Raw genomic sequence first — 230,686 nt, forward strand, 5'->3', positions numbered from 1 at the left:
ACCAGTTCCCTGTTGATGTGTTCCAGGGCGGTGCGGGCACGTCTCTCAACATGAATACCAACGAAGTGCTGGCCAACATCGGTCTGGAACTAATGGGACACAAAAAAGGGGAATATCAATATCTTAACCCAAACGATCATCTCAACAAATGCCAATCTACCAATGATGCCTATCCCACTGGGTTCCGCATCTCAATATACAATGCCATTCTGAAGCTGGTTGATGCAGTCACGCAGCTGGGTGAAGGCTTTGAACATAAAGCCAAGGAATTTGAGAACATTCTGAAAATGGGCAGAACCCAGTTACAGGATGCCGTCCCGATGACATTGGGACAAGAGTTCCACGCATTTAACATATTGCTGAAAGAAGAAAACAAAAACCTGTTGCGTATCGCCGAATTATTACTGGAGGTTAACCTCGGGGCTACCGCTATCGGTACCCGACTGAATACCCCGGATGGCTACCAGCATCTGGCGGTCCAAAAGCTGGCTGAAGTCAGCGGTTTGCCTTGTATCCCCGCAGAAGATCTGATCGAAGCCACCTCTGATTGTGGTGCTTATGTCATGGTCCACAGTTCACTGAAACGCCTGGCGGTGAAACTTTCCAAGATCTGTAATGACCTGCGTCTGCTCTCTTCAGGCCCCCGCGCAGGCCTGAATGAAATCAACCTGCCGCAATTGCAGGCGGGTTCATCCATCATGCCAGCCAAAGTCAACCCGGTGGTACCCGAAGTAGTCAACCAGGTGTGTTTCAAGGTCATAGGTAACGACACCTGCATCACTATGGCGGCAGAAGCCGGTCAATTACAGCTTAACGTAATGGAACCAGTCATTGGCCAGGCCATGTTTGAATCTACCCATATCCTGACCAACGCTTGTTACAACCTGTTGGAAAAATGCGTGAGTGGTATCACCGCCAATAAATCGGTGTGTGAATCCTACGTGTTCAACTCTATCGGGATTGTGACGTACCTGAACCCATTCATTGGCCACCACAATGGCGACATTGTGGGAAAAATCTGTGCAGAAACCGGTAAGAGCGTGCGGGAGGTAGTACTGGAGCGTGGGTTGCTGACTGAAGCCGAACTGGATGACATCTTCTCGATACAGAACCTGATGCATCCGGCTTACAAAGCAAAACCTTACACAGATGAAAACGAACCGTCATAAGACCGCGCCATAAGCCATGTTAAGGCACGACAGTCCTGCGCCGACTGCGTGCCTTTTCTATAAGGTAATATAGGCTGTGTGCCCGGCATTGTCCGTGGTGCCATCGCTGCCCCAATTGCTATCTATCAAAACAAAGGGGCTAGTCTAGATAACTATAAGCGGCAACAAACATTTTTAAATTTTCCTATCTTATTAAGGAGCATAATCATGCTTACCATGGAACTCATTGTTGTTCTGCTCGCCATTTATCTGGGCGCTCGTCTCGGGGGGATCGGGATCGGTTTCGCCGGTGGCATTGGCGTACTGGTTTTAACACTCGGTTTCCACATCAAACCCGGCGTCATTCCTTTTGACGTGATTGAAATCATCATGGCGGTTATCGCCGCTATTGCCGCCATGCAGGTTGCAGGAGGGATGGATTATTTGGTCAGCCTGGCGGAAAAACTGCTGCGCAAACAGCCCAAATATGTCACCTTTCTAGCACCGTTAGTAACCTATTTCATGACGCTGTTGGCAGGAACCGGCCACACAGCATTCTCCACGCTACCGGTCATTGCGGAAGTCGCTAAAGAACAAGGTATTCGCCCTTCCCGGCCGCTCTCTATCGCCGTCGTCGCATCGCAGATTGCCATTACCGCCTCCCCCATATCTGCTGCTGTGGTTTTCATGGCCAGCATTCTGGAACCTAAAGGCGTCAGTTATTTGGCGCTGCTAGGTATCTGCATCCCCACCACACTGACTGCCATCATGCTAACGGCCATCCTTACCAACTTTCTCGGTAAAGATCTAAAAGACGATGAAGTCTATCAGGAACGCCTTCGCAAAGACGAAGTGACGCTACGCGGCAGTAGTAAACTGGTGTTAAAACCTCGAGCAAAACTGTCTGTTCTCCTGTTTCTCATCGGTATTGTCGCCGTGGTGCTTTATGCCACAGCCATCAGTGATACTGTCGGCCTGATCAGCAACCCGGTACTGCCGCGGAATGAAGCCATCGTGGTATTTATGCTGACCGTTGCCACGCTAATTAGCTTGACTTGCAAAATCGACACCGCGCAAGTTCTCTCGGCCAGTACCTTCAAATCCGGCATGAGTGCCTGCGTGTGCGTTATGGGTGTGGCCTGGCTGGGTGATACTTTCGTGAAAGCACATATCACCGATATCCAGAGCACAGCGGGTGCACTGTTGCAAAGTTATCCGTGGATGCTGGCAGTCGTTTTGTTTTTCGCCGCCACCCTGCTCTACTCTCAGGCAGCAACAACTAAAGCCCTGATGCCTGCGGCCTTATTGCTCGGCGTATCACCAGTGACTGCGGTAGCCTCTTTTGCTGCGGTGTCAGCGCTGTTTGTACTACCTACTTACCCAACCCTACTGGCGGCGGTCGAAATGGATGACACCGGCTCAACCCGTATCGGCAAGTTCGTGTTTAACCATTCATTCCTGATCCCAGGGGTTGTGGCAATTGCACTCTCTGTCGTCTTCGGGTTTATCCTTGGCAATATTGTACTGTAATTGGTCTGCGGATCGGTACTGAGGTATCGATCCGCTCTTACGCTCATCATCCAGGCAAGGTATAGTGTCCGGTGTTCAAACTCCCATCGCCGAGGTCACCATGTCCGAACAGATTGTCTGTGATGCGGTTGTCGTACTCTGTACCGCCCCCGACGAAAACAGTGCACACGCATTGGCCACTTCTGCGTTGGAAGCCCATCTGACAGCCTGTGTCACATTACTGCCAGGAGCGACATCGCTCTATCATTGGGAAGGGAGGCTGGAACGACAGCAGGAAATTCAGTTACTGCTTAAAACTGATGCTCAACATCAGCAGTTACTAATCGATCACCTAAAGCAACATCACCCTTACCAAACACCGGAACTTCTGGTGATACCGGTTACTGGTGGTGACAACGATTATCTCTCATGGCTCAACGCATCTTTACGCTGATTGTTCTGTTCTGCGCAGCAGTTTTCACCACTGACGCTGCGGCACAGAGCCCATTCGGGCAGAATACACAACCACAATTCTTGCCGGTGGATCAAGCGTTTGCCTTCGATTTTCAACAACATGGCACGCAACTCACACTGCAATGGCAAATTCACCCCGGCTACTACCTTTATCAGCAACAGATCAAGCTGGTTGCTAAAAATGCCACCTTGGGAAAGGTAGATTTACCCGCTGGGATCAGCCATCGAGACGAATTCTTTGGCGAGGTTGCCATTTACCGGCAACCATTGTCCTTGAATATTCCATTGACTGCCGCCCAGCAAGGCGCGCTGGTCAGAGTAACCTATCAGGGATGTGCCGATGCCGGATTTTGTTATCCACCGGAGACCCGTGAAGTACCACTCAGCGCAGTCAACGCAAGTAATACCAACCCACTGCCCAGCGCGGAAACAAAACCTGAAGCGCCATCCAGCACCATTGAGAAACCCGAACTGCCATTTTCACCATTATGGGCTCTGCTGATTGGTATTGGTGTCGCATTTACGCCGTGTGTACTGCCGATGTATCCGTTGATATCCAGTCTGTTACTCGGCAACCAGCAACGGCTCTCCGCGAGACGGATATTTTTACTCGCCATGACCTACGTACAGGGTATGGCACTCACCTACACCATGCTTGGTCTGGTGGTGGCGGCCGCCGGGTTGCGCTTTCAGGCTGCGCTGCAAAACCCGTATATGCTCATTGGCCTGTCGTTGCTTTTTATTGCGCTGGCGCTTTCCATGTTCGGGGTCTACAGCCTGCAATTGCCGTCTTCATTGCAAACCAAACTAGTGGAATGGAGCAACCGGCAGCGACAAGGCTCTCTGGCAGGCATTTTCTCCATGGGAGCGTTGGCAGGGTTGATCTGCTCGCCCTGTACCACTGCTCCGCTTAGCGCTCTGCTGTTGTATATTGCCCAAAGCGGTAATCTGCTGGCCGGGGGCGGCTCTCTCTACCTGTATGCATTGGGCATGGGGCTACCATTGATAGTGGTGACACTATTTGGGAATCGGTTACTGCCCAAAAACGGCCCCTGGATGGTGACGGTTAAAGAAGCATTCGGTTTCATTATTCTTGCGTTACCGGTGTTTCTACTGGAGCGGGTACTGGGAGACGACTGGGGATTACGCTTATGGAGTCTGCTGGGTGTTACGTTTTTCGGCTGGGCTTTTATCCTCAGCTTACGAAACCACACAGGCTGGATGCGGGGAGTACAGATATTATTACTATTGGCTGCATTGGTAACCGTGCGCCCGTTGCAGGATTGGCTATTTGTTCCGGCCCAGACAGCGGACAACACATCGACAAAAAGCCTATTTACGCCAGTACGCAACCGAACTGAATTACAGACGGCACTGGTACACTCTGGTCGGGCGACGATGCTCGATCTGTATGCAAACTGGTGTATCGCCTGTAAGGAATTCGAAAAATATACCTTCAGCGATAGTGCCGTCCGACAGCACCTGAAAACAATGCAGCGGCTACAAATTGATGTAACCGCTAACAGCAAAGAACAAAACGCGTTGTTGAAGCAATATCAGGTACTCGGCCTACCCACTATTTTGTTTTTTGACGCCAGTGGCAAAGAAATATCCGGTTCACGGGTAACCGGCTTTATGAATGCCAAACAATTTCAGTTACATTTGCGCAAACTGGGGCAATAAACAACAGCACGCGTTATCGGATACCAATCGTCAGAAGGAGGCGTTATGCAGCGAGAAGAAGTTTTGGAACACGCACTTATTTTGCTGGAACAGCACGGTTTAGCCGTCACAACGCTGGATATGCTGGCAGACAGACTGAATATGACGACCGATGAACTGCGTCCTTTCTGGCCAGACTGCGAAGCGTTACTGTACGACAGCCTGCGTTATCACAGCCAGCAAGTAGATATTTGGCGCCGCCAGGTGCTGTTGGACAGCACGCTCAATACTCAACAAAAATTACTGGCTCGATATCAGGTACTGCACAAATCGGTACAGCAACAGCGTTATCCTGGTTGCCTGTTTATTGCGGCATGCAGTTTCTTTCCTGATGTTGAACATCCTATTCACCAGATTGCGGAACAGCAGAAGAAAGCATCTTACCAGCACACTAAAACGCTACTGGAAACACTGGAAACCGACGATCCCGAGATGGTTGCCCAACAGTTGGAATTGATTTTGGAAGGCTGTCTTAGCAAATTGCTGGTAAAACGCCAGTTGTCCGACATTGCCATCGCAAAACGGCTGGCAGAAGACGTATTACGCCTGGCATTGTGCCGCAAGAATGGGGCGCTGACCTGAGTCACAGTGTGTGATGCAGCATAAAATCAACGCCTCTGGCTGAAAAGTCGGCAGTCAGTGTTATTTCCCCAAAACAGGCTCACAAAGCCGTTGACGCCACACCATCAATACGGTTTAATGCGCCCCGTTGCCCGGATAGCTCAGTCGGTAGAGCAGAGGATTGAAAATCCTCGTGTCCTTGGTTCGATTCCGAGTCCGGGCACCAAAATTTAGTTTCAGGATGTCCTTATGTGTCCGGAAACGTTAAAAAATCAGTAAGTTAAAAATAATCTGGAGTACCAATGGGTACTACCAGATTTTTTGACATCCGTAGTTTTTGGGGGCTTAATTGGGGGCCTGTCGGTTCGATAAACTACGGAGCCCCCACCATGCCTCTGACTGATACCGCCATCCGCAACGCCAAGCCGCTCGATAAACTTTACAAACTCAGCGACGCGCAAGGCTTATACCTGCTGATCAAACCCAACGGTTCCAAGCTCTGGCATCTTAAGTACCGCTTCGGCGGCAAGGAGAAGAAGCTGGCGTTTGGCGCTTACCCGACTGTCTCGTTTGCCAGTGCCCGTAAACTGCGTGAAGAAGCCCGGACTATTCTCAGCGCAGGGGATGATCCCGACGTAAAAAAACAGCAGGACAAGCAGGCGAGAAAAAACGGCAATACCTTTGAGACCGTCTCCCGTCAGTGGGTGGCCGCGAACATTCGCTGGAGTGAGGCACACGCCGCCAAAGTTTTGCGTTCACTGGAGCTGCACGTTTTCCCGCTCATCGGTAATGCCCTTGTCACCGACCTGAAAACCCCCGATCTGCTGATCCCGCTACGGGTGGCAGAGAAAAAGGGTTGTCTGGAAACAGCGGCACGGATACAGCAACGCACTACCGTCATCATGCGTTACGCCGTACAGGAAGGACTGATTGCCAGCAGCCCGGCCAATGATCTCTGTGGCGCTATCACCCCGCCGCCAAAAAACCATTACCCTGCCCTGCCGTTAGAAAGGTTGCCGGAACTACTGGAAAGAATCGAAGGCTATTCCGGCAGACTGCTGACAAGATTGGCGGTACAGCTTAATTTGCTGATCTTTATCCGTTCCAGCGAATTACGTTTTGCCCGTTGGACGGAGATCGATCTGGATAACGCCATGTGGACACTTCCCGCACAGCGGGAGCCCATTACGGGTGTGCGTCACTCAGAGCGTGGTGCAAAAATGAAAACACCGCATCTGGTGCCGCTGTCAAAACAGGCGGTAACGGTACTGAAGCAGCTAAAACTACTATCCGGCAACGGGGATTTGCTCTTTCCCGGCGATCGCGATGCCCGTAAGCCAATGAGTGAGAACACCATCAACAAGGCGCTGCGCACAATGGGCTATGATACGCAGGTGGACATCTGCGGACATGGCTTCCGCACGATAGCATGTAGCGCGTTGATCGAATCAGGTCGCTGGTCAAAAGATGCTGTGGAGCGGCAGATGAGCCATCAGGAGCGCAATCACGTTCGTGCCGCCTATATTCACAAAGCGGAACACCTCGACGAACGGACTCAGATGATGCAATGGTGGTCAGATTATCTCGATGCCTGCCAGCATCAATTCATCCCGGCTTATCGCTTTGAGAAGTCGATTAAGGTTGCCTGAGCCAGACTGATACACCTATGGAATAAGTCGCTTCTAATCGAACAGAGGAGGCTTATCTTGTTTCTCTACGCCGCTGTTGTATCAGGGCTGAGGCGGAGCGCAGCAGAGCGAGCACCGAACATCCCTGATAAAACAGCGGATTTTTCACCATCGCAATTACCCGTGTTTACAGGGACAAACGATATGACAGGCCGTGCTTGTATGGCTTTTTAATGGATGCGAACAGCAGAAATTAAAAAGTGGCGTAAGGCGAGTAAATTCCATTTCGTAGAAATGGCTAATTTGCGTCGCCCGAACCCACCAGCGAGCGTTTCCCCCAAGGGAAACCGAGCAGGCTGGGGGGAACCGAATAAATTTTGCCGCCCCAGCGAGCAAAAAGACGCGCCCACGCGTCGGTTTATTTGGGGGGCTTGCCCCGCACACCGTCGCCGCTAAGTCTCCGGCCACAAGCCGGTAGCGTGGCGCGACCAACCCATTTAAAGCTGCGTTTCCCGTTATTTCCCACCGAGCCTGCGAGAAAGAGAAATAACAGGCTAAAACGTGCGTCTTAAAGGGGTTGGTCGCGCGTAGCGGGCGACGGTGTGCCGCCGTTGACGTTGGGGGTTTTGGCGTGGTGTCCAGCCACGACATTACCCCCATGTGCCAGGCAATAAGGGCGTCCAGCCCGCATGAACTGGCGCACGCCGTTTTGTGCCGGGAAATGTATTTTCCGGCACATGACTGCATTGCGGCCACCGCATTCGCCTCACGCTGTCGGCGCATCACATCGGCTCATACCGTGAGGCGAACTAATGAGGCAATCTCATGAGGCGAATAACAGACGAAGATGATGGAACCAATAATAGTGACACTCACTATCGCGACTCACTGAGAAATTTATCGATAAAAGTAAACTGCCGCGCTTCGCTTGCCTTCTCCCGAACCGTTACCGACCCAGGCCGATAACGGGACGGGAGAGCTTGTTTTACTTTAACGCTCCTTTGGCTTGCGGTAACGGGAAGGCCAGATTTCCGCAGGCGAAACACCAAGCGCTTCCGCAATCAGCTTTTCCCCTTTAGGCCAGTGTCTTGTTAGCGCATTTGCCAGCGTGGAAGACGCTAACCCCGCGTTACGCGAAACCGCCGCCAGCGACGTTCCCCGCTTTTTCAGCGCCGCAATAATATCGGCGGAATGCCAGTCCTGTTGATTCATACCGCCTCCTCATTAATACATTTCACACCGTCTGCGGTACGTATCCAGCGCGGGACTTTCAGTTCAGCGGCAAAGTACCAGACAAGTTCAGCCAGCAGCCCGGTCAGCATCCGTTCCACTTCCGGCGACAGCGCCCGTCCTGCCAAAAGCTGCGTCAACGTAAAGCAATAGTCACAAAGCAATTCAGAATCGGGATCAAAACAGGGAGAAACAGCGGGAAGGGTATCAACGGTGAGGCTTTCGCACAGATGGCACGGAACAGGCTCGTTCAACGTGGGTCCCAGCAGCGCAAGACAGGCGGCAAGACGCCCGCAGAGCGCCAACCTCAGCGCCGTATCGTCGCTTTCAATCAGGGTTTCGGCAAAATTTTCACAATGATCGGCCAATACGGTGAAATCCGTGGCGGCGCTGAAAGGAACGGTAAGTAACAGGTGTGCTTGGGTGAGGATTGTAGCCATTAGGCAACCTCCAGTATGTGATGTTTAAACCACCACCGAAGAGACCAATCTTACGGGTGGTGGACTGAACGGAGTTGGTCTTACCGGCCATACTGGAACCGGCGCACCTTGCGGTGCCCCCGCCCAGCCCACCATAATTCGGCATAGCTAAGCATTACGACATAAAAAAAGACGCAAGGCGCGTCATATGTCGCCAGTATGGTATTCGGGAGACCAATCCCTGCACCTGATTTTGCAGATGCAGGTAAAAGATAGCGCGGCGATGAATTAACCGCAAGCGATTTTCTACGCTCATAAATTGTGCAAACAAATACGCCAGTCATCAAAATGCTTGAACCTAATATTGTAGTTAGCTAATTTAGCCAAATTAGCTAATACACCTTTAGTCACCCATACAGCATGAATGAACAGGACATCTACCACCATATTAAGCAGGCACTGGACAAAGCCCCGCGTAACCAGTACACCGTCGAGCTGCATCTGCAAATGATCAAATATGCCGACGAGCTGGAACACATTACGGCAAAAGCCTTTTGCGAAGGCACTGGTCTGAGCCAGAGTCTCGGCACCGAATTCAGCAAAATGCGTAACTTAACCCGTCGGCTGAAAGCCGCCGGTCTGAACACCGATCTGCTGTAACCCGCTTACGGCACATCACCGTGCAAAACGAGATATTTAATGGCTATCAAAAAAACCGAACTCTATTCCTCCCTGTGGGCAAGCTGCGACGAACTGCGCGGCGGGATGGACGCCAGCCAGTACAAGGACTATGTGCTGACCCTGCTGTTTATGAAGTACGTGTCCGACAAATATAAGGGCGATCCCGACGGCATTATCCTTATCCCGAAAGGGGCCAGCTTTGACGATATGATCGCGCTGAAGAACGATAAAGAAATCGGCGATAAAATTAACAAAATTATCCAAGCGCTGGCTGAAGAAAACGGTTTGAAAGGTGTAATCGATGCCGATTTTAACGATGAGGATAAACTCGGTAAAGGCAAAGAGATGGTTGATCGTCTGACGAAGCTAGTCGGCATCTTCGAGGGGCTGGATCTGTCCGGCAACCGGGCCGAAGGCGACGATCTGCTGGGCGATGCCTATGAGTACCTGATGCGCCACTTCGCCACCGAATCCGGCAAAAGTAAGGGGCAGTTTTACACGCCTGCGGAGGTGTCACGCGTTCTGGCGAAGGTGATCGGCATTACGTCCGACACGCCGCAGGATGCCACGGTTTACGACCCGACCTGCGGTTCCGGCTCGCTGCTGCTCAAAGTCAACGATGAAGCCCGGCGCGGGCTGTCGATCTTCGGGCAGGAGATGGACAACGCCACCAGCGCGCTGGCGCGGATGAACATGATCCTGCACAACAATGCCACCGCTAAAATCTGGCAGGGCAATACCCTGAGCGATCCGCAGTGGAAAGAAGCCAACGGCAAACTGAAAACCTTCGATTTCGCCGTGGCGAACCCGCCGTTTTCTAATAAAAACTGGACCAGCGGACTGGATCCGAAAAAAGATCCGTTTGAACGTTTCGTCTGGGGCGTTCCACCAGAGAAAAACGGTGACTACGCCTTTCTGCTGCACATTATTAAAAGCCTGAAAAGCACTGGCAAAGGGGCGGTGATCCTGCCGCACGGCGTGTTGTTTCGCGGCAACGCCGAGGCGAATATCCGCGAAAACCTGATCAAGCAAGGCTATATCAAGGGCATTATCGGCTTACCGGCCAACCTATTTTATGGCACCGGCATCCCGGCGTGCATTATCGTGATTGACAAGGAGCACGCCCACAGCCGTAAAGGCATCTTTATGATCGACGCCAGCCGGGGCTTTATCAAGGATGGCAACAAGAACCGCCTGCGCAGCCGGGATATTCACCGCATCGTGGACGTGTTTAACCACCAGCGTACGGTGCCCAGCTACAGTAGGATGGTGCCGTTAAGCGACATCGCTGGGAATGATTACAACCTGAATATCCCCCGCTATATCGACGGTGGCGAACCGGAAGATCTGCACGATCTGACCGCTCACTTACAGGGCGGTATTCCGGCGCGCGATGTTGATGCCTTACAGGATTACTGGCGAGTATTCCCTGCCTTGCGCGATGTGTTGTTTACCGACGATCGCCCCGGCTACTGTCGCGCGCAGGTAGAAGCCCGGCAGGTTAAACCGACCATTCTGGCGCACCAGGAATTTAGGGATTTTGCCACTCGCAGCCTGCTGCCATTTAAGGCATGGGTAAAAGAGGCGGCGCTGGCAGATATTGGCAAAGGCGATAAACCGAAGGAACTGATCCACGATATCGGCGAGATGCTGCTGGCGCAATATGCTAACAGCGAACTGCTGAATAAATACAGCGTGTACCAGATCCTGATGGACTACTGGGCCGACGCCATGCAGGACGATGTATATGTGATTATGCAGGAGGGCTGGAAAGCCGCCGCGCAGATCCGCGAACTCCAGCCGGTGAAAGGCAAGGACGGCAAAAACATCTGGAAAGAAGCGCACGATTTTGAGTTTGACAAGCGGCGCTACAAGGCCGACGTATTGCCCCGCTCACTGGTGGAAATTCGTTGTTTCCCGGAGCTACTGGACGTGTTGAACCGTGCGCAGGAACGCAGTGAAGAGGCCAGCCGCCAGTTAGCCGAGTATGTCGAGGAGCAAGCCGGTGAAGAAGACCTGCTGGCGGAAGCGAAGAACGACAAGGATAAGGTGACGCAAAAACTGGTCAATGCCCGCCTGAATCAGTTGAAGAAAACCACCGCCGACCCAGATGAGCTGGCGGCGCTGACCCGCTGTCTAGCGCTGATTAAAGCAGAAGCTAATGCGAAAAAAGCGCTAAAAGCCGCGCAGGAAGCGCTGGACTGCTCGGTGTTTAAACACTATCCCACGCTGGATGAAGCGGCGATCAAAGCGCTAGTGGTGCAGGACAAATGGCTGGCTACGTTACAGGCCGGAATTAAAGCGGAGATTGAGCGCATCACCCAGCAACTGGCGGAACGCGTGAAGGAACTGGAAGAGCGTTATGCCGAGCCGTTACCAGCGATTGAATTGTCTGTTGAAGCTTTGAGCGAGAAAGTGGCCGGGCATTTGCGCGCGATGGGGCTGGTGTGGTGATGGTAGATTTAATGATGAATGAGCAGCAGTCGGAAGCGGTGGTGAAAGGCGTGCCTGCGGGGTTTAAGTTGACCGAAGTGGGGGTTATTCCTGAGGATTGGGAAGTAGTCCCTTTTTTTGATGTAGTCTCGATTGTTAGTGGGCAAATATCACCGATATGTGAGCCATATTCTTCAATGATATTAATTGCCCCAGACCACATTGAAACAGGAACAGGTAGATTGATAAGTAAGCAATCAGCCAAAGAGCAAAATGCTATAAGTGGTAAATATGTTTTTCATGCTGGGGATACTATCTACAGCAAAATACGTCCATATTTGAGAAAAGCTATTTATGCTAATTTTGATGGGCTATGTAGTGCAGATATGTACCCTCTAAGACCTAAAGAAGGAATCGAGCCTAAATATATTCTTCCGTTAGTTCTTGGGAGCCGATTTTCGAAATATGCCGAGTCTGTTTCTGTAAGAAGTGGCATACCTAAAATTAATAGAAGTGAGATCGCAGATTTTTTATTTGTTATTCCAAGTCAAAAGGAAGAACAAACCGTTATTGCCAATGTACTGTTTGATACTGAAGCGCTAATTGCTGCTCTGGAACAGATTCTCGCAAAAAAACAGGCCATCAAAACAGCCACCATGCAACAACTACTCACTGGTAAAACCCGTTTGCCTCAGGTTGCATTGCGGGAAGATGGGACTGTTAAGGGGTATAAAAAGAGTGAGTTGGGGGATATTCCTGAGGATTGGAAAATATCAAAAATTGGAGAACTATCTCACGTTGATCCTGAAAATCTACCATCTTCAACTCCACCAAACTATGAGTTTGATTATATCTCGCTGGAGCAAATTGACCGCGGCGTTTTACTTGGAACAACTAGATTAGTTTTTTCTGATGCGCCTTCAAGAGCCAGAAGATTATTGAGATGCAACGATGTCATGGTTTCCACCGTGCGTCCTAATTTAAAGTCTCATTATCTTGTTGATCATGAGGTATCAGACCTTATTTGTTCCACGGGTTTTAGTGTCATTAGATGTGATATAGGACAACTCCACCCCGAATTTTTGTATCAACATCTCTTTGCCGCCTCAATTAATGAGCAAATAGATATGTTGATTTCTGGTTCAAATTACCCTGCAATCAATAGTGATAATGTAAAAGGCTTAATGGTACCTATTTGCTCAGTACCTGAACAAATCGCCATCGCCGCCATCCTCTCCGATATGGACAAGGAAATTCAAACCCTGCAACAGCGTCTGGACAAAACCCGCCAGCTTGAACAGGGGATGATGCAGGAACTGTTAACCGGGAAAACCCGCTTAATATAGAAGGGAAAGCATATGGCTTATGATTACAGCGCAAATCTCAACCCGGAAAAAGCCCTGATCTGGCGCATTGTCCATCGGGACAATATCCCGTGGATACTGGACAACGGCCTGCACTGCGGCAACAGTCCAGTGCAAGCTGCAAACTGGATCAATATCGGCAACCCGGAGCTTATCGACAAACGCGCCGGGCATCTGGTGCCTGCCGGGACGGGCGGGACGTTGCATGACTATGTGCCGTTTTACTTTACCCCCTTCTCACCAATGCTGATGAATATCCACAGCGGGCGCGGCGGCATTACGAAGCGCCCCAACGAAGAAATCGTTATTCTGGTCAGCAGCCTGCGACACGTGGCGACGCAAAACGTCCCCTTCGTGTTTACCGACAGCCACGCCTACTATAACTGGGTCAACTACTACACCCGCCTGGACGACCTGAACCAGATCGACTGGCCGATATTACAGGCGCGGGATTTCCGGCGCGATCCGGACGATCCGGCCAAATTTGAACGCTATCAGGCCGAGGCGTTAATCTGGCAGCACTGCCCCATCACGCTGCTGGGCGGGATGATTTGTTACAACGATGGCGTCAGGTTACAATTAGAGCAGTGGCTGTCGCAACGCAATCTGTCAATGCCCGTTCACGCACGGGCCGGGTGGTATTTCTCATGATGACATATACACAAGGCAATTTACTGGACGCGCCCGTGGAAGCACTGGTGAATACGGTTAATACCGTCGGTGTCATGGGTAAAGGCATCGCGCTGATGTTCAAAGAGCGCTTCCCCGACAATATGAAAGCCTATGCCCTCGCCTGCAAGCAAAAGCAGGTTATGACCGGCAAGATGTTTATTACCGAAACCGGCGAACTGATGGGGCCACGTTGGATTGTCAACTTCCCCACCAAGCAGCACTGGCGCGCCGACTCCCGCATGGAGTGGATTGAAGACGGCTTGCAGGATCTGCGCCGCTTTTTGATCGAAGAGAAAGTGCAGTCCATCGCCATTCCCCCGCTGGGCGCGGGCAATGGCGGCCTGAACTGGCCGGACGTTCGGGCGCGGATTGAGTCTGCGCTGGGCGACCTTCAGGACACGGAAATCCTGATTTATGAGCCCACCGAAAAATACCAGAACGTCGCCAAGAGCACCGGCGTAAAAAAGCTCACGCCCGCCAGAGCGATGATTGCTGAACTGGTGCGCCGCTACTGGGTGCTGGGCATGGAGTGCAGCCTGCTGGAAATTCAGAAGCTGGCATGGCTGTTGCAGCGCGCCATTGAACAGCATCAGCAGGAAGACGTGCTAAAACTACGGTTTGAGGCGCACTATTACGGCCCATATGCCCCCAACCTGAATCATCTGCTTAACGCGCTGGATGGCACCTATCTGAAAGCCGAGAAACGCATCCCGGACAGCCAACCGCTGGACGTGATCTGGTTTAACGATCGGGAAAAAGAACACATCAACCTCTGGCTTAACAGCGAAGCCAAAGCGTGGTTACCGGCGCTTGAGCAGGTCAGCCAGTTGATTGACGGTTTTGAATCGCCGTTTGGTCTGGAACTGCTGGCAACCGTTGACTGGCTGCTGACCCGGGGAGAATGCCAGCCCACGCTGGATTCCGTGAAAGAGGGGCTGCACCAGTGGCCTGCGGGTGAACGCTGGGCCAGCCGTAAGGTGAAGCTATTTGACGACAAGAATCTGCAATTTGCCATCAACCGCGTGATGGAGTTCCATTGCTGAAAATTAGCCTGTCCCAGCAGGCGTAATTGTTGCAGTCAGACTGGATGCGGACAGCGCGGAAAAACCGGAGCGTACACACTGTACGTGAGGATTTTGAGCACTGCCCAAGTCCAGTCTGGCAAATAAAATAGCCTGGTGGGACAGGCTCTAAGGAGAGCGCCTTTTGAGCACCATAGGCCAGCGCGAACGCGCCACACAGCAGCGTTTGATTCAGTTTTTTGTTAAGGATTTAGGATACCGCTATCTGGGACGGAGCGCAGGATATGCCGGTGACAGCAATATCGACACGGACATACTGAGTGCATGGCTGAAACGGCGCGGCGTCAGCGATACCCTGATCACCCGCGTGCTTCGGCAACTGGATTCCGCTGCCGCGCTCGGCGAAGGCAAAAAACTGTATTACGCCAATAAAGAGGTCTATCGCCTACTGCGTTACGGCGTAAAGGAAAAGGAAGGCGCGGGCGAGCAGAATCAGACCGTGTGGCTGATTGACTGGGCAAATCCTGAAGCCAATGATTTCGCCATCGCCGACGAAGTGACGGTAAAAGGCGAATACAGCAAGCGCCCGGACCTGGTGCTGTACGTTAACGGCATCGCGCTGGGCGTGATTGAACTTAAACGCTCGTCAGTCCACGTTAGTGAAGGCATCCGGCAGAATCTGGATAATCAGAAGAAAACCTTTATCCGCAATTTCTTTACCACCATGCAACTGGTGATGGCGGGTAACGATACGCAGGGCCTGCGCTACGGCACCATTGAAACGCCGGAAAAATATTATCTGGAGTGGAAAGAAGAGAATACCGGCGCATACACGCATAAGCTCGACTTCCATTTAAGCCGCCTTTGCAGCAAATCAAGGCTGCTGGATATCGTCCATAACTACATGGCCTTTGACGTTGGGGTGAAAAAACTCTGTCGCCATAATCAGTTCTTTGGCGTCGAGGCGGCTAAACAGCATATTGCCCGTCGTGAAGGCGGGATTATCTGGCACACGCAGGGATCGGGTAAGAGCCTGACGATGGTCTGGCTGGCGAAGTGGATCCGTGAAAACGTGCCAAATTCACGCGTGCTGATTGTAACCGACCGCACCGAGCTGGATGAACAAATCGAAAGCGTATTTATGGGCGTGGATGAAGAGATTTATCGTACCTCCAGCGGCAACGATCTTATCGCGACGCTCAATCATCCTAACCCGTGGCTCATCTGCTCGCTGGTGCATAAGTTCGGTCGTCGTAGTGAAGCAGAAGACACTGCGGCAACCGACGACTTCATCAGCGAGTTGCAGCAATCCCTGACCAAAACGTTCCGCGCCAAAGGCGATCTGTTCGTCTTCGTCGATGAGTGCCACCGTACGCAGTCCGGCAAGTTGCATAACGCGATGACCGCCATTCTGCCGGAAGCCCTGTTTATTGGTTTTACCGGTACGCCGCTGATGAAGAAAGATAAAAAGAAGTCGGTAGAGGTGTTCGGACCCTATATCCATACCTATAAGTTTGATGAGGCAGTGGCCGACGGCGTGGTGCTGGATCTGCGCTATGAGGCCCGCGATATAGACCAGTATCTGACGTCCGAGAAAAAGGTCGATGACTGGTTTGAAGCCAAAACGCGCGGCCTGTCGAATTTAGCCAAAACCCAGCTTAAGCAGAAATGGGGCTCAATGCAGAAACTGCTGTCCAGTAAGTCGCGGCTGGAGCAGATCGTTAACGATATTCTGCTGGATATGGATACCCGCCCGCGCCTGATGGACGGGCGTGGCAACGCCATGCTGGTATGCAGCAGCGTGTATCAGGCCTGTAAGGTTTACGAGATGTTCAGCCAGACCGATCTGGCGGGAAAAGTGGCGATTGTGACCAGCTTCCGTCCCGACTCGGCCAGTATCAAAGGTGAAGAAACCGGCGCGGGCCTGACCGAGAAGCTGTTTAAATTCTCGACCTACCGCAAAATGCTGGCCGACTACTTTGAGCAAAGCGAAGAGAAGGTTGCCGGGCGTATCGCCGAATTCGAACGGGACGTTAAGCAGCGCTTTATTAATGAGCCGGGGCAAATGCGTCTGCTTATCGTGGTGGATAAGCTGCTGACCGGCTTTGACGCGCCGTCCGCTACCTATCTTTATATCGATAAAACGATGACAGACCATACGCTGTTTCAGGCGATTTGTCGGGTCAACCGGCTGGATGGGGAAGATAAAGAGTACGGCTATATTATCGATTATAAGGATCTGTTCCGCTCGCTGGATAAAGCGATAACTGATTACACCACGGGCGCGTTTGACGATTACGATCAGGATGATGTTGATGGCCTGCTGAAAAATCGTCTGGAGCAGGCAAGGCTGGATCTCGACAGCGCGCTGGAGGTGGTTCGCAGCCTGTGCGAACCCGTCAAGGCACCGCGCGATTTGCCGGACTACCAGCACTATTTCTGCGGTCAGTCGGGGGAAAACCAGACGATATTAGGCGAAAAAGAGGCGCTGCGCCTGTCGTTCTATCAGAATGTCGCCCGCCTGCTGCGCGCTTACGCCAGCCTGGCGAATGAAATGCCGGAAGCGGGTTATACCGATGAGGAAGTGGAAAACATCCGCGCCGAAGTCATTAAATTCGAAAAACTACGCTATGACATTAAACTGACCAGCGGCGATCTGCTAGACATGAAGCGCTTTGAACCCGCCATGCGCCACCTGCTGGATATGTACGTTCGCGCCGACGGTAGCGAAGTGCTGATGGATTTCGAAGAGTTAAGCCTGATTGAGCTGATTGTTGAAAAAGGCGCAGCAGCGACCGCGGCTCTGCCGGACGAGATCCGCAATAATCAGGATGCGATGGCGGAAACCATCGAAAACAACGTGCGTAAAACCATCGTGGATGAAAACCCGGTGAACCCGAAATACTACGGGCGCATGTCGCTGTTGCTGGATGAGCTGATTACCCTTCGCCGCCAGAATGCGCTTGATTACCAGCAGTATCTGGAGCGTATCCGGGATTTGAGCAAACAGGTCATTCGCCCGGAACAAACCGCCGGGACATCCTACCCTGATACGATGGATACGCAGGCGAAGCGCGCGTTCTACGATAACTTCGGCCATGACGAGGTGCTGGCAACCCGTATTGATACGACGATCCGCTATACCAAAAAAGCGGAGTGGATTGGCGATCGTTTTAAGGAGCGGGAACTTTCCCGCGCACTGCGCGAAGAAACCGCCAACTATGACGTCAATATTGATGACGTGCTTGAGCTTGCCCGCAAGCAAAAGGAATACCACTGATGCCGGTCATGCAAATAGGCACGTTGCGCTTGCAGGTTAATCGTAAGGCGATTAAGAACCTGCATATCAACGTGCTGCCTCCCGATGGCAAAGTCCGCGTTTCAGCCCCGGAACACATGACGGAAACGGCGATACGGATGGCGGTTGCGTCCCGCTTTCGCTGGATCAGAAAACAGCAGCAGGATTTCGCCAGACAGCCCCGCCAGTCCGAGCGGGAGATGGTCAGCGGAGAGTGCCACTATCTTTGGGGTCGTAAATATCGCCTGTTTGTGATTGAGCGTCAGGGACGTCATGAGGTGAAGGTCGCGGGAAACAATAAACTCCAGCTTTACGTCCAGCCGGGAACCAGCAATGAAAATAAGGAGCTGGTATTAACCGACTTTTATCGGCATGAGTTGAAGCGACAGGTTGCCAAATTACTGCCCGAATGGCAGGCCAGAACTGGGGTTTCCCCGACGTTCTGGGGCATCAAAAAAATGAAAACCTTTTGGGGCACCTGTAATACCACCACAAAGCGAGTCTGGCTCAATCTGGAACTAGTCAAGAAGCCACCAGAGTGTCTGGAATATATTCTGGTGCATGAACTGGTTCACCTGCTGGAGCGTCATCATAACGAACGCTTTCGCCTGCATATGGACCGCTTTATCCCTAACTGGCGCGAGCGCCGGGATTTGCTCAATAAGATGCCGCTGGCGTTTGAAGCATGGGAGTATTGACGGGTTCTTGTTTGGTTCAGGTGCTCGTTGTCGTTTGAGTTTATTTATTGGTGATTTTGTCTATTGTGGCGCGACAGTGAGGAGACTTTTTAAACTTTCTGATGTGAAGGCGTGCGACGTGATAAATCGCTCAGGCGGCTTTTCATGACAACCATCACAAAAACAAAGCGATTTTTTATGGGGGCTTTCGTGGGGGCGCTGTTTACGATAAAAATCAAAAAAATATATAATTAACAGTAAGCTAATCGTGAGTATGATTCCGAGTCCGGCACCACCTTTCCTTTTTTATGCCTCCTTATCAATCCCTATATTGTTATGATTCAATCAGTTGGCGTAAAAACGCTTTCCGATACGTTTTGATTTATCCCTTCGTATTGGGGAATTTGTGGGTCAGATTGCGGGTCATTCAGTTCGATGAACGGGAGTGACCCTCATATGTTAACTGACAGCAAAGTCCGATCCGCAAAACCTCTCACAACATCTTACAAGCTCACCGACTCGCAAGGCCTGTACCTCACGGTATCCGCCAGCGGCGCTAAGCTATGGTATTTCCGCTATCGCCTTGGCGGTAAAGAAAGCCGAACAGGCAGGAGCGAAGGAGGATGTATGCTGACTTTTGATTACCGTGAGCGTCGGGCGCATAGTCACGAAAAGATGCGAGTCCTGCTCACCTTTCTGAAAGAAGAAACCTACGGCGATTTTAAGACCCTGATGCAGCTTTTCGATTTTAAACACCACAAGCCGCTTTATCTGCTGCTGGCAAAGGCCATCAGCATGGGGTTGATCCAAAAGCATGACGTCAACACAAAAAGGCGATAAAAATTGCGCTGAGGGGGATCACCCGTGACGGGCTGGCCGCTGTCATCACATCTGAGGATGGCGTTTTTCCTGCACGTTTTGAACCTGCCAAAATCACTGGCTGGACGCTGGAACATCACCTTAATAACCAGCTCGCCCGGCTTATTCTGGAGAAAAAGGCGCTTATGGGTGGCTGCACGGCGACCGAACCGCCTTTCGCCGCCGTTATCAGACCAAACACCGCCCGGATGGGGTGACAACGCTCCCGAATAGAACGGTCATCGCGATTGAAACTATTGGCACGCACCAATAAGCACTGGATGTACATTCTTTACATCGTGCCAGACCCACAGAAAAAACGAGCTATTGAGCTGCTGTTCAATAGCGTGAAATACGCCATCATTAACCGTCAACACATCCGGCTGGAAACGAAGCACCGCCATGTTTTTCGGGTTTATACGTTTGAGGAGTTGAAGGAGTTGGAATTGAATCTTGGCTAATTGCTGAACAACCATGCTGAGTATATACTCACAGTATGCATAAGAGAGGATTACTATCATGAAACACCGTGTCAGCGTTACCGTGGACAAAGACAATTATCAGGTTCTGAGTGCTGCCGGAGTCAATATTTCCGGGCTGGTGAACGATGCCATTGGCAAAGAAGCCCGCCGCATCAAGGCTGAGCAGTGGAAGAGAGAAAACCGCGAAGGGATGGAAGAAGTCGCCCGATTTATCGCACAGAATGGCTCCTTTGCGGATGAAAACAGGAACTGGTGAGCATGCAATTCATTGTTTATGAATACAAAAGAGCCAGCCACTACAAAATGTTTGTCGATGTGCAAAGCGATATTGTCGAGACGCCAAAACGACGGATGGTCATCCCGCTTATCGAATCGCATCATCTGTCTGATAAAGTGAATAAAACGCTGTTTCCTCTGATCCGCATCGACAGCGAAGATTATCGGCTGATGACGACTGAACTATCGAGCGTTCCTGTTGAGGTCATTGGCGAAGTGATTGCGGATCTCGGCGACTACGCGGATGAGATCAAGAATGCTATCAACCTTATGTTTTGGGGGGTTTGAAGGGAATTCAATGCATTTACATTGAGCCTTACACATAGCACCATCCGCAGATGAGTATGCAGAAAAAGATCTAAAAGTGGATGGTTCTGGTTACCGGGATACTTACAGGGCGGTTAACGCAAAAATTCTTTAACGCACAGTCAAAATATGAAACCCAACCGGCGCTGCGCGATTATCAACGCACCACTTTTGCCCTTAATTTTTGGGCCATAAAGCAATTTGCCACTCTTGCCCAGCCAATTATGCCGGAGGGCAGCGAATATATTCTCAAGCTGCTTGGTCTGGATTTTGACGGCTGGAAGCACGATCGGGAAGGTTTTATCGCAAGTTCTCACGTACTTTCAGAGTGCAATGAAGGCTATTTCAACATCATCCCCCGAGGATATTGGGGAACAGGTTTGCCAAATTAACTAACCGAAAAATTGTTTTATCGGGCTAATACAATTTACTTTTAATAACAGGAATCAATGTTATGTCCAATCCTAATTTGCGTGTAGTTATCACCGGTGCGGGCCGTGAAATGGGGCGTTCTCTGGCAATTCGCTATGCGAAATCTGGGGCAGAGGTGCTACTTTCAGCGCGCAATATCGAAGCGGCCGAAAAAGTGCGTTACGAGCTTCAGGCGTGTGGCTGTACCCGCGTGCACGCTTTTGCCTGTGATTTATCGGATCCTGCCAGCATCCGGGCATTTGCGCAGGCCGTTGAAAATAAGTTTGGTCACGTGGATGTGCTGATTAACAACGGCAGCCCGTGGGCAGAAGGTCAGGAACTTGATGCCGCCAGTGATGAGGAAATTACCAACGTCATCATGTCCTGCACGGCGGGCACGGTATTGATGATTAAACATTTCCTGCCACTGTTACGCCAATCTGAGCGGCCGGATATCGTGAACATTATTTCTTCTTCCGCTCACCCCCTCACCCATGACTGTGAAGGCCATGCCGCCTTTTATGCCGCCAAAGCCGGGCAGGGGCGTATGGCAGAAACTCTGTCCCTGCGCCTGCGTGAAGAGGGGATCCGCGTGATTTCCCTGTACCCGCCCAAATTTGACAACAGCGATCCATTCGTCGGCGACGGGCAGGTTTCTCGTACCTCAAAGGATCGACTGACTTCGGAGTCCCTAATCGATTGCATACAGTTTGCGGTGAATATGCCTAGAGACTGTTTCATCCGCCGCTTTGATTTTGAATCGGTATAAACAGGCTGTAGTGCGGTTGTAGTGCGGATTTTCCAGAGCATCACGTTTCTTTTTGGGAGAAGTATCCATGTGCGGAATTGCAGGATGGGCGACGTTTAGCCGTAATTTTCACGCCAGTCGGCGCGAGCTGGAAGCGATGGCGGCAAATCTACCAGGGGCAGCGTTGCGCTTTCTTACAGCGGTGAAGTCTATAACTTTAAAGAATTACGCCGGGAACTGACGCAATTAGGGCATATTTGGGTTATATAAATATACTGTGTATTTTATACAATAGAATTGTTAGAAAACACGGATTCTATGGATTTTTTAATATCATTTAACCTTACGGGTTTTGTTAAAATATCCACGCCTTTGATTGGACTTTTACTGGTATATGCACTAATGAATATAAACGGTGTATTTTTGTTTGGACCGCTGTTCTCTTTGATTTCTCTATATAGGTCATCACCAGTAATGATAGGCATTTGTAGATCACTTAAAACAAGGTCAAACGATTTCCGATATAATTTCTCCAATGCTCTTTCTGGATACGTTGTATATTCAACTGAAAAGTCATGCTGAAGAATTGACACTAAGGATTCGCATGCCATTTCATTATCATCGATAATTAATATACTAATCCCCTTAGCGGAAAAAGGTTTGTCATCGATATCGGTGATAATTTCAATCTCTGCAGGTGTTGACAGCTCAATGGGTAATGAAACGGTAAACACAGTTCCTTTACCAATGTCACTTTTCACATCAATAGTCCCTTTCATGGCTTTAACAACACCATGGACGATAGCCAACCCCATCCCAAAACCGGGCACTTTGTTGTCGTTTTCGACCCGTACAAACGGAGAGAATATGGCGTCTATTTTATCGTTCGGGATACCCTGCCCCGTATCTTCGACCTTAATGACCAGTTTAGACTTTTCGTGAACAATAGCATTTATCTGTACATTACCATTTTCGGTGTACTTTATGGCATTGGTGACAATATTTTCTATGATTTGCATGACTCTGGAAGGATCACTTTTTATATATACATCTGAAACTTTTTCCAAGCTTACATTGACATCGTTCTTGTTCAGTACGGAAATGCTTTGTTCGACGGTGTCATGCACAAGCTTATGTAAGTTGAATGATGAGCTTTTTATTTCGACGTTACCGTTATCAACCTTGGCAAATTCAGCAAGGTCTTTCATTTGACGTTCCATTTTCATGGCAGCATTTTCCAAACGTTCGAAGTGATTGAATGCAGTACCATCTTCTTTCTGAGTAATCACCTCTACCGAGGATATTATTGCCTGGAGTGAAGTTCTCAATTCGTGACCCAACACTCCAAGGAAAGCGTTTTTGTTGTTAAAGGATTTTTTTTCTGATTCTAATTGGTTGTTAATGTATTTTACTTGTCGATATGAAATAAAAAGCATCAACAAAAACAAGAAATACAGTGACGCAACTGGAAACTTCATAGAGTTTCCTTTATCGATATAGTCCTGTTGAATAATATTTCGCTGTCTGACTTCTGCATGATCTGAAATAACAACAAGTTTTTTATTATCTTGCCCTATTAATTCAATTTTTTTAAGGATGATCGAGTAGTCAGGAGTGTTTTTATTTAACTCGTTATCGATATTTTCCAGGTTAGCATTTATTTGTTCTACAGCTGTAGCATAACCAGTCTCTTCAAATAAGTATCTGGTTGATACACTTTCATGAAGTAAAACATTAGAGCTCGAAAAAAGAAGATCAAGCTCAGTTTGTAATTCTTCTTTATCAATGTTCCCCAATCGTAACTGACGCTCAATATTTTCATCAAATCCTGCCAGCCTGATCGTGAATTTAGCTATTGCCCATGCATAGTTTTCTTGTGGGCCTGCCGATTTCATATTATGGCTTGTGGAGAAATACTGTTCATACATCCACACAAAACCGCCGGTTAGAATCAAAAAAACGACGACGTACTGAATCAAGATCCGTTTTAGCTTCATTTTTCTATTACCGTCATACTATTTACTTGCCAGATATAACGAGCTTGATATATTGGGCTATTGAGTTTTTCGAAAAATCCATCTAAAGGATAAATAACGAAATAGGGACCGAAGTTTCTTACCTTCAGACCCACGCCATCCATTTTGTTTGCTAGAATAATATCGTATTGCTCTACGTCAGATAAAGGAATGTCGACCCAGTAGTCATTCAGTGCCCTCATTCTTAACGTTTTGCCATGAGCCCCGACAAGTGTCAATAAATCCTTGAATTTTACCCCTTCGAAATCCACCACGTGTCCAGTCTCAGTCCAGGATGTAGTTGTTTTTATATGGGACTTTTTTAGTTTATTAAAGTCATCCATGGTTAACAAATATCCGCTACCATGATTTTTATTGGTTATGTTGCCATCTATATAGAGATCCCCAATCTTTGCAAAAGAAGGGACTGAAAATAATAAAGTAAGTATGCATAATGTGGACAGTGATTTTAACTTACGCATAGTAAATCTCAAATTCTTTACTTATTGAATTAACTAAAATTACATCTTCACTATTATGGATCCCTTCTGTTTTATCATTTCCGATGTAAACAGACTCGCAATGAGTATAGTATAGACTACGAAACTCTGGTTTCACTGTTGTAAAAATACAGGTGGTTGGTATGTTAAAACCAGCGCCAATATGTAAGGCTGCGGAGTCACATGTATAGAGGTATTTTGCATATTTTATTATAGATGCAAAGCAAGCAGTGCTTTTTGATAACTCAGTAATGTTAGTGTAATTTTTATGGTGAACATCACTGAACCCAAGGACTTTAACCTTAAATTTATCGCTTAATTCAGATATTATTTTTCTATGATACTGTTGCGGTATACTTCTTATTTTTGTACTTGCGTGAGGGCAGAACAGAACATATTCACCTAGGTTGTTATTATCAAGGGTGGAATTTTTTAGCCATGAGTTGCTTTTGAACTCAACAGGAATAAAGTTATGTTCGAGACCAAGGTTTCTTAAAAAGAAATCGTGCATCTCCCACTTGTTAAAATCTTCCCAATATAGTTGATTCCCTATGTCTATTATTAGTTCGGATTCCGCTGCCTTGGTGATGTCAAATGGCATGAAGTGAATTTCATTTATTATATTTTTCGTTAGAGTATAAATTTCATTAACATAATTAGGGCAGTTCTCCGGGCGAATGACTCTGATAATAATGTTGGGATTTATATTTTTAATTGCATGCAGTGCAGATATACCGATTATAGAATCCCCCAGGGTCACACCTAGTCCATTGATGACAGACAGACTTTTAATTTTTGAGTAGTCAAACGAAATGTTGGTGATTGCGTTATTGTGGATCATTGGCATACATAGTGGGGAAATATCTCCACATAGCTGCTCTTTACTCACCCCATAAGGAGAAACAATATACCTTCCATCAAGTAAAAGGCTTCCGGTATATGTTAATAAACTATTGTTCATAATTACTCACTTAGGAAAATGCTTGTTGATTAGTGATTTTATAACACTGGCTTTAATCGGTTTTGCATGAGGACCAGTAATATCATAGTCATTTATTGCACTTGCGATTTCGCTATCAGCAATCCCTAGTAGCTGTCCAGTAAGAACTAGGATCATGGCATTTTTATTCTCTGAGTTTCTTATTTCTTTTATTGTGTTAAAAACGGTTCTCGCCCCAACAACCCAATCCAGTATATAGGCGTCATAAGGGCTGTTCTTCAGGCTCACTTCTAATGATTCTATGCTATAGAATGGGTCTACAACATATTCATAACTGCCAATGATTTCCTGAAGACTATCTACTATGTTCTTGTCGTCATCAAGAATTGCAATTCGGTGTTTTTTTACATTTTGCTTTTGAGGATATAGCTGAATAATTTCAATATTACGCTTTGACTCAAATAGTACGTCATCTTTTATATCATCAGTACGGAACACAACCCATTCGTCGTTGATTTTTAAAGCTGAGTACTCCGTTGGGCCATTGGAATTGATGTCTGTTAAATATATTTTGCATTTAACATTTGTCTTTCCATCGTTCCAGATCGCGGTATGTACTTCATTTACTGAATAGCTATATATGTCGAAGAAGTCGCTCATCTTCATACCGATAGAGTCAATCACTCTAATCAGTTGTGATACTTCCCAGTTCGAGGCCCCAGTCAGCTTCTTTTGTGCCGCAGCTGTTGTGATATCTAATACACGGCTGGTGTGGCTGATATGCTTTTGCTTTGGAATACCTCTCATCGCCAAAGCTTTGGCAATGACTTCCCCCAGAGCACTTTTATTGTTGATTTCCATCTCCCACCTTTGGCCAAATTCAGCTTAAAAAACAGTCATTATTTTACACTCAAAGTTGTGTTTTTCAATGAAAAGAGCGGGTTGTGATATCTTACAATGATTGAATAAATCGTAAAAGTATCAATTTTATTGACACAATGTCATTTAAGTTGATAAAAAGAAGCCGGAGTGTGGAAGCCAGAGAGAACGAGCTCAATCTTCTGAGCGTTATGCTTATTTTCTTTCAGATGAGTATAACGCTCAGGTGATACCAGCACGTACAACACCAGAGGAAGTTCCAACTCAGAGTTGGTAGGGGGTGCCTGACGATGAGGAGGGATGCGTATAACATTGAGGGTGGACTTTTCGCGCTTGAACGAATTCTTGTGAATCGTCAAAACACCCCGTCATAAATTCACCTGAGTTTTGTTGTTCTTGGCACCAGGGAAAATTGATAAAAATCATAATCAAATAACAGTATTTTGGCTTTGGGATTGCCTTCGGAAGTATCGATATTGCTCATTGATTTTACATTAATAGACGCCAGCAATGCTGGGTTGATAACTGTCTATCAACCTGAAAACGACTGACTATGGGAAACTTTCTCTTCTGGAAAAAGGTTTTTCTGTGGTGCTCGTCGTATTGACCTGCGCAGCATAAACGCCGGTCAAGCTTTGCGGAGTGCTGCTGATGTCTTATTGTTATACACCTGAACAGTCCGCCATCATCGGTTGGTCTGGAAGCAAACTGGTGGTTAAGGCTTTTGCCGGCACCGGAGAAACGTCCACACTGGTGCGGTTCGCGTTAGCGAACCCTGACAGCAGGGTGCTCTATCTTGCCTATAACCGGGAGGTCATGGATGAAGCAGAACAAAAATTCCCATTCAATGTGGAATGTAAAACGTCCCATCAACTAGCCTGGCCCAACTTCGGGCGCCACTAATATGCTGCTGAAACGGCAGGGAGAAACGCTGTCCGTAGTCGGGAACGGCGGCAAAGACAACGTAGTGGCGAGCTTGTCGGCAGAGGACAAGTCACAACACGTGGCCGTACTCAGTCGGACCGTTGCAAGCGTGATTGGTGTGGCGCTTGAAGTCAGCCTGGCGGGCAGAAAAGTGTATTGGGTTGGCGGTATCGCCGGTTACAAAACAGAAATGCTGGATATGTATCTATTTAAAGCATTGTCAGAGGTACAATATTTAACAGAAAACTGGCGTACAGAATATAACGAAGAGCGGCCACACAGCTCACTCGGAAATCTGCCGCCGGTTATTTATGCACGACAAAAACTGGCCGAAAACTCTCAATGACAGTGATACTAAAGTCGGAGGGATTACAATGTGTCCTCGCTAAAAACTGTTTTCTTTGGAGCTTGTGCTGCAATTCTTGGAGTATGTGCTTCACGCCATTCAGCGGAACTAGACCGGAAATATAAAAGCAAGGTAGCCAATATAATTCCCAAAAGCCCAGCAGAACAATTGGTGGAGTAATACGTAATACCGAGCCTTTCGTCCGGGCAACTCAGGTTCCCGGATCTTTTTAGACACTCTCCACTAAATCCCCCAACGTCACCATCAACATCATCGGGTCAATTGGTGAAGGTTCAAACCCCACCCGCAGGTAAAATTCCCGCGCTTCATCAGACAGTGCATGAACCAACATCCCGCGAATGCCGATAGTTTCCGCCACCTGAATCACCCGCAGCCCGGCATCCCTTACCAGCGTTCGGCCAACGCCCTGACCATGCAATGATTTATCTACCACCAGACGACCCAGCACTATAACTGGAATCGGGTCAGGCATATTGCGGCGAAAGCGTCCGGATGCAGCGTTTGTCATCACGGCACTGAAGGCCAAAGAGTAATACGCCAGTACCTTAGCATCATCACAGCAAACGAATGTACGGGATGCACCCGTTAGCTGATTTTTCATCGCCCGCTGTTTCAGCCAGTTGTCCATAGACTCCACGCCACAACAGAATGAGGAAAGCAGATGTTCGGCGCAGAGTGGATCAGGAGCGGAGATCATTTTTTCTGTTCCCACGGTGCAGGTGTTTGCATCGTTTTGCGCAATGCAGCATTCGGTGTCAACAACACTGCCTAATGACCGCTTTTCAACATTTATTTTGTCCGGTTTTCATCATTTCTGATGTCCGCTTGTAGCATTCAGTTTTCGGTGTTTTTCTCCTCTATGGTTTTGGGTAACGTGCCAGCTTTCCGCTTATCTTTCAGTCGGTAGCTTTCTCCCTTGATGTTTACTGTTGTCGAGTGATGCAGCAACCTGTCCAGGATCGCCGTTGCCAGTATATGATCGCCGAACACCTCACCCCAGTCGGTGAAGCTCTTGTTTGAGGTCAGGATGATGCTCGCTTTTTCGTAACGCCGGTTCAGCAGTCGGAAGAACAGATTGGCTTCATCACGCGTCATCGGCAGATAACCGATCTCATCCAGGATAAGCACCCGCACGTAGCTCAGTTGCTGCAACTGGCGCTCCAGCCTGTTTTCCTGTCTGGCTTTCACCAGTGTTGCCATCAGTTTATCCAGTGGCATGAACAGCACCCGATGACCCGCATCTGCGGCCTTTACCCCAACGCCACCGCCAGATGCGTTTTCCCACACCCGGAGGGCCCAGCAGGATGACATTCTCATTACGTTCGATGAACACCAGCCCGGCCAGTTCCCGGATAACCCGCTGGTCGATACCAGGTTGGAAGCTGAAGTCGAACTGCTCCAGCGTTTTCACCCAGGGCAGTCGGGCCTGTTTCAGCCGGGATTCCAGTCCCTTATGTCGCCGACCATTCCATTCATGGTTCAGCACACGAACCAGTGTTTCTCGTGCGTTAAGTTCTTCCTTTACGGCCTGCTCAAGCAGATTGTCTACCGCATCTGTCAGATGCTCCATCTTCAGTCGCGCCATCAGTTCTGTCAGTTCGCTCATTACAGCAACTCCTCATAATCGCTCAACGCACGCTGTGCCACCCGGCAGGCTTGCTGCCACAGAGGTCGATGATGCGCGGCTACGGTCTGCCAGCCCGCCGGTTTTTCTGCCAGAAGGTGGGTAGCGATGAGGACGTCATCTCCATACACCCTGAGCTCATCATCCAGTGAGATACGGATGCTGACCGCTTTACCGCACCAGCTTTCCGGCACGCTATATCGATTACCACGAACCTCGATATAGCCATCCCAGGCCACCTGCCGGATGTCGTGATAGCTGGTGTCAAAGTCGCCCGCCGGTAATGCCAGCAGATGAGGGTGCTCCTGGGTAAAGCGTTCTGCCGGTGTCTGACTGAACTGGCGAAGCGTGCGGTGGTCAGCTTCCGTATTTATCCACTGCATCAGCAACTGATTGATATGTGCCAGACTGTCGAACTGCCGGCAACGAACGAAGAAGTTCTCCTTGAGGTATTTCACCATACGCTCCACCTTGCCTTTGGTTCGTGCCCGGCGTGGACGGCAGGCACGTGGCGTGAAGCCATAGTGTTTTGCCAACTGGAGGAAGCCATTGTTGAAGATAACCTCGCCACTGTTGTCATGCTTGAGAACGGCCGCTTTCTGGTTATCAACCAGTACCGTTTTGACGCTGCCGCCAAAGTAGGCAAAGGCTTTGACCAGTGATTCATAGGTATGCTCGGCATCCTGGCTATCAGTCGCCCATGCATGGAAGTGCCGGGAGTAACCGAGGGTGTTAACGGCGAAGCTCACTTTACAGCGCTGGTTGTTGACAACAGTCTCGATTTCACCCCAGTCGTGCTGGAGTTGCTGACCAGGCTGCGTCTCGAAGCGTACGGTCTGTTTGGACGCACGCAGGGCGCGTTTGGGATGCACATACTGACGCAACGTGGAGCGGCAGCCGTCATAACCCTGTTGTTTTATCTCCTGATAAATGACCTCAGTGTTCCAGACATGCTCGCGCAATCGCAGATCAACATAGTCCATGAACGGACGAAGTTTTTTCATTGGTTCACGCCGTCGGGCGTTAACGGTTTTTTCAGTGAGATGTCGTCGAACCGTGCGCTCAGAACATCCGATGTGGTGGGCAATGTCGATAATGTGCGCGCCGTGAATACGCATCTGCTTTATCATGAGAAGGTCCCCTCTGCTTAACATGCGGCTTCTCCGTCTGGTGTAGGAACCTTAAGAGAAGCCTATGTTGGGTGGAGTGGACAAAATTCATGCTGTTTTCCGGTCTTATATCAGTGTTGCCGACATCGGCGAAGGTGCCTGATCCAAACGGGCGAGGAATTCCTGATAGGCGTCGGGGTCGGCCATGATGATGCGCTGCTCGATCAACGCCTCCTCTGCGGCAGCGCGAGCAGCCTCAAGGACAAAATCAGTACGATTTTTTCCTTTGGCCTTCGCCGCACGGTCGATAAGGTCGCGTTCGGCAGGCTTGATGCGTAAATTCAATGTTTCGCGTTTCGCAGAACCGCTGTTCGTCGCTGGCATGATGCTATCCTCCGGCTTACTCTCTGGATAGTAACCATACAGAAAATGTAACGCTAATGTCATTACGATTTATAGACATCATGGGGAATCAAACTGAACATTTCTTTATCGCATGTAACCCATCATTCTGATCTATCTATAAAAACACGAGTCACGCCACGAGTCTTGACAACAGAAATGGTTAAAATTCATACTAAAATTCAACTTAATAGAAAGCTGAATGATCCCAAGTCTGGCACTATCTTTTTATAGAAAAACCAGCCATAGGCTGGTTTTTTGCTTTCTGAACACCAGACACCTTATCGAACGTCGTTCCATTACTCGTCCCATCCAATCGCGCCACAAATTTTCAGCCAGAATATTGAGTTTCTGCGCCTATTACCACAGCATCCCTGATGCTTGCGCCCTCAAAATCAGGTGGTTTCAATAGTTGGCTCATCTCAAGCTATTTAATCCATGTAATATCTTTTTTCGGTGTCATAACAGTATCCTGTAATATTATTTACGTTTAAATATTAGCTAATACAATTATTTGTGATCCGCACACATGAAACATCATTTCATTTTATAATATCATGTATATAGTGTTTGAAGAAGGCAGCATATGTCACCCAGATACAGATCATAAGGGAAAATATGAACACTATTACTATTTTATATTTTTAAAAATCCTTAATAATATATTGAGTACGAAATTAAAAGGATAAGTAATAAAGCACTTTACTAGTAAAGTAGAGAGGGATAGTGCTGTCAATTTAATTTGTAAATATAACATTATTATTATTACAGACAAATATAAATACAATCAATAATATGTATAAAACCCAGTTAGTACTATTTTTAGTTAGAAAATAAGGAGAGGAAGAGATGATTGTCTAGATGCCGAATCATTAAACATGGAGTAATTATATAAATTGACTATCTAACGATGGCTCGGACATTTTTTATCAAAATAGTCAATAAAATATCAGGGAGATGAATATAGCAACCTGAGCATTAAAATCGGCCATTTTCCAACACTCGGACAGTAAGGTAAAACTGATGTTAAAAAACAAGTCAGGTATTTCCATAGTATTACTGCTGATAACATCGTCATATGCCACGGCAACATTGGCGGAAGGCTATAATGCCATAGTATCGAAATCGGCGCATAAGAATGAGTTCTCAACGATTGGCGCTGCACTGAGATCAGCACCAGATGGTGATACTCCTTATATCATCTATATAAAGAAAGGTGTTTATACTGAACGAATAGTCATTCGTCGTAAGAATATAACTTTAATAGGCGAAAAACGCAATGAAACAATAATAGAAGCAGATACCGCTGCTGGATATTTTAGCCCACAAGGGAAAAAGTTGGGGACATCGGGTAGCAGCACCGTATTAGTGAATGCAGCCAATTTTACGGCAAAAAATCTAACTATCCGTAATAGTTTTGACTTCCCTGCCAATAGTGTGAAATCAGACAATGATCCAACCAAGCTAAAAAGTACCCAGGCTGTTGCCTTACTGTTGGCTGAAAAAAGTAATAAAGCGCGTTTCGATAAGATCAACTTGGAAGGCTATCAAGATACGCTATACAGTAAAACCGGAAGTCGCAGCTACTTCACTGATTGTCTGATCACCGGCCATGTGGATTTTATTTTTGGATCAGGCACGACCGTATTCGACAACTGTGAAATCAGAGCCCGTAATCGTACTGATACCAAATCCCTTTATGGTTACATTACTGCCCCCAGTACTAAAAGTGATCAGCCATATGGACTGATTTTCATTAATAGCCGTCTGACCCGAGAAGTGGGGGTTCCGGCTGGAAGTTTCGGACTGGGTCGTCCATGGCATCCCACGACACAATTTCCTGACGGCCGTTATGCTGATCCAAATGCAATCGGGCAGACAGTCTATATAAACTGCACTATGGAAGATCATATTGGCCATTGGGTTAGCATGTCCGGCAAAAATAAGCAAGGTGAAACAATCTGGTTTCAGCCACAAGACTCTCGCTTCTTCGAATATCACAGTAAAGGCGCTGGAGCAAAAATAATACCAGAACGTCCTCAGCTCTCTTCTCAAGATGCAAAAAAATTCCGCTTAGCGGCCATTTTTCCTGATTGGAAAATAAAATAATCTCACTGTAGAAAGAACAGTAATGATACTGGAGATAGTTATATTTATTAGACAATAATATTAAAATAAACAATATATTTAAAAATGCAACAAAGTGTGAAGTGAGGGTTAATAATAACTCACAAAATAAATTGGTTATGGTAAAAAATTAGCAACCAGAACATCTATAAATTGAAGAGTAAAGGGTGCATAAAACAAAGACAAAAAAGGAGTTAAGGTATTTAATTGTGGGAATTAGCTCATTTATGTAGTGTTTTATAATTAACCAAAGGTGAAGTTACAGGATGAAGAAATCCAAGTTTTTTTTATTACTCTCAATCATTCCTTGTTTATCCTATGCTCAAGAAGATACAGCAGAATGGAATGACATGGTACAGTCTAAAGCATATTTTCAATATGAGCATAGTTTTAAGACTCAAGATCGGCGACATGGCGACAGCTTTAAAATAGTACAAAAAACCAAAAATAATTGGTCATGGGAATTGAAATATTCTACTTACGGGGGAAGTGGCAAAAAGTATGATGTAGCTTTTGAAGACCCCATATCAGGTTCAGCCGGTCTGGTAATACAGAAAGGGTTTAATCTTTCTAAAAATAATGCCTTGATACCATCATTCGAAGTGGATATGTCCAATAACTCACTTCAATATCTAGGTGGTGCAACTCTTTATTTTAATGGTCTCTCAAAAAATTGGCGCCCTTACGTCCGTTATCGCTATCAATATCGAAAATACAATCGAGCTGATCGCTGGGCTACAACAAAGCAATATGCCAATGGCGTTAACAGTTCCGACGGTTATAACTATGTTACTTATCGCAAAAACGGTGATGTAGGTACACATCGTTTTGAAGCTGGCCTCACTTATGCCGGTATAAAAAACTGGGGAATAACGTTCATTACTTTGTATGACTATGGTGATTACGTGAATGATGTAATAAGTTGCAATAGCTATACGTGTACAAAGTCAATATACAGTCAATATAATAACAAGAAAGGATACTGGTATAACGAAATAAAAGTACAATATAGAGGATGGGGAGACTTCATTCCTTATACAGAAATAGATCAAGCGGCTTATAGTTCTAGCAGCATTAAAGAACAGGCCACCATTAAAACCGGATTCAACTATTATTTCTAATTTATATAAATAATTTACAGGTACATTTATGAAAAAGGCATTTTTTTTCCTTTTAACAGTAAGTGCGCTCTCTATTTCCATAAACTGTTATGCAAATAAAAGCGTTTTTGGTTATCAACATGATTATTTTACTCAGAATCGTGTTCATACAGATACATTAGACTTTAACTACTATATTGGTAACAGTTTAATGGTTGGCGTGGGTGTAGACCTATTTAATAAATCCCAAGATGTTTTTGATAATCCAAGCTTACACAGCACCAGATTAAAAACAACATATAGCTACAGTATCACCCCAGAATGGAATATCACTCCGGCAATGGAATTCATGTTTTATGCCGGGACAAACCCTAACAGCGAAAATATTCCCAGTAAATCTGACTGGACAGGTGAAATAGGTGACACTGGCACTTCAGGCGTCAAATACAAACCAAGCATCATGTTGACCTATAAACCGGTTAATACTCTGGGTATCTCTGCCAAATATGAATACAACTTACGCAAGCTAGCGCGTTATTATCGTAACACAACGAAATATGGCGGCAGTGATCTTCGCACACATATCGTGGGCATCGATTTAAATTATCAACCCAACAAATACTTGACATTTAATTATGAAATTCGCTATCTGGATGCTAATTATATTGTTTATAACAACAAAAAACAGAACTATGACCAAAAGCTAAAAGTCATGTATCGCATTAATCGTGATTGGCAACCCTATATATCCATAAAAGACACCGCTGCAAAAACTGATACGTCCATGCGTGAAGAAGTTGTAGGTGCAGGTTTTCTCTACTATTTCTGATCCTGACAGGAACAGTCAGGATCATAACATGATATCTTTAAAAATAGTAAAAATGATATTATTTTCTTTTTAGAATATTCTACTTTATAAGTAAATACTTATAAAATATTGTTATCGATATGAAAAAATAACAATAGTAAACACCTCCGAAAAAGTTATTATTTATCCATATTAAGGAAATTGAGTGAAATGATAAAATATATATTACCATCCATTTTAGCGTTAACTGTCACAAGTATAGGGCACACCACTCCTATTGCAGCAGTCCATGCATCAGCCTATGATGAAACAAATGGACATAAACCTGATAACGCTATTGATGGGAATGTGGGCACCCGATGGGCTGCCCAAGGAAAAGAGACCTGGATTACGCTTGAATTAGCTAAGAATGAAAAAGTAACCAACGTGGCATTAGTTCCTTTTCGGGAAACCGAGCGTAGTCTTAAATTTTCGCTGTACTTGTCTAAAGACAATAAAAAATGGGAAAAAGTCGGCCAGGATTTGATGACCAACAAAGCTGACAAGGCAGGAGAAAAGTTCTCTTTTCCTGCAACGACAGCCCGCTATATTAAATTAGTCACAAACGGCACCGATGTTAATAACTGGAGTGCAATTAATGAAATCATGATTAACAGTGATAAAGATCTTCCATCCACTACAGTAAAATAATTTTATTATCACATAGGGGAGGTCGATACTTCCCCTTCATGAATACAGCTAATCCTCAGACTATTTTTAGGGTTATAGGCTACTGTATTGATGTCGGGGTTATTCGCCTAAAGCAGGTAGAGGTGAATCGTTATATTTAAATCCACGTCGATTTCCAGTATCTCCCGGTTAAAATCATCGACTGCATTAAACTGGTGAAAACCGCCCAAGCCATAACTCATAAAATAAACTGACCAGCGATATGGTTCATTTAATGATAAATATCAAGAGCCTAGAATACCGGGTGGGTAACTTTCTTACCTTTCTTTTGCGTTTTAGTGGACACGGGACGCGCACAGCGACAGAGGGTAAACCGGTAAATCAGGCCTACCTACCCTGCTGCATTTACGCCGATGTAGGTGATACAGGTAGCGGTAAGTGTTAATGAAGTTGTCACTCCAGGTTAATTTATGCAGCCTGTTTTTCCCGCTCTGAATTTAGCGTGACGCTATCCTGCCGTTGCCAGTTCCGCGGTTGCTGGTATAGCGCATGTTTACCCCATGCTGAGGGAGTACCCGCCACCAGGGCAGGTTTGCCATACGCGTATTAACTCAGGCCGCCGCCAGAAGATGTGGCCGTGCTGGTGACGTTCCTCGCCAGCGACGATTCGGATTACATGACCAACCAGTCTATCCTGAACGACAGCGGCCTGGTTTACCGTTAACTAACAAAAGGCTGACGGGTGGCAAAAGGTGCTGCCCGCTGGCGTACTATCTCCCCCAGCACCACACTGACCTGCTGGCATAAAGCCTGCTGTCGTTCTAGGTTGGCATTCATCAGCGCCGCCATATCAACAGTTTTCGCGGCATCATAATGATGACCGCTGCCAATCTGCTGTTCAAAATCATTAGCCCACTGGTGTACCCGGAGCAAGTCTACCGCCACCAACAACACCGCGTGTGCCAGCACGATGTGCCACCGTGGTTCGCCAGGTTCCTGTCCGGGCAATGACCGCCAGTATTGTGCGGTACCGGAGATTTTTCGCGCTGTAGCGTCAGTGCCACAGGCCAGGTTAAAGCGGCCGTCGCAAAAGGAGCCGCTCACTGACTGAAAGCGGCTGGCGATGCCAAAGGTTTGCAGCGTATCCCGCAATATTTCACACAGGTGAAGATAAACCGGCGTTGCCGCTTCCCCCAGACTTTGCTGTATCGGGTAAGCGAGGCTGAGGTTGATGATGCCCGGCCCCTGAGGCACCAGGCCACCGCCGGATTTGCGCAGGAAAACGGGGCAACCCTGTGCAGCAAAACGTTGGCGCACCTGCGCTAAGGGCGCATAGCGGGTGTAGGTACGCGGTACAACCAGCGCCTGCGGCGCCTGCCAGATTTTAGCCACCGCGGTGCCCGCCGCCGCATAGCCAAACAGCTCGTCCTCGGCGGCGGTGGGATCGTCACAGTGCTGTAATTGGTTGTGCAACCAGTGAAAAAGGCCGCAGCGTGCGGTTGCGGCCGATGAGTGCGGCATTCGTTCACCATCCAGTTGTCAAATAGCGCCCAGATGTTGCAGCAGTAGCTGGTTAACTTCCGCTGCCCTTTCCATCTGCGGCATATGGCCAGCAGCACTGAGGATCTCTACTCTGGCATACGCCTGCGCCTGTTCTGCGTGTTGTACAGGGATAATCTGATCTTCCGCGCCCCAAATCAACAGCAGTGGTATGCCGACATCATCCAACTTCAGGCCCGGTTGCGTGCTTTGCCTGCCATCGGCAAAGAGGCTGTTTTGCAAGGCAGTGAGTGCGTCGCCCACGCCGTCCAGCCGTTTGTACCTGAGCAGATCGTCCAACATTTGCCGGCTAACCAGCGCGGGATCGGAAAACAGCAGTTCAACCACCGGTTTCAGATCCCGGCGCACCTGTGCGTTGATAAAGCCTTCGGTATAACAGTGATTAATCTCCTGGCCGAAGCCGGCGCTGTCGATCAACGCCAGTGAACGCACGCGCCCAGGGTGACGCACCGCCAGTTCGGCGGCGATAGCGCCGCCCAGCGAATGGCCCACCTGGTGGGCGGCGGGCAGTGACAGCGCATCCATAAAAGCAGCGATAAAGTCAGCCAGATCGTTCAATTGGGCACCCGGTAATTGGGTGGCTGATTGCCCGTGTCCTGGCAGATCGAGCGCTATCACCCGGTAGTGCTCGGCCAGTGCGTCCAGGTTGAACAACCAGTTGTCCAGATCTCCGCCGAAGCCGTGGATAAACAGCACGGTTTCTTCGCCTGCGCCGCGGCTAGCATAGCGGATACGTAGGCCGTTCACTGTGAGAAAAGCAGCGACCGCCTGCTCGTCTTCACTCTCCTCCTCACTGTCGGGCGGGGTTTCCCAGGCGGCGATAAACGCGTTGATTTCCTCTTCGCTGATCTGCGATGGCGCCAGCACACCCAGTAGGGCTTTCACCGGTAGAACATCGCCCGGTTCTGCCACTTTGCGTCGCAGAATACCGGCATCGGTGGCTTCAACCGCATTGGCGATTTTGTCGGTTTCTACATTGAGAATCGCCATACCCGGCGTGATCTCACTGCCTTCGTTAACCAGCCATTCGTTGACTGTGCCTTCACGCATTGATAGCCCCCACTTAGGCATGACAACGGGAATAATGGTGTTATTGCTCATATCAGCGTTCCCCCTTATGACTAAGCGTCCGCTGTACAGCACTGATAATGCTGTCTACGCCAGGCAGGTAGCGGTCCTCCAGAGCTGGAGAGAAAGGAACCGGGGTATGCGGGGCGCTAATCATCTGCGGCGGCGCTTTCAGTGCGCCGAACGCATGCTGCACCACCTGAGCGATAATGTCGGTGGCGATGTTACAGCGCGGGTGGGCTTCATCCACTACCACCAGGCGACCGGTGTTTTCTACCGTTTCGATAACGGTATCGAGATCCAGTGGCGAGAGCGAGCGCAAATCGACAATCTCGACGCTGACCCCCTGTTTCGCCAACTGTGCGGCGGCGTCGAGGGCACGGTGCACCATCAGCCCATAGGTGATAATAGAAACATCGCTACCGTCGCGCACGATACTGGCTTCGCCAAATGGGATTGCATACGGATGCTCGGGGACGTCGCCCTCCATACCGTACAGATTTTTATGTTCGCAGAAGATCACCGGATCATTATCGCGAATGGACTGGATCAGCAACCCCTTGGTGTCATACGGAGTACTGGGGCAGATGACCTTCAATCCGGGAATATGGGTAAACAGCGGCGTCAGCATCTGGGAATGCTGCGCGGCGGCGCGAAATCCGGCACCAACCATGGCGCGGATCACCACTGGTGTTTGCGCCTTGCCGCCGAACATATAGCGGAATTTGGCGGCCTGGTTGAAAATTTGATCGAAACACACACCCATGAAGTCAATAAACATCAGTTCGGCGATCGGGCGCATACCGCAAGCGGCGGCACCGATGGCCGCGCCGACGTAGGCCGATTCTGACAGCGGGGTGTCCAGCAGGCGATCGCCATGCTTGGCGTATAGCCCTTTGGTAACGCCAAGCACACCACCCCAGGCATCTTTTTCCCCATCGGTTCCCATGCCGCCGACGATATCCTCACCGAGCATAATCACGCTGGGATCACGCGCCATTTCCTGGTCTATCGCTTCATTGATAGCGAGCTTCATACTAAGTTTACGAGCCATGTCCATTCTCCTTCGGGTGAAATTATCGTCAGTAGCTGACATAAACGTCGGTTAATAAATCGTCGGCGCTGGGATCGGGTGCAGCTTTGGCTTCTTGTACCGCCTGTTCGATTAGCGCGGCCACTTCACGATCGATGGCGTGTAACTCGTCAAGGCGGAGGATCCCGCTCTGTTGGACATGGTTGATAAAATGCTTCAGGCAGTCCTGGTGCTTGCGGATCGATTCCAGTTCGTCCGGTGCCCGGTAAGTTTGCGCATCCCCTTCAAAGTGACCGTAGAAGCGCACCATTTTGCACTCAAGCAGCGCAGGACCGCCGCCGGCGCGCGCATGGCGAATCAACTCACCGGCGGTTTCGTAGACGGCGAAAAAGTCTGTGCCATCAACAGTGACGCCGGGGATGCCAAACCCGGCTGCGCGATCGACATAACTATCTACCGCGGTGGCATACTGGCGTGATGTAGCTTCGGCATAACCATTATTCTCGATCACGAACAGCACTGGCAGGTTCCAAACCGCCGCCAGATTCAGGCTTTCGAGAAACGTCCCCTGATTGGCGGCACCATCGCCAGCGAAGCTGATGCCGATTTCACCCTTGCCGCGGAATTTGGCTGCCAGCGCCGCGCCGCACACCAGCGGTGCGCCCGCCCCTAAAATGCCATTGGCGCCCATCATTCCTTTGCTCAGGTCAGCAATGTGCATTGAGCCGCCCTTGCCGTTACAAGCGCCGCCAGTTTTACCGTAAATTTCTTTCATCATGGCGATAACGTCGACGCCTTTGGCAATGCAGTGCCCGTGGCCACGGTGGGTACTGGCGATGCGATCGCCATCGGTGAGGTGGGATAAAATGCCGACCGCCGTCGCCTCTTCGCCAGCATACAGATGGACAAAACCAGGAATGTCGCCACGTGAAAAATCGACGTGTAGTCGCTCTTCAAAATCTCGGATGGTACGCATGCGGCGATAGGCGCTCAACAAGGCTTCGCGAGTGAGCGGCAGGGAAGCAGAGTGTGGGTTATTATCGGTATTGTTCATAGCCATCTCCAGACAGTGAGTGGTGATTAAAGTAGGCCGCCGCTACAGCTGGCGGCGGCTCGTAATAATTTGTGTTCTGCGGCGTAATGCAGGCAGGCTTCGATGTTGAGGGCGCAGAAAGCGTGTTCGCGCAGCGTGATCTGTACAATGTCCTGTGGGCCGAACATCATTTCACGTTCGCCGTCCAGGGCAATGACACCCTGTCGCAAATGCGGGGTGCCTGCAACGCCGTGTTCGATGCGCTGCCAGTGAACGATGGGTACGCTACGCACCAGGCCAGGCGCCAGCGGGGCCAGCAGAGTTCCAGCGCCGGTGCCGAAAGTGACGCTAAGCCCGCCGGATGCATGGCGGCCAAGCGGCATCAATAAGCCGCCAATAGAAGACAGGCCCACGGTATGGGGCTCGGCAAAACACAGATAGAGCTGTGACAACTGTTCGGGGCGCCACACCGAACGGGCGCCGACGAACTGTTCGGCCAGAATTGCGACGTCAACAATGGCGATATCGTGGCGGGCATCGGGGCGACCAGCATTGATGGTGATATCCAGCCGTTTGTTCCATTGCAACACCTGTGCATTGGGAACTTTTCCGCTGGCATACAGCCCCACCGCCAGCCCGACGATAGTGGGTTCGCGCAGTTCCGGCCAGGCGTTATTGGTGCCGGTCGAGATACCGGCAATCGGTACGTTGCCACACTCTTTCGCTACCGCCCGATGTGTACCGTCACCGCCGAGAACCACGACGGCACGGGCTCCTCCGGCGTACATCATCCGGGCTGCCTGTAGGCTATCATTAACCGTGGCGCTAACGGCAAGCGGCAACCAGCTTAGCTGGGGAAGAGAAATGTCGTGGCGCTGCGCCAACATGCGGGTGAGGATCGCCTGTAGGCCTTCCCGATCCGGCATCATACGTACATCACCGATGCCGACAGCACCCAGTGCGGCCAGTAGCCGAAAGATTAGGTTGGCGCGTTCAGCCAGCGTCAGACTGCCAGCATGGCCTACCACGCGGCGGATATCACGGGCCGAAACCGGATTGGCGATAATGCCGACCCAAGCAGTGGATACGGAATTTGTACTGGCGGAGCCATTTACAGGATCAGACATAGGGGGACCTCTTGTCATCAACTGCAATCTCTATGGCAAATTTCGGGCCAAGTTTTATTATTGTTTTAAATCAGTATATTAGATGTTATTCCCCGACAAGCATCGGCCGGAACAATACAGGTGTCACCGGCCAGTTGATACAGGTCAGTTGCGCGTGTCCGTTTGGTTTGGGGAGCGGATACCAAAGCGCTGCATGCGGCGGTAGAGCGTCATCCGGCTGATCCCCAACTGGCGGGCGACCGCGCTGTGGTTCCACTGTGCCGCACGCAGGTACTGTATCAACGCAAGTCCCTCGGGGCAGGTGGTAGGTGATGATATGTTATTCTGAAGGGCTATTTTGCCCGTTTCGGTAGGTGGCAGTGGCCGGGTGGACAGGTGTAGCTCTTCGGGCAGATCTTCGGGGTGGATACAAGCGTTTTCGCAGATAGCACAGGCGTATTCCAACGCATTGCGCAATTCGCGCAAGTTTCCCGGCCAACGGTGGCGGTGCAGATGCACCCTGGCCTTGGCGGTAAGCACGCAACGCTTTCCTGCCAGCATGTTGTCAATCAGCCAGTCCAGATCGCTGCGCTCACGCAATGGCGGCAAAATTATGCGGGCGCCGAGCAGCCGGTAGTAGAGATCCTCACGGAATGATCCTTCAGCGATCAGCCGTTCCAGCGCACGATGCGAAGCGGATATCACCCGGATATCAACCGGTATCGGGCGAGTGGCGCCCACCGGCAGCACTTCGTGCTCGGACAGCACGCGCAGCAGGCGCGTCTGCATTTCCAACGGCATATCACCAATTTCATCCAGGAACAGAGTACCGCCATCAGCATCCTGAATCAGTCCGCGGCGCGGTTTATTACCTGCGCCGGAAAAGCTACCCGGCATGGCACCGAACAGTTCGCTTTCAATCAGGGTGGGTGGGATTGCCGCACAATTGACCGCGATAAACGGCCGCTGGCGACGGTTGCCCGACTGGTGCAATGCCCGGGCAAAAAACTCCTTACCGCAGCCGGTTTCGCCATGGATAAACAGATTAACCGGGGTATCCACCAGCTTCATCGCACGCTGTAACTGCAACTGTAACGTCGGATCACCGCCGCTGATGGCTTTTAATGGCGCGGGCAAGCTGGCTGATGCGCTGGCCACGCGCCAGCCGCGACGGTTGATCGGCGGTTGGGCGGTAAGAAACAACGTGTTATCACTGTTAATCAGATTGATGGTGCGCTGCCGCAGGCCCTCGGTATGCATATAGTCCGGCAGCTTATCGAAGCTGGTATTGAAAACCTGCTCAAAGCGCAACCCCAATAGCGGGCTGGCTGCATGTTGTACCGGCACAGGCAAGCCAAGCTCATCTTGCAACAGTCGCCAGGCGTAATGGTTATGCCCCACGATTTTGCCGCTGGCGTCAAAGGCGAGCAGATAGTCCGGGTTGACGTTAACCAACGAGTATGACGTGCTGAGCTTGAGCATCCAGTCGCCGCGGTGCAGGTGCTCAAAATAGGCGTTTTCAATCTGGCCGGCGTAAATGCGGGCGATTTGCAGCGCCAACTGCTGGCTGGTTTTGGGCTGCGGCGAGTTAAGCGCCGAGATATCCAGTACGGCATGCAGTTGCCCTTGCGGATCAAACAGAGGCACTGCGGTACAGGTCAGTGGGATATGGGTAGCGTCGAAGTGATCACCCTGGTGCACCGTCAACGCTTCGCCAGAGGCCAACGCAGTGCCAACGGCACAGGTGCCGGCGCTGGCCTCTGACCATTCAGCGCCCAGAAATAGCCCTGCGCGCCGCAGGCTGATTTCAGTATTGGCGTCGCCCAGATAATCAACGGTGATACCTTTGGCATTATTCAGCAGAACCACATAGCCGGCCGGTGCAATCTGCTGAAAAAGGCGCTCCATGCCCTGATGGGCGATGCGGCGAAACTCTTCCAGATTTCTCTGGTGTTCCTGCAATTCGTGCCAGGTGAGAATGCGAGCGTCCTGCATGCGGCTGGGATCGAGCCCATGATCGTTAACGCAGCGCAGCCAGGAATCGCGGATGAGCCTATCGCAGCACTGCAAAGTTGTTGAGACGGTGTTTCCGTTAATGGTTTCGACTACCGCGTCAATATGATCACGCTGGTGTTGATTCACGGTCGTGTACTCCTGAATTGCGTTTTGCTCAAAGCGCCAAAACGGATATCAAGATGAGCAGTAATTGGTCACCGCTATTTATTCACTTTTTATTAACAATAAATTAACAATGCGAGTATTACAGATAGCCGCTTTTTTTTCTGTGATCGAATGCAAAAGGCGGTTATTGTGCAGGGCATGACCGTTAAGACAGACACTCTTCTGATAGTTACAGGTAATGACTTTAAGGCTTTGAATTCATGCTCCATATGAATTTAAACATCGCCTCAATGCAATAACTCAGGCGTGCTTCAGATAATCTTTCAACATCCGCTACTCTATTTACCCCTGGTTCTCTTTCATATCAGCAGGTTATAGCCAAGATCAGCTATTCATCTCCAGGTAATTAAATCGAAGAAAGGAAATATTATGAGAAAGTACAATTTTGCTACCAAACGTACACCGTTTGTCTGTCCCGGCACACAGCGGCAAAGGGTAAACCGATAAATCAAGCCTACCCTGCTGCATTTACGCCGATATGGGCGATACCGGTAGCATGGTGATTACGTGTTCAGTGCCGCAACTTGCCCCACGATAATCAGGCACGGGCTACTGAGATCTTGTGCCAATCGAGCCAGCGCTTGCAGTGTCCCCCGGACCACCCGCTGCGATGGCAGCGTTCCCTGTTCAATCAACGCTACTGGCATATCATCCGGCACTCCCTGAACGTGCAACTGCGCCTGAATCACCGCAGCCTGATGCAGCCCCATATAGAACACCACCGTCTGCTCGGGGTGGCCCAGACCCTGCCAGTCTGGCAGTTCCTCACCTCGCGGATGACCGGTAACCAGCGTCAGCCGATGAGCACAATCCCGATGAGTCAGCGGGATCCCGGCCGCCGCCGCGCAACCCGCGGCGGCAGTAATTCCTGCCACCACATGGACCCGAATACCCTGCGCTGCCAGACTTTCCATTTCCTCACCGCCGCGCCCGAAAATAAATGGATCACCACCTTTGAGCCGGACGACACGCCGTTTAAGGGCGGTCTGTTCAACAAGCAACGCAATAATCTCACTCTGGGCAATACAGTGATGGCCAGCTTGTTTACCGGCAAAGATCCTCTCAGCCGATTCAGGAATCATCGCTAAAATCTCCGCCGAAACCAGTCGGTCATACACCACCACATCGGCGCTGTGTAAATACCGCAATGCCTTTAGCGTCAATAGTTCCGGGTCTCCTGGTCCGGCGCCAACCAAGGCGACCTCACCCGGCTGAAGTGGTGTTTGATTTAATCCACTCATCGGCCATTTAACCTGCATACGATTTGATGTGAATATTGCCGACTGTTTCATCCTCGGCCCAATACATCTGTTCTGCCACCATGGCGCCCGGATTAAGCTTAACGCCCTGTAGTACTCGTTCCTTAAAGCGCTTATAGCCGCCGCGATCAATCAAGTGGCCCATATGCAGGTATACTGGCTTACCATCAAGCATCTCTTTTTCAAACTCAAAGATGTTTGGAATCATCTGGGTGATCACCTCTTCGGTGACCCAATTGAGGAATATTTTACCAACCCGCGGGGTTTTCTTACTGGTCCTTCCGCCAAGGCGTACCTGATAAAGCTGCTCCGGTTCGCGCTGCCAAGCCAGCGTCGGGCACGCCAGTACACATTCACCACAACCGATACACTGAGATTCCTGTTTCACCGCCTTACCATTTTTGAGTGACAGGCATCCCACCGCATGGTGACCGCAACTGGCCACACAGGCCCCGCAACCAATACAGCGCTCGGCGTTAAAGCGCATCCGCGCTACCCCAAGTATCCCAACATCGCACATGGTGGCTTTGGCGCAGTCATTGGGGCAGCCGGCCAATACAATTTTTAGGTGATAAGGGCTCGGATAGATCAGCTTCTCCAGCCGACGGGCCAGCCCAGTGGTATCGGTATTGCCTTTCTGGCAGATTCGATTGCCTTGGCAGGCCACAATATTACGCCCGCCAATGGCCTGATAACCGGCTTTGGTATCGTCCACCGGAACCTCACACAGTTCCATCTCGATTTCGCGAATGAAGGGCTCCAGTGCCGCATTCACTTTATCCATATCCTCATAACGGATCCCCGGCATCGCCAGTTTTTGCCGTGTGGTCAGATGGATCTGCCCGTTGCCATAGGTTTCGGCGATATACTGGGCAACAGACAACAAATGTGCCGGCAATATCCCCCCGGGAATCCGGACGCTGATCATCGCCTCACCGCGGACTTTGGACAGTCGGAATTCGTTTTGTGCCCGGGCCTTGATAATATCTACATCAACACTCATGACGGCTCCCCCTTAGTCGATTAAGTGCCGTGCATCGGCATAGTTAAACACCGGCCCATCGACACACACATACACCTTACCGATCCGGCAGTGGCCACATTTTCCCGTGGCACAGGCCATTCGCCGTTCATAATCAACCCAGATCTGCGCCGGCGCGATACCGCGTTCCAACAACATCCGGACGGTAAACTGAATCATAATTGGGGGCCCGACCACGATCGCCTGCATCTGCTCGATATCCGATAGCGGCAACGTCGCCAAAACATCCGTCACCCGACCAATCTGGAAGCGCTCATCCGCCTCCCCCTCATCAAGCGTCAGAATCAGATGGTCAACGTTGGACCAATTCGCCATCTCCTCACGATACAGCACGCTTTGGCGGTTCTTATATCCGAGGATCATATCCAGTTGGCTGACCAACCCCGGATGTTCATTGAAATGGCGCAATAACCCCTTGACCGGAGCGACCCCGGTTCCGCCAGCGACCACCAGCAGCGGACGGCCATAAAACCGCTCCATCGGATAGCCATTGCCATAACACCCGCGGATCCATACCGCATCGCCCACATCCAGTTGGAACAAGGCCGACGTTACCTTACCAACGTTGCGGATCAGCAGATCCATCCAACCCGGACCACAATCTGAAACTGAAATAGGGGCTTCGCCAACCCGTGGCAGAGAAACTTCAACAAACTGGCCAAATCGAGCCGGCAAATCCGTACTGATCCGAAAATTCCACTCCAGTTCCGTGTGCTTTTCAATGGCGAGAATAGCGCATGGCTGGGGCATCAGGCTGTCCTGAACGCGTTCGCACTGACATTGTTCACTCATGATTTGCCTCCCCCGACCAGTGCCTGATGCACCGCGTCCGTCATTCGGTTGAGTACGGCTGAAAACTTAATATATTGAGGGCAGCGATCATCACAGCGGCCGCAGCCAACACACATATGCTCAATCCCAAAGCGGTCCTTGAAGTCGTTGACTTTATGTAGCGCCCGGTAGCGCAATCGCGTCCCGGTATTAGCTCTGAACCCATGACCACCGGCCATATCGCTAAAACCCGGCACCATGCAGCTGGCCCACTGCCGACGGCGCTCGCCGCGTTGTGGCTGCTCCTGATAGGCGACATCAAACACACTGTAGCACGTGCAGGTCGGGCATCCCGTCGTACAGCGGCCACAGCCAATACAGCGTGACTGATAGTCCGCCCAAAGCGGGTGATCCACCAGAATATCGCGGATCTGTTGCGGATCATCGCAAACACTGTCGGGTAACTGCACTTGTTGCAGGTTTTGTTCAACAAACTGAACCTGGTGTTCACAACACTGCCCTAAGCCATCAAGATAGCCAGACAATCTCTCATCATTAAGTGTCAGCCGTGCGCCGGTCGCATCAAAATGTACGGCGGCCGCATAGTCATCGGTGCGGTTGGTCCCCATAGATACACAAAAACAGTTCTCAAACGACTGCTCGCACTCCATGAGCACAAACTGGATCCGATCACGAATCGCCTGATAACGATTATCCGCTGCCGGTCCGTTGTGCAGGTACATGGCATCCAACCGCGACATCGCATGGATGTCGCATGAACGGGCGAATATCAATAATGGTCGCGTGTCTGTTTCAGCAATCTGAATAGTTTGTTGGTCGAAATAGAATAACGTTTCCGTTATTGGCATGATCACCGTATTCGGCGACATATGTGATTTTTCCCGCCAGACTATCTCATCAAAGTGGCTGACGGGTTGGTAAATAATATTGTCGGTATCGGAAAACCGACCGCCTCGATATTCGGCTTTCGGCGCATAGACACGCCAAGATTCATTCAGCCGTTTTAATAATTGACTAAATTCATCAGCAGTAAGTTGTATCGCCATAACCTGCCTCATGTGTGGATGCAGAAATAAATAATCTGTATTTAAACTATTCCTGAATCACATGGCAGACTAATTGAAAAAAGCGATAAACAAACTCAGCATAATCGATAGATTAACAATCACTTAGAGATATTAACAATAGGTGCTGAATATACACGCCAGCAGTATCTAATCACTATTCTGGATAAATTAAAGCCCTGACTATTCGGTAATGGTGCAAATATTCAATATTGCGCCAGACTGAAACAGCGCAGCAAAGGCTGCGCTGCCAGTCATTATTTACTCGCCAGTTCCGTGGTACGTTTTACCGCTGCCAATACGCTGCGTTGCAAACCAGCGGCAAAGTCACTGTTATTAAGTTCGTACAGGCCATGCATACCGACGCCCGCAGGGGAATTATTGATATCCAGTAGCTGACGCGGATGGCGATTACTGATTTTCAGCATTTCAACCGCTCCCACCAGATTTTCATATGCGACCTCGGTGGCCTGCACGCGAGGTAAGCCAGCCAGCACACCGGCATCCACCAGCGATTCAATAAAATAATACACATAGTTGGGTCCGGCGACGCCATAACCAGTAAAGACATCCAGTAGGCGTTCCTCCAGAAACATCACCTTGCCAAAACTTTCCAGAAACGCGCTGAGCGGTTCCACCTGCACATAGTCATTCAGTACCGCCCCGCTGTAACCATAACCAGTATCGGTCAGCGTATTCGGGATAACACGGGCAATAGCGCGTTTTTCACCCAACAGCTCGGTCAACCTTGCTAACGTGACACCCGCAATAATCGAAATAACCGTGGCATGCGACGCGGCATACTGACAAATTCGCTTCGTCACGGCCGGGATATCATCCTGCGGACGCACGCCCATCACAATATAGTCAGCATTGGCCAGCGCCTGTTCACCATCTGGTTGGGAGGAGAGCTGATAGCGGGTTTGCAATGTGGTAATACGTTCGGCATCAATATCTTCAAGGGTGACCTTTTCAGGAGAAAGGTTACCGCTATTGATAGCGGCACGAATAATAGCCTCTGCCATCTGTCCGGCACCGATAAAATGAATCTGACTCATCATATACTCCCGCAATCAGTGTTAAGTGAATGAACGGTCTTCAGTGATCTCTCCACCAACGAAACCCAGACCCGGATCCCATCAGCGATAATCCCGTCATTAAAATCATAAAACGCATTGTGCAGTGATGCGGATGGCGATACGCCATCCGCTCCCAGCCAAAAGTAGGCGCCGGGACAGGCCTGCAACATATAAGAGAAATCCTCAGCCGCCATTGACGGCGGATTACCCCAGTTCACCCGCGATTCCCCCAGTGCGGCGATTGCAGCATCCCGCAGCGTGAGTGCCGCCTCGGGATGATTCTCGGTGACCGGATAGCCATACTGCCAGTGCAACTCGCCGCTCACCCCGAACGATGCAGGTAAAGTGGTGACCAAATCAGCGAAGAGCGCCAATACTTTTTCCCGGGTGTCGGCTTGCAGGCAACGCACCGTACCGGAAAGAAGCGCCGTATCCGGAATGATGTTCATCGCATCGCCGGAATGGATCTGCGTGACACTGACCACTGCGGTTTCCTGTGGTGAGATTCGTCGTGAAGTGATAGTTTGCAACGCCAGTATCAACTCCGCTGCCGCGATAATCGGATCGATCCCCCGATCCGGCATCGCCGCATGGCAGCTTTTCCCGGTCAGCGTGATACAAAAACTATCGTGCGATGCCATCATCGGACCAGGATTTACCGTAACGTTGCCGGCGGCCAACCCAGGCCAGTTATGCAGCGCATAAATTGCCTGCATTGGGAAGCGCTGAAACAGGCCCTCTTCCACCATCATCTGACCACCACCCGCGTTCTCTTCCGCAGGCTGAAACACAAAATGCACCGTACCGGAAAAACGCCGGGTTTCACTCAGATAACGAGCCGTCGCCAGCAGTATCGCCATATGCCCATCGTGACCACAGGCATGCATACAGTTAGCGGTAGCGGATTGATGATCAAACGTATTTTTTTCCTGAATGGGAAGTGCATCCATATCCGCACGTAAGCCGATGCTGGGGCCATCACCATTACGCAGCGTTCCCACCACACCGGTTTTCGCTATCCCGCGTTGTACTTCCAGGCCAAAAGATTCCAGTAATGTTGCTACTCGCTCTGCGGTGTCATGTTCATGCAGGCCAATTTCCGGCCGGGCATGAAAAGCCCGCCGCCAGTCAATGGCCTGCGCAAGAATGTGCTGGGGAATGCCTATCATCACTGAACTTCCCGTTGGCTGACGTCAATAAACTCAAGAATGATATTGCCAGTGACTTCTGGCGCGACCAGTATTCGTCCCGGCGCACAGCAATGCGGTAACTGGTTGATCTCCAGGATATCGGCCAGCGCGCAAATATCCCGTGTACCGATAGTAATGGCGATGGCATGGGGTTTGGTATTGGTGGATTGCGGCAGGGCGATCCCGTCATACATATCCGCGGCCTTATCAGGATGCACGGCACGCAGCAGCCCGGAGCGAGTGTCGGCGATCAATATGTCCGCCTGCCAGGTAACACGATCGCCATAATCCTTGCGCCAGCGCGATTCCAGTACGGCCAGATCTTCATCCTGTGCCATATAGGTCACGGCTTCAATGCGGGTTGCACCGTTGGGATGATGACGCCATTCCTCGACCCAAATCAAATCCGGACGATGCTGCTGACAAATAAAACCGGACGCTTCCGGATAGTCGGGATCAATCAGTAATCCGATGGAAACCACCACTTCATCTGTCTGGCCGTTATCCATAATGATTTTACGACGAAAATCCATCAGCCCTTGCTGGTGTGGATGCTGTTTTACCAGACGAGCATAATCACCGCAGGCATCCTTGCTATGTAGGGCAATCAGCGAAACACCATCTTCCCCCCGATCAAGGAACGACCCCATCTGGCGGCCAAAACAAAAACCATTTACCGCATTGGTGCCGAATTTAGAGGCATCATTTACCCCTATCAGCTCAATAAAATTGTCATCAAACATCATAAAGCAGGTGACCGTACCCCACGGGTGATAACTGACCGGTGACGGGGAAAAACCCATTTTACGGTAGTTGTCTAGTGCCTGCTCATAGTGGTTCACGGTAACCAGCACATGGTCAAGACTCAATGTCGCTTTCTGGCTAATATTCATGGTCATATTCCTTTCCCTGAAACAATTTCAGGATTTACGCATCAATGTATTTCGCCGGCCATTATTTCCCTTGACTGAAAATAATGTTTTTCACCGGTAACAACAGGCTCCCTGATGGGCGCAACCAATAACATTTCATCGTTTGCATTGATGAAATAATAATAAGATATACATACTCGTCATCTTTCCAATTGCAGGTACGTTGACTCCGCCTCAGCTCCGAATCACTGACTTGAGTGAGTTCATCGGGATTTCTTTGCTTGTCGCCGGCCTACCATCCGAATTATTGAGAGTATAAATACACGCCGCCTCATTTATTACCGGCGATAACATTCCTGACGGCAGATAAATATATCTGCCGGGTGTTTTATTTTTTAGATCATTCTCAGATTAATTTTCTAAAATAAATCCGCGCCAGTCCCTCTTTGGTAACTTCAACAGCATGCTCCGCACTGAGTGAAACGTGTGTCTCAATTAACGGTATCCCTGTTTCCACATCTCGCTGACGTAATGCCGCGATAATTTCCACGTGTTCGTCGTAAGCGTTGTTACGTCGACTCGGGGTTTCCAGATCGATCCGACGAAAGAAACGAATCAGAGAATTCAGGCCATCAAGCGTTTCATACAATCGGGAATTCTTGGCGATTCTGGCAATCGACATATGAAATGCCTCATCAGCCTCGGCGACTTTTGTCCAATCGGTGATAGTGTCAGGGTCTGGCAATTCACGGCAACTCTGTTCCCAGATAGCCACCGTCTGCGCAATGTCACTGTCGCTGGCTCGCTGGCAGGCAAAGCGAAACGCGGCCTGTTCAATCACCGCCCGCAGTTCATAAAGTTCGCGTACACCGTCGGGCGTGATATCCCGGGAATAAAACCCGCGGTTAGGAACAAAGTTCATGAAGCCATCTTGCGCCAAACGATTCAACGCCTCACGAACTGGCGTACGAGAAACCCCCAACCGACTAGCCAGCTCAACCTCATTGACCCGTTCACCGGGCTTGAAGTGATAATCAATCGCCAGCGCTTTCACCACCTCGTAGACTTTCTCAACACTGTCCGCGCTCCGCGCGGTTTTCTGGCTGACTGACACGTTATATCCTCTTTATGGTTCACCAACGGTTAATCACATTTTACGCTTAGGTCACCTTATTACCGTGGCAGAGAAATGGTTACATTGCCCTTTAATTCAATTCATAGCATGGCTGAATTCATAACACAATCACAATGTGAATACACTTCTATCTACACATTGAAATCCAATCCTGTCACTATAAAAAATCATTGCAAGAGAACAGGTTAAATCTATTATTTTCTTTTCTTATTACTCACCAGGTAATTAATCACATTGCACCATAATGAATCCCACCGCACCAAACAGAAGCAGATTTGTCTTTCACTAAAAACCATATTCAGCCTTTTTTTTCTCTTTTTTCTGTCGCGAATAAAAAAATAATGATAGGTGAAAATCTGCGTCATGGCATATTTATTCCTTGTTATTTCAAACAATCTTCTAGCGATATTTCACTTATCTCAATGGCCGCTTAGCCAGAATTCCACCTGTTTTTTCTGAGATGGCATAACAATTGCTGTCTTTTGAATAGTCAAAGTGTATTCACTTCATCATTCACTTTGTTATTCACTTCAAGATAACAACCTGAAGTGGCTTGAATACAGCAAAGCACACCACTCGGGTGGTGGTTGATGACAACACGGCAACGCCCCACATGATGACAGCCGCCATAAACGCTGCCTCATTTCATCCAGACAGGAGACGCAGTATGACAGTGCACATTCGTAACGCTTTCTTTGCTTCAGCGCTGATGAGCAGCGCACTTTTTGGCTTATCCAGACCCGCGATGGCCGATATCACTGTCGGTGCTATTCTGCCGTTGACCGGTACCAGCGCCAGCATTGGTGAAGATCAACGCCGTGGGGTGGAACTGGCGGTTGATCAGGTCAATGCCCAGGGTGGCGTCGACGGGCAAAAACTGGCGGTGATAGTCGAAGATTCTGCCGGCAACCCGGTTACAGCGTTAGATGCCGTGCGCAAACTAACACAAGTGGATCATGTACCACTGGTGGTCGGCGCCTTTTCTTCCAGTGTCACTATTCCGATCGGGCAGTATCTAGTGAAAAACCATTTAGTGCACATCAACATCTCTGGCACTAGCACAGATATCCGCAAAATCGGCAAGTTCTCCTACAGTGTCATCGGACTCGATGATCTGTCCGCCCGCTTCTCCGCCAAAGATGTTTATGCCATGGGTTACCGTAAAGTCGCCTTCATCGCGCCGAACGGCGCTTATGGTCAGGGTATGGCGGAACAGTTCACCAAGTTCTTTCAGCAGCTAGGGGGCAAGGTCGTAGCCAAAACACTGTATACCAGCGGCCAGTCATCATATCGGCGTGAGTTGGAGCAGTTATCTCGCTATAAGCCTGACGTCTATGTTTACACGACTTACGGCCAGGATGCGGTAGTCCTCAACCGCGAGTCTTACGAGCTTGGACTGAATAAAACCCCTTGGTATGGCATGTATCTGACCATGTGTACAGCCAATTCACCGGCACAATACACCCAGGGGAAAATGGGGATGGAAGTGGCCGGACTGAGTGACAAAGGCCAACGCTATACCGAACAGTACCGCAAGCGCTATAACGAAAATCCAAAATCCGCCTATGGCAGTTATGCCTATGACAGCATCATGCTCGCTGCTGCCGCGATCAACAAAGCAGGTAGTGCCGACCCCGCCGCATTGCAGACAGCGATGCTAGCAGTGGCGCCGCACTTTGTCGGTGTGACCGGACCACTGAATCTGGATGCTGATCATATGCGCCAGACACAACCATACGAAAAAGTGAAATCAGTAAACGGTGCCCTGGCACCTCGTTAAACGGCGAGTGAGCCTGCTCACTGCACGATAGCCCTGTACAGGAAAGCATTATGTTCCAGTTCATGCTTGATACATTAATACGTACCGCCGATCTATCCTTGATTGCGCTGGGATTAAGTCTGGTTTACGGCCTGGTCCGGTTCGCCAATATTGCGCATGTGCAATATGCCATGGTCGGCTCATTTCTGACCGCTGCGCTGTTGCGGATTGGAGTGCCGTTTCCACTGGCGGTGATCATCTCCAGTGGCTTATGCGGCGTCATCGCCATGTTATTACACCACTGGGTATTCCGGCGACTGGTGAAAGCGGGTTCCGCCAATGCCATGATCGGCTCACTGGCGGTGTCGATGATCATGCTGGCCCTGGTTCTGGGCATTGCCGGTTCGTCACCGGTGGGCTACGGCCTACCGATAAGTCCGGCACTCTCGCTGGATGGCACCCGCGTATCGGGTGATCAACTGTGGACAATCGCCATCACCCTACTGCTATTATCCGGCTTTAGTTGGTTGTTGTTTCATTCCACTCTGGGCCGCGCTATCCGCGCACTAACCAGCAACCGCGATTTGGCGGCAGCTTCCGGACTTAATGCTAATGCTATCGTGCATGTGGTTAATCTCATTGCCGGTGCACTGGCCGGACTGGGCGGCTCTTTACTGGCTATGAACTCCAGCGCTTATCTCAATCAGGGTAATGATCTGCTGTTGCCCGTGCTGGCTTCCGCCATTTTGGGCGGATTGGGTAATCCAATGGGCGCAGTGCTGGGTGCCTTGTTGATCGCCGTGACGGAAACACTGGTGACCAACCTCAATTTTGGCTGGCTGACCGGTGGTGGTTTGGCATTTATTCCAGTGACTTACATCAATGCCGCCTCATTCGTCATACTGTTGCTGGCACTGTTGTTGCGCCCGTACGGCTTATTTAACCGGGAGGTTCGCCGTGTTTGACTTTCTGCTGCATATCATCACGATTGCCGGTATCTATGCACTGGTCGCACTGTCTTTGAACATACAGGCGGGCTATGCCGGATTACTGAATTTTGGTCACATTGCATTTGTGGGCATCGGGGCTTATGCCGCCGGGATAGGCGCACAACTGGGCATACCTTTTGTGCTATCCGGTGCCATAGGCATTGGTCTGGCGATGCTGTCAGGCGCTGGCATGGCCGTTCTCGGACGTCAGCTGGCCGCCGATTATTGGGGGATCGCCACGCTGGCGGTGGCAGAAATCATCCGCATTGTGATCATTAATGAAAATGAGCTCACTGGGGGCGCACAGGGTATTGGCAACATTGCCGCCCCCTGGTCCAGCGGATCGCAGCAAAGTGACAGTATCATTTTTGCCATTGTTATCCTGCTGGTGCTACTGCTGGTTACCCTGCTGTCACTACAGATAGGTAAAAGCCGATTCGGGCGCGCTCTACGTCTGATGCGAGAACAACCACAGCTCGCCACCTGTATGGGTTATCACCTGCAATGGCTGAAATGCCAAACACTGATGTGCAGTGCAGCAATCGGTGCTCTCGCCGGCATATTGCTGGCCTGGTACACCAGTTATGTCAGCCCGGATTACCTGCTCTCCTCCGAAACCTTTCTGATCTGGAGCATGGTGATGATCGGCGGTATTGGTAATGTTGCCGGGGTATTGATCGGCGTATTGGTGGTAGAAAGCCTGTACAACTTTATTCCTTTTGCCAAAGACATGTTTCACATCAGTTCTGATATCACCGGAGCGCTTCGACTAGGCATGGTTGGGGTTATTTTGCTGGGCTGTTTATTAGGACGGGCGGGCGGGTTACTGCCGGAACGACTGAGGATAATACCATGACGCCATTAATGCAGGTTGACGCCGTATGTAAAGCCTTCGGCGGCAACCGTGTACTGGAAGGGGTGACGTTTACCCTGAAACAGGGAGAAATTCTCGGCTTGCTAGGCCCCAACGGTTCGGGGAAAAGCACCCTGTTAAACGCTATTTCCGGTTTCACTCCCATTGACAGCGGCACCATTACTGTCAGCGGGCAGCGTATCGACCGACTGGCGACACATCATATTATCGAAACGGGTGTTGCCCGCACGTTCCAACTACCGGCAATGCCAGAAAAAATGACCGTGATGGAAGTGGTGATGGCTGCCGGGACACAACAGCACGGCTTTTGGGGCAGCCTGTTATCGTTACCGGCCACCCTGCGGGCAGAACGGGCCGGCAGAGAAAAAGCCGGGGCATTAATCGACGAGCTGTTACTGACACAGGTACGTGATCTCCCCGCTGCCGCCTTGTCTGGCGGACAGAAAAAACTGCTGGGGATCGCCTGCGCCCTGATGGGGAACCCCAAAGTTTTGATGCTGGATGAACCCATGGCGGGCGTTCACCCCAATCTTCGGCGTGATATTGTCGAGACACTGCTGCGACTGAACCGTGATGGCCTGTCGCTGGTGGTCATTGAACACGATATGCATTTTATCCGCGAACTTTGCCAGCGCTGCATCGTGCTGGACAGAGGAGATATCGTCGCCAGTTGTCGTCCGGAGGAACTGGCGGACAATCCACAGGTACTGGAAGCCTATCTGGGGCGCAGCACACAAGTATTACAGGAGGCGGTATGATTACGCTGAACGAGGTGATCGCTGGTTATACGCCGGGTATCGATATTCTACAGGGCATTTCCCTGCACGTTGAACGGGCAGAGATCGTCACATTACTCGGCCCCAACGGTTGCGGTAAATCCACCCTATTGAAATGCATTGCCGGTTATTTACGACCACGCCGTGGTCAGGTCATGCTCGATGGTCAGGATGTTAGTCAAATCCCGATTCACCGCAAAGTTCGTGAGTGCTCACTGGGGTTCGTACCACAAACAGACAATGTGTTTAACAATCTGACTATCAAGGAAAATCTGCAAACGGGCGGCCAGTTTTTATCGGATGCCGAACGCCAGCAACGCATGGAAGCGCTGTGCGAACGCTACCCATTACTGCGCAAAAAATGGCGAGCCACCGCATCAGCACTCTCCGGTGGAGAACGTCAGATTCTTGCCCTGACCCGAGCCCTGATGCCGAAACCCGCCACTTTGCTGCTGGATGAACCTTCTGCCGGGTTATCACCGAAAATGCTCAGCGATGTCTTTGCAGCGATTCAGGACATCCGGCGCCAGGAAGATGTGGCTATTCTGATGGTGGAGCAAAATGCGATGGAAGCATTGCATATCTCTGACCGTGCCTATGTCCTGGCGCTGGGCAAAGTCGCCCTGACTGGCAATGCTGATGAATTGTTATGCGACCCCCGCATGCGGGAATTGTATTTGGGAGGCCGGGCGGCATAACGGAAGCACATACGCAGTAAAGCTGGTCACCATAGTAAGTAAGTGCTTACACCAATGACAAACACCATGATACTTAAACGATAAGGCGGCTATGCCGCCCCATCGTTTATGATGGGTCAAAATGTCTCCCAGCCATCCTGACTGGCTGGAGTTTTGATCACAGATAACGACGGTGTTTTCAGTAATACCCGCTTTAGGGTTGGCGATATGGAAACCTGCCCCTCGGTCGACAATTCGCTATCAAGGCGGAAAGCAGATACGGCCTGATTTAATCTTTCTGCCTGTTCAGTCAGAGATGCTGCGGCTGATGTCGCCTCTTCCACCAGCGCGGCATTTTGCTGCGTCACATTGTCGATGGAATGGATCGCCTGCCCGACTTGATCAATACCTTTGCTCTGCTCCTGCGAAGCAACAGAGATCTCCGCCATAATATCTGTCACGCTAGTGACCGCGTTCACAATCTCCTGCATGGTGTCACCCGCTTTACCTACCTGCTCAGAACCCGTTCTGACCAGAGAAACCGATTCGCTGATCAGGCCTTCAATCTCCTTCGCCGCCTGAGCACTGCGCTGCGCCAGTGTTCGAACCTCACCGGCAACCACGGCGAAACCACGCCCTTGTTCTCCTGCCCGAGCCGCCTCTACCGCCGCATTGAGCGCCAGAATATTGGTCTGGAAAGCGATGCCATTGATAATGTTGGTGATTTCGGAGATTTTTTTCGAGCTGCGATCAATGTTTCCCATGGTTTGAACCACACCGGCGACAATATCACCGCCTTCGCGGGCTTTGCCGGACGCATTGCCTGACAATTGCGTGGCATGATTCGCGTTATCCGCATTATGTTTCACCGTAGACGTCAACTCCTCCATGCTGGCAGATGTCTGTTCCAATGCCGACGCTTGCTGTTCTGTCCGAGCGGACAGATCGGTATTCCCTGCCGAAATCTCGGTAATTCCCTGATAAATTGACTCAACCCCCTGGCGCACATTACTGACGGTTTTTACCAGCGATTGCTGCATATTTTGCAGATAATGCCCAAGTTGCCCTATCTCACCTCGTCCCCATTGCATCAGCGGCATTGTCAGGTCGCCAGAAGAAATATGCTCGATACGGGTCACCAAATCTTTCATCGGCTGGATCACGACACGACTCAGACACAGGAAAGTAAACAGTGAAACCAATACTGCGGCCACAAAACTCCCGCCCATCACCATATAACCAAGCCGTGACTCACTCTGCGCTTTGCTATTCAGGATTTCTGCCCGTTGGGTACGGATAGCCACCACCTTCAACAACACCTCATTGTATGCAAGATCCAGCTTACGGGTCTTTTTCCATTCAATATCAATAACATCAGCATAGCGACCATTTTTTACCGCATCCAGCATGGGTTTAAGGCCGGTATTAACATAATCGTTATAACGTTGCTGCAACGCCTCATCCAGCGCGGCATCTGCCGGGGTTTTTACTGCCCGTCCCTGGTAGGCCGCAAAGCTCTCTGCCGACTTTTTCAGCCGTGTTTCAGCCTGGGCAATACTGCTATTGGCCGTTTCCATGTCGCCTTCACGTGCAGCCGCAGCCGCCTGAATCAACATTAGCCGGGCAGCACGCAAGTGATTAGAACTATTTGAAACGCCCATCCGTACCTGTATTTCAGCAGTAACATCGTTAAGAGAATGGTTACTCAGCATCAGAAAGTGAACGGCAAAGCCGATCGACACAGCAAACAAGAGCAGGATGAGACCAATAATGGCGTTAAACAGAGGCATCAGTCGCCAGTTATGCCAAAAACTCATATCTGACGAACCCGATGAAATGGCTGAAGTATTCAATGTCTTTTCCTTTTCAAATAGAATAGCTGCCTGAATAAAATCAAAGTGGTCTGGCCGCCAGAGAACACAATCCATTGATTTAAAAGAGATTATAAAAAACAAGTATGACTGTATATAGATAAATGCCAGAATAATAGGATCATTATTTTGGCAATATCACAATCACTAAGAGTAATACTTACAGCACCATATAATAGAGTAGCTATGTGGGTAATTGCCCACTAACTTAATAAATTTAAAAGTTCAGAAAAACGGAAAAAATAATGAGTTACGCGGAATTGACATAATTAAGTGATTCAAATTTATTCCAATCACTTCTTCACCATAAAATAATAAGGATGATAATATTAACCAGTACTGGCAGTACAATACATATTCAAGCAATGGCTTATCACAGATAAAAGCACCACACTTGGATAATAAAAAAAATAAAATACCGTAAAAGTCAAATAAACCGGAACCATGGTCCATTTTAACCATGTTCATAAGCATAGTATATCTTATTACCCCAAAACAGGCGTAATATTAATAAAATGATAAAGCCGTTATATATCTATCAACATGATCACATATTTTATTTTGATCTTTGCTACAGCGATATCTGCATTAGCAACCGACATGCTAGTTCCGGCATTGAATATTATCAAGGAAGATCTCTCTGTCAGTTATTCTACCGTACAGGCCACAATCAGTCTCTTTCTGATATTTTTTGCTGTCGGACAATTATTAGCGGGCTACTTATCTGATCGCGTAAAAAAACTGTATGTGCTTAATGGTGGAATGACTGTTTTTATCATCGGCAGCATTATTTGCAGTTATGCTGATAATGCCGCTGGATTATTGGCCGGACGGGCTCTACAGGCTATCGGTGCCAGTACGGGCCCGATTGTTGCACGGTCACTGGCGAAAGAGTGTTATGACGGCAAAAAACTTCAGCGTGTCATTGCTGATATTGCAACCGCCAGTGCAGTGATACCGCTTCTCGCGCCAGTATTGGGTGGTCAAATGGTGGAGCCGTGGGGATGGCGTTCATTGTTTTATTTTATGGCGCTATTTGGGGCAGTCACCATACTGCTGAGCTTATTCGCACCATTTAGACATCAAATAGCAGCGGCAACAGAACAAACATGTAATTACAACGATCTAATCCATAACCGTGCTTTCATCCATGGCACGTTGATCGTCACACTGACATTTTCTGGTTTGCTGTGTTTTATTTCTTTATCACCGGTGATCTATCACATCAGTATATTTTCATCACCCGCTTATTTCTCGTTTATTTTCTTTGGTGCGGTAGCCTGCTATATGCTGGGAACCCAATTAGCAAAAACAACAATCGCACATAACGTAGCAATGGTTATCTCCGCACAAATCATCAGTGGTTTATTATTCCTTTCCAGTGGATTATTTTTCCCGGAAAGCCTGTCATTACTGATCATTGCTGGCATCGTTTTTAATATCGCTTCTGGTGCTATCTATCCGCAAGGCCATACCCAGGCGCTCAATGTCAATATAAAAATAGTTGGCACAGCCACTGCAATTACCGGGTTTATTCAAATGATCATCGCCGCTGTGCTCAGCTACCTTGCTGGTCTGGTTACTGACTATGTTCCACGAACAGATATTGTGCTGGGACTGTTTATTATTATTATTACTTCAGGTCAATTTTTATTTATTTTTAAATCAAGGGGAAAAACCGATGATGTAAATTGTCTTAATTAACAAAAGGAATAATTATGAACAATTGGCAAGCAAAAAAAATACAACAATCTAGAACCCATCAGAACCGGGTTTTCAATGAACATGTAAACGAATTGGAAGTTTCAGAACGACACGGTAAAGTAATTACGCTGAGCGATGGCCGACGTATGGTTGAATTTGTTTCCTGCTCTTATTTAGGATTGGAAACACATCCTGATCTTGTCGCAGCAATACATAAAGCGGTTGATAAATTTGGCGCTCAACTTTCCGTTGCCAGAACCCGAATCAAAGTCGATATTTTTAATCGCCTTGAATCATTACTTTCATCTATTATAGCAGAGGTGCCGGTATTATCATTTAATGCAGTAACCCCCTGCCATTTGGCTGTATTACCTTTATTGGGTTCAGGGGAATTACCTCACTTTCCTTATAATAAAGGCCCGATATTTCTTTTAGATAAAACGGCCCATGCCACCATGCAAATCAATCGGGGATTATTATTGCAGTTCGGTGAAGTCCGTCGCTTTGATTTTCAGGATACTGACAGGCTGGAAAGCGAGTTTGCCGGAGCCGAGTCAAAAGGCCTGACGCCCGTATCCATTTCCGACAGTGTTGGTTCTATGGGTGGAGTGGCGCCGGTAAACCTTCTGCTGCATCTGGCTGAAAAACATAATGGCTATGTCTATCTGGATGATGCACACGGAACCAGCGTTTTCGGCAAAAACGGGGCGGGATATGTGATGGAATGTACCAATAATCACTTCCCCGAACGCCTTATTCTTGTGGGTTCTCTATCGAAAGCGTTCGGCTCTCATGGCGGTTTTGTCGCCTGCCAGAAAGAAGACACTCATCTATTTATCAAGCAATTTGGTACGACCTATGCCTTTGGCGGCCCACCGTCACTGCCAGGTATTGCCGCATGTGTTGCCGCTGCCGAGCTGCATTTAAATGGTGAAGTCACCAGGCGCCAACAATTGTTGCAAAAAATGATCAACGTCTTTGATGAGGCGTTCAACGCACATCACGTCATTAATCACAACGCGCTGATGCCAATACGTGGGCTGTTTATCGGCAACGAAGATCGCGCCATTTCAGTTTGCGCGGCACTTCACGACAAGGGATTTGCAACGACAGTTGCCATGTTCCCAACCGTTGAACAGGGCAAGGCGATGTTGCGTTGCGCTATCTCAGCCAACCATAGTCCGGAACAAATCAACGCTTTCGCCTCCGCGTTTAAAGACGTGTTAGCGGTTCATTGATTCGTTCGTCCCACAGGACTGATGCGGCGTGTAATCAGCCCTGTGGTCGGTTCCGCACTAAACGTCAGTCAGGTTCGTTGAACGTCCGGAATAATACTTCATAATTACCGTTTCGCTGGGCAAATCGGAAGGGTTGCGCCCGCTGCACCACAATTTCACCGGCAGTTGGCTGTGAAGATAATAACATCATGGTTTCACTGATAAATGCCTGTAATGGCATCGCCTGAGGATCGAACCCCCACTCGCCCTGTAAGCCGGTTTGTACCCAGGGAGGAATGATTTCAATCACCTGCACCGGGCTATTACGTAATTGGCAACGTAGTGATTGAGTGTAAGAGTGCAACGCCGCTTTGGTGGCACAATACGTCGGTGTGATAGCCTGCGGCAGGAAAGCCAGCTCAGAGGTCACGTTCAGAATTGCCGCCTGAGATTGCCGCATCAATTGAGGCAATAAGGCGGTGGTCAGATAAATCGGTCCCAGCAAATTGGTGGCTACCGTGTCCTCCACCGCTGACAACTGTGGACGAGTAAGGTCTTCCCGGCGCTGAATTCCGGCGTTATTGATCACTACATTCAACTGAGGATATCTGGCAGTGAGAGAGACGACGAAAGCGCTCACGTCACTGGCGTTGCGCTGATCCAACACTTGATAACTCATACCCGGATTAGCTGCTGCCGCTTGTTGCAGCGGCGTTTCGTGGCGACCCGCAATAATCACCTGATTTCCTGCCACATGGAACGCTTCTGCCAACTCCCGGCCGATACCAGAACCACCGCCAGTAATCAGTATCGTATTACCCGTCATCCTCATTGGTCGCTCCGTACTCACTTGCCGCTTTTAAGCAGAATATTACGCCATGACCGCCTCTCGCTGCATATATCTGTCACAAAAACAGCGTGATGGCGTTATCCACCACGCAGGTTGGAATTCAACAGCAAATAAACGTGGTCACATCCCGCTCACGCATCCGGTAAATACCACGAAAACAGCGCCCTGCCGGGTAATCAGGAGCCAGTGCAGTGCGCAATTCCAGCGTAAAAATCTGTTTAATGGTATCTAGTTCGACCATTCGGACATCCAGAAAATCAAAATAGCACTTTACATGTGGATACAGCGCCTTATACAGGCTCTCCTTTGCCGAGAAATTCAGCGTCAACATCTCAGTAACGGTGATCTGATCCTGTGAACGCAGCCAGTTGTACTCAACCTCATCCACGATACCTGGCCACAGGCTATCCGCCCGTTCAGTGGTCATCACAGTTTCAACGTCCAGCCCGATACAAGAGAAGGTCTCACTGTGGAAATGGGCGGCACAAAATGCGCTATCCACATTGTGACTCAGTGAACCTGACACCGTTGCTGGCCATTGCGGAGAACGATCACGCCCGTTTTGCAGGACAAAGTCACTAATGCCGAGACGTTCCAGTACCTGTTTCGCCAGATAGCGCCCCGCCAGAAACTCTGCCCGTCGCTTGGGTACCGAACGCTCCATTTCCGCCGTGAGAGGAATGCCAGCGAGGAAGAACATATCGTCCCGATACGCCGGCAGGTAAAAATAACAGCGAGCACTAAACCCTGGATAAATGGTGTTGTTATCAGCCAGGTGGAATGTCATCCACTCTATTTCTTTAATAAAATCAGAAAGCATGTCACTAAACTCTCAACCGGTATGTCGAACCATCCGGTTATGTTGCTACACCACAGGGAAATGCAGGATGATAAAACTACACCTCACCCGAGGTTCGACTTACAAAGCCAGAAAAAAACCCGCAATACTGGCGCTCATTAAATTGGACAACGTACCTGCCGCTACCGCTTTCAGCCCTAGTCTGGCAATATCATGACGACGTTGAGGCGCCATACTGCCCAACCCGCCAATCAAAATAGCAATCGAGGACAGGTTGGCAAATCCGCATAACGCAAAAGAGATAATCGCCTTGGTATGCGCTGACAAAACCTGCAACCCGGAGGCAGTCACCACATTATCCGGTTTCAAGTAAGCACTAAAATTCATGTAAGCCACGAATTCATTGAGTATCAGTTTTTGTCCAATGAATGAACCCGCCACCATCGACTCATTCCACGGCACCCCAATCAGGAAAGCTATGGGCGAAAAAATCCAGCCGAGGATCATCTCCAGCGATAACTGCGGAAAATTGAACCAGCCGCCGACACCGCCAAGAATACCGTTAAGCAGTGCGATCAACGCAATAAACGCCAGCAACATAGCACCAACATTCAGTGCTAACTGCATACCGGAAGCCGCACCGCTGGCAGCAGCGTCAATGACGTTGCTCGGTTTTTCTTCATCCCCGACAAAACTGCCGATCACATCCCGGTCATGCGTTTTTTCAGTCTCCGGCATGATCAACTTGGCAAACAGCAATCCACCCGGTGCCGCCATAAACGATGCGGCAATCAAGTATTCCAGCGGCACGCCCATCTGAGCATAACCAGCCAATACTGACCCAGCGACAGACGCCAACCCACCACACATCACGGCAAACAGTTCAGACTCAGTCATATTGGCAATATAAGGACGAACCACCAATGGTGCTTCGGTTTGACCAACAAAGATATTTGCGGTAGCAGAAAGCGACTCCGTACGCGATGTTCCGAGTACTTTCTGTAAACCACCGCCTAGAACACGAATCACCCATTGCATGACGCCCAGATAATAGAGCACCGCTATCAGTGAAGAGAAGAAGACAATAATAGGCAGAACCCGGAGGGCAAATACGAAACCGCCGCCACCAAAGACCTCAAACATTTTGCTCGACACCAGACCACCAAACATGAATGAGATTCCCTGGTTGCCGTAGGAGATCACATTGGCGACGCCTTCCGACATGCCGTTCAGGACTTCGCGTCCCAACGGAATATATAATACCAAGGCACCAATCCCGACCTGAATCAGAAACGCACCACTGACAGTACGACGGTTAATGGCCTTACGGTTGCCGGAAAGCATGACCGCAATCAATATCAGCACAGCCATACCCAACAGACTCATTAAGAGTTCCATGCGAAATTCCCTGTAGCGAGAGTGAACACAAAAATACCCGCCCAACAAAGCGGGAATACAGCCTGCCAATGGTAGCAGTTGATAACAAACACCCACGACGCAACATAGGCGAGTGGGATGCCACAAACTCATACAACATCAGGCAAAGAAAAACATCAGATAATGAGAGTCATCACCTTTTTTTGGCACAAAATTTCATTTTAGCAAAGATTTCCATACGAAACTCCCGCTCTACGGCCATTAGCCACAAAAGAAAAATAAGTTATCGTTATGAAAATAATACCGGGAAGCCGAGGAAAAACCAGAAAAGCGACAGATAGCACTCATTGGCAGGACACCGTCAACGGGAAAAGACGGTGAGTATTCTCATATAATACCGCCGCGAGCACCTCTGGCGATTCAGTACGCAGATCACATAACGACTGAAATACGGAACGGATACGTTCAGGTCGGTTAGGTTCCCCTTGATAACCACACACGGGCATATCTGGCGCATCAGTTTCCAGTAGCAAACGATCCAGCGGCAAACGGGCGATAGCCTGCCGTGTTTTATTGGCTCGCGGATAGGTAATGACACCGCCGACGCCAATATAATATCCCAATCGAATAAACGCCTGTGCCTGTTCAAAACTACCCGAAAATCCGTGTACCACCCCTGTACGTGGCAGTTGAGCCTGTTTCAATAATGCGGCCAACGGATTGTGACTCCGGCGTGAATGCAGAATAACGGGCAAATCGTATTGCTTGGCCAGTTCCAACTGAGCGTTAAGGAAGACGCATTGCCGTTCAAACTGCGGATCGTCCCGGTAAAGATCCAAGCCTATTTCACCAACCGCAACCAATCGGTGGTCACGATCATGAAGCCGAGATTCCAGCAGCGCCAAATCTGCCTCGTGATGACGCTCAATATAAAGCGGATGTAACCCAAGTGCCGCATACAACACCGGCCAGCTGTGGGCCAAATGCAGGATACGATCAAAATAATGGGACTCAACGGCAGGAATAATAATCCCTTCGACACCAGCTTGCGTCGCACGATGCAAACTTGCCACTTCGTCCGCCGCAAAAGGTGGAAAATCAAAATGACAGTGGGTATCAATAAACGCAACAGACGCGGACTGCGCAATGTCAATGGCAGTATCTGAAGATGCAGGAATAGCTGAAACGCGGGTTTGCAATGTTTAAACCTTCAGGACAGTGCAGGATGCATCGAGGATACCTTTTTCAGTGCGTCATCGTCATGCGCTTATAACACATCGGAAAGCAATTCGTGATCGTCCGCTAACCCGACTGCACAGCCGAATCGACGCTTCAGGACAATAACGGGCACACACCAGAAGCATACTGGTGTGAACATGACGGCACGGAAGACATGCCATCATTGGCCGCAATATTACGGACTCGCTATCCACGATAGGCAGCCCGCATCCGACCCGGCCTTAGGATTTTACTGTGAGATCGTTTTTAACACTCTTAACGCCATCAACCGATTTTGCTATTTTTTCAGCACGATCAGACTGCGCTTTGTTGCCCACCTGCCCTGTTAACTGTACGACACCATCAACAGTTTCCACTCTGACATGGCGTGAAGGCACAATGTCATCCGCCAGCAATTTGGCCTTGATCGTACTGGTCGTCACTGCATCTCCGGCATAGGCCATCAATGATTGGGAGCTGGCATCCTTTACTTGAAGCTTGTCGCTGACCGACTTAACACCTTCCGTTTTAGTGGCAATTTCTACGGCGCTGATGGCCAATTTCTGACTGGTCACAAAACCGCTGAGTGTTACCACTCCCTGGGTTGTTTTAACAGAAATATCATCACTGTCGAGGGTTTTAGACGCCAATAATGCCGCTTTCACTTTCGCGGTAAGCGCGCTGTCATCAACATAACCAGATGCCGTCTGGACCGAGCTATCGATTTTATTCCCTGTGGTTTCTGCGATATTTTTCGCTTCTTGCCCGATAGTTTCCTCCGCTAGCACATAGCCACTACCGGCCAGAACCGTCACCAGAACAATCGCGATCCGCGATAGTGCAATCTTGTTAGTCTTTTTCATCAACATCGTCCTTACAGTTATCCTGTTTCATCAACAGGTTTCACTAACACCTTCCCGCCAGGATAGGCAGTCGTCATTAGCCTTGTCCCATCACAACAAACAGATTATAGAATTACAAAAAATAAAAAAATTAATATAAGAATCCGCTCAAAGTCACATTTGCAGTCAAAAAAACCAGACTACCCTACACGCAGTTAACTATAGACGACAAAAAACAAAAACCCAGGCCGTTTATGAGAAAAAAACGTTTAGAGAACGATTTAAGATTTGTCTGTGAATTAATTCGATGGGAAAGGCCTGAAGGTAAATGCACTTAATATAATGATTATTAAAAGAAAATAATAACACAGGCTGATGACAGGAAAAGTCATCAGCCAGTCATTACCAAGCTTAGTGTTCGCGGGTCTTATGAAACTGAACCTCAGGATAACGTTCCTGAGTCAGGTTAAGGTTTACCATGGTGGGTGCGATGTACGTTAAATTATCACCGCCATCCAACGCCAGATGCTGTTCATTCTTGCGTTTGAATTCTTCAAACTTCTTAACATCACTACACTCCACCCAGCGCGCAGTGGAAACGTTGACCGATTCATACACGGCCTCTACGTTGTATTCAGTCTTCAGGCGCGCCACCACGACATCAAACTGTAGCACCCCAACCGCCCCGACAATCAGATCGTTATTGATTAACGGCCGGAATACCTGCACAGCCCCCTCTTCGGACAGCTGTACCAACCCTTTCAGTAACTGCTTCTGCTTTAACGGATCACGCAGCCGAATACGACGGAACAGTTCCGGCGCAAAGTTAGGAATACCGGTGAACTTCATATCTTCACCCTGGGTAAAAGTATCTCCAATCTGGATCGTGCCGTGGTTATGTAACCCGATGATGTCGCCAGGATAAGCTTCTTCCACATGGGAACGGTCACCTGCCATGAACGTCAAGGCATCAGAGATAATAACGTCTTTGCCCGTACGCACCTGACGTAGCTTCATGCCTTTTTCATACTTACCGGACACTATCCGCATGAACGCCACACGGTCACGGTGTTTCGGGTCCATGTTAGCCTGAATTTTGAACACAAAACCGGTGAATTTTTCTTCACCAGCGTTCACCACACGAACGTCTGTTTTACGCGGCATCGGTGATGGCGCCCAGGACACAAGACCATCCAGCATATGATCCACGCCGAAATTGCCCAACGCAGTACCAAAGAATACTGGCGTTAATTCCCCGGACAAAAAGTCTTCTTCATCAAATTCATTGGAAGCGCCTTTTACCAGATCCAGCTCTTCACGCAATTGAGCCGCCAGGTCTTCCCCGACCGCCTTGTCCAGATCCGGGTTATTCAAACCTTTGACAATGCGTACTTCTTGAATGGTGTGCCCCATACCACTCTGATACAGATAGGTTTCATCTTTGTAGAGATGATAAACACCTTTGAACAACTTACCGCAACCAATCGGCCAGGTAATCGGCGCGCACGCAATTTTCAATTCCCTTTCAACTTCGTCCAGCACTTCCATCGGATCACGGATATCGCGGTCCAGCTTGTTCATAAAAGTCAGGATCGGCGTATCGCGCAGACGCGTAACTTCCATCAACTTGCGAGTACGATCTTCAACCCCTTTTGCCGCATCGATCACCATCAAACAGCAATCCACTGCGGTCAGAGTACGATAGGTATCCTCCGAAAAATCCTCATGCCCTGGTGTATCCAGCAAGTTGACCAGGCACTCGTGGTAAGGAAACTGCATTACAGAGGTAGTAATAGAAATACCGCGCTGCTTTTCCATCTCCATCCAGTCGGATTTGGCATGTTGACTGGACCCACGCCCTTTTACCGTGCCGGCGATCTGAATGGCCTGCCCGAGCAACAATACTTTTTCAGTAATCGTCGTTTTACCGGCATCGGGGTGAGAAATAATAGCAAAAGTCCTGCGGTGGGAAATCTCTTGCAAAAATGAAGGATTTGACATCTTTTTAAATCTTCTATTTTAAATAGCGAGTTATATAAAGTTCTAATGGAGTCTACTGCAAATCGCTCCAAACATGGCCTCGTTTTATGAGGCCCAATTGGCGCTTATTCTTACTGATCTTGGCACTATAAACAATCAAGGATGAGATAAATGCGCTCAAGGCTTAGTATGGAAGAGAGTGTAGACAAGTCCAATAAGCAAGCTGATTACGTTGATTTGGTGTTATTGCATCGCTGATCACACGGAAGTAAAACCTCTTTTGGGTAAAGCGTGTTGACATCGACCACAGAGAATTACCGGTAGCACTGATAAACATGGATACTATCCAACTACTGCCAGTATTACTCTTTCTTAATATGTTCTGACGGAGCCACCTGCTCATCTGTATCTGCATCGGCATCTGTAGGCTCATCCTGCACTGATGTATTGGCTGTGAGTAGATAAGGAGACTGCTGCCAGCGAGTACGTCGGTTTTGCAACAATGTTCGTGCCAGAATGATCCCTATCGCCAATGCCAGGAGAATCATTAAACGCAAAATATTGGTGGTGTTATCCACCTGCGTGGCTTCTGTCACCAATACATGAGTATCCAGCGTGATACGCAGGAAACCTATCGGTCCGTCTTTACCATTCACGGGTTCCACTAGTTGATGATTAAAGTAGCTGCCTACCCTATTTCCATCCAGCGCCAACCGATCCCGGACATCAATCTTTTCGCCGGCTCGCGCGACCAGCGTCCCATCCTGCTGATAAATTGCAGCGTCCAGAATACGGCTATGATCCGTTAAGTTCTTTAGCATGGCGTTGATTTTCTGGCTATTATCATCACTACTTTCCATCAAGGGCGTCAGTGTATAAGCCACTTGTTTTGCCAATGTGCGCGCCAGTTCTTCAACCTGCTCTGAACGTGCCATCTGATGGTTCAAGCTGAAGTAAGAAGCTCCCTGCATCAATATGACCAGCAGAGCCAAACAAATCAGAACGATGGCTGTGCGATGTAAACGAAATTTTATCCGGGTCCGAACCATGGGAATACCTACGCGATTTGGATACTTTAATGTTGCCAGAAGCGCCGACGATAGGATAGCTTGTTGCGTTGATTTATGATTGTCCTTTTTGTGACCATCCAACACACCATCAATTCATCGTTACCCGCTGGAAAGGATTTACCCATGTCGAACCATTTAACCTATCGAGATCTACCGACAGAAATCAACTGTTGGCCGAATCTGCCGCTCTCACTGAGTGGCGATGAAGTCATGCCTCTCGATTATCGGGCTGGCTACACTGGTTGGTTGCTGTATGGGGATGTGCTCGATAAATATCTACTTTCCCGGGTTCAGCAACACCTCGGCGATCCACTGGTCGTCGTCAGCGCCTGGAGTGTAGATGATTATCAGGTGGTGCGACTGGCAGGTATATTGACACCTCGCGCCACCCAAGTCGCCCATGACCTGGGGCTCGATGTCGCTGAAATGGACAATATGCCCAGCCTGCGCGCGCCAGGTTTACTGGTGATGGATATGGACTCGACGGCCATTCAGATTGAGTGTATTGATGAGATTGCCAAACTGGCCGGTACTGGCGAGATGGTAGCCGATGTTACCGAACGGGCCATGCGCGGTGAACTGGATTTTGCTGCTAGTCTGCGCCAGCGGGTAGCAACCTTAAAAGGTGCCGATGCCAACATACTGCGTCAGGTTCGGGATAGTCTGCCTTTGACCCCCGGACTGAAAGTGATGGTGAAACAGCTACAGGACGCTGGCTGGTATATTGCTATTGCCTCTGGTGGTTTCACCTATTTTTCCGACTATTTGCGTGAAGAGCTCGATCTGGTCGCCGCCGTGGCAAATGAAATGGGTATGCGTGACGGTAAACTTACCGGTGAAGTGGTTGGCCCGATTATTGATGCCAGATATAAAGCGGATACGCTACGCCAGTTAGCAGAAAAGCTGGAAATACCGGTGAAACAAACGGTGGCTATCGGCGATGGCGCCAATGATCTGTTGATGATTCAAGCTGCCGGACTGGGCATTGCTTATCATGCCAAGCCCAAGGTTAACGCCAAGACATCAATCAGCATTCGTCATGCCGATCTGACCGGCGTATTGTGTATCCTGAGTGGTAGTCTTCGGCACGAAATCCGTTAATTTATCGAGGTAATCCGTGGCAAAAGCAGCCAAACGCGCATTTGTGTGCAATGAGTGTGGCGCCGATTATCCACGCTGGCAGGGGCAGTGCAGTGCCTGCCAGGCCTGGAACAGCATTACTGAAGTTCGCCTGGCCGCGGCCGTATCCTCATCGCGAAGCGACCGTTTCTCTGGCTACGCCGGAGAGAATGCCGGCATCAGCCGGGTACAAAAGCTTTCCGACATCAGTTTGGAAGACCTGCCGCGTTTCTCCACTGGATTCCTGGAGTTTGACCGCGTACTCGGTGGTGGTGTCGTTCCCGGCAGTGCCATTCTGATTGGCGGAAATCCGGGAGCTGGCAAAAGTACGCTGCTGCTGCAAACGCTAAGCAAACTGGCCGGACAGATGAAAACATTGTACGTCACGGGTGAAGAATCCCTGCAACAGGTGGCAATGCGTGCCCATCGTCTGGGATTGCCGACTCAGAATATCAATATGCTGTCGGAAACCAGCATTGAGCAGATCTGTCTGATTGCCGAACAGGAACAACCCAGACTGATGGTGATCGACTCCATTCAGGTGATGCATCTTGCCGATATCCAGTCCTCCCCCGGCAGTGTGGCGCAAGTGCGAGAAACCGCAGCATACCTGACGCGCTTTGCCAAAACCCGTGGTGTCGCCATTATTATGGTCGGGCATGTGACCAAAGACGGTTCATTAGCCGGCCCGAAAGTACTGGAACACTGTATCGACTGTTCCGTCATGTTGGACGGCGATGCCGATTCTCGCTTCCGTACCCTGCGCAGCCATAAAAATCGCTTCGGTGCGGTTAATGAGCTGGGCGTATTTGCAATGACGGAACAAGGATTGCGGGAAATCAGTAATCCATCGGCTATCTTCCTCAGCCGCGGTGATGAAGTGACTTCCGGCAGTTCGGTAATGGTGGTATGGGAAGGCACCAGGCCATTATTGGTGGAAATTCAGGCACTGGTAGATCACTCCATGATGGCTAACCCACGGCGAGTAGCGGTGGGTCTGGAACAAAACCGTCTGGCTATTCTGCTGGCGGTGTTGCACCGTCACGGTGGTTTACAGATGTCTGATCAGGACGTATTTGTGAACGTCGTTGGGGGTGTGAAAGTCACCGAAACCAGCGCTGACCTGGCGCTATTGCTCTCACTGGTCTCCAGCCTGCGTGATCGGCCACTGCCGCAAGATTTGGTGGTGTTTGGGGAAGTCGGCCTGGCGGGAGAAATTCGTCCGGTACCCAGTGGTCAGGAACGTATCGCCGAAGCATCAAAGCATGGTTTCAAACGCGCGATTGTGCCTTTCGCCAACATGCCGAAAAAACCACCCACCACCATGCAGGTGTTTGGTGTAAAAAAACTGGCCGACGCGCTGGCGATACTCGACGAGCTGTAACGGTGCATTTGCTTTGGATTGTCGCGGGCACTCTGTGATATTTTGTTTAGTTAGCTAAACAGGAGTGTCGGACAATGTCACCATACGATTATCTTAAATCTGCTATCAGGCAAAAAGGATGCACCCTACAGCAGGTGGCTGATGCCACGGATATGACAAAAGGCTATCTCAGCCAGTTAATCAACGCCAAAATAAAAAGCCCCAGCGCCCAAAAACTCGAAGCACTGCACCGTTTCCTCGGGCTTGAATTCCCTTATCATCAAAAAAGCATCGGCGTGGTGTTCGGTAAATTTTACCCGCTACATACCGGCCATATTTATCTGATTCAACGCGCTTGCAGTCAGGTGGATGAACTGCATGTGGTTTTAGGCTATGACGAACCGCGGGATCGTCTGTTGTTTGAACACAGTTCCATGTCTCAGCAACCTACCGTTAGTGATCGACTGCGTTGGCTGTTACAAACCTTTAAATATCAGAAAAATATTCATATTCATGCCTTCAATGAACAAGGTATGGAACCTTATCCGCATGGCTGGGATGTGTGGAGCCGGGGTATCAAGAATTTCATGGTCGAGAAGGGAATCGAGCCTAACTACGTCTACACCAGCGAAGAGCAGGATGCACCACAATACAACGAACATCTGGGCATCGATACTGTGTTGGTCGATCCTAAACGCTCATTCATGAACATCAGTGGCGCACAGATACGCCAGGACCCCTTCCGTTACTGGGAATATATTCCCACCGAAGTGAAACCGTTCTTTGTCCGCACGGTGGCGATTCTGGGTGGTGAATCCAGCGGAAAATCCACACTAGTGAACAAACTGGCGAATATTTTCAATACCAGTAGTGCCTGGGAGTACGGCCGTGACTATGTGTTCTCCCATCTTGGGGGGGATGAAATGGCACTGCAATATTCCGATTACGATAAAATCGCACTAGGTCAGGCACAATATATTGATTTTGCAATAAAATATGCTAATAAAGTTGCTTTTATCGATACGGATTTCATTACTACTCAGGCGTTTTGCAAAAAATACGAAGGACGAGAGCACCCGTTCGTACAGGCGCTGGTTGAAGAGTACCGTTTCGATCTGGTGATCCTGCTGGAAAACAATACTCCATGGGTCGCGGATGGCTTACGCAGCCTCGGCAGCGCATCAGACCGGCAAGCGTTCCAGGATCTGCTGAAAGCCATGTTGATAGAAAACAAGGTGTCGTACGTTGATGTCAGCGACTCTGACTATGATGGCCGTTTCCTGCGTTGTGTTGAGCTGGTGCAGAACATGCTGGGACACCCGCATAGAAATCAGTAACCTAACCGTAGCATCCTCAGGATTTACCACTGCCAGCAATGAGAAGGTGTAATAATCTCCGGTAACGCAACATCCCAATTATCCACGGGTAATGCCTCTACCTGCTGGCAATCATGTGCCAGCCCGATGGGATAAGGTCCACGCTGCTTCCAGTGTTGTAACGTGCGATCATAGAAACCACCACCCATACCCAACCGTTGTCCCCGCGCATCGAACGCCACCAGCGGAGCTAGCAAGATGTCCAGTTGCGTTGGAGGCAATACCTTGCGGACATCCAGACGTGGTTCCATCACCTTCAAACGGTTTTGCACCAACTCGGTTTCACTGTCATAGCGTAAAAAAAGCAGATGTCCCGGGCTGAATGGGTGCAGCACCGGCAGATAAACCTGTTTTTGCTGCTGCCAGAGCGCCTGAATCAATGGTTGAGTATTTAATTCACCATCAAACGAAAGGAAGACTGCCACGCGCGTTGCATGTTGTAAACGGGGATGGCTCATCACCCGTTCTGTTGCCTGACGGGCAAATTCAGCCTGCTGTTCAGCACTGAGTTGACGGCGACGTTGTCGCACTTCCTGACGAAGAGACTGACGTAACAACTGGTTAGAAAGGGGATTAACTGAAGGAGTGATCACTGGCATAGAAATCAACTACCGTACTGAGTAATTCAGGAAACAAGAGAGGGAATGGAATCTCCGAGATGCCGCCGTAGGCTGTAACCCTTGAACCCATGGTTCAAGGTGAACGCAACGTCGCAATCTTAAGGCTTCTCGGCCGAACCGAGCGTGCTCACCAACCACGGATCGTTACATTCTATTGGTATAAATATCGGCTCAGGGGACTGGCCCACTGGCAAACATCTCAGAGAAATTTTGTTCTTTACTCGAGTTAACTTTAACACGTCTGGCAACGTAGTGTTACCACAAAATACCGGACTTTTGTCAAAACGCGATGTTACTCAAACTGTGGGCCTTGGCGTTCTGTAATTTGCCCTTGTTCCAACAACGCCTGTTCAATGGTTTGTTGCAACATACGAATCCGCTGTTCCATGTTGGTCGCATAATCACGAGTTTTTAATCGTTCCTGCGCCAGTTCATGACACACATTGAGTGCGGCAATAAACACCAATTGCTCAGTGTTCGTGACTCTAGTGCGAATTTTGAGGTCTTGCAACCGCTGGTTAAGATCTTCCGCCGCCTGATTCAACGCATCCTGTTGTTCTGGCGGGCAATTAACTCTTAACGAACGACCAAATATTTGAATATCTACCGGTTGTGCAGACATGTCACCTTCCTGCCTTGTTTCATCTCACGCCCACATAAGATTTTATCCTGTGCCGCCGGGTAAGGGCCGGTTAAAAGCGGACGCTACTATATATATCCCAAAATATAAGATACAAGCCCTTTCTGGTGTAGCAACGGAGCTTGGTGGTAGCATAACACGAACTCCTTCTGCCAACGACGACGAATGCGCATGTCTATAGTGAATACATTCCCAGGCTATGAAGCCATTGACCATTTGCTGCAACAACAACAAGTCGCCCTGACGGCCGCTGAAATGCACGGCCTAATCAGCGGTGTACTCTGTGCCGGTAACCAGGACGACAGCTGGAAAACGCTAGTTTCCGAATTAACCAATGAAGGGCTGGCTTTTCCGCAAACGCTGGCGCAACCACTGCAACAGCTCTATCAAGTAACCCGCGATACGCTGGAAGATGATGGATTTATGTTCCGGATGTTCCTGCCGGATGACACGCAAAATGATGTCAGCGTATTTGATCGCGCCGACGCGTTGGCCGGTTGGGTTAATCATTTTTTGTTGGGGCTGGGCGTTGTGCAGCCACGGTTGGACAAAGCCCAGGGTGACCTGAAGGAAGTGATTGACGATCTACGAAATATCGCTCAACTGGGCTATGACGAAGACGAAGACAAAGAAGAACTGGAACAGTCGCTGGAAGAAATCATCGAGTATGTGCGGGTCGCCGCCATCATGTGCCATAACGAATTTACACATCCGGCAGCCACGGCGCCGGAACAGAAAAAACCGACACTGCATTGATCACGGCATGCCGCACCACGAGATATGTTCGATGCTGACTATTCAGGAGCAGATGATGAACCAACAAGAATACCTCCGCCGCCGTCTGGCTCTGCTGGATAAAATGGTTCCCGCCAGTGCTGCGGTTATTTATGCCGCTCCAGAAGCCCAGCGCAACGCCGACAGTGATTACCCCTATCGGCAGAACAGTGATTTCTGGTATTTCACCGATTTTAACGAACCTGAAGCGGTGCTCCTGCTGATTAAGAGTGATGAAAACCACCACCATAGTGTGCTGTTCAACCGCGTTCGCGACCTTACGGCGGAGATCTGGTTTGGCCGTCGTTTGGGCCAGGAAGGCGCTCTCGCTACGCTGGGAGTAGACCGTGCCTTACCGTTCGATGAAATCAAGGACCAACTGCACTTATTACTGAATGGACTCGATGTGGTCTATCACGCACAGGGGCAGTACCACTACGCGGATCAGCAGGTGTTCCACGCGCTGGAGATATTGCGTAACGGCACCCGTCAGGGCCTCAGTGCACCACCGACCATAACTGACTGGCGCCCGTTGGTGCATGAAATGCGGCTGTTCAAGTCACCACAGGAAATCGACATCATGCGCAAGGCGGGGGAGATTACCGCACTGGCGCATACCCGCGCGATGGAGAAGTGTCGTCCAGGCATGTTTGAGTACCAGCTTGAGGGAGAAATCCACCATGAGTTTACGCGCCATGGTGCCCGTTATCCTTCTTACAACACCATTGTGGGTAGCGGTGAAAACGCCTGTATTTTGCACTACACCGAAAATGAATGTCAGATGCATGACGGTGATCTGGTATTGATCGACGCAGGTTGCGAGTATCAAGGCTACGCAGGCGATATTACCCGCACCTTTCCGGTCAATGGTAAATTTACCGCCCCACAGCGGGCCATTTACGACATCGTTCTGGCGTCTGAACGCCGGGCAATCGAACTGTTCGCGCCAGGTCGCAGTATCCGGGACGTGAACGAAGAAGTGGTGCGCATCATGCTGAACGGGTTGATGAAACTCGGCATTCTACAAGGTGAAATAGAGACACTGATTTCAGAGCAGGCCCATCGCCCGTTCTTTATGCATGGTCTGAGCCATTGGCTGGGACTCGATGTGCATGACGTTGGTGACTATGGTTCCACCGACCGCGGTCGCCTACTGGAACCAGGTATGGTACTGACGGTAGAACCGGGCTTGTATATATCCCCGAATGCCGATGTTCCATTGCAATACCGTGGTATTGGCATACGAATTGAAGACGATATCGTGATTACCGAACACGGTAACGACGTATTGACCGCCGGTGTAGTGAAAGACGCCGATGCCATTGAAGCGCTGATGGCAAACGCTGTGGGTAAGATGCAATGACCATCATGATTGTCGGAGGAGGTATGGCGGGTGCCACGCTGGCGCTGGCGATATCCAACCTTTCCCAGGGGAAGATCCCGGTTGATCTGATTGAAGCCCGGTCGCCTTTCGAACACCAGCACCCTGGTTTTGATGCCAGAGCCATCGCGCTGGCGGAAGGAACTAGCCAACAGCTGGATGCCATTGGTATCTGGTCATCACTGATGGATGCCGCAACCCCGATTACCACTGTACATGTCAGTGATCGTGGTCATGCCGGATACGTTTACCTGAACGCCTCAGATTATCGGGTTCCGGCGCTGGGACACGTGGTGGAACTACACGATGTGGGCAAACGGTTATTCTCCCTACTGCAACAGGCTCCCGGTGTCCGACTGCATTGCCCGGCAACCGTGGTGGACGTCGCCCGCACAATAGATAACGCCACGTTGACGCTAAATAACGGCATCCAACTCACCGGGCAGTTACTGGTGGCCGCCGACGGTTCCCGCTCTATGCTGGCGCAGGCGTCCGGTATCGGTTGGCAGCAGCATCCTTATCATCAGATTGCCGTTATCGCTAATGTCACGACCTCACAACCTCATCAAGGACGGGCGTTTGAACGCTTTACCCAGCACGGCCCACTGGCACTGCTGCCGATGAGCAAGAACCGCAGTTCGCTGGTATGGTGTCATGCACAGGAGCGTCAGGACGACGTCGACAACTGGAGCGAAGCCGAATTCCGTCATCAGCTACAGTTGGCCTTCGGCTGGCGGTTGGGTGCCTTTACCCACATCGGTGAGCGTCACAGTTATGCGCTAAATCTGCTTACCGCTACCCGCCACATCAGCCATCGTCTGGCGCTGGTGGGCAATGCGGCACAGACACTGCATCCCATCGCCGGTCAGGGTTTCAACCTCGGATTACGGGATGTGATGACGCTGGCAGAAACGCTGGTGGATGCGGTTCAACGTGGTGAAGATCCCGGCGGTTATGCAGTGTTGCACCGTTATCAGCAACGACGCCAATCTGATCAGGACACAACTGTCGCCATTACCGACGGTCTGGTGCGCATGTTTGCCAACCGCTATTTTGCGCTGGAAGTCGGTCGTAACCTGGGCTTAATGGCCATGAATAGCCTGCCAGTGCTACGGGATGCGCTTGCGCGCCGTACTCTGGGTTGGGTGGAACGATAAACCGCCACAGACGCGGACACACAGGAACTCACTCTTTATGCAATCATTTGACGTGGTAATCGCGGGCGGTGGCATGGTCGGTCTGGCGCTGGCCTGTGGTCTACAAGGCAGTGGACTGCGCGTTGCCGTGCTGGAAAAGCAGCCGATGGACGAACAACCGTCGGGACCCGACCACGCCTTGCGCGTCTCGGCCATCAATACCGCCAGTGAGTATCTGCTGCGACAACTGGGCGTCTGGCAATCCATTACGGAACAACGTGTCAGCCCTTATAACGACATGTTCGTCTGGGACCAGGACAGTTTTGGTCATATCAGTTTCAGCGGTAAAGAATTTGGGTTTTCCCATTTGGGCCACATCATTGAAAATAATGTGATTCAACGCGCGTTATGGCAACGAGCATCCCATGCCAGCGACATCACGCTGATGGCGCCAGTCACGCTGAAACAGGTAGTCTGGGGCGATAACGAAGCGTTTATCACCCTGGAAGACGGCGGGATGTTAACCGCGCGGCTGGTGGTGGGTGCCGATGGCGCGCATTCCTGGCTACGCCAGCACGCTGATATTCCGCTGACATTCCGGGATTACGGTCATCACGCGCTGGTGGCGAATATCCGTACTGTCAACCCGCATCAGTCCGTCGCCAGACAAGTTTTTCATGGTGACGGGATGTTGGCGTTTCTACCATTAAGCGATCCTTACCTGAGCTCCATTGTCTGGTCATTACCTCCCACGCGAGCCCAGATGCTGATGGCTCTGCCTGCGGACGAATTCAACAAACAACTGGCAATGGAATTCGATATGCGTCTTGGGTTGTGCCAGGTAGAAAGTCAGCGCCAATCCTTCCCGCTGACCGCACGTTATGCCCGCAGTTTTGCTGCTCATCGGCTGGTGTTGATGGGAGATGCCGCCCATACCATTCACCCGCTAGCCGGTCAGGGTGTGAATCTGGGTTTTATGGACGTCGCCGAATTGATTGCCGAACTGAAACGACTGCAATCACAAGGTAAGGACATTGGGGAATATCTCTACTTACGTCGCTATGAACGCAAGCGCAAGCACAGCGCCGCGCTGATGCTGGCCAGCATGCAAAGTTTCCGCGATCTGTTCGCAGGCAACCATCCCGCCAAGAAATTACTGCGTGATATCGGTCTGAAACTGGCGGATACCCTGCCAGGTATAAAACCCACGCTGGTGCGCCAGGCCATGGGGTTAAACGACCTGCCGGCCTGGTTGGAAGAAAAACAGTAATCGGTTGCCATAGTGGGGCGCGATCCCCGCTATGGACACTCCCCCCACACACACCATCCGGATATTCGCCTCGCTTTCTCACTCGATTCGTCATTGTGTTGTAAATCTGTGACATTTCCCCGTCATTCCTTTCACCCACTGCCTGCTTGACGAAAGAAGTGGCACGCATCGGAAGGTCAGCTACATTCCCCGCTCCCTATACTGTGACTGCCTGATGTCACTGGCTCTATTCATACATTGCGCACCTGAGTTTATTAAATATAAAACAAGGGGTTACAGACAATGAGTTCATCTATTCTTCTCGGTATTTTCTGGCATTTTATCGGTGCGGCCAGTGCCGCCTGCTTTTATGCTCCCTTTAAGAAGGTAAGAAACTGGTCCTGGGAAACCATGTGGTCGCTGGGAGGATTTTTCTCCTGGGTTATTCTGCCCTGGGTCATCAGCGCACTGCTGCTGCCTGACTTCTGGGCCTATTACCGGTCATTCAGTCTGGCCACCCTACTGCCCGTGTTTCTTTTCGGCGCCATGTGGGGAGTGGGCAATATCAATTACGGCCTGACAATGCGCTACTTGGGGATGTCGATGGGTATCGGCATCGCCATTGGTATTACCCTCATCGTCGGTACGCTGATGACACCGTTACTACAGGGCAAATTTAGTCTGCTGTTCGGTTCAGTCGGTGGAAAAATGACACTACTTGGCGTGCTGATCGCCGTGATCGGCGTAGGCATCGTCAGCTATGCAGGCTTATTGCGCGAACGCGCCCTGAAAATTCAGGTGGAAGAGTTCAATCTCAGGAAAGGATTAATCCTGGCTATCCTGTGCGGTTTTTTTTCTGCCGGTATGTCATTCGCTATAGCCGCCGCCAAACCCATGCACGACCAGGCACTGGCGTTAGGTATCAATCCACTTTATGTCGCCTTACCCAGCTATGTGGTAATTATGGGTGGTGGTGCGATCATTAACCTTGGTTATTGCTTTATCCGGCTGGCAACCTGTAAGAACTTGTCCCTGAAAGCGGATCTTTCTCAGGCCAGGCCGCTGCTGATTGCCAACATCATCTTTTCCATCCTCGGCGGCACAATGTGGTACCTGCAATTTTTCTTCTACGCCTGGGGACAAGCTAACATTCCCGCCAACTTCGCCTATATCAGTTGGATGTTGCACATGAGCTTTTATGTGCTGTGTGGTGGAATTGTCGGACTGCTGCTGAAAGAATGGAACGGTGTAGGGAAACATCCCCGTCGAGTGCTAATCATTGGTTGTCTGGTGATTATTCTGGCTGCCAATGTGGTGGGTATCGGCATGGCATCCTGATAATAGGATTCTGAAGATTATTCACGGACACGACTGGAATAAGTTTGGCAATATCAATACGCGGTGTCCCGCCGTTACCTGGGATACCGCGCTATCAGCTCACGGTCTGAAAGCGCTGTCGGTAGATGCTGGGAGAAACACCAAACGTCTGGTGGAATACTACCGAGAAATAATTGCTGTCTTCAAAACCACACTGTGCCGCCACTTCACCGATTGTCCGCTGGTTATAGCGTAATAACTCCATCGCCCGACATAGACGCAGTTGACGCAGATAGTGCGACACACTCATGCTGGTCTGTTGTTTGAAACGCGCGCCTAAGCTGCGCATGCTAAACCCGTGCAATTGGCAAAATACGTCAAAACGGAAAGGCAGCGCGATACTGGCACGCAGTGCGTTCATCAGTAAATCCAACTGATGGGCATCCGCCAATTGTGGGCTATCCGGATCATGACGATAACGCAGCGCCAACAGGGCTATCTGCAATAACAGCGCTTCGCTGAGTTGGAGTGACAGCGCATCTGATTTCATACATTCCTGCGCTAATATATCCACATTGCCCCGTATGATATCCATGCTTTGCAATCCAAGGCGCCAGTAGCGCTGATGTTGTGGGATATCGACGCCCGGAAGCAGGTTTTGCCAGTCGGCGAGCAGCGTCAGACGGTCGCGGATATACAGGATATTGTCCAGCTCCAGCTCGTGGACAGACTCGTAACTGTGGCGATCACTGGACGTCACGTAGAACAAATCGCCACAAGTAATGCGATACGGTACATCATTCCAGATATGCAATCCGTTACCACGCCAGACGATCACCAACTCTTCAAAATCATGATGATGCATCGGAAACGCCGGTTGTGGACTACGTTCCGCTACCATGATCCGCATTTTATCGGTTAGAAAATAATCTTTCGTATGTAACATTAAGTCGCGTGAATTCACCTGACTCACCTATCGCCTGTAACTGAATCAATCCTCATTAAGCGCCTGATGGCGCAGCGATTTAGGTGCCAGAGAAAACGCTTTGCGAAACTGTGTCGAGAAATGGTTACTGTCGCCGAACCCGCAAGCGTGAGCGATGGTCGTGATAGAGTCATCGCTTTGCTGCAAACGACGACGGGCCTCCAGCAATCGCAACCGGTTCAGATAACGTTGCGGCGTCATACCAGTATGCTGCTTTAGCTGCCTATGCAGCGTGCGCAACGACAGAGAAAACCGATCAGCCAACACATCCCAGTTCACGTCTTCACTGAAATTGTTCTGCAACCATCCCAGCAACGCCTGAACGCCTTGTTGCTGGCTGCCATCACCCTGCATCTGAAAACATTTCTGCTTCAGCAGTACCAGGGTCTGCAAGAACAGGCTTTCACTGGCCGCGATATCCTCGGGCTGGGCGCTGTCGGCCAGAGTGGCCAGCCGGGAAATCAACTGTTTGAGCTGTTGCATCACCGGCGTATTCACCTGCCACTGTCCCAGCCATTCCCCATTGGCACCATAGGGCAGAAACGGTGCAATATCAGAAAGGAAACGAAAACCACGCGGGGAACGATACAGCACATTGGTCAGATGTAGCTCCTCCACCTGTTCAAACAGGTGGCGATCGTTGTCTCGCACAAAAAACACCGCACCACTGCACAACGCGTAAGGTTGGTCATTAAACACGTGCACACCAACCCCCTGGTCTACCAGCACAATCTCCCAGAAATCATGATGATGTTCAGGGAAAGCGCACTGCGGCATCCTGGGTTCAACAGCGACGGTCGCTGCCTGTGAAGCAAAAAATTCATCGCCACAAAGTAATGTCATTTCCAGCCTCCTTCTTTTTACTGCGTGACACTGATAGTAGTCAGAAGCTGGGCACCTACGCCTTAAAATAGCGCCACACAGAAGCTATCTTGATGTCATTTTTTCAAGATCTGGCGTTTAAATCGCTGAAGTGTGGTTAGGATCACAGGCTATGGGCCGCCACAACCATTCAAACGTCATCGCCGGAATAATCAGTAATGTGAGCCGGTTCACAGTCAACTTTGCCATTTTGCCAATCTCTCTCATTCTGATGGCACTCACCGGAAGGTTGTTTCCCCTGCATATACCTACACTGCCGACATAAGTTCAGAAAGGGGAATGGCAATGGCGGTGAAAAATATTGTGGCGATCGATCTCGGCGCCTCCAGTGGACGAGTGATGCTGGCCGTATTACAAACGACCACCCGACATCTGACACTCAAAGAAATCCACCGTTTCACCAATCAACTGGTTTATCAGAACGGCCATCATGCGTGGGATCTGGATGCGCTGGAACGCCATATCCTCATGGGTCTGAATCAGGTGGACATGATGGGGATTCGTCCCGACAGCATTGGTATCGACACCTGGGGCGTGGACTACGTCCTGCTGGATAAAAACGGTAACCGGGTGGGACAATCCTACTCCTATCGTGATCACCGTACCGACGGCATCATGGCACAGGTAACCACCGCACTCGGACAGCAACATATTTACCAGCGCACCGGTATTCAGTTCCTGCCGTTCAATACGCTTTATCAACTCAAGGCACTGCGTGAACAAAACGCCAGTGACTGTGAACGCGTAGAACATCTGTTGATGATGCCGGACTACTTTCACTACCGGCTGACGGGCAAAATCAATTGCGAATATACCGATGCCAGCACCACCCAATTGCTGAACCTTAACAATGGCGACTGGGATAAAGGGTTGCTGGACTATCTGGGTATTCCGGCGCGCTGGCTAAGCCAGCCGGTACAACCGGGACACCGCATCGGCTACTGGACGGCACCCAGCGGTCGGCAAATCCCGGTGGTAGCCGTCGCCACACATGATACCGCCAGCGCCGTGGTCGCCACCCCGCTTGAGAGCGAAGACAGCGCCTATCTGAGTTCCGGTACCTGGTCGCTGATCGGTATTGAAAGCCCGGTTCCCTATAACCATGCTGCCGCGCTGTCTGCCAATATCACCAATGAAGGGGGTATCAACGGGACATTCCGCGTGTTGAAAAACATCATGGGACTTTGGTTATTACAACGCGTCTGTCAGGAGCAGAACATCAACGATCTGCCCGCGTTAATCCGCCAGGCTGCGGCACTACCGGCCTTTATCAGCTTGATTAACCCGAATGATGATCGCTTCATTAATCCATCTTCGATGAGTGAGGAAATCCGCGCCTTCTGCCGTGAACATCAGCAACCAGAACCGCAGAGTCACGCCGAACTGGCACGCTGTATTTTCGACAGCCTGGCGATGTCTTACCGTCAGAGTCTGCTGATGCTGGGTAAACTGCGTCAGACGCCGATCAGTCGCCTACATGTGGTAGGTGGTGGTAGCCAGAATGAATTTCTCAATCAGCTTTGTGCCGATGTCTGCCAGCTACCGGTACTGTCCGGGCCGGTGGAAGCCTCCACTCTTGGCAATATTGGCTGTCAGCTCATAGCGCTGGAGGCCGTAGCCGATCTTGCCGAATTTCGTTGCCTGTTAACCCACAACTTTCCCCTGCACCGCTACAACCCTGGTCAGACTATTGATTTTGCTGGTCACTGGCGCCGTTTTCAGGCGTTGTGCCACTCCAAAGAGGAACTCACCGTATGAACACTGCTATTGAAACCGCCTGGCATCTGGCGAAAGAACGCTACGCCAAACTGGATGTGGATGTGGATGCCGCGCTACAACAATTGGATCTGATACCGATCTCCATGCATTGCTGGCAAGGCGATGATGTCACTGGCTTTGAAAACACTGGCGGTACGCTGACCGGCGGGATTCAAGCCACCGGTAACTACCCGGGAAAAGCCCGCACTGCCGATGAACTGCGGGCCGATCTGGAACGGGCGTTTACCCTGATTCCCGGCCCCAAACGACTCAACTTGCACGCCATCTATCTCGAGTCTGACACACCGGTGGCGCGCAATGACATCGAGCCCAAACATTTCAGCAACTGGGTGGCGTGGGCCAAACAACACCAGTTGGGACTGGATTTCAACCCGACCTGCTTCTCTCATCCGCTCAGCAGTGACGGCTTTACGCTGTCTCACCCGGATGAAAAAGTACGCCGTTTCTGGATCGAGCACTGTCAGGCCAGTCGCCGTATTTCAGCCTATTTCGGTCGCGAACTGGGTACCCCCTCAGTCATGAATATCTGGGTGCCGGATGGTATGAAGGATCTGACGATTGACCGTCTGGCATTTCGTCAGCGCTTGATGAACGCGCTAGATGACGTGATCGCCGAACCGCTGGACGCCGCACATCATATCGATGCCGTCGAAAGCAAATTGTTCGGACTGGGTGCCGAAAGTTTCACCGTCGGTTCCAATGAATTCTACCTGGGTTACGCCAGCAGCCGCGGCACCGCGTTGTGCCTGGACGCCGGTCACTTCCACCCGACGGAAGTCATATCCGACAAAATCTCCAGCGCCATACTGTATGTCCCGCGATTGTTGCTACATGTCAGTCGCCCGGTGCGTTGGGACAGCGACCATGTCGTGCTGCTGGATGACGAAACCCAGGCTATCGCCCACGAAATCGTGCGCCATAAACTCTTCGATCGTGTACACCTCGGCCTGGATTTCTTTGATGCCTCAATCAACCGCATCGCCGCCTGGGTTATCGGCACTCGCAATATGAAAAAAGCCCTACTGCGTGCACTCCTGGAACCAACCGACGCCCTGCGTGAACTGGAACTGAAAGGCGATTACACCACTCGACTGGCGCTGTTGGAAGAACAGAAATCCCTGCCCTGGCAGGCGGTCTGGGAACACTACTGTCAACGGCATAATGTCGCGCCGGGTAGCGAATGGCTGCAAGACGTGCGCCAATATGAAGAAACCATCCTCAGTCAACGTTAAGGGTCACGTGATTATGCAATCGATACAGTCTTCCTGGTTCGTGCAGGGAATGATCAAAGCCACCAGCGATATGTGGCTCAAAGGCTGGGATGAACGCAACGGCGGTAACATCAGCCTGCGCCTGACAGCAGAAGATATAACACCCTATGAAAGCGATTTTTGCCCACTGCCCCGCCATGAATCGTTATCACAACCGATGCCTGACCTGGCGAACTGCTGGTTTATCGTCACCGGATCCGGCAAATTTTTCCGCAATGTACAATTGGATCCCGCAGAAAATCTGGTGCTGCTACAAGTGGATCATGACGGCAAGGGCTATCAGATCTTCTGGGGACTGACGAGCGGTGGACTACCGACCTCCGAACTGGCTGCACATTTTCAGTCCCACATCGTGCGTATGGGCGTCAGCCGAGGACGCGACCGCGTGATCATGCATTGCCATGCCACCAATTTGATTGCACTGAGCTACGTATTGGAGCTAAACAATGCCACGTTTACCCGCGAACTGTGGGAAGGCAGTACCGAATGCCTGGTGGTGTTCCCGGATGGTCTGGGGATTGTGCCCTGGATGGTGCCGGGTACCGATGGTATTGGCACCGCCACGGCGGAGCAGATGCAGCGACATCCTCTGGTACTGTGGCCATTCCACGGTATCTTTGGCACGGGGCCGACATTGGATGATGCTTTCGGTCTGATTGACACTGCCGAGAAATCCGCAGAAGTCATGGTTAAAGTGCGTTCAATGGGGGGTAAAAAGCAGACCATTTCCACCGAAGAGCTGATTGCATTGGGACAACGTTTTGGCGTCACGCCGATGGAAGCAGCCCTGCGCGTATCAAGGTAAATACCGGGCCTGGGCGCGCGCGTCATCCCCACAAACACAGGGGGTGACACACGCGTTCGCATTAAATAACTGCCGGAAACCGATTGCGCCCAGGGCTATTGCCCATGCCCCGCGGCGATACCGTGACCACAGAACAACAGGAGCCGCTATTATGTTACGAAAAGCGTTTGTGATGTCTGTTTTCCCAGAATGCCATGAAGAGTATCAACACCGTCACAACCCGATCTGGCCTGAACTGGAAGCAGAGCTGAAAGCACACGGAGCCCATCATTACAGCATCTTTCTGGATAAAGAACGCCATCTGCTATTCGGGTATGTGGAAATTGAATCAGAAGCACGCTGGAATGCCGTGGCACAAACCGAAGCTTGCCAGCGTTGGTGGAAATACATGAAAGACATGATGCCTGCCAATTCCGACAACAGCCCGGTCAGCACCGAACTACAACCAGTTTTTTATCTGGAATAACCCTGGTGCAGCCTTTCGGCTGCACTGAAATAACAGCATGATTGCCTGGTTATAATAAAAACTGGCGTATTATTTTATTACCAACCGTAAATCGTTCCGCGGTGATATTATTCTTTTAATTAATTATCAAGGGAAATGGCTAACGACTAATAAGTGCAAGAATAAAAAGTCCTTAAATAAAATATTTCCCAAACTCACATCACAAAACAGGAAATAAAAATTCCCTGCATTTTTATTGATATCGTCATTTTCATACTGAGATAAAAATAAAGTTACCACACCCTTCGCCGTTAATATTAATACCCTCTTCGACTAAAAAAGTGCTTATGAAAAAATTATCTCAACTCACTGTGCTCGCCAAACTCTTGTCTGGTTTTTCTGTGTTGGTCGCCATGATGCTGTTGCTGGGTGTGGGGTCCTTGTACCTGCTCAACACGAATAATGACCGTATTAAGGCATATAGCGACAGCAGCCTACCAGGGGTGCGTTATAGCCTGGAGATGCGAGGCGTGCTCTCAGAACTACGTTTACAGCAGATACAGTATATTGATTCAAAAACCCCTGAAGAGCGTGAAGGGCATCGCCGAGAACTGTTACAAAATCAGGATCTGTTCCTCGCCTCCCAGGCGAGTTATGAGAAACTGGACAAAAACCCGGAAAGACAAGCCCTTTTCCAACAGATCGCGGATAACTTCAAAAATTTCAGCGATGTTAACGTCAAGGTGATAGAGGCCGTCAACCGTGGAGATGTAGCTGAAGCAGCCAAAATAAGCGGTGCCGTTTCGTCCAAGTATCGCAGCCAAATGATGAAGGACTTGGCTAAATTGGTAGAAGCGGAGGTCGGTACCGCCAAACAGGCCGTAATCGAAGCTAACAAAACCTATAACACCGCCAAATACTCCATGTTGGGCCTGTTACTGCTGGCACTGATCGCCACCGGCGTCATCGCGACCATTATTGCCCGCAGTCTATCGCGTCAATTGGGGGGAGAACCTTATTACGCAATGGATATCATGGCACAGATCGCCGCCGGTAATCTGAACACCGAGATAAAACTGCGCCCAGGTGACGAAAGCAGTCTGCTGGCGACCATGAAATACATGAACCAGCAGTTGAAGCACATCATTCATGGCATTGTACGCGGCAGTGAGTCCATTTCACTGGCGGCCAATGAAATGGCCCAGGGAAACAGTGATCTGTCCCAGCGTACCGAAGAACAGGCAGCGTCGTTGGTTCAAACCTCATCCAACATGCAGCAAATCACCGAAACCGTGAAACGCAATGCTGACAACGCCAGTCAAGCCAGCGAATTGGCGCGTAGAACGTCAACAACTGCGACCAATGGCGGCTCTATCGTGGATGACATGCTGAAACGGATGCATGAAATTTCCGACAGTTCACAGAAAATTGTCGACATCATCTCTGTGATTGAAGGCATTGCTTTTCAGACCAATATCCTGGCACTGAATGCGGCCGTAGAAGCAGCTCGCGCCGGAAGCGAGGGTAAAGGTTTTGCGGTGGTTGCCGGTGAAGTGCGAACACTGGCGCAGAAAAGTGCCGACGCGGCCAAAGAGATCAAAACGCTGATTGAAGGCACCGTGGACAAAATCACCGATGGCTCACGGCATGCCGACAACGCCAGTCATGCTATGGCGGATATCGTGGAATCCGTCAATAAAGTGACTGACATCGTGGCTGAAATTTCAATGGCATCCAATGAACAACATGTCGGTATCAAAGAGATCAGTGTGGCGATTGATCAAATGGACCAGGTAACCCAACAGAATGCCGCGCTGGTGGAACAGGCAGCGACCGCGGCCCAATCGATGACCGAACAAAGTGAACAATTGCGGGACTCAGTGCGTTTCTTCCAGTTGGAACAAGATGACCTGTTACGCATCGGCTAACATGGTCCAGCCCGTCTGTCCATGCAGACGGGTTGTTTCAGACTGACAACCCCACCACCGCATCCAGCAACCGACAGGCCATAGGGTGACGAACCTGATGTAGTGCGTGAATATCGTCTACCTGCTCGACAATGCGCCCCTGCGCAAGAAAAAGTACCCGCTGGCACAAGTAGGCAATGGCGGCCACATCATGGCTGATGAACAGATAGGTCAAGCCGTGCCGCTGCTGCAATTCTGCCAGCAAATCCAGAATTTGTACCTGTATTGTCATGTCCAGCGCGCTGACGGCCTCATCCAGTACAATTAACTGTGGCATACTGGCAAGCGCTCTGGCGATACAGACACGCTGCATTTGCCCGCCACTTAGCTGATGGGGAAACCGCTGACACAGTGACGCCGATAAGCCGACTTGCTCCAGCAACCTATTCACCTGTGAGCGCATCACCACTCTATCAGGACACAGCCGCTGTAATCGCAACGGTTCGGCGATGATGCGCTCAACGGTCATCACCGGATTGACGGATGAGGCATAATCCTGAAACACCGCACTGACGGGCAGTGGCAGCGATACCGGACGCCAGCTGCGCCGTCCGGTGTACAACACCTGTCCGGCCAGTTTTACCTCGCCACGCTGTGGCGCTTCCAGCCCCAGTAAAATGCGGCTCAGGGTACTTTTTCCACTGCCGCTCTCACCCACTATCCCCACACATTCACCCGCCTTCACCTGAAAAGAGACATCATCAAGGATCAGCGTCTTCCCATAGTGATGATGCAGTCCCATGACTTCCATCAGCATTCGTGTTTCTCCTGTGCAGACGCGGTTAGCGCGGAATAGCGCTGTTGTAGCATCTGTCGGGACGCCACCAGCTGTCGAGTATGTGGATGGCAAGGCTGATGTAAAACAGATGCCGCCGAACCCTGCTCGACGGTTCGTCCGTACTGCATCACCATCACGTTATCGGCGATACGACTGACCAGCCCCAAATCGTGCGAAACAAAAATCAGGCTGGTGCCCCACTGCTCACGGATAGCCATAAACTGCCGCATAATGTCCTGCTGTGTCACACTGTCCAGTGCCGTGGTGGGCTCATCCGCAATCAGTAGCGTCGGTTTCAGCGCCAGTGCGATGGCAATAGTAATCCGCTGTAATATGCCGCCGCTGAGCTGGGCAGGGTAGCGGTGATAAATCTGCTGTGGTTGCCGCAATTGAACCTGCGCCAATGCCTCCAGCGCCAGATCGCGGGCGGCGCGCCTACCCAGCGGCAGATGCGCCCGCAGTGTCTCGACCATCTGCCCGCCGACCGATTGCAGTGGATCAAAAGCCGTCATCGGCTGCTGCGGAATCAGGCTGATCATGCGACCGCACAGACGGCGCATCGCGACGTCATTCAGCGATAGTAGTTCGGTGCCATCCAGCCAAATCTCGCCACGACGGATAAATTCCGGCCCCAGTACGCCCATCAATGCCTGACAGACAAGGCTTTTGCCGCTACCGCTCTCTCCCACAATACCGACACAACCATGTCGAGACAGGGAAAAGCTGACCTGATGCAGCAGACGCGGTCCATTGCCCGCCAACTCAAGCTGCAAGTCATTGACCCGCAGTAAAGTCTCTGGCGGTGTATCAGTACAAAGAGGTGGGAGTAGGCTGTCAGACATCAATAAGTTGCCCCAAATCATGGGAAATCGCTTCGGCGGTATGTTTTAACGCCACTAACAATGCCTGTTCACCCAACTGCTGCAATTTGACCGTAGGCAACGAGATGGATATTGCATAATTGACGTGCTGATGAATATCGAAAACCGGTACCGCCAGACAGGAAACACCCAGTTCATTCTCTTCCCGATCCATTGCCATGCCAGTCGCCCGAATCGCTGCCAATTCACGGTACATATGCCCCAGGTCGGTAATGGTATTACACGTTAATGGCTTGATGTCGTTTTCATGCCGCAACCAGTAGGCGGGGACATCGTCAGGCGGACCATACGCCAGATAAATTTTCCCCATCGCCGAGCAGAACAGCGCCAAATGCTGACCGATATAGGCTCGGGTACGCAGCATTCCGGTTGTCGGTTCCAGCTTATAAATCAGAATACCATGATCATTCTCTCGGGTAGAGAAATTGACCGTTTCACCAGTCATGACATTCAGTGCATCAAGATGTGGGGAGGCAAGGCGGATAACCTCTGGCGAAATAAGTGATTTCTGCCCGACAGTAATAAACTTGGTCGTCAGGCGATAGCTTCCCGCGGCAGGTGCCGTTGTTACATAACCACTGGCCTGTAATCCCTGCAATAGCCGATGTACCGTACTCTTATTCAGTTGAGCCAATTCGGCCAGATGTGCCAGTGGACACCCGTTAGGATAATTGCTCAAAATCTCGATCAACTGGAATCCACGAAACAGGCTTTGACTCCCCGTTGGCTTTTCTTTGCTGGAATTGACACCTTTCATCAACCGCTCCCTTCTCACATATTCCGACACGCAAATAGGTTAGCGCAAAGTGTTCCGCGGCGCGACGCGCGGCGCATGATCTCCTCTTTTCATCCGCCAAACCATGACATCAAACATGCCGTTCTTCGGTCTTGTCGCTGTGAGCCGAATTTGTGGCCGCTATCACATTACTGAGATTAAATTGCTATTGCATTGATTTTACTTGATTTTAAAAATCCGTATAGCTTTGACTTGCGAAATGCAGGCCTGTATTATTTTTGAAATTACATATCACATAGTGAAATTTATAGAATAAAAAACGGACTATTCCATCAGCAGGGTAACAGGAGAGCCCAATGAAACTGACGTTTGAACAGTTAAAACTGGAATTTGAACGCGTACTGTTAGCAAGAGGTGTCGCAGCTGACACCGCCAATGAGTGTGCCACCATGTTCGCTCAGACCACCGAATCCGGCGTCTACTCCCACGGGGTTAATCGCTTCCCGCGCTTTATTCAGCAACTGGATAATGGCGACATTATTGCTGACGCCATACCGGAGCGGATACTGACGCTGGGTGCCATTGAACAGTGGGACGCTCAGCGGTCTATCGGTAATATTACCGCCCGCCACATGATGGAACGGGCGACCACATTAGCCGATCAACACGGTATCGGACTGGTGGCGCTGCGCAATGCCAATCACTGGATGCGTGGTGGCAGCTATGGCTGGCAGGCTGCGGAAAAAGGCTACATCGGCCTGTGCTGGACCAACTCCATTGCCGTGATGCCGCCATGGGGAGCCAAAGAGTGCCGTATCGGTACCAACCCATTGATCATCGCCATTCCTGGCGATCCCATCACGATGGTAGACATGTCAATGTCAATGTTCTCCTACGGCATGTTGGAAGTAAACCGGCTGTCCGGGCGCCAATTACCGGTCGATGGCGGATTCGACGATGATGGACAACTGACCCGGGAACCCGGCGTGATCGAGAAAAACCGTCGCATTCTGCCCATGGGATACTGGAAAGGCTCAGGACTCTCTATCGTGCTGGATATGATTGCCACCCTGCTATCGGATGGTGCCTCAGTGGCGGAAGTAACCCAGGAAAATAGTGATGAATATGGCGTTTCCCAGATTTTTATTGCTATCGAAGTTGACCGACTGATTTCGGGTGAAAGACGCGACGCCAAACTTAAACGCATTATCGAGTATGTAAAAACAGCTGAACGAGCCGATTCGAATATCGCTATCCGCCTGCCAGGCCACGAGTTTACCCGATTACAGGCAGAAAACCGCCGCAACGGTATCGAAGTAAATGACAGTGTGTGGGCCAAAATTCAGGCACTGTAACGGTAACAGAGGAATGGAAAATGCTATTCGGTCATATTAGTCAATCACCACCGTTTCCATTGCCAACCGCGCTAGTGCGAGGTTTAACATTTCTACGCACCACGAACTTTCAGATATTGCCCACCGGCCGCGTCGATATTGATGGCGACAAACTGTATGCCCAGATTATTGACCTGACAACACAACCTAAAGAACAGAATTTTCCGGAGGTTCATCGTCGTTACCTTGATATTCATTTTCTGGTCAGCGGTGAAGAAGCAATGGGTTACGCACCCGACAGTGGAGAAAACACCATTGCGGAATCTCTTCTGGAGGAAAGAGATATTATTTTTTACAGACCGATGGAAAACGAATCATTATTGGTAATGCAACCGGGAAATTACGCCATTTTTTTCCCGCAGGATGTGCATCGCCCGGCCTGTATTTATCGTCAGGAACAAGAAATAAGAAAAGTAGTGGTAAAAATAGCCATGACAGAAATAAATGCCAGTGGATAAACCAATATTATTCACTGGCATTTATGGTCAAGGGAGCCCTGGGTGATATTCCAGTGTAATACCTTACTCTGCTTTATAAATATGCCCAATAGATTTCAAGATGCAGGGTATGGCGAGAAAAAGTCCCGAATAACTTACCGGAGTAAGTTACTCGGCTGAAAAATTGCCGGAAGTATATTTCCACGCTACTTACAGCGGTCCTAAAGGAGCGAGGTTCAGGAATGGTCTGAATAATTAAACGTTGCTAACACATCTGCAATTGGAAAGATGACGAATATATACAGAATAAATTTCAATATAACGGGCATAGCTCACAGGTTCATTTGCCCTGCTTTATTTCCGGGCAGCTTCATAGCAGTTCATTTCCATCAGATGGGAATATAACGCATCTCCGTATTGATAAAAGAAAATAACATGGCATGGAGTAATATGAATATGAACGCAACAGCACTACAAAATACTATTCCTCACCATCGCTGGCTGAGGATTATTCCACCGATTCTGATTACCTGTATTATTTCCTATATGGACCGCGTGAATATCGCTTTCGCGATGCCGGGCGGTATGGACCAGGAATTAGGCATTACCGCGTCAATGGCTGGGCTGGCAGGCGGTATCTTTTTTATTGGTTATCTGTTTTTACAGGTTCCCGGCGGCAAAATCGCAGTACATGGCAGTGGCAAAAATTTTATCGGTTGGTCGCTGGTGGCCTGGGCAATTATTTCCATACTCACCGGACTGGTTACCCATGCCTGGCAACTCCTGACACTGCGCTTCGCACTCGGCGTGGCGGAAGGCGGCATGTTACCCGTGGTACTGACCATGATTAGCAACTGGTTCCCCGATAAAGAGCGGGGCCGGGCCAACGCCATTGTCATCATGTTCGTGCCGATTGCCGGTATGGTGACTTCCCCGCTTTCAGGCTGGATTATCGCCACACTGGACTGGCGCTGGTTATTCATTATTGAAGGCCTGCTCTCCATCGTGATACTGACACTGTGGATACTCACTGTCAGCGACCGTCCGCAAGAAGCCCGTTGGATAACACCCGCCGAGAAAAACTGGCTTATCCGCGTACTGGAAGAAGAGCAGCACACCATCGCCAGCAACAACATCAAAAATGCCTCGCTGGGAACAGTACTGTCTGAACCCATCATCTGGCAATTGATTGTACTGAACTTCTTCTACCAGACTGGAATTTACGGCTACACCCTGTGGCTACCCACCATCCTCAAAGGATTGACACACTCTGGCATGGAGAAAGTGGGAATGTTGGCGATTCTACCATTCGTCGGCGCCATGCTGGGAATGTACGCCATCTCATTACTCTCGGATCGTTCCGGCAAACGTAAGGTTTTCATCTTTCTACCCTTGCTGGGTTTTGCTCTGTGCATGCTCCTTTCCGTGGTTCTGAAACAACACATCTGGTGGTCCTACGCCGCACTGGTGGGCTGTGGCGTATTCCTGCAAGCCGCTGCCGGAGTGTTCTGGACTATCCCGGCCCGGTTATTCAATGCCGAATTGGCCGGGGGAGCACGCGGTGTCATCAATGCGCTGGGAAATCTGGGCGGTTTCTGCGGCCCCTATGCTGTTGGCCTGCTGATTACCTACTACAGCAAAGATGCGGGAGTCTACTGCCTGGCGCTGTCACTGGCAGTTGCCGCGCTACTGGCGCTGCTGCTGCCGGCCCGCTGCGATCAGCCGCATACCGCCGCGTCATCTTCACGCACTGCTCCTGAACATATTGGCGAATCACACCCGCAGGGCGCTGAAACAAGGTAACGATCATGGACTACTGGTTAGGCATCGACTGCGGCGGCACTTACCTGAAAGCCGGACTGTATGACAAACAAGGACAAGAACGCGGCATTAGCCGCCGCCCCTTGCCGGTCATCAGTAACCATCCCGGCTGGGCGGAACGTGATATGAACCAACTATGGTCCATCTGCGCAGAAACCATCGCCGACGTACTGCAATACCATCAGGTAGCGGGAGATCAGATCCGCGCGATTGGGATCTCAGCGCAAGGCAAGGGATTATTTTTGCTGGATAAACAACAGCGGCCACTGGGGAATGCCATCCTATCGTCCGATCGTCGGGCCATCACCATTGTGCAAAACTGGCAGCGTGATGATATCCCCCGAAAACTTTATCCGCTGACCCGCCAGACACTGTGGACCGGCCATCCGGTTTCACTGCTGCGCTGGGTCAAGCTACATCAGCCGGAACGCTACCACCAGATTGGCGCCGTCATGATGGCCCATGACTATTTGCGGTTTTGCCTTACCGGTCAACAAGGTTGTGAAGAAACCAATATCTCCGAGTCCAATCTCTACCATATGGAGGAAGGCCGTTATCACCCCACTCTTGCCTGTTGGCTAGGTATTGAGGAAATCAGTGATGTCCTGCCGCCGGTGGTCGGCTCGGCGGAAGTCTGTGGTGAAGTCACCCGCGACGTGGCCGCCCGAACCGGACTCGCCGCCGGCACACCGGTGGTCGGCGGTCTGTTTGACGTGGTTTCCACCGCATTGTGCGCGGGTCTGAAAGATGAATCGGCGCTAAACGCCGTGATGGGTACCTGGGCGGTGACCAGCGGCCTGACCGACAGCATTCTCAGTAATGAACCCCATCCCTATGTTTATGGCCGTTATGTCACGCCGGGGCAATACATCGTGCATGAAGCCAGCCCCACCTCATCCGCCAATCTGGAGTGGCTGACGCACCAATGGGGTATCAGCGGTTTCGATGAAATCAATCGGACTGTTGCCAGCCTGCCCAAAGCGGGTAGTGACGTACTGTTTATTCCCTTTCTCTATGGCAGCAATGCCGGGCTGGAAATGACCGCCGGGTTTTACGGCCTGCAATCAATCCACCAGCGAGAACATCTGTTACAGGCAGTCTACGAAGGGGTGATTTTCAGCCACATGACGCACCTGCAACGAATGCGCGAACGTTTTAACCGCGCCACCACACTACGTGTGACCGGCGGACCGGCACATTCCGACGTGTGGATGCAGATCTTCGCCGATGTCAGTGGTCTGCCAGTAGAACGGCCACAAGTGGAAGAAACCGGCTGTCTGGGTGCGGCGCTGGCCGCGCTGGTCGGTAGCGGCGCCTATCCGGATTTTGCCAATGCGCAAGCACACCTGCGCCATCCGGTCAGTGTGATCGAACCTGATCATCACGCCCAGAGCGCTTATCGGCACAAGCTGGCGCACTACCAGTTTCTCATTGAGGCGCTACAGGATTACCACACTCGATGCGCCGTACTGACTACCCCAAGGAGTACACCATCATGAGTCGACCATTGCTGCAACTGGCCCTGGACCATACCAGCCTTGACGCCGCGTTACAGACCACCGAAACATTGAAGCCGCATGTCGACATTATCGAAGCGGGCACCATTCTCTGTATTTCTCAGGGCATTCGGGTGGTTCGCCATCTGCGCGAACGTTGTCCTGACCATATTATTGTGGCGGACCTGAAAGTGGCGGATGCCGGAGAAACGCTAGCCAAACAGGCATTTGACGCTGGGGCCAACTGGATGACCGTGATCTGCGCTGCGCCGCTGGCAACCGTGGAACGTGCGCATGACATCGCCCAGCAGTATCAGGGGGAAATCCAGATCGAACTGTTCGGGCGCTGGACACTCAACGACGCCGAAACCTGGCGGGATATCGGCGTGAAACAGGCGATCTACCATCGCGGGCGTGATGCTCAGGCTAGCGGGCAAACCTGGAGCAAAGACGATCTGAACGCCATGACGTCACTTGCTGAGCTGGGTATCGAGCTTTCTATTACCGGCGGTATTACACCGGCGGATCTGGCGCTGTTCAGGGATATTCCGGTGCGGGCGTTCATCGCTGGCCGGGCACTCTCCGATGCCGTTGATCCGCCCGCCGTGGCAGCCGATTTTCATCAGCACATTTGTTCTATCTGGGGTTAACCGCCATGAGACAGCATCCGTTAGGCATCTATGAAAAGGCTTTACCAAAAAACCTTACCTGGCCGGAGCGATTGGCACTGGCAAAAAGCTGCGGTTTTGACTTCGTGGAAATGTCGGTAGATGAAACCGACGAGCGATTGTCCCGCCTGAACTGGACACGGGAACAGCGCGCCACACTGGTCAGCGCCATTCTGGAAAGCGGCGTCACCATTCCGTCCATGTGCTTGTCGGCACACCGTCGTTATCCGTTCGGCAGCCGAGATGAAGCCGTGCGTGAACGGGCGCGGGAGATCATGCTGCAAGCAATTCAACTGGCGCGGGATATCGGCATTCGCACTATTCAGCTGGCCGGCTATGATGTTTATTACGAACAGCAGGATGACGGCACCCAACAACGGTTCGCTGAAGGACTGACCTGGGCGGTGGAAAAAGCGGCCGCCGCACAAGTGATGTTGGCGGTGGAAATCATGGATACCGAATTCATAAACTCAATTACCAAATGGAAAGAATGGGATCGGCGCTTATCTTCCCCGTGGTTCAGTGTTTACCCTGATATCGGCAATCTCACCGCCTGGGGCAACGACATCCCCCATGAGCTGACACTCGGTATCGACCGTATTGCTGCCATCCATCTGAAAGATACTCACCCGGTTACCGCCACCTCGCAAGGGCAATTCCGCGATGTACCTTTCGGGCAAGGCTGTGTCGATTTTGTCGGTTTGTTTCGCAACCTGAAAAAGCTCAATTACCGCGGTGCATTCCTGATTGAGATGTGGACGGAAAAATCCAGCGAGCCACTACTGGAAATCATCAATGCCCGCCGGTGGATTGAAACTCGCATGCAGGAAGGAGGTTTCACATGTTAGAGCAACTGAAACAGCAGGTATGGGAAGCCAACCTGATGTTACCCCGACATCATCTGGTCACCTTTACCTGGGGTAACGTCAGTGCCGTCGACCGGCATGCCGGGCGGATGATAATCAAACCTTCCGGTGTGGAATATGAACAGATGAACGCCGAAGACATGGTGGTGGTGGATCTGGACAGCGGGAAAGTGGTGGAAGGTGACAAAAAACCGTCATCCGATACCGCCACCCATCTGGCACTCTATCAACGGTTTCCCGGCATCGGTGGTATTGTGCACACCCACTCCCGCCATGCCACCATCTGGGCACAGGCCGGGCTGGATTTACCCGCCTGGGGAACCACTCACGCCGATTACTTTTACGGTGCTATCCCCTGTACCCGGCTGATGACCGATGACGAAATTCATGGCGACTACGAGCGAGCCACCGGCGATGTCATTATCGAAACGTTCGTCAATCGCGGTATCGACCCGCTACAGATTCCCGCGGTGCTGGTCAACGCCCACGGCCCTTTTGCCTGGGGAAGCAATGCCGCTAATGCAGTACACAATGCCGTCGTGCTGGAAGAGTGCGCTTATATGGGCATTTTTTCCCGCCAACTGACACCCGCAATCGGCCCGATGCAATCCAGCCTGCTGGATAAGCATTACCTGCGAAAACATGGCGCTAACGCCTATTACGGGCAAAAATAGAATTGATACTACACCCGTTTCCCTGGAACAAATCAGGGGAACGGACGCGATCGGAACCGATCGCAACATCACCGTCAGGGATGCAATGAAAAGAGGCGTTCACGGACTTTAGCGTCCGATTCAAGCGGATCAGCGCCAATCTCACCGGCCAGCTTGGCCAGAAAATCCACCAGATACGCCGCATTAACCCGGGCAATGCGTTTCCCTTCCACGGTATGCATGGTTTGCGGCAACCCCAGCAGTTTCACCCGGAAATGATCGAGCGTATAGGATTGATCATCCAGCGGACGATCAAACGCAAAGGGATCTTGCGGTTCAAACAACGGTCTTTCCATCAGCCCTGCCACATAGAACACCCGAGCCAGGCCCAATGCCCCAAGCGAATCCAACCGATCGGCATCCTGTACAATTTTCGCTTCCAGCGTTTCCGGTGTTATGCCAGCACTGTAGCTATGCGCCGCCACCGCATGAGATACCGCACGGTAGAGCGTGGCTGGAAAATGGGGAAATTCGGTACGCAAAATCCGCAGGGTTTCTTCCGCGGCCATTCGCGATCCGTTTTTGCGTTCAGGATGATTCTTCGGCAGTGAAATAATATCGTGCAAATAACTGGCCGTGATAATCACCCGCAAGTCGCCACCTTCCGTTTGCTGAATACGTCGGGCATTGTTTACCACCCGCACCAGATGGCTATAATCGTGTGCGCCATCTTTTGAATCCGTCAACCGCTGCGCTATATAACGGCTTAAATCCTGTTCGAAGCTCAGAAAGTCCACACTTTTCTCCTATTACTGTAAATAAAGTATGACCTCAAAACATTTAGCCTGACACAGCTCTGTGACACTATGTGGAGTAAAAACATTATCTTTTATAGCACCTATTGTTATACCTCAGATAACTCAAGTTGTAGGAAGGCAGCAACAAAGTGAATCCCCAGGAGCTTACTCAAGTAAGTGTTCAGATGCGTGAGTGCAGCCAACGCGCATGCAACTTGAAGTATGATGAGGATAAAGGGCATATATTAATTCCAGACGAATTTCCTATGGCTATAGGCTAATTTTATAATAAGCAAGTAAATGGTTTTAATCCGCAACAGATAAATATGGCCAACTCAATAAATTGATATTTACTTTCCACACCACAAGTCACTATATTAGGTATAATCTGTAAAGCCGACTTATTTCCCGCTTATCGCGCGTTTCACTTTTGTGCAATACTGGATTAAGTTATTTTTTTAATTAAAAAAATTAACCTGATGAGAAATATCATTGGTAATTAAATCATGAATCGTGTTTTACTCTCTTTTTTATCTCTGGTTTTTATTGCCGATGGTTTAATGGTTTTTCTTATCCCGGTATTGGTTTATACCGAGACACAAAGTCTAACCTATTCCGGCCTCGCTTACGCTTTATGGTGGCTTCCCAGAATTATTCTGATTCCGACATTGGGATCATTTATCGATCGTTGGGGCGTCAGACCGATATCGATTGCTACCGATGCTATCAAATCATTGGGTTGTTTATTGCTCTGCCTGGTGTTGAACTTCGCGGACCAACCATTAACCATCGCCGTGACCGCTGGCCTGCTCGGCGCAGCTATATCCATTGGCAATGCTCAGACCATCGTCTCATTTGAAAAATTGATCGCCACACTCAGCCATCATATCGAACGGGATTCAAACCGGCTGACACGGTTGGACTTACTCGGCATGGTCGTAGGCCCGTTATTGGGTATGCTGCTTTATGAATACGGTTTTATGACACTGCTGTTCATCGCAGCAACACTCTATTTATGTAACGCTTACTATTTTCTTACTTTCAAAATGACTCCCGCATCAAATGTCAGCGATTTCATTGCCCATCCATCTTTCATTTCCTTACTCACTATATTGAAAAAACCGTTTATTCTTTTAATGGTGTTACTTGTTATGGGTAATAATATGTTTGATGGGTTAATTGAATCCGCTGGATCAGCAGTAATAGAAACCAGCATGGTATTGCCAGTAAAATATTTTGGCCTGATTGACATGTGTGCTGGTGCGATTGGTTTCCTGGCAACATTTTTTTATAGCACACTAATAAATCGATTAAACAAAGAGAGTCTGTTATTTATTGGACTTTGTACCATTATTGTGTCTTCCCTACTGCTATCCCGAACGCTGAATAATTTGATCGCGTTTCTCATTTTCTACTCACTGAGTACCGCGGGCAAAGTATTCACCGGTAACATTATGCGTGTTATGCGTATTGCCATTATCCCCCATGAAAAACTGGCCAGTGTTTCTTCAATCATGGTGCTGCTGAACCAATCCATTCTACCGTTTATGTGGTTGTTCCTGTTTTTGTCAGAACACTATTCATTGCCCATAACGTTATTCCTGCATATCGCCATTACCATTTCCCTGCTGGCCGGTATAGGAATGCTCTTTGCCTTGAGAAAAATCGATACCACGGCCCCCCATATTATCGCCACAGAAAAAGTAAAAACGGGTGATTTTTAGCACATGATAAACTTAGAAAAGCAATCATACTTTTTGTTACTTATTGGCTGGTTTGATTAATTGGGGATGTAACAATACAACGTTATTATCGCCTGCCTGTTTTCTTTCTCTCACCACCCAGGAGCCAATATGTTACGGAAAATGTGCCTTTTAACCTGCCTCATCAGTACCAGTGTTTTTGCCAGTGCGACACCCGATTTGTCGTCGCTCATTGACCAGCGTCTGAGCTATATGAAAGACGTGGCAGGATATAAAGCCGAACACCATCTGGCGATAGAAGATTTACAACAAGAAGCCAAAGTCCTCGAAGCTGGCCGTCAACAAGCCACGCAATATGGGCTGGATGCCAACTCGATAGCGCCTTTCATCCAGACGCAAATGGATGCAGCCAAAGCCATTCAGTATCGCTACCGCGCCGACTGGCTGGCCGTGCCGGAACAAGGTTGGCAACCTCGACCACTGGCCGATATTCGGGTCCAGCTTGGCAAACTCAATGGCAGCATTCTGCAACAGATTGCCCAAACACTACGTAAAGACGGCAATATGAATAGTCTGACCTACAGCCACTTTATGCATGTCGTTTCCCAGAAAAACCTCAGTAAACACGATAAAGAGCGACTGCTTTCCGCACTGAAACAGGCGAAACTGAAGAAAGATTAAAAATATTCCCCCGGCAATCAGTGCCGGGGCTGATGCCCACCTATCCCCCTTTCACTTATGCCGTAACATGCTTTTTGGTGTTGTCATACCGGATGCACGGAGAACATGCCATGCGACAATTTACCTTAATCGAATCAGACGTAAATTCTGAATTCAGGATAACGTGGCAAAGATGATTAGCCGAGCATACTGCCCACGGTCAGCTTCTCTTAATGCGTCAATATACGCTTTCCGGTGCTGATCCGGTGAAACCAGGTCATTTCCAGCATTGCCCCATGTAAAGAATCCTGAGCCCAAAACAACGCGTAAGGCATCACAAAATATGCGTGAATGGCGTCCATTCCCATTGGGAAAAGGATGGACCCAAACAATATCCCGGTGCAATCGCAGGCAAATCTCATCGACCGGAAATGTTTCATTTTCAACCCAGAATTTGACGTTATCCAGAATATTCCGTACTTGCGTAGAAATCATATGTGGTGGAGTGTTGCCGATGTTCACCTCTTTCTGCCGTAAGTGGCCTGCCCATTCCCACGTTTTATTAAACATCTGAAAGTGCAACTGCAAGCAAAAATCTACTGTTAAAACATCCGTATAGGTCAATTTTTGCCTGCTAAACCAAGTTAGTGCTTGTTGTATGTTAGATTTTTCGAACTCATTCAGATCCTCTCGCGTTTCGATATAAGAAGGAATAAGGCCTACCAGATCATCTGGGCTGAGTTCAGTCGCACCATCAGGCAGATTATCGTTGATTCCTTCGCTCATTTTATATCCCAGAAATCACGTGGCCATTTTTTGAGAAGTTCTTCTTTAATCTTGTCTCTATTGGTGCTCTGGAAAGTTGGCGAAGTCGACTGCTTTTCCAGGGACATATGAATTTCAGTGTAGCTGTTAAGAAAATCGGCTTTTTTGAAAGCCTGTTTCTCTCTTAACCCTTCAAGCGTATCGCCCTCTTTTGGTACAAAATAATAAACCACATCACAATTCAGCCCCTCAGCGACCTTCTCAAGGGTGTTTAACGTGAGTGAGCCCTCAACTTCGCCCTTCTCAATAAGCGAAACCCGAGACTGACTTAATCCAATTCGTTCTCCAAGGGCGCGGGTACTCATACCCAACGAGGTACGAATCAAGTTAATCCATCCCTTTTTAGGGAAGCGGATCTTTTTGCGGGAGTTCAGTTCAGTAATAATTTTATCTACCTGCTTGATTTGTAGATTTTTATCCCACATACGCCATACCTTTTATATTAAATATGAAATGTATTATGCAGTAATTAATATTATATATACAATTAATAAATAAAATATCATTGTGTATATACAATAAAATAGGTTTAATATGATGAGCAGACCACGACATTTTCTTACCGAAAGTGAAGACTAAGACCGCTCATTAGGCATCGCTGTAGCCTTAACATGCATTGTTAGCCCACACCATCCGTTCACCCGCTTTCTCCATAATTCGCTAAGTAAGCACTGCTGGCGCAGATCAAAGCCGAACGCGCCGTAGCCAACAAGCCTAAAGACACACCACTGCTGCATATTAGGGGAAACACAGGGGGAGGCTCCCGGCGGGACGCCTCACCCCTGTGGTCGACCCGTATATCTCGGACTGGCAGCTACGGGCTTTTACTTCGCTTTTGCGAACCGCATTACAAATCCGGCTACAGCACTGTTGTAAATCCATCCAACCACTTTCACTATTCACGCCGCCAGAATAAAGTAAACGTACTGCGGCAACACCCTCGGTCGGGCTTGGAATCCCCGAACATCTAGAACTGAAAACGCTTTGTTTTTTCAGGGGCTACGTGCACACTTTTATTCGTGGCTCAGGCAGGGCAACCGCAAGGTTGGCCGGTCGCTAGATCCGGAGTTCCAAACCTGTCTGGGTCATACCTTTAGTTTGGAACCTGAAGGCGTGATGACATAAATATCTAGCAATGGAAGACACAATCATAACGGACACACACGCCACAAACTCCAACAACTCCATCACCCTTTTCCGCGACCTGATCGCCTCGCTCCCCTTTCACAGCTCGATCACGTCCAACTCTGCGACCTCGGTGCCATTGCCGCCGAATCCGTCGAAGGCCTATGCCGCGGCCTCCACTACCTCGGCGACACGCTGGAAAACGACATCACCATTCCACCGGAAAACCTCGCCCAACTCAACGCCACCGCACACCTCATCCAGGCTCTGCTGGAAATCCGTAAACAGGCCGAACGCCACATTCCCACCCTAACTTCAGATTAACTACACCTAGTTATAAGAAAAAATTAATCAGTGATATGTTCTGTGTTTTTTTTGAAATGAGCCTATTAAGCTGGCATCAGTTACCACATCTGCCAGCAGGACATTATGAGGTAAACTACCGGTTTACCTCAGTGCTTCAACAAGCATGAACCTTGCACCGCAGACAATACAAAAATGGTTAAACGAACAATGTCAGCCAATAAATCGATCGATATGTATGCCGTCCACGTCTTTGTGACGATGGCGGAAGCAGGCAGCATGACTGCGGCAGCGACTCGATTAGGCCTGACGCCGTCTGCCGTCTCGCAAACGATCAGACTATTGGAAGAGGATTTTGGCGTCATGTTGGTCAATCGGGCAAGACGCCCGGTGGTGTTAACGCCGTATGGCATTGCATTGAAAAATCGGGGAGAAATACTGACCGAAGAGATCGCCAATCTGAAAGCACAGGTGCTGGAAGCTGGGAAAGGGATCAAACCCGACCTGCGCATCGGTCTGGTCGACTCCTTTGCCATCACTTGCGGCTCGGTGTTCACAAAACGCCTGATGAAGAGTTCATCCCAGTTGCTGATTCGTACCGGATTAAGCCCACAGCAGGGTGAAGCACTGATGCGGCGTGAACTGGATCTTATCGTCACCAGCGATCCATTGATAGATACCGACAGCGTGGTGCGTTATCGCCTGTTCTCTGAAGGTTACTTCATTATTACACCCCCAGATTACCGCAAACGTATCAAGACAATAGAAGATATTCGTGAACTATCTGCCGCGTTACCGCTGGTAAGGTTTAACCGAAACTCACAGATCGGCATGCAGATTGAACGCTATCTACGCAGAATCGATATTCGTGTCCCCAATATGCTCGAATTTGATAACGCAGATACTTTAACGTCGATGGTGGCAGCAGGAATCGGCTGGGCTGTGACCAGCCCAATCAGTTTTCTGCAATCAGAAACCTATTCCCGACAGGTTTTGACGCATATGCCAGAGCAACTGAATATAAAACGGTCACTGTATATTGTCGGTCATCGTGATGAGTACAGCGCTTTCTTTGACGAAGCTTGTGATGTGACACATGAAATAATCAAAACCGTATTTATTCCAAAGCTGGAGAACCTTAATCGGGGAATAGAAAAACTGGTTTCCATGGATCCAGAGAACACGGAATAGAATATTTACTACATCTTCAATAATTAGGAGCACTACAACCAACACACCTACGAATTGAAAGATATAAGGATGCAGATTAATTGCCCGCGTTTGTCGGGGCTGGTCATCCTGATGAAAATAATTACCCAATCATGATTTTCTGAAAAATCGTGATGGCTGAGTATCACCCTATGAATCAGCGAGCCGTATCTCCAAATGTGACTGATTAACGACTCGCGATTTTAATACTATCCAATGTAATCAAGTAAGTTAAAGGAATAATGGTTATGTCAAATAACATCCGTATAGAAGAAGATCTGCTAGGTACTCGTGAAGTTCCTGCTAATGCGTATTATGGGATCCACACACTTCGGGCTATTGAAAACTTTTATATTAGCGACAACACAATCAGTGATATTCCAGAATTTGTGCGCGCCATGGTGATGGTGAAAAAAGCGGCAGCATTGGCAAACCAGGAATTGAAAACTATTCCACGAAAAATTGCCGACACTATTATTCAAGCCTGTGATGAAGTACTGAATAACGGCAAATGCCTGGATCAGTTTCCTGTCGATGTCTATCAAGGCGGTGCGGGAACATCAGTAAATATGAACACCAATGAAGTGCTGGCGAACATTGGTCTGGAGTTGATGGGGCATAAAAAAGGCGAATATCAATACCTCAATCCGAACGACCATCTGAACAAATGCCAGTCCACCAACGATGCCTACCCGACCGGCTTTCGCATCGCGGTGTACAGCTCCATCCTGAAACTGGTGGAAGCGATCACTCAACTGGGTCAAGGGTTTGAGCGTAAAGCCAAAGAATTTGAAACTATCCTGAAAATGGGCCGTACCCAGTTACAGGATGCGGTTCCGATGACACTGGGCCAGGAATTCCATGCTTTCAACATCCTGCTGAAAGAAGAAAACAAAAACTTGCTGCGTACCGCAGAACTGCTGCTGGAAGTAAATCTGGGCGCAACGGCCATCGGTACACGTTTGAACACCCCTGATGAGTACCAGCACCTGGCGGTACAACATCTGGCGAAAGTCAGCGGATTACCCTGTGTCCCTGCCGAAGATCTGATCGAAGCAACGTCCGACTGCGGTGCCTATGTGATGGTTCACAGCGCACTCAAACGTCTCGCCGTAAAACTGTCGAAAATCTGTAATGACCTGCGTCTACTCTCTTCCGGTCCGCGCGCCGGTCTGAACGAAATCAATCTGCCAGAATTGCAGGCCGGTTCTTCCATTATGCCCGCCAAGGTTAACCCGGTAGTGCCGGAAGTCGTGAATCAGGTGTGCTTCAAAGTTATTGGTAATGACACTTGCGTAACGATGGCGGCAGAAGCGGGTCAGCTACAGTTAAACGTCATGGAGCCGGTTATCGGCCAAGCCATGTTTGAATCCATCAAGATTCTGTCGAATGCGTGCTGTAACTTGCTGGAAAAATGCGTCAACGGCATTACTGCCAATAAGAGCGTGTGCGAAGCATATGTCTTCAACTCCATCGGTATCGTGACGTACCTGAACCCGTTCATCGGTCATCATAACGGCGATATCGTCGGGAAAATCTGCGCCGAAACCGGTAAGAGCGTACGCGAAGTGGTACTAGAACGCGGCTTGTTAACCGAAAGCGAACTGGATGATATCTTCTCTATCCAAAACTTGATGCATCCGGCCTATAAGGCGAAACGCTGCACCGACGAAAAAGAATCCGTTTAACTACCTTTTCTTAATCACCACGGCTGGCACAGGAGTATTCAATTCCTGTGCCTTTACTGAAAAATAAAAAACCATAAAAATCAAAATAATATCTATATACCCAATAAATTTCGAGTTGCAGGAAGGTGGCAAGTGAAGAAATCCCGATGCATTTACCAAGGTAAGTAATTCGAGCGACAAATCTGCCAAGAACAGAGTTAAACGCTGCTTCCAGCGGCCTCGAAGAGGCAAAACCCAGGGATAGGCCGAGTAATTGAGTGATACCAACGCACCTGCAACTTGAAAGATCACGGGTATATTAAATTGTTTTAAGGAGCATTGTATGCTGGTCTTGGAACTCATTGTCGTGCTGCTTGCCATCTACCTGGGCGCACGCCTTGGTGGTATTGGCATCGGTTTTGCCGGAGGACTGGGAGTCTTGATTCTTACTCTTGGCTTTCACATAAAACCGGGCGCGATCCCTTTTGATGTCATCGAAATTATCATGTCCGTTATCGCCGCTATCGCCGCCATGCAAGTGGCGGGCGGCATGGATTATCTCGTCAGTCTGGCTGAAAAACTGCTGCGTCGTCAGCCTAAGTACGTTACCTTTCTGGCCCCGCTGGTAACCTATTTCATGACACTGCTGGCCGGTACGGGGCATACCGCGTTCTCTACGCTGCCAGTGATTGCAGAAGTGGCGAAAGAACAAGGAATAAGGCCTTCGCGTCCACTGTCGATTGCCGTTGTCGCTTCTCAGGTGGCGATTACCGCCTCACCTATTTCAGCGGCTGTCGTGTTTGTCGCCGGGATCCTGGAGCCGCACGGTGTCAGTTATCTGATGCTGTTGGGCATTTGTATTCCCACCACGCTGGCCGCCGTCTTGCTGACCGCCATCGTCACCAACTTTTTGGGTAAAGAGTTGAAAGATGATGAGGTTTATCTGGAACGGTTGAAAAAGCACGAAGTGACGCTACGCAGCACAAGCAAACTGGAGATACAACCCGGTGCAAAACTGTCTGTACTGTTATTCCTGCTCGGCATTATCGCCGTTGTGTTTTATGCCACGGCGATCAGCGATACCGTCAAGCTGATTGCTCATCCTGTATTACCACGGAATGAAGCAATCGTAGTGTTCATGCTGACGATCGCCACGCTTATCTGCATCACCTGTAAAATTGATACCAGCAGAGTGCTGTCAGCCAGTACATTCAAATCAGGGATGAGTGCGTGTGTCTGCGTGATGGGTGTCGCCTGGCTGGGTGATACCTTCGTCAAAGCGCATATCACCGATATTCAGGAAACAGCGGGAACACTCTTGCAAAGCTACCCATGGATGCTGGCTATCGTATTGTTTTTTGCCTCCATGCTGCTCTATTCGCAGGCTGCAACAGCCAAAGCATTGATGCCTGCCGCATTGCTGCTTGGCGTCTCTCCTGTAACAGCGGTCGCGTCGTTCGCTGCGGTATCCGCTCTGTTCGTCTTACCAACCTACCCGACCTTGCTGGCCGCCGTAGAAATGGATGACACAGGATCAACCCGCATCGGGAAATATGTGTTTAATCATTCGTTCATTATTCCGGGCGTGCTGACAATTACGCTCTCGGTCATCTTTGGGTTTATTCTCGGCAATATCCTGCTGTAGCCCGCAAACGCGCTGACTAACCACTTATTGCGCGCCGAACCGGACAGGCGGCACCGCACTGAAGGGATAACATGAAGAAGCCAGATTATCTGGCTTCTTCATGATGTGCGACGGTGATAATCAATCCTTCACGACATGATTAACCCACCGTCCACGTTAATGGTCTGTCCCGTAATGTAACGGGCATCGTCCGAAGCCAAAAACGCTACCAGCCCTGCCACATCCTCGGGTTTACCCGCACGCTTCAGGGGGATGCCCTCCACCCACTCCGCCATCAGTTCGCCTTTGGCATACCGTTTGGCGTCCGTACTGAGGATCTCCCCCCATACCCGGTCGTTATAGTCCCACATTTCACTGTCGATAATACCGGGACAAAACGCGTTGACCGTGATATTCCACGGCGCCAGCTCTTGCGCCAGACTCTGGGTAATGCCAATAACGCCCATCTTGCTGGCCGCATAATGTGGTGTATAGACAAACCCTTTGCGTCCCTGACCGGAAGACGTGTTAATCAGACAGCCGCTATGCTGCTTCACCATATATTTCGCGGCTTCACGGCAACACAACCAGACGCCGGTGGTGTTCACCGCCAGGACTTGCTCGAAGTCGCTCTTCGGCATTCGGTCAAAATAATCGATGGTGATCACACCAGCGTTCTGCACCGAAATATCGATATGACCGAAACGCGCTGACGCCTGCTGATACAGATTCTGTACCTGCGCCTCATCCGTCACGTCCACCAACAAGGGGAGTATCGCCACATCATGGCGTTCCCGAAGGTGGTCGGCAGTTTCAAACACCCGTTCGGCATTGGACACCATCACCAGATTGGCGCCCTCATGCGCAAAACGATCAGCAATCCCGGCGCCAATCCCCCGGCATGCGCCAGTGATCACGACGATCTTGCCCTGAAAATTTCGTTGCATTTCTCTCTCCAATATTGCGCTAAACGTGGATCGTCAGACGCTACGCTCCCGTCCATAGTGTGCGTTGCACCGCGGAGCGCCATCCTTGCCAACAGGTCTGATAATGCTGATGCCGCGCCTCATCTGGTTGCCAGGTATCATGAGCAGGCAACAGCGCTTCCAGTTGGGTATCACTCAAACCGCCCAGTATGCGACGAGCCAGCAGCCCGGCCCCCAACGCCGACAGCTCGGTGGTGACACTGCGCGCCACTGGACAACCCAACAGATCCGCCTGGAACTGCATCAGCCAGGGGTTCCGCGTCGGCCCGCCATCTACCATCAATGTGCTCAAATGAAAGTCCGGATGTTGTTTCATGGCCTCAATCACATCCGCAATCTGATAGGCAATCGCCTCCAGTGCGGCACGCGCCAGATGCACCGGTCCGCTACCACGGCTCAGGCCGCAGATCACCCCTCGGGCTTGCCCGTCCCACCAGGGTGCCCCCATCCCGGTCAGCGCCGGAACAAAATAGACCCCCTCGGTGGACTCAATGCTGGCGGGCAGCGTCTGTAATAACGCCGCCAACTCCGCCTTTGGTAACGAATGAAAACCGGTCGCCTGTAACATCCACGCCACCCCATCGCCGGTATGAGGAATATTGCCTTCCAGCCCATATACCGGATGAGCGCCATCGTGCCAGGCCACCGTGGTCGCCAGTTGAGTAATGCGGGTATCCGGCATGCCAAGGGGAGCCATGACCGATGATCCAGTGCCATAAGTTGCCTTCACGCCGCCCATTCGTCCCAGACCATGCCCATAAAGCGCGGCATGGGAATCGCCTACCATCGCCAAAATCGGAATACCGTCCGCAATCCCAGCTACGCCGTGAGTGACACCGAAATCCCCTGCCGAGGATGAAATATCCGGTAATGCCGCTCGCGGAATGCCGAACAGCGCCAGCATGCCGTCATCCCAGGTTAACTGGTGCAGATTCAGTAACTGTGTACGCGCGGCATTGGAGAGATCGCAACGAAATTGCTGTCCCTCAGTAAGATGCCATAACAGCCAGGCATCAATAGTGCCGAGACAAATTTCTCCGTTGGCGGCACGCACATGCCCCTCCGGCGTGTTGTCCAGCAGCCAGCGCATCTTGGAACCAGAGAATAGCGGCGCAACGGGTAACCCGGTCACGGAGCGAATCCATTCCTCCTGTCGATCACACTGGAGTTGCTCGCAAAACGGCGCGGAACGTGAGCATTGCCAGGTCAACGCAGGGGAAATAGGTTGACCATTGTCCCGTCGCCAGCCGATCACAGTCTCCCGTTGGTTACTGATCGCCAGCGCGGCAACACGCCATTCCCCCACCTGAGCGATCACGTCACGCACCACCGCCAAGGAACCTGCCAGCAATGCCTCACCATCCTGCTCTACCCAACCGGCCTGAGGTGTAATCAGCGCCAGTGGCTGAGACGTATTGGCGATCACCTGTCCGCTGGCGTTAATCGCCACCGCCTTCACGTTACTGGTGCCTTCATCCAGAGCAATGATGATATCCCTAGACATGACTCACCTCGGATAGCGGATTAACCGCCTGCTTTTTCTCATGACGACGCATCATGATTACCTTGTTTTGCAAACGCTGCTGGAACTGATCGATGACCACGGCGGTGACGATCACCAGCCCTTTGATCACCATCTGCCAGAAATCGCTGACGCCCATCATCACCATACCGTCGGCCAGAAACACGATGACGAACGCGCCGATTATCGATCCGGAGACCCGCCCGCGCCCACCGGCCAGTGCCGTGCCACCCAATACAGTGGCGCCGATGGCGTCCATTTCGAACATGTTGCCGGTCATCGGGTGAGCGGTCTGCAACTGAGACGCCACCACCAACCCCACCAACCCTGCACACAGTCCGGAAAAGGCGTAGACAAAAATCTTCACATTAATGATCGGTACCCCCGCCAGCCTGGCGGCAGATTCATTACCGCCAATGGCGTAGATATAACGGCCCAACGGGGTTTTGCGCGTCAGGTACAAACCGAGCAACAGGAAAATCACCATCAGCCAGATCGGCAGAAAAATGCCTAACACAGAGCCGGAGCCAAGAAACGCAAAACCGGTGTTGCCCAACGCTGGTATACCGTTGAGATTGGCATAGGTTCCGCCGTCGTTGAACAGCAGCGCGGCACCTCGGGCGACGTACATCATGCCGAGGGTACAGATGAACGGCGCAACCCCAAGCCGAGTAATCACCACCCCGTTCACAAACCCAATCAGCACGCCAAACAACGCCACCACCACAATCACTTCCGGTACGTTGAGAAACAGGAGATTGCCTCCCCACAGCGGGATACCATTGGTCAACAGTGCCCCGGCTACCATGCCGCAGATCCCCGCAACTGCCCCGACAGACAGATCAATACCACTAGTGAGGATCACCAACGTCATGCCGATCGCCAGCAGACCGGTAATCGCCACATGTTGTGTCATGATCAGCAGGTTAGAGGTGGTGAGAAAGTTCGGGACCATAACGCTGAAAAAACCCACCACAATCAGCAACGCGATAAACGTTCTAGCTTTCAGCAAGTACATGTAAAGCATATATTTTTGATTCATAGTCAACTCCGGCCAGTTTATGCGTGGGGGGTAGAAGCGTTGATCAGCGCCTCTCGCGTTGCCTGTTCGCGGGGCAAGTCCGCCATGATGCGCCCGTCAGCCATCACCAGAATGCGATCAGCCAGTGCCATCACCTCATCAAGCTCCGACGAGGAAAACATGACTGATAACCCCTGCTGAGCCATACGACCAATCAGGTGATACACATCCGTCTTGGCACCCACATCGATACCGCGAGTCGGCTCATCCAACAGCACCACATGCGGGTTGGTCATCAGCGCCTTACCCAACACCACCTTCTGCTGGTTCCCACCCGATAACGAGGTAATCGGCAGTTCGGTATCTCCTGCTTTGATGGCGAGTTGTCGCACCATCTCGTTCACCCGCCGATCCTCGTTTGCGGATTTCAACCAGGACCAGGCTCGCCAGAAACTGCACAGACTGAACGAAGAGAGCATCATGTTGGCTTTGATGGACATTAACTGCACCACGCCCTCTTTCTGCCGATCTTCCGGCACCAGCGCGATGCCTTTTTTCAGTCGTTGCTGGAAACTGAGGCGATCAAGGTTATCGCCATTCAGGCACACACTGCCCTGCTGACACGGCATCAGCCCAATCAGCCCTTTGAACAGTTCGGTACGTCCGGATCCCAGCAGGCCGTAAATCCCCACCACTTCCCCTTTATGCAGGTTGAAAGAGACATCATGAAGGCAGTAACCGCCGCTCTGATGCAGCGCCGTCACCCCCTGTACCGCCAGGACGCTTTCTCCTTGCGGCGCGGGTTGATAATCAAAATGTTTTTTCTTGTCGCCCACCATCTGTTCAATGATCCAGGGCACGCTGGCGTGGCGTACTTCCCGTTCAGCGATAAAACAGCCATCGCGGAAAATGGTGATGTGATCGCCAATCTCCATCAGCTCTTCCAGTCGATGGGAGATATAGATGATAGTGACGCCACGCCGCTTGAGCTGTTCAATTACGCCAAACAGGATCTTCACTTCAGACTGGCTCAGAGCGGACGTTGGTTCGTCCATGATCAACACCCGGGTATCCTTGGACAACGCGCGGGCGATCTCCACCAGTTGCTGATGGCCGATGCCCAGCTCGCCGAGCAGCATGTGCGGGTCGATATCCAGCTCCAGCCGTTGCAGCAATGTCGTCGCCAGTGCGTATTGATACTTTTCGTTGATCACGCCACGTTGAAAAAACTCGTTCGCAATGAATATATTGTCCATGACGCTCATATTGGGAAACAGGTTCAGCTCCTGAAAAATAATGCTGATCCCCTGTTTTTCCGCCTGATGGGTCGAATCCAGCGTCACTGGCACGCCATCCAGCATAATCTGCCCTGACGAGGGCATCTCAACCCCCGCCAGCATTTTCATCATAGTGGATTTGCCCGCGCCATTTTCGCCGATCAGCACATTCACCTTGTTGCGATAGACCTTGTAATTGACCTGATCGAGCGCGGTTACGCCAGGATAAACGCGTGACAGGTTACGTGTTTCAATGATCACTTCCGGTTCAACGTCAGCCAGCGCCGCCGGTTGTGCGTTAGATACGGCAGGCGCGTCGGACGCCATCACAGTCGCCAGTCTCATCGGTACGATCATGTCTGCCATCATCCCTCCTTGCCATCACGCGTTATCTGTGCCGGAGTGATATCTGGCACGGTCTGAGGGATATCCCAACTGCTGAACACGCCACTAACACTCAGTCGATCGCCTACGTTGGGATGGACCGACCGGATCATCGTCAGTGCCTGCTGATTGATGACGCGGCCAAAGTCTCCGTACAACACCTGATCATTAAAATCCTGATATCCTATGCCTTTGTAGCCATCTCGCAGTTCGGTGCCACGGAGCGTTGGCCCCAGTTGCACCGTAATGCTTTCACCGCTGACGTCTTGAATCACCATCTTGCCGTTGCGCGAGGTGGTATCAATGCTCGTCACGGTACCGGTGACACGAACGGTGAAGATGCATGGCGTCTCATCCTGCGCGCGATAACCAAATTTTTTACAGGCACTATCCATCTCTTTGGCGGCGTGCAGATCGCGCATCACATCGGAGACGGGCCGGGCCTCGCTCACCACTTGCGGCACAATCTTCTGCTGCCAGGTCTTGTTGATGTTCGCCAGATAAGGGTTAGGGGGATGCTTCAGGTCGGCCAGCTCCTGCTGCGACACGATGCGGCAACCGCCCAATCCCAGAATGACTAATGCCAGCCAGACGGGTCTGGACCTCTTTGCGGACATATCTCTCTCCTTTGCGCCCCTGCAGGGGCGCAACAGCGTAGCCTCAGGACTTGAAATTGAAGTCTTGTACCTTGTTCGCGTTTTCCGGCGTGATCAAAATGCCGCGGAACATGACGCGCTGTTTAGCGGGTTTCTCACCCTTTTGGAGATAATTGTCGAGGTCGGTGACGCCCTGGGCGGCGATGGACTGGGCTTGCAGCATCACGGTGGCTTTCAGCGAACCTTCTTTCACCGCATCACGCTCGTCATTACTGCCGTCGATACCGACCACCACCACATCATTACGTCCGGCGGCTTTCAACGCGGCGATAGCGCCCAACGCCACCGGGCCGTTGCCACAGATCACTCCTTTCACGTCTGGATGCGCCTGCAGAATGCTGTCCATGATACGCTTGCCATCAATCAAGGTGCCTTTAGCATCCTGGCGGGCTATGCTGGTCATGTCCGGGTATTGATCAAGCACCTGATGGAAGGATTTGGAACGGGTCACGCAGTTGTTATCCGCCAGACTACAGGTCAGCTCGGCATACTTGCCTTTTTCACCCATTTTTTCGACGAACACGTTGGCGACATCTGAACCCGCCTGGAAGTTATTGTGGGTAATTTGCACCAGCGCCACGCCATCAACCGGGATTTCACGGTTGATCAACACTACCGGAATACCGGCATTTTTGGCTTTCTTAATCGCGGCGACGCTGGCAGTGGAGTCGGCGTTATCCAGTATGATGCCTTTGACTTTCTCACCGATAGCGGCATCGATCAGCTCACTCTGTTTCTTTACGTCCTCGCCGTGCGACAGCACGGTAGTCTTGTAACCCAGTTCCTGTGCCTTCTTGTCCGCCCCTTTGGCTTCCGAGGCGTAATAAGGATTATCCAACGAGTTGACCATAATCATGATCGTGCCTTTTCCCGCCGCGTGGGCAGTCAGCGACAAGACACTGGTGATGGCAACAGCTAACAGCTTTGAACGCAATTTCATCATTATATTCTCTCTTTCTTAGTTATTGTCGGGGTACAGCGAAACGGCGTAATCAATGGTTTTCTATTACATTTATTAAAATCATGGCACAAGCATGATCATCACCAGATGGTGAAGCCGCCATCAATCATCAGGTCGGTGCCGGTGATCATGTCGCTGCCGTTACTGGCAAAGAACAGCACCGCCGCCGCAATTTCATCGGTGTACGCAAAACGACCCAGTGGGATCAGTTTTTTCATCGCTTCACCTTTCTCGCCGCGCCAGGCTTTTTCGCCCATCGGCGTCAGCACCACCGTCGGCGACAGAGTATTAACGTTGATACGGTGCGGTGCGAACTCTTTCGCCATCACCTTGGTCATTCCCAACAGTCCCGCTTTGGCGGAGGTGTAAGCAACATGGTTATCAATGGCGATGGAAGCGGCTTGCGAGGCGATATTAATGATTTTCCCGCCCTTCCCGGCATTGATCATGCATTTCGCCGCCGCCTGCGAGCACAGGAAAGGCCCGGTCAAATTGACGGCAATCTGTTTTTGCCACTCGGCAAACTCGGTTTCGAGTACAGGTTGCAGCATCACATAGCCCGCGCAATTGATCAGAATATCAATATGACCGTAGTGCGCCTCAACCGCGCTAAATGCCCGTTCCACATCCTCTGGCGCGGTGACGTCGCACTCGACAAACTGCACCCGCGCGGGGTCAAAACGCTCTGCTACCTCTGCCGCTTTTTCACACTCAAAATGGGGATAGAGCAACGCCAGACTGGCGCTTTTTTCCAGCAACATTTCATTGCTCGCCATCGCGATGCCACCCAACCCGCCCGTGACCACCGCCACCTTGCCGCTCAGATCCAGCCCGATATCCACGCCATAACGTAGATTCACGTCATATTCACTGCTCATTACAGTTTTCTCCTTTCTCTACGAATAGAACGACCCATCATGGCCGCAACACCCGATCCCACGATCAGAAAACCCAGTGCCGTCGCCGACAAGTCAACCTTTATGCAAAACTGTGGAGCGCCCGTTGTTCCAGCGTCTGACGCAGCCCTGCCGTGTCAATGCGGAATTGTCGGCGCAACGTGCTACGATTGCTGCTATGGGTAAATTCATACGGCGGGATGCCGAGCGGGATAAACGTCGGGCGCAACTGATGACGCAGTAAGATTTCGCCGACAATACTGCCCAGACCGCCACTCAGCACATGCTCTTCCATGGTGATCACCGTCTGGTGTTCATGTATCAGGTTCAGCATGGCCTGTTCATCCAGCGGCCACAGCGACGGCAGCGAGACCACGGTAATATCCGGTGAGGCCGCCAGCGCTTCGTGAGCCAGCGTCCCAAGACAAAACACCACCGTATCGGCGCCTTGCTGTAATACCACCGGTTTACCCGGCGTAAAACGCCAGTCTTCATCGTGCAATACCGGCAACTTGTCGCTATCCATACGGATATACACAGGCCCGCGATGGACGATGGCATGACGCACCACCGCACTGGCCTGCACCGCGTCCGCTGGCGCGAAGATTTGCAGGTTGCCCATTGAACGTGCGATAGCGATATCATTCATACAGTGATGAGTCGCCCCCAACGGGCCGTACGCAAACCCGGCATTCAACCCCAACATCTTCACGTTGGCTTCGGTGTAACAAATATCGTTTTTCACCTGTTCATTGGCGCGTGCCAGCAGAAAAGGCGCGGCATTGGCTGTAAAAACCGTTGAGCCACTCAGCGATAATCCTGCGGCGATGCCCACCATGTTCTGTTCGGCAATACCGACATTTACTACGCGTTCAGGAAACGCTTTTTCAAATGGAGAAATTTTTGAGGTGGAGGTAGAGTCCGCCACCACCACGCACAGGTCAGCGCCAGCGTTCTGCGCCTCCAGCAGCGTGGCCACTACCGCATCACGTAAGTCTTGCATGGTCAGTCCTCCAGCTCCACCAGCCCTAGCGCCAGCTGTTCATCATTCGGCACCGCGTGATGCCATGCCGGTACATTTGCCATGAACGAAATACCACGCCCTTTTTCGGTATTAGCCAGGATCACCCGAGGTTTACCCACCGACGGGGCTTCAATCGCCTGGATAAGTGCCTGCGGATCATGACCGTCACAGATCCGGACATCAAAGCCAAAGGCGCGCCATTTTTCGTCCAATGGTTCCAGCGGCATGATCTCTTCGGTTTTACCTGCCAATTGCAAACGGTTTCGATCGACAATGGCGATCAGGTTATCTAACTGGAACTTACTCGCCGCCATGGCGGCTTCCCAGTTGGATCCTTCCGCCAGTTCGCCATCCCCCAGCAGCACGAAAACGCGGCGGTGACCACGGTCGGCCAGCTTATTGCCCAGTGCCAGTCCCACTCCGATAGGCAAACCATGACCCAGCGCACCAGAATTGATCTCCACTAACTCCGGCAATTTCTGATGGATGGGGTGACCCGCCAGCAGTGTGTCGTCCCCCATATACTGATTCAGTATCGAGGGATCAATCAGACCCATCGCGGCAGCGCTACAGTAGAGTCCGCCGGCCCCATGCCCTTTCGACAAAATAAACCGATCCTGATTGGGCCGTTCCTGCGTGCGATCCATGACCGCCATAAACAGCGTGCAAATAATGTCCACCTCCGATAAATCTGCTCCGGTGTGTCCTTTACCTGCCCGATGATTCATCTGCAACACATAGCGTCGGGCTTGTCGCGCTGTCCGTCTGATTGCTTGTATGTCCACCCTCACCTCCTGACTGCTAACAAAAACGCGAATATTCATTTTCAATTGATTTTCGATCGAAAACATATAACATCTATTTAACCTATTTTGTGGCAGAGATCAAATATCAAACAAAAATAAAAAAAGAAAAGGTAAAACAGATATCGAGTTCGATGCAGCAAACTGCCGCTCTCCCTGACATGATGTGTAAAAATGAGCGTGGATCGCATAAGAACCCGGCAGAAAACATCGATAGGTTTTCATCGCCATCGCCTCGCATTTCCGGCGGGCGGGCGGTAAACTTTGATCAATTGGCAGCTGGAGAGCGTCACTCGGCATAAAAAGGAACATTTCGATTGAAAAACAAAAGTGAACAATTGGCGGATATGAGGCAGCGCAGGGACAAGATCCTGGAGATGATCCGTGAAGACGGCACCGTCACAGTGAAAATGTTGACCGAAACTTTCGGACTGACCGAAGCGACGATCCGCACCGATCTTCGTGAGTTGCAGAAAGAAGGTTACGTTCAGCGTTATTACGGCGGGGCGACGCTGGTTACGGGTAAACAGAACACGGGAGCGTTGTTGCTGGAACGGCAAATTCATTTGGAAGAGAAAGACGCGATCGGCCGTCTGGCAGCCGAACAGATCGAAAACGGCGATACGGTGATTTTCGATTCCGGTACCACCACTACGGCGATTGTGCAACATATGCCGAATATTCACCGCTTGTCGGTCATTACCACGGCCGTCAATATTGCCCTCAAATTGGGCGGTGAACCCGGTATCAATATCCTGCTCACCGGCGGGACGTTCAAGTTTCCCACGCTGTCAACCTCGGGGGAAAAAGCAGCCAGCTTTTTCGAAAATGTGCTGGCCGAGAAACTGTTCCTTGCCACCGCCGCGATCTCGCCACGCCTGGGATTAAGCTTTCCCAGCGAAACCGACATCAAGGTGAAAAGCGCCATGATCCGCTCAGCCAAAACCGTCTATGTGGTGGCAGACTCCAGTAAGATCGGCAAGGTCTCGATGTTCGCCCTGCCGTGCGAATGGAGCAACATTCACTATCTGATCACTGACGCGGGCATCACCCAGGAGGCGATCGCCTCCTTTGAATCGCTGGGCGTCACGGTGATGGTGGCATCGTGAATACACAGGCATGGCCGCCGGCCGAATAAAGGACCAGCGGCATACACCTTAAGAATTCAATAGCGAACGGCTCATGCGGGAAATGCGCGGACCACTAACTACGGCCGCCAGCGCGGCAAAGGTACCTGCGGCAATCAGCGAAACGTGAGTGCCTTGCCCGCCAAACTGGTTGAACATTAACGCCACCAGAGCCGCCCCCATCGTTTGTCCGACCAGCCGTGCGGTGCCCAACATGCCGCTGGCACCGCCGCTACGATGGCGAGGAGCAGCGCTGATAATGGTGTGGTTATTCGGCGACTGAAACAGTCCGAAGCCAACACCGCACAATATCATACGCAAACAGATATCCAGATAACCTGGCGCGGCAGGCAACCAGGCCAGCGAAAAGAGCCCCAGCGAGAACAACGTCAGGCCGATGGTACACAATATTCCAGCATTGACACGCTCCAGCAACCTGCCCGCCAACGGCGCCGTCACCATAATCGCCAGTGGCCAGGGCGTCAGCAATAAACCGGTTTCAATTTCACTCAGTCCCAGCGTATTCTGAAAATAGAATGGAATCGACACCATCGCCAGCATCTGCGCACAAAAAGAGCTGATTGAGGTACCCATCGACAGCGCAAACACCGGGATCCGTAGCAGGTCCACCGGCAACAGCGGGTACGTCTGGCTCAACTGACGTCGGAAGAAATAAAGCCCGACCAACAGTGTCAGTATCAGTTCTCCCAGCACCAGCCACAGATTCTGATTATGAGCAAAGCCACCCAACGCGATAAAGAATAGGCCAAAAGTCAAGGCGTTAAGCAGTGCGCTCGGTGTGTCGAAACGCGACGATCGCCGCCCTTCATTGCACGGCAGAAAACGCCACCCTAATATCAGAGCTACGATGCCGAACGGCACGTTAATAGCAAACAGCCACTGCCACGACGCTATGCCCAAAATGCCTGCCGCAATGGTCGGCCCAGCAGCACTGGCCACCGCCACCACCAGAGAATTGATCGCAATGCCTCGCCCTAAGCGGTCCTTGGGGTAAATCAGCCGGACCAGCGCGATATTGACACTCATCAGTGCCGCCGCCGCCAGCCCTTGCAGGATTCGCGCCAGCGTCAGCGTCGTCAGTGAATCCGACAGTGAACACACCAGCGACATCAGGGTAAACAACACCAGCCCCACCATATAGATACGGCGATAACCAATGATATCGCCGAGCGATGAAAACGGCAGCAACGTCATGGTGATTGCCAGTTGATAGGCATTAATCACCCAGATCGAAGACGCTGGGCTGGCATTAAAATCAGCAGCGATGGTGGGCAACGCCACGTTGACGATCGCCCCGTCCAGCACCGCCATGGTGATACCGAAAGCAATAGTGAGAATGGCACCAATCCGCATTGGCATCGGTAATCCGTCGCCTACGGACACCGTCACCTGACTGGAAAAAACAGATTTCAAGATAAGATCCGAATACGAAAGGAGTGAAGTACGAGCCCGGTTATTCGCCGTGCGTTTTTTATCTTTGTTACCCTACTGTGTTTAACTGGGAAGCGCAATCATCCGCATGTGGAGGATAATCAATAAGCACGCAGGGCTAATCATACGGTGGTGTCGTTAACTATCCACCAGTGTCGTACTGTGACTTCATCAGTGATCAATCCGCACAACATCCCACTGGCTAGCCCGGCGCGAGATCTTCCTGCATAGTGACAAAAAACGACACGAGGTTTAGCGTTTCTCTGAATCTTAGCCTCGATTATGCGTCGCCCCGTTAAAACCACCTATATTCTATTTTCCACTTAAAACTCATTGAAATATTCTTATCGCTTTCTTTATGCCCCGCTGAATAACAATTACTGGCCGCTGAGTAGAATGGAATAAGCGTTACCGCCTTGATCTTTTTTTTTGCGGGAACAGCCCCAGGAATTGCTGATGTTGTATTCACACATATAGCGCTTATGTGCCAACACAGTTTCTTGACCTGATCATGCACACTACATCAGTCTGGGCGATCTGTCTGAAATGTGGTGGATTAAGGGCTTATTGCTTGTTTAAGTAACGTGTTGTGGAGAGGAATATGAGGAAAAATACCGGACTTGCTATTTTCGCTGCCGGAGCGCTGTTTGCAGCAGGATTCAGTGCATCAGCTTTCGCCGGACCACCTGGTCCTGGTCCTGGTCCGTGGCTAGGGCCTGGTTGGTGGGGACCGATGTGGTATCCGGGGCCTGTCATCGTCGTCAGGCCGGACCCAGGGCCGAGAGTGATTTATGCTCCGCCGCCGCAACCCCAGGTATGGGTTGAAAAAACACCGACGTACCGTTACTACTGTCGCCATCCGACCGGGTATTACCCAAAAATCGCTCGCTGCCCCAGTGGGTGGATGAAAGTGGTGTCTGATAAACCGTAATACCAATGAAGTCTCATCAGGAAGGGGGAAGGACTAGCGAATGAAAAAGAATTGTGCAGTAGTCGGCATCGTGCTACTTGCGAGCGCCGAACTAACGGGGTGCGTATCCACACCTACAGCACCAACGGTGATATCCCTGCCCGGTAATGGTAAAAGTTATGAGCAATTCCAGGCCGACGACGCCGTCTGTAAGAATACGGCCTATCGTTCGCTCAATGGTGAGGCAAACACCGCCAACAATCAAAGTATAGCCACTGCCGCCACCGGCGCAGCTATTGGTACTGCAGCAGGGGCGCTATTGGGAGCAGCAAGCAGAGCACCGGGAGGTACTGCCAATGGCGTGGCAGTAGGGGCAGCCAGTGGCTTGCTGATAGGATCAGCGATCGCTGGCGGTAACGGTGACCGTACCCAAAGTTCCTTACAAGATCAGTTTGATACTATCTATATGCAGTGCATGTACGCAAAGGGAGAAAAAATTCCGCAGGCGTATTCCTGGGATCAGCCTGCCAACACATCAGACGTGCCACCAGACTATAACAATAGTGTGTATGACAATAGTGCATCAGAGGTACCACCAGATTATCATCCACAGTAGTATTCACGTATGAACGCAGCTAAGAACATGGGCGCATTCATTCAGGGATGTGACGCGATTAAAGCGGCAACACAGGCCACAGTGCTGATTATTCATCATTCAGGCAAAGATCAGGACAAAGGGGCCCGGGGCTCCAGCGCCTTCCGTGCCTCGCTGGACGTGGAATTTAACGTCAGACATGAAGGTGATGGCGGCGCGTTGATCCTCAGTTGCACCAAGATGAAAGATGCGGAAGAGCCGCCGCGCCGGGCCTATGACCTGAATGCTGTCAATCTGTACGTAGACGATGATGGCGATCAGATCACCTCGCTGGTACTGAACGATGAAGGCCGTGAAGTCAGAGAGGATGATGTTGGCAACGATCCTGATTTAGCCGGTATTTCTAGGCTGACAGAAAACCATGTCGCCTTATGGCAGGCCATTCGTTCACGCACGGGCAACGGCGAAGGCTGCACCCGTTCATTAGTACGAGACGATATGCGGGCAATGGGCTTTGATGTGAACAAGAAGTTCACCCGATGGTTGGACAAGCTGGAAAAAGATGGCCTGATCGCCTTTGAAGGGGAACGGATCACGCCGTTATCGCAACGGAATAAGATGGGGGATTAAACGGGGGAAAGTGGGGGCGAACGGATAATGCGTCATCCTATCCGGCATTTTCCCCCACTTCCCACGCATATATAGACGCGAAGTGGGGGAATAACTTAACTCACTAATAAATAATCACTTTTAATCTAGCCATGAAAATCATGGTTGGGGAAGCCGTGATCCCTGAGCAAGTGGGGGAAAGGTGGGGGATGGCTTGCTAATGGTTTAGTATGCCAATACGCTAAAATATAACATTTGAGTTATTATAACTTATGGATTATATTCCCCATTAATAAGGGGACTGACATGTACGAATTGATTTTTCACCCCGAAGCTGCAAACGAAATTTATGACCTTGAACCTGTTATGCAAGCAAAAGCGCTTAAAGGGCTTGAGAAACTTGAAGCTAAAGGGCCAGAGCTAAGATATCCAGACACGGACATCATTGAAGGTGGATTGTTTGAGCTACGGGTTGGTAGAAAAGACATAAGCAGAACGTTTTTTGCTTACGCAAAAGGACGTAAGATCTATATTTTAAGGACGTTCGTAAAGAAAGCCCCTAAGACCCCGAAAGCTGAAATAGCGCTGGCAAAGTCAAGATGGGAGGAATTGAAAGATGGCAGTTAAAGGTATCAACTTCTCTGAAGTTAAAGCGAAAGCGCTTTCTAATCCTGAAGTTAAAAAAGCGTATGAGGACGAAACTCAAGAAGAAGAGCTTCGCGCTGTTCTGATCGAAATGAAGTCCAAGTCAGGTCTGACAAGTACAGAGATCGCAGCTCGCATGGGTGTAAGCCAACCTGCGGTGAGCCGCCTTGAGAGAAATGTTTCCAGTGCGAGTATCTCAACCTTGCAACGGTATGCTGCTGCTTGCGGGATGCAGCTTAAGCTGTCACTGGGTTAAGATTAGCGCGGTATTCATAAGCCGGATTTTGCACTGGCTTGTCGGCTAGCATCGATGATACAGGTTCCGGCTTGCTACTTCTATACGGTGGAAAACGATCTGGTGGAAATGATACCTAGGTATGATGAGCAGCAGGAAAATCATCCACATAAGAAAAATGAGCGCCAGCCCCTCCCAAAAAAGGGGCTGGCGCGGTGCTTAATACATATGCTTTCGATATAGGATACGCCCCTGTATTTCTATCGATTATGCTTGCTTCAGTCTGGCAATAAACGCCTGCATATCAGCGTGATTTACAACACGCCTAGCATCAACATCAGCAAGCCCCTGTAAGACCCTCTGATGACGCTGTTCTGCCTCTTCAATCAAAGAAGTAAGCGCCACCATTGGTTTTTTTGGTTTTTTCGTTTTTTTCATCGTTAACTCACTAATGAATCAGATCTTTTTAAACTCATACGGCACCACATACTCATCCCGATTGGCATCCAGATAAATCCGCCCCCCATTGCAGCATTAGCCTGCGCTCATCCAGATGTTCCGCTTTGTGGATATAGGCAGCGCGAACACCGTTGCGTTCCATATGGCTCATCTGCCGCTCTACCGCATCCCTAGACCACAATCCTGATTCAATCAAAGAGCTACAAGCCATAGTACGAAAACCGTGGCCGCAGACTTCAACCTTAGTGTCATACCCCATTACCCGCAGCGCGTTATTCACCGTGTTTTCGCTCATGGGCTTACGCGGATTGTGATCGCCAATAAAGATCAGTTCATGGTCACCGCTAACTTGCTGTATTCGCTTAAGGATAACCAACGCCTGCCGGGAAAGTGGCACCAAGTGCGGAGTACGCATTTTAGAACCGCGATGGGAATGTTTCACACCTTCGATGGGTTCACGCTCAGGGGGAATGGTCCACATTGAAGTTTCAAAATCGATCTCCGACCAACGGGCAAAACGCAGTTCGCTGGAGCGGATAAAGATCAATAGCGTCAATTCTACCGACAAGCGGGTTAACGGTCTGCCGGTGTAGCTATCGATGCGCTGAAGCAGTTCGGGAGTACGCTTTAGCTCCAGTGCCGGGCGATGTTGCCGATTGCTCGATGCAACTGCACCTGCCATTTCCTGTGCTGGGTTGTAGTCGATTAATCCACTCTGTACGGCGTAGCGCATTATCGCTGTCGTGCGTTGCTGAAGCCGTGACGCGACTTCGAGGCGGCCCGACTGTTCCACCGTCTTGATAGGCGCTAACAGGTCACGCGTTTTAAGCTCGGCAACGTTACGTTTGCCAATAGCAGAGAAAAGATTATCTTCCAGACTTTTCAGTACTCGCCTGCTGTGCTCTTCCGACCACTTTTGATTGGTGGCGTGCCACTCTCGGGCTACGAACTCAAAGGTGAATACCGCTTTCGCCTGTTCTTCTTGCACAGCACGTTTTTGCTCACGCGGATCAATACCGGCAGCGACCAGCTTTCTAGCGGCTTCTCGCTTTTGCCTTGCATCAGCCAGTGAAATTTCGGGATAGACGCCAAACGCCATCAGGTGTTGTTTGCCACCGAAGCGAAAACGAAAGCGCCAGTATTTTGAGCCGTTGGGATGAACCAGCAAAAACATGCCATCGCCATCAACCAACGAATACTCTTTTTCTTCAGGTTTAGCAGAACGTACCTTGGTATCTGTCAGGGCCATAGTGGTTGTCCTTCCATAATCCTGCTGTGAGTATATAAGCAATATCGAACCAGCATATATACTCGGTTCTATACTCACAAGCAGATTGATGTGGGTGGAGTCAGGTTGACTTCCGTTGACAGAAAATTCGGGCAAAGCCTTGTGTAGCGCGGATTTCAGGCATAAAAAAAGACCTCAGTTGAGGTCTTTTTACATACTGTTGGTGCCGAAGGCCGGACTCGAACCGGCACACCTTGCGGCGGTTGATTTTGAATCAACTGCGTCTACCGATTTCGCCACTTCGGCACTGAAGTAGTATGCGGAAAACGTCGTGGATTATACCGTGGCATTACGCTTGCGCAACCCTAATCCATAAATATCTGACTTGAATGCTGAAAAAATCGTCTCTTTGTACATTATCTCGCAATTATGATGTGTTGCATCAGGTGGTTGCTGATGCATCAGCAGCTTTATCGACGCTTGAGCAACAACAAAATGCTGATAACCAGGAATAGCGTGCTTGGCAGTAATGCCCCCAGAATCGGCGGAATGTGATACACCAGACTCAACGGTCCGAAGATCTGATCCAGCACATAAAACAGGAAACCGAAGCTGATACCAATCACTATCCTCATACCTGCCGATACACTGCGCAATGGACCGAAAATAAAGGATAGTGCCATTAGCATCATCACAGCTACAGAAAAGGGTGAAAACAGCTTGCTCCACATGTTGAGCTGATAGCGATTAGATTCCTGCCCACTCTGTTTAAGATATTTAATATAGTTGTACAAACCATGAATAGAGAGCGCACTGGGGTCAAGGGCTACCGCACTCAATTTGTCTGGCGTCAGATTGGTTTTCCACACGCCACTGAGCATCTGGCTACCACCAATCTGTTTGCTGTTTTGGAGATCAGACTCTTCAACCTGAGACAGCTTCCAGACACCATCATCGAAATTGGCGGAAGCGGCATAACGGACAAAAAGCAATTTATCATTTTTGTCGAAATGGTAAATATTCACCCCGGCAAGCTCGGTGTCACTCACGACCCGCTGAATATACACAAAATCGTTGCCGTCTTTGGCCCATAATCCATTTTGGGAGGAAAGCATGGAACCACCGTACATCATCTGGGAACGATAATCACGCGCCAACTGCTCGCCTTGTGGCGCGCCCCACTCACCGATCATCATCGTCAGCAGTACCAGCGGAATGGCGGTTTTCATTACCGAACCAGCAATTTGTAGACGGGTAAAACCAGAGGCCTGCATCACCACTAACTCACTGCGGGTAGCCAGTGTTCCCAACCCTAACAACGCACCCAATAAAGCCGCCATCGGGAAAAATATTTCAATGTCTTTCGGCACACTGAGCAGTGTGTATATACCGGCACCCATCACCGAATAACTGCCCTGCCCTACCTTACGTAACTGATCAACAAACTTGATGATGCCGGACAACGAAACCAACATGAACAAAGTCATCATGATGGTATTAAAAATGGTTTTACCGATATAACGATCTAATACACCAAACATCAGGCCGCCCCTCTCAGATTCAGACGGGCCCGTATTTTACGCGCAGGAACGCTATCCCACAGGTTGAGTCCCACTCCAATAGCGAAATAGACCAGGTTGGTAAACCACATCCATATCATCGGGTCGAGCTTACCTTTGCCAGCATTGGAACGTAACGAGCTCTGTAACAAAAAGAAAATCAGGTAGAGCAACATTGCCGGGAGCATACTCAACACACGCCCCTGACGCGGGTTAACCACACTGAGTGGCACCACCATTATGGCCATCACCAAAACAGAAACGATCAACGTCAAACGCCAATGAAACTCAGCTCTGGCATTAATATCTTTGGAGTGCCACAGCGTTTTCATGCTCATCTGTTCTACATTACTGGGATCAACGGTCACTGCCTGATGACCCACGATAGCCTTATAGTCTTTAAAATCCGTGATGCGAAAATCGCGCAGCATAGCCGTACCTTCATAGCGGGTACCCTTATTCAGCGTGACAATCTGGGAACCATCACTGTTCTGTGAAACATGACCACGGTCTGCCACCACCACAGATGGACGGCTATTATCGCGGGGGCGCAACTGTGCCAAAAATACATGTTCGAACTCCTGGCCGTTGACATTGCTGACAAACAGCACAGAGTTACCATCCTGAGTCGATTGAAACTGCCCTTCCGCCAACGTTGCCATTCCGGGGTTGGCTTTCGCCTCCGCCAACACTTCATCCTGATGACGCGAGGACCAGGGGCTCAGCCATAAGACATTCACCGTCGCCAGTACAACAGTGAATATAGACAACAATAACGCCGCCTTCAGCAGGACATTCTTCCCCATCCCGCAGGCATGCATGACTGTGATTTCACTTTCAGAGTATAAACGGCCATAGGCCATCAATAATCCGAGGAACAGGCTCAACGGCAGAATAAGCTGCGCCATCTCCGGGATACCCAGCCCCAGCAGGGATAAAACCAAATTTGTCGGAATATCGCCATCAACCGCAGCGCCTAATATTCGTACTAATTTTTGACAGAAAAAAATCAGCAGCAGAATAAAAAGAATGGCTACTTGGCTCTTGAAAGTTTCCCGTACCAGATATCGAATGATGATCACGTTCAATTACGCCTGTGAAAACTTGTCTTTTTGCAGGAAAGTCGATAGTTTTTTCGCTAACTCGCCATTTATACTCATTTGTGGCAACCTTCATAGCGACAATAGTATTACGACATCCTGCATTCGGGGTGTTCTATCAGAACCTGCTTATAATCACCAAAACAGATTCGCTACGTCGTTTAGATTAACACAGGTTATGTTAACGCAACGACGGGAAGTATTACGGAGTATCATATTCTAGCCGTAGTTCCCGTTTTTGTCTTTAAGATTCAGGAGAGTACATGGAGTTCAGCGTAAAAAGCGGTAGCCCGGAAAAACAACGCAGTGCTTGCATTGTCGTCGGCGTGTTTGAACCGCGTCGTCTGTCCCCTATCGCTGAACAACTCGATAAAATCAGTGACGGCTACATCAGCGCGTTACTTCGCCGCGGCGAGCTTGAGGGCAAGGTAGGACAATCATTGCTCCTGCACCATGTACCGAATATTCTTTCCGAACGCATCTTGCTGATCGGTTGCGGAAAAGAACGCGAGCTTGACGAACGCCAATACAAACAGGTAATTCAGAAAACCATCAATGCACTCAACGATACCGGCTCAATGGAAGCCGTATGTTTTCTGACCGAGTTACATGTAAAAAGCCGCAACACTTACTGGAAAGTACGTCAGGCCATCGAAACCGCCAAAGAAACGCTTTATACCTTCGATCAGTTAAAAACCAACAAAGTCGAACCTCGCCGTCCACTGCGTAAAATGGTGTTTAACGTTCCCACTCGCCGTGAACTGACTTCCGGCGAACGCGCCATTCAGCACGGTTTGGCAATTGCTGCTGGTATCAAAGCCGCAAAAGATCTAGGCAACATGCCGCCTAATATCTGTAATGCCGCTTATCTGGCGTCTCAGGCGCGTCAGTTGGCCGATACCTACGACCATATCACCACCCGCGTGATTGGCGAACAGCAGATGAAAGAACTGGGAATGAACGCCTATCTGGCTGTTGGCCAGGGCTCACAGCACGAATCACTGATGTCCGTCGTCGAATATAAGGGCGATCCGTCAGTTGATACTAAGCCTATCGTGCTAGTGGGCAAAGGATTGACATTCGACTCCGGTGGCATTTCCATCAAACCCGCCGATAGCATGGACGAAATGAAATACGATATGTGCGGCGCTGCTGCGGTCTATGGCGTAATGCGCATGGCCGCTGAACTGTCTTTGCCACTGAATATCATTGGCGTGCTGGCCGGCTGTGAAAACATGGTGGACGGTCGTGCTTACCGTCCTGGCGACGTACTAACCACGATGTCTGGGCAAACGGTGGAAGTGCTCAACACCGACGCCGAAGGCCGTTTGGTATTATGTGATGCTCTTACCTATGTAGAGCGCTTCGATCCTGACGTCGTCATTGATGTCGCCACGCTGACCGGCGCGTGCGTGATAGCACTTGGCCACCATATCACCGGACTGATGTCGAACCACAATCCGCTGGCACATGAATTGCTGGGTGCATCGGAACAGGCAGGCGATCGCGCCTGGCGGTTACCATTAGCAGATGAGTATCAGGAACAACTGGAATCCAACTTTGCCGATATGGCCAATATCGGTGGACGTCCAGGCGGTGCTATTACCGCAGGCTGCTTTCTGTCGCGCTTTACCCGCAAATACAGTTGGGCGCATCTGGATGTTGCCGGAACAGCCTGGCGCTCCGGCAAAGCCAAAGGAGCGACGGGTCGGCCGGTGGCGCTATTGTCGCAGTTTCTGCTTAGTCGCGCAGGTTTCAACGACGCAGAATAAACTGACGGGCGGTATCAGCTAAGGCAGTACGTTACAATGGTTATGTGTCCCTATGAATGTCTGCCCATTTACGGCAATCCCCGCGCAAGCGGGGATTCATCATTACTATTAATGTATTTATTTTAAATGGATTGATTCCTGCGTAAGACATCGTCACCGCCCGGAGAAAATAGAAGCGCGCGACAGTCTTCGATGGAAACACACAGGAAACTATGAAAAACACAACGTTCTATCTTCTTGAACACGACAGTAAAAGCGGCGAACTGAGCGCCTGCGAGGCACTGGCCTGTGAACTGGCAGCGGAACGTTGGCGTGCGGGAAAGCGCATACTGATTGCCTGTGAAGATGAACAGCAGGCCATACGACTGGACGAAGCATTGTGGCAACGAGATCCTCACGCCTTTGTACCGCATAACCTGGCGGGAGAAGGCCCACGACAAGGCGCACCAGTAGAACTTTCCTGGCCTCAGCGCCGTGGTAATGCACCACGTGATCTGCTCATTAATTTGCAAGGGCAATTCGCAGATTTTGCCACCGCTTTCCATGAAGTGATAGACTTCGTCCCTTATGAAGAATCTCTGAAACAGTTGGCGCGCGATCGCTACAAAGCCTATCGCAGCGTCGGCTTCCAATTGACCACGGCAACACCGCCAACCCACTGAATTTTGAGCATAATGGAAACGAAATACAACCCGCAAGATATCGAGCAGCCACTCTACGAACACTGGGAAAAACAAGGGTACTTCAAGCCTAACGGCGATACCGGCACAGAAAGCTTCAGCATTATGATTCCGCCGCCCAATGTCACCGGCAGCCTGCATATGGGTCATGCTTTCCAGCAAACCATCATGGACACCATGATCCGCTATCAGCGGATGCAAGGTAAAAACACCTTGTGGCAGGCAGGAACAGATCATGCTGGTATCGCAACTCAGATGGTGGTCGAGCGTAAAATCGCCGCAGAAGAGGGCAAAACCCGTCATGATTATGGTCGTGAGGCTTTTATCGACAAAATCTGGCAGTGGAAATCCGAATCCGGCGGTACCATCACTCGCCAGATGCGTCGCCTGGGTAACTCTGTAGATTGGGAGCGTGAACGTTTCACAATGGATGACGGTCTTTCCAATGCGGTGAAAGAGGTGTTCGTCCGCTTATATAAAGAAGACCTGATTTACCGGGGAAAACGCCTGGTGAACTGGGACCCGAAACTGCGTACCGCCATTTCTGATCTGGAAGTGGAAAACCGCGATGTGAAAGGTTCCATGTGGCATTTGCGCTATCCGCTGGCCGACGGTGTGAAAACCGCTGATGGCAAAGATTACCTGGTCGTAGCCACAACCCGGCCGGAAACTGTGCTCGGCGATACCGGCGTGGCGGTTAATCCAGAGGATCCACGCTATAACGATCTGATTGGCAAAGAAGTAATCTTACCGTTGGTTGGTCGCCGTATTCCAATTCTTGGTGATGAACACGCCGACATGGAAAAAGGAACCGGCTGTGTGAAAATCACCCCGGCGCATGATTTCAACGACTACGACGTCGGCAAACGTCATGCACTGCCGATGATCAACGTCCTGACATTTGATGGCGATATCCGTCAGGAAGCTGAAATTTTTGATACCAACGGTGAAACCAGCACGGTTTACAGTGATGAAATTCCGGCGCAGTTGCGAGGGTTAGAGCGTTTTGCCGCCCGCAAAGCCGTCGTCGCGGCCTTTGATGAACTCGGATTGTTGGAAGAGATTAAAATACACGACTACACCGTCCCTTATGGCGATCGCGGCGGTGTGGTGATTGAACCCATGCTGACTGACCAATGGTATGTGCGTACAGCACCACTGGCAAAAGTCGCCGTAGAAGCAGTTGAAGACGGCCAGATTCAGTTTGTACCGAAGCAATACGAAAATATGTACTTCGGTTGGATGCGCGATATCCAGGACTGGTGTATTTCCCGCCAACTGTGGTGGGGTCACCGCATTCCCGCCTGGTACGATGCCGAAGGCAAAATCTATGTAGGCCGTGATGAAGCGGAAGTGCGCCGTGAAAACCACATCGCCGACGACATCGTGCTGAGGCAGGATGAAGACGTACTGGACACCTGGTTCTCCTCCGGATTGTGGACATTCTCCACCCTCGGTTGGCCGGAACAGACGCCAGAACTGAAAACCTTCCATCCCAGTAGTGTGATGGTGAGCGGCTTTGATATTATTTTCTTCTGGATTGCCCGCATGATCATGCTGACCATGCACTTCATCAAAGATGAGAATGGCAAACCACAGGTTCCGTTCCATACTGTCTATATGACCGGTCTGATTCGTGATGAAGAAGGCCAGAAAATGTCCAAATCCAAAGGGAACGTCATTGACCCGCTGGATATGGTGGATGGTATTTCACTGGCGGCGTTGCTGGAGAAACGTACCGGCAACATGATGCAGCCACAGTTGGCAGAGAAAATCCGGAAACGTACCGAGAAACAGTTCCCGAATGGTATTGAACCGCATGGTACTGATGCCTTGCGGTTCACGCTGGCGGCGCTGGCGTCCACCGGACGCGATATCAACTGGGACATGAAGCGTCTGGAAGGGTATCGAAACTTCTGTAACAAGCTGTGGAACGCCAGCCGTTTTGTACTGATGAACACAGAAGGTCAGGATTGTGGCGCGCAGGGCGGCGATAAAGTGTTGTCGCTGGCAGATCGCTGGATTCTGGCGGAATTCAACCGCACGGTGAAAGCCTACCGTGAAGCACTGGATAGCTATCGCTTTGATCTGGCTGCCAATGTGTTGTACGAATTTACCTGGAACCAGTTCTGTGACTGGTATCTGGAACTGACCAAACCGGTGATGAGTGGTGGCAGTGATGCTGAACTGCGCGGCACCCGTCATACGTTGGTACAGGTACTGGAAGCATTGTTGCGTCTGGCGCATCCGATTATTCCGTTCATCACAGAAACCATCTGGCAGAGAGTGAAAGTGTTGAAGGGAATTACGGCCGACACAATTATGCTACAGCCGTTCCCGACATTTGATGCCGCACAGGAAGATACTCAGGCACTGAACGATCTGGAATGGATCAAGCAGGCCATCATCGCGATACGTAACATTCGCGCTGAAATGAACATCGCACCCGGCAAGCCATTGGATGTGCTATTGCGTGATACCAGTGCTGAAGCCCAGCGTCGTGTAGAACAGAACCGTAGCTTCCTGCAAACGCTGGCTCGTCTGGAGAGCATCACGATTCTGCCAGCCGGGGATAAAGGTCCGGTGTCTGTCACCAAACTGGTGGACGGTACTGAACTGCTGATACCAATGGCGGGTCTTATCGATAAAGCGGCAGAACTGGATCGTCTGGTGAAAGAAGTTGCCAGAATCGACGCTGAAATCAGCCGTATCGAAAACAAGCTGTCCAATGAAGGCTTTGTGGCTCGTGCGCCGGAGGCTGTCGTCGCTAAAGAACGTGAAAAACTGGATAGTTATGCCACAGACAAGGCTAAACTACAGGAACAACAGGCGATCATTGCTGCGCTGTAAATGCTATAAGCCCCGCGATGCGGGGCTTATTACACCGGCCGGATAAGCACCTCTTCCATCATCGCCTCAGATACCCGATTTTCTTGACTGAACGGCATAACACCATAATGACGGACATGTTGCCGGTTCAGTATCAATAACGTCGTTTAAGCGCAGATGACTGCGATTAAACCATCGGAAAAGGAGAGTGACATGACGATGCACCCGATGATCAAGCTGGCCGACGGAAACCTTATGCCGCAATTGGGGCTAGGTGTCTGGCGGGCCAGTAATGAAGAGACCATCACTGCGGTTACTGAAGCCCTGAAAACCGGTTATCGGGCGATTGATACCGCCGCCATTTACAAGAATGAAGAGGGTGTCGGTCAGGCCTTAAAGGCGGCAAATCTCCCCCGGGAACAGGTGTTTATTACCACCAAACTGTGGAATGCTGATCAGAAACATACGCAGAAAGCGTTGGAAGAGAGCCTGCGCAAACTACAGCTGGATTACGTCGATCTTTATCTGATCCACTGGCCGTTACCTCAGCAGGATACCTACGCTGACGCCTGGCGAGGGCTCATCAAGCTACAAGAACAGGGACTGGCCAAAAGCATTGGCGTCAGTAACTTCCATCCCCACCACTTGCAACGACTGAAAGATGAAACAGGCATTTTGCCGGTTATCAACCAGATAGAGTTGCACCCGCTGATGCAGCAACGTCCCCTCAATACCTGGAATGCCACTCATCATATCCAGACCGAATCCTGGAGTCCGCTGGCTCAGGGTGGTGAAGGGGTTTTTGATCAGCCGATTATTCGCGCGTTGGCCATAAAATATAGCAAAACACCAGCGCAGATTGTCATCCGCTGGCATCTGGATAATGGCTTTGTCGTTATTCCAAAATCAGTCACACCTACCCGTATCCAGGAAAATTTCGATGTATTCGATTTTCGTCTGGATAAAGAAGAGCTGAGTGAAATTGCCAAGCTGGACTGCGGTAAACGATTAGGCCCTGATCCTGATGCACCACGTCAATAACATCTACTATCAAAACCAAACATCCACCGGCCATGTCGCTGGTGGATGGAGTTTATTCTGACACCTGAAACTCGTAGATATCACTACGGCAGTAAATTTCGCAGTATTCCAACAGATCACCATGAGCGTTATAAGTATGCTGACGGCTTAACAGCAGTGGCGTGCCTGCCAAAACGCCCAGGTGTTCGGCAATCTCGGGCATGCAGCTCACTGCTCGCAGCCGATAACGTTTGTTTTGTGGGAAAATATTGCGATCCGCCCAATATTGATACAGTGAAAGTTCCACTTCTTCGGGGTGCGGTAACCACTTTTGCGGGATCCATACCGTCTCCAACGATATGGGTTCGTCATTGAGCAGACGCACCCGGCGTAGCTTGGTTACCATCGCACCAGCCGACAGTTTCATTTCTGCTATCAACGCTGAAGGGATGGGCAATTGGGTACGTTCCAACCAGATATTACCGGCGATACCACCGCGTTGCTGTATCTGCGCCGTAAATCCCACGTCCTCTTTATTCAGTGCATAATCTAATTGCTGAGTAATACGAGTGCCCACTCCCTGCTGCCGCACAATCAGCCCTTTTTCTTCCAGTAATGCCAGTGAACGGGAAACCGTTACACGTGAAAGCCCCAGTGACTGGACAATCTGTCGCTCCGGCGGCAAAAACTGCCCGGAAAGATTATTGTATTGGCCAATGCACAGCTCCAGAGCAGCAGCCAACTGCATATAACGGGGAGCCGACGATGGCTGCTCCAATATTCCCCGTACTTTGGTCAAAAGCGCTTGCATAGTTGCCTTATAGTTATCGCAGTAAATCCGACATCATTATTTATTGTGAATCACAACCCATTGAATGTGCCAGTAGACAATAACAAAGTCCTTAGGCTTTATATTGGCATTATAAAGGCATTAAATTGGACTTGCTATTGTCGAGTGCTTTTTGTACATTTAAAAACAGGAATCAGGTATCAGAGCCAACACCAGGTGTCATTTCATGACCGTAAAGAGAAATCCTCACGACGCCATCCTCGGCTGCTTGTATGGGCAAGCTGTGGGTGACGCGATGGGGATGCCATCAGAACTATGGCCGCAGGAAAAGGTCCGCCACCATTTTGGCTGGATTAGCGATTTCCTGCCCGGTCCTGATGAAAACATCGCCGCGAAGGGATTTGTTGCCGGCGAATATACAGACGATACACAGCAAGCCATTGCGTTATTAAATGCTGTTATTGAAGCCAATGGTGAGGTCGAGCCCGAGCGCATTGCCAGACATATTTTGTCTTGGGCCGACCACATCAATGCGTTTGAAAAAAATGTGCTGGGTCCCAGCTCCAAGGCCGCATTAAACGCTATCCGAACGGGTATTTCCGTTCATGACATCGTTGCCAATGGTGTAACCAATGGTGCGGCTATGCGTATCGCGCCAGTAGGCTGCCTGATGGCAACCACCGATAAAATGGCATTTATTGACGCGGTACGACAGGCATCCAGCCCTACCCATAAATCGGATATCGCTGTTGCAGGTGCTTTTGCCATTGCCTGGGCAATCAGCCGTGCCATTGAAGGTGCCAGTTGGGAAGAAATAAAGGCTGAATTACCTGTACTCACGGAAGAAGTTCAGCAGCAACACATCACCACTTTTTGCCCGCAATTGGGCCGCCGAATTATGCAGGCACTCACGTTTGTAGAGAACCTTCGAGACTTACCCGATCCCCTGGCACTATCAGAGCTTTATGATACGCTGGGTGCAGGTATGGATACTCTGGAATCAGTGCCAATGGCACTGGCCATTGTCGAACTCGCCGCAACCATCCCCCAGCGCTGTGCCATATTAGCCGCCAATCTTGGTGGTGATACGGATACGATAGGTGCCATGGCAACCGCTATTTGTGGCGCGTTGCACGGTATCAGTGCTTTTCCTGCGGCATGGATCTCTACAATCAATCAGGCCAACTCGGTTGATTTCATCCCCCTTGCCGCTATTCTCTCTGAGCTCAGGCTGAAAAGGAGTACGCCGACATGGGTGAAATCCAGCAACAAGATACATACCAGCAAAACAAAACATGGAAAGTAGAAAATACCGGTATTGACCTGGTGCCGGAGGCAGAACGCACCGGCAGCCCAATGCAACTTTTCTGGATCTGGTGCGCGGCTAACATCGGCATCCTCGGTATTGTTTATGGTGCTATCATCGTCTCGTTTGGCTTGTCCTTTATTCAATCAGTACTGGCGGCAGTGGTCGGCGTTGCCAGTTTTTCCCTGGTGGGTTACACCTCTTTTGCCGGCCAAACCGGTCGTACTTCTACCCTGACGCTCTCACGGACCATTTTTGGTCTGCAAGGCAACATCGCTCCCACCGCCTTTAGCTGGTTTAACCTTATCGGTTGGGAAGCGGTGAATGTCATTACCGGTACCATGACACTGGCGGCACTCTTTGAAGCGTTGGGATTTAGCGCCAGTACGACGCTAACTACCGTATGCCTGCTGCTGTTTGCCGGTCTGACGATTATCGTCAGCCTGCTAGGCCAGAATACGCTGTTCATGATGCAAAGCTGGTTCAGCAAGATCTTTGGCACCATGACCTTGATTGTGGCGGTTTATATTTTATTCGATACCCCCTGGGCTCAGGTGTTGAGTATGCCTTCCGGCAATTGGCTGACCGGTTTTTTACCGGCAGTTTCGGTGATTGCCGCCGGCACAGGTATAGGCTGGACCATCGCTGGTGCCGACTACAGCCGCTATCAAAGTCCCACTACCTCACGCAACCACCTCTTTTATGCCGTGGTAGGTGGGGCCTGTCTGCCACTGGTGCTTCTGATGCTAGCCGGTATCCTGCTGTCCTCACAGTTGCCGGATCTGGCCAGTTCTGCGAATCCCATCGCGTTGATTGGCACCGTGCTGCCACCCTGGATGTCCGTTCCCTATCTGCTGGCCGCCACCGCCGGGATTGTGACCATTGCGGTACTGAGCCTTTACTCCGCCAGTCTCAACCTGCTGACGATTGGTATCAAAGTGCCTCAATCTGTCGCCGTAGCAATTGACGCCATCCTGATGTTGGGTGTGTCTATTTACGTCCTGTTTGTTTCCGGCGACTTTCTGACACCATTCATCTCGTTTCTGATTTTTTGCGGCGTCTTTCTGGCAGCCTGGGCGGCGATGTTCATTCTGGATTACCTCTGGTTGCGTCAGCACCACGGCTATAACACTGCGGCACTGTTCGGTTTGGACGGTAAAAATCAGGGCGTCCGCTGGGTACCGCTGTTCTGCTGGGCGTTAGGTGCTCTGAGCGGATTAATGGTCACCAAAACCGGATTCATTGATGGCCCGCTGGCAAAAGGCATTTTTGCCAGCTCCAGTCTCGGCATTTTTATCTCTTTTGGTATCAGCCTGCTGACTTACGCGTTATTTCTGATGATTAAGCCACAGGAAAAACAACTATGAGTATTTTTCAGGCAAAAGTGCCCGTAGTGGCTATCGGTGGTGCCGTATGCGACATGGTGTTATCGGTGGAACGTCTGCCGTTCAGTGGTGAGGATATTGAAGCTGAAGATGGTGGACGACAAGTCGGTGGCTGTGCGTTTAACGTCACCAGAGCTCTCTGCCAGTTACAGGTTCCCGTGATTAACGGCATGCCTGTCGGCAACGGCCACTGGGGGCAGATGGTCAAGCAGGCCATGACTAAACTCGGCCTCCCCGTTTTATTACGCAATCATGAAAAAGACAACGGCTGGTGCCTGGCACTGGCGGAGCGAGATGGTAATGACCGCGCGTTTGTGTCCATTACCGGTTGCGAGTCCATCTGGACACCAGAATTACTGCAACTGCTCTCACCGCCAGAAAATGCGCTGATCTATGCCAGCGGCTATGAACTTGCCGGAGAAACCGGTGCCGCCCTGCGTGAATGGCTGCTGAACCAACCGCAACGCAAAGTGATCGATCCTGGCCCGCGGATCGCGGATATTCCTGCCACATTCTTTCAGGCATTACCTGGCACAAATACGCTGTTGACGTTAAACCGGGATGAAACTCGCTACCTGTGTGGCGGGGGTGATACCGTCGCACAGGCATCCCATTACGCGAAACAAAACGGACTATGGCTGATTTGCCGTCTGGATAAGGCCGGAGCCTGGATTTGTCCTCCCGACGCTGCCGCTCAGGAAGTACCAGCCTATAAAGTTGATGTAGTCGATACCATTGGTGCAGGCGATGCCCACTGTGGCGGCCTGCTCGCTGGTCTGGCAGCCGACTGGTCATTACATGATGCGGTTGATTTGGCAAATCGTGTCGCGGCCTGTGTGGTTGCCAGCCAGGGAGCCGCAGGAGCGCCAGATTGGAAAGAATTACAGCAGCGTTTCCCTGACGTTCACACTAACCCTGGCAGATAACAACGGACCGCGATGACTCTCCCCGTGAAAACGAGGAGAGTCATCCCCCACTTATGCAGGGATGACGTCAGCCTGCCTCTCGGGTACGGCGGCAATAAACGCTGGTAGCGCGGTGCAGTGCTGATAAATCCGCTGGCAGTATGGATAAGCAGACAGGTCGCATCCCATGCGTTTGGCATTGGCCCACTGTGGAATCAGGCAACAGTCAGCCAGTGTAACGCGCCCACCGACGCAGTAGTCGCCAGCATCTCCCCGTTCCAGCAAGCGTTCCACCGCTCCGAGGCCTTGTTTGACCCAGTGAGCATACCACCGTTTTTTTTCCGTTTCAGACACATCCAGCTCGTCGCCCAGGTAGTGCAGGATGCGCATGTTGTTGACCGGATGGATATCGCAAGCAATGGCGAAGGCAATCTCCAACACCTGCGCCCGTTGCTGTTCATCATCCGGTATCAAACGAGGCTCCGGATAACGACGATCAAGATAGTCAATAATAGCCAGTGACTGGCCTATCTGCTGCCCGCTATCGGTAATCAAGGCCGGCACGACGCCCATTGGATTTAGCGCCAGATAATCATCGTGATACTGCTCGCCGTTACGGATGTTAACGCCCACAGCATCGTAGCGAATGCCTTTTAACGCCAGCGCAATGCGGACGCGGTAAGATGCCGAACTGTTGAAAAAGGTGAATAACTTCATGATTTCATCCTTTTATGTGCCTTTAGCGAATAGCCACAGTCAGTTCGGTCAACCCTTCAACGCCACAAGTGATTGTGTCGCCTTTGACCACCGGCCCTACACCTTCCGGCGTGCCGGTGTAAATCAAGTCGCCGGGTTGCAGTTCAAAAAAGGCGGACAGATAGCTGATGGTTTCCGCGACCGACCAGATCAGGAAGTTCACACCGCTGCGTTGCCGATCTTCACCATTGACTTGCAACCAGATCGCCGCCTGCTCAATGTTTGGGCAACCCGCCACCGGATGCACCGGCCCGATGGGGGCGGAACGGTCAAATGCTTTGCCAATTTCCCAAGGGCGGCCCATCTTGCGCATATCTATCTGACGATCGCGACGGGTCATGTCCAGCCCAGCGGCGTAGCCGTAAACATAGCTCAGCGCTTCTGTTACCGGGATGTCTTTTCCACCTTTACCAATGGCTACCACCAGCTCGATTTCGTAGTGGTAATTGTCGGTCTGCGCCGGGTAATCCAGCATCAGCGTTTCGCCCTTCAAGACCGGGACGACCGCATCGGACGGTTTGCAGAAAAAGAACGGCGGTTCACGATCAGGATCGAACCCCATCTCCCGGGCATGTGCGGCATAGTTACGCCCGACGCAGTAGACCCTGCGCACTGGAAACAGGGTGTCGCTGCCGACAATAGGGATAGCAACCTGTGGAGCAGGCGAAAAAACATACTGACTCATAACGAACTCCTTAAAAAAACATCAATCATTCAAGTAAATGCACGTAAATAGCGCATCAGCCACGTTTTTCACGAAATAGCCCCAGGGCTTCCTGTACCGGGCGGTCGGAAAAACTGAACAGCACGGTATCCGCCAGACTTTCAATACTGAGGGGTATCCAGGAAGGCACCACGAAGATATCTTTCGGCGCGAAAATGAATTGCTCCTGGCCGATGGTGACCCGGCCTTCCCCCTCCACCACGTGATAAATGGTGCTATCGGTGGCGCGGATAGGCTGTGTCGTCAGCCCGTGCGGCAGCAGTTGCATGAAAGTCGCCATGGTCGGCATCGGATGGCCGCCGTTGGCGGGGTTGATATAACGTAGCCTGAAACCTTCGCATTCGTCCGGGTCTCCATTGCGGCTGAGTTGCTCCAGCGCATCGCGGCTGCGGTCATAGCGATAGTTGAAAATGGGTGATGAATTTCCTGACTGATAGCGTACCGGCAACATGTTGGCGGCATAGCGCGGTAGGTAGTCCCCCATCGGGCGGATTACCGGCTGCTGGTCTTCCGGATAATTTTCGGCGAAACCGCAACCTAGGAAATTGACCAGCGGCAGATCGAGACCATCGAGCCACACCACCGGTTCGTTGCCGGGATTACCATGGTCGTGCCAGCACCACTGCGGGGTCAGGATAAAATCACCTGGATGCATCATGGTGCGCTCACCGTCCACGGCAGTGAAAGCCCCCTGGCCTTCCACGATGAAACGCAGTGCAGACTGGGTATGGCGGTGACTCGGCGCGACTTCGCCCGGCATAATCAACTGCAACCCGGCGTACAAGGATGAGGTGATCGATGACTTGCCTCGCAGCGCCGGGTTTTCCAGAACCAGCACTCGGCGAACCGCTTCTTTCGCGCCAATGAGTTCGCCGCTTTTCATCAGGAAAGGACGTACCTGCTGATAGTTCCACAAGGCAGGCATCGTAGGTGTATGTGGCGTTTGCGGTACCAGTCGATGCAGCGATTCCCAGAGCGGTGACAGGTTCAGCCCGGAGATTCCCTGATAAAAATGTTCCCGACGATCAGTGGCTGTAGTATTAATTTCGTACATGTCAGACTCCTTATGATTTACTGAGCGCGGAGACTTGCGCGGTGTTAACAGCGAACGCTGTGCGTCGTCCGTACATCCACAACATGATCAGGGCGATAGCGGCCGTTAGGGCTGGTAGGGCCATCACCAAGAGCATCACGTGGAAAGAAATCTGCCAGGCCAGCAACATTCCACCGCTGAGCGATCCAATGATGGCACCACAACGTCCCATAGCGTTCGACCAACTCACACCAGTAGCGCGGCAGTGAGTGGGGTACAGCGACGCGGATAACGCGTTCAGCCCAACCTGCGATCCACTGATGCCGATACCGGTGCCCAGTACCGCCAGAGACATTGCCCATAGCGATCCTTCACTGGTGCTGATCAGGACAATGAATACAGCTCCCAGGGCGTAACTGATCGCCAGTGTCCAGTAAGGATTGAAACGATCCATTAGCTGGCCGATCAACAAAGCGCCTGCGGTGCCGCCAATCTGAAATGCAGTGGTCACCCAGGCTGCATGCTGGAGATCAATACCGCCGCTATTCAGCATGGTCGGTAGCCAGCTCGACAGGGAGTAAATGATCAGCATGCTCATAAAAAACACACACCACAGCAAGAGCGTGACTGGGAGAATGCCCAGCGCGAACAGCGCGGTGACGGCGTTTTTTCCGCTGTGTGTTACGGCCTTGTTTTCGTCCAGCCGAAATGTCACGTCGTGGTAGTCTTTTCCCGTGATGTTATGTAGCACCTCAGCCACTTTCTCCGGCTGTTTGCCGCGTAACACGCGGTAACGCGGCGACTCCGGAAGGAGCCACAGCAACACCAGGCTCAGCGCCAGCGGTAAGGTGCCGCCGAGAATCAAAATACCCTGCCAGCCAAGCACCGGGATCCACTGGGCGCTAACCACGCCGCCGAGTGCCGAACCAAGCGTAAAACCGCAGAACATGAGTGTAACCAACCCGGCACGACGGCGGGCAGGCACGAATTCCGAGGTCAACGTAATAGCGTTGGGCATGGCGCCCCCCAGTCCAAGCCCGGTGAGAAAGCGCAGAAACGTTAGTGTGGTCATGTCAGGCGCAAAGGCGGAAAGCACGCCCATCAGGCCAAAAAACGCCACACTCAGCCACATGACGTTCTTGCGACCAAAGCGGTCCGCCAATGGCCCGAACAGTAGTGCGCCCAACATCAGGCCGAATAGCCCTGCACCGAAGAGTGGCGCCAGGCGCGCCGCATCAAGCTGCCATTCCTGCCGAATGGCTGGTGCGATAAAACCGATGGCTGCGGTGTCGAATCCGTCCAGAGTGACAACCAGAAAGCAACAGACCAGTACCCGCCACTGAAAGGCGGACACAGGTGCCGCATCAATGACTTCCTGAATTGTCATGCTACGCGGTTTATTCATCTTTTAGCCTCGCGATTGTAGGGTTGAGGATGTGTTTATTGTTGTTTTTGTGAGTTATGTTGCGAAATTGTGAATACTATGCTGCGTGGTGATATGAAAAGATAATGGTATTTCAGCCCGACCTATAACCTGGAGGTTATATCTGTGAGTGACTGGACCCAAAGGTTGAAAGTGCACCATCTGCGGCTGCTGGTGTGCATCGGCGATCAAGGCAACCTCTCGCAGGTCGCCACGATGATGAATATCACTCAGCCGGCCTTATCAAAATGGCTCAGCGCATTAGAGGAGGAGATCGGCCTGACATTGTTCGAACGCCACAGTAAAGGGCTGCGTCCCTCCGCTGGCGGGCGGCTGATGCTGGAACACGCACGGCGTATTCTCAATGATCTGGAACGCTCTCGTGTCGATATTGAGCAGTTTAAACAGGGGTCTCAGGGTAGCCTGATCGTCGGTTGCTCCCCGGTGGCGACAGATTGCGTCGCCATGGCGCTTTTGCCACTAACGGCAGACTACCCGACGTTACGGCTACATGTAGTGGAAAACGTGATGACACCGCTGCTGCAAAGTCTGCTCTCCGGCAAGATCGATGTTGCAGTGGGACGTGTTGGCGGCCGGGCACTGGAGTTGCCGCTGAATTATCGGGTGCTGTATACCGAACCCATCTGCTTCGTCAGTGGGCGGAATCATCCGTTGGTGCAGCGAAACAGCATCAGTTGGCATGAATTACTTAGCTATCGATGGATTGTCTGGCCGACGGGTACGCCTATCCGGGTGAGTATCGACAATGCGTTGGTGGAGCATGGCGCCATGTTGCCGGATAATTACCTGGAGTGTTCATCCATGAGCGTCACCCTCAACATGGTACAGGCCAGTGAAATGGTATCGATCCTCTCCTGGCGGCTGGCACGACGTTACGAGGCACAAGGGCAACTGGCGATTTTACCCCTGCCACGCATTGAGCAGAAAGGCAGCGTCGGTGTGTTCTGGCGCAAACGCGAAACGCCTTCCGGCGTGCTGCAACGGTTTCTGACACACCTGCTTGCCACCGCTGGTGATGACCATAATTAGGGCAGTTAACTTCAGCACTAATGTCTCCGGTGCTCATGACGATACGATGAGGAAACCATGTTGAAACCAGAACCACCATATCCACGAACAAACCGGAATCCTGGCGATTAGGCTGTTGATTTAAAAACCGGCCTCATTTCCCAAACGAGGCCGGCCGGGTATGTCAGTTATCCCGTACCACCAGTTGTCCGGTGGAACCACGATCAGCCATTTCAAGTATCTGGCTGTAATAGAGAAATGGGAATTGCGCTGATGAATCCTGGTTGAAATAGACCAGCAGTTCGACATCCGTGTCCACCCACACTGTATCTTTCCAGCCACTGTCTTCCGGCGGAACTCTGCCGCCATTAACACTGCGGACCAGAAACATAACGCCTTGAATATGAAACGGCTGCGGTTTGTCGGCATGGACCAGCCAGCGTTCACATAGCCCTACTTGAGTCTGAACATCCACACGAGTCATATCCCACATGGCACCATTGATACCCGGTAGGGTGTCACCTAAACTGAACTCACGGGTACGACTGATATTCCCTTCAACCACATTATCAGCTATCAGATGCAATGGCAGGCTATCTGCCACCAACGACAGTAGCCCCGTCGGTTTCAATGTTAAAATCTGATTGGAAATCAAAATATTGGATGGTTCAAACAATCCATGCAAGCGATCCATAATCCCGGCGGATTCTCCGGTAATCAGCGTCACTTCCTCACCTTGCGACAGATCAATCAGGATTTCCCGCCGTTCGCCAGGAGCCAATGAGATCTGGTTTAACGTGACAGGTATGGGTAAAAAACCCTGATCATTAGCGACAAGGTGCATTGGACGACCATCGCTCATACGCATCACATAGCGACGAGCATTCGACGCATTCAGCAGTCGCAAACGCACCCAACCACGGGAAACCTCGATAAACGGATTCTGAACCCCATTAACGAGCAAAATGTCACCGAGAAATCCGCCATGACGGGGTGAGTCATAAATCGGCGCACCAAAGTTATCCAGCCGCTTATCCTGAATAATCAGCGGGAAATCATCCAGGCCGTAATGATTGGGAATCGGCAACGCCTTGCTGTAGCGGTCTTCCACCAGCCAGAGTCCCGCCAGACCGTTATAAACATGCGGCGCCATCCGATTCGGTGTGTTGGCGTGATACCAGCAGCTTGACGCTGCCTGACGAATGGGCATCACTGGATACCAATTCATACCAGGCGGAATGATACGCCCTGCTCCGCCCATCAGTGAACCGGGTACCTGTAAACCACTGACGGTCATGGCTACCGGTTCTGGCAGATGGTTAGTGTATATCAGCTTCACATCGTCATTACTGAATACCCGGACTGTTGGCCCCAGATATCGGCCATTGATTCCCCAGACCAAGGCTTTCTTGCCGCCGCTAAATGACCAGTGCGCCTGCTGCAGCGTCAAAAATACCGGTTGTCCTCGCCGGGATTCAATCAATGGCGGAATAGGTAATGCGTTTTGTGTACTATTGGCCCTGGCCGCTAATGACACGGTCCCAGCGCAAAATGCGATACCTGAAGCCTGCAAAAATCGACGCCGGCTCAATGACATAGTGACTCCGAAAACCTATTAACCGTATGCAAATGCATCACTTCCCTAAGGAAGAAAATAGTGACAACACTACCTCCATGACACAACAACTGTCATGGCTAAAAAAGTGACAATATTATTCAGATTTAACGTTTCTCTGCTGCTTCTCGTTCTGCCACTTCGGCATCCAGTTGTACCAGTTTCGCTGCCATCAAATCATGGCAATAGGCTGCCAGTTTGCGCGCTTGATCTTTAGTATAAGTGCTGGTATCAACCGGTGGCAGTATTTCAACGATCACATGGCCATTGTTCCAGCGATTAAGTTTGATCTTATTGCTGGTAGTGGAAATACAAATCGGCACCACTGGCACCCCGGCGGCAATTGCCGCATGAAAAGCGCCGGTTTTAAACGGCAGCAAACCACGACCTCGGCTACGAGTACCTTCCGGGAACATCCAGATAGAAATATTGTGCTCTTTGATATGTTTGACCACCTGGGTGATCGTGCCGTGGGCTTTAGTCCGGTTTTCCCGTTCAATTAGCAGGTTACCGGTCAGCCAGTAAAGCGGCCCAAAAAAAGGTATCCACAGTAGACTTTTCTTACCAACAGTTACAGTACGTGGCTGCACCACACTCGCCGCCGTGACCATATCGTAATTATTCTGATGATTGGCAATGTAAATGCATTTACCGTAATGCGATGCCGCTTCTGGCACCCTCAGTTCCACTTTCAGGCCTAAAACCACAGACAATCGCCCGAAAAGACGGCCGAATGTTGATACATGACGGGGATTTCTAGGGCTGAACAGGCAGTAAACAGAACCAAAAACACTGACCAATATGGAAAAAACCATCACCACCAGGAACCGGAGAATGAATAACATAACAACCTCATTAGCCAACTGCCACCGCTAATACAGCGGTTTCACGATAAAAACACGGTGATCCTTCGACCTAAAACACCTTATCTTCCAGCCGGAAAATAAGGAGAAAGACACCAAAAGAAGAAACAGAAGAGGTGATAAAACACGACTTTATTTCCCCCGCCTGACTCCACGTTGCCGGTACAATCACTCTTCACTGTTGCCGTCACTGGGCGTTTCAGGCGTATCCACGTCTATCCGATCCACCCGCTGCAATCCACGTGGTAACAGCGTTCCCTTGCAACCCCGGCTGGCGTGATATTTCTGCAAATCTTCCGGATGCAGGTTGAGCTTACGTTTACCGACATACATTGTAACGGATGACTGCGGTGTGAGGATAAACAACCAGTTGATTTTATCCACACCACTGGCCGCCTGCGCGGCCGGGATAGCAATGATCTTGTTACCCTTTCCTTTCGACAATTGCGGCAAATCAGATACCGGGAACAATAACATCCGCCCTGCTTCAGTAATGGTCAGCAGCAGATCATCATCACGATGAGTTTCCAACGGCGACAATACCTTCGCGTTTTCCGGCAGCGCCAACACCGCTTTACCCACACGGTTACGCGCGACCAGATCATTAAAGGTACAAACAAAACCATAGCCAGCATCCGAAGCCAATAACATCCGCTGATCATCAGCCGCCATCAATACCTGTTCGATGGAGGCACCCGGTAGCAACATCAGCTTGCCAGTCAGCGGTTCGCCTTGTCCACGTGCCGATGGCATCGTCAGTGGGTCGAGAGCATAACTGCGCCCGGTGGAATCAATAAAGACCACCGGCTGGTTGCTCTTGCCGCGTGCGGCGGCACGGAAACTGTCTCCAGCCTTGTAACTCAGCCCGGAAGGATCGATATCATGTCCTTTGGCGCTGCGTACCCACCCCATTTCGGAAAGCACAATCGTTACCGGCTCTGAAGGGGTCAGGTCATGCTCGCTCATCGCCTTGGCTTCACCGCGCTTACACAGTGGTGAACGGCGTTCGTCGCCATAAGCCAGAGCATCAGACTGAATCTCTTTTTTCAGCAGGTTATTCAATTTCCGTTCAGACGCCAGTAGCGCCTGTAGATGATCGCGTTCCTTGGCCAGATCGCTTTGTTCACCACGGATTTTCATCTCTTCCAGCTTGGCCAGGTGACGCAATTTCAATTCCAGTATCGCTTCAGCCTGTATTTCACTCAGACTGAACTGGCGCATCAATACCGGCTTCGGTTCATCTTCGGTACGGACGATATGAATAACATCATCAATATTTAGGAACGCAATCAGCAAACCTTCCAGAATATGCAGGCGCTTCAGCACCTTTTCCAGCCGGTAATCAAGACGACGGCGCACAGTTTCACGACGGAAAGTCAACCACTCGGTCAGGATTTCCAGCAGCCCTTTCACACTGGGCCGGCTATCCAGACCAATCATATTCATATTGATACGGTAGCTTTTTTCCAAATCGGTGGTAGCGAACAGATGATTCATCACCTGTTCCAGGTCGACACGGTTGGAACGCGGCACCAGCACCAGACGCGTCGGGTTTTCATGGTCAGATTCATCGCGCAAATCGTCGACCATCGGCAACTTTTTAGCCCGCATCTGACTGGCGATCTGCTCTAGCACCTTGGCCCCGGACACCTGATGCGGTAAGGCGGTAATGACTACACTGTTGTCCTCTTGTTTCCAGACCGCACGCATCCGTACCGAACCACGCCCGGTTTCATACATTTTGCACAGTTCGTCACGTGGCGTAATGATTTCCGCCTCAGTCGGGAAATCCGGCCCCTGAACATGCTGCAACAGTACATCCAGCGTGGCGTGCGGATTATCAATCAACGCTACGGCGGCGGCGGCAATCTCACGGATGTTATGCGGGGGAATATCAGTTGCCATACCCACCGCAATACCCGTCGTGCCATTCAGCAGAATATTCGGCAGACGAGCCGGTAACATTCTGGGCTCCTGCAGGGTGCCGTCAAAGTTCGGGGAATAATCGACGGTGCCTTGTCCCAGCTCGCCCAGTAGCACTTCGGCATATTTGGACAACCGGGATTCGGTATAACGCATGGCGGCAAAAGACTTCGGATCGTCCGGCGCCCCCCAGTTTCCCTGTCCATCCACTAACGGATAACGGTAAGAGAACGGTTGAGCCATTAATACCATCGCCTCATAACAGGCGCTGTCGCCATGCGGATGGTATTTCCCCAATACATCCCCCACCGTACGGGCGGACTTCTTGAATTTGGCACTGGCATTCAGGCCCAGTTCCGACATAGCGTAGACGATACGGCGCTGTACGGGTTTCAAACCATCGCCGATAAAGGGTAATGCCCGGTCCATGATGACGTACATGGAGTAGTTCAGATACGCATTTTCAGTAAACGTATGCAGCGCAAGGCTTTCTACGCCGTCATGAGTTATCTCACTCATTTATCTTATTTTCCTCACATCGCGGCGTGATTATTGAACTTTCCGACACGCCACACAGCGGTATGTTTGGAGAGGATAGTACCTTATCTGGTGATGTTGTGTCACAGGGAACAGGACACTGGCGGTGGAAAACAAGTCTGTCATTCGCTAAATAGCAACAACATGCTTATTTACTCGTCATTATGTAAGTAATAATTAATATGTGGATAAGGTCACAATTATTTATTTTGGCGAATAATGTGATCACGTTCTCAATTAATGGATACTGAAAGCAATGTTTTAATTTTGTCTCATCTTATGGACAGAATTTAGTATTGTCGTGATTTACTATCGCAACTAGATTAATCATTACAGAATTACCTGAAATAATACCGACTAAAAATAACCGTAAAGGAAATAAGTTAAAGAAACTAATCGACTATAAGCATCAGAAAATCTGAAACTCAACATAAGGGTAATATGATGCAGCCACTTACCTCGCGCCAGAACCGATTATTGAAATATCTGTTACAGCATCAAGAGTATGTAACAGTTAAAAATATTGCACATTACCTGGATGTGTCAGAAAAGACCGTCTATCGCGATATGCAATTTGTTGAAACCTTCCTTTCTGTCTGGAATATTCATCCAGACAAAAAGGTCGGTGCAGGAATCATGCTGACTTCCGATGATGATCGGGGTTTAACATTGCTGGAACAGCAGATTGTTGTAGATGACGGCGATACCGACGCGTTGATTAACAACGCCAGACGGATAAAAATCGCATCACAACTGTTGAGCGACACCCCCCATGAGACGTCGATCAATAAACTGTCAGAACGTTATTTTATCAGCAGTGCGTCGATCGTTAACGATCTCAAAATCATCGAAAGCTGGTTACAACCGTTGGGATTAACACTGGTTCGCAGCCAGAGCGGCACACATATTGAAGGCAGTGAAAGCAGTGTGCGACAAGCGATGGTCTCGTTAATCAACGATGTCATGCAGCACAAAGAGCCCGGTCACCTTAACCATTCTCGCCTCGATCCCGGCAGCTATAAAGCGCTGACAAACCATTTCGGTGAAGACGATGTCGGTTTTGTGCAAACACTGTTGCAGGAAATGGAACAACAGCTTTCCTATACGCTTGGTGAACCTTATTACATCAATATCTTCACCCATACCTTGATTATGATGCACCGTATCGCGCAGGGAAAAGCGTTAATGATGGATGAAGATCATATTCATCAGCAGGTTGACAATCGTATATTTTCTATTGCGAAAAAAATGGTGAGCAGGATAGAACAGCGCGTCAATAACCGTTTACCTTCCGATGAAGTCTGGTTTATTTATCAATATATCATTTCTTCCGGCATTGTTATGGAAGAGCGAGAGGATAATCAGCTTCTTCGTTACCAATTCTCCAACGAAGAATCACGTCAGATAACTGGCACACTTATTCATGAATTTTCTAACCTGGTCCACTTTGATTTACGTGACGACAATATATTGCATGAAGGACTGCTTATTCACATTAAGCCGCTACTTAACCGATTAAAATATCACATTCATATCCGAAACCCTTTATTAGAAGATATCAAAAATGAGTTTCAGGATATTTACCAAATTACTCATCAAGCAATGAATGAGGTTTGTAATAAATTCCAGCTGGCACCCATTACCGAAGATGAAATTGGTTATCTGACAATCCACTTTCAGGCAACGTTAGAACAGAAGATTGCCCATAAGCGTATCCTGGTGGTCTGTTCCAGCGGAATCGGCACATCGCATCTGCTGAAGAGCCGTATTCTAAGAGCATTTCCTGACTGGATTATTGTCGGTGTTGTTTCGGCCAGTAATATGGTGACCTTTTGCCAGCAGGAAAATGTTGAACTGATTATTTCCACCATTCACCTGGAAGAACAGCAGATACCCATTGTCTATGTATCCGCCTTTTTTAATGACGATGATATTAAGCGCGTAACAAAAAAAGTCATCGCCAATAAATTGCATCAGGCCGTTCATCAATCTCCCACGGCCGATCATTCATTTTCTTAATTTTATTTATGAGGTGTGATTAATGGATATCAACAAAATACTCAATGCCAATCGTGTAAAGTTGGCTATGACCGCAACGAATAAAGATGAAGTTATTAATGAATTAACTGATCTGTTATATGCCGATGGCGCCATAAGCAGTAAACAGGATTTTATTCATGATGTCTGGTTACGCGAGGCTGAAGGTTCCACTGGTTTTGAAAATAATATTGCTATTCCACATGGAAAATCAGCGGCGGTGAAACAAACCACGTTAGCCATTGGTCGCACACTTCGGGATATTCCCTGGGAAACACTGGATGGTAGCCACGTCCGCTGCATTATCCTCTTCGCCGTGCGTCTGGAAGATCAGAACACGACACACATTCGCCTGCTGTCTCAGGTTGCCAGTGCGCTGGCCGACGATGAGGTGATTGCTCAACTGTTAGACGAGTCCGATCCCCATAAAATTATCCAACTGTTCAGTCAGTATGCAGAAACAGACCTTGTAAACCCTACATAAGACGAGGCTCAAAATGAATATTGTTTGTGTTGCCGCTTGTACGGCAGGTATCGCGCATACCTATATCGCGCGTGAGAAACTTATTAAAGGCGCCAAAGCCTTGAATTACGCTATCAGAGTAGAAACACAAGGCACTATTGGTACAGAAAATGAATTAACGCCGGATGAAATAGCCGCAGCCGATGTCGTTATTCTGGCTGTCGATATCAAAATAAAAGGGGAAGAAAGATTTAAAGGGAAACCTATCGTCCGGGTAAAAACGGAAATTGTCATTAAATCTCCAGTCAAGTTTCTGGAAAAAGTCGCCGGCTCTTTAGCACGTGCCTGAATAACCATTTTTCGGGGAAAATATTATGAACGGCAAAAATAATACACTTGGCCAGGAAATAAAACGGCATCTCCTTACGGGTATTTCCTGGATGATTCCACTGATTGTCGCCGCCGGGATCTGTATCGCCCTCGGGCAGGTGATTGGCGGCCCCAGTGTCGCAGAGAAAACAGGCACCATTGCCTGGATGTTAAACCAGATTGGCGGCTGGGGTATGGGTTTGATCGTTCCGCTGATAAGCGCTGCGATTGCCTATTCGATCGCTGACCGCCCAGGCTTCGCTCCCGGCCTGATTGTGGGTTTCATCTGCGGTCAGATTCAAACTGGCTTTATTGGCGGTATTCTCGGCGGTTTTTTGGTCGGTTACGTGGTGCTTCTGCTGCGTCGCTATATCAAACTTCCGGCCTCTATGCAGGGGCTGATGCCCATCATGATCCTGCCGCTGCTCAGTACCATTATCGCGGGCTTACTGATGATGACATTTATCGGCCAACCTATCGTCTGGCTACAGAAAGCGCTGATTCATTTGCTTGAATCCATGCAAGGCGGCTCGAAGTTCCTGATGGGGGCTATTCTGGGAGCCATGGCGACTTTCGACTTCGGTGGGCCGGTGAACAAAACCATGTCACTGTTCGCCGACGGCATGCTGGTGGATGGTGTTTATGGCCCGGAAGCCGTCAAGTTTGTCGGTTCCATTATCCCGCCATTTGGCATCACACTCTCCTTCCTGCTGACCCGTTATAAATACACCCGAGCAGAGAAAGAGGCTCTAAAAGCCGCGTTCCCCATGGGTATCTGCATGATCACTGAAGGCGTGATCCCGATTGCTGCCCGCGATTTGTTCCGGGTCGTTGCCAGTTGCGTGGTTGCTTCAGCGATTGCTGGGGGGCTGATCATGGTCTGGGGCGTAGAAGCGCCGGTGCCGCACGGCGGTATGTTCGTCGTCCCGCTATTTACCAAACCGCTGATGTTTTGCCTGGCATTAGGCATCGGTACGGTCATTTGCGGCGTGATGCTATCGCTGCTCAAGAAACGCGTCACTCAGGAAGATGAAGAGTTCGACGATGTTGAAGATACCAGCGTCCGTGATGAAGACATTAAATTCACCCTCGAGTAAACAGGAGCCGCCATGTATGCCCCAATGAAAGCCATCATTGATGACGCGTATCAACGGCAGTATGCCGTGCTCGCCATCAACTGTTTCAACCTTGAGACCGCCCGGGCCGCTATTGCTGCCGCCGAACAGCAACAGGCTCCGCTGATTCTCAATGTCTACCAAGGACACTGCCAGCATTTCCCACCGCATCTTGCCGTGCCGCTGGTTCGTGCACTGGCGCAGCAAGCTGCCGTTCCGATCGCGCTGAGCCTGGATCACGGTACAGCGTTCGATCTGATCGGCCAGTCATTTCGAGCCGGGTTTACTGGCCTGATGATCGATGCATCCAGCCATCCGCTGGCGGAAAATATTCGTCAGACGCATCAGGTCGTGCAAATGGCGATTACCGCCGGGGTCTGCGTAGAAGGGGAACTCGGACATATCGCCGACGCACCAGTGCATGACCGGGATGATGCCGCCGTGAAGATGACGCAGGTGGAAGATGTCATCCCCTTTATCCGTCAGACCGGCATTGATCTGCTCGCCGTATCGGTAGGTACCGCCCATGGAATTTATCCCCCGGGCGTGACACCACAAATTGACTTTGAACGCCTTGAAGCCCTGCATCAGGCATCGACAGTGCCACTGGCGTTGCACGGCGGCAGCGGCACCAAGGCGGATGATATCCGCCGGGTGAGTCGCCATGGCGTTGCCAAAATCAATGTTGGTGCGGCGGTCTTTGAAGCAGGGAAAACGATGCTACAGCAGACATTACAACAGCATCCTGAAACCGAACTGGTTGATGTGCTGACCAGGATGGAATCCGCCTGCCGAGACGTGGTTTGTGAGTATCTCAGTTGGTCCGGCGCTTCGAATAAAGCATAACGCCTGACCATACCCGTTTTATGTAAGACACATCAGTGATGCCTCACTGATGCGGAAAAGCTTTACCTATCATCCAACACAGGGAGACAAAACATGTTGATTTCCATGCACGAAATATTGAAACCCACCCGCGAACATCGCTTTGCCATCGGCGCATTCAACGTCGCCGATAGCTGCTTTATCCGTGCCGTGGTGGAAGAAGCTGAATCAACCAATACACCCGCCATTATTTCCATTCATCCCAGTGAACTGGAATTTGTTACCGATACGTTCTTCGCCTATGTACGGGAAAGAACCTTGCGCAGCCCAGTGCCCTTTGTGATTCACCTCGACCACGGCGCGTCTATTGCGCATGTACAGCGGGCCATTCAGTGTGGGTTCACCTCCGTCATGATCGACGGTTCGCTGCTGCCTTATGAAGAGAACGTGGCGCTGACCACCGAAGTGGTCAAACTGGCGCATGCCGTCGGCGTTTCCGTTGAGGGAGAGTTGGGGACGATTGGCGATACCGGCACCACAATAGAAGGCGGCGTCAGTAAAGTCATCTATACCGAACCTGAACAGGCGGAGGATTTCGTCAACCGAACAGGTGTTGATACGCTGGCAGTGGCGATCGGCACGGCGCACGGCATTTACCCGAAAGACCTGAAGCCAGAGCTACAAATGCACATCCTGCGGGATATTTCGCAACGCGTGTCAATCCCGCTGGTATTACATGGCGGCTCCGCCAATCCGGATGAGGAGATCGCCGAAGCCGTGACACTCGGCGTGGGTAAGATAAACATCTCCAGCGATATGAAATATGCCTATTTTAAAAAAGCACGTGAAATCCTCAGCCGTGAAACCTGGTGGGATCCCAATGCCATTTACCCGGAACCCATCAAGGCGGCCAAAGAAGTCATTCGCTATAAAATGGCGCTGTTCGGTTCTACCGGTAAAGCCAGTTTATATTGATACGACAAACAGATAGTCACAATACAGACAGGGAGTGACGACACTCCCTGTCACTATGATCCAACTGACAGACATCGATGCTGAAGGATTACTATTTGATTAGTCAGCAGTTTGTATGACTGGCGTGTTTATCCATTTTCGCATTATTGTTATTTAGTCAACAGTGTTGTGCGCAATCGCACATTTTTCTCACCTGTCATGCTGAGTAGACTACACCCATCTTCAATATCATCATGACTACCGGCGAGATAATCTGTCATGCATAACATTCTATTGATTAACGCGGGCAAAGCGTTTGCCCACTCCAAAGGCGCACTCAATAATACCCTGACCGATACTGCGGCGACGTTCCTGCGCGACAGTGGTCATAACGTTCGGATCACAACCGTCGATAACGGCTACGATATTCAACAGGAAGTTCAGAATTACCTGTGGGCTAATGCGGTGATTTATCAGATGCCAGCCTGGTGGATGGGCGAGCCCTGGATCCTGAAAAAATATATTGATGAAGTCTTCACGGCAGGCCACGGTTCACTCTACGCCAGCGATGGACGAACCCGCTCCGACGATGGCAAAAAGTACGGTTCTGGCGGTTTGTTACAGGGGAAACACTATATGCTTTCCCTGACCTGGAATGCCCCGTTGGAAGCGTTTACCGACCCAGATCAGTTCTTTCACGGTGTAGGGGTTGACGGCGTTTACTTACCGTTCCATAAAGCCAATCAGTTCATCGGCATGTCACCACTGCCCACCTTTATCTGTAATGATGTGATGAAACAGCCTGATGTTGCTGGCGATATCATCCGTTACCGTCAACATCTCGGACAGATTCTGGCCTAACGCCCCGCGCGCAACCCTGCCCTGTGTCTATAGTGGGTGTTGCGCGATTTTTTCACTGAGGAAATCCAGAAAGCAGGCGATCCGCACCGCCAACTGGGTATTACGGTAATACACCGCATTCACCGGCAAACGCATATCCACCGTTTCATCCTCAAGGATCTGGACCAGATGTCCCGCAGCGACATCCTCCCGCGTCATAAAATCCGAGAGTCGCACGATACCTTCGCCACGCAGCGCCAGCAGGCGCAGCATCTCACCACTGGACGCAGCCAGTGCAGGTCTGATCGGGTAAACATCACCAGAAGCGCTACGTAACGGCCAGTGATTGAGCGATTCGATTTGTGTAAACCCCAACAGAGTATGGCTAGCCAACGCATCCACACTCATTGGCACGCCACAGCGACGCAGATATTCAGGGCTTGCCAGCACTCGCAACCGACTGGCTCCCAACGCACGCGCATGAATGCTGGAGTCTCGCAGCGTACCAATGCGAATAGCGATATCGGTGTGCTGTTCCAGCAGATCGATAATCACATCATCGGTATTCAGTTCCAGCACAATTTGGGGGTAACGGCGACGAAACTCGGGGATCAACGGCACAATGACATGCTGCATAAACGAGGCGGCCGCATTAATTCGCAGCCGCCCACTGGGTTGTTCACGACGCAGTGCCATTTGTTCTTCGGCATATTCTACCGCCTGGATAACATCACGGGCCTGCTGTAAAAACAATTGCCCCTCTTCAGACAGAGAAAGCCGCCGGGTGGTACGGTGGATCAATGTGATATCCAGTTTGTGTTCCAGACGGCTCAAGGCACGGCTGATGCCGGACGTCGTTTGCCCTAACTGTTCAGCCGCCGCCGTGATGGAACCACTATCCACCACCACGACAAAAGCCTGCATCTCTTCCAGCGTGATTTTCATCGTAGGGTTACACCTCGATGTCGACCTTATCGCCTTTCTCCTGCAACCAGTTACGGCGATCTTCAGAGCGTTTTTTCGCCAGCAACATATCCATCATCGCCAGGGTTTGTTCTATATCACCTGCGTCAATCGTGAGCTGCACCAGACGCCGGGTATTAGGAGCGAGTGTCGTTTCACGCAACTGTAGAGGATTCATTTCCCCCAACCCTTTGAACCGCTGTACGTTTGGTTTGCCTTTTTTACGCTTCAGTTGTTCCAGAATGCCCGCTTTTTCTTCTTCATCCAGCGCGTAATAAACTTCTTTACCCAGATCAATACGATACAACGGCGGCATCGCCACATAGACATGGCCACCCTGAACCAAAGCGCGGAAATGGCGGACAAACAGTGCGCACAACAACGTGGCGATGTGCAGCCCATCAGAGTCCGCATCTGCCAGAATACAAATCTTGCCGTAACGGAGCTGACTCAGGTCGTCACTGTCTGGATCGATACCTATTGCTACCGAAATATCATGTACTTCCTGTGATGCCAGCACTTCATCCGAGGACACTTCCCAGGTATTGAGGATTTTTCCCTTCAACGGCATGATAGCCTGAAACTCACGCTCACGTGCCTGTTTAGCGGAGCCGCCAGCAGAATCCCCTTCCACCAGAAACAATTCAGTGCGATTCAGATCCTGTGAGGTGCAATCCGCCAACTTACCGGGTAATGCCGGACCACTGGTGAGTTTCTTGCGAACCACTTTCTTGGCGGCACGCATACGCCGCTGGGCACTGGAGATCGCCAGTTCAGCCAGTTGTTCCGCTTCCTGGACGTTCTGGTTCAGCCACAAACTGAAGGCATCTTTCACCACGCCGGATACAAATGCGGCGCATTGACGGGAAGAGAGGCGTTCTTTGGTCTGTCCGGCAAACTGGGGGTCCTGCATTTTTACCGACAGCACATAGGCACAGCGATCCCATAGGTCTTCTGCGCTGAGTTTTACCCCGCGTGGCAGAATATTACGGAATTCACAAAACTCCCGCATCGCATCCAGCAGCCCTTGACGCAGACCGTTAACATGCGTACCACCTTGCATGGTCGGAATCAGGTTGACATAACTTTCAGTCAACAGCTCGCCACCTTCCGGTAGCCAGAGCAGCGCCCATTCCACCGCTTCGGTATCACCGAGAATGGAACCAGTGAACGGTTTTTCCGGTAGCGTGGGCAGGCCGTTAACCGCTTCGCACAGGTAGTCGTTCAAGCCATCCTGATAACACCAGCGTTGCTCGGTATTGTTAATCAGATCCTTGAAGACCATTTCCACACCGGGGCACAATACGGCTTTGGCTTTCAGCAGATGCGTCAGACGTGATATTGAAAAGCGCGGGCTATCAAAGAATTTTTCATCCGGCCAGAAACGCAGCCGAGTACCTGTGTTGCGACGACCACAAGTACCCGACACTGTCAGGTCCTGTACTTTGTCGCCGTTTTCAAATGCAATGTCATAGACTTGTCCATTCCGGCGTACTGAGACTTCAACCCGGAGAGACAATGCATTGACGACTGAAATCCCGACCCCATGCAGGCCACCGGAAAACTGATAGTTTTTATTGGAGAATTTGCCGCCGGCATGCAGACGACACATGATAAGTTCAATAGCCGGAACACCCTCTTCAGGGTGGATATCCACCGGCATGCCGCGACCGTCATCAATCACCTCCAGTGATTGATCGGGGTGCAGAATGACATCAATACGATGGGCATATCCTGCCAATGCTTCATCGACACTATTATCAATAACCTCTTGTCCCATATGGTTGGGACGCGTGGTATCCGTGTACATTCCCGGGCGACGGCGAACCGGCTCCAGTCCACTGAGTACTTCAATCGCATCAGCGTTATAACTTGATTGAGTCATGATTTGAATGAGTTAAGTCGTTGTTTGAAATGTAATGACGGCGTGTAACTTACACATGGATGACAGGCAAATTTTCGTTTTTACTCTGACACTATCACCGCAGTCTACGCCATGATGGTCAATTAGTCGTTAGCCCCAGAAAATCGATAATGGGTGCAAAAAAATGCTCAAACCCCATAAAGGCGTGGTTGCCCCCCGATTCTACTGTCTGACGACATGCGGTGTAATAGGCCACTGCCTGCCGGTAATCTAACACCTCATCGCCACTCTGTAGCAGACACCACAATAAATCCGGAGACTCCAGCGGTTCCACTTGCATGACCTTGAGATCATAAATGTGCCGAGACTCTAGCACATATTGCTCTCCGGTGTAGGGGTTCCGCTGTTCACCCAGATGACCGAGCAGTAGTTCAAACGGTCTCACCGCCGGATTAACCACCACCGCCGGTAACATAAAACACTGGGAAAGCCAGGTAGCATAATACCCACCCAACGAGGAACCAACAATGCCAAGCGGGCGACCGGCCCGCTCCATCACCAGGTTCTCCATCATTTCGGCAGCATCTGCTGAATACGGCGGTAATTGAGGTACCAGCATCTCGATTTCAGGATGCTGCTGCGCAAGCCACGCCTTGAATGCTGTGGCTTTAGCCGAGAGGGGAGAACTGTTAAAACCGTGAAGATAAAGCAAGGTAGGCATCAGTAACCATCCGAATCCATATCAGGCCGGAATTCATCACCTTCCAGGCGGAACACTTGGGTTTCCATCCGTCCATCCGGGAATAACTCAAGATAACGCCAGCCAGGGGACACATTGTCAATGGTAAAGCTGGTGCAATGCGGTTTGAACTGCACACAGGTAGACGGCGTTGCCAGCAGACGTCGACCATTCCAGTCGAGATCCAGCTCTTGATGGATATGTCCACATAATACGGTATTAACCCGTGGATAGCGCACTAGCACAGCATTCAAACTATGAGCATTACGCAGACTGTGCTGATCCAACCATGAGCAACCAGAAGGTAGCGGATGATGATGTAACATCAGCAGAGTAAAACGATGTGGGGCGGCAGCAAGACAACGCTCCAGCCATTCGATCTGGTAGTCGCTCAATTCACCATAAGGTACGCCAAACACCTGGCTATCCAGCAGAATCACCTGCCAGTCATCGCCAAGTAAGACGTGTTTGGACGGTGCAATACCCGCGTCAGCCAGCGCATCCACCATGGCAGGCTGAAAATCGTGATTGCCCGGTAACCACACACAGGGAACAGCAAAACGGCGTATACCACAGGCAAAATGCTGATACGCTTCCAGTGAATGATCCTGCGCCAAATCACCAGTCGCCGTAATCAGATCAAATTCATATCCCTGTGCCTCAATAGCATCCAGCACCGCGCGGTAGCTGCGGTAAGTATTAACGCCAAGCAATGTTTCTTTCTCGCGGAGAAACAAGTGGGTATCTGTTATTTGTAAAATCCTGACTTTGGCCCCACGCGCCACAGGAAGTGTTAACAGGCTTTCCAAATAATGTCCTTTGTCTCTGAAATCTGTCTAACAAACCGGAACCGACATCGAACCATACGCCAAACAATATTTTAGCCAATCAGCAAGGAACTGATTAATTTGATGCTTTTCGTCACGTTGATGTAACTTCTTGTTCGGATAATCATAACGTGCTTTAAAGCGGAAGATCTGCTGACTGGCACACACTTCCGCAACCATCGCATCATGGTATAGCCGAACCACGAGTGTTGGCAGGCTCCAGTAACTTACCGCCGGGGCAATTTGCTGAATTTTCACCAGCGAAGTGTAGCGTGTAGACTCAAGAATAGTTAAACGATAGCTGGCATTATGGATGTGATAAACCACCCTTTCGCCGACCTCGTCATTACGGGGCAACAAACGGCGTAATTGTGCAAAATTGGTATCACACAGCCGCATCATTTCCGGGAAATCCGGGGTATAACGCCTCATAAATTCAGTCCGCCCACTCGTTTCTCAGTTTTTCATGGTGCAACGCCAACCATTGCAAGGCAATGACAGAAGCTGCGTTATCAATAATCCCTTCTTCTACCCATTGGTAACTCTGCTCACGGCTCACCACATGGACGCGAATGTCCTCATGTTCTTCCGCCAGCCCATGGATCCCGTCCGCAGTACGGCTATCCACTTCCCCCACCATAATATCCAGACGTTCGCTGGTACCGCCAGGGCTGGATAAATAACTTAACACTGGGTTACATCGCCCCACCACCAAACCGGCTTCTTCCCGTGTTTCACGTCGTGCTACATCTTCCATGCTTTCGCCAGGTTCAATCATGCCAGCAACCAGTTCAAACAACCACGGGGAAGGGCTGGTATCGTAGGCGGCTATACGGATCTGTTCAATCAGAACGACCTCATCACGCACCGGATCATAAGGCAGCAAAACAACAGCGTTGCCACGCTCGAAAATTTCACGACTCACTTCACCACTCATTTCCCCATTGAACATGCGATGGCGGAAGCGATAGTGTTCTAACGAGAAAAACCCCTTATAGAGCGTTTCACGTGCGATAATTTCTACATCGTCTTTGTTAAAAGTCGCCAGATTCCTGTCTGAGGACGCCATAATTCAACTCCCGTTAACAAATAGCTGTGAAGCCAGTCTTGAGTGATAAGAAATGATGGATGATACTCACTGTGTCTGTATGATATTGACGTGAACTTAGTCGTCCATTTTGCAGGCATAATGATTATAGGCAGTCTGCATGTGAATAACGTGTAAACCCCGGAACGTACACGGATGATATACGGCACGGAAGTGCGCCCAACATGTCATGAGCTGTCAGAATGGCAAAATACCATCGCCATTCTGAAATAGCACTGGAATACGATGGCACATTCGGCTACCTAATCCTATTGGTTGATTCTGATAGAATTCGCCACTAATCGTCTCTAGATGGCGCTACCATAGCAACTTTGCGGCACAACAAGGAATGCAAATGAAGAAATTGCTCTCTCTTCTTATCGGTCTGAGCCTAAGCGGCTTTAGCGTTGTAAGCCAGGCGGAAGATTTATTACAAGTTTACCAGCAAGCTAGAGAAACCAACCCTGACTTGCGCAGTTCAGCGGCGACCCGTGATTCCGCCTTTGAGAAAATCAATGAAGCGCGTTCTTCATTGCTACCTCAGTTGGGCTTAGGTGCGGATTATACTTACACCAACGGTTTCCGTGATCGTAATGACGTTAACAGTAATGTGAAGAGTGCTTCATTGCAGTTAACTCAAACACTGTTTGATATGTCAAAATGGCGGGCATTAACCCTACAGGAAAAGCAGGCTGGTATCTCAGATGTAACTTATCAAACTGCCCAGCAGACTCTGCTTCTCAATACCGCGACGGCCTATTTTAACGTGCTGAGCGCCATTGACTCGTTGTCTTACTATAATGCGCAAAAACAGTCCATTTATCGTGAACTGGATCAGACCACGCAACGTTTCAATGTGGGATTGGTTGCCATTACCGACGTTCAGAATGCTCGGGCGCAATATGACAGCGTGCTGGCAAGTGAAGTTTCCGCACGTAATACATTGGATAATGCGCTTGAAAGTCTGCGTCAAATTACTGGCAATTTTTATCCACAATTATCTGGTCTGAATATCAGCAATTTTAGTACTCAGAAGCCTGAACCGATTAATGTTCTGTTGAAAAAAGCTGAGAATCACAACCTTACCTTGCTCTCTGCCCGTCTCAATCAGGATCTTTCCCGCGAACAGATTCGCTACGCGGAAAGTGGCCATTTACCAACACTTGATCTGACTGCATCTACCGGATTGAGCAATACTAAATATTCTGGTTCCAGGGCCACAGGCAGCAGTTATGTCGATAACAATATAGGTCAGAACCAAATAGGCTTGAGCTTCAATCTGCCGTTATACAGTGGTGGATCGACCAGTTCTCAAGTTAAGCAGGCCCAGGATAACTATGTAGCCAGCAGTGAAGATCTGGAAAGTTCTCATCGCACTGTTATTCAGACAGTACGCTCTTCCTATAACAACGTTTCTGCGTCCATCAGCAGTATCAATGCCTACAAGCAGTCTGTGATTTCTGCTCAAAGTTCACTAGATGCGATGGAAGCTGGTTATCAGGTAGGGACGCGTACCATTGTCGATGTATTGGATGCCACGACCACGTTGTATAATGCCAAACAGCAGTTATCCAGCGCGCGTTATAATTATTTGATTAACCAACTGAATATTAAAGACGCGTTAGGGACCCTGAACGAAAACGATCTGCGAATACTAAACGCGACACTGGGGAAACCGGTGTCCACAACACCAGTATTCGTTGATAATAAGCCCATTGTTGCCATTTCACCGACAGCAGCCAGTAAATCCCGCCCGTAATGTTTATACCCAATAGATTTCAAGATGCAGGAAGGCGGCAAGAGAGAGTCCCGATGAGCTTATTCAGGTAAGTGATTCGGGTAAACTAACCGCAGCCAACACACCTGCAACTTGAAAGATGACGGGTATAGTAGTGGGGAGCAACACTGACTCCCCACCATTTCTTCACAATTCTGTTTCCCGATCTTGTCCTCAACTAATTGTATAGCTGCGTAAAGAGCCTTTCGGGACAGTGCACATTACTTTAAATCCTTTTGGTGTTCCCTTATTCTTACAACTGCTTACAATCATTAGATTAATGTTGGGCAAGGAGCCCTTTCTCTGGGACAACATAATGAAAAGAACACAAAATATCAGTCACGACCACTTTCGCAAAGAGTGGCGGAACTATCATATAGCACCAATCGCCCTGGCGGTGAGTTCGGTTTTTCTGCTGGCCGGATGTGAAAAAGCTGACGAAACCGTCTCGTTGTACCAAAATGCCGACGACTGTACGCGTGCTAATCCATCGATGAAAGAACAGTGTTTGGCGTCTTATAACAACGCGCTGAAAGAAGCAGAAAAAACCGCGCCCAAATATGCTACAAGAGAAGATTGTGTCGCTGAATTTGGCGAAGCGCAGTGTACCCAGGTTCCTGCCCAGGCCGGAATGGCAGCACAGCCGCAACAAAGCGGTAGTTTCTGGATGCCGCTAATGGCAGGTTATATGATGGGTCGATTAATGGGCGGAGGGAGTTACGCGCAACAACCTTTGTTTACATCCAGGGCACCGAACAGCCCCGCCAATGGCAAATTTTTTGACGCTTCCGGTAAAGATTACGGTAAAGCAACAACCGGCAGAACAATAACGGTACCTAAAACCGCACTAGCCCCTAAACCCCCTACCACCACAACCATCACCCGTGGCGGATTCGGCGAACGGATTACCAAACAAAACACGCTGCGACGCACTAGCAGCGGCACTAAAATGTACCGCTCTATGGGTGGCTGAGGTTCATAAACATGAAACGGATTGCCATCACAGAACGGCCTGACTGGCGCGAAAAAGCAGCGGAATTCGGCTTCCAGTTTCACACCATGTACGGTGAACCTTACTGGTGTGAAGATGCCTATTACCAGTTTACACTGCCCCAGATCGAAGAGTTGGAGGATACCACGGCCGAACTGCACCAAATGTGCCTTCAACTGGTCGATAAAGTGGTGAACAGTGAGGAACTGCTGACCAAATTCCACATTCCCAAACATACTTGGGAGTTTGTACGACACTCATGGTTGACTCATCAACCGTCGCTCTACTCGCGTCTTGATCTGGCTTACGACGGGAAAAGCCCGGCAAAATTATTGGAAAATAATGCCGACACGCCAACGTCGTTATATGAATCTGCATTCTTCCAATGGATTTGGCTTGAGGATCAGATTAATGCGGGGAAACTGCCGAAGAGTGCCGATCAGTACAACAGTATTCAGGAAAAACTGATTGCGCGGTTTGAACATTTGCATATCAATCATGGTTTTAACCTATTGCATTTTACTTGTTGTCAAGACTCGCAAGAGGATCGGGGAACGGTACAATATCTACAGGACTGTGCATTAGAAGCCGGACTGGCTAATGACTTCCTGTTTGTTGAAGAGATAGGTCTGGGTGAAAAAGGGCAATTTACTGACCTACAGGATCACGTCATCAGCAATCTCTTCAAGCTATATCCATGGGAGTTTATGTTGCGTGAAACCTTTTCCACCAAGCTGGCAGATGCCGGAGTACGCTGGCTGGAGCCCGGTTGGAAAAGCATCATATCCAACAAAGCGCTATTACCACTACTATGGGAAATGTTCCCCAATCATCCTAATCTGCTGCCTGCCTACCTTGCACAGGACAATCACCCGGCAATGGAAAACTATGTCATTAAACCGTTGTTTTCCCGTGAAGGAGCAAATATACAGATCATCCAGAATGGTCAACAGATTGCGTCAGTGGATGGCCCCTACGGTGAAGAGGGCAAGATTGTGCAACAATATCATCCACTGCCCAAATTCAATGACAGCTATACACTCATCGGCAGTTGGCTGGTGGATGATATCCCTTGCGGCATCGGTTTACGTGAAGATCGTGAACTGATCACTCAGGACCTGTCACGGTTTTACCCACATATCATTCTGGACTGAACAAAAGACACCGATTCAGGTGTCTTTTGTTTGTATAGCTAGCCGATCTGCGCCGATAACATGCTTAGCGATCCCATCTCAATACCATCCACCAGCACTGAAATCGGCTCTTCACCATCCCAGCTTCCCAGCACATATAGCAATGGCAGGAAATGTTCCGGCGTCGGGTTGGAAAACGCCGCATCCTCATGCTGTGTAAAATTCACCAATGGATGCTGTTTGCCTCGATAAGTCAGGTTTTCACGCACAAAATCATTAAATGCCACCGCCCAGGAATAAGGAGCCATATCTCCCTGCCACTTCACCATTCGCAAATTATGTACAACATTGCCACTGGCAACGATCATAACGCCTTGATCTCGCAGCGTAGCCAGCTTGCGGCCCAATTCATAATGATACTCTGCCGTCTGCGATCCATCCACACTCAGTTGTACAACCGGGATATTCGCGTCGGGGTACATTTTTATCAATACGCCCCAGGCCCCATGATCCAACCCCCAGTCACCGTGATCGGCGGATACCGCAATCGGTGCCAACAATTGTTGGATTTTATAAGCCAATTCTGGTGCACCAGGAGCAGGATATTGAGTATCGAATAGCGCCTGTGGAAAACCGCCAAAATCATGGATAGTACGTGGCTTTTCCATCGCGGTGACAGCTGTACCACGGGTATACCAGTGTGCGGATATTGCCAGAATCGCCTTTGGCCGTGGTAGTGTTTCTCCCAGCCGGCTCCAGACACGGGTATAGTCATTGTCTTCCAGCACGTTCATCGGACTACCATGTCCGAGGAACAGTGCGGGCATCCGGGAAGTGCTCATAAGCGTATCCTTAATTAACATTGGTAACGATATGGACACTACTTTACGCATATGTTTTTCAAAATGCTGTCAGATAAACGTGATAAAGACAGTCAATAAATTTGACAGTAACTTGTTATCAATTATGAAAAATGAAGGTTGGCACTTTAAGAGGTGGCAGTCATTGCATTGTTTCCACATAAAAAAAGCGGCACATAGTCTATTACTACGTGCCGCTTTAAAAGATGGTGGAGTTGACCGGTAAGCCGGGTTCTGTCGTGGACAGCCATTCATCTAGGCCAGCACTCGCGTACTGGCTCAAGCAGCCTACCCGGGTTCAGTACGGGCCGTACCATGTGAACCCCTATTTGGCCTTGCTCCGGGTGGAGTTTACCGTGCCACGAACTGTTACCAGTCGCGCGGTGCGCTCTTACCGCACCCTTTCACCCTTACCTGATCCCGCTTGCACGGGCCATCGGCGGTTTACTCTCTGTTGCACTGGTCGTAGACTTTCGTCTCCCAGGCGTTACCTGGCACCCTGCCCTATGGAGCCCGGACTTTCCTCCCCTCCATCTGTCTCCCCCGAAAGGGACGGCAATGAAGCGGCGACTGTCTGGTCAACTCCGGCGCGGATGATAGGGCATATTGACGCTATTGTCATCCTTGTTTATTCGCTTTTTCCATCTTGTTCCAAAGCATACCGGTACAAGGCATTTTTCTTCACACTGTGAATTTCCGCCGCCAACGCCGCCGCCTTTTTCAAAGGAAGCGCTTCCCGCAGCAACGCCATCGTCCTTAACGCTTCAGCTGGCAACGCATCTTCATCCGGCTGATGGCCCTCAACAATCAGCACCATCTCACCTTTACGCCGGTTTTCATCTTCCAGTACCCAGTGCAACAACTCACCTACCGGCGCACCATGGATTGACTCCCAGGTTTTGGTCAGTTCACGCGCCAACACGATATAACGCTGTGGCCCCAATACCTCACAGATATCCTGCAAACTCTCCAACAAACGATGTGTCGATTCGTAAAAAATCAGCGTTCTCGGTTCTTCCTGCAACTCACGTAATATGTCTTTACGCGCTTTGGTTTTGGCAGGCAAAAAACCTTCATAACAGAAACGATTCGATGCGATACCAGCCGCAGAAAGCGCAGTGATAGCCGCGCAGGGGCCAGGCAAGGGCACGATACGGATCCCGGCTTCACGGCAACGTCTGACCAGGTGATAACCAGGATCGTTAATCAGAGGCGTTCCGGCATCCGATACCAACGCGATGCTCATCCCACCCTGTAAGCGGGTTAGCAATTGTTCTGTTTTCTGCTGTTCATTATGGTCATGCAGTGCGAACAGTCGCGCATTAATTGCGAAATGTTGTAACAATAAACCAGTATGCCGGGTATCCTCTGCCGCAATAAGATCGACATGTTTCAATACGGCCAGTGCCCGTTGGGTAATATCGCCAAGATTACCAATGGGTGTCGGCACAATGTACAGGGTGGAGACAGAAATCTCTGCTTGTTGGTCTTGATTCATTGTTTCATCCGGGTTGCCGATTTAATATTGAGCATCTCTAAAACATTACTGGATACAGTATGCTTCCCTTAAATTATTTTCATACCCATACAGGCCGTTTAATACCTGTCATGTTAGCGGTACTGTTTCTCGCAGGTTGCCCAAGCCAGGTGCCACAGGGTCCGTCTACCCAACAGGTAGAGGGTAAAGCCGGGGCGACATCTGATTATTATCTGCAACAAATGCAGCAAAGCAGTGATAATAACAAGGCTGCCTGGCAATTACTTGCTATTCGTTCCCTTTTCCAGGAAGGCAAGCTGCCTCAGGCCAGTGCCCAGTTGAACGCACTGCCAACCCAATTAAGTGATAGCCAGCGCCAAGAACAACACCTGTTAACCGCAGAAATCGCCGCAGCTCAGAACGATGCGGCAGTGGCCAACACCGCACTGGGGCAACTAAATGTAGCGTCACTCTCCAAGTCGCAATTAGCGCGTTATTATCAAGTACAAATCAGCATCAATCAGGGGCATCCATCCCTGACGCTGATTCGTGCCTATATCGCTCAAGAGCCGCTTCTGCAAGGAGATGCCCATCAGAAAAATATCGATCTCACCTGGAGCGCATTGACAAAACTAAGTGCTCAGGACCTGATGTCGATAGCCATTAAAGCTGACGAAAACACCTTGCAAGGCTGGCTTGATTTACTAACTGCCTACCAAGGCGCGATAAAATCACCGGCAGATTTAAAAACGGCGATTGAGTATTGGCAGAAACGCTATCCACACCACCCAGCGGCCAAGACCCTGCCAACCGCACTAATCCAGGCACAGAGTCTACAGCCATCCGCGGTTAACAACATTGCTTTACTGCTACCGTTAAACGGACAGGCACAGGTATTTGCCGATGCCATCCAACAGGGCTTTAATGCAGCCAGAAGCGGCCAGGTCAGCATCAACACTCCAGCAGTACCTACGCCGTCGGCACCAGCATTGACCACACCAGATCAGACCACAACCACACCACAGACGCAGACGCAGACGCAGACGCAGACGCAGACGCAGAATGATACTCTGTCGACGCCACCGTCATCTGCAGAATACAGCGCCGCCTCAGCGCCCACTCCATCACCAACGGCTTTGCCGGCCAATACGGTGAAAGTTTACGATACGTCTACCCAACCGCTGGCCAACATCATCGCTCAGGCCCAGCAGGATGGCGCTTCACTTATTGTTGGTCCACTGCTGAAAAACGAAGTGGACCAGTTGCCAGGCATGAACTCAACACTGAATATCCTCGCGCTTAACCAACCCGAGCACATTCAAAACCGTCCGAACATCTGTTATTTCGCGCTGTCGCCAGAAGATGAAGCACGCGATGCAGCGCAGTTCATTCACAGTCAGGGTAAACAGCATCCGTTAATCCTGGCACCTCGCGGCAATCTGGGTGATCGCGTCGTGATGGCATTTGCCAATGCCTGGCAGCAGTTGGGAGGCACAACAGCGCTGCAACAACGTATTGGTGGTGTTGATGAGTTAAAGCAGGCGATGAACAGGGGAGCCGGTTTGACACTCACCGGTCAACCAGTTATGACATCTACCGCTCAGAGCTTACCGTCAACCACCGGGGCGGGGTTGACTATTCCAGCGCAAGTGCAACCAGTAGCCAGCGTGTCAACGAACGGAAATGTAGATGCGGTTTACATTATTGCCACACCAGACGAATTGTCATTGATTAAACCGATGATCGACATGCGAACTCAGTCGCAGAACCGCCCAGCACTGTATGCCAGTTCACGCAGCTACCAGGCAGACCTGGGACCAGACTTCCGCTTAGAGATGGAGGGATTGCAATTCAGTGAAATTCCTCTATTGGCTGGTAGTAATCCGACGCTGATGCAGCAGGTTAGTCATCAGTTTAAAAATGACTATTCTCTGGTACGCCTTTATGCCATGGGAATGGACGCCTGGTCGTTAGCCAGCCATTTCACACAGATGCGACAACTGCCCGGCTATCAGATCGCAGGTGCAACAGGTACACTCAGTGCGACACCAGACTGCGTAATTAACCGCAAATTGACCTGGCTACAATTCCGTCAGGGACAGCTGGTACCTGCATCCTGAACCAGCGTGCCACCGGAACTCAATTTGAGCAACAGGCCCGGCGTTATCTGGAACATGCCGGGTTGGTTTTCGTGGCAGCCAATGTGACATTGCGTGGTGGCGAGCTGGATTTAATCATGCAAGACCGTCAGACTCTGGTCTTTGTCGAGGTTCGTTACCGGCGTAATGCCGACTTTGGTGATGCTGCTGCCAGCGTTACCTGGCAAAAACAGCGACGGTTACTTCATGCGGCAGCGGTCTGGTTATCTCGCCAGGGGGGCAGTCTGGATACTATTGACTGCCGCTTTGATGTGCTGGCAATTACCGGTAATCAGATAGACTGGATTCCCAATGCGTTTGCCGCACACACATAATTTTTCTGATTCCTAACCCTGAAAAGTAGGTTAACCAAACGTGCTGGATAGAATTAAAGTCTGTTTTACCGAGAGTATTCAAACTCAGATTGCTGCTGCAGAAGCACTGCCTGACGCCATTTCTCGAGCAGCGGTCGCCATGGTTCAATCATTACTTAATGGTAACAAAATTCTGTGCTGTGGTAATGGTACGTCAGCTGCCAACGCACAGCATTTTGCCGCCAGTATGATTAATCGTTTTGAGACAGAACGGCCCAGCTTACCGTCTATTGCACTTAGTGCAGATAATGTGGTCTTAACAGCGATTGCCAATGATCGATTACACGAGGAAGTCTATGCCAAACAGGTTCGCGCATTAGGACAGACCGGGGACGTGTTGCTGGCAATCTCAACCCGCGGAAACAGCCGTGATATTGTGAAAGCGGTCGAAGCAGCAGTGACAAGGGATATGACCATTGTGGCATTAACCGGTTATGATGGCGGCGAGTTGGCGGGTCTGCTTGGTCAACAAGACGTGGAAATCCGCATCCCTTCCCACCGTAGTGCCCGTATACAAGAGATGCACATGCTGACAGTCAACTGTCTGTGCGATTTAATTGATAACACGCTTTTTCCACACCAAAACGACTAAGGAGCACCCATGAGGATATATTCTTGCATTGCCGTGCTATCTGCAGCCCTGCTGCTACAAGGCTGTCTCGGGGTTGTGGCTGTCGGCAGCGCCGTTGCAACAAAATCCGCGACTGATCCGCGAACAATAGGAACCCAGGTGGATGACGGAACGCTGGAATTGCGCGTATCCAATGCATTAAGCAAAGATGCTCAAATAAGTAAAGAAGCACGCGTGGTGGCTACTGCCTATCAAGGCAAAGTGCTGCTGACCGGCCAGTCTCCAAATACGGAACTGTCTAATCGGGCGAAACAGATCGCTATGGGCGTGGAAGGGGCTACGGAAGTTTATAACGAAATCCGTAAAGGTAAACCGATATCATTAGGCACTGCCTCCATGGATACCTGGCTCACAACCAAGATACGCTCTCAGTTACTGGCTAGTGACACCGTGAAATCATCCGATGTCAAAGTTACCACGGAAAACAGCGAAGTATTCCTGCTCGGAATAGTAACCCGTCGTGAAGGTGCGGCGGCGGCAGAAATCGCCAGTAAAGTCAGTGGTGTAAAACATGTAACTACCGCTTTCACCTATCTGGATTAGACCCACTGTTATGGCAAAACCGTCAGACCGCTGACAAACTTGCATAAGCACAAATGGCCCATTCTTGAACAAGCAAGACTGGGCCATTTTGAATCAAACCGTTAAATATCATCGTAGCGTTTCATTACCAAGAATGCCGATGTCAGCAAGCTGTTTTCTGGTCGGCGGTGATAACAACCAAATATTCCGCCTGGTTTCAACACTGACGTTTCTGGCACTTTTCCCTGTGTCAGAGTCCTCTGCTCCCGTTAGTAATGAGGCATATCCTGCACGAATAATCTGCTGTTGGTAACGGGGTTGGGCAAGGGCCGCATCTGCCTGCAGCATTAATGGAATCAACCGACTGCTTTGGCGGTCCAGCGTTTTATGCGGCCATAGCTTGTTTTCGTCCAGATAAGGAGCCATAAAATCCAGCATCGCTATCAGTCCACTCCCCTTTGCTGTTCGATATTTCCAGAGATTTTCACCGACTTTATCTGCCAGAATAGCCATGGACGTCACCGCTTGCAGATTAAAATAGCTATAGTGAAAAGAGCGAGTGCGAGCCAGCTCTTCTGGCTGTGAGCCATCCGCCGCAAGCTGGTGCTCAAGCTTCTGGCGCTGGAGTTCTACCATCGCTTTTACCAATGCAGGTTGCTTCAGATACCAGGCAATACCTGCAACCTGAACCGCATACCAACTGCCATGATTATTCTTCGCCGTAGCCTCTTTCTTACCATTCCTGCTAGTTTGCAGCCAGGTGAGATACTCATTCATCCACTGGTGCATCTTTTGCTCATCCTGTGCGGTCCATTTCGGAGACTGACGCAGCATAACCAATGAATCAACGATACGAGTCGAAAAGTAACGGCCATCAAGAACGCCAGCGCCACGTCCAGAATCAATACCCGGAATCCCTTGCGCGTAATTGAGATTTGGATTCATACGGGTAGCTGGTTCAATAAACCAGGTACGGATCATTGAAATAGCTTTATTGGCGTATTCAGGCTTGTCCGAAAAATACCAGGCCAATGTCAGCGCCTGAACATGTTCGGTGAAAGCCGCCAGCCGAACACCATCACTTTGCTCATTTTTACTGGCAGGATTGACCTGTCCATCTCGCCGAATCCAGGGGAGTCCATCCTCCTTTTCCGGGTCAGGCCACCAATAGGCACTCAGACTCATATAATCGTGACGGGAACCGCTGGGAGGTATTGAAAGTTTTTGAGTAACCGAGGGGTTAGGAGCCTGAAGTCCTTTGTTCGCTTCCGATAAAAGTTGACGATAGGCCAATCGGGTCTGAGGTGTTGCTACCTGTTGCTTAAGCTGCTGTTTAACTGTTTGTAGCTGGGTTGGATCCAAAAATACATAAGCATGCCTGTTGTTTTCAGCACTTGCGCTTCCTATTACACTAAAGCCGCCCCATAACGAGAGCGCCAACAGCAGCAAATAACTCGGGTACATATTCGCCCTTTAGAATAAATCATCTATCACAACTTACTTATATTAATACTCTTTTTACTATAATCCATTCGTTTTCAGAAATGCCTCTCCGCCAATCTGGTGCATCTGTCTCAAAATCCATTGCTGTCTACGTATGACATAGACTGATGGGGCATTGGCATGATAGTGAATAGGGTTAGGTAATACAGCAGCCAACATTGCCGCCTCGCTGGCAGTCAGACGGCTGGCTGGCTTCTTGAAATAATATCTGGCCGCACGCTCGACGCCAAACACTCCTGGTCCAAATTCAGCGATATTAAGATATACCGTCAGAATACGGCGTTTGGTCCAGACTAGCTCGATGGCGACCGTTAACCCGGCCTCCAGACCTTTGCGAAACCAACTACGGCTATCCCACAGCATCAGATTTTTCACTGTTTGTTGTGACAAGGTCGATGCGCCTCGAATACGTCCTTCGTAGCGTTCATTGTGTCTGAGAGCCGCATTGATCGCTGCAAAATCAAACCCCCAATGATACGGGAACTTCTGATCCTCTGCCGCAATGACAGCTAATGGCATCGCCGGTGCGATCTCATCCATAGAGACCCAATCGGAGTGGGCCACATAAGAAAAATTTCCATTAAACCAAGCCGTTAGTTGTCTATCAACCATCACAGTCGAAAAAGGTACTGGCAAGAAAGCAAACAATAATATTTCCAGCAGCCAGAACCCCAACACCACCAGTATCGCCCGGGAAATCCAACGTTTTGTCGTCACGAAAAGACGAGTGCGGTAACGCCCCGGCCTCATTCAGTCAAAGCCAGTACACGAGAAACCAACTTCTCAATACCTGTAGCAGCTTCACTAATGGAATTCGCTAACATATAGGCTGGCGTAGTCACAATCTTGTTATCAATGTCGACCACAATATCATTCACTGGACAAACGACATGGGTACCGCCCATCTCCTCAATGGTTTCTGCTGTTTCAATATCATTGCCAATGGTAAGGCGGACAGGAGTTTTAAGCAGTTTTGGTAAAATGGCTGGAGCGATGCAAATAAAACCAATTGGTTTGTTCTGCTTATAAATTTCATTTGTTAGTATTTTCAGGTCTTCATCAACTTGGCACGCTGCACCACGGATGGCAAAATCACTCAAATTTTTTGCAGCACCAAACCCACCAGGAACAATGAGTACGTCAATCTGCCGTGCGTCCGCCGCAGACAAAGGCTGGATTTTCCCCCTGGCGATACGTGCGGACTCCGCTAAAACATTGCGTTTCTCGCTGGTTACTTCCCCGGTCAGATGATTCACTACATGCAGTTGCTCCTTATCTGGAGCGAAGCAAACAGCTTCAGCACCAGCCCGATCAATTGCAAGCAGAGTCAAGACAGCTTCGTGAATCTCTGAACCATCAAAAACTCCACACCCACTAAGTACGACGCCGACTTTTTTCATCATATAAACCTCATTTCATTACATCAACTAATTGATTTTTTGATTGACAAACACTAATCTACATCACACATTTTAATGATTCTTGTAACAAACGGCGCTATATTTGCTATGGTGTTTGTTGCCAGAAGATGTAATTCCACACACACCTGCGAACTAACAACTTTGAGAGCAGATTGCAGGTGTACAAGTTTCCCTGGTGTTGGCGCATAATTCGCGCACCCCGGCTTCGGTCGGGGTCATTTTTTTTCAGCTTCCGAAACCCAATCCTTCAGCATTTGAACATCATGACGCCAATCATGCTTTAGTTCGTCAATCCACTCCTGAACGTTATCCCACCAAGCCGGCAATGTTGTGGTCTGAATCTGCTGGGCTACCTGCTGCAAATGCCGTAACCCTACCGTTCCGGCCGCACCTTTGATTTTGTGTCCTTCTTCCGCGATACCTTTCTGATCACGTGCCGTCATATTGGAATCCAGTATTGCCAGATAGCCCGGCATCATTTGCTCGAACATCGCCAGACTTTGATGAATCAGTTTCGGACCAATCAAATCGAGATATTGTTCCAGCATGGCGATATCCAACGTGTTTTCCTGAACCGACTCAGGAATATCTTCCGACACGACAGGGGCGTCGCCTTCATGATGATCCCAGTACTGTTTGATGACGGCAGTCAGTGCCGGCACGGAAAGTGGTTTGCTCAGCACATCGTCCATACCTGCATCCAGATATTCTTTTTTGTCCTTGAGTACATTGGCCGTCAACGCAACCAGCGGCGGCAGATCCCGATGGGCATAACACTCACGCAGCTTACGAGCCACATCCAGACCCGTCATATCCGGCAACTGGATATCCAGCAGCACCAGGTCAAACTCGTCAGGATCAAACATATCCAGCGCCGCCTGACCGGTCATTGCCACATCGACGCTATTGCCCAGTTTTTCCAGTACCGAGCGGGCCACCACCACATTCAACTCAATATCTTCCACCAGTAAGACATTCAGTGCCGGCAATGGTATGTCTTCCTCACCTTCGGCATCTGCGCTCTCTCCTTCCACCGCTGGCGCCACGACTGTCAAAGTGAAACAAGAACCTTTGCCCAGTTCACTGGTAACAAGAATGTCGCCGCCCATGTTCTGCGCCAAACGCTTCGATACTGCCAGACCGATGCCGGTTCCGGTGGCCGGTTTGCCGCCATTCTGATCCTTTACCTGATAGTACATGGAGAAGATTTTTTCTAACTCATCGACGGGAATGCCCATACCGGAGTCTTCAACCTCAAAGCGCAGCTGATCACCTGGTCCATACTCCACTCGCACCACAATGTTTCCCTGCTGGGTAAACTTCACAGCATTACTCAGCAGGTTCCACAGGATTTGACGTAACCGGGTACCATCCGTAATGACGCTCTTCGGCAAGGGTTGATGCAGTTCCATTTTTAATCGCAGCCCTTTCGGTTGCGCCAGCAACCCACCCAGATTCTCCAGGTCGACAACAAAGCCTTCAAAATCTATCGGCTGATTATCCAGTTGAACCTTGCGGCGTTCCTGCTTATCCATTTCAATGACATCGTTAAAAATATTGCCCAGCGTGATAGCGCTGACATGGATGGTCTTCAGGTATTTCTGCTGTTCCGTATCCAGATGCGTATCGAGCAGAATACGGCTTAAACCGACAATGCCATTAAGCGGCGTACGAAGCTCGTGGCTGATTGTTGAGATGAAAGTGGTCTTCTCCCTGCTCGCATTCTCTAACGCGTCCTGGTAACGCTTACGCTCCGTTATATCGCGTCCAAACCCCATCAACCCATGTCGTTTTCCCATTCGGTCATAAAATGGTACTTTTCGTAGTTCAAAACAGGCCTTGCGCCCATCGGGGTATACCAGCCACTGCTCATAGGTCAGGGAAACATTATGACGGAAAACTTTTTCATCGGTTTCCATCACTTTTTCCGCAATTTCTGGCGTGTAAACATCGATTGGTGTCAGACCAATCAGCTGCTTCTGGCTTTTGCCAAGCAACAATTCCATCGCACGGTTGCAACCAGAGAACTCTTTATTTTCATTACGATAATAAACCAGGTCTGGTGAAGCATCGAGAAAGGAACGCAGCAAGGCTGATTGTTGCTCTAGCTCAACCTGCGCCTGTTCCCGACGAGACATCTCCTCGCGCAATTTACTCACCATCAGCAGACGAGCGTCTTCGGCTTTGATACGATCCGCAATTTCCTGATTAAGCTGAACAATATTATCTTGTAATTGTTCATTCAGTTGCTGGTCGCGATGACGCATTTCCTCCAACTTGGCTACCAGCTTGGCAAGCCGCTGACGCGACTCTTCCAGTTGTTCCACCACGACAGAAAGGAAATAAACCGCCCAGGGAGTGATCACCAGGCCAAAAAAGATGGATCGCACAACATCAATACTGGTGACTTCACCACTGAGCAATAGTGTTACCGCCATCTGCACCACCAGTGCCAACAACACCAGCACCGAAGCCAGTAGCAGAGAAAAACGGACAAGACCCAGTTTTACCATTAAATCAACGTAGTACTGAGCCAATAGCCGGATTTGCTTCATAGTGTTTTTCCTTAGTCGTGGACCCGCAAATCATACCGTAAAATAATAATGAGCGCGGTAAATGAGCAGTTAATTTGCGAACCGCCACGAATATCGGTCTTCAGGCAGGATGATACTGATAGGGGTGACCTAATGCAGAGCCTTGCACACCATGTTCCAGCAAATAGTTGTTGAGTCCAACCATGCCGGTCCAGCGATTTTCACACCACAGTGGGGCCAGCAATGTGGGTCGGCGGGCACTGGCAGAAATCCGGTGAAAAACAATTTCCGGTGGCGTATACCGAATCATTTCCCCGGCGATTGCCACATAATTTTCCAGTGTCAGTTCCGATAACCGCCCGGCTCGCCATGCTTTAGCCATAATACTGCCATCCACAATGTGTAGCGGGTGCAGCTTTATCCCCTCAACACCTGTATCAACAACCTGTTGCAGCGTTGACAGACAACATTTGGCATCTTCTCCAGGCAGACCGACAATAAGATGACAGCAAACCTTTAGGCCACGAATATGGGCACGATAAACCGTTTCCTGGTAGCAGGAAAAATCATGTCCACGGTTAATACGATGCAACGTTTTATCACTCGCGCTTTGCAATCCCAGTTCCAACCATACCTCATAACCTTGCTCCCGATATCCGGCCAGTAAATCCAACACAGCGTCTGGGACGCAATCAGGCCGGGTTCCCACACATAATCCAACCATCTCCGCCTGTTCCAGTGCCTGGCAATACATGGACTCCAATACCTGAACTTCGGCGTAAGTACTAGTATAGGCTTGAAAGTAAGCCAGATAACGTTTAGCACGATTTACCTTTCCTGCCTGCGTCTCCAGCTGCTGGGTGATACTAATTTGTTGCATGTGTTCATCCGCAAATGACGCCACATTACAAAACGTACAGCCGCCACGCCCCAGAGTGCCGTCCCGGTTTGGGCAATTAAACCCACCGTGCAGCGTAAGCTTATGGATCTTTTCCCCATAACGACGCTGAAGGTCACCACCAAACATATTGATTATTTTTTGTAATTGCATATTCTGTTCTTCCCCCGCAGGAACAGCAGCCTACTCTTTCATCTGTTTTACCGCGATGACTACGATCAATCCCGCTCCGGCGCGTTAAAGTGCATGGTTATTCATTTTTATTGAAAATAAAATCATATCCCAGCCGATTAATTTTTCTTATCCTCCCAGCCGATTTCATTAAAAGATGACGTGAAGATAAAAAACAGTGACATAAAGTAAAAAATTAGATTCAAACAGAATAAGATGCCGATAAGAGAAGATATAGCAGCATGTCGCGGTCATAATTCGTCATTAGCATAGTGATACAGCTCACATTTAAATGACTCCCCGTATCTTGCCAACACCTTCTTTTAATTGTAAAAATGCTTATCTTTCATATGAATAAGTAAATATTATCCCTGAAAGTCAGGTTTGATATTGATATTTGACCTGAACAGGGTTTCTCGCTAATTTGGGAATCCGCTGGAAGCTTTCCTGGCGAGATGATGTCTCGTCATATTTATGCAGTAAGAAGAAGACTCCCTCATCAAGCAAGTTATTATCACTTGTGAGATCGTCACGATAGGCCGGAAAAGAGAGCGGCAAAACCCACTGACGCTATATTTACGTCAGTTGGATATCGCTCGCACAAAGGTGCCCGCTGACTGGTGGGAGAGAGTCATATAGAGCCTGGGGAGGTTCACTGAATATGTTGTACGATGCATCCCAAGAGAGAGACAACTGTGGTTTCGGATTAATCGCCCATATAGAAGGTGAACCGAGCCATAAAGTAGTGCGTACTGCCATTCACGCGCTTGCCCGTATGCAGCACCGTGGCGCGATTCTTGCTGACGGCAAGACCGGTGACGGCTGTGGTCTATTGCTTCAGAAACCTGACCGCTTCTTCCGCTTGGTCGCCGAAGAGCATGGTTGGAGGCTGGCGAAAAATTATGCCGTCGGCATGATGTTCCTTAATAAGGATGAAGAGAAGGCCCGTGCCGCCCGCAAGATTGTAGAAGAAGAGTTGCAGAATGAAACCCTTTCTGTGGTTGGCTGGCGCGAAGTGCCCACCAATCCGGATGTCCTGGGTGAAATCGCGTTGTCCTCACTGCCGCGTATTGAACAGATCTTTGTGAATGCTCCGGCAGGTTGGCGTCAACGTGATATGGAACGCCGCTTATTCATGGCGCGCCGCCGTATTGAAAAGCGCGTACAAGATAACGATTTCTACGTGTGCAGCTTCTCCAATGTAGTGAACATCTACAAAGGCCTGTGTATGCCGACGGATCTGCCGCGTTTTTATCTGGATCTGGCAGACCTGCGTATGGAATCAGCCATTTGCCTGTTCCATCAACGCTTTTCCACCAATACCGTACCACGCTGGCGTCTGGCTCAACCGTTCCGTTATCTGGCGCACAACGGTGAGATCAACACCATTACGGGGAACCGTCAGTGGGCCCGCGCTCGTGCCTACAAATTCAAAACGCCGCTGATCCCGGATCTGCAAGATGCGGCCCCATTTGTGGACGAAACTGGCTCGGACTCCACCTCGCTGGATAATATGCTGGAACTGTTTCTGGCTGGCGGGATGGATATCGTGCGCGCCATGCGCCTGCTAGTGCCACCGGCATGGCAGAACAACCCGGATATGGATCCGGAACTACGTGCTTTCTTCGACTTTAACTCTATGCACATGGAGCCATGGGATGGTCCGGCAGGTCTGGTACTGTCTGATGGGCGTTATGCTGCCTGTAACCTGGACCGTAACGGTCTGCGTCCAGCACGTTATGTCATCACTAAAGACAAACTGATTACTTGTGCGTCTGAAATTGGTATCTGGGATTATCAACCGGACGAAGTGATCGAAAAAGGGCGTGTCGGGCCAGGTGAACTGATGGTTATCGATACCCGTAATGGCCGCATCCTGCACTCAGCAGAAACCGATGATGATCTGAAAAGCCGCCATCCCTACAAAGAGTGGATGGAAAAGAACGTTAAGCGTCTCGTGCCGTTTGAAGAGTTACCTGATGAACAAGTGGGTAGCCGCGAGCTGGACGATACCATGCTGGAAACCTATCAGAAGCAATTTGGTTATAGCAAAGAAGAGCTGGATCAAATCCTGCGCGTGCTGGGTGAGAACGGTCAGGAAGCCACCGGTTCCATGGGTGATGACACCCCGTTTGCCGTGCTCTCCAGCCGTCCGCGTATTATTTATGACTATTTTCGCCAACAGTTTGCCCAGGTAACGAATCCGCCTATCGACCCACTGCGCGAAGCACATGTTATGTCGCTATCAACCTGTATCGGTCGGGAAATGAACGTATTCTGTGAAGCGGAGGGTCAGGCCCATCGCCTGAGCTTTAAATCACCGATTTTGCTCTACTCCGATTTCAACCAGTTGATCAATCAGGATCAGCAGCATTACCGTGCGGACAGGATCGATCTGACGTTCGACCCAAAACAGCAGACGCTACAGGAAACGGTTGAAAAACTGTGCGACGAAGCGGAAAACAAAGTCCGTGACGGCGCAGTATTGCTGGTACTTTCCGACCGGAGCATCACGCAGGATCACCTGCCAGTACCGGCACCAATGGCGGTAGGTGCCATTCAGAGCCGTCTGGTGGAGAAGAGCCTGCGTTGCGATGCCAACATCATCGTTGAAACCGCCAGCGCCCGTGATCCACACCATTTTGCGGTACTGCTCGGCTTTGGTGCTACTGCCATTTACCCTTATCTGGCCTATGAAACACTGGCCCGGATGGTAGATAATCGCACCATCGAGAAACCATACCGTACCGTGATGCTGAACTACCGTAACGGCATCAACAAAGGTCTGTACAAGATCATGTCAAAGATGGGCATTTCAACGGTGGCGTCCTACCGCTGTTCCAAACTGTTTGAAGCCGTCGGTTTGCACCAGGATATTTCATCCCTCTGTTTTCAGGGTGTAGTCAGTCGGATCAGCGGAGCCAACTTCAGTGATTTTGAGCAAGATCTGCTTAATTTGTCAAAACGCGCCTGGTTGAAACGTCATACATTGGACCAGGGCGGTTTGCTGAAATTCGTTTACGATGGTGAATACCACACCTACAACCCGGATGTAGTAAAAACGCTACAGGCAGCAGTTCACAGTGGTAAATACAGTGACTATTTGCAATATGCCAACCTGGTAAACCACCGTCCGGTGGCGACGCTGCGCGATCTCCTGGCGCTACAACCACAGGAAGGAGCGGCCATCGCGCTGGACCAGGTGGAACCGGCGACAGAACTGTTCAAACGTTTTGATACGGCTGCCATGTCTATCGGTGCGCTCAGCCCAGAAGCCCATGAATCACTGGCTGAAGCCATGAATAGCCTGGGTGGTTTTTCCAATTCCGGTGAAGGTGGCGAAGACCCAGCGCGTTATGGCACCAATAAAGTATCCCGCATCAAGCAGGTTGCCTCCGGTCGATTTGGCGTTACACCCGCTTATCTGGTCAATGCTGATGTTATCCAGATCAAGGTCGCACAAGGAGCCAAACCAGGTGAAGGCGGCCAGTTACCGGGGGATAAAGTAACCCCATATATTGCCAGACTGCGCTATTCAGTGCCCGGCGTTACTCTGATTTCACCACCGCCACATCATGATATTTACTCTATCGAAGATTTGGCTCAGTTGATTTTCGACCTGAAACAGATCAACCCAAAAGCCATGATTTCAGTCAAACTGGTTTCTGAGCCGGGAGTAGGTACTATCGCCACTGGTGTGGCTAAAGCCTATGCCGATCTGATTACTATTGCCGGCTATGATGGCGGCACCGGCGCCAGCCCGTTAACATCAGTGAAATATGCTGGCTGTCCGTGGGAGCTTGGTCTGGCAGAAACCCAGCAAGCACTGGTGTCTAACGGTTTACGTCACAAAATCCGTCTGCAGGTGGATGGTGGACTGAAAACCGGTCTGGATATTATCAAAGCGACCATTCTGGGTGCGGAAAGCTTCGGCTTTGGTACTGGCCCAATGGTAGCTCTCGGCTGTAAATACCTGCGTATCTGTCACCTGAATAACTGTGCTACAGGTGTTGCCACCCAGGATGAAAAACTGCGTCGCGATCACTATCACGGTCTGCCAGAACGCGTAGTTAACTACTTCAATTTTATCGCGCAGGAAACCCGTCTGCTGATGGCCGAGCTAGGTGTAAGTCGTCTAGTCGGTTTAATAGGCCGCACTGACCTGCTACTTGAACTGGATGGTTTCACTGCCAAACAAAACAAGCTGGATCTGTCACCGTTACTGCATACTGCACAACCTCATCCAGGTAAGGCGCTGTACTGTACCGAGAATAATCCGTCGTTCGACAAAGGATTACTCAACAAAGCGCTGGTGGAGCAGGCTCAGTCACATGTCGAATCCAGGCAAGGCAAAGCACTCTATTTCGATATTCGTAATACCGACCGCTCTGTAGGCGCCACCTTGTCCGGTGTGATTGCTGCACGGCATGGCGACCAGGGACTGGCGAGTGACCCGATCAAGGCTTACTTTAACGGTACAGCCGGGCAAAGCTTTGGCGTCTGGAACGCTGGTGGCGTTGAGCTGGCTCTGACCGGTGACGCCAACGACTACGTAGGTAAAGGCATGGCGGGCGGTATTATCTCTGTGCGCCCTCCCGTCGGCTCCGCGTTTCGCAGTCATGAAGCCAGCATTGTCGGCAATACCTGTCTGTATGGTGCCACTGGCGGTAAGCTGTTTGCCGCAGGTCGTGCCGGAGAACGCTTTGCCGTACGTAACTCCGGTGCGATTACCGTAGTGGAAGGTATCGGCGATAACGGCTGTGAATACATGACTGGAGGCATTGTCTGTATTCTGGGCCGCACCGGCGTCAACTTCGGTGCAGGGATGACTGGCGGTTTCTCGTATGTTCTAGACGAAGACGGTGAGTTTCGTAAACGCGTCAACTCAGAACTTGTGGAAGTGCTGGACGTAGAGAATCTGGCGATTCATGAAGAGCACCTGCGTGGACTAATTACCGAGCATGTTCATCATACCGGATCCCAGCATGGCGAAGAGATTCTGGCCAACTGGCCGGCATGGGTATCAAAATTTGCTCTGGTTAAGCCAAAGTCAAGTGATGTGAAAGCGTTGTTGGGTCATCGTAGTCGTTCCGCAGCTGAGCTGCGGGTACAGGCGCAGTAAGAGGTCATCATGAGTCAGAATGTTTATCAATTTATCGACTTACAGCGCGTTGATCCGCCCAAAAAACCGCTGAAAATTCGTAAAATTGAATTTGTTGAGATTTACGAGCCGTTCTCGGAAGGCCAGTCAAAAGCCCAGGCAGATCGCTGCCTGGCATGCGGTAACCCTTATTGTGAATGGAAATGCCCGGTGCATAACTACATTCCAAACTGGCTGAAACTGGCTAACGAAGGGCGCATTATTGAAGCGGCAGAGCTGTCACATCAAACCAATAGCCTGCCAGAAGTTTGTGGCCGCGTCTGCCCTCAGGATCGGTTATGTGAAGGTTCCTGTACACTGAATGATGAATTCGGTGCGGTTACCATCGGAAACATAGAACGATATATCAATGATAAAGCTATAGAAATGGGCTGGAAGCCGAACGTATCCGACGTTCAACCTACTGGCAAGCGTGTGGCGATTATTGGTGCCGGGCCCGCAGGACTGGGCTGTGCCGATGTGCTAACCCGCAGCGGTGTGAAAGCCGTAGTGTATGATCGCCATCCTGAAATTGGTGGACTACTGACTTTTGGTATTCCATCGTTCAAGCTGGGAAAAGAAGTGATGATTAAGCGCCGCGAAATCTTCACCGAAATGGGTATCGAATTCCAGTTAAATACCGAAGTGGGTAAAGACATCCAGTTAAGCGACCTGCTGGAAGAATATGATTCCGTATTCCTGGGTGTCGGGACTTATCAATCCATGCGTGGTGGGTTGGAAAATGAGGATGCGCTGGGCGTTTATGATGCACTACCATATCTGATTGCCAATACCAAGCAACTGATGGGGTTTGCCACCACAGAGGATGAGCCTTATGTTTCCATGCAAGGTAAACGTGTGGTCGTTCTAGGTGGTGGTGATACCGCAATGGACTGCGTGCGGACGTCAATCCGCCAAGGAGCTACGCATGTCACTTGCGCCTACCGCCGTGATGAAGAAAACATGCCTGGATCCAAGCGAGAAGTGAAAAATGCACGAGAAGAAGGTGTGGAATTCAAATTCAACCTGCAACCGATGAGTGTGGAAATCAACGACTCGGGTAAAGTGTGTGGGGTGCGTATGGTGCGCACTGAGCTCGGTGCGCCGGATGACAATGGACGCCGCCGTCCGGAAATTATCGAAGGCTCAGAGCATGTGCTGGAAGCAGATACCATTATCATGGCATTCGGCTTCCGCCCGCATAAAATGGACTGGCTGGCCAAACATGATGTGAAACTGGATAGTCAGGGGCGTATTATTGCGCCAGAAAACAGTGACAGCGCATTCCAGACCAGTAATCCAAAAATCTTTGCCGGTGGTGATGCTGTCCGAGGTTCGGACCTGGTTGTTACTGCCATTGCTGAAGGTCGTAAAGCCGCAGAGGGCATCCTCAACTTCCTTGAAGTGTAACCACGACAAACCAGACAAAAGGCAGCTCAAGCAGTTGCCTTTTGCTTTTTTGGTACACCCGAAACATGCCCTTTATTCAGATTTTCACGATGCGGACTGATCAATGACATCCTGCTCTGTCAGCATCGGTGTTTGCTGCACAAAATCGTAATAATCGGGTTTGTTATCAATGTAGATTTGAGAAATCATCCGCTTTTCCCCGTCAGGGAACAGGCCAGCAGAGAACTCATAGGTTTCTGATTCAAGCAGCTTATAAAACAAATGTGTTCCACACTTACTGCAGAAGGCGCGCTCAGCCCAGTCAGAAGAACGATACGATGTAATATTCTCTTCTCCCTCAATCGTCACGCCATCTGGACACTCAATCGCCATCAGTGGCCCGCTGCCCCACTTTCGGCATACGCCACAATGACAAACACTAACCTCGTGAGTGTATTGCTCAGGAATAGTTATCGTTACTGCGCCACATAAACAGCTACCTTTGCTGGTTTGCATCACATGTACCTCTAGCAATGTTAGTAATGGATAAAATTTTACTAACCAGTTTATTTCTTTTATTTTTCAATGCACTGGATAATAAAAAAGAGCACTATCGTGTGCCCTTTTTTATCATTAGAGACTGTTATTTGACAACCCGCAGTGCCGGCCTTCCGCCCCGGGGGGGCTGTGGTGGGTCATCATTGGGATTACCATCGTCATCTGTTGCTGACGGTTCGTTATCCACCACAGATATCAAAGCCGTTTTATTCTCATCCTGATCTTCAAGCTCATCAGTAATAGCTTCATAGGCAGGTTCCGGTTCAAACATGGTACCCGCCCCATTTTCGCGGGCATAAACCGCCATGACCGCCGCCATCGGGACAAAAACTTGACGTGGCACACCACCAAAACGTGCGTTGAAGTGAACGCTATCATCAGCCAGTTCGAGATTACCTACAGCACGAGGGGCGATATTCAAAACAATCTGCCCATCGCGGGCAAACTCCATCGGCACCTCTACACCCGGGATGCTGACATCTACGACCAGATGTGGTGTCAGTTGATTATCCAGCAGCCAGTCATAAAAAGCCCGCAGTAAATACGGACGACGTGGAGATAACTGAGACAACGCCATGTAGTTTAACCTCTGGTTTGTAAACGGATTTCACGTTCAGCTTCTGTGAGGGAAGCCAGAAACGCATCACGTTCAAAAACACGCGTCATGTAGCCTTTCAGCTCTTTCGCACCAGACCCTACCAGTTCAATGCCCAACAGCGGCAAACGCCATAACAGTGGAGCCAGATAACAGTCAACCAGACTGAACTCTTCGCTCATAAAATAAGGTGTTTCATTAAATACCGGAGCAATGGCCAGTAGCTCTTCACGAAGCTGTTTACGCGCTACATCCGCTTCCTGTGCATTACCCTTCATAACCGTGTTCATCAGGGAATACCAGTCAAGCTCAATGCGGTGCATCATTAGACGACTGTGACCACGTGCTACCGGATATACCGGCATTAAAGGTGGGTGCGGGAAACGCTCATCAAGATATTCCATGATAATGCGCGATTCATATAATGTGAGCTCACGGTCAACCAGTGTTGGCACTGAGCCGTAAGGATTGAGGTCAATAAGATCCTGCGGCAGATTGTCCATGTCTACCTGCTCAATTTCGACACTAACCCCTTTTTCTGCCAGCACAATGCGAACCTGATGGCTAAAAATGTCGGATGGACCGGAAAACAGCGTCATTACCGAACGTTTGTTGGCAGCGACAGCCATGAAAACCTCCAAGTTTATCGAAAAAATACGGCGAAGAACCGATCGAATATTATCCTGCAGGCCTTGCCGCGTTTAAATTTCCTACGGACTGCGGGAAACCGCTGACGACATCTGTCATTTTCTCAAAAATCACCAGCTGGCAAACAGGCACAAAATCGGCAAATAGTGTATCAGATTTTGTTCGTTTTGTGGGGATATAAGCACGCTTTCATAGTTAACCCCTAATAAATAAAGGTTATTTTTTAGACATTACATATATCAGGTGAAAAAAACCCGGTGACCAGCACCGGGTTCTTGGCATTAATTCCGCTGCAAAGCAGCCAAAAATTAACGCTTGGAGAACTGAGGACGACGGCGTGCTTTACGCAGACCGACTTTCTTACGTTCAACCTTACGAGCATCACGAGTGACAAAGCCAGCTTTACGCAGCTCAGCACGCAGAGACTCATCATATACCATCAACGCACGGGTAATACCGTGGCGAATTGCACCTGCTTGACCAGAGATACCACCACCTTTAACGGTGATGAACAGGTCAAATTTTCCAACCATGTCGACCAGTTCCAGCGGTTGGCGAACTACCATACGTGCAGTTTCGCGACCGAAGTACTGTTCCAGACTACGCTGGTTGATAACGATGTTGCCACTGCCCGGTTTGATGAATACACGAGCGGCAGAACTTTTGCGGCGACCAGTGCCGTAATATTGATTTTCAGCCATTGCCATTAATCCCGATTAAATGTCCAGAACTTGCGGTTGCTGTGCCGCGTGATTGTGCTCATTACCCGCGTAAACTTTCAGTTTACGGTACATAGCACGACCCAGCGGACCCTTCGGCAGCATGCCTTTAACCGCGATTTCAATCACACGCTCAGGATGGCGGGCAATCATCTCTTCAAAGGTCGCTTCTTTAATACCACCGATGTAACCGGTGTGATGATAATACATCTTGTCAGAACGTTTGTTGCCAGTTACAGCAACTTTTTCAGCGTTCAGAACAATAATGTAATCGCCAGTATCAACGTGCGGAGTGTATTCCGCTTTATGCTTGCCGCGCAGACGACGAGCCAGTTCAGTAGCGAGGCGACCTAAAGTCTTACCGCTCGCATCAACAACATACCAGTCGCGTTTTACGGTTTCTGGTTTAGCTGTAAAAGTTTTCATTAAAAGCTTACCCAATTTAAGTTACACGTTGGCGAACACCCAAACGCTTCAATAAATAGTGTTGAGGTTCACACGGCTATCTAGTCCAGCAAACCTACCCCTTCGAATAGCTATTGCCAGCACGATAAAGTTTCGGGAAAAAAACTTTGTTGTAACGTGGGGTCGCAAGATTATAGAGAAGTCGGTATCAAAGGTCGACCCTTTTTCTATCGTTTCCCGTAGAAAAAGGGATCTATTTCTATGCAAGGTGGAGCTGGCTCTATGCAAGGTGGGGCTGGCGCAAATACTCCTCGCTTTGCATCTCCTGTAGACGGGACAAACAGCGTTGATATTCAAACTTCAGATGTTCGCCCTGATAGAGGTCAAACATCGGTACCTGGGCAGAAATGATGAGCTTCACCCGTCGCTCATAAAACTCATCCACCAGCGCCAGAAAACGTCTGGCAGTATTTTCTTCTTTTGTTCCCATCACCGTGACGTTATGCAACAACACACTATGATATAAGCGGGAAAGCGCAATATAGTCATTCTGGCTACGAGCCTCGATACACAGTGTAGAGAAATCCACCGCCACTACACCATCTCCGGCGCTCAGCGTTGCCAACGGGCGATGATTGATTTCCAGTACCGGTCCGGCAGTTGTAATTTTCTGCCCGGACAGTCGGCTGAATATCTGGCGCATCGTCGTTTCTGTCGAGGCATTCAATGGTGTCAAATACAGATGCGCCTGGGTTAACGTGCGTAGACGATAATCAATCCCCGCATCCACATTTAATATGTCACAGTGTTGCTTAATCAGGTCAATTGCAGGTAAAAAACGTGAGCGCTGTAATCCGTTACGATAAAGCTCATCCGGCGGGATGTTGGATGTTGCCACCAGTGTAATCCCCCGTAAAAACAAGGCTCTAAGTAATTCTGCCAACAGCATTGCGTCTGTAATATCCGATACAAAAAACTCGTCAAAACAGAGCACATCCGTTTCGGACTTAAAGCCATCAGCAACTTTTTCCAGCGGATTCTCCTGCCCTTGCAATTGGTTCAGTTCCTCATGCACGCGCAGCATAAAACGATGGAAATGCAGACGTAATTTTCGTTTTGAAGGCAAACCATGGAAAAACAGATCCATCAACCAGGTTTTCCCACGGCCCACACCACCCCACATGTAAAGCCCTTGTACCGGTGTCGTTGTCTCTTCCCGTCCCCCCAGCCATGAACGCCACTTCCCCAGCAGCCCTGTGGGTGGAGTCTGAATGTCCTGCACATGTTTAACCAATTCCTGATGAATATTATCCAGCCGAATCACCGTCTGGTATTGTACTTCATCCGGCTGATACTCCTGCGCTGACAAAGCCCGCTGATAAAGCGTCAAAGGGGTTACTCTCTGCATAGCTCCAAAATCCCTGAGAAAAAAGTTAGTTATATTTTATCGCGTGTTAACGTCGATTTGGCCCGTAATCGTAGCAGTTAACCACCTTGCAGCCGTAAGCAATATCATAATACCTTACGACATCTCGCTTCGGGGCTCCACTCAGGCAAGGTTAGCGGTTATAGTGGCTATTATTAAGTGGAAAAACCCTACGGGACAACTAAGTCAAAATAGGAGTCATTATGACCTGGGAGTACGCGCTGATTGGACTAGTTATCGGTGTCATAATTGGTGCTGTCGCTATGCGTTTTGGCAATCGTAAACTGCGTCAGCAACAGGTATTGCAAAATGAACTGGAGAAAAGCAAAACGGAATTGGAACAATATCGCCAGGAGTTGGTTGGGCATTTTGCCCGTAGCGCAGAGCTACTGGACAACATGGCAAATGATTATCGTCAGTTGTACCAGCATATGGCGAAAAGCTCCAACAACCTATTACCTAATTTACCCACGCAGGATAATCCGTTCAGATATAGCCTGACGGAAGCCGAAGCGGATAACGATCAGGCACCAGTCGGCATGCCACCCCGTGATTATTCTGACGGCGCTTCAGGTTTGCTGCGCGGCGAACGCCCTGCCAGCAAGTAAACACAAGATACCACTCTCTACCTGTGAGGCCTCTTCGGCCTCATCATGTTCTTCTGTCTTCAACTGTAAATTTACATGAATTATGGTTACATTCTACTGAAGAAAGGTCAGTGAACTTTACATCATAATCCCCGGTCTGACTCTTCATCATGGGTTTGGGTTTATATATCATCGTTTTATTCATACGCAGGTCGTGAGAGAGTTAACAATCAATGAAAAAAACATCGTTGTTATGTAGCGCATTGGCAATAAGCATAGCTTTATCCTTATCATCTCTACCTGCGGCATACGCTGCGTTACCGGCAGTGGTACAGGGTCAGCAACTCCCCAGCCTGGCGCCTATGCTGGAAAAAGTCTTACCTGCTGTGGTCAGCGTACATGTTGAGGGTACGCGAATTCAGCGTCAGCAGATTCCTGAAGAGTTTAAATTTTTCTTCGGGCCTAACACGCCATCTGAAGAACAGAGCTCTCGGCCATTTGAAGGCTTGGGATCCGGCGTAATCATTAATGCAGCCAAAGGATATGTGTTAACCAACAACCATGTCATCAGCAATGCTGACAAAATCCGTGTACAACTTAATGATGGCCGTGAATATGACGCAAAATTGATTGGTCGCGATGAGCAGACCGATATTGCGCTGTTGCAGTTAAACGATGCCAAAGACCTGACTGAAATTAAAATAGCAGACTCAGACCAGCTTCGTGTCGGTGATTTTGCCGTAGCAGTGGGCAACCCTTTTGGCCTGGGACAAACTGCCACATCCGGGATTATTTCCGCTCTGGGCCGTAGTGGCCTGAATCTGGAAGGGCTGGAAAACTTCATTCAGACTGACGCGTCAATCAACCGCGGTAACTCTGGTGGCGCACTGGTCAATCTTAACGGCGAACTTATTGGGATTAATACCGCCATTCTGGCTCCAGGGGGCGGAAATATCGGCATCGGCTTTGCCATCCCCAGCAATATGGCTCAGACCTTGTCTCAACAATTGATAGAGTTTGGTGAGGTAAAACGCGGGTTGCTGGGTATCAGAGGCAGTGAAATGACCTCTGAAATGGCTAAAGCTTTCAAGGTAGATGTACAACGCGGTGCATTTGTTAGTGAAGTATTACCAAAATCAGCTGCTGCAAAAGCAGGGATTAAAGCAGGTGATGTACTAACCTCGCTGAATGGTAAAACCATCAGTAGCTTTGCCGAACTGAGGGCGAAGATTGGCACTACAGCGCCAGGTAAAACCGTTCGAGTCGGTCTGTGGCGTGATGGTAAACAGTTGGAAGTTTCTGTCATCCTGGGCAATAGCGCCGCCACTGCCACCAGAGCTGAGTCTCTCTCACCGGCTCTGCAGGGAGCGTCACTAAGCGATGGTCAGTTGAAGGATGGTAGCAAAGGTGTAATTATCGATGGCGTGACCAAGGATACACCGGCCGCCAAGATTGGATTACAAAAAGGCGATATTATTGTCGGTATCAACCGGGAGCGGGTGGAAAACATCGCCCAACTGGGTAAAATTCTGAAAAGTAAACCTTCGGTTATAGCGCTGAACATAATGCGTGGTGACCAAAGCATTTATTTGTTGTTACGCTAAGCCGGTAAAAATTAGACACCACGCGGTGTGGTGTCTAACTATCTCATGATATTCTGCAGTTAATCTTTTACTTATACCCAGATGCTTATGCTAACCAAACTTATACGTTCGGCGCTGATGGGTGTCATCGTTGCAGGTATTCTGCTACTGGCACTTCCCATGCTGCGTTCAAACAACGGACTATTCAAACCAGACGATAGTGCCGAAAGCGAAACACCTGTCAGCTATTATCAAGGTGTACGACGCGCCGCGCCCGCAGTCGTCAACGTATATAACCGGGCATCCAATCCAAATGAGAAGGATCAACTCAATATTCGCACCCTGGGTTCCGGCGTTATCATGAACAGCAAGGGTTACATCCTCACCAATAAGCACGTTATCAATAATGCTGACCAGATCATAGTAACCCTACAGGACGGACGTGTGTTCGAGGCTCTGCTGGTCGGTTCCGACAGCCTTACCGATCTGGCAGTGTTGAAAATTGAGGGAACCAATTTGCCGGAAATACCCATCAATACCAAACGAGTAGCGCATGTGGGTGACGTGGTGATGGCTATCGGGAATCCTTACAATCTGGGGCAAACCATTACTCAAGGTATTATCAGCGCCACGGGACGGGTTGGTTTAAGTCCATCAGGGCGCCAGAACTTCCTGCAGACCGATGCGTCTATCAATCGTGGCAATTCAGGCGGAGCATTGGTTAACACGTTGGGAGAACTGGTTGGCATCAATACGTTATCTTTTGACAAAAGCGATGATGGCGCTACCCCAGAAGGTTTAAGCTTTGCCATTCCTGTGGCACTGGCTATCAAAGTGATGGGCAAACTGATTCGCGATGGTCGGGTTATCCGCGGTTACATCGGCATCAATGGGGCACAAATTGAAAATCAAGACCAGAATGTATCGATAGATAACAGATTACGGGGCGTATTTGTCAAAAAGGTGGAACCAGGCGGACCTGCGGATAAAGCTGGTATCAAAGAAGGGGATCGGTTGTTAAAAGTGAATAATAAACCCGTTCGATCTGTAATTGAAACCATGGATCAGGTAGCTGAAATCCGTCCTGGCTCAGTCATCCCAGTTGTGATTTCCCGGAACAATAAAGAAATAACGCTGAATGTAACCATTCAGGAATTTCCAGCTAGCTGACTGCTTTATTTATAAAAAAGATTTATAAACAGACGGAAAATCGGGTGGGTTAACCCACCCGGTTCAGAGCGGAACGCTATTCGCCTTCCTTGACTCTTTCAATATTTGCACCAAGTGCCCGTAACTTATGCTCAATACGCTCATAACCGCGATCAATATGATAAATACGATCCACCATAGTGACACCTTCTGCAATACAACCAGCCAGTACCAGACTTGCTGAAGCGCGTAAGTCCGTTGCCATCACCTGAGCGCCAGATAATGTCTCTACGCCATGGCAGATAACAGTATTACTCTCAATCTCTGCCTGCGCGCCCATGCGGATCAATTCCGGAATATGCATAAAGCGGTTTTCAAAAATGGTCTCAGTAATGACCCCTGCACCTTCAGCGACCAGATTTAGCAAACTAAACTGAGCCTGCATATCAGTAGGGAATCCGGGATGTGGAGCAGTACGCAGGTTAACCGCTTTAGGACGACAGCCATGCATATCCAGGCTGACCCAATCTTCACCGATCGCAATATCCGCACCCGCTTCACGCAGTTTGGCCAACACGGCATCCAATGTATCTGGACGTGTATTACGACACATCACTTTACCGCCAGACACAGCGGCAGCCACAAGAAAAGTCCCCGTTTCAATGCGATCTGGCAGAACGCGGTAAACCCCGCCACCCAGCCGGGCTACACCTTCAATAACAATCTTATCGCTACCAGCACCACTGATCCTGGCACCTAGCGTGTTGAGGAAATTGGCCGTATCCACAATTTCCGGCTCACGCGCCGCATTTTCTATAATGGTTTTACCTTCAGCCAATGTCGCCGCGCTCATGATAGTCACCGTGGCACCCACGCTAACTTTATCCATCACAATATGAGCGCCTTTTAGGCGGCCATCGACCGTTGCCTTCACATACCCCTCTTCCAGGGTAATTTCTGCGCCTAATTGCTCCAATCCATTGATATGTAAATCAACCGGACGAGCACCAATGGCACAACCGCCAGGCAAAGAAACCTGGCCTTGACCAAAACGGGCTACCAGCGGCCCCAGTGCCCAAATAGAGGCACGCATGGTTTTTACCAGCTCGTACGGTGCGCAAAAGACATTTACCGAGCTGGCATCAACATGTACAGAACCATTTCGCTCGACACGGGCCCCTAACTGACTCAGCAGTTTCATGGTTGTGTCGATATCCCGAAGTTTGGGAACATTCTGAATCTCTACCGGCTCTTCAGCGAGTAAAGCGGCAAACAGGATAGGCAGGGCCGCATTTTTAGCCCCGGAGATAGTAACTTCACCAGTGAGCCGAGTAGGCCCCTGCACACGAAATTTATCCATAGTAACGATTTCTCAATATTCAAATTCAATAGTGCGGCATCAAGTCCGATCGCTCAAAAACCGTTGAGTTTACGATCGCGCTGCCACTCATCTGGCGTATAAGCCTTAATGGATAACGCATGAATACGGTTATCGGCAATATACTCCATCAACGGGGCATACACCGTCTGCTGTTGTTTTACGCGGCTCATACCACTAAACAACTCACCCACAGCAATCACCTGAAAGTGACTGCCATCGCCGGATACATGGACGTCCTGTAGTGCCAATGCATTCATCAGCACATCTTTAATTTCGTTATTTTCCATCGCTCTCGATTCTGCGTCAGGGGGATGATAAACAGCTTGGTATCTTAGATGAATCTACCTTCATCTTAAACAAAAGAAATCCCCCTTTGCACAAAAGCAAAAGGGGATTTAGAGATAGCTTGAAGGTTTTTTCAGCTAATGAGCTGGATGGGTATAATTTTGTCCAGGCTATAGAGCTCAATCAATGTTTTGAGTCGGTCACTGACACCCGTAATTTGCAACGCCACACCGTTCTGCTGTTGCTGATGATAAAAATGAACCAGCAATGCCAGTCCAGAAGAATCCACCCGATTTACCTGACTCATATCCAGCACAGTCTTTCCTTGCAGCAGAGTTTCACGCTGCTGCCACAGCGGCAATAGTGTTTCACGATCTAAATCGCCGTCCAACACCAGCGTGGATGCATCGGACTTCCAGTTAAGCGTTGTGCTAACCATTTCGTTGCTGATCCAACGTGATTGGCTGTTGTGCGGCAATACGAAGTTGCTGAGTCAAACCATCAATCCCTTTTTGACGCAACGTTGCAGCCCATTCATTCTGTTTGGTCGTGATCATGCTCACTCCTTCCGCGATCATGTCATACGCTTGCCAGTGGCCCGTTATACTGTTCTTACGCCATTGGAAATCCAGACGAACTGGCGGGCGCCCGTCGTTACCAATGATAGTCACGCGGATTGAAACAATAGTGGCATCACCGAGTGGTCGTTCAGGCGCGATTTGGTAAGTCTGGTCATGATACAGCGCCAGAGCCTGACCATATGCCTGCTCCAGATAGGCGGTAAATGCTTTGAAATAGGTTTCACGTTGTGCTGGTGTGGCACTTTTGTAGTACGGCCCCAACACTAATGCTCCAGCGTATTTCACCTGAATATAAGGTAATAGTTCTTCCCGCACCACAACACGCAGATAGTTGGGGTCTTTCATGATTTGGGGCTGATCATCTTTAAGACGGGTAAAAACTTTCTTCGCCGCATCATTCATCAGACTATACGGATTAGTCTGATCCGCTGCACTGGCAAACGACGACACTGCCAGTAACGCTACCACTAATAAACGTTTTAACATGCAAGAGCCCTCTTATGGATGCGGTGTAACAGAATTGGACTGAGGCTCTGGAGCCGCTACCGAATCAGTGCTGTTTTGGCTGTTATTCTGAGTGTTGCCACTACCACCCTTATATAGGAATTGACCGATAAGATCCTCCAATATCATGGCTGATTTAGTGTCTTGAATAACGCCGCCATTTTTCAGAATTGAGGTTCCCATGGACGGATCTTCAAACCCTATATTCAACGCCAGATATTGCTCTCCCAGCAGACCAGAAGTTCGCACCGACAATGAACTGGTATCTGGAATATGGTTATAACGCTGTTCGATATCCATCGCGACACGCGGCAGGTAGGTTTTTTGATCCAACGAAATATCTTCCACCCGTCCAATCACGACTCCCCCTACTTTTACTGGTGAACGTACCTTCAGACCGCCAATATTGTCGAAAGTCGCATACAAACGGTAAGTCTGTTGATGACCAATTGATTTCAAGTCCGCCACTTTCAGACATAGAAAGATAATGGCGCCCAGCGCAATCAGCATAAATATGCCAACCCAGATTTCATATTTCTTAGTTTGCATCGACTCATTTCCCAAACATCAGTGCTGTCAGCACAAAATCCAATCCCAACACCGCCAGCGATGAATGCACTACGGTACGGGTCGTCGCACGGCTTATCCCTTCTGACGTCGGAATCGCGTCATAGCCATTAAATAACGCAATCCAGGTGATGGTAATGGAAAACACTACGCTTTTTATTACACAGTTAAGCAAATCGTGCCGCCATTCCACCGCGCCTTGCATGGCCGACCAGAAAAAACCGGAATCGATTCCTTTCCAGTCGACACCCACTAACGCCCCCCCCCAGATGCCCACCGCCACAAAAATGACAGTCAGCAATGGCATACTGACCAAGCCAGCCCAGAAACGGGGAGCCACAACACGCCGTAACGGATCAACCGCCATCATCTCCATGCTGGAAAGTTGTTCAGTGGCTTTCATCAGGCCAATCTCTGCCGTCAGTGCCGAACCGGCACGTCCGGCAAACAACAGCGCCGTCACCACAGGCCCTAGTTCACGCAGTAACGACAAAGCAACCATCATACCCAGACTGGCTTCCGCACCGTAAGTTGTCAGGACAAGATAACCCTGCAACCCCAGTACCATGCCGATGAATATGCCGGATACAATGATAATCAGCAGTGACTGAACCCCTACACTGTAGAGTTGTTTGCAGAACAACGGCCACTGTTTCGCCAGCTCGGGTTTCCCCACTAGCGCATTGAAAAGCACCAGCCCCGCGCGACCAAAAGAAGCGCATACGCTGATACCGAGGCGTCCTAACGACGCGACTGCCTGAAGTAGCATGAATTATTTAACTCCCAGAGCCTAGTAACTCAAGTTGGTAATCACCAGCCGGGTAACGGAACGGTACCGGCCCGTCAGCAATGCCATCCAAGAACTGGCGCACACGAGGATCTTCATTTACTTGCAACTCCTCCGGTGTGCCTTTAGCGATTACGCGCTGGTCGGCGATAATATAAGCGTAATCAGCAATACTCAGTACCTCATGGACATCGTGAGATACCACGATAAAGGTCGCTCCCAGCGCATGATTCAACTCACTAATGAGCTTGACTAAAACCCCCATGGTTATGGGGTCCTGACCACCGAAAGGCTCATCAAACATGATCAGTTGAGGATCCAGGGCAATTGAGCGTGCTAACGCAGCACGTCGCGCCATCCCCCCGGAAAGCTCCGAAGGCATAAGTTGTGCGGCACCACGCAATCCCACCGCTTCCAACTTCATCATTACCGTACTGTGAAGCAATGGTTCCGGTAACCGGCTGTGCTCACGTAACGGCCAGGCAACATTATCAAACACGTTCAGATCGGTAAACAATGCCCCAGACTGAAATAACATGCTCATTTTCTTACGGGATTCATATAATCCGGAACGAGAAAGCGTCGGAATATTTTTCCCATCAAACCAGATGTCCCCGCTGTCTGGCTGAAGTTGACCACCAATCAACCGCAGCAACGTCGTTTTCCCAATCCCCGACGGCCCCATAATGGCCGTCACTTTTCTTTTCGGTACATCCAGCGAGATGTCAGTAAATATCGAACGCTCTCCACGTCGGAAATTGAGCCCGCGAATTTCAACCAGGTTAATCGCCTCATGGTTCATTATTTATTTCCTTCCCGACCGCCAGTAAGGGCGTTGTCATTAATATTAACGTGTACTTATGCCATTTTGTTCGCACTTAAGGTAAGCACAAATGACAATCACGGTACTGTGACAAAAACACGTCGTCAATTCGTGACCAAAGTTGCCATTGGTTTTACTTTTTCGCCCTACACAGTCAGAATTAGCACCAATGGTAAAAACACGATTTTCTGTTCACTATTCGTCCAAAAATACTGGTTTGTCTACCAATGAACCAGTGATTATACCTGAATAAAGGACGCTGCATGCTTTTTGCAACAGTACTCTTGATCATTGGTTTGATTTTACTGGTTTATGGTGCCGACCGCCTGGTATACGGAGCTGCTGTTCTGGCCCGCTCTTTTGGCATCCCCCCGATGATAATCGGGATAGTGATTGTCGGTATGGGGACATCGCTACCGGAACTCACCGTTTCGGTGACTGCGGCTTTGAATAATCAAATAGATATGGCAGTGGGGAATGTGCTGGGCTCCAATATCACCAATATCTTGCTAATTCTGGGCAGCGTGGCACTTATCCGGCCGCTGACGTTTCAATCTGTTCTATCGCGTCGTGAGATCCCTCTAATGCTGTTGGTCACGCTGCTTTGTGGTTTTCTGTTGCATGATAGCTTTCTGAGTCGGATGGATGGAATAATTCTGCTGTTGATTGCTGGTCTGTGCATTCTGCTGATGCTGAAAATGGCCCATAACAATCAGCGACAAGAAATGGATAGCTTCACTCGTGAACAGATAGCCGAATTACCCCAAGAGAGTAATTACACTGTGGCGCTGCTATGGTTGATACTGGGGTTGATTATCCTGCCGATGGCGGCCCGGATGGTGATTGATAATGCCACAGTCATCGCCCGCTATTATAACATCAGTGAACTTACCATCGGTCTGACGGTATTGGCTATCGGTACCAGCCTGCCAGAACTGGCGACGGCTATCGTCGGAACATTAAAAAAAGAAGATGACATCGCATTGGGTAACCTGATCGGCTCCAATATCTTTAATATTGTGATTGTCCTGGGGGTACCCGCGTTACTTTCACCTGGTGCACTTAACCCGCTCGCGTTTGAGCGCGACTACTGGATCATGTTAGGGGTCAGTGTATTACTGGCGGCGCTCTGTCTCCGCCGGAAACAGTGCATCGGTCAAGGCGCGGGGGCACTCTTGCTGTGTGCCTTCATCGCTTATATCTCGGTGCTGTTCTTTCTTCCATAATCAGAGTATCAGCAACGCAGGATTTTTACCGCATGTTACATTATGAGCTACAACCCGGTTTCGATTTCCAACAAGCAGGCAAGCAGGTTCTGAACATTGAACGCGAAAGTCTGGCCCAGTTAGGTCAATACATTGATGACAACTTTTCCCGTGCCTGTGAGAGGATTTTTCATTGCCAAGGCAAAGTTGTGGTAATGGGCATGGGCAAGTCCGGACATATCGGTTGTAAAATGGCAGCGACCTTTGCCAGCACCGGTACGCCCGCATTCTTTGTCCATCCCGGTGAAGCCAGCCACGGTGATTTGGGGATGATTACCACGCAGGATGTAATAGTTGCCATCTCCAACTCCGGTGAATCCCATGAAATTCTGTCACTGATTCCAGTGCTGAAACGCCTACAGATCTGCCTTATATGTATGACAGGCAACCCGGAAAGCACAATGGGCAAGGCCGCCGATATTCATCTGTGTGTACACGTTCCACAAGAGGCCTGTCCGCTTGGCCTGGCACCGACGTCCAGCACGACTGCGACACTGGTTATGGGGGATGCGATAGCCGTAGCGTTATTACAGGCCCGTGGTTTCACCGCCGAAGATTTTGCCTTGTCACACCCAGGAGGGGCTCTGGGCCGCAAACTTTTGCTGCGTGTTAACGATATTATGCATTCTGGTGATGAAGTGCCGTGTGTGAACCGTGATGCTTCCCTACGAGATGCGCTATTGGAAATTACCCGTAAAAATCTTGGCATGACAGTAATTTGCAGCGATGGCTGGAAAATTGAAGGGATCTTTACTGATGGTGACCTGCGCCGTATTTTTGATATGAACATTGATTTAAACAGTGCTCGTATCGCGGATGTCATGACTCGTGGCGGAATACGGGTCACGTCCCAAATGCTGGCCGTAGATGCCCTTAACCTGATGCAATCACGCCATATAACTTCACTACTGGTGGCAGATGATGACCGTCTGCTCGGAATCGTTCATATGCACGACATGCTGCGGGCTGGTGTGGTTTAATCTGTCAACACTGCGGTCATGATATTGCATAACCATAAGCCTCTGCTAAAACCAAGGATAAGCGTGAATGAGTGAAACCGGGACGCAAACCGACACTTGCTACGGGCCTGTCGACTCGCGGGTACTGGCCAAGGCCCGAGATATTCGTTTGTTAATCTGCGATGTCGACGGTGTACTCTCCGATGGCCTGATCTACATGGGGAACCAGGGAGAAGAACTTAAGGCATTTCATGTGAGAGATGGCTATGGCATCCGCTGTCTGCTGACTTCCGGCATAGATATTGCGATTATTACAGGTCGTTCAGCACAACTACTGGTAGATCGCTGTATAACATTAGGGATTACTCACCTTTATCAGGGCCAGTCTGATAAGCTTTTAGCCTTCCAAAAGCTGTTGGGTGAGCTGTCTTTGACAGCGGACCAGGTTGCTTATATCGGCGATGATTTAATCGACTGGCCGGTGATGGCCCAAGTAGGGCTGAGTGTAGCCGTTGCAGACGCCCATCCATTATTGCTGCCAACGGCGGATTACATTACACGTATTTCTGGAGGCCATGGTGCTGTGCGTGAAATTTGCGATCTTATTCTGTTGGCTCAAGATAAGCTGGAGCATGCCAAAGGGCTGTCGATATGAGTAAAACGAAAGGTTGGCTGACTATTCTGCTGGCATTGATCGCACTGATCCTGCTCGGTTTGAATTTAACCAATAACAAGACAACATCGAACCCAGTGGTCACAACAAGTAACGCCCCTGATTATACGACCAAAGAAACAGTGACCGTAGTTTATGACCCAGCAGGGAAATTAAATTACAAACTGGTAGCAAGTGAAGCCGAATTTTTCAATACCGATCAGGTGAGTTGGTTTACCCTGCCCGTTGCCACCTTGTTTAATGAGCAGGGCGTGGCCACCTGGTCAGTGCGCTCTGATCGCGCCAAACTGACAAAAGATAAAATGCTCTATTTGTATGGTCATGTTGAAGTAAACAGCCTTACCGCAGAGTCGCAACTGAAGCGCATTAAGACGGACAATGCCCAGATAAACCTGATAACTCAAGATGTCTCATCAGATGATGAAGTCACACTGTACGGTACCGGCTTTACTTCCAACGGATTAAGAATGCGCGGCAATCTGCGCGACAAAACTGCCGAGTTGATCGAAAAGGTAAAAACCTCCTATGAAATCCCACAAAACAAATAATCTGATACGTAGTACCTTGCTCGCCAGCTCTCTGTTTGCCGTTAGCATTCCGGCACTGGCATTAACCAGCGATACCGAGCAACCAATACATATCGATTCAGACCAGCAATCCCTTGATATGCAGAGTAATGTTGCCACTTTTACTGGCAACGTTATCGTCACCCAAGGCTCCATCATAGTTCATGCAGATAAAGTCGTGGTTACCCGCCCTCAGGGGAAACAAGGCCATGAAATTATTGAAGGCTATGGTAATCCCGCCACATTTTATCAGATGCAGGACAATGGCAAACCTGTAAAAGGTCATGCGCAAAAATTGCGCTATGAGCTGGATAAGGATTTTGTCATCCTGACGGGCAACGCCTATCTGGAACAGTTGGACAGCAACATAAAAGGCGACCGTATTACCTATCTGGTAAAACAACAACAGATGGAAGCATTCAGTGACAAAGGAAAACGAGTAACTACGGTATTGGTGCCCTCTCAACTTCAGGATAAAGGCGACCAAAGTAAATCGCAGAGCAAGTCACCCAAAACGCAACAGCGAGTGGCACAGTAACCTATGGCTACATTAATTGCAGAAAATCTGGCCAAAGCATACAAAGGCCGCAAAGTAGTGGAAGATGTCAGTCTCACCGTCAACTCCGGTGAAATTGTTGGTCTGCTCGGTCCCAATGGCGCAGGTAAAACTACGACGTTTTATATGGTGGTGGGAATAGTGCAGTGCGACGAAGGCCGTATCATTATTGATGATAATGACATCACTTTACTGCCTTTGCATGACCGTGCGCACCGCGGTATTGGTTACCTGCCTCAGGAAGCATCCATTTTTCGTCGTTTGAGTGTCTATGACAACCTGATGGCTGTACTGCAAATCCGCAAGGATCTGACGACAGAACAGCAGGAAGATCGCGCAAATGAGCTAATGGAGGAGTTTCATATTGTTCACTTGCGCGATAGTCTGGGACAATCGCTCTCGGGTGGTGAACGTCGACGGGTAGAGATAGCCCGGGCGCTGGCTGCCAACCCGAAGTTCATCCTGCTGGATGAACCTTTCGCCGGGGTAGATCCTATTTCGGTGATTGATATTAAAAAGATCATTGAACACCTGCGCGACAGTGGCTTAGGCGTACTGATCACCGATCATAACGTTCGTGAAACGTTAGACGTTTGTGAACGCGCTTACATCGTTAGCCAGGGTCACCTTATTGCCCACGGCTCACCGATGGATATACTGGCCAACGAGCAAGTAAAACGAGTCTATTTGGGTGAAGGATTTCGACTCTAATAACGTCGTTTTTTAATTATATAAGGAAGTTAGCGCTATTTATGAAGCAAGGTTTGCAACTCAGGCTTAGCCAACAATTGGCCATGACACCACAACTGCAACAGGCAATTCGTCTGCTGCAGTTGTCCACGCTTGAACTCCAGCAAGAGATCCAACAGGCGCTGGAAAGCAATCCATTGTTAGAACAGGCTGATACGCATGAAGAAGTAGACACCGTAGAAAACACCGACAGTGAAGCATTAGATACACGGGAAGCGCTGGAACAGAAAGATATGCCAGATGAACTGCCGCTGGATGCCGCCTGGGATGAAATTTATACTGCCGGAACCCCTTCAGGTACCAGCACTGACTACCGCGATGACGAACTGCCAGTCTACCAGGGAGAAACCACCCAAACCTTGCAGGACTACCTGATGTGGCAGGTGGAACTGACACCGTTTTCTGATACTGATGCGGCTATTGCCACATCAATAGTGGATGCGGTTGACAACACTGGCTATCTGACCGTATCGCTGGATGAAATCCGTGAGAGCATCGGTGACGATAATGTCACGATGGAAGAAGTGGAAGCAGTACTCAAGCGGGTACAGCATTTTGACCCGATTGGTGTTGCCGCTCGCGATCTGCGAGACTGCCTGCTAGTACAACTTTCGCAATTTGCGCCGGATACGCCCTGGCTGTCAGAGGCTAAACTGATTGTCAGTGAGTTTCTGGATCTGCTGGCAAACCATGATTTTCGTGCCTTGATTCGTTCCAGTCGTCTGAAAGAAGATGTACTGAAAGAAGCTCTGGCATTAATTCAATCCCTTGACCCGCGCCCTGGTCAATCAATTAACACTGGTGAATCAGAATATGTGATTCCCGATGTTCTGACTCATAAGGTACAAGATCGCTGGATAGTCGAACTGAACACAGACAGTGTTCCCAGGTTACAGATCAACCAGCAATATGCGGCGATGGGCAACAGTGTGCGCAGTGACAGTGACGGCCAGTTTATCCGTAGTCACCTGCAGGAAGCCCGCTGGCTAATCAAAAGTCTGGAGAGTCGCAACGAAACCTTGTTAAAGGTCACTCGCTGTATCGTCGAGCAGCAACTGGCATTTTTTGAACAGGGCGAAGAGTTTATGAAACCCATGGTGCTAGCGGATATCGCCCAGGCTGTGGATATGCATGAGTCCACTATTTCCCGCGTGACTACGCAGAAATTTCTGCATAGCCCACGAGGTATTTTCGAACTGAAATATTTCTTCTCCAGCCATGTGAATACAGACAGTGGTGGCGAAGCGTCATCCACCGCTATTCGTGCGCTGGTCAAGAAACTGATCGCTGCGGAAAACCCCGCGAAGCCATTGAGTGACAGTAAACTAACCACTTTGCTCTCTGAACAGGGAATCATTGTGGCTCGGAGAACTGTTGCAAAGTACCGAGAGTCTCTATCTATCCCGCCGTCAAATCAGCGTAAGCAGCTGGTCTGACCCTAATTGAGAAGGAAGATGATATGCAGCTCAACATTACCGGACACCACGTCGAAATAACTGATGCCTTGCGCGATTTTGTCAATACAAAATTCGCAAAACTTGAACAATACTTTGATCGTATAAATCAGGTGTACGTGGTACTTAAAGTGGAAAAGATCCAGCAGATTGCGGATGCTACAATCCACGTTAACGGCGGTGAGCTGCACGCTACATCAGAAGCGGATGATATGTATGCTGCCATCGATCTTTTGATCGATAAACTGGCGCGACAGTTAAACAAACATAAGGATAAACTGAAACAACACTGATTTTTTCATCGCCTTCAGGCGCAGGGACAGCAATCAGCCTACTGTTAAACAGTAGGCTGATTATCTGAGGCACAAAAGTGTCGTTAAGTGAAAACGAAATGAACAACGATCCCGTTATGCAACTCAGCGCAGTGCTCCGTAAAGAGTGCACCCGTAGTGCTGTCCACTGCCAGAGTAAGAAACGTGCCCTGGAAATCATCAGTGAACTGGCGGCTCAACAGCTCAATCTGCCCTCGCAGATTATCTTCGAAGCGATCCTGACACGGGAGCGCATGGGCAGTACAGGTATCGGCAACGGCATTGCGATTCCCCACGGGAAACTGGAAGATGAAAATACACTGGGTGCAGTTGGTGTGTTTATCCAGCTAGAGCAGCCCATTGCCTTTGATGCCATCGATAACCAACCTGTAGATTTACTTTTTGCCTTGCTGGTTCCCGCGGAACAATGTAAAACCCATTTACATACGTTATCCCTCATTGCCAAACGGCTCGCCGATAAAACAATATGTCGGCGTCTGCGTGCGGCACAAAGTGATGATGAGCTGTACCAGATTATGACCGAGGCCGAATAATGTGGCACAGTTACTGGCAACACCGTGGCGCAAATCGATAGACATACCATAAAAATTCAACGGTGTCAGACCTTTGCCTGACAACAGCCCGGGGTTGCGAAATTAACCATAGATTCCGGCGTCGCCGGGCTACTAACGGAAACTAACTGTGGCGGTGGATCTTCATCATCTGCTGCCAGGGGGGAATCTTCAGATGGTGCTGATGATTGTCAGTGGTCGGTCAGGTTCGGGAAAATCCGTAGCCCTGCGCGCACTGGAAGACATGGGCTTCTACTGCGTAGATAACCTACCGGTGGTTCTACTACCGGACCTCGCCAACACGCTAGCAGAGCGTAACATCTCTGCAGCCGTCAGCATTGACGTGCGCAACATGCCTGAATCGCCGGAAATACTGGAACAAGCCATCACGCAGTTGCCAAAAAGTTTTTCGCCTCAATTACTGTTTCTGGATGCTGATCGCAACACGCTGATCCGCCGTTACAGTGATACTCGTCGTCTTCATCCACTCTCCAGCAAGAATCTGTCCCTGGAAAGCGCCATTGATGAGGAAAACGATTTGCTCGAACCTCTGCGTTCCCGTGCCGACCTTATCATTGACACGTCAGAAATGTCGGTACATGAACTGGCCGAGATGTTACGTACCCGTTTGCTAGGTAAACGGGAACGTGAGCTGACAATGGTATTTGAATCATTCGGTTATAAACACGGTATTCCTATTGATGCCGACTATGTTTTTGACGTTCGTTTTTTGCCTAATCCCCACTGGGACCCAAAACTACGCCCAATGACCGGGTTGGATAAACCGGTAGCCGCATTTTTGGATCGTCATACTGAAGTTCATAACTTCATCTATCAAACCCGTAGCTACCTGGAGTTATGGCTGCCGATGCTGGAAACCAATAATCGTAGCTATCTAACGGTGGCGATTGGTTGTACGGGTGGTAAGCATCGCTCTGTCTACATTGCGGAACAATTGGCCGATTATTTTCGTTCCCGTGGTAAAAATGTACAGTCACGTCATCGTACGTTGGAAAAGCGAAAATCATGACCGTAAAACAAACCGTTGAAGTCAAAAACCGCCTTGGAATGCATGCTCGACCAGCCATGAAATTATTTGAACTGGTACAAAGCTTTGAGGCTGAAGTTCTTTTACGTAATGATAGTGGTGTAGAGGCTGAAGCCAGCAGCGTCATTGCCATGCTAATGTTGGATTCAGCCAAAGGGCGCTATATTGAGATTGAAGTCAGCGGTTCGGATGAAGAACAGGCTTTGGCGTCGGTTATTGAACTGTTTGAAGCCGGATTTGACGAGGATTAATTTATCCTTCATCAGGATCACCGTCCATCACCATCTTCGTGATCCCGATCTCTTCCTTTCACTCCCATAAGAACCTACTATCATTTAAAGCATGTCCTTTTTATACACCCCCGCCCCTCTTGGCGCGGGGGTGTTGCTTTTATGTTGTAATCATATGAAAACCGGAGAGGAGTATGACAAAACCAAACCTGACAATCAGCGAACTGGATGCCGAACGCCTCGACACATTGCTGGAGAACCCCGCTTTCGCGAACACAGCTACGGCTCTGGCACTGAACGAAGAGTTAGATCGTGCGGAAATCCTGCCGCAAACAGAGATACCCGCAGATGTGGTAACCATGAATAGCCGGATCCGATTTCGCGATCTGAAGACACAAGAAGAACATATACGGACATTGGTTTATCCGTCAGCAGTAAAAGATAGTCAAGAGCAGCTTTCCGTTATGGCACCACTAGGCGCAGCCTTACTCGGCATGCATGTGGGCAGCACCATAGACTGGAAATTGCCAAATGGAGAAGAGGCGCACATTACCGTGCTGGAACTGTTGTATCAACCAGAAGCGGCTAGCGAATATCATCGCTGATAATTCAAGTTAGTATTATTGGATGGACGATCCCCGCACTATGGGGATCGTCAGGCGTCGTCGTTTATGCTCCGGCAATTTTCATGGCGGGTAACAACACTGAGCCACATTGGATATTACTGCGGTTTTCTATATCATCACCCGTGGTAACGATGTTACGCAGCATATCTTTCAGGTTCCCGGCAATGGTAATTTCACTCACCGGATACTGGATTTCCCCATTTTCGATCCAGAAACCTGCCGCGCCACGGGAATAGTCGCCGGTGACCGCACTGACGCCATGTCCCATCAACTCAGTCACCAACAGACCTTTACCCATTTGTTTGAGCATACCGTTGAAATCCAGCCCTTGTCCGGCAATATGCCAGTTATGAATACCACCAGCGTGTCCGGTACTCTTCATACCCAGTTTACGAGCGGAATAACTGGTTAACAGCCAGGTCTGCAGGACACCATCCTTCACAATTTCCCGTTGCTGGGTACGAACACCTTCACCATCAAACGGTGAAGACGCCAGCCCTTTACGCAGGTGTGGGAACTCTTCGATAGTCAGCCACTCAGGCAGAATTTGCTGCCCAAGTTTATCCAGCAGGAAGGTTGACTTACGGTATACACTGCCACCACTGATAGCCCCCACCAAATGACCAAATAGTCCGGTAGCCACCTCAGCGGCAAACATCACTGGTGCTTCCATGGTTGATAATTTATGCGGATCCAACCGTGCCAATGTGCGTCTGGCACACTCTTCACCCACCCACTCAGGTGTCTTTAAATCATCCAGAGAACGCCCAATGGTATAAGCGTAATCACGCTCCATATCACCATTATGCTCAGCAATGACACAGCTGGACATCGAATGCCGGCTTGAGCAGTAACTTTGCAACATACCGTGGCTGTTGCCGAACACCTTGATGCCATAATGGCTGTTGAAGCTACCGCCTTCCGTATTCGTGATACGTTTGTCGGCTTTCAGTGCCACTTGCTCAGCACGAGCTGCCAGCTCAATACCACGCTCAGCATCCAGTTCTGCCGGGTGAAACAAATCCAGATCCGGAGCATCAAACGCCAACAAATCTTTATCCGCCGGGCCAGTGCAGGGATCGACCGAGGTATAACGGGCAATATCCAACGCCGCTTTTACTGTGCGGGCGATAGCATCCGGACTAAGATCCGTGGATGAGGCACTGCCTTTACGCTGCTGGTAATACACGGTAATACCCAGTGCTCCATCGCTGTTGAATTCGACATTTTCAACTTCACCATAACGGGTACTAACACCGATTCCTGTTGTTTTTGTCACTGCGACTTCTGCCGCATCAGAGCCAACGCACGCCAACTCCAACGCCTGTGCCACCGCTTGTTCCAACGTTTTCCGTTGTTCTGCAACCTGAGTGATTATTGTCATCGATCTGCCATAATGAGTGAGAAAATATTCAGATAAATGATGCTACGAATTCCGTGTGAACGCTATTCGTCACCACACATCCGCATAAAAAGATGTAGCATAATGCTTTTGAGTCTAACAGGATCTGCAGACAATTTCGCAGAAAGCCCATAACCTGATAGGATCAGCCTCTTTTTTAGGGAGTCAACCATGAACAAACATCCCGAAGACTGGCTGGATGACGTTCCAGACAACAGCCAAGACGACGACGATGATGATGAAATTATCTGGGTCAGTAAAAGCGAAATAAAGCGTGATGCCGAAGCCTTGAAAGATCTGGGTGCCGAATTGGTAGAACTGGGTAAAAACGCGCTGGACCGCATTCCGCTGGATGAAGATCTGCGAGCAGCGATTGAACTCGCGCAACGGATAAAAAAAGAAGGCCGCCGTCGCCAGCTCCAGTTGATCGGTAAAATGCTGCGTGCCCGTGATCCAGAGCCGATCAAAGCCGCCCTGGATAAACTGAAAAACCGTCATAATCAGCAGATTGTGCTATTTCATAAGCTGGAACAACTGCGTGATAGACTAATAGAGAATGGAGACGATGCTATTCCAGATATTCTGACACGCTATCCACAAGCCGACCGTCAGCAATTACGTTCTCTGGCAAGGAACGCGCAAAAAGAGAAAACTGATAACAAGCCGCCAAAATCAGCCCGCCAGATTTTTCAGTACCTGCGTGAACTGGCTGAATCAAACGAATAACAATGCCAGTAATGAGAAAATTATTCCTGATATAGCCGACTCAGCCCCGAAACCGGGGCTGTTGTCCGATATCAATCTGACCAACCGGCATTACGGACGAGCAACGAACCCAATAGCTTCATATACCTTCGTCAGCGTTTCCTGTGCACGGATACTCGCTTTTTGCGCACCGTCACGCATTACCTGTTGCAGAAAAACCTCATCATTACGGAAATGATGATAGCGTTCCTGTAATTCACTTAACATTCCTGAGACGGCATCAGCTACAGCACCTTTCAGGTGACCATACATCTGGCCTTCAAATTCCGTCTCCAGTTCAGGGATCGCTTTACCCGTTACCGCAGACAGAATATCCAGCAGATTGGAAACCCCAGGTTTGTTCTCCAGATCGTAGCGCACCACTGGCGGCTCGTCGGAATCAGTCATCGCTCGTTTGATTTTCTTCACCACTGATTTTGGATCTTCCAGCAATCCAATCACATTATTGCGGTTCTCATCCGACTTAGACATCTTCCTGGTCGGCTCCAGCAGTGACATCACGCGGGCACCAGATTTAGGGATGAACGGCTCCGGTACGCAAAAGATATCGCCATACAGCGTATTAAACCGCTGGGCGATATCGCGACTCAGTTCCAGATGCTGTTTCTGGTCTTCCCCAACGGGTACCTGATTGGTTTGATACAAGAGAATATCCGCCGCCATTAGTACCGGATAGTCAAACAGGCCGGCATTAATGTTTTCAGCATAACGGGTAGATTTATCCTTAAACTGCGTCATCCGGCTCAACTCACCAAAATAGGTATAACAGTTGAGCACCCAGCTTAACTGAGTATGTTCCGGTACATGAGACTGAACAAAAATGGTGCTCTTCTGTGGGTCAATACCGCAGGCCAGATAAAGTGCCAGTGTATCCAGCGTTGCTTTCCTCAGTTGCTGTGTATCCTGTCGTACCGTAATGGCGTGCAGATCCACAATGCAGTAAACGCAGTCAAAATCATCTTGCATGTTGACCCACTGGCGTAACGCACCCATGTAGTTACCAATGGTCAACTCACCAGACGGCTGTGCGCCGCTAAATACAATGGGCTTACTCATGCTAATGCTTCCTGATTTTTTAAAGATGACGGCCCGACAAGGGGCAATAAATCAGCAAAACGATCCAGAACCACATCAGGGTGGCTAAGTGCTATCGCTTCACCATAGTTATATCCATAGGTCATACCGACACACGGGCAGCCGGCAGCCTGGGATGCTTGTATATCATTGCGTGAATCACCGACAAACAACAGCTCATTTACCCGTAACCCCAATTTCCCCAATACCAGATATAACGGTGCAGGATGCGGTTTCTTCTGTACCACATCATCACCACCGATAATCAATGGGAAATAGTCACCGATACCGAGAGAATCCAACAGCGGGGCCACAAAAGGCGTAGGTTTATTCGTGACTACCGCCATCGGGAAACCACGCGCCACCAACTGGGCCAATGTCTCTTTGACCTGTGGGAATAGCGTGCTGCCGCTGTCTATCGTTTGGGCATAATACTTGTCGAATAACATCCGTGTATCACGAATCTGTTGCGGTAGCGGCGCGACACCAGCCCAACGTAGTGCACGTTCAACAAGGACATCCGCACCATTGCCAATCCAGGTGGACACGCGTGTTTCACCCGCCACAGGTAATGATTGTTCCTGCAATGCCAGATCAATGGCCTGAGCCAGTCCCGGAGCACTGTTTACCAACGTACCATCAAGATCAAACGCCAGCCCGCGGATAGAGGTAAACTCAATCATGCGCGACCTTTGCCAGTTCCTTACGCATCTGATCAATAACCACACGGTAGTCTGGCTGATTGAATATTGCCGAACCAGCAACAAACATATCTGCGCCCGCTGCTGCAATTTCACCAATCTTGTCCGCTTTGACGCCGCCATCGACCTCCAGGCGGATATCATAGCCACTGTCATCGATCAGTTTGCGTACCTGACGCAATTTATCCAGTGTCGCAGGGATAAACGACTGGCCGCCAAAACCGGGGTTAACGGACATCAGCAGGATGACATCCAGCTTATCCATCACATAATCCAGGTAACTAAGTGACGTAGCAGGATTAAAAACCAGACCGGCTTTGCAGCCATGTTCCTTAATCAATTGCAGGGTACGATCGATATGTTCAGAAGCTTCAGGATGGAAAGTGATAAAACTGGCCCCCGCTTCGGCAAAGTCCGGAATCAGCCGATCAACGGGCTTTACCATTAGATGAACATCAATCGGCGCGGTAATCCCGTAACTACGCAGCGATTTAAGCACCATCGGGCCAATCGTCAGATTGGGAACATAGTGGTTATCCATCACGTCAAAGTGAACCACATCTGCTCCTGCCGACAGTACCTTCGCAGTATCTTCACCTAGCCTGGCAAAGTCAGCCGATAATATAGACGGGGCGATTAAAAACGGTTTCATTCGCTTCTCCAAACCATCAAGTCTGTATTCTACTGCCGGGACTAATCACGTAACGATCTTTCCGGTCAGCTACTGTGCGGAAACAATACTCTTTTCCAGTCAATCACATCTTTAATACTACTACGACCGACTCAGCGATATAAAGCCAGTAACTCGTTAACCTTGCTGCGTCCTGAAATATTGCGGCTGATAGTACGACGAGCCATAACCACATACAACGATGATGCCCCTTGATACCATTCTCGTGTAAGTAATGTGTCATGGTTGGATATCAGCACTGGTATATTGTTTTCCACAGATAGTTGATAAGCCAACTGCGCCAGATTCTGCTGATCATTATTATTAAAATTACTGGTGTGGTAGGCCGTGAAATTTGCCGTTGCCGACAAAGGTGCATAAGGTGGATCACAATAGACAACCGAGCCACGCTCAGCTTGAGTCAAGGTCTGATGATAATGTTCACAAACAAAGATGGCATTTTTTGCCTTTTGTGCAAACCAGTGTAATTCTTCTTCCGGGAAATAAGGCTTTTTATAACGGCCAAACGGCACGTTAAATTCACCACGCATGTTGTAACGGCATAACCCGTTGTAACAATGACGATTAAGATAGAGAAACAATAATGCTCGTCGATAGGCATCCGTACAGAGATTGAACTCACTTCGCAATACGTAAAATACTTCGGAAGTATTCATTTCATCAGTAAATAATTTGCGAGAATCTCGGATAAAATCATCAGTATTGGTTTTAACGATATTATAGAGATTAATGAGATCACTATTAATATCTGCCAGTATATAATTATCGTACTCCGTATTGAGAAATACCGAACCTGCACCAACAAAAGGCTCAATTAAGCGATCTCCCGCTGGTAGATATCGGCGAATTTCCTCTACCAGCGGATATTTCCCACCAGCCCATTTTAAGAAAGCGCGGTTTTTCTTCATGCCGTCGTTAGCTACTCATACGTTACAGAGCCACGGATTGTACTCTGTTTCAGACCGCACATCAGGGCTTAATTAGTATTACTTACTCAAGTCTTGCTTCACCTGACGGATCGGCTTAACCCATGGTTTTTTTGCCTGGACATCTGCAGGCAAAGACACAACAGCACGCCTGGCATCGCCAGAAGATGCATAAACACCATTGACCAACACATACCAAGGCTGTCCATCACGCTTGGTTTTATACACCCAATAGTTAGTCAACTTCTGCGCCCTGGCGTAGGCTTTCAACGAATTCTCGTGGGAAGCGCCACTCAATTGCAGTGTAAAATAACTAGCTGGTGCGTTTTTGATGGCGACGCCCAGATTGCCGACAGTCGAAGCGGAACCTCTGGAACTTGTTGCTACTTTACTGGAAGGAGCCGGCACCACTGCCGTAGTCGGTGTTTTTGGCCTACTGTACGTACTTTTTACCGGTACCTGATGCTCCGGTGAAACCCTCTTCGACGAAGAGTTCGACATTTTTTCACTCGGAGAACGAGTTCCGGGCGGCGGCATCACGGTCGCTGGCGTAGTAGGTAACGTCGATAAGCCTGCATGATTACCCATGTCCTCCTGAGTAAATGCATTAATTCGATCCTGTTGCTGTGGTTGAGAAAGCGTATCAGCAATATTACCCGGCAACTCAATTCGTTGTTGATTTGCATTCTGCGGTTGCAACGGCGCCTGCGTTGGTGTGTCGGAAATCGGAGGAGCACTCAACGTCTGTGGCGTAATAGCATTGACATTATTCCCAACGACAGGTGCCGGAGTACCTTGTACTGTAGAAGATGACGACGACAGATCAATATTCTTCTCTATGGCTGCTGGCTGCTGGGAGGCCTGTTGAGGCGGTGGTGCCTGTAGTGCGGAACCAATACCTATGATCAATAGCAGCAATACCAGAATACCAATACCAATCATCACGTATTGTCTGGACAACGCCACGCTGGAAATGGCAAAACCATTACGTTTTTTTTGCTGGCGTGGTGGCCGATGATCGCTGGCATCCGGCTTAAGGTCATCTTCCGGATTGAACTCACCCATTTAAACCCCTCCCCCTACTGAAAGGCTAATGTCTGCGGATATCGGCTACCCGCGCGTCACTAAATTATAATGCCTTGTATTTTAACAAAGTATCGGGAACTCGCCAGTTCTGGTTAACCAGACAAATGCCTTTCCTCAGGGAAGACAATCTGCAATTGACGCCAGAACAAGCTCATGGGGAACACCGCTGCGCACTTCAGATTGACCAATAGCGGTTGGCAACACCAAACGCAGTTCCCCCGCCAGTACTTTTTTATCCCGCATCATATGTGGCAAATAAGATTCAGGTGCCATTTGCTGAGGGCCATGAACCGGCAACCCGGCACGTGACAATAACAATTTGACGCGCTCTACGTCAGAGGAAGAAAACTGCCCAAGACGCCTGGCGGTATGAGCTGCCATCATGATTCCTGCCGCGACTGCCTCACCATGCAGCCAGTTGCCATAACCCATTTCCGCTTCAATGGCATGCCCGTAAGTATGGCCTAAATTCAATAAGGCACGCAGACCCGTTTCACGTTCATCTGCAGCTACCACTTCTGCCTTCAGCTCACAGCAGCGACGAATACAATAAGCCAGTGATGCATCCTGAAGCTTGCACACTGTCTCAATATTCAGCTCCAGCCACTCAAAGAACGCATAATCAAGGATAATGCCATATTTGATCACTTCGGCCAGACCGGAAGAAAGCTCCCGCGCAGGTAGCGTTTTCAGACAGTTGAGGTCTATCACCACCGAGGCTGGCTGATAAAAGGCCCCGATCATATTTTTCCCCAGCGGGTGATTAACAGCTGTTTTACCGCCCACCGAGGAGTCAACCTGAGATAGTAATGTGGTAGGGACCTGGATAAAGCGTACGCCACGTTGATAGCTGGCAGCGGCAAAACCGGTAAGGTCACCGATTACGCCGCCACCCAGTGCGATCAACGTAGTATCCCGGCCATGAGGTTTAGCCAGTAGCGCTGAGAAAACCTGGTCCAGTATCGCCAGTGATTTGTACTGCTCACCGTCTGGCAAAATAACCTGGTCAACCCGTATACCATTCTTTACCAACACATCACGCACAGTATCAAGGTATAACGGTGCCAACGTTTCATTGGTCACCAACATTACTTGATCGCCAGCTTTCAGCGGCAGAAAAGAAGCAGGGTCATTAAACAACCCAGCGGCTATCGTAATCGGGTAGCTACGCTCCCCCAGCGTTACGGTAATTCTTTCCATGCGCGTACCATTGACCTGTCAGAAACCTGCGTTATGCAGGCAATGTTCAAACTCAGTTGTTTTCCAGCATACTAATAATCTGGTTAGCAACTACCTTAGCGCTTTGTTCATCGGTGCGAATAGTGACATCAGCGATTTCTTCATACAAAGGATTACGTTCTTTCGCCAACATTTCCAGCACTTCTCGCGGTTGTGTCTCGACATGAAGCAACGGCCGTTTTTTATCGCGCTGTGTGCGAGCCAGTTGCTTCTCAATGGTTGTTTCTAGATAAACGACGACGCCCCGCGCAGAAAGACGATTACGAGTCTCGCGCGACTTTATTGAGCCCCCGCCTGTCGCCAGGACGATCCCTTGCTTTTCCGTCAATTCATTAATGACTTTCTCTTCACGATCACGGAAGCCTTCTTCGCCTTCCAAGTCGAATACCCAACCCACATCAGCCCCAGTGCGTCGCTCAATTTCTTGATCGGAGTCGAAGAACTCCATATTGAGTTGCTGAGCTAACTGACGGCCAATAGTGCTTTTGCCGGCACCCATAGGCCCAACCAGAAAGATATTGCGTTTCTCTGCCATGTTTTTTGGTATTACTAAGACAATTCGTTAATGATAACCCGCCCCGCCAATGGAACCTGCGGCGGAACCTAAACTGAAACCTCATGAGCGATAGTGCGAGAATCAGACAAAAAATTATCTCAATACTCAGGGTAGTTTGGCAACCGAATAAACGCGAGACTTACCGCATAAGGGTAAATAGTACGTTTTATCGACATCTCCGGTGGAACAACACTTTAGTGCTCAATTCGCTAATCCTTGTATGCTAAAACCGTCGCAGCGTCAAACTGAGAACACAATAATTGACGAAAATAGTGACTCATTGTTAAAAATTCATCTTATTTTTATTATTAATCGCAACCTTCGCTACTTGTTGCATCGACTGAATGAGGGTCGGTGTGATAAAAATAACCAATTCCCGTCTGGTCTTCTGCAGAGTACTACTTTTAAACAGATTACCTACCCAAGGCAACCCCCCCAGACCCGGTATCTGGTTACTATCCTTATTTTTTTGTTGTTGAAAAATTCCCCCCAGCACAATGGTTTCACCATCAGCTACTGTTACCTGTGTTTGAATCTCCTGTTTATCAATAGCTAATGCCTCACCTTCCCCCTGCTTGATTGTCCTTCCCGGCATGTTTTGGCTGATTAGCAAATTGAGTGTAATTAACCCGCCATGCAGAATTTTCGGCGTAACCTGCATACCCAGTACTGCTTCCTTGAATTCGATAGAGGTGGAGCCACTAGCTCCGCTGGAAACCTGATAAGGAATTTCAGTCCCCTGCTTGATGCTCGCAGTCTGTTGATGAGCGGTAATCAGACGAGGACTGGCAATGATTTCCACTTCATTTTCCTGTTCCAGCGCCATTAACTCCAAATCCAGCAACCTTCCATTAAGACGTGCCAAATGGAATCCTGCATTGATTGTCGGTGTTTCCACCGGTAGGTTGATGTTAAAATTATTCAGACGCAGAGCCTGACTGGTCGCGCCCGCCTCCCCCAACCCCCAATTGACACCCAGTGCCTGTAAATTCTCACTACTGATAGTAACAATGTGCGCGGCCAGTTGGACCTGTGCCAATGGCTTATCCAGCGCCTTAATCCAGGGTTCCATCTGGGCCAGAGCATGAGCAGTATCTCTCACTAATAGTGTATTGGTCCTTTTGTCCACGGTTACTCTGCCTCGTTCAGTAAGTAACGTACCTCGCTGTCCCTGGAGACTGGATACCACCTCCGTGGCATCAGCATACTGCAATGCTACTGACAGGCTGTGCAATGGCTGTTGCTGCTGTTGCTGTGCTTCTCGCTCTTTCTGTTGTTGTTGTACCTCTTTAAGATGATCCGCCGGGTAAACCATCAGCACATTTCCCTCCCGTTCCAAGGTCAGCTTTCCCAAACGTAGAATGATGTCTAGCGCCTGTTGCCAAGGGACGCCATTCAGATTCACGCTGATCGATCCCTCGACCCCTGGAGCGACCACCAGATTCAACTGCCGATGTTCAGCCAATACCTGCAGAACCTTTTGTACCGGTGAATCATCAAATGCCAGTGAAACTGGACTGTCTTTCGTTCCAGCTACAGCAAACAAGCTGAAAAACAGTAGCGCTAACATCATTACTATCTGGTATCCCATCGCTTTTCGGTGGGTACTCACCCTCGTGTTACCCATGCTTCGATTCCTTGTTAGCAAAGGGTGAAGCCAGCATGATTTCAGTCTCTCCACAATGCGCTTGCGCTTCACTGACACGGAATACCACACCTGTTTTATCTAACCTTACAACCTGGAGACCTTCTGGCTGGATAAGGTCTCCATACCTGATACGCAACCACGGTTTTTCTGGACGCTCCAGCCATCCCACCCATTGTGTCGCATCACCAACAAGCCCTCTCAACGTCCATAACGACGATGGATTTACCTCATTACAGCTGACGTTGACTGCTGGCAAGAAAGGATCTCGCCCACTGATATCTGACGCATTGCCATTCCCCATGCCAAGCCATGCGACCATCACTACCCACCGCGTATATCCGTTCATGACGAGCTCCCTTGTTGAAAGGGCCGAGACAGAGAAAGTTCTACCCGTAACCCGTTAATCTCTTTTTTGATCACGAGTTGACTGATACGCGGCACAGCAGGTAACGCATTGAAACTTTTCAAAAAAGACATCAGACCTGAATAATCGGTATTAAGCATCAATCGCCAGTTAGGGGAAAACGGTTCCGCAACCTCAGTTGACGAAGGCTGCCAGGAGATCAGCCTGGCATCAGACTGATTTAACGGTATTGCCAGTAATGTGGCGATACTGTCAGAAGATAAGGTGGTATCAGGCAACCGGCGAGCTGCCAGTTGTTGTTGCAGTTGGGAAAGCGTAGGTAGCCTGGCTAACTGCTGTATGAGTTGCTCAGTATATTGGCGACTTTCAATTAGCTGTTGTCGCGTCTGATCCAGATGCTGACGTTTATTGATGATAACACTCCCGCCAACCAGCGCGGTAAGACTCACCACCACACCAAATTGTGCAGCAAGCAACACCCGGAAAGGCGTATTCATCCATATTGCCGCATACTTCACTGGCGCTCTCCTTCCTGCTTATCGTGGCTACGCCATTCAAGCCGCAATACAAAACTGAGCAGCGTATCGTCCTGTGCTGAACGCTGAGTCTGATGTAACACAACCTGCTGGATAAACGGCTCACGAGCCAGCGCATCCGTAAAATCGATAATAGCGTCATACTGACTGCTGACGCCTGAAAGATGTAACGCATTACCGGTATCACTCAATGCGGTCAACCATAGGGAATCCGGCATGAAAGTAGGCAGACGCATCAATAATTCCTCATAACGCTGATTACTACGGCGCCCCTGTTCCTCGTTGGCCAACCGAGCCTGATATTTCTCCATCTCACGCCACGCCTGTCGTGTTTGTCGGTATAGCGTTTCATACGCTGCCTGCTTTACTTGCACTTCTCTGAGTGTGGTGCCTATCGCATCCTGCTGTCGTTGTTGGATAAGGACAACGACTGTCATTACCAGAAGCGCGATGGCAATCTGCAGTAAAAGTAATATCAGCCATTGCCATATCCGCCGTTTGATATGTCGTTTACGCCAAGGTAAAAGATTAACCTGCAACATCAGTAAGTATCTCCAGGGCGTAATGCCAGCCCGCCTGCGATGACAAATGCTGAAGGCATTGGGGGTAACGGAGGATGCTGCTGGTGAAATGCGACCAGCGGCGACCAGGAGATCAGCATTTCTGACATCCCGGATAAATCATCAGCAATAGATGAACTGCAATAAACGGGCTCTTCAGTGGCCATTTGATAGCAGGTACTCAGATGTGAAATTAACGCTTGTTTATCAGTTATATCTTCAGGTTGAAATGTGCCGAAATGCAGGGGGTGATTCAGCGGCGAGGTCCAGAGCCAGTGATCGTCGAAACGATGCAACAGCAGGCGTTCAGATAACAGCCCAGCTTGCTGCGCCATACAACGTAACGCACAGGGTGTAATATCCATCACTTCAGGCTCCAGACCAGACTGGCTGAAACAGTCCTGCCAGGCGACCAGCTCTGCGTTTCTAGCTGCGGTCACCAGTAGCGTATCCGCTATTTGTGGATCGGTACGATAGTCAAGTGCCAGCATGTCACGGCTGACCGGAAGTTTCCGTAGCGCCATTTTTTCAATATATTCGCCACGCGCCGGCTCACGCAGACGTTTGTCTGGTTGGGGTAGACGTTGTTGTAATATCTGTGATGCAGGAAACCCGACCCGCAGCGAAATGAAACGAGGCAGTTCCCTGCGCCACTGACGCAAAATTTCACAAAGCCCGTCAGCATGGTATAGGCTCCCTAAGCGTAACGTATCGCCCGGCAAAGGAAATTGCCACCAGTGGCGGAGCTGCCAGCCATGACGGCAGCGCTGAACGGCCAAAGCGCGCATGCAGCCATTTTGTATATCTACGCCAACCTGCCAGATGTGGTAAGCCATATTCAATTGATCTCCCTATCGTCCGTTAAAAGAACGTATCCACCGTGCTGGCTTACCTTTATACTAGCGTGCGAATGTTTATCGACTCTTAAACCGCTACCGAATGGAAAATCCCAGGTGAAGTTCGTAAAGTATTTTTTCATCCTTGCAGTGACTTGCATCCTGTTGGGAGCTGCCTCGCTATATGGTCTTTATCGCTATATCGAGCCACAATTACCCGATGTCACCACACTGAAAGATATCCGGTTGCAGACACCAATGCAGGTTTACAGTGCTGACGGAGAACTGATTGCCCAGTTCGGTGAAAAACGCCGTCTTCCCCTGAAGCTGGATCAGATACCGCCTATGCTGATCCACGCATTTATTGCCACTGAAGACAGTCGGTTCTACGAACACCATGGTGTAGACCCTCAAGGTATTCTCCGGGCCGCATCGGTTGCCCTGATATCTGGCCATGCTTCGCAAGGAGCCAGTACCATTACCCAACAGTTGGCCCGTAACTTCTTCCTGAGCCCGGAACGCACACTGCTGCGTAAAATCAAAGAAGCGTTTCTGGCTATCCGTATCGAGCAATTGTTGAGCAAGGATGAAATCCTTGAGCTATATCTCAACAAAATTTATCTCGGTTATCGCGCCTATGGTGTCGGGGCTGCGGCACAGGTTTATTTCGGCCGCCCCGTAGATCAACTGACGCTGGGAGAAATGGCGATGATTGCCGGTCTACCTAAAGCGCCTTCTACTTTCAATCCGCTTTACTCTTATGACCGTGCCGTCGCCCGTCGAAATGTGGTTCTGTCTCGTATGCTGGAGGAAAACTACATCACTCAGGCACAGTATGATCAGGCTCGTAACGAAAAACTGATTGCGGATTACCACGCACCGAAGATTTCGTTTTCTGCTTCTTACATAGCGGAGATGGTGCGTCAGGAAATGGTCAAACGTTATGGTGAAGATGCATACAGCGATGGCTATAAGGTCTACACCACCATTACAAAAAAACTCCAGCTGGCTGCGGAAGAGTCATTACGTAACAACGTGCTAGCCTATGATATGCGTCACGGTTACCGTGGTGCGAGCCAGAGGTTATGGTCAGCAGGAATGCCTGCCTGGCCGCAAGAAAAAATCGTCGATGCACTAAAAAAACTGCCGGTTTACGGCCCATTATTTCCTGCCGTCGTGATCGAAGCCCAGGCGGACAAGGCTCAGGCCCTGATGGCCGACGGGAACCAGATCGAGTTACCAATGGCCGGTATACGCTGGGCTCGGGCCTATAAATCTGATCTCTCTCAAGGTGCGACGCCGAAGCGGGTCACCGATGTGATCCAGGCAGGTCAGCAGATTTGGGTAAGAAAAGTGGATAACGACTGGTGGCTGGCACAGATACCGGAAGTAAACTCAGCACTGGTTTCACTCAATCCGAATAATGGCGCTATTCTGGCATTGGTGGGTGGTTTTGACTTTAACCTGAGCAAATTCAACCGCGCCACTCAGGCACTGCGCCAAGTTGGCTCAAACATCAAACCATTCCTATACACGGCCGCGATGGATAAAGGGTTGACGCTGGCTACCATTCTGAACGACGCGCCTGTCACCCGTTGGGATCCTGGCGCAGGTTCAGACTGGAGCCCCAAAAACTCGCCACCGGTTTATCAAGGCCCTATTCGATTACGTCAGGGACTCGGTCAATCTAAAAACGTTGTCATGGTGCGAGCCATGCGTGCCATGGGTGTCGATTATGCAGCGAAGTACCTGCAACGTTTCGGCTTCCCAGCACAGAACATCATCCATACCGAATCGCTGGCGTTGGGCGCCGCGTCCTTCACACCATTGCAAGTTGTCAGAGGTTACGCCGTGATGGACAACGGTGGCTATCTGGTTGACCCTTACTTTATCAGTAAGATAGAAAATGAAACCGGAAATACATTATACAAAGCTACACCGAAGATAGTGTGTACTAGCTGCGACCTACCGGTGATTTATGGTGATACTCCGCGCTCAGCCATATTGTCTGATGACAATATGGAGAATATAGCAACATCGAAGGAACCCCCTGTTCCCGGGAGTTCACCCGTTTTGCAGCCGGATCCCATTACACCACCGGAAGCTGCCATGCAGGAAGCCAATGATTATGCGCCCCATGTTATCAGTACACCGCTGGCGTTTTTGATTAAAGACGCATTGAACAGTAACATCTTTGGCGGACCAGGCTGGATGGGAACGGGGTGGCGTGCCGGCAAAGTTCTGAAACGCCATGATATTGGAGGCAAAACGGGTACGACCAATAGCTCGAAAGATGCCTGGTTCTCCGGCTATGGCCCGAATATTGTTGCGTCAGTCTGGATAGGGTTTGACGACCATCGTCGCGACCTCGGCCGAAGTACCTTTTCCGGCGTCATTCACGATCAAATTTCCGGTTATGAAGGTGGTGCCAAGAGCGCACAACCAGCGTGGGATGATTTTATGAAAGCCGCACTGGCAGGCGTCCCTGAACAGAAGACACCCGTACCACCAGGGATTGTCAGCGTGCTCATTGATCGCAGCAGCGGCAAGTTGTCAAACGGTGGCAGTAACAGTCGACTGGAATACTTCATTGATGGTACCCAACCATTGGATTATGGCGTTCATGAAGCAGGGACGACATTAATGGACAATGGCCAATCAAAAGAACTGTTTTAGGTGCCATAGCCGTTTCAACAGTCGACAAAAAGGCGCGATTTCCGCGCCTTTTCTCTATTCTGTACAACTGTTATTGCTGATTTAACCAATTCTGAGCAAGAAACAGAGCACTAACGTTACGTGCCTCACGGAAATCCGGTTCGTTAAGCAATGCCATCATATTTTGCAATGGCCAGCGAACTTGCGGCATCGGTTCAGGTTCATCACCTGGAAGACTTTTTAGATAAAGGCCATGGGCAATCACAATGCTCATTTGACTGGAAAAATAAGACGGCGCCATCGTCAATGTTGCCAGCAAATCGATGCGCTCTGCACCAAACCCCACTTCTTCCATCAACTCTCTATTTGCCGCTTCAAAGACAGTTTCGCCAGGATCAATCAATCCTTTTGGGAAGCCCAGTTCATACTGTTCAATACCGACAGCGTATTCATGAATCAGCAGCAAATTATCGTCAATGACGGGCACAATCATGACCGCTTCCCGACCGGAGGGGCGCATACGTTCATAAACACGACGTGCGCCATTGCTGAACTCCAAATCCACCGATTCCACATCAAACAGACGTGAGCGGGCAACGGTCTCAACCTTAAGGATTTTGGGTTTTTGCAGGTTACTATTCATCATGGCCCCATAAGGAACGGACTGCCGAAACGACGCCTTGATCTACAATCAGAAAAGGCAACCGATGCCCTAGCCAAAAGAGATGTGTCGTCGAACGAAAAACATTCATTCAAAATAAGTTTGGTGTATCACGTTTTGCCTTAACAGTGACACTGCTCGCAATTTTACCATAGTGTTTTTACGTTTTCACAACATGCGACACACATTACTTTTGTTAAAGTAAAAAATAAAAGTCAATAGGTTAGATAAAATTCAGATTATCCTCATTTTAGCTACTTATCTTAATTGTTAACATAATCTATTACATAAGTAATATTGGGTGATTTCAATTAATAAAGGCAGCTAACGGAATAACATGGGTTAACATTATCGCTGTAATTTTGTTAGTATCCGAAAAAACAAAGAGAACCCTGGGCTGTTAGATGGAGATAATATGAGCGCAATACTCATCATATTGGCTGTATTGTTTACCAGTCTGATCACCGTCGGGGGTTTCATTGGCTATCACATGTATCGTCGTTTTCTTTTTGTCAAACACTTGCCGGTCGTGCCTTCAGGACATCGTCATCTGACGTCGTCAGAGCGTGTCGCTGTGGAACACTACCTGACGCTGAACGCCCTTGATAAAACGATACTACTGCCGCTGACGATGTCCTTACCTTTGCTTCCACAACTGCTGCCCGGTAGCCGGGTTTACCCCATTACACATAGTATTACCCGCTACGGCATCAGTACCGATGCACCCAATAAATGGCGTTACTATATTGATACCCAGGAAATTCATCTCCCCGCGATTTGGGAACAATATATAACGCAGAATAATGAAATTGAGCTGATCAAAACCCGTTCCATTCCACTGGTTATCTCCCTCAACGGCCACTCCCTGACGGAGTTTGTTAACAACCCGGAGACCCTGTCAGGAACAGAAATCCCCATCGAAAAAGCTTTTATACGGAAAGAAGAAAACGAACCCACCGAACTGGTGACAATTCGCAAGGAAACCCGTGAAGAGCATGCCATTCATCGCTCCCGTGGGATCAAAGAAGCCGGGCTGCTCAGTCTGGCTTTTTTCATGCTGGCATTCAGTCTGAACAGCCCACTGGCGCTACTACCTTGGCTAGCGGGTATTGCGTGTCTGATAGCATTATGGTGCTGTTGGGAATGGTTCCGTCCTGCAAGCGAGAAAGAGCGGCTGGAAGTCCATTGTCTGAATGGAACACCACAGTGTCTGGGATTGTTTGGTGAGTCCAATCAAGGTCAGTTCGGTAATATTTCACTCGGTAATATCGACCTCATCTATCCTTCCCACTGGCAACCTTACATCAATTATGATCTGGGCAGAAAAACCGATATTGATATCTATTTAAATCGGCAGGTTATCCGGCAAGGGCAGTACCTATCATTACACAATGAGGTGAAATACTTTCCGCTACAGCGCTGGGGGAGAAATCTGTTACTGGCCTGTGGTTCGTTAGTCAGTCTGGTGCTATTAGTCAGTTCCGTTCCGCTGGATTTGCCACTCAAACTCAGCATGGCCTGGATGCAAGGGGTGGAAAATATCAAAGTGACTCAAGTCGGTGAGCTTGAAAACAAGTCGCTGCACATCGGTGATACCCTAGAAGTTAAAGGTACGGGTATGTGCTACGTCCCACCTATCAATTCAAATGATACTGCACCCAAAAAGAACCCTTTCACACCATTTGACTGCTCAGCTATCTACTGGAATAAGGCAGAACCACTACCGGCCCCCGAATCAGACATTGTTGAGAAAGCCTCAGCACTGTTAAAAACCGTGAATGAACAGTTGCATCCGCAAGACACCAATGACGGTAGGCTCAGTTCGCCGTTAGCCAGCACTATTCAAAAGTCAGGCATGATTTTACTGAGCAATTTTTCCGACATCATACTGAAAACCGAAGATCTGTGTGAAAAAGATGACAACTGCATCCGACTGAAAAACGCCTTGACCAACCTGGGTAATGCAAAAAGTTGGAACCTGCTGGTCAAACGTGCCCGCTCCGGCGCATTGAACGGGATGAACGTTATATTACGGCCTGTCAGTGCCGAAACGCTGGAATCGCTGGTGAACAACGCCGCTGACTACTTCTATTATCAGGAGATCACCAACGCCGCCAACTCGTTGAATAGCCCACCGCCCGGCGGTTTTCTGATTCGCAGCGACGAAGGTCAGCAGTTTGTCTCATATCCGTTGCCCGCCACACCGATACAGAATTATCCTCCGGCAGAGCAATGGCTGGAGCTTCAGCGCCTATCGTCCATGCTGCTACATACACCGTTTAAGGCCAGCGGCGTCATTACCCAAATCAGCATTGATGCCAACGGTACCCGCCATATCTCACTACACAGTGAACCCGATGCCGTCACGTTGTGGCGTTATCTTGGTTCCTGCCTGCTATTCTTGCTGTTCTCCGTCATTCTGGTGGTGAATATCGTGTTATTTACTGTCAAACACCGCCACAGTCGACAGAGAATTGCCAATATCCAGCAATACTATGACCGTCATCTGGTGCCATCAACACCCACATTTCCTCTCATTCACTAATGTTTTCCATCGGTAAACAGAGCTGGATCCGTCGGTAGGTATGCTACGCTGATAGCATCTTTTGACGCGATATCCACCACCAGATATCACGGTGTTTCATCTGGAGCGTTTATGAGTCCCACATTTAACTGGAATGAGATTGATACCGTCTTGCTGGATATGGACGGCACCCTGCTTGATCTGGCCTTTGACAGTTACTTTTGGCTGCAACTGGTGCCGCAGTCCCTAAGTGCCCAACGCGGGATAAGCCTTGAACAGGCAAAACAGCTCATCACCACGGAATACCGGGCTGTACAACATACGCTTGACTGGTACTGTTTCGACTACTGGAGTGAACGGCTGAGGTTGGATATTCGCCAAATGACCAGTGATATTGGCCCACGGGCTCGTTTGCGTGACGATACCGCACCATTCCTGGCAGCACTGAGAGAAAGCGGCCGGAGAACTATCCTGCTGACCAATGCGCATCCCCACAGTCTGGCAATAAAAGTCACCCATACCGGCCTTGATCAGCACCTTGATTTATTACTTTCTACCCATACTTATGGGTATCCAAAGGAAGATCAGCGTTTATGGCATGCGGTGCAGGCGCATACGGGATTTAACCCGACCAGGACCCTGTTTGTGGACGACAGCGAACCCATTCTGGATGCGGCCAAAGCATTTGGTATCCGCTACTGTCTGGGGGTCAGTAATCCTGACTCCGGCCAGCAGGAAAAAAGTTTCACGCAGCACCCTGCCATGAACAATTATCTGTCGCTATTACCGGCTATCTATCAATCGGATTCCAACTACCATCAGGAGCACTCATGAGCAAAGAAACCCAACGTGATGATGATGATAGCGTTCGGCTGGATAAATGGCTTTGGGCTGCCCGGTTTTATAAAACCCGAGCCATCGCGCGGGAAATGGTGGAAGGCGGCAAGATTCATTATAACGGCCAGCGTAGTAAACCGAGCAAGTTGGTGGAGCTTAATGCCGAAATCAAACTGCGCCAGGGAAATGACGAGCGCGTCGTTGTTGTTTGTGCGCTTAGCGCTCAACGACGCTCTGCAACACAAGCACAGGCCATGTATCAGGAAACGCCGGAAAGCATCGAAAAACGTGAAAAACTGGCGCAAGCCAGAAAAATGAACACCCTGTCCATGCCACACCCGGATCGGCGCCCGGATAAAAAAGAGCGACGGGATTTAATTAAATTTAAATACAGTGACACAGAATAATCCGCAGTCACCAAGAGAGACAATTATGGCCCATCATGACCAACTACATCGCTATCTGTTTGAAAATCACGCCGTTCGTGGCGAGTTGGTAACGGTAAGCGACACATTTCAGCACATGCTGGCAAATTATGACTATCCAACGCCGGTCCAGAGACTGCTGGGTGAAATGCTGGTTGCTACCAGTTTGCTAACCGCCACACTAAAATTCAGCGGCGATATTACCGTGCAGTTGCAAGGTGATGGCCCACTGAAACTGGCGGTGATTAATGGCAATCATCAGCAAAAAATGCGTGGTGTCGCCCGTCTGCAGGGGGAGATTGCCGAAGGCAGCACGCTGCGGGAAATGGTCGGCAACGGTTATCTGGTGATTACCATTACACCAACCGAAGGTGAACGTTATCAGGGTGTCGTGGGGCTTGATGGAGAAGATGTCGCCGCCTGCCTGGAAAACTACTTCCTGCAGTCCGAACAGTTGCCGACCCGTTTGTTTATCCGCACCGGAAAACATGAAAACAAAATGTCTGCCGCCGGTATGTTACTGCAAGTATTACCCGCGCAAAGCGGCAACCGTGATGATTTCGAACATCTGTCTCAGTTGACCGACACCGTAAAAAGTGAAGAATTGTTCTCTCTGCCAGCCAACGATGTACTTTACCGCTTGTATCATCAGGAAAACGTCACGCTGTATGAACCACAACCCATCACTTTTAGTTGCCAATGCTCCCGCGAGCGTTGTGCTGATGCACTAATGGCGCTGCCAGAAACCGAAGTCGACGACATGCTGGCACAGGATGGTGAAATTGACATGCACTGTGACTACTGTGGCAGCCATTACATTTTCAGCGCTGCCGATATACAAAACATTCGGCACGCCTCTGCTGGTAATACGCTACACTAATCCTTGCATTCTCATGATGGGCACGCTAGTGCCCTTTTCTCTGCTTTTTCACTAAAAAATACCTCATCTACCTGATTTTCCTCCAAATGTATAAGCAAAGTTATTAATAAATTTATTTAATTTTATGAGTGTTATCGCTGTTAAAATACGCTTTTTCTCTACAATTCATTAATAGTATGACTATAACAATTGAGGAGTAGCAAGATGCAGATAAAAGGTATTACACCAGAAGCTCTAGCGGCATATGGTATCCGTGATGTCAGCGAAATTGTCTACAATCCGAGCTATGATTTACTGTTCCAAGAAGAGATATCTCCTACCCTGCAAGGCTATGAACGTGGCATCGAAACCCAACTGGGTGCTGTTTCAGTTGACACGGGCATTTTTACCGGGCGCTCTCCCAAGGATAAATACATCGTTCGCGATGATGTAACTCGAGATACCGTCTGGTGGTCCGATCAAGGAAAGGGCAAAAACGATAACCATCCGCTTAGTCAGGAACTCTGGCAGCATCTGAAACAGTTGGTTGCCCAGCAGTTATCCGACAAACGCTTGTTCATTGTAGATTCCTTCTGTGGTGCCAATGCTGATAGCCGGCTGAAAGTCCGATTCATCACCGAAGTGGCCTGGCAGGCGCACTTTGTGAAGAACATGTTTATCCGTCCCAGTGATGAAGATCTACAGGATTTCGAACCTGACTTTGTGGTAATGAATGGCGCAAAATGCACCAATCCACAATGGAAGGAGCAGGGATTAAACTCTGAAAACTTCGTTGCCTTCAACCTCACTGAACGTATCCAGTTGATTGGCGGTACCTGGTATGGTGGCGAAATGAAGAAAGGCATCTTCTCCATCATGAACTACCTGTTGCCACTGAAAGGTATTGCCGCCATGCACTGCTCGGCCAACGTGGGCGAAAAAGGTGATGTCGCGATATTTTTCGGCCTCTCCGGTACTGGGAAAACCACCTTGTCCACTGATCCCAAACGTCAGTTGATTGGTGATGACGAACATGGCTGGGATGATGACGGCGTTTTCAACTTTGAAGGTGGCTGCTACGCGAAAACCATCAAGCTGTCCAAAGAAGCTGAGCCAGATATCTATGGTGCCATCAAACGCGATGCGCTGTTGGAAAACGTCACAGTATTGGCGGACGGTAAGGTCGATTTCAATGATAATTCAAAGACCGAAAATACCCGCGTCTCCTACCCTATCTATCACATCCACAACATTGTGAAGCCGGTGTCCAAAGCCGGACACGCCACCAAAGTGATCTTTCTAACGGCAGATGCATTTGGTGTATTACCGCCGGTATCAGTGCTGACATCCGATCAGACGCAGTATCACTTCTTATCTGGCTTCACCGCCAAACTGGCTGGCACCGAGCGTGGCGTAACTGAACCGATCCCTACCTTCTCGGCCTGTTTTGGCGCTGCGTTCCTGACACTGCACCCGACACAATACGCTGAAGTGCTGGTAAAACGCATGAAAGCGGCAGGAGCACGGGCTTACCTGGTTAATACCGGTTGGAACGGATCGGGTAAACGCATTTCTATCAAAGATACCCGTGGCATTATTGATGCCATTCTGAACGGCAGTATTGATGATGCAGATATGCAGACATTGCCTATCTTCGATCTGGCCATCCCGAAAACCTTGCCAGGCGTGGATCCATCTATTCTCGATCCGCGGGATACCTATGCAAACAAGGCTCAATGGCAGGAGAAAGCCGAAGATCTGGCGCGGCGCTTTATGGCCAACTTTGATAAGTACACCGATACACCCGCCGGTGCTGCATTGGTCAAAGCCGGACCGAAGCTGTAATCAGGTAATGTAAAAAAAACGAGATACTTAAGACGATCACCACGTTTGGCGTCCCTACAGGAACCAAACGTGGTGATTTCCCCGAAAACTTGCAGACACGGGAATCAGGAAACCAGGCGTTTTAATCTGAATCCCGAGTCAACGCCAATGGATGATCCGTCTTCGGGGGCTCAAAGGTCAATGGCAAATAGGCTCGTACACTCAATCCACCACGTTCACTGGTACCAACATCCAGTCCTCCGTTATGAGCGTCTATAATCCGCTGAACAATCGCCAATCCCAGTCCCGTACCACTAGTACTACGGGCGCTGTCACCACGGACAAACGGCTGAAACAGATGTTTTAGCTGCGCGGGTTCAATACCAGGGCCATCATCTTCTACCTGGAACCATGCACGCTGTAATTCACGCCCGCTGCTGACCCGAATCCAACCATTACCATAACGGGCGGCATTCACCACCAGATTCAGCGCGGCACGCTTAATGGATAAAGGACTGGCTCTGACCAACAATTCCCCTTCTGAGAAATGGCTGTCAATTTCACGCTCGTAACCACTTTCGGAAGCAACCACTTCACCCAGAATAGTGTTTAGATCGGCAACCTCCATCTGCATTTCCTGGCCAGTACGCAGATAGTCGATAAACTGCTCAATAATGGCATTACACTCTTCAATGTCTTTATTAATCGACTCCGCCAGATAATCGTCATCCTTGCTCATCATTTCCGTCGCCAGACGAATACGCGTCAGCGGCGTGCGTAAATCATGACTCACCCCGGCCATCAGCAAGGTGCGATCATCAGCCAACAATTTCACCCCAGAAGCCATCTGATTGAAAGCACGGGTAACCGAACGCACCTCGGACGCGCCATATTCTCGCAAAGGGGGGGGGATAATGCCTTTACCTACCTGGATGGCGGCGTGTTCCAGCTCCACCAGCGGACGGTTCTGCACCCGGATAAACAGCCAGGCGCCGCCTATCACCAACAACATAATGGCCAACGTATAACGGAACAGAGGGGAGAAATCGCCTTGATGAATTTCCGTGAGTGGCACCCGCACCCAGATATCCGGTGAAAGCCAGGTTTTCAGCCATACTACCGGCGTATTTTTACTGACCTCCACCCGCACATCGGTTGGCCCGCCCAACTGTTGTGCCATCTGATCACTCAAGAATTTGTAGTGCTGAGCCCAGCGCAGGCCGCTGTCCTCCGCCGCTGCGTTGGTATACAGAGAAATGCCCAGTTCCCGATAAATCTCACGTCGGAACGCCGGAGGCACTTCCAGCGACGTCCCATCTTCCAATTGCAATTTATCGGTCATCAACATTCTGACTTCATAAGCCAGCACTTTATTAAACTGCTGAAGGCTGGGAAGAATCGCAAAGTTGAGCACCACCAAATAGGTGGTGACCAGACTGACAAACAATAGGGTAACTATTAGCAACAGCGTTCGTGCAAAGGAGCTACGTGGAGAAAAATACCATCGCCTCATGCTTTACTGCCATCCGGAACAAAGACGTAACCTAACCCCCATACTGTCTGGATGTAGCGTGGATGTGCCGGATCTTCCTCCACCATACGGCGCAGGCGTGAAATCTGAACGTCGATTGAACGCTCCATCGCACTGTATTCACGACCACGGGCCAGATTCATCAGTTTGTCACGCGACAGCGGTTCCCGAGGATGGCTGACCAATGCTTTCAACACAGCGAATTCCCCACTGGTCAACGGCATAGGCTCATCATCACGGAACATTTCACGTGTTCCCAGATTCAGCTTGAACTTGCCGAATGCGATGACCGCCTCTTCCTGAGACGGCGCGCCCGGCAGTTCGTTAGCCTGACGGCGCAGTACCGCCCGGATACGAGCCAGCAGTTCACGCGGGTTGAAAGGTTTAGGAATATAATCATCCGCGCCGATTTCCAACCCGACGATGCGATCCACTTCTTCCCCCTTTGCCGTCACCATGATGATAGGCATAGGATTACTTTGGCTACGTAGACGACGGCAGATAGACAAACCATCTTCACCCGGTAGCATCAGGTCCAGCACCATCAAGTGAAAGGACTCGCGCGTCAACAAACGATCCATCTGTTCAGCATTGGCTACACTACGTACCTGAAAACCCTGTTCGGTCAGATAACGCTCTAACAGCGCTCGCAAGCGCATGTCGTCATCCACTACCAGAATTTTATAATTTTCTTGCATTCTAATTCTCCAAAGACGTAATAGCCGCCGGGCTCAATATTGTTCAAAAACGTACACCATACTGACAATTGTTTCTGGTATACATTCTAAGCGAAATTGTTACAAGGAATATAAAAATACGTTGTAATCAAACGTTTCCTTTGTCTGCGTGCGCTAACCATGCCATAAATAACAACTTATTCGCGATTAACGTCATCGCAAGCGTCCATACACCACAGATTTCAACATGCAGACAACAACCAAATGAATCCCAGACACTGACGCAAGCCAAAAACTGGAGGTTGAAAACAGACAGCGCATCTGCAACTTGAAAGATGATGGGTATATAACACTATAGTAATAATTTCTACATTCCAGCGAAGCATATGAAAACCGATCTTATCACCCGAGAAGGCTATGAAGCTCTACAGCAGGAACTGAACTATCTGTGGAAAGAACGTCGCCCGGAAATTACGGAAAAAGTAGCCTGGGCGGCCAGCCTGGGTGATCGCAGTGAAAACGCAGACTACCAATACAATAAACGCTTGTTGCGTGAGATAGATCGACGTGTACGTTATTTACGTAAACGCCTACAGGTAGTGCGGGTGGTAGATTACTCTCCCCAACAAGATGGCAAAGTCTTTTTCGGTGCCTGGGTCGAGGTGGAGAATGAAACCAGTGAAATCAAGCGCTTTCGTATTGTCGGTCCAGATGAAATCTATGGCCGCAAAGATTATATTTCCATCGATTCACCGATGGCCCGAGCCTTGTTGAAAAAATCGGTAGATGAAGAAGCATCAGTTACCACGCCAACCGGTAATAAAATCTGGTATATCAATAAAATCGAATATAAAAATCCAACTTGTTGAGCCCAAAAGCGAACAACTGTCATATTTTTCTGAATTCGAGATGTTTTACCCGGACTTTCCCTGCCGAAGTAGCGTAGCATCTCTCCCCTTGTCTACATTTCACACAATGGGAAATACATGTATCAACAGCGTTCACGTGTTCTGCTCAAGACACTTTGGCTGCAACTTGTTCTGCTTACTCTGCTCTTGCTCGCTGCCC

General features: G+C 49.9%; 212 protein-coding genes, 2 tRNA genes, 2 other RNA genes and 8 pseudogenes (2 of these 224 only partly in view). 115 read left to right on the plus strand and 109 right to left on the minus strand.

The window, feature by feature from the left end:
• The 7 genes from aspA (RS889_RS20390) to RS889_RS20420 all read left to right on the plus strand — a co-directional run.
• A protein-coding gene (aspA, locus tag RS889_RS20390; protein WP_315708526.1) for an aspartate ammonia-lyase crosses the window boundary here: on the plus strand, positions 1-1,169 show its 3' portion. 271 nt of this gene lie to the left of the window's left edge; only the last 1,169 of its 1,440 coding nucleotides appear in the window; its start codon lies off the left edge, out of view; its stop codon occupies positions 1,167-1,169.
• 207 nt (positions 1,170-1,376) lie between these two features.
• Entirely contained in the window at positions 1,377-2,678 is a 1,302-nt protein-coding gene (locus tag RS889_RS20395; RefSeq protein ID WP_315708527.1) for an anaerobic C4-dicarboxylate transporter, read from the plus strand.
• Positions 2,679-2,778: 100 nt separating this feature from the next.
• A complete protein-coding gene (gene cutA, locus RS889_RS20400) occupies positions 2,779-3,111 on the plus strand; it encodes a divalent cation tolerance protein CutA (RefSeq protein WP_290183043.1) in 333 nt (110 codons plus the stop codon).
• Entirely contained in the window at positions 3,087-4,814 is a 1,728-nt protein-coding gene (locus RS889_RS20405) for a protein-disulfide reductase DsbD (RefSeq protein WP_315708528.1), read from the plus strand. Before cutA ends, RS889_RS20405 begins: the two co-directional genes overlap by 25 nt.
• 45 nt (positions 4,815-4,859) lie before the next feature.
• The gene (locus RS889_RS20410; RefSeq protein WP_021014314.1) at positions 4,860-5,435 is read left to right on the plus strand and encodes a transcriptional regulator; all 576 of its coding nucleotides are present in this window, start codon (positions 4,860-4,862) and stop codon (positions 5,433-5,435) included.
• Positions 5,436-5,564: 129 nt separating this feature from the next.
• Positions 5,565-5,640: transfer RNA gene (locus RS889_RS20415), tRNA-Phe, on the plus strand.
• A 163-nt stretch (positions 5,641-5,803) separates the two neighbouring features.
• On the plus strand, positions 5,804-7,063 hold the full coding sequence (locus tag RS889_RS20420) for a tyrosine-type recombinase/integrase (protein ID WP_315708529.1): 1,260 nt from the start codon (positions 5,804-5,806) through the stop codon (positions 7,061-7,063).
• Between the two features lie 969 nt (positions 7,064-8,032).
• On the opposite strand, the gene RS889_RS20425 is transcribed toward RS889_RS20420, so the two are convergent.
• Together RS889_RS20425 and RS889_RS20430 are read right to left on the minus strand one after the other, a co-directional pair.
• Positions 8,033-8,254: a helix-turn-helix domain-containing protein gene (locus RS889_RS20425; RefSeq protein WP_315708530.1), complete on the minus strand. Its 222-nt coding sequence runs from the start codon at positions 8,252-8,254 to the stop codon at positions 8,033-8,035.
• Positions 8,251-8,712: a hypothetical protein gene (locus RS889_RS20430; protein WP_315708531.1), complete on the minus strand. Its 462-nt coding sequence runs from the start codon at positions 8,710-8,712 to the stop codon at positions 8,251-8,253. The genes RS889_RS20425 and RS889_RS20430 overlap by 4 nt, the downstream gene beginning before the upstream one ends.
• Positions 8,713-9,111: 399 nt before the next feature.
• Between RS889_RS20430 and RS889_RS20435 the strand changes: the two genes are divergently transcribed.
• The 14 genes and pseudogenes from RS889_RS20435 (at position 9,112) to RS889_RS23915 (ending at position 22,160) form a co-directional block, all read left to right on the plus strand.
• Positions 9,112-9,351 carry an HTH-like domain-containing protein gene (locus RS889_RS20435; protein WP_214453543.1) on the plus strand — a complete coding sequence of 80 codons (240 nt, stop codon included), beginning with the start codon at positions 9,112-9,114 and terminating at the stop codon, positions 9,349-9,351.
• 39 nt (positions 9,352-9,390) lie between these two features.
• On the plus strand, positions 9,391-11,826 hold the full coding sequence (locus tag RS889_RS20440) for a type I restriction-modification system subunit M (RefSeq protein ID WP_315708532.1): 2,436 nt from the start codon (positions 9,391-9,393) through the stop codon (positions 11,824-11,826).
• A complete protein-coding gene (locus RS889_RS20445) occupies positions 11,826-13,151 on the plus strand; it encodes a restriction endonuclease subunit S (RefSeq protein ID WP_315708533.1) in 1,326 nt (441 codons plus the stop codon). The genes RS889_RS20440 and RS889_RS20445 overlap by 1 nt, the downstream gene beginning before the upstream one ends.
• Before the next feature lie 12 nt (positions 13,152-13,163).
• On the plus strand, positions 13,164-13,820 hold the full coding sequence (darT, locus tag RS889_RS20450) for a type II toxin-antitoxin system toxin DNA ADP-ribosyl transferase DarT (protein WP_315708534.1): 657 nt from the start codon (positions 13,164-13,166) through the stop codon (positions 13,818-13,820).
• Positions 13,817-14,884: a type II toxin-antitoxin system antitoxin DNA ADP-ribosyl glycohydrolase DarG gene (gene darG / locus RS889_RS20455; protein ID WP_315708535.1), complete on the plus strand. Its 1,068-nt coding sequence runs from the start codon at positions 13,817-13,819 to the stop codon at positions 14,882-14,884. The genes darT and darG overlap by 4 nt, the downstream gene beginning before the upstream one ends.
• Positions 14,885-15,047: 163 nt before the next feature.
• Positions 15,048-18,143 carry a type I restriction endonuclease subunit R gene (locus RS889_RS20460; RefSeq protein WP_315708536.1) on the plus strand — a complete coding sequence of 1,032 codons (3,096 nt, stop codon included), beginning with the start codon at positions 15,048-15,050 and terminating at the stop codon, positions 18,141-18,143.
• Positions 18,143-18,859: a M48 family metallopeptidase gene (locus RS889_RS20465; protein ID WP_315708537.1), complete on the plus strand. Its 717-nt coding sequence runs from the start codon at positions 18,143-18,145 to the stop codon at positions 18,857-18,859. Before RS889_RS20460 ends, RS889_RS20465 begins: the two co-directional genes overlap by 1 nt.
• Before the next feature lie 435 nt (positions 18,860-19,294).
• Positions 19,295-19,441 (plus strand): annotated as a pseudogene (locus RS889_RS20470) (Arm DNA-binding domain-containing protein); the annotation flags it as partial.
• A 24-nt stretch (positions 19,442-19,465) separates the two neighbouring features.
• A pseudogene (mobC, locus tag RS889_RS20475) lies at positions 19,466-20,157 on the plus strand (MobC family replication-relaxation protein).
• Positions 20,158-20,215: 58 nt separating this feature from the next.
• Entirely contained in the window at positions 20,216-20,434 is a 219-nt protein-coding gene (gene ccdA, locus RS889_RS20480) for a type II toxin-antitoxin system antitoxin CcdA (RefSeq protein WP_315708538.1), read from the plus strand.
• Between the two features lie 2 nt (positions 20,435-20,436).
• Positions 20,437-20,742, plus strand: coding sequence for a type II toxin-antitoxin system toxin CcdB (gene ccdB, locus RS889_RS20485; protein ID WP_315708539.1), 306 nt, complete (start codon positions 20,437-20,439; stop codon positions 20,740-20,742).
• A gap of 80 nt (positions 20,743-20,822) precedes the next feature.
• Positions 20,823-21,152: a hypothetical protein gene (locus RS889_RS20490; protein WP_315708540.1), complete on the plus strand. Its 330-nt coding sequence runs from the start codon at positions 20,823-20,825 to the stop codon at positions 21,150-21,152.
• 62 nt (positions 21,153-21,214) lie between these two features.
• Positions 21,215-21,940, plus strand: coding sequence for an SDR family oxidoreductase (locus RS889_RS20495; protein ID WP_315708541.1), 726 nt, complete (start codon positions 21,215-21,217; stop codon positions 21,938-21,940).
• Between the two features lie 67 nt (positions 21,941-22,007).
• Positions 22,008-22,160 (plus strand): hypothetical protein, encoded by a 153-nt coding sequence (locus tag RS889_RS23915; protein ID WP_425475093.1) that lies wholly within the window; start codon positions 22,008-22,010, stop codon positions 22,158-22,160.
• A gap of 43 nt (positions 22,161-22,203) precedes the next feature.
• On the opposite strand, the gene RS889_RS20505 is transcribed toward RS889_RS23915, so the two are convergent.
• The 4 genes from RS889_RS20505 to RS889_RS20520 are packed head-to-tail and all read right to left on the minus strand — an operon-like array spanning position 22,204 to position 26,235.
• The gene (locus tag RS889_RS20505) at positions 22,204-23,916 is read right to left on the minus strand and encodes an ATP-binding response regulator (RefSeq protein WP_315708542.1); all 1,713 of its coding nucleotides are present in this window, start codon (positions 23,914-23,916) and stop codon (positions 22,204-22,206) included.
• Positions 23,913-24,416 carry a putative pterin-binding protein gene (locus RS889_RS20510; RefSeq protein WP_315708543.1) on the minus strand — a complete coding sequence of 168 codons (504 nt, stop codon included), beginning with the start codon at positions 24,414-24,416 and terminating at the stop codon, positions 23,913-23,915. Before RS889_RS20510 ends, RS889_RS20505 begins: the two co-directional genes overlap by 4 nt.
• Positions 24,409-25,395 carry a glycosyltransferase family 9 protein gene (locus RS889_RS20515; protein WP_315708544.1) on the minus strand — a complete coding sequence of 329 codons (987 nt, stop codon included), beginning with the start codon at positions 25,393-25,395 and terminating at the stop codon, positions 24,409-24,411. Before RS889_RS20515 ends, RS889_RS20510 begins: the two co-directional genes overlap by 8 nt.
• 6 nt (positions 25,396-25,401) lie before the next feature.
• Complete coding sequence (locus RS889_RS20520) at positions 25,402-26,235, minus strand: helix-turn-helix domain-containing protein (RefSeq protein WP_315708545.1); 834 nt, start codon at positions 26,233-26,235, stop codon at positions 25,402-25,404.
• Positions 26,236-26,904: 669 nt separating this feature from the next.
• Between RS889_RS20520 and RS889_RS20525 the strand changes: the two genes are divergently transcribed.
• Together RS889_RS20525 and RS889_RS20530 are read left to right on the plus strand one after the other, a co-directional pair.
• Complete coding sequence (locus tag RS889_RS20525) at positions 26,905-27,156, plus strand: hypothetical protein (protein WP_315708546.1); 252 nt, start codon at positions 26,905-26,907, stop codon at positions 27,154-27,156.
• Between the two features lie 202 nt (positions 27,157-27,358).
• Positions 27,359-27,523 (plus strand): annotated as a pseudogene (locus tag RS889_RS20530) (integrase core domain-containing protein); the annotation flags it as partial.
• Between the two features lie 229 nt (positions 27,524-27,752).
• On the opposite strand, the gene RS889_RS20535 reads toward RS889_RS20530, so the two are convergent.
• The 4 genes and pseudogenes from RS889_RS20535 to RS889_RS20550 all read right to left on the minus strand — a co-directional run bounded on the left by RS889_RS20535 (position 27,753) and on the right by RS889_RS20550 (position 30,661).
• Positions 27,753-28,241, minus strand: coding sequence for a GNAT family N-acetyltransferase (locus tag RS889_RS20535; RefSeq protein ID WP_315708547.1), 489 nt, complete (start codon positions 28,239-28,241; stop codon positions 27,753-27,755).
• A 137-nt stretch (positions 28,242-28,378) separates the two neighbouring features.
• Positions 28,379-29,150 (minus strand): annotated as a pseudogene (gene istB, locus RS889_RS20540) (IS21-like element helper ATPase IstB).
• Positions 29,150-30,322 carry an IS21 family transposase gene (gene istA, locus RS889_RS20545; RefSeq protein ID WP_315708408.1) on the minus strand — a complete coding sequence of 391 codons (1,173 nt, stop codon included), beginning with the start codon at positions 30,320-30,322 and terminating at the stop codon, positions 29,150-29,152. The pseudogene istB and the gene istA overlap by 1 nt, the downstream one beginning before the upstream one ends.
• A gap of 81 nt (positions 30,323-30,403) precedes the next feature.
• Complete coding sequence (locus tag RS889_RS20550) at positions 30,404-30,661, minus strand: type II toxin-antitoxin system TacA family antitoxin (protein ID WP_315708548.1); 258 nt, start codon at positions 30,659-30,661, stop codon at positions 30,404-30,406.
• A gap of 1,041 nt (positions 30,662-31,702) precedes the next feature.
• Between RS889_RS20550 and RS889_RS20555 the strand changes: the two genes are divergently transcribed.
• The 5 genes and pseudogenes from RS889_RS20555 to RS889_RS20580 form a co-directional block, all read left to right on the plus strand.
• The gene (locus tag RS889_RS20555) at positions 31,703-32,788 is read left to right on the plus strand and encodes a pectinesterase family protein (protein WP_315708549.1); all 1,086 of its coding nucleotides are present in this window, start codon (positions 31,703-31,705) and stop codon (positions 32,786-32,788) included.
• Between the two features lie 284 nt (positions 32,789-33,072).
• Positions 33,073-33,927 (plus strand): porin, encoded by an 855-nt coding sequence (locus RS889_RS20560; RefSeq protein ID WP_315708550.1) that lies wholly within the window; start codon positions 33,073-33,075, stop codon positions 33,925-33,927.
• 28 nt (positions 33,928-33,955) lie between these two features.
• Positions 33,956-34,735: an oligogalacturonate-specific porin KdgM family protein gene (locus RS889_RS20565; protein WP_315708551.1), complete on the plus strand. Its 780-nt coding sequence runs from the start codon at positions 33,956-33,958 to the stop codon at positions 34,733-34,735.
• A 189-nt stretch (positions 34,736-34,924) separates the two neighbouring features.
• Positions 34,925-35,404 (plus strand): discoidin domain-containing protein, encoded by a 480-nt coding sequence (locus RS889_RS20570; RefSeq protein ID WP_315708552.1) that lies wholly within the window; start codon positions 34,925-34,927, stop codon positions 35,402-35,404.
• A 601-nt stretch (positions 35,405-36,005) separates the two neighbouring features.
• Positions 36,006-36,107: pseudogene (locus RS889_RS20580) on the plus strand (diacetyl reductase); the annotation flags it as partial.
• On the opposite strand, the gene RS889_RS20585 reads toward RS889_RS20580, so the two are convergent.
• The 14 genes from RS889_RS20585 to RS889_RS20650 form a co-directional block, all read right to left on the minus strand.
• Positions 36,104-36,904, minus strand: a complete 801-nt coding sequence (locus RS889_RS20585) for a lipoyl protein ligase domain-containing protein (protein WP_315708553.1) — start codon at positions 36,902-36,904, stop codon at positions 36,104-36,106. The pseudogene RS889_RS20580 and the gene RS889_RS20585 sit on opposite strands and share 4 nt — an antisense overlap.
• A gap of 18 nt (positions 36,905-36,922) precedes the next feature.
• On the minus strand, positions 36,923-38,044 hold the full coding sequence (locus RS889_RS20590) for an acetoin dehydrogenase dihydrolipoyllysine-residue acetyltransferase subunit (protein ID WP_315708554.1): 1,122 nt from the start codon (positions 38,042-38,044) through the stop codon (positions 36,923-36,925).
• Between the two features lies 1 nt (position 38,045).
• Entirely contained in the window at positions 38,046-39,071 is a 1,026-nt protein-coding gene (locus tag RS889_RS20595; protein ID WP_425475094.1) for an alpha-ketoacid dehydrogenase subunit beta, read from the minus strand.
• A 22-nt stretch (positions 39,072-39,093) separates the two neighbouring features.
• Positions 39,094-40,098 (minus strand): thiamine pyrophosphate-dependent dehydrogenase E1 component subunit alpha, encoded by a 1,005-nt coding sequence (locus RS889_RS20600; RefSeq protein ID WP_315708555.1) that lies wholly within the window; start codon positions 40,096-40,098, stop codon positions 39,094-39,096.
• A gap of 26 nt (positions 40,099-40,124) precedes the next feature.
• The gene (locus RS889_RS20605) at positions 40,125-41,204 is read right to left on the minus strand and encodes an ATP-NAD kinase family protein (RefSeq protein WP_315708556.1); all 1,080 of its coding nucleotides are present in this window, start codon (positions 41,202-41,204) and stop codon (positions 40,125-40,127) included.
• Between the two features lie 144 nt (positions 41,205-41,348).
• Positions 41,349-43,325 carry a sigma-54-dependent Fis family transcriptional regulator gene (locus RS889_RS20610; RefSeq protein WP_315708557.1) on the minus strand — a complete coding sequence of 659 codons (1,977 nt, stop codon included), beginning with the start codon at positions 43,323-43,325 and terminating at the stop codon, positions 41,349-41,351.
• Positions 43,326-43,867: 542 nt separating this feature from the next.
• Positions 43,868-44,605, minus strand: coding sequence for a uroporphyrinogen-III C-methyltransferase (gene cobA / locus RS889_RS20615; RefSeq protein ID WP_425475095.1), 738 nt, complete (start codon positions 44,603-44,605; stop codon positions 43,868-43,870).
• 7 nt (positions 44,606-44,612) lie between these two features.
• A complete protein-coding gene (gene asrC, locus RS889_RS20620) occupies positions 44,613-45,626 on the minus strand; it encodes a sulfite reductase subunit C (protein WP_021014305.1) in 1,014 nt (337 codons plus the stop codon).
• A gap of 12 nt (positions 45,627-45,638) precedes the next feature.
• Positions 45,639-46,457 carry an anaerobic sulfite reductase subunit AsrB gene (asrB, locus tag RS889_RS20625; protein WP_315708558.1) on the minus strand — a complete coding sequence of 273 codons (819 nt, stop codon included), beginning with the start codon at positions 46,455-46,457 and terminating at the stop codon, positions 45,639-45,641.
• Positions 46,454-47,503 carry an anaerobic sulfite reductase subunit AsrA gene (asrA, locus tag RS889_RS20630; protein ID WP_315708559.1) on the minus strand — a complete coding sequence of 350 codons (1,050 nt, stop codon included), beginning with the start codon at positions 47,501-47,503 and terminating at the stop codon, positions 46,454-46,456. Before asrA ends, asrB begins: the two co-directional genes overlap by 4 nt.
• 275 nt (positions 47,504-47,778) lie before the next feature.
• A complete protein-coding gene (locus tag RS889_RS20635) occupies positions 47,779-48,579 on the minus strand; it encodes a pyrroline-5-carboxylate reductase family protein (protein WP_315711135.1) in 801 nt (266 codons plus the stop codon).
• A complete protein-coding gene (locus RS889_RS20640; protein WP_315708560.1) occupies positions 48,579-49,769 on the minus strand; it encodes a M20 aminoacylase family protein in 1,191 nt (396 codons plus the stop codon). Before RS889_RS20640 ends, RS889_RS20635 begins: the two co-directional genes overlap by 1 nt.
• Positions 49,769-50,689, minus strand: coding sequence for a VOC family protein (locus RS889_RS20645; RefSeq protein WP_315708561.1), 921 nt, complete (start codon positions 50,687-50,689; stop codon positions 49,769-49,771). Before RS889_RS20645 ends, RS889_RS20640 begins: the two co-directional genes overlap by 1 nt.
• A gap of 379 nt (positions 50,690-51,068) precedes the next feature.
• Positions 51,069-51,776, minus strand: coding sequence for a GntR family transcriptional regulator (locus tag RS889_RS20650; protein ID WP_021014299.1), 708 nt, complete (start codon positions 51,774-51,776; stop codon positions 51,069-51,071).
• 688 nt (positions 51,777-52,464) lie between these two features.
• Here RS889_RS20650 and RS889_RS20655 point away from each other — a divergent pair.
• Genes RS889_RS20655 through RS889_RS20675 form a run of 5 tightly spaced genes read left to right on the plus strand, consistent with a single transcriptional unit; the run spans position 52,465 to position 56,893 of the window.
• Positions 52,465-53,577: an ABC transporter substrate-binding protein gene (locus tag RS889_RS20655; RefSeq protein ID WP_021014298.1), complete on the plus strand. Its 1,113-nt coding sequence runs from the start codon at positions 52,465-52,467 to the stop codon at positions 53,575-53,577.
• Between the two features lie 50 nt (positions 53,578-53,627).
• Positions 53,628-54,521, plus strand: coding sequence for a branched-chain amino acid ABC transporter permease (locus tag RS889_RS20660; protein WP_315708562.1), 894 nt, complete (start codon positions 53,628-53,630; stop codon positions 54,519-54,521).
• Positions 54,514-55,401 carry a branched-chain amino acid ABC transporter permease gene (locus RS889_RS20665; RefSeq protein ID WP_021014296.1) on the plus strand — a complete coding sequence of 296 codons (888 nt, stop codon included), beginning with the start codon at positions 54,514-54,516 and terminating at the stop codon, positions 55,399-55,401. Before RS889_RS20660 ends, RS889_RS20665 begins: the two co-directional genes overlap by 8 nt.
• Complete coding sequence (locus RS889_RS20670; protein WP_315708563.1) at positions 55,398-56,177, plus strand: ABC transporter ATP-binding protein; 780 nt, start codon at positions 55,398-55,400, stop codon at positions 56,175-56,177. The genes RS889_RS20665 and RS889_RS20670 overlap by 4 nt, the downstream gene beginning before the upstream one ends.
• On the plus strand, positions 56,174-56,893 hold the full coding sequence (locus tag RS889_RS20675; RefSeq protein WP_315708564.1) for an ABC transporter ATP-binding protein: 720 nt from the start codon (positions 56,174-56,176) through the stop codon (positions 56,891-56,893). Before RS889_RS20670 ends, RS889_RS20675 begins: the two co-directional genes overlap by 4 nt.
• Positions 56,894-57,009: 116 nt before the next feature.
• On the opposite strand, the gene RS889_RS20680 is transcribed toward RS889_RS20675, so the two are convergent.
• Entirely contained in the window at positions 57,010-58,725 is a 1,716-nt protein-coding gene (locus tag RS889_RS20680; protein ID WP_425475096.1) for a methyl-accepting chemotaxis protein, read from the minus strand.
• A gap of 618 nt (positions 58,726-59,343) precedes the next feature.
• Here RS889_RS20680 and RS889_RS20685 point away from each other — a divergent pair.
• Together RS889_RS20685 and RS889_RS20690 are read left to right on the plus strand one after the other, a co-directional pair.
• The gene (locus RS889_RS20685; RefSeq protein ID WP_315708566.1) at positions 59,344-60,447 is read left to right on the plus strand and encodes an MFS transporter; all 1,104 of its coding nucleotides are present in this window, start codon (positions 59,344-59,346) and stop codon (positions 60,445-60,447) included.
• Positions 60,448-60,461: 14 nt separating this feature from the next.
• Positions 60,462-61,685: an aminotransferase class I/II-fold pyridoxal phosphate-dependent enzyme gene (locus tag RS889_RS20690; RefSeq protein ID WP_315708567.1), complete on the plus strand. Its 1,224-nt coding sequence runs from the start codon at positions 60,462-60,464 to the stop codon at positions 61,683-61,685.
• A 64-nt stretch (positions 61,686-61,749) separates the two neighbouring features.
• Here the strand turns inward: RS889_RS20690 and RS889_RS20695 are convergent, their stop codons facing one another.
• The 7 genes from RS889_RS20695 to RS889_RS20725 all read right to left on the minus strand — a co-directional run bounded on the left by RS889_RS20695 (position 61,750) and on the right by RS889_RS20725 (position 69,779).
• Positions 61,750-62,496 (minus strand): SDR family oxidoreductase, encoded by a 747-nt coding sequence (locus RS889_RS20695; RefSeq protein ID WP_315708568.1) that lies wholly within the window; start codon positions 62,494-62,496, stop codon positions 61,750-61,752.
• A 118-nt stretch (positions 62,497-62,614) separates the two neighbouring features.
• Positions 62,615-63,334, minus strand: coding sequence for a 4'-phosphopantetheinyl transferase family protein (locus RS889_RS20700; RefSeq protein ID WP_315708569.1), 720 nt, complete (start codon positions 63,332-63,334; stop codon positions 62,615-62,617).
• A 99-nt stretch (positions 63,335-63,433) separates the two neighbouring features.
• Entirely contained in the window at positions 63,434-64,711 is a 1,278-nt protein-coding gene (locus RS889_RS20705; RefSeq protein WP_315708570.1) for a NupC/NupG family nucleoside CNT transporter, read from the minus strand.
• Between the two features lie 323 nt (positions 64,712-65,034).
• Positions 65,035-65,844 carry a TatD family hydrolase gene (locus RS889_RS20710; RefSeq protein ID WP_425475163.1) on the minus strand — a complete coding sequence of 270 codons (810 nt, stop codon included), beginning with the start codon at positions 65,842-65,844 and terminating at the stop codon, positions 65,035-65,037.
• A gap of 306 nt (positions 65,845-66,150) precedes the next feature.
• Positions 66,151-66,771: a molecular chaperone OsmY gene (osmY, locus tag RS889_RS20715; RefSeq protein WP_315708571.1), complete on the minus strand. Its 621-nt coding sequence runs from the start codon at positions 66,769-66,771 to the stop codon at positions 66,151-66,153.
• A gap of 390 nt (positions 66,772-67,161) precedes the next feature.
• Positions 67,162-68,751 (minus strand): peptide chain release factor 3, encoded by a 1,590-nt coding sequence (gene prfC, locus RS889_RS20720; RefSeq protein ID WP_021014285.1) that lies wholly within the window; start codon positions 68,749-68,751, stop codon positions 67,162-67,164.
• 341 nt (positions 68,752-69,092) lie between these two features.
• On the minus strand, positions 69,093-69,779 hold the full coding sequence (locus tag RS889_RS20725) for a YtjB family periplasmic protein (protein ID WP_315708572.1): 687 nt from the start codon (positions 69,777-69,779) through the stop codon (positions 69,093-69,095).
• A gap of 144 nt (positions 69,780-69,923) precedes the next feature.
• Between RS889_RS20725 and serB the strand changes: the two genes are divergently transcribed.
• The 3 genes from serB to nadR all read left to right on the plus strand — a co-directional run bounded on the left by serB (position 69,924) and on the right by nadR (position 73,619).
• Positions 69,924-70,901, plus strand: coding sequence for a phosphoserine phosphatase (gene serB, locus RS889_RS20730; RefSeq protein ID WP_315708573.1), 978 nt, complete (start codon positions 69,924-69,926; stop codon positions 70,899-70,901).
• A gap of 16 nt (positions 70,902-70,917) precedes the next feature.
• Positions 70,918-72,303, plus strand: coding sequence for a DNA repair protein RadA (radA, locus tag RS889_RS20735; protein ID WP_315708574.1), 1,386 nt, complete (start codon positions 70,918-70,920; stop codon positions 72,301-72,303).
• A 74-nt stretch (positions 72,304-72,377) separates the two neighbouring features.
• Positions 72,378-73,619: a multifunctional transcriptional regulator/nicotinamide-nucleotide adenylyltransferase/ribosylnicotinamide kinase NadR gene (gene nadR / locus RS889_RS20740; protein WP_021014281.1), complete on the plus strand. Its 1,242-nt coding sequence runs from the start codon at positions 72,378-72,380 to the stop codon at positions 73,617-73,619.
• A 23-nt stretch (positions 73,620-73,642) separates the two neighbouring features.
• On the opposite strand, the gene RS889_RS20745 is transcribed toward nadR, so the two are convergent.
• The 3 genes from RS889_RS20745 to zapA form a co-directional block, all read right to left on the minus strand.
• Positions 73,643-74,257: a 5-formyltetrahydrofolate cyclo-ligase gene (locus RS889_RS20745; protein WP_315708575.1), complete on the minus strand. Its 615-nt coding sequence runs from the start codon at positions 74,255-74,257 to the stop codon at positions 73,643-73,645.
• 47 nt (positions 74,258-74,304) lie between these two features.
• Positions 74,305-74,487: non-coding RNA, 6S RNA (gene ssrS, locus RS889_RS20750), on the minus strand.
• Positions 74,488-74,570: 83 nt separating this feature from the next.
• Positions 74,571-74,900 (minus strand): cell division protein ZapA, encoded by a 330-nt coding sequence (gene zapA, locus RS889_RS20755; protein ID WP_021014279.1) that lies wholly within the window; start codon positions 74,898-74,900, stop codon positions 74,571-74,573.
• Between the two features lie 189 nt (positions 74,901-75,089).
• Here zapA and RS889_RS20760 point away from each other — a divergent pair, with 189 nt between their 5' ends.
• From RS889_RS20760 to rhaT, 5 genes are all read left to right on the plus strand, one after another.
• Positions 75,090-75,674 (plus strand): YecA/YgfB family protein, encoded by a 585-nt coding sequence (locus RS889_RS20760; RefSeq protein WP_037380528.1) that lies wholly within the window; start codon positions 75,090-75,092, stop codon positions 75,672-75,674.
• 55 nt (positions 75,675-75,729) lie between these two features.
• Positions 75,730-77,055, plus strand: a complete 1,326-nt coding sequence (gene pepP, locus RS889_RS20765; protein WP_315711138.1) for a Xaa-Pro aminopeptidase — start codon at positions 75,730-75,732, stop codon at positions 77,053-77,055.
• A complete protein-coding gene (gene ubiH, locus RS889_RS20770; RefSeq protein ID WP_315708576.1) occupies positions 77,052-78,230 on the plus strand; it encodes a 2-octaprenyl-6-methoxyphenyl hydroxylase in 1,179 nt (392 codons plus the stop codon). The genes pepP and ubiH overlap by 4 nt, the downstream gene beginning before the upstream one ends.
• A gap of 37 nt (positions 78,231-78,267) precedes the next feature.
• The gene (gene ubiI / locus RS889_RS20775) at positions 78,268-79,479 is read left to right on the plus strand and encodes an FAD-dependent 2-octaprenylphenol hydroxylase (RefSeq protein WP_315708577.1); all 1,212 of its coding nucleotides are present in this window, start codon (positions 78,268-78,270) and stop codon (positions 79,477-79,479) included.
• A 282-nt stretch (positions 79,480-79,761) separates the two neighbouring features.
• On the plus strand, positions 79,762-80,796 hold the full coding sequence (gene rhaT, locus RS889_RS20780; protein ID WP_315708578.1) for an L-rhamnose/proton symporter RhaT: 1,035 nt from the start codon (positions 79,762-79,764) through the stop codon (positions 80,794-80,796).
• Between the two features lie 94 nt (positions 80,797-80,890).
• Here the strand turns inward: rhaT and RS889_RS20785 are convergent, their stop codons facing one another.
• A complete protein-coding gene (locus tag RS889_RS20785) occupies positions 80,891-81,721 on the minus strand; it encodes a helix-turn-helix domain-containing protein (RefSeq protein ID WP_315711140.1) in 831 nt (276 codons plus the stop codon).
• Positions 81,722-81,766: 45 nt separating this feature from the next.
• Positions 81,767-82,603, minus strand: coding sequence for an HTH-type transcriptional activator RhaS (rhaS, locus tag RS889_RS20790; RefSeq protein WP_021014272.1), 837 nt, complete (start codon positions 82,601-82,603; stop codon positions 81,767-81,769).
• Between the two features lie 324 nt (positions 82,604-82,927).
• Here rhaS and rhaB point away from each other — a divergent pair, with 324 nt between their 5' ends.
• The 5 genes from rhaB to RS889_RS20815 all read left to right on the plus strand — a co-directional run bounded on the left by rhaB (position 82,928) and on the right by RS889_RS20815 (position 88,870).
• Positions 82,928-84,400, plus strand: a complete 1,473-nt coding sequence (rhaB, locus tag RS889_RS20795) for a rhamnulokinase (RefSeq protein WP_315708579.1) — start codon at positions 82,928-82,930, stop codon at positions 84,398-84,400.
• Entirely contained in the window at positions 84,397-85,653 is a 1,257-nt protein-coding gene (locus tag RS889_RS20800; protein ID WP_315708580.1) for an L-rhamnose isomerase, read from the plus strand. The genes rhaB and RS889_RS20800 overlap by 4 nt, the downstream gene beginning before the upstream one ends.
• Positions 85,654-85,666: 13 nt before the next feature.
• Positions 85,667-86,497, plus strand: coding sequence for a rhamnulose-1-phosphate aldolase (gene rhaD / locus RS889_RS20805; RefSeq protein WP_021014269.1), 831 nt, complete (start codon positions 85,667-85,669; stop codon positions 86,495-86,497).
• 151 nt (positions 86,498-86,648) lie between these two features.
• Positions 86,649-86,963 (plus strand): L-rhamnose mutarotase, encoded by a 315-nt coding sequence (gene rhaM, locus RS889_RS20810; protein WP_021014268.1) that lies wholly within the window; start codon positions 86,649-86,651, stop codon positions 86,961-86,963.
• Positions 86,964-87,289: 326 nt separating this feature from the next.
• Positions 87,290-88,870 (plus strand): methyl-accepting chemotaxis protein, encoded by a 1,581-nt coding sequence (locus RS889_RS20815; protein WP_315708581.1) that lies wholly within the window; start codon positions 87,290-87,292, stop codon positions 88,868-88,870.
• Positions 88,871-88,907: 37 nt separating this feature from the next.
• Here RS889_RS20815 and RS889_RS20820 read toward each other — a convergent pair whose 3' ends face one another.
• The 3 genes from RS889_RS20820 to RS889_RS20830 are packed head-to-tail and all read right to left on the minus strand — an operon-like array spanning position 88,908 to position 91,325.
• Positions 88,908-89,666 (minus strand): ABC transporter ATP-binding protein, encoded by a 759-nt coding sequence (locus tag RS889_RS20820; protein ID WP_315708582.1) that lies wholly within the window; start codon positions 89,664-89,666, stop codon positions 88,908-88,910.
• Entirely contained in the window at positions 89,660-90,529 is an 870-nt protein-coding gene (locus RS889_RS20825) for an ABC transporter ATP-binding protein (RefSeq protein ID WP_315708583.1), read from the minus strand. The genes RS889_RS20820 and RS889_RS20825 overlap by 7 nt, the downstream gene beginning before the upstream one ends.
• A complete protein-coding gene (locus RS889_RS20830; RefSeq protein WP_021014264.1) occupies positions 90,522-91,325 on the minus strand; it encodes an IclR family transcriptional regulator in 804 nt (267 codons plus the stop codon). The genes RS889_RS20825 and RS889_RS20830 overlap by 8 nt, the downstream gene beginning before the upstream one ends.
• A gap of 335 nt (positions 91,326-91,660) precedes the next feature.
• Between RS889_RS20830 and yiaK the strand changes: the two genes are divergently transcribed.
• From yiaK to araD, 7 genes are all read left to right on the plus strand, one after another.
• Complete coding sequence (gene yiaK / locus RS889_RS20835) at positions 91,661-92,659, plus strand: 3-dehydro-L-gulonate 2-dehydrogenase (protein ID WP_021014263.1); 999 nt, start codon at positions 91,661-91,663, stop codon at positions 92,657-92,659.
• A gap of 20 nt (positions 92,660-92,679) precedes the next feature.
• Positions 92,680-93,156, plus strand: coding sequence for a NanQ anomerase/TabA/YiaL family protein (locus RS889_RS20840; RefSeq protein WP_315708584.1), 477 nt, complete (start codon positions 92,680-92,682; stop codon positions 93,154-93,156).
• A gap of 429 nt (positions 93,157-93,585) precedes the next feature.
• The gene (locus tag RS889_RS20845; RefSeq protein WP_315708585.1) at positions 93,586-94,938 is read left to right on the plus strand and encodes an MFS transporter; all 1,353 of its coding nucleotides are present in this window, start codon (positions 93,586-93,588) and stop codon (positions 94,936-94,938) included.
• A 2-nt stretch (positions 94,939-94,940) separates the two neighbouring features.
• Positions 94,941-96,455, plus strand: coding sequence for an FGGY-family carbohydrate kinase (locus tag RS889_RS20850; protein WP_315711142.1), 1,515 nt, complete (start codon positions 94,941-94,943; stop codon positions 96,453-96,455).
• On the plus strand, positions 96,452-97,102 hold the full coding sequence (gene ulaD, locus RS889_RS20855; RefSeq protein ID WP_021014259.1) for a 3-keto-L-gulonate-6-phosphate decarboxylase UlaD: 651 nt from the start codon (positions 96,452-96,454) through the stop codon (positions 97,100-97,102). The genes RS889_RS20850 and ulaD overlap by 4 nt, the downstream gene beginning before the upstream one ends.
• 5 nt (positions 97,103-97,107) lie before the next feature.
• The gene (locus tag RS889_RS20860; RefSeq protein ID WP_315708586.1) at positions 97,108-97,968 is read left to right on the plus strand and encodes an L-ribulose-5-phosphate 3-epimerase; all 861 of its coding nucleotides are present in this window, start codon (positions 97,108-97,110) and stop codon (positions 97,966-97,968) included.
• Entirely contained in the window at positions 97,962-98,660 is a 699-nt protein-coding gene (araD, locus tag RS889_RS20865; RefSeq protein ID WP_021014257.1) for an L-ribulose-5-phosphate 4-epimerase, read from the plus strand. Before RS889_RS20860 ends, araD begins: the two co-directional genes overlap by 7 nt.
• 74 nt (positions 98,661-98,734) lie before the next feature.
• Here araD and RS889_RS20870 read toward each other — a convergent pair whose 3' ends face one another.
• Positions 98,735-99,436, minus strand: coding sequence for a phosphohydrolase (locus tag RS889_RS20870; protein ID WP_315708587.1), 702 nt, complete (start codon positions 99,434-99,436; stop codon positions 98,735-98,737).
• A gap of 506 nt (positions 99,437-99,942) precedes the next feature.
• Here RS889_RS20870 and RS889_RS20875 point away from each other — a divergent pair.
• Together RS889_RS20875 and RS889_RS20880 are read left to right on the plus strand one after the other, a co-directional pair.
• The gene (locus RS889_RS20875; protein ID WP_315708588.1) at positions 99,943-101,160 is read left to right on the plus strand and encodes an MFS transporter; all 1,218 of its coding nucleotides are present in this window, start codon (positions 99,943-99,945) and stop codon (positions 101,158-101,160) included.
• 129 nt (positions 101,161-101,289) lie between these two features.
• Positions 101,290-101,820, plus strand: coding sequence for a chorismate mutase (locus RS889_RS20880; RefSeq protein ID WP_021014254.1), 531 nt, complete (start codon positions 101,290-101,292; stop codon positions 101,818-101,820).
• Between the two features lie 153 nt (positions 101,821-101,973).
• On the opposite strand, the gene RS889_RS20885 is transcribed toward RS889_RS20880, so the two are convergent.
• Both RS889_RS20885 and RS889_RS20890 read right to left on the minus strand, forming a co-directional pair.
• Positions 101,974-102,585, minus strand: a complete 612-nt coding sequence (locus RS889_RS20885) for a mobile mystery protein B (RefSeq protein WP_315708589.1) — start codon at positions 102,583-102,585, stop codon at positions 101,974-101,976.
• Positions 102,582-103,049 (minus strand): mobile mystery protein A, encoded by a 468-nt coding sequence (locus RS889_RS20890; protein ID WP_315708590.1) that lies wholly within the window; start codon positions 103,047-103,049, stop codon positions 102,582-102,584. Before RS889_RS20890 ends, RS889_RS20885 begins: the two co-directional genes overlap by 4 nt.
• A gap of 725 nt (positions 103,050-103,774) precedes the next feature.
• Between RS889_RS20890 and RS889_RS20895 the strand changes: the two are divergent.
• From RS889_RS20895 to RS889_RS20910, 4 genes and pseudogenes are all read left to right on the plus strand, one after another.
• Positions 103,775-104,073: pseudogene (locus RS889_RS20895) on the plus strand (hypothetical protein).
• A gap of 174 nt (positions 104,074-104,247) precedes the next feature.
• On the plus strand, positions 104,248-105,243 hold the full coding sequence (locus RS889_RS20900; RefSeq protein WP_315708591.1) for a LysR family transcriptional regulator: 996 nt from the start codon (positions 104,248-104,250) through the stop codon (positions 105,241-105,243).
• A gap of 266 nt (positions 105,244-105,509) precedes the next feature.
• The gene (gene aspA, locus RS889_RS20905) at positions 105,510-106,949 is read left to right on the plus strand and encodes an aspartate ammonia-lyase (protein WP_021014250.1); all 1,440 of its coding nucleotides are present in this window, start codon (positions 105,510-105,512) and stop codon (positions 106,947-106,949) included.
• A 322-nt stretch (positions 106,950-107,271) separates the two neighbouring features.
• A complete protein-coding gene (locus RS889_RS20910) occupies positions 107,272-108,573 on the plus strand; it encodes an anaerobic C4-dicarboxylate transporter (protein ID WP_021014249.1) in 1,302 nt (433 codons plus the stop codon).
• A gap of 128 nt (positions 108,574-108,701) precedes the next feature.
• Here the strand turns inward: RS889_RS20910 and RS889_RS20915 are convergent, their stop codons facing one another.
• From RS889_RS20915 to RS889_RS20955, 9 genes are all read right to left on the minus strand, one after another.
• Entirely contained in the window at positions 108,702-109,499 is a 798-nt protein-coding gene (locus RS889_RS20915) for an SDR family oxidoreductase (RefSeq protein ID WP_315708592.1), read from the minus strand.
• Positions 109,500-109,539: 40 nt separating this feature from the next.
• The gene (locus tag RS889_RS20920) at positions 109,540-111,042 is read right to left on the minus strand and encodes an FGGY family carbohydrate kinase (RefSeq protein ID WP_315708593.1); all 1,503 of its coding nucleotides are present in this window, start codon (positions 111,040-111,042) and stop codon (positions 109,540-109,542) included.
• Positions 111,035-112,102 carry an ABC transporter permease gene (locus tag RS889_RS20925; protein ID WP_315708594.1) on the minus strand — a complete coding sequence of 356 codons (1,068 nt, stop codon included), beginning with the start codon at positions 112,100-112,102 and terminating at the stop codon, positions 111,035-111,037. The genes RS889_RS20920 and RS889_RS20925 overlap by 8 nt, the downstream gene beginning before the upstream one ends.
• A gap of 17 nt (positions 112,103-112,119) precedes the next feature.
• Positions 112,120-113,685: a sugar ABC transporter ATP-binding protein gene (locus RS889_RS20930; protein ID WP_315711144.1), complete on the minus strand. Its 1,566-nt coding sequence runs from the start codon at positions 113,683-113,685 to the stop codon at positions 112,120-112,122.
• Between the two features lie 38 nt (positions 113,686-113,723).
• Positions 113,724-114,359 carry a DUF2291 family protein gene (locus RS889_RS20935; RefSeq protein ID WP_315708595.1) on the minus strand — a complete coding sequence of 212 codons (636 nt, stop codon included), beginning with the start codon at positions 114,357-114,359 and terminating at the stop codon, positions 113,724-113,726.
• A gap of 43 nt (positions 114,360-114,402) precedes the next feature.
• On the minus strand, positions 114,403-115,338 hold the full coding sequence (locus RS889_RS20940; RefSeq protein ID WP_315711146.1) for a D-ribose ABC transporter substrate-binding protein: 936 nt from the start codon (positions 115,336-115,338) through the stop codon (positions 114,403-114,405).
• A 101-nt stretch (positions 115,339-115,439) separates the two neighbouring features.
• The gene (locus tag RS889_RS20945; protein ID WP_315708596.1) at positions 115,440-116,237 is read right to left on the minus strand and encodes a GolD/DthD family dehydrogenase; all 798 of its coding nucleotides are present in this window, start codon (positions 116,235-116,237) and stop codon (positions 115,440-115,442) included.
• 100 nt (positions 116,238-116,337) lie between these two features.
• Positions 116,338-117,258, minus strand: a complete 921-nt coding sequence (locus tag RS889_RS20950) for a transketolase family protein (RefSeq protein ID WP_315708597.1) — start codon at positions 117,256-117,258, stop codon at positions 116,338-116,340.
• 2 nt (positions 117,259-117,260) lie between these two features.
• Positions 117,261-118,064, minus strand: coding sequence for a transketolase (locus RS889_RS20955; RefSeq protein WP_315708598.1), 804 nt, complete (start codon positions 118,062-118,064; stop codon positions 117,261-117,263).
• Positions 118,065-118,399: 335 nt separating this feature from the next.
• Between RS889_RS20955 and RS889_RS20960 the strand changes: the two genes are divergently transcribed.
• Positions 118,400-119,191 (plus strand): DeoR/GlpR family DNA-binding transcription regulator, encoded by a 792-nt coding sequence (locus tag RS889_RS20960; protein ID WP_315708599.1) that lies wholly within the window; start codon positions 118,400-118,402, stop codon positions 119,189-119,191.
• Between the two features lie 48 nt (positions 119,192-119,239).
• Here RS889_RS20960 and RS889_RS20965 read toward each other — a convergent pair whose 3' ends face one another.
• The gene (locus RS889_RS20965; protein ID WP_021014247.1) at positions 119,240-120,589 is read right to left on the minus strand and encodes an MFS transporter; all 1,350 of its coding nucleotides are present in this window, start codon (positions 120,587-120,589) and stop codon (positions 119,240-119,242) included.
• Between the two features lie 673 nt (positions 120,590-121,262).
• Here RS889_RS20965 and RS889_RS20970 point away from each other — a divergent pair.
• The 5 genes and pseudogenes from RS889_RS20970 to RS889_RS20990 all read left to right on the plus strand — a co-directional run bounded on the left by RS889_RS20970 (position 121,263) and on the right by RS889_RS20990 (position 123,676).
• Complete coding sequence (locus RS889_RS20970; protein WP_315708601.1) at positions 121,263-121,592, plus strand: hypothetical protein; 330 nt, start codon at positions 121,263-121,265, stop codon at positions 121,590-121,592.
• 40 nt (positions 121,593-121,632) lie between these two features.
• On the plus strand, positions 121,633-122,187 hold the full coding sequence (locus tag RS889_RS20975; RefSeq protein ID WP_315708602.1) for a glycine zipper family protein: 555 nt from the start codon (positions 121,633-121,635) through the stop codon (positions 122,185-122,187).
• 12 nt (positions 122,188-122,199) lie between these two features.
• A pseudogene (locus RS889_RS20980) lies at positions 122,200-122,796 on the plus strand (P-loop NTPase family protein); the annotation flags it as partial.
• 285 nt (positions 122,797-123,081) lie between these two features.
• A complete protein-coding gene (locus tag RS889_RS20985; RefSeq protein ID WP_315708603.1) occupies positions 123,082-123,402 on the plus strand; it encodes a type II toxin-antitoxin system RelE/ParE family toxin in 321 nt (106 codons plus the stop codon).
• Positions 123,392-123,676 carry a helix-turn-helix domain-containing protein gene (locus RS889_RS20990; protein WP_315708604.1) on the plus strand — a complete coding sequence of 95 codons (285 nt, stop codon included), beginning with the start codon at positions 123,392-123,394 and terminating at the stop codon, positions 123,674-123,676. The genes RS889_RS20985 and RS889_RS20990 overlap by 11 nt, the downstream gene beginning before the upstream one ends.
• A 246-nt stretch (positions 123,677-123,922) precedes the next feature.
• Here the strand turns inward: RS889_RS20990 and RS889_RS20995 are convergent, their stop codons facing one another.
• The 5 genes and pseudogenes from RS889_RS20995 to lptF form a co-directional block, all read right to left on the minus strand.
• Positions 123,923-124,093 carry a CopG family transcriptional regulator gene (locus tag RS889_RS20995; protein ID WP_315708605.1) on the minus strand — a complete coding sequence of 57 codons (171 nt, stop codon included), beginning with the start codon at positions 124,091-124,093 and terminating at the stop codon, positions 123,923-123,925.
• A gap of 18 nt (positions 124,094-124,111) precedes the next feature.
• Positions 124,112-125,363, minus strand: a pseudogene (locus RS889_RS21000) (tyrosine-type recombinase/integrase).
• A 200-nt stretch (positions 125,364-125,563) separates the two neighbouring features.
• Positions 125,564-125,648: transfer RNA gene (locus RS889_RS21005), tRNA-Leu, on the minus strand.
• A 164-nt stretch (positions 125,649-125,812) separates the two neighbouring features.
• The gene (gene lptG, locus RS889_RS21010) at positions 125,813-126,883 is read right to left on the minus strand and encodes an LPS export ABC transporter permease LptG (protein ID WP_315708606.1); all 1,071 of its coding nucleotides are present in this window, start codon (positions 126,881-126,883) and stop codon (positions 125,813-125,815) included.
• Positions 126,883-127,983 (minus strand): LPS export ABC transporter permease LptF, encoded by a 1,101-nt coding sequence (gene lptF / locus RS889_RS21015; protein ID WP_290181411.1) that lies wholly within the window; start codon positions 127,981-127,983, stop codon positions 126,883-126,885. Before lptF ends, lptG begins: the two co-directional genes overlap by 1 nt.
• Positions 127,984-128,264: 281 nt before the next feature.
• Between lptF and pepA the strand changes: the two genes are divergently transcribed.
• From pepA to dkgA, 4 genes are all read left to right on the plus strand, one after another.
• Positions 128,265-129,773 carry a leucyl aminopeptidase gene (gene pepA, locus RS889_RS21020; protein WP_021014220.1) on the plus strand — a complete coding sequence of 503 codons (1,509 nt, stop codon included), beginning with the start codon at positions 128,265-128,267 and terminating at the stop codon, positions 129,771-129,773.
• 212 nt (positions 129,774-129,985) lie between these two features.
• Positions 129,986-130,435, plus strand: coding sequence for a DNA polymerase III subunit chi (locus RS889_RS21025; RefSeq protein ID WP_021014219.1), 450 nt, complete (start codon positions 129,986-129,988; stop codon positions 130,433-130,435).
• Between the two features lie 12 nt (positions 130,436-130,447).
• Positions 130,448-133,303, plus strand: coding sequence for a valine--tRNA ligase (locus RS889_RS21030; RefSeq protein WP_315708607.1), 2,856 nt, complete (start codon positions 130,448-130,450; stop codon positions 133,301-133,303).
• Between the two features lie 192 nt (positions 133,304-133,495).
• Positions 133,496-134,323: a 2,5-didehydrogluconate reductase DkgA gene (gene dkgA, locus RS889_RS21035; protein WP_315708608.1), complete on the plus strand. Its 828-nt coding sequence runs from the start codon at positions 133,496-133,498 to the stop codon at positions 134,321-134,323.
• 52 nt (positions 134,324-134,375) lie between these two features.
• Here the strand turns inward: dkgA and RS889_RS21040 are convergent, their stop codons facing one another.
• On the minus strand, positions 134,376-135,113 hold the full coding sequence (locus RS889_RS21040; protein WP_315708609.1) for a GntR family transcriptional regulator: 738 nt from the start codon (positions 135,111-135,113) through the stop codon (positions 134,376-134,378).
• Between the two features lie 205 nt (positions 135,114-135,318).
• On the opposite strand from RS889_RS21040, the gene RS889_RS21045 reads away from it, so the two are divergent.
• From RS889_RS21045 to RS889_RS21055, 3 genes are read left to right on the plus strand one after another with little or no spacing between them, the layout of a single operon-like run.
• Positions 135,319-136,398 carry an ADP-ribosylglycohydrolase family protein gene (locus RS889_RS21045; RefSeq protein WP_021014215.1) on the plus strand — a complete coding sequence of 360 codons (1,080 nt, stop codon included), beginning with the start codon at positions 135,319-135,321 and terminating at the stop codon, positions 136,396-136,398.
• Positions 136,344-137,765: a purine-cytosine permease family protein gene (locus tag RS889_RS21050; protein ID WP_315708610.1), complete on the plus strand. Its 1,422-nt coding sequence runs from the start codon at positions 136,344-136,346 to the stop codon at positions 137,763-137,765. The genes RS889_RS21045 and RS889_RS21050 overlap by 55 nt, the downstream gene beginning before the upstream one ends.
• Positions 137,762-138,709 (plus strand): PfkB family carbohydrate kinase, encoded by a 948-nt coding sequence (locus RS889_RS21055; RefSeq protein ID WP_315708611.1) that lies wholly within the window; start codon positions 137,762-137,764, stop codon positions 138,707-138,709. Before RS889_RS21050 ends, RS889_RS21055 begins: the two co-directional genes overlap by 4 nt.
• Positions 138,710-138,760: 51 nt before the next feature.
• On the opposite strand, the gene maiA is transcribed toward RS889_RS21055, so the two are convergent.
• Genes maiA through RS889_RS21075 form a run of 4 tightly spaced genes read right to left on the minus strand, consistent with a single transcriptional unit; the run spans position 138,761 to position 142,606 of the window.
• Positions 138,761-139,405, minus strand: coding sequence for a maleylacetoacetate isomerase (gene maiA, locus RS889_RS21060; protein ID WP_021014212.1), 645 nt, complete (start codon positions 139,403-139,405; stop codon positions 138,761-138,763).
• 22 nt (positions 139,406-139,427) lie between these two features.
• A complete protein-coding gene (locus tag RS889_RS21065) occupies positions 139,428-140,129 on the minus strand; it encodes a fumarylacetoacetate hydrolase family protein (protein WP_315708612.1) in 702 nt (233 codons plus the stop codon).
• Between the two features lie 55 nt (positions 140,130-140,184).
• Entirely contained in the window at positions 140,185-141,222 is a 1,038-nt protein-coding gene (gene gtdA / locus RS889_RS21070) for a gentisate 1,2-dioxygenase (protein WP_315708613.1), read from the minus strand.
• 10 nt (positions 141,223-141,232) lie between these two features.
• Positions 141,233-142,606 carry an MFS transporter gene (locus tag RS889_RS21075; protein ID WP_315708614.1) on the minus strand — a complete coding sequence of 458 codons (1,374 nt, stop codon included), beginning with the start codon at positions 142,604-142,606 and terminating at the stop codon, positions 141,233-141,235.
• 144 nt (positions 142,607-142,750) lie between these two features.
• Between RS889_RS21075 and RS889_RS21080 the strand changes: the two genes are divergently transcribed.
• Positions 142,751-143,674 carry a LysR family transcriptional regulator gene (locus tag RS889_RS21080; protein ID WP_315708615.1) on the plus strand — a complete coding sequence of 308 codons (924 nt, stop codon included), beginning with the start codon at positions 142,751-142,753 and terminating at the stop codon, positions 143,672-143,674.
• 163 nt (positions 143,675-143,837) lie between these two features.
• Here the strand turns inward: RS889_RS21080 and ftsP are convergent, their stop codons facing one another.
• From ftsP to parC, 3 genes are all read right to left on the minus strand, one after another.
• Complete coding sequence (gene ftsP, locus RS889_RS21085; protein WP_315708616.1) at positions 143,838-145,250, minus strand: cell division protein FtsP; 1,413 nt, start codon at positions 145,248-145,250, stop codon at positions 143,838-143,840.
• A gap of 125 nt (positions 145,251-145,375) precedes the next feature.
• Positions 145,376-146,113, minus strand: a complete 738-nt coding sequence (locus RS889_RS21090) for a 1-acylglycerol-3-phosphate O-acyltransferase (RefSeq protein WP_315708617.1) — start codon at positions 146,111-146,113, stop codon at positions 145,376-145,378.
• Positions 146,114-146,299: 186 nt separating this feature from the next.
• Positions 146,300-148,573, minus strand: a complete 2,274-nt coding sequence (gene parC / locus RS889_RS21095; RefSeq protein ID WP_315708618.1) for a DNA topoisomerase IV subunit A — start codon at positions 148,571-148,573, stop codon at positions 146,300-146,302.
• 459 nt (positions 148,574-149,032) lie between these two features.
• On the opposite strand from parC, the gene RS889_RS21100 reads away from it, so the two are divergent.
• The 7 genes from RS889_RS21100 (at position 149,033) to RS889_RS21130 (ending at position 155,215) form a co-directional block, all read left to right on the plus strand.
• Positions 149,033-150,610 (plus strand): BglG family transcription antiterminator, encoded by a 1,578-nt coding sequence (locus RS889_RS21100; RefSeq protein WP_315708619.1) that lies wholly within the window; start codon positions 149,033-149,035, stop codon positions 150,608-150,610.
• A 22-nt stretch (positions 150,611-150,632) separates the two neighbouring features.
• Positions 150,633-151,112, plus strand: a complete 480-nt coding sequence (locus RS889_RS21105; protein ID WP_315708620.1) for a PTS sugar transporter subunit IIA — start codon at positions 150,633-150,635, stop codon at positions 151,110-151,112.
• A 13-nt stretch (positions 151,113-151,125) separates the two neighbouring features.
• Positions 151,126-151,440, plus strand: a complete 315-nt coding sequence (locus RS889_RS21110; RefSeq protein ID WP_290181393.1) for a PTS fructose transporter subunit IIB — start codon at positions 151,126-151,128, stop codon at positions 151,438-151,440.
• A 25-nt stretch (positions 151,441-151,465) separates the two neighbouring features.
• Entirely contained in the window at positions 151,466-152,557 is a 1,092-nt protein-coding gene (locus RS889_RS21115) for a PTS fructose transporter subunit IIC (protein WP_021014201.1), read from the plus strand.
• A 12-nt stretch (positions 152,558-152,569) separates the two neighbouring features.
• Entirely contained in the window at positions 152,570-153,421 is an 852-nt protein-coding gene (locus RS889_RS21120; protein WP_315708621.1) for a class II fructose-bisphosphate aldolase, read from the plus strand.
• 93 nt (positions 153,422-153,514) lie between these two features.
• Complete coding sequence (locus tag RS889_RS21125) at positions 153,515-154,375, plus strand: ketose-bisphosphate aldolase (RefSeq protein WP_021014199.1); 861 nt, start codon at positions 153,515-153,517, stop codon at positions 154,373-154,375.
• Between the two features lie 258 nt (positions 154,376-154,633).
• Entirely contained in the window at positions 154,634-155,215 is a 582-nt protein-coding gene (locus tag RS889_RS21130) for an NAD(P)H-dependent oxidoreductase (protein WP_021014198.1), read from the plus strand.
• A 27-nt stretch (positions 155,216-155,242) separates the two neighbouring features.
• On the opposite strand, the gene RS889_RS21135 is transcribed toward RS889_RS21130, so the two are convergent.
• The 6 genes from RS889_RS21135 to nudF form a co-directional block, all read right to left on the minus strand.
• Complete coding sequence (locus RS889_RS21135) at positions 155,243-156,139, minus strand: LysR substrate-binding domain-containing protein (RefSeq protein ID WP_315708622.1); 897 nt, start codon at positions 156,137-156,139, stop codon at positions 155,243-155,245.
• A 7-nt stretch (positions 156,140-156,146) separates the two neighbouring features.
• The gene (parE, locus tag RS889_RS21140) at positions 156,147-158,042 is read right to left on the minus strand and encodes a DNA topoisomerase IV subunit B (protein WP_315708623.1); all 1,896 of its coding nucleotides are present in this window, start codon (positions 158,040-158,042) and stop codon (positions 156,147-156,149) included.
• Positions 158,043-158,160: 118 nt separating this feature from the next.
• Positions 158,161-158,742, minus strand: a complete 582-nt coding sequence (yqiA, locus tag RS889_RS21145) for an esterase YqiA (RefSeq protein WP_021014195.1) — start codon at positions 158,740-158,742, stop codon at positions 158,161-158,163.
• Positions 158,742-159,569 carry a 3',5'-cyclic-AMP phosphodiesterase gene (gene cpdA, locus RS889_RS21150; RefSeq protein ID WP_315708624.1) on the minus strand — a complete coding sequence of 276 codons (828 nt, stop codon included), beginning with the start codon at positions 159,567-159,569 and terminating at the stop codon, positions 158,742-158,744. Before cpdA ends, yqiA begins: the two co-directional genes overlap by 1 nt.
• Before the next feature lie 27 nt (positions 159,570-159,596).
• On the minus strand, positions 159,597-160,019 hold the full coding sequence (locus RS889_RS21155; protein ID WP_021014193.1) for a DUF1249 family protein: 423 nt from the start codon (positions 160,017-160,019) through the stop codon (positions 159,597-159,599).
• Positions 160,020-160,023: 4 nt separating this feature from the next.
• Entirely contained in the window at positions 160,024-160,656 is a 633-nt protein-coding gene (gene nudF, locus RS889_RS21160; RefSeq protein ID WP_315708625.1) for an ADP-ribose diphosphatase, read from the minus strand.
• Between the two features lie 373 nt (positions 160,657-161,029).
• Here nudF and tolC point away from each other — a divergent pair, with 373 nt between their 5' ends.
• The 3 genes from tolC to RS889_RS21175 all read left to right on the plus strand — a co-directional run bounded on the left by tolC (position 161,030) and on the right by RS889_RS21175 (position 164,596).
• Positions 161,030-162,433, plus strand: a complete 1,404-nt coding sequence (tolC, locus tag RS889_RS21165; protein WP_315708626.1) for an outer membrane channel protein TolC — start codon at positions 161,030-161,032, stop codon at positions 162,431-162,433.
• A gap of 334 nt (positions 162,434-162,767) precedes the next feature.
• Positions 162,768-163,424: a DUF1190 family protein gene (locus RS889_RS21170; RefSeq protein ID WP_315708627.1), complete on the plus strand. Its 657-nt coding sequence runs from the start codon at positions 162,768-162,770 to the stop codon at positions 163,422-163,424.
• 11 nt (positions 163,425-163,435) lie between these two features.
• On the plus strand, positions 163,436-164,596 hold the full coding sequence (locus tag RS889_RS21175; RefSeq protein WP_315708628.1) for a glutathionylspermidine synthase family protein: 1,161 nt from the start codon (positions 163,436-163,438) through the stop codon (positions 164,594-164,596).
• Positions 164,597-164,634: 38 nt separating this feature from the next.
• Here the strand turns inward: RS889_RS21175 and ygiD are convergent, their stop codons facing one another.
• From ygiD to rsmI, 3 genes are all read right to left on the minus strand, one after another.
• Positions 164,635-165,417: a 4,5-DOPA-extradiol-dioxygenase gene (gene ygiD, locus RS889_RS21180; RefSeq protein ID WP_315708629.1), complete on the minus strand. Its 783-nt coding sequence runs from the start codon at positions 165,415-165,417 to the stop codon at positions 164,635-164,637.
• A 225-nt stretch (positions 165,418-165,642) separates the two neighbouring features.
• Positions 165,643-166,021, minus strand: an RNA gene (gene rnpB / locus RS889_RS21185) — RNase P RNA component class A.
• Between the two features lie 42 nt (positions 166,022-166,063).
• Positions 166,064-166,933, minus strand: a complete 870-nt coding sequence (gene rsmI, locus RS889_RS21190; RefSeq protein ID WP_315708630.1) for a 16S rRNA (cytidine(1402)-2'-O)-methyltransferase — start codon at positions 166,931-166,933, stop codon at positions 166,064-166,066.
• Between the two features lie 59 nt (positions 166,934-166,992).
• Between rsmI and RS889_RS21195 the strand changes: the two genes are divergently transcribed.
• The 4 genes from RS889_RS21195 to dolP are packed head-to-tail and all read left to right on the plus strand — an operon-like array spanning position 166,993 to position 170,598.
• Positions 166,993-169,032, plus strand: coding sequence for a penicillin-binding protein activator (locus tag RS889_RS21195; RefSeq protein WP_315708631.1), 2,040 nt, complete (start codon positions 166,993-166,995; stop codon positions 169,030-169,032).
• Complete coding sequence (locus RS889_RS21200) at positions 169,029-169,385, plus strand: YraN family protein (protein ID WP_315711148.1); 357 nt, start codon at positions 169,029-169,031, stop codon at positions 169,383-169,385. Before RS889_RS21195 ends, RS889_RS21200 begins: the two co-directional genes overlap by 4 nt.
• A gap of 40 nt (positions 169,386-169,425) precedes the next feature.
• On the plus strand, positions 169,426-170,016 hold the full coding sequence (gene diaA, locus RS889_RS21205) for a DnaA initiator-associating protein DiaA (protein WP_315708632.1): 591 nt from the start codon (positions 169,426-169,428) through the stop codon (positions 170,014-170,016).
• A gap of 9 nt (positions 170,017-170,025) precedes the next feature.
• Positions 170,026-170,598 carry a division/outer membrane stress-associated lipid-binding lipoprotein gene (gene dolP, locus RS889_RS21210; protein ID WP_021014182.1) on the plus strand — a complete coding sequence of 191 codons (573 nt, stop codon included), beginning with the start codon at positions 170,026-170,028 and terminating at the stop codon, positions 170,596-170,598.
• A gap of 108 nt (positions 170,599-170,706) precedes the next feature.
• Here dolP and RS889_RS21215 read toward each other — a convergent pair whose 3' ends face one another.
• The 5 genes from RS889_RS21215 to mnmL all read right to left on the minus strand — a co-directional run bounded on the left by RS889_RS21215 (position 170,707) and on the right by mnmL (position 177,086).
• Positions 170,707-172,041 (minus strand): alginate lyase family protein, encoded by a 1,335-nt coding sequence (locus tag RS889_RS21215; protein ID WP_315708633.1) that lies wholly within the window; start codon positions 172,039-172,041, stop codon positions 170,707-170,709.
• 57 nt (positions 172,042-172,098) lie between these two features.
• Positions 172,099-172,830, minus strand: a complete 732-nt coding sequence (mtgA, locus tag RS889_RS21220; protein WP_315708634.1) for a monofunctional biosynthetic peptidoglycan transglycosylase — start codon at positions 172,828-172,830, stop codon at positions 172,099-172,101.
• Complete coding sequence (elbB, locus tag RS889_RS21225) at positions 172,827-173,480, minus strand: isoprenoid biosynthesis glyoxalase ElbB (RefSeq protein WP_315711150.1); 654 nt, start codon at positions 173,478-173,480, stop codon at positions 172,827-172,829. The genes mtgA and elbB overlap by 4 nt, the downstream gene beginning before the upstream one ends.
• Positions 173,481-173,716: 236 nt before the next feature.
• Positions 173,717-176,056, minus strand: a complete 2,340-nt coding sequence (gene arcB / locus RS889_RS21230) for an aerobic respiration two-component sensor histidine kinase ArcB (RefSeq protein ID WP_315708635.1) — start codon at positions 176,054-176,056, stop codon at positions 173,717-173,719.
• A 100-nt stretch (positions 176,057-176,156) separates the two neighbouring features.
• The gene (mnmL, locus tag RS889_RS21235) at positions 176,157-177,086 is read right to left on the minus strand and encodes a tRNA modification radical SAM protein MnmL/YtqA (RefSeq protein WP_021014177.1); all 930 of its coding nucleotides are present in this window, start codon (positions 177,084-177,086) and stop codon (positions 176,157-176,159) included.
• A 679-nt stretch (positions 177,087-177,765) separates the two neighbouring features.
• Here mnmL and gltB point away from each other — a divergent pair.
• Positions 177,766-182,226, plus strand: a complete 4,461-nt coding sequence (gltB, locus tag RS889_RS21240) for a glutamate synthase large subunit (RefSeq protein WP_315708636.1) — start codon at positions 177,766-177,768, stop codon at positions 182,224-182,226.
• A 9-nt stretch (positions 182,227-182,235) separates the two neighbouring features.
• The gene (locus RS889_RS21245; RefSeq protein ID WP_315708637.1) at positions 182,236-183,654 is read left to right on the plus strand and encodes a glutamate synthase small subunit; all 1,419 of its coding nucleotides are present in this window, start codon (positions 182,236-182,238) and stop codon (positions 183,652-183,654) included.
• Between the two features lie 84 nt (positions 183,655-183,738).
• Here the strand turns inward: RS889_RS21245 and RS889_RS21250 are convergent, their stop codons facing one another.
• The 6 genes from RS889_RS21250 to zapE form a co-directional block, all read right to left on the minus strand.
• Positions 183,739-184,149, minus strand: coding sequence for a GFA family protein (locus tag RS889_RS21250; RefSeq protein WP_315708638.1), 411 nt, complete (start codon positions 184,147-184,149; stop codon positions 183,739-183,741).
• A 127-nt stretch (positions 184,150-184,276) separates the two neighbouring features.
• The gene (sspB, locus tag RS889_RS21255; RefSeq protein WP_021014173.1) at positions 184,277-184,768 is read right to left on the minus strand and encodes a ClpXP protease specificity-enhancing factor; all 492 of its coding nucleotides are present in this window, start codon (positions 184,766-184,768) and stop codon (positions 184,277-184,279) included.
• A gap of 5 nt (positions 184,769-184,773) precedes the next feature.
• Positions 184,774-185,415 carry a stringent starvation protein SspA gene (gene sspA / locus RS889_RS21260; protein WP_021014172.1) on the minus strand — a complete coding sequence of 214 codons (642 nt, stop codon included), beginning with the start codon at positions 185,413-185,415 and terminating at the stop codon, positions 184,774-184,776.
• A gap of 327 nt (positions 185,416-185,742) precedes the next feature.
• Positions 185,743-186,135: a 30S ribosomal protein S9 gene (rpsI, locus tag RS889_RS21265; RefSeq protein ID WP_021014171.1), complete on the minus strand. Its 393-nt coding sequence runs from the start codon at positions 186,133-186,135 to the stop codon at positions 185,743-185,745.
• A 15-nt stretch (positions 186,136-186,150) separates the two neighbouring features.
• Complete coding sequence (gene rplM / locus RS889_RS21270) at positions 186,151-186,579, minus strand: 50S ribosomal protein L13 (RefSeq protein ID WP_021014170.1); 429 nt, start codon at positions 186,577-186,579, stop codon at positions 186,151-186,153.
• Between the two features lie 259 nt (positions 186,580-186,838).
• Positions 186,839-187,966, minus strand: a complete 1,128-nt coding sequence (zapE, locus tag RS889_RS21275) for a cell division protein ZapE (protein ID WP_315708639.1) — start codon at positions 187,964-187,966, stop codon at positions 186,839-186,841.
• A gap of 221 nt (positions 187,967-188,187) precedes the next feature.
• Between zapE and zapG the strand changes: the two genes are divergently transcribed.
• From zapG to degS, 3 genes are all read left to right on the plus strand, one after another.
• Positions 188,188-188,592: a Z-ring associated protein ZapG gene (gene zapG, locus RS889_RS21280; RefSeq protein WP_021014168.1), complete on the plus strand. Its 405-nt coding sequence runs from the start codon at positions 188,188-188,190 to the stop codon at positions 188,590-188,592.
• Between the two features lie 212 nt (positions 188,593-188,804).
• Positions 188,805-190,175, plus strand: a complete 1,371-nt coding sequence (gene degQ, locus RS889_RS21285; protein WP_315708640.1) for a serine endoprotease DegQ — start codon at positions 188,805-188,807, stop codon at positions 190,173-190,175.
• An 87-nt stretch (positions 190,176-190,262) separates the two neighbouring features.
• Positions 190,263-191,324, plus strand: coding sequence for an outer membrane-stress sensor serine endopeptidase DegS (gene degS / locus RS889_RS21290; protein WP_315708641.1), 1,062 nt, complete (start codon positions 190,263-190,265; stop codon positions 191,322-191,324).
• A gap of 76 nt (positions 191,325-191,400) precedes the next feature.
• Here the strand turns inward: degS and murA are convergent, their stop codons facing one another.
• From murA to mlaF, 7 genes are all read right to left on the minus strand, one after another.
• A complete protein-coding gene (gene murA, locus RS889_RS21295) occupies positions 191,401-192,663 on the minus strand; it encodes a UDP-N-acetylglucosamine 1-carboxyvinyltransferase (RefSeq protein ID WP_021014165.1) in 1,263 nt (420 codons plus the stop codon).
• 53 nt (positions 192,664-192,716) lie between these two features.
• Positions 192,717-192,971 (minus strand): BolA family iron metabolism protein IbaG, encoded by a 255-nt coding sequence (gene ibaG / locus RS889_RS21300; protein WP_021014164.1) that lies wholly within the window; start codon positions 192,969-192,971, stop codon positions 192,717-192,719.
• Positions 192,972-193,102: 131 nt separating this feature from the next.
• The gene (gene mlaB, locus RS889_RS21305; protein WP_021014163.1) at positions 193,103-193,408 is read right to left on the minus strand and encodes a lipid asymmetry maintenance protein MlaB; all 306 of its coding nucleotides are present in this window, start codon (positions 193,406-193,408) and stop codon (positions 193,103-193,105) included.
• Positions 193,401-194,036: a phospholipid-binding protein MlaC gene (gene mlaC, locus RS889_RS21310; RefSeq protein ID WP_315708642.1), complete on the minus strand. Its 636-nt coding sequence runs from the start codon at positions 194,034-194,036 to the stop codon at positions 193,401-193,403. The genes mlaB and mlaC overlap by 8 nt, the downstream gene beginning before the upstream one ends.
• Positions 194,037-194,048: 12 nt before the next feature.
• The gene (gene mlaD, locus RS889_RS21315) at positions 194,049-194,603 is read right to left on the minus strand and encodes an outer membrane lipid asymmetry maintenance protein MlaD (RefSeq protein WP_315708643.1); all 555 of its coding nucleotides are present in this window, start codon (positions 194,601-194,603) and stop codon (positions 194,049-194,051) included.
• A 4-nt stretch (positions 194,604-194,607) separates the two neighbouring features.
• Positions 194,608-195,390, minus strand: coding sequence for a lipid asymmetry maintenance ABC transporter permease subunit MlaE (mlaE, locus tag RS889_RS21320; protein ID WP_021014160.1), 783 nt, complete (start codon positions 195,388-195,390; stop codon positions 194,608-194,610).
• 7 nt (positions 195,391-195,397) lie between these two features.
• A complete protein-coding gene (mlaF, locus tag RS889_RS21325) occupies positions 195,398-196,210 on the minus strand; it encodes a phospholipid ABC transporter ATP-binding protein MlaF (protein WP_021014159.1) in 813 nt (270 codons plus the stop codon).
• A gap of 284 nt (positions 196,211-196,494) precedes the next feature.
• Between mlaF and RS889_RS21330 the strand changes: the two genes are divergently transcribed.
• The 12 genes from RS889_RS21330 (at position 196,495) to rnk (ending at position 205,220) form a co-directional block, all read left to right on the plus strand.
• Positions 196,495-197,457: a calcium/sodium antiporter gene (locus RS889_RS21330; RefSeq protein WP_315708644.1), complete on the plus strand. Its 963-nt coding sequence runs from the start codon at positions 196,495-196,497 to the stop codon at positions 197,455-197,457.
• Between the two features lie 32 nt (positions 197,458-197,489).
• A complete protein-coding gene (gene kdsD / locus RS889_RS21335; RefSeq protein ID WP_315708645.1) occupies positions 197,490-198,476 on the plus strand; it encodes an arabinose-5-phosphate isomerase KdsD in 987 nt (328 codons plus the stop codon).
• A gap of 67 nt (positions 198,477-198,543) precedes the next feature.
• Positions 198,544-199,110, plus strand: a complete 567-nt coding sequence (gene kdsC, locus RS889_RS21340) for a 3-deoxy-manno-octulosonate-8-phosphatase KdsC (RefSeq protein WP_315708646.1) — start codon at positions 198,544-198,546, stop codon at positions 199,108-199,110.
• Entirely contained in the window at positions 199,107-199,676 is a 570-nt protein-coding gene (gene lptC, locus RS889_RS21345; RefSeq protein WP_315708647.1) for an LPS export ABC transporter periplasmic protein LptC, read from the plus strand. Before kdsC ends, lptC begins: the two co-directional genes overlap by 4 nt.
• Positions 199,654-200,232, plus strand: a complete 579-nt coding sequence (gene lptA, locus RS889_RS21350) for a lipopolysaccharide ABC transporter substrate-binding protein LptA (protein WP_021014154.1) — start codon at positions 199,654-199,656, stop codon at positions 200,230-200,232. The genes lptC and lptA overlap by 23 nt, the downstream gene beginning before the upstream one ends.
• 3 nt (positions 200,233-200,235) lie before the next feature.
• Complete coding sequence (lptB, locus tag RS889_RS21355) at positions 200,236-200,961, plus strand: LPS export ABC transporter ATP-binding protein (protein WP_021014153.1); 726 nt, start codon at positions 200,236-200,238, stop codon at positions 200,959-200,961.
• A 41-nt stretch (positions 200,962-201,002) separates the two neighbouring features.
• Complete coding sequence (gene rpoN, locus RS889_RS21360) at positions 201,003-202,436, plus strand: RNA polymerase factor sigma-54 (RefSeq protein ID WP_021014152.1); 1,434 nt, start codon at positions 201,003-201,005, stop codon at positions 202,434-202,436.
• A gap of 23 nt (positions 202,437-202,459) precedes the next feature.
• Entirely contained in the window at positions 202,460-202,747 is a 288-nt protein-coding gene (gene hpf / locus RS889_RS21365) for a ribosome hibernation promoting factor (protein WP_021014151.1), read from the plus strand.
• Positions 202,748-202,845: 98 nt separating this feature from the next.
• Complete coding sequence (ptsN, locus tag RS889_RS21370; RefSeq protein WP_037381095.1) at positions 202,846-203,319, plus strand: PTS IIA-like nitrogen regulatory protein PtsN; 474 nt, start codon at positions 202,846-202,848, stop codon at positions 203,317-203,319.
• A gap of 193 nt (positions 203,320-203,512) precedes the next feature.
• Positions 203,513-204,367: an RNase adapter RapZ gene (rapZ, locus tag RS889_RS21375; protein ID WP_021014149.1), complete on the plus strand. Its 855-nt coding sequence runs from the start codon at positions 203,513-203,515 to the stop codon at positions 204,365-204,367.
• Positions 204,364-204,636: a PTS phosphocarrier protein NPr gene (npr, locus tag RS889_RS21380; protein ID WP_021014148.1), complete on the plus strand. Its 273-nt coding sequence runs from the start codon at positions 204,364-204,366 to the stop codon at positions 204,634-204,636. The genes rapZ and npr overlap by 4 nt, the downstream gene beginning before the upstream one ends.
• 173 nt (positions 204,637-204,809) lie before the next feature.
• On the plus strand, positions 204,810-205,220 hold the full coding sequence (gene rnk / locus RS889_RS21385) for a nucleoside diphosphate kinase regulator (RefSeq protein WP_021014147.1): 411 nt from the start codon (positions 204,810-204,812) through the stop codon (positions 205,218-205,220).
• Between the two features lie 64 nt (positions 205,221-205,284).
• Here rnk and pmbA read toward each other — a convergent pair whose 3' ends face one another.
• Positions 205,285-206,625, minus strand: coding sequence for a metalloprotease PmbA (gene pmbA, locus RS889_RS21390; RefSeq protein ID WP_315708648.1), 1,341 nt, complete (start codon positions 206,623-206,625; stop codon positions 205,285-205,287).
• Between the two features lie 189 nt (positions 206,626-206,814).
• On the opposite strand from pmbA, the gene yjgA reads away from it, so the two are divergent.
• Positions 206,815-207,369 carry a ribosome biogenesis factor YjgA gene (gene yjgA, locus RS889_RS21395; RefSeq protein ID WP_021014145.1) on the plus strand — a complete coding sequence of 185 codons (555 nt, stop codon included), beginning with the start codon at positions 206,815-206,817 and terminating at the stop codon, positions 207,367-207,369.
• A 90-nt stretch (positions 207,370-207,459) separates the two neighbouring features.
• Here the strand turns inward: yjgA and trpS are convergent, their stop codons facing one another.
• From trpS to pilM, 12 genes are all read right to left on the minus strand, one after another.
• Entirely contained in the window at positions 207,460-208,464 is a 1,005-nt protein-coding gene (gene trpS / locus RS889_RS21400) for a tryptophan--tRNA ligase (protein WP_315708649.1), read from the minus strand.
• Complete coding sequence (locus tag RS889_RS21405) at positions 208,461-209,165, minus strand: phosphoglycolate phosphatase (protein WP_021014143.1); 705 nt, start codon at positions 209,163-209,165, stop codon at positions 208,461-208,463. Before RS889_RS21405 ends, trpS begins: the two co-directional genes overlap by 4 nt.
• Positions 209,158-209,835 (minus strand): ribulose-phosphate 3-epimerase, encoded by a 678-nt coding sequence (gene rpe / locus RS889_RS21410; protein ID WP_021014142.1) that lies wholly within the window; start codon positions 209,833-209,835, stop codon positions 209,158-209,160. Before rpe ends, RS889_RS21405 begins: the two co-directional genes overlap by 8 nt.
• A gap of 131 nt (positions 209,836-209,966) precedes the next feature.
• Entirely contained in the window at positions 209,967-210,782 is an 816-nt protein-coding gene (dam, locus tag RS889_RS21415) for an adenine-specific DNA-methyltransferase (protein WP_021014141.1), read from the minus strand.
• A 78-nt stretch (positions 210,783-210,860) separates the two neighbouring features.
• On the minus strand, positions 210,861-211,865 hold the full coding sequence (locus RS889_RS21420) for an SPOR domain-containing protein (RefSeq protein ID WP_315708650.1): 1,005 nt from the start codon (positions 211,863-211,865) through the stop codon (positions 210,861-210,863).
• A 135-nt stretch (positions 211,866-212,000) separates the two neighbouring features.
• Positions 212,001-213,086: a 3-dehydroquinate synthase gene (gene aroB / locus RS889_RS21425; RefSeq protein ID WP_315708651.1), complete on the minus strand. Its 1,086-nt coding sequence runs from the start codon at positions 213,084-213,086 to the stop codon at positions 212,001-212,003.
• 52 nt (positions 213,087-213,138) lie between these two features.
• Positions 213,139-213,660 carry a shikimate kinase AroK gene (aroK, locus tag RS889_RS21430; RefSeq protein WP_021014138.1) on the minus strand — a complete coding sequence of 174 codons (522 nt, stop codon included), beginning with the start codon at positions 213,658-213,660 and terminating at the stop codon, positions 213,139-213,141.
• A gap of 304 nt (positions 213,661-213,964) precedes the next feature.
• Positions 213,965-215,254, minus strand: a complete 1,290-nt coding sequence (gene hofQ, locus RS889_RS21435) for a DNA uptake porin HofQ (protein ID WP_315711153.1) — start codon at positions 215,252-215,254, stop codon at positions 213,965-213,967.
• Positions 215,255-215,300: 46 nt separating this feature from the next.
• Positions 215,301-215,675, minus strand: a complete 375-nt coding sequence (locus RS889_RS21440; RefSeq protein WP_315708652.1) for a DUF2531 domain-containing protein — start codon at positions 215,673-215,675, stop codon at positions 215,301-215,303.
• Positions 215,672-216,211 carry a hypothetical protein gene (locus RS889_RS21445; RefSeq protein ID WP_315708653.1) on the minus strand — a complete coding sequence of 180 codons (540 nt, stop codon included), beginning with the start codon at positions 216,209-216,211 and terminating at the stop codon, positions 215,672-215,674. The genes RS889_RS21440 and RS889_RS21445 overlap by 4 nt, the downstream gene beginning before the upstream one ends.
• A complete protein-coding gene (locus tag RS889_RS21450; protein ID WP_021014134.1) occupies positions 216,208-216,771 on the minus strand; it encodes a PilN domain-containing protein in 564 nt (187 codons plus the stop codon). Before RS889_RS21450 ends, RS889_RS21445 begins: the two co-directional genes overlap by 4 nt.
• Entirely contained in the window at positions 216,771-217,625 is an 855-nt protein-coding gene (pilM, locus tag RS889_RS21455; RefSeq protein ID WP_021014133.1) for a pilus assembly protein PilM, read from the minus strand. The genes RS889_RS21450 and pilM overlap by 1 nt, the downstream gene beginning before the upstream one ends.
• Before the next feature lie 117 nt (positions 217,626-217,742).
• Here pilM and mrcA point away from each other — a divergent pair, with 117 nt between their 5' ends.
• A complete protein-coding gene (gene mrcA / locus RS889_RS21460; RefSeq protein ID WP_315708654.1) occupies positions 217,743-220,301 on the plus strand; it encodes a peptidoglycan glycosyltransferase/peptidoglycan DD-transpeptidase MrcA in 2,559 nt (852 codons plus the stop codon).
• Positions 220,302-220,371: 70 nt separating this feature from the next.
• Here mrcA and nudE read toward each other — a convergent pair whose 3' ends face one another.
• The gene (gene nudE, locus RS889_RS21465) at positions 220,372-220,923 is read right to left on the minus strand and encodes an ADP compounds hydrolase NudE (RefSeq protein WP_037380504.1); all 552 of its coding nucleotides are present in this window, start codon (positions 220,921-220,923) and stop codon (positions 220,372-220,374) included.
• Positions 220,924-221,356: 433 nt separating this feature from the next.
• On the opposite strand from nudE, the gene RS889_RS21470 reads away from it, so the two are divergent.
• The 5 genes from RS889_RS21470 to pckA all read left to right on the plus strand — a co-directional run bounded on the left by RS889_RS21470 (position 221,357) and on the right by pckA (position 227,431).
• A complete protein-coding gene (locus RS889_RS21470) occupies positions 221,357-223,486 on the plus strand; it encodes an intracellular growth attenuator family protein (protein WP_315708655.1) in 2,130 nt (709 codons plus the stop codon).
• A gap of 111 nt (positions 223,487-223,597) precedes the next feature.
• Complete coding sequence (yrfG, locus tag RS889_RS21475; RefSeq protein ID WP_021014129.1) at positions 223,598-224,299, plus strand: GMP/IMP nucleotidase; 702 nt, start codon at positions 223,598-223,600, stop codon at positions 224,297-224,299.
• On the plus strand, positions 224,296-224,709 hold the full coding sequence (gene hslR, locus RS889_RS21480; protein WP_021014128.1) for a ribosome-associated heat shock protein Hsp15: 414 nt from the start codon (positions 224,296-224,298) through the stop codon (positions 224,707-224,709). Before yrfG ends, hslR begins: the two co-directional genes overlap by 4 nt.
• Positions 224,710-224,734: 25 nt before the next feature.
• On the plus strand, positions 224,735-225,607 hold the full coding sequence (gene hslO, locus RS889_RS21485; RefSeq protein ID WP_315708656.1) for an Hsp33 family molecular chaperone HslO: 873 nt from the start codon (positions 224,735-224,737) through the stop codon (positions 225,605-225,607).
• 204 nt (positions 225,608-225,811) lie between these two features.
• Complete coding sequence (gene pckA / locus RS889_RS21490) at positions 225,812-227,431, plus strand: phosphoenolpyruvate carboxykinase (ATP) (protein WP_315708657.1); 1,620 nt, start codon at positions 225,812-225,814, stop codon at positions 227,429-227,431.
• A 121-nt stretch (positions 227,432-227,552) separates the two neighbouring features.
• Here the strand turns inward: pckA and envZ are convergent, their stop codons facing one another.
• Complete coding sequence (envZ, locus tag RS889_RS21495) at positions 227,553-228,923, minus strand: two-component system sensor histidine kinase EnvZ (RefSeq protein WP_315708658.1); 1,371 nt, start codon at positions 228,921-228,923, stop codon at positions 227,553-227,555.
• The gene (ompR, locus tag RS889_RS21500; protein ID WP_001157747.1) at positions 228,920-229,639 is read right to left on the minus strand and encodes an osmolarity response regulator transcription factor OmpR; all 720 of its coding nucleotides are present in this window, start codon (positions 229,637-229,639) and stop codon (positions 228,920-228,922) included. The genes envZ and ompR overlap by 4 nt, the downstream gene beginning before the upstream one ends.
• A gap of 365 nt (positions 229,640-230,004) precedes the next feature.
• On the opposite strand from ompR, the gene greB reads away from it, so the two are divergent.
• Together greB and RS889_RS21510 are read left to right on the plus strand one after the other, a co-directional pair.
• A complete protein-coding gene (greB, locus tag RS889_RS21505) occupies positions 230,005-230,487 on the plus strand; it encodes a transcription elongation factor GreB (RefSeq protein WP_315708659.1) in 483 nt (160 codons plus the stop codon).
• A 117-nt stretch (positions 230,488-230,604) separates the two neighbouring features.
• On the plus strand, positions 230,605-230,686 hold the start of the coding sequence (locus RS889_RS21510; protein WP_315708660.1) for an LTA synthase family protein. 1,907 nt of this gene lie beyond the right edge of the window; the window shows 82 of its 1,989 coding nt (coding positions 1-82); the start codon lies at positions 230,605-230,607; its stop codon lies off the right edge, out of view.

The sequence above is a fragment of the Brenneria uluponensis genome, from assembly GCF_032395385.1.
GTDB classification, from domain to species: domain Bacteria; phylum Pseudomonadota; class Gammaproteobacteria; order Enterobacterales; family Enterobacteriaceae; genus Prodigiosinella; species Prodigiosinella aquatilis.

Excerpts from the sequence above, each read along its gene's own strand:
- RS889_RS20395 (WP_315708527.1), top strand. The coding sequence starts at position 1,377 with ATGCTTACCATGGAACTCATTGTTGTTCTGCTCGCCATTTATCTGGGC.
- cutA (WP_290183043.1), top strand. The coding sequence starts at position 2,779 with ATGTCCGAACAGATTGTCTGTGATGCGGTTGTCGTACTCTGTACCGCC.
- RS889_RS20405 (WP_315708528.1), top strand. The coding sequence starts at position 3,087 with ATGGCTCAACGCATCTTTACGCTGATTGTTCTGTTCTGCGCAGCAGTT.
- RS889_RS20410 (WP_021014314.1), top strand. The coding sequence starts at position 4,860 with ATGCAGCGAGAAGAAGTTTTGGAACACGCACTTATTTTGCTGGAACAG.
- RS889_RS20420 (WP_315708529.1), top strand. The coding sequence starts at position 5,804 with ATGCCTCTGACTGATACCGCCATCCGCAACGCCAAGCCGCTCGATAAA.
- RS889_RS20425 (WP_315708530.1), bottom strand. The coding sequence starts at position 8,254 with ATGAATCAACAGGACTGGCATTCCGCCGATATTATTGCGGCGCTGAAA.
- RS889_RS20430 (WP_315708531.1), bottom strand. The coding sequence starts at position 8,712 with ATGGCTACAATCCTCACCCAAGCACACCTGTTACTTACCGTTCCTTTC.
- RS889_RS20435 (WP_214453543.1), top strand. The coding sequence starts at position 9,112 with ATGAATGAACAGGACATCTACCACCATATTAAGCAGGCACTGGACAAA.
- RS889_RS20440 (WP_315708532.1), top strand. The coding sequence starts at position 9,391 with ATGGCTATCAAAAAAACCGAACTCTATTCCTCCCTGTGGGCAAGCTGC.
- RS889_RS20445 (WP_315708533.1), top strand. The coding sequence starts at position 11,826 with ATGGTAGATTTAATGATGAATGAGCAGCAGTCGGAAGCGGTGGTGAAA.
- darT (WP_315708534.1), top strand. The coding sequence starts at position 13,164 with ATGGCTTATGATTACAGCGCAAATCTCAACCCGGAAAAAGCCCTGATC.
- darG (WP_315708535.1), top strand. The coding sequence starts at position 13,817 with ATGATGACATATACACAAGGCAATTTACTGGACGCGCCCGTGGAAGCA.
- RS889_RS20465 (WP_315708537.1), top strand. The coding sequence starts at position 18,143 with ATGCCGGTCATGCAAATAGGCACGTTGCGCTTGCAGGTTAATCGTAAG.
- ccdA (WP_315708538.1), top strand. The coding sequence starts at position 20,216 with ATGAAACACCGTGTCAGCGTTACCGTGGACAAAGACAATTATCAGGTT.
- ccdB (WP_315708539.1), top strand. The coding sequence starts at position 20,437 with ATGCAATTCATTGTTTATGAATACAAAAGAGCCAGCCACTACAAAATG.
- RS889_RS20490 (WP_315708540.1), top strand. The coding sequence starts at position 20,823 with ATGGTTCTGGTTACCGGGATACTTACAGGGCGGTTAACGCAAAAATTC.
- RS889_RS20495 (WP_315708541.1), top strand. The coding sequence starts at position 21,215 with ATGTCCAATCCTAATTTGCGTGTAGTTATCACCGGTGCGGGCCGTGAA.
- RS889_RS23915 (WP_425475093.1), top strand. The coding sequence starts at position 22,008 with ATGTGCGGAATTGCAGGATGGGCGACGTTTAGCCGTAATTTTCACGCC.
- RS889_RS20505 (WP_315708542.1), bottom strand. The coding sequence starts at position 23,916 with ATGAAGCTAAAACGGATCTTGATTCAGTACGTCGTCGTTTTTTTGATT.
- RS889_RS20510 (WP_315708543.1), bottom strand. The coding sequence starts at position 24,416 with ATGCGTAAGTTAAAATCACTGTCCACATTATGCATACTTACTTTATTA.
- RS889_RS20515 (WP_315708544.1), bottom strand. The coding sequence starts at position 25,395 with ATGAACAATAGTTTATTAACATATACCGGAAGCCTTTTACTTGATGGA.
- RS889_RS20520 (WP_315708545.1), bottom strand. The coding sequence starts at position 26,235 with ATGGAAATCAACAATAAAAGTGCTCTGGGGGAAGTCATTGCCAAAGCT.
- RS889_RS20525 (WP_315708546.1), top strand. The coding sequence starts at position 26,905 with ATGTCTTATTGTTATACACCTGAACAGTCCGCCATCATCGGTTGGTCT.
- RS889_RS20535 (WP_315708547.1), bottom strand. The coding sequence starts at position 28,241 with ATGATCTCCGCTCCTGATCCACTCTGCGCCGAACATCTGCTTTCCTCA.
- istA (WP_315708408.1), bottom strand. The coding sequence starts at position 30,322 with ATGTTAAGCAGAGGGGACCTTCTCATGATAAAGCAGATGCGTATTCAC.
- RS889_RS20550 (WP_315708548.1), bottom strand. The coding sequence starts at position 30,661 with ATGCCAGCGACGAACAGCGGTTCTGCGAAACGCGAAACATTGAATTTA.
- RS889_RS20555 (WP_315708549.1), top strand. The coding sequence starts at position 31,703 with ATGTTAAAAAACAAGTCAGGTATTTCCATAGTATTACTGCTGATAACA.
- RS889_RS20560 (WP_315708550.1), top strand. The coding sequence starts at position 33,073 with ATGAAGAAATCCAAGTTTTTTTTATTACTCTCAATCATTCCTTGTTTA.
- RS889_RS20565 (WP_315708551.1), top strand. The coding sequence starts at position 33,956 with ATGAAAAAGGCATTTTTTTTCCTTTTAACAGTAAGTGCGCTCTCTATT.
- RS889_RS20570 (WP_315708552.1), top strand. The coding sequence starts at position 34,925 with ATGATAAAATATATATTACCATCCATTTTAGCGTTAACTGTCACAAGT.
- RS889_RS20585 (WP_315708553.1), bottom strand. The coding sequence starts at position 36,904 with ATGCCGCACTCATCGGCCGCAACCGCACGCTGCGGCCTTTTTCACTGG.
- RS889_RS20590 (WP_315708554.1), bottom strand. The coding sequence starts at position 38,044 with ATGAGCAATAACACCATTATTCCCGTTGTCATGCCTAAGTGGGGGCTA.
- RS889_RS20595 (WP_425475094.1), bottom strand. The coding sequence starts at position 39,071 with ATGGACATGGCTCGTAAACTTAGTATGAAGCTCGCTATCAATGAAGCG.
- RS889_RS20600 (WP_315708555.1), bottom strand. The coding sequence starts at position 40,098 with ATGAACAATACCGATAATAACCCACACTCTGCTTCCCTGCCGCTCACT.
- RS889_RS20605 (WP_315708556.1), bottom strand. The coding sequence starts at position 41,204 with ATGTCTGATCCTGTAAATGGCTCCGCCAGTACAAATTCCGTATCCACT.
- cobA (WP_425475095.1), bottom strand. The coding sequence starts at position 44,605 with ATGAGTGGATTAAATCAAACACCACTTCAGCCGGGTGAGGTCGCCTTG.
- asrC (WP_021014305.1), bottom strand. The coding sequence starts at position 45,626 with ATGAGTGTTGATGTAGATATTATCAAGGCCCGGGCACAAAACGAATTC.
- asrB (WP_315708558.1), bottom strand. The coding sequence starts at position 46,457 with ATGAGTGAACAATGTCAGTGCGAACGCGTTCAGGACAGCCTGATGCCC.
- asrA (WP_315708559.1), bottom strand. The coding sequence starts at position 47,503 with ATGGCGATACAACTTACTGCTGATGAATTTAGTCAATTATTAAAACGG.
- RS889_RS20635 (WP_315711135.1), bottom strand. The coding sequence starts at position 48,579 with ATGAGTCAGATTCATTTTATCGGTGCCGGACAGATGGCAGAGGCTATT.
- RS889_RS20640 (WP_315708560.1), bottom strand. The coding sequence starts at position 49,769 with ATGATAGGCATTCCCCAGCACATTCTTGCGCAGGCCATTGACTGGCGG.
- RS889_RS20645 (WP_315708561.1), bottom strand. The coding sequence starts at position 50,689 with ATGACCATGAATATTAGCCAGAAAGCGACATTGAGTCTTGACCATGTG.
- RS889_RS20655 (WP_021014298.1), top strand. The coding sequence starts at position 52,465 with ATGACAGTGCACATTCGTAACGCTTTCTTTGCTTCAGCGCTGATGAGC.
- RS889_RS20660 (WP_315708562.1), top strand. The coding sequence starts at position 53,628 with ATGTTCCAGTTCATGCTTGATACATTAATACGTACCGCCGATCTATCC.
- RS889_RS20670 (WP_315708563.1), top strand. The coding sequence starts at position 55,398 with ATGACGCCATTAATGCAGGTTGACGCCGTATGTAAAGCCTTCGGCGGC.
- RS889_RS20675 (WP_315708564.1), top strand. The coding sequence starts at position 56,174 with ATGATTACGCTGAACGAGGTGATCGCTGGTTATACGCCGGGTATCGAT.
- RS889_RS20685 (WP_315708566.1), top strand. The coding sequence starts at position 59,344 with ATGCTAGTTCCGGCATTGAATATTATCAAGGAAGATCTCTCTGTCAGT.
- RS889_RS20690 (WP_315708567.1), top strand. The coding sequence starts at position 60,462 with ATGAACAATTGGCAAGCAAAAAAAATACAACAATCTAGAACCCATCAG.
- RS889_RS20695 (WP_315708568.1), bottom strand. The coding sequence starts at position 62,496 with ATGAGGATGACGGGTAATACGATACTGATTACTGGCGGTGGTTCTGGT.
- RS889_RS20700 (WP_315708569.1), bottom strand. The coding sequence starts at position 63,334 with ATGCTTTCTGATTTTATTAAAGAAATAGAGTGGATGACATTCCACCTG.
- RS889_RS20705 (WP_315708570.1), bottom strand. The coding sequence starts at position 64,711 with ATGGAACTCTTAATGAGTCTGTTGGGTATGGCTGTGCTGATATTGATT.
- osmY (WP_315708571.1), bottom strand. The coding sequence starts at position 66,771 with ATGAAAAAGACTAACAAGATTGCACTATCGCGGATCGCGATTGTTCTG.
- prfC (WP_021014285.1), bottom strand. The coding sequence starts at position 68,751 with ATGTCAAATCCTTCATTTTTGCAAGAGATTTCCCACCGCAGGACTTTT.
- RS889_RS20725 (WP_315708572.1), bottom strand. The coding sequence starts at position 69,779 with ATGGTTCGGACCCGGATAAAATTTCGTTTACATCGCACAGCCATCGTT.
- serB (WP_315708573.1), top strand. The coding sequence starts at position 69,924 with ATGTCGAACCATTTAACCTATCGAGATCTACCGACAGAAATCAACTGT.
- nadR (WP_021014281.1), top strand. The coding sequence starts at position 72,378 with ATGTCACCATACGATTATCTTAAATCTGCTATCAGGCAAAAAGGATGC.
- RS889_RS20745 (WP_315708575.1), bottom strand. The coding sequence starts at position 74,257 with ATGCCAGTGATCACTCCTTCAGTTAATCCCCTTTCTAACCAGTTGTTA.
- zapA (WP_021014279.1), bottom strand. The coding sequence starts at position 74,900 with ATGTCTGCACAACCGGTAGATATTCAAATATTTGGTCGTTCGTTAAGA.
- RS889_RS20760 (WP_037380528.1), top strand. The coding sequence starts at position 75,090 with ATGTCTATAGTGAATACATTCCCAGGCTATGAAGCCATTGACCATTTG.
- pepP (WP_315711138.1), top strand. The coding sequence starts at position 75,730 with ATGAACCAACAAGAATACCTCCGCCGCCGTCTGGCTCTGCTGGATAAA.
- ubiH (WP_315708576.1), top strand. The coding sequence starts at position 77,052 with ATGACCATCATGATTGTCGGAGGAGGTATGGCGGGTGCCACGCTGGCG.
- ubiI (WP_315708577.1), top strand. The coding sequence starts at position 78,268 with ATGCAATCATTTGACGTGGTAATCGCGGGCGGTGGCATGGTCGGTCTG.
- rhaT (WP_315708578.1), top strand. The coding sequence starts at position 79,762 with ATGAGTTCATCTATTCTTCTCGGTATTTTCTGGCATTTTATCGGTGCG.
- RS889_RS20785 (WP_315711140.1), bottom strand. The coding sequence starts at position 81,721 with ATGTTACATACGAAAGATTATTTTCTAACCGATAAAATGCGGATCATG.
- rhaS (WP_021014272.1), bottom strand. The coding sequence starts at position 82,603 with ATGACATTACTTTGTGGCGATGAATTTTTTGCTTCACAGGCAGCGACC.
- rhaB (WP_315708579.1), top strand. The coding sequence starts at position 82,928 with ATGGCGGTGAAAAATATTGTGGCGATCGATCTCGGCGCCTCCAGTGGA.
- RS889_RS20800 (WP_315708580.1), top strand. The coding sequence starts at position 84,397 with ATGAACACTGCTATTGAAACCGCCTGGCATCTGGCGAAAGAACGCTAC.
- rhaD (WP_021014269.1), top strand. The coding sequence starts at position 85,667 with ATGCAATCGATACAGTCTTCCTGGTTCGTGCAGGGAATGATCAAAGCC.
- rhaM (WP_021014268.1), top strand. The coding sequence starts at position 86,649 with ATGTTACGAAAAGCGTTTGTGATGTCTGTTTTCCCAGAATGCCATGAA.
- RS889_RS20815 (WP_315708581.1), top strand. The coding sequence starts at position 87,290 with ATGAAAAAATTATCTCAACTCACTGTGCTCGCCAAACTCTTGTCTGGT.
- RS889_RS20820 (WP_315708582.1), bottom strand. The coding sequence starts at position 89,666 with ATGCTGATGGAAGTCATGGGACTGCATCATCACTATGGGAAGACGCTG.
- RS889_RS20825 (WP_315708583.1), bottom strand. The coding sequence starts at position 90,529 with ATGTCTGACAGCCTACTCCCACCTCTTTGTACTGATACACCGCCAGAG.
- RS889_RS20830 (WP_021014264.1), bottom strand. The coding sequence starts at position 91,325 with ATGAAAGGTGTCAATTCCAGCAAAGAAAAGCCAACGGGGAGTCAAAGC.
- yiaK (WP_021014263.1), top strand. The coding sequence starts at position 91,661 with ATGAAACTGACGTTTGAACAGTTAAAACTGGAATTTGAACGCGTACTG.
- RS889_RS20840 (WP_315708584.1), top strand. The coding sequence starts at position 92,680 with ATGCTATTCGGTCATATTAGTCAATCACCACCGTTTCCATTGCCAACC.
- RS889_RS20845 (WP_315708585.1), top strand. The coding sequence starts at position 93,586 with ATGAATATGAACGCAACAGCACTACAAAATACTATTCCTCACCATCGC.
- ulaD (WP_021014259.1), top strand. The coding sequence starts at position 96,452 with ATGAGTCGACCATTGCTGCAACTGGCCCTGGACCATACCAGCCTTGAC.
- RS889_RS20860 (WP_315708586.1), top strand. The coding sequence starts at position 97,108 with ATGAGACAGCATCCGTTAGGCATCTATGAAAAGGCTTTACCAAAAAAC.
- araD (WP_021014257.1), top strand. The coding sequence starts at position 97,962 with ATGTTAGAGCAACTGAAACAGCAGGTATGGGAAGCCAACCTGATGTTA.
- RS889_RS20875 (WP_315708588.1), top strand. The coding sequence starts at position 99,943 with ATGAATCGTGTTTTACTCTCTTTTTTATCTCTGGTTTTTATTGCCGAT.
- RS889_RS20880 (WP_021014254.1), top strand. The coding sequence starts at position 101,290 with ATGTTACGGAAAATGTGCCTTTTAACCTGCCTCATCAGTACCAGTGTT.
- RS889_RS20885 (WP_315708589.1), bottom strand. The coding sequence starts at position 102,585 with ATGAGCGAAGGAATCAACGATAATCTGCCTGATGGTGCGACTGAACTC.
- RS889_RS20890 (WP_315708590.1), bottom strand. The coding sequence starts at position 103,049 with ATGTGGGATAAAAATCTACAAATCAAGCAGGTAGATAAAATTATTACT.
- RS889_RS20900 (WP_315708591.1), top strand. The coding sequence starts at position 104,248 with ATGGTTAAACGAACAATGTCAGCCAATAAATCGATCGATATGTATGCC.
- aspA (WP_021014250.1), top strand. The coding sequence starts at position 105,510 with ATGTCAAATAACATCCGTATAGAAGAAGATCTGCTAGGTACTCGTGAA.
- RS889_RS20910 (WP_021014249.1), top strand. The coding sequence starts at position 107,272 with ATGCTGGTCTTGGAACTCATTGTCGTGCTGCTTGCCATCTACCTGGGC.
- RS889_RS20915 (WP_315708592.1), bottom strand. The coding sequence starts at position 109,499 with ATGCAACGAAATTTTCAGGGCAAGATCGTCGTGATCACTGGCGCATGC.
- RS889_RS20920 (WP_315708593.1), bottom strand. The coding sequence starts at position 111,042 with ATGTCTAGGGATATCATCATTGCTCTGGATGAAGGCACCAGTAACGTG.
- RS889_RS20925 (WP_315708594.1), bottom strand. The coding sequence starts at position 112,102 with ATGAATCAAAAATATATGCTTTACATGTACTTGCTGAAAGCTAGAACG.
- RS889_RS20930 (WP_315711144.1), bottom strand. The coding sequence starts at position 113,685 with ATGGCGTCCGACGCGCCTGCCGTATCTAACGCACAACCGGCGGCGCTG.
- RS889_RS20935 (WP_315708595.1), bottom strand. The coding sequence starts at position 114,359 with ATGTCCGCAAAGAGGTCCAGACCCGTCTGGCTGGCATTAGTCATTCTG.
- RS889_RS20940 (WP_315711146.1), bottom strand. The coding sequence starts at position 115,338 with ATGAAATTGCGTTCAAAGCTGTTAGCTGTTGCCATCACCAGTGTCTTG.
- RS889_RS20945 (WP_315708596.1), bottom strand. The coding sequence starts at position 116,237 with ATGAGCAGTGAATATGACGTGAATCTACGTTATGGCGTGGATATCGGG.
- RS889_RS20950 (WP_315708597.1), bottom strand. The coding sequence starts at position 117,258 with ATGCAAGACTTACGTGATGCGGTAGTGGCCACGCTGCTGGAGGCGCAG.
- RS889_RS20965 (WP_021014247.1), bottom strand. The coding sequence starts at position 120,589 with ATGCCAATGCGGATTGGTGCCATTCTCACTATTGCTTTCGGTATCACC.
- RS889_RS20970 (WP_315708601.1), top strand. The coding sequence starts at position 121,263 with ATGAGGAAAAATACCGGACTTGCTATTTTCGCTGCCGGAGCGCTGTTT.
- RS889_RS20975 (WP_315708602.1), top strand. The coding sequence starts at position 121,633 with ATGAAAAAGAATTGTGCAGTAGTCGGCATCGTGCTACTTGCGAGCGCC.
- RS889_RS20985 (WP_315708603.1), top strand. The coding sequence starts at position 123,082 with ATGTACGAATTGATTTTTCACCCCGAAGCTGCAAACGAAATTTATGAC.
- RS889_RS20990 (WP_315708604.1), top strand. The coding sequence starts at position 123,392 with ATGGCAGTTAAAGGTATCAACTTCTCTGAAGTTAAAGCGAAAGCGCTT.
- RS889_RS20995 (WP_315708605.1), bottom strand. The coding sequence starts at position 124,093 with ATGAAAAAAACGAAAAAACCAAAAAAACCAATGGTGGCGCTTACTTCT.
- lptG (WP_315708606.1), bottom strand. The coding sequence starts at position 126,883 with ATGTTTGGTGTATTAGATCGTTATATCGGTAAAACCATTTTTAATACC.
- pepA (WP_021014220.1), top strand. The coding sequence starts at position 128,265 with ATGGAGTTCAGCGTAAAAAGCGGTAGCCCGGAAAAACAACGCAGTGCT.
- RS889_RS21025 (WP_021014219.1), top strand. The coding sequence starts at position 129,986 with ATGAAAAACACAACGTTCTATCTTCTTGAACACGACAGTAAAAGCGGC.
- RS889_RS21030 (WP_315708607.1), top strand. The coding sequence starts at position 130,448 with ATGGAAACGAAATACAACCCGCAAGATATCGAGCAGCCACTCTACGAA.
- dkgA (WP_315708608.1), top strand. The coding sequence starts at position 133,496 with ATGACGATGCACCCGATGATCAAGCTGGCCGACGGAAACCTTATGCCG.
- RS889_RS21040 (WP_315708609.1), bottom strand. The coding sequence starts at position 135,113 with ATGCAAGCGCTTTTGACCAAAGTACGGGGAATATTGGAGCAGCCATCG.
- RS889_RS21045 (WP_021014215.1), top strand. The coding sequence starts at position 135,319 with ATGACCGTAAAGAGAAATCCTCACGACGCCATCCTCGGCTGCTTGTAT.
- RS889_RS21050 (WP_315708610.1), top strand. The coding sequence starts at position 136,344 with ATGGGTGAAATCCAGCAACAAGATACATACCAGCAAAACAAAACATGG.
- RS889_RS21055 (WP_315708611.1), top strand. The coding sequence starts at position 137,762 with ATGAGTATTTTTCAGGCAAAAGTGCCCGTAGTGGCTATCGGTGGTGCC.
- maiA (WP_021014212.1), bottom strand. The coding sequence starts at position 139,405 with ATGAAGTTATTCACCTTTTTCAACAGTTCGGCATCTTACCGCGTCCGC.
- RS889_RS21065 (WP_315708612.1), bottom strand. The coding sequence starts at position 140,129 with ATGAGTCAGTATGTTTTTTCGCCTGCTCCACAGGTTGCTATCCCTATT.
- gtdA (WP_315708613.1), bottom strand. The coding sequence starts at position 141,222 with ATGTACGAAATTAATACTACAGCCACTGATCGTCGGGAACATTTTTAT.
- RS889_RS21075 (WP_315708614.1), bottom strand. The coding sequence starts at position 142,606 with ATGAATAAACCGCGTAGCATGACAATTCAGGAAGTCATTGATGCGGCA.
- ftsP (WP_315708616.1), bottom strand. The coding sequence starts at position 145,250 with ATGTCATTGAGCCGGCGTCGATTTTTGCAGGCTTCAGGTATCGCATTT.
- RS889_RS21090 (WP_315708617.1), bottom strand. The coding sequence starts at position 146,113 with ATGTTATTCATTCTCCGGTTCCTGGTGGTGATGGTTTTTTCCATATTG.
- parC (WP_315708618.1), bottom strand. The coding sequence starts at position 148,573 with ATGAGTGAGATAACTCATGACGGCGTAGAAAGCCTTGCGCTGCATACG.
- RS889_RS21100 (WP_315708619.1), top strand. The coding sequence starts at position 149,033 with ATGATGCAGCCACTTACCTCGCGCCAGAACCGATTATTGAAATATCTG.
- RS889_RS21105 (WP_315708620.1), top strand. The coding sequence starts at position 150,633 with ATGGATATCAACAAAATACTCAATGCCAATCGTGTAAAGTTGGCTATG.
- RS889_RS21110 (WP_290181393.1), top strand. The coding sequence starts at position 151,126 with ATGAATATTGTTTGTGTTGCCGCTTGTACGGCAGGTATCGCGCATACC.
- RS889_RS21115 (WP_021014201.1), top strand. The coding sequence starts at position 151,466 with ATGAACGGCAAAAATAATACACTTGGCCAGGAAATAAAACGGCATCTC.
- RS889_RS21120 (WP_315708621.1), top strand. The coding sequence starts at position 152,570 with ATGTATGCCCCAATGAAAGCCATCATTGATGACGCGTATCAACGGCAG.
- RS889_RS21125 (WP_021014199.1), top strand. The coding sequence starts at position 153,515 with ATGTTGATTTCCATGCACGAAATATTGAAACCCACCCGCGAACATCGC.
- RS889_RS21130 (WP_021014198.1), top strand. The coding sequence starts at position 154,634 with ATGCATAACATTCTATTGATTAACGCGGGCAAAGCGTTTGCCCACTCC.
- RS889_RS21135 (WP_315708622.1), bottom strand. The coding sequence starts at position 156,139 with ATGAAAATCACGCTGGAAGAGATGCAGGCTTTTGTCGTGGTGGTGGAT.
- parE (WP_315708623.1), bottom strand. The coding sequence starts at position 158,042 with ATGACTCAATCAAGTTATAACGCTGATGCGATTGAAGTACTCAGTGGA.
- yqiA (WP_021014195.1), bottom strand. The coding sequence starts at position 158,742 with ATGCCTACCTTGCTTTATCTTCACGGTTTTAACAGTTCTCCCCTCTCG.
- RS889_RS21155 (WP_021014193.1), bottom strand. The coding sequence starts at position 160,019 with ATGAGGCGTTATACCCCGGATTTCCCGGAAATGATGCGGCTGTGTGAT.
- nudF (WP_315708625.1), bottom strand. The coding sequence starts at position 160,656 with ATGGCGTCCTCAGACAGGAATCTGGCGACTTTTAACAAAGACGATGTA.
- tolC (WP_315708626.1), top strand. The coding sequence starts at position 161,030 with ATGAAGAAATTGCTCTCTCTTCTTATCGGTCTGAGCCTAAGCGGCTTT.
- RS889_RS21170 (WP_315708627.1), top strand. The coding sequence starts at position 162,768 with ATGAAAAGAACACAAAATATCAGTCACGACCACTTTCGCAAAGAGTGG.
- RS889_RS21175 (WP_315708628.1), top strand. The coding sequence starts at position 163,436 with ATGAAACGGATTGCCATCACAGAACGGCCTGACTGGCGCGAAAAAGCA.
- ygiD (WP_315708629.1), bottom strand. The coding sequence starts at position 165,417 with ATGAGCACTTCCCGGATGCCCGCACTGTTCCTCGGACATGGTAGTCCG.
- rsmI (WP_315708630.1), bottom strand. The coding sequence starts at position 166,933 with ATGAATCAAGACCAACAAGCAGAGATTTCTGTCTCCACCCTGTACATT.
- RS889_RS21195 (WP_315708631.1), top strand. The coding sequence starts at position 166,993 with ATGCTTCCCTTAAATTATTTTCATACCCATACAGGCCGTTTAATACCT.
- dolP (WP_021014182.1), top strand. The coding sequence starts at position 170,026 with ATGAGGATATATTCTTGCATTGCCGTGCTATCTGCAGCCCTGCTGCTA.
- RS889_RS21215 (WP_315708633.1), bottom strand. The coding sequence starts at position 172,041 with ATGTACCCGAGTTATTTGCTGCTGTTGGCGCTCTCGTTATGGGGCGGC.
- mtgA (WP_315708634.1), bottom strand. The coding sequence starts at position 172,830 with ATGAGGCCGGGGCGTTACCGCACTCGTCTTTTCGTGACGACAAAACGT.
- elbB (WP_315711150.1), bottom strand. The coding sequence starts at position 173,480 with ATGAAAAAAGTCGGCGTCGTACTTAGTGGGTGTGGAGTTTTTGATGGT.
- arcB (WP_315708635.1), bottom strand. The coding sequence starts at position 176,056 with ATGAAGCAAATCCGGCTATTGGCTCAGTACTACGTTGATTTAATGGTA.
- mnmL (WP_021014177.1), bottom strand. The coding sequence starts at position 177,086 with ATGCAATTACAAAAAATAATCAATATGTTTGGTGGTGACCTTCAGCGT.
- gltB (WP_315708636.1), top strand. The coding sequence starts at position 177,766 with ATGTTGTACGATGCATCCCAAGAGAGAGACAACTGTGGTTTCGGATTA.
- RS889_RS21245 (WP_315708637.1), top strand. The coding sequence starts at position 182,236 with ATGAGTCAGAATGTTTATCAATTTATCGACTTACAGCGCGTTGATCCG.
- RS889_RS21250 (WP_315708638.1), bottom strand. The coding sequence starts at position 184,149 with ATGCAAACCAGCAAAGGTAGCTGTTTATGTGGCGCAGTAACGATAACT.
- sspB (WP_021014173.1), bottom strand. The coding sequence starts at position 184,768 with ATGGCGTTGTCTCAGTTATCTCCACGTCGTCCGTATTTACTGCGGGCT.
- sspA (WP_021014172.1), bottom strand. The coding sequence starts at position 185,415 with ATGGCTGTCGCTGCCAACAAACGTTCGGTAATGACGCTGTTTTCCGGT.
- rpsI (WP_021014171.1), bottom strand. The coding sequence starts at position 186,135 with ATGGCTGAAAATCAATATTACGGCACTGGTCGCCGCAAAAGTTCTGCC.
- rplM (WP_021014170.1), bottom strand. The coding sequence starts at position 186,579 with ATGAAAACTTTTACAGCTAAACCAGAAACCGTAAAACGCGACTGGTAT.
- zapE (WP_315708639.1), bottom strand. The coding sequence starts at position 187,966 with ATGCAGAGAGTAACCCCTTTGACGCTTTATCAGCGGGCTTTGTCAGCG.
- zapG (WP_021014168.1), top strand. The coding sequence starts at position 188,188 with ATGACCTGGGAGTACGCGCTGATTGGACTAGTTATCGGTGTCATAATT.
- degQ (WP_315708640.1), top strand. The coding sequence starts at position 188,805 with ATGAAAAAAACATCGTTGTTATGTAGCGCATTGGCAATAAGCATAGCT.
- degS (WP_315708641.1), top strand. The coding sequence starts at position 190,263 with ATGCTAACCAAACTTATACGTTCGGCGCTGATGGGTGTCATCGTTGCA.
- murA (WP_021014165.1), bottom strand. The coding sequence starts at position 192,663 with ATGGATAAATTTCGTGTGCAGGGGCCTACTCGGCTCACTGGTGAAGTT.
- ibaG (WP_021014164.1), bottom strand. The coding sequence starts at position 192,971 with ATGGAAAATAACGAAATTAAAGATGTGCTGATGAATGCATTGGCACTA.
- mlaB (WP_021014163.1), bottom strand. The coding sequence starts at position 193,408 with ATGGTTAGCACAACGCTTAACTGGAAGTCCGATGCATCCACGCTGGTG.
- mlaC (WP_315708642.1), bottom strand. The coding sequence starts at position 194,036 with ATGTTAAAACGTTTATTAGTGGTAGCGTTACTGGCAGTGTCGTCGTTT.
- mlaD (WP_315708643.1), bottom strand. The coding sequence starts at position 194,603 with ATGCAAACTAAGAAATATGAAATCTGGGTTGGCATATTTATGCTGATT.
- mlaE (WP_021014160.1), bottom strand. The coding sequence starts at position 195,390 with ATGCTACTTCAGGCAGTCGCGTCGTTAGGACGCCTCGGTATCAGCGTA.
- mlaF (WP_021014159.1), bottom strand. The coding sequence starts at position 196,210 with ATGAACCATGAGGCGATTAACCTGGTTGAAATTCGCGGGCTCAATTTC.
- RS889_RS21330 (WP_315708644.1), top strand. The coding sequence starts at position 196,495 with ATGCTTTTTGCAACAGTACTCTTGATCATTGGTTTGATTTTACTGGTT.
- kdsD (WP_315708645.1), top strand. The coding sequence starts at position 197,490 with ATGTTACATTATGAGCTACAACCCGGTTTCGATTTCCAACAAGCAGGC.
- kdsC (WP_315708646.1), top strand. The coding sequence starts at position 198,544 with ATGAGTGAAACCGGGACGCAAACCGACACTTGCTACGGGCCTGTCGAC.
- lptC (WP_315708647.1), top strand. The coding sequence starts at position 199,107 with ATGAGTAAAACGAAAGGTTGGCTGACTATTCTGCTGGCATTGATCGCA.
- lptA (WP_021014154.1), top strand. The coding sequence starts at position 199,654 with ATGAAATCCCACAAAACAAATAATCTGATACGTAGTACCTTGCTCGCC.
- lptB (WP_021014153.1), top strand. The coding sequence starts at position 200,236 with ATGGCTACATTAATTGCAGAAAATCTGGCCAAAGCATACAAAGGCCGC.
- rpoN (WP_021014152.1), top strand. The coding sequence starts at position 201,003 with ATGAAGCAAGGTTTGCAACTCAGGCTTAGCCAACAATTGGCCATGACA.
- hpf (WP_021014151.1), top strand. The coding sequence starts at position 202,460 with ATGCAGCTCAACATTACCGGACACCACGTCGAAATAACTGATGCCTTG.
- ptsN (WP_037381095.1), top strand. The coding sequence starts at position 202,846 with ATGAACAACGATCCCGTTATGCAACTCAGCGCAGTGCTCCGTAAAGAG.
- rapZ (WP_021014149.1), top strand. The coding sequence starts at position 203,513 with ATGGTGCTGATGATTGTCAGTGGTCGGTCAGGTTCGGGAAAATCCGTA.
- npr (WP_021014148.1), top strand. The coding sequence starts at position 204,364 with ATGACCGTAAAACAAACCGTTGAAGTCAAAAACCGCCTTGGAATGCAT.
- rnk (WP_021014147.1), top strand. The coding sequence starts at position 204,810 with ATGACAAAACCAAACCTGACAATCAGCGAACTGGATGCCGAACGCCTC.
- pmbA (WP_315708648.1), bottom strand. The coding sequence starts at position 206,625 with ATGACAATAATCACTCAGGTTGCAGAACAACGGAAAACGTTGGAACAA.
- yjgA (WP_021014145.1), top strand. The coding sequence starts at position 206,815 with ATGAACAAACATCCCGAAGACTGGCTGGATGACGTTCCAGACAACAGC.
- trpS (WP_315708649.1), bottom strand. The coding sequence starts at position 208,464 with ATGAGTAAGCCCATTGTATTTAGCGGCGCACAGCCGTCTGGTGAGTTG.
- RS889_RS21405 (WP_021014143.1), bottom strand. The coding sequence starts at position 209,165 with ATGATTGAGTTTACCTCTATCCGCGGGCTGGCGTTTGATCTTGATGGT.
- rpe (WP_021014142.1), bottom strand. The coding sequence starts at position 209,835 with ATGAAACCGTTTTTAATCGCCCCGTCTATATTATCGGCTGACTTTGCC.
- dam (WP_021014141.1), bottom strand. The coding sequence starts at position 210,782 with ATGAAGAAAAACCGCGCTTTCTTAAAATGGGCTGGTGGGAAATATCCG.
- RS889_RS21420 (WP_315708650.1), bottom strand. The coding sequence starts at position 211,865 with ATGGGTGAGTTCAATCCGGAAGATGACCTTAAGCCGGATGCCAGCGAT.
- aroB (WP_315708651.1), bottom strand. The coding sequence starts at position 213,086 with ATGGAAAGAATTACCGTAACGCTGGGGGAGCGTAGCTACCCGATTACG.
- aroK (WP_021014138.1), bottom strand. The coding sequence starts at position 213,660 with ATGGCAGAGAAACGCAATATCTTTCTGGTTGGGCCTATGGGTGCCGGC.
- hofQ (WP_315711153.1), bottom strand. The coding sequence starts at position 215,254 with ATGATGTTAGCGCTACTGTTTTTCAGCTTGTTTGCTGTAGCTGGAACG.
- RS889_RS21440 (WP_315708652.1), bottom strand. The coding sequence starts at position 215,675 with ATGAACGGATATACGCGGTGGGTAGTGATGGTCGCATGGCTTGGCATG.
- RS889_RS21450 (WP_021014134.1), bottom strand. The coding sequence starts at position 216,771 with ATGTTGCAGGTTAATCTTTTACCTTGGCGTAAACGACATATCAAACGG.
- pilM (WP_021014133.1), bottom strand. The coding sequence starts at position 217,625 with ATGGCTTACCACATCTGGCAGGTTGGCGTAGATATACAAAATGGCTGC.
- nudE (WP_037380504.1), bottom strand. The coding sequence starts at position 220,923 with ATGAATAGTAACCTGCAAAAACCCAAAATCCTTAAGGTTGAGACCGTT.
- RS889_RS21470 (WP_315708655.1), top strand. The coding sequence starts at position 221,357 with ATGAGCGCAATACTCATCATATTGGCTGTATTGTTTACCAGTCTGATC.
- yrfG (WP_021014129.1), top strand. The coding sequence starts at position 223,598 with ATGAGTCCCACATTTAACTGGAATGAGATTGATACCGTCTTGCTGGAT.
- hslR (WP_021014128.1), top strand. The coding sequence starts at position 224,296 with ATGAGCAAAGAAACCCAACGTGATGATGATGATAGCGTTCGGCTGGAT.
- hslO (WP_315708656.1), top strand. The coding sequence starts at position 224,735 with ATGGCCCATCATGACCAACTACATCGCTATCTGTTTGAAAATCACGCC.
- pckA (WP_315708657.1), top strand. The coding sequence starts at position 225,812 with ATGCAGATAAAAGGTATTACACCAGAAGCTCTAGCGGCATATGGTATC.
- envZ (WP_315708658.1), bottom strand. The coding sequence starts at position 228,923 with ATGAGGCGATGGTATTTTTCTCCACGTAGCTCCTTTGCACGAACGCTG.
- ompR (WP_001157747.1), bottom strand. The coding sequence starts at position 229,639 with ATGCAAGAAAATTATAAAATTCTGGTAGTGGATGACGACATGCGCTTG.
- greB (WP_315708659.1), top strand. The coding sequence starts at position 230,005 with ATGAAAACCGATCTTATCACCCGAGAAGGCTATGAAGCTCTACAGCAG.